The following is a 227829-nucleotide window of genomic DNA, read 5'->3' as shown; positions in this document are numbered from 1 at the left end:
GGCGCCGACGAGGCACCTGACAGGCGCTCATCAGCAGTCCTGCCAACTCTTCGTCAGATGGCGCGAATGCGGCCACGGCCACGAGCGTCGAGCGGGACCACAACCCGCCGCGAGCCCGGCCAGTGCCTCACCGCAGGTCTGGCGTGGTGGCGGCCGGCTCGTGGTGTTCGGGGCTCTCGCGTCGGGCTGCGTGTAGGCGCGCGTGGGTGATCGCCTCGGGGGTGGTGGCGAACAGGTGCCGCTCGTGGGCGAGCTGCTCGTAGACGCCGAGCCGGTGCAGCACCTTCTGGTGGGTCGGGCGCACGCCGGAGAGCATGACCGTGACGCCGCGAGACTCGAGCCGGCGGATGGTGTCGGCCAGGACTGCGGCGCCGGTCGCGTCGATCACGCTGAGCCGGGACATGCGCAGGACCACCACCCGCACGTCACTGACCTCCGAAAGCTCCAGCAGGAAGTCGTGCGCAGCAGCGAAGAAGAGCGGCCCCTCCAGGCGGTAGGCGACGATGTGCTCGTCCCGCAGCGCCTGCTCCTCATCGAGGTGGCGCTCATCCTCGAGGGGCACCTCCTCGAGCTTCGCGACCCGGGCAGCTTGGGACAGGGCGAAGCCGCCCGCCACGACGAGCCCGAGGATGACGGCCGTGACCAGGTCGAAGACGACGGTGGCAACGGCCGTGACCATCAGGACGATGGCGTCACCGCGGGTCGCCCGCAGCAGGGCCCGGACGCTGGAGACCTTCACCATCTGCACTGCCGTCGCGATCAGGACGCCCGCCAGCGCGGCCAGCGGGATCATCGAGACCCAGTGGGCCGCGACGAGCACGATGACCATCAGGAGGAGCGCGTGGGTCACGGCGGCCGCCCGCGACGCGGCGCCGGTGCGGACGTTGACGGCGGTGCGGGCGATCGCCGCCGTTGCCGGGATGCCGCCGAGGATGGGTGAGGCGACGTTGGCGAGACCCTGTCCGAAGAGCTCGCGGTTGGAGTCGTGACGCTGGTTGACCGTCATCCCGTCGGCGACGGAGGCGGACAACAGGCTCTCCAGCGCCGCCAAGGCCGCGACGGCGACGGCGGGTAGCACCAGTGCGTCCCAGTGCTCGAAGGACGGCAGGCCCGGTGCCGGGATCGTGGAGGGGATCGCGCCGATCGGCTCCGCGCCCAGGTGCAGCACACCGTTGAGCGCCGTTGCGACCACCACGGCGATGAGAGAGAAGGGCACGCCGGGACGCAGTCGGGCGCCGATGAGGATCGTCGCAGCAGCGGCGGCGGAGATCCCGATCGAGGACCACAGCGGGGCATCGAGACCTGCAGACAGCGCAGCCCCGGCCAGAGCCAGCACCTTGTCTGCGTGCACGTGCACCCCGAGCGCCGAGGGAAGTTGCTGCAGGCCGATGATGACCGCGATGCCGATGGTGAAGCCCTCGACCACGGGGACCGGGACATACCGGATGAACCGCCCGGCCCTCACGAACGCCAGGCCCACCAGGATCAAACCTGCCAGCAGGCCGACCGCCAAGACGGCCTGGGTGCCGTACTGGCCGATGATCGGGACCAGGACGACGGTCATCGCCCCTGTCGGGCCGCTCACCTGAACGTGACTGCCTCCGAAGAGCGCCGCGACGGTTCCGGCGACGATCGCGGTGATCAGGCCCGCGCCCGCGCCCATGCCGGAGCTGGCACCGAAACCCAGGGCCAGGGGGAGCGCCACGAGGCCGACGGTCACGCCGGCAAGGACATCCCGACGTGGCTGTCTGCGCATCGCTGCCCAGTCCGCCCGGCGCGGCAGCAGCTGCTGCAACCGGGTCTGGGCCTCGGACCAGCCGGACCGGAGGGCTGCTGCCGTCGACGCCCGTGCCGATCCCCCGGATGTGCTCACCACTGGGCCTGGTCCGCTTCGCGGGCCAGCGCGGCCTCGACCTCCGACTGAGCCGTCGCAATCCGTCCCATCACCTGCCGGGCGGCGAGCAGCATCTCGCGCACCTCGGGCACCGACAGGGCATACAGCACGTCGCCGTCGGCACGGCGGGAGACCACCAGGGACGCTCGGCGCAGCACCGCCAGCTGCTGTGAGAGGTTGCTCGGCTCTACGCCGATCTGTGCGAGCAGCTCGTGGACAGCATGCTCACGCTGACTGAGCAGCTCGAGAATCCGGATGCGGGCCGGGTGACCTAGGGTCCGGAACAGCTCCGCCTTCGCCTGATAGAGCGGTACTGCCACCGACCCACCTACCTGTCGAGTTTTGCACTTGAAGAACTTTGCAATCCACCACGATACCTCACTGGCGGATCGGGCTTGTAGCCGTGTGTCGGAGCCTCAGGCGCGTGCCGCACTGTCCACGACGACGTTCATGACCGCCAGCGTGGGTTCCGCCTGAAAGCGTCGGAACAACGCCGGAGCGGCAGGTTCCGGCGATGTCCTCATCGCGTCCAGGGCGGCGCGATCCCGCCACAGCGAGTGGATCGCCCAGTGCCCTGCCCCGTCTCCGAGCAGCCGGGTCTCGAGCAAGCCATCCGGGAGACCACCGGTCAGCATGCTCTCGAAGTCCGCCACCAGGTCCTTGCTCCGACTGTCGTCCACGTCGGCGGACACGATCGTCAGAATGCTCATGAGGCCAAGATCCAGTGCAACGCGTGTCTTGCACAGTCCTTCAGCTCAGAACGACCCCGCGTGTCTTGGCAGCTGCCCGGGCGTCGGCACGGCTCGACTCGGCCCGCGGCGGCTCACTCCAGGGCGCGGGCCAGCTCGACGAGGTCACGCGCCTCGACGTCCGGTGCCGTGAAGTAGCTCGGGTAGCGGGTCCCGTCCCGGTTGAGCCACCCGGTCCGCAGGCCCGCTCGAGCCGCACCGTCGATGTCCCAGGGATGGACCGCGACGAGCATCGCATCTGCCGCGGCCACCCCGCACGCCTCGAGGGCGTAGGCGTACGACGCGGGGTGCGGCTTCCACGCGCCGGCGTCCTCGACGCTCAGCAGCGTCTCGAACGCGTCCGTCAGGCCGGCGCGCTCGAACAAGCCCTGCGCGACACTCGTCGATCCGTTGCTGAGTGTCACCAGGCGCACGCCGAGCCCACGCAGCGCCCGAACACCGTCGCCGACGTCGGGGTGCACGCTCAACGAGCCGAACGTGCCCATCACGTCGTCCACCAATGGCTGGACGTCGGCGCCACCGCTGCTTGCGGCAGGGGCACCTGCTTCGCGCGCGGCCAGTCGAACCCGGAGCGTCTCGGAGGCGAGGTCGGCGAAGCGGGGGTTCACGCCGACCGAGGTCAGGGCGAACCCGTCACGCAGAAGCGAGGCGAACCACGGCTCGACCGCGCCCGAACCCAGCCCGACCCGGGCGAAGCTGTCCGCGAGCGGAGACATGTCGCTCAAGGTCTCGTTGACGTCGAAGATCAGGATCGACGGCGTCCGGGCCGCCGCCCCCGCGCCAGCTGTCGGTGCGGTCATGTCCAGATCCCGTCGTCGATGAGCGTGGCCGCGGTCGTGCTGTCGTCCATGAACGACCCGTACCCGTGCGCGACCTTCACCGCGCACACGCTCCTCGAGGGTTGCACCCGCCTACGCTGGGGACGTGGAGGAGCGAGACTCCGGCGTCACCCTTGCCGAGCTCCTCGCTGCGTTCTCCCTGGCCACCGATCTCGGGCTGGGCCAGCCCATGGAGCACCTCCTGCGCAGCTGGCAGATCGCGTCACGGCTTGGATGCCTCGCCGGGCTGCCGGATGACGAGCAGCCCACGCTCTTCCACGTCGCGATGCTGTCCTGGGTCGGCTGCGTGGCCGATGCCCCCGAGGTGACCGCCAACTTCGGAGACGACATCGTCTTCCGAGCCGACAGCTACCAGACCGACCTCGGCGGCCTCTCGGGAATGGTGTTCTTCATGGCTCGCGCGGGCCGTGGTCAGCGGCTGCCGCGACGCGTGCGAGCGGTCGCGACCCTGGCGGCCACGGGGGGCGCGCCGGTGCTGCGGGGCATTCAGGGCCACTGCCTCGTCACCTCGACCCTGGCCAACCAGCTCGGCCTGCCGCAGCAGACGTCGACGGCCGTGCGCCAGTTCTTCGCGCGGTGGGACGGACACGGCGTCCCACGGGGCCTGCACGGTGAGGAGATCTCACTGGTCGTCCGTCTCTTCCACCTCGCCGACATCGTCGAGGTGCATCACCGACATGGCGGCATCCCCGCAGCGGTGCGGGTCGCGCGAAAGCGCAGCGGGCGCCAGTTCGACCCCGGACTGGTCAAGACGTTCTGCGCTCACGCGCGCGAGGTCCTGCCCGCCGACACCGACGAGCACGACGCCTACCACCTGTTCGCCCGACAGCCCGGTCTGAGGGCCCGCCTCGACCACCAGCAGCTCGATGCCGCGCTCGAGGCCCTGGCCGACTTCACCGACCTGCGTTGCCCGACCCGCGCCGGCCACTCCCGCGGCGTCGCCGTCCTCGCGGCCGCCGCGGCCCGCCTGCTTCGGCTGCCCGCCCGCGACGTCACCACGCTGTACCGCGCAGCCCTGGTCCACGACATCGGGCTGCACGGTGTTCCGGCGACGATCCTGAACAAGTCGGGCCCCCTGACCGCCCACGAGCAGGAACGCCTGCGCGCGGCCTCGTACTTCACCGAGCGTGTGCTGGCTCGGCCCGCCGCCCTGGCCCGGCTGGGGCAGATCGCCGGCATGGCTCACGAGCGGATGGACGGTAGCGGGTTCCACCGCGGCATCGGCGGCCAGGCGATCCCGCTGCCGGCGCGCATCCTCGCGGCCGCCTGTGCCCTTCACGAGCTGCTCGAACCGCGGTCCAGCCGTGCCCCCTACCCGCTCAAGGAGGCGGCGGGCATGATCCGTGCCGACATAGCGGCGGGGCGCTTCGACCAGCCGGCCGCGGATGCCGTCCTGGCGGCGGCCGGGGCCGGCACGCGGCGACGTGTGGGCGGCCCCGCCGGTCTCACGCCACGCGAGCTCGAGGTGCTCGGCCTGATCGCCCGCGGGGCCGCGACCGCCGACATCGCCGCCCAGCTCGGGATCTCACCCAAGACGGCAGGCACCCACATCGAGCGCATCTACGCCAAGTCCGGCGCATCCAACCGTTCCACCGCCACCCTCTTCGCGCTGCGCAACGGCCTGCTCGGCGCGCTCGACGACGGGCCGGGCACGCCGGTCACCTCGTGAGCCACGTACGCCCCGAACCGCAGCGCGTAACCAGACCGGGAAAGCCGCGATCCGTAGGGAGTTCACCCGACGACGGACACCGGTGGCGTCCCTAACGTGAGCCGTGGACGCCGAGACCGCGGCGCTCGACGAACCACACGGGAGGGATGCAGCATGAGCAAGTCAGTGATCAGCCTGAGTACCGGGCTGGAGGACACCGAGAAGGTCACCGTCGCCTTCCTCGTCGCGGTCGGCGCAGCCGAGACCGGCCGCCAGACGCTGATGTTCCTCACCAAGGAAGCCGTCCGCCTGGCCGTTCCCGGCGTGGCCATCGGCACAGCGTGCGAGGGCTGCCCCCCACTGACCGACCTGATGAAGCGGTTCGAAGCAGCCGGCGGCAGCTACTACGTCTGCCCGATCTGCTTCAACGCCAAGCACCTCGAGGCCGAGGACCTCATCCCTGGAGCCCAGCTCAACGGCACCGTCCCGATGTGGAACTGGATCGGTGACGAGCCGGCCGTCACCTTCAGCTACTGACCTCGACCAGGCAGCCAACGGTGCGCAGCCCCGCCTCCCTGACCAGCGCGATCGACCCCGGGACGGGGGAGGCCCCCTGGCCCGGCCACGAGTACGTCCGTGGCTGGGGCGTACCGGACCCTGTGGCATCGCGACCCCTCGCGAGCTGGCGCTCACCTCTCCTCAACCGCGCCCGCGAGCGGTTGTCCCGAGCCCTGGGCCTGGGGCGGCTGCGGCCCTCCGGCGTGATGCCGAGCGGCCACACCGGACTGCTGATGCCGGAGCGGATGTACCTCGTCTAAAGGTCGGCAGCCGTCTCGACGGCATCGACCTCGGCATCCCGACCCGCCTGAGGCGCAACCCCGTGATCGGCGAGGTCCCGTTGCCCGCCCGCGGGGTGCTCGCCATCGGCCAGGCCATGTGGTCGGTCCGTGACGCCACGGGTACGACATCGAGCGACGGCACGCACGCCAGGCGCAGGCGTCACGCAGGTCTACCAGCACCTCGCCCTGACACCCGACGCCACCTTCCCCTGCCGAACCGGGCGGCTGCGCGCGTCCGCGCTCAGGCGTCGACCCGAGGGTCGGGCAGCACATCGCGCCACGAGTACTGCGGTGAGAAGCCGAGCAGGTCGCGGGCCTTGTCGATGGAGTAGAAGGTCTCGTTGCGCCCCATCGGCCGACGCAGCTCGACCCCGTCGTAGAAGCGCTCGCGCACCTCGTCGGTCGTCGCGGCGACGGACATGTCGGCGTTGGCGACGTTGAAGACCTCGTAGCCGAGCCCGTCGACGTCGAGGCAGCGCTGGACCATCTGGCCGAGGTCGCGCGCGTCGATGTAGGCGAAGAGGTTGCGCCGTCGCAGCGCCGGATCCTCGAGGAAGGGCGGGAACATCTCGGCGTACTCGCCCGGCTCGATGACGTTGTTGATCCGCAGCCCGTACACGTCGGCGCCGGTGCGGGCCTGGAACGACCGTGCCGTCACCTCGTTCGCGACCTTCGACATCGCGTACGAGTCCTCCGGAACCGTCGGGTGCTCCTCATCGACGGGCACGTAGAGCGGCCGCCGCTCGCCCTGGGCGAAGCAGATGCCGTAGGTCGTCTCCGACGACGCGAAGACGACCTTGCGGATGCCGAGCCGGGTGGAGGCCTCGAGCACGTTGTAGGTGCTGAGCACGTTGGTCGCATACGTCCTCGCGTCCGACGTGAGCAGGATCCGTGGGATCGCGGCGAAGTGCACGACGGCGTCGTAGGCCGGCGTGGTCGCCGGCTCCAGCTCGTCGAAACGTGCCAACCCGGCGAGGGCGGAGTACGTCTCGCCGATGTCGGTGAGGTCGACCGTGAGGTCGTCGACCGCCGGGTGCCCGAGCGGGACGAGGTCGGCGTTCGTGACCTGGTGCCCCTGCTCGGCGAGGAACGGCGCGACGTGCCTGCCGGCCTTGCCGCTGCCTCCGGTGAAGAAGATGCGCATGGCTCGATCCAACCAGCCTCGCCGCCCACCAGGGGCGCGGCCGCGGCTCGGCGAGGCCGGACGACCCGGCCGCCCGCTTTGACATGATGGCCGCATGGAGGGACCTGCCGCCGCGCACCAGGGCGGGCGCGCCCAGCCGTGACGCCCGCACGCGGTCATGCCGATGCCAGCGGGCCCGAGGCCGCCCAACCCGACGCCGACGGGCCCGATGCCGACCGACCTGACGCCGACCGGCCCGACGCGGACCACGAGACCGAGAGCCGCGCCCTGCTCGCCGAGCTGGGCACCGCCATGATCGCGACCGGCCAGCCGGTGCAGGAGATCGAGGAGGAGCTCGCCGAGGTGAGCGCCCGGCTGGGGTACCCCGACGTGCAGTCGGCGGTCGGACCCACCGGCCTCATGGTGACGCTCACTCCGGGCGGCCCCTCCACCTACCGCTCGGCGCCCGCCGGACTGCGGCTGCACCAGTCGGCGAGCGTGCGCCTCGTCCGCCACCAGCTCCTCCACGACGGCCTGACCATCGCCGGGGCGCGCGAGGAGCTGGCAGCCACGACGAAGCGTCCGGTCCAGCAACCGGCGTGGCTCGTCGCGCTCGCGTGGCCCGTGCTCGCCGTCGGCATCGCGCTCATCCTCCAGCCCGGGTGGGCCAACGTGGCCGCCGCGGCGGTCGGCGCCCTCATCGTGCTGGCGCTGGTCCAGCTCGCCGCGCGCTACGAGGTGGTCCAGGCGCTGCTGCCGACCCTCGCCGCGTTCGCCGTGTCGCTCGCCGTCTTCGGTGCCGCCGACGCCGGCCTGCTCGAGGGCCCGCTGCGCACCGTCCTGCCGCCGCTGGCCGTCCTGCTCCCCGGCGCCCTCGTCGTCAACGGCATGTCGGAGCTGGCCGCCGGGCACATGCAGGCCGGCTCCGCCCGGCTCACCTACGGCCTGGCCCAGCTCGGCCTCTTCGCCCTCGGACTCCTCATGGCCACAACCCTGCTCCGCGTGCCCACCTCGACCCTCGTCAACCTCCGCGTCGACGACATCGGGTGGGTCGGCGCCCCCGTCGGGCTGCTGCTCGTCGGCGCGAGCATCTGCCTCATGGAGGGCGTGCCGCTGCGGCTGCAGGGCTGGGTGCTGCTCGTCCTGGGCCTCGCCTTCAGTGCGCAGGTCGCCGGGCAGGAGCTCGGTTCCGTCGCCCTCGGCGGCTTCTTCGGAGCCATCGCCGCGAGCCTCGGAGCGAGCGTCGTCGAGCTGCGTCGTCCCCTGCTGCCCCGCCTCGTGCTCTTCCTCCCCGCCTTCTGGCTGCTCGTGCCGGGCAGCCTCGGCCTCGTCGGCGTCACCGAGCTTGCAGCCGGCCGTGAGTCCGCCACCGACGTCGCCCTCGGCCTGCTCGGTGTGGCCATCGCGATCTCGCTGGGCCTGCTCGTCGGGTCCTCCGTCGGCCGCGCCCTGCGAGGACGCTTCGGCGCCCCGCTCGACCCTGTCGCCAGCCGCGACACCTCGGACACCGGAGGCTGACCGGTCTCGACCGGACCGCAGGGCGCTCGAGGCCCCGCGGACCGTAGGCTCGTGGGGCCAACTGGCACCTGAACCAGCATGCCGAGGAGGCACCGTGTCTCAGACCTCATCGCGGATCCGGACGATCCTGCCGCCGTCGAGCCGCACCGCTCTGGGGGCGACCGTCGCCGGCGGTCTGCTGACCGCCCTGGCGTCGGCCCCCGAGCGGCTCAGCCGGCTCCTGCGCGACCGCTACCCGATGGTGGCCGTCACGGGCATGACGGGCGTCGGCAAGAGCCAGCTCGTCGACCGGTTGACGCGCCGCGCCGCCGACGAGGCCTCGGCCGAGGTGGGTTCGGCGGTGATGGAGCGCCGCACCCGCAAGGGCGCCCGGCTGCACGGCTTCCGCTTCCTCGTCGTGCCGGGCGACAACGCGGCCACGCGCCTCGGTGCGCTCGACGAGGTCTTCCACGACGAGCCGGTCGACGGGGTCATTCACGTCGTCGCCAACGGCTACGCCACGCCCCGGCGCGCCGGGGGCACGACGGGCGCGGCCACCGCGACGCGTGAGGAGCAGCTCGCCGCCGAGCTCGAGGACTGGACGATCACCTCGCACCGGATCGCCTCGATGGCCGTACGCCGCAACAAGCCGATCTGGCTCGTCATCGCTGTGACGAAGACCGACCTCTATCCCGACGACGTCGAGGAGGTCGTGCGGTACTACTCGCCCGGCAGCGGCTCGCCCTTCGCCGACAAGATCGACGCCCTGCGCGCGCTCGCGGGCGGCGCAAAGCTGTCCATCGACGTGCTCGCCGTCTCCAGCCAGGGCGGCGACCGCAAGGCGCCGATCTCCGAGAAGCGCGCCGCGGCCATGGTCGACGCCCTCGCCGACCGGTTGGGTCGGCTCAGCGGCCACGCCTGAGTGACGTGTCCGACGTCAGCCGGCGGGACCAGACCTCGTGTCCGTCCCACCGGCGCTCCGGACCGCGGCGAAGATCCGCTCCGGCGTGAACGGCAGGTCGGTGAGCTCGGCACCGAACCCGGCCACGGCGTCGGAGACGGCGTTGACGACCGCTCCGAAGGCGCCGATGGTTCCGGCTTCGCCGACGCCTTTCGTGCCGAGCGGAGTGGCCGGCGTCGGCGACTCGACGTGCCGCACGTCGATGGGTGGAACCGTGGTCGCGAGGGGCAGCAGGTAGTCGCTCAAGGTGGTCGTCAGGAGCTGTCCTTCGGCCGAGTAGGCGTGCGACTCGTACAGGACCTCGCCGATACCCATGGCGATGCCCCCGCGGATCTGCCCGTCCACCACGGCACGGTGGACGATGCGGCCGCAGTCCTCGACCGCGAGGTACTCGACCACCTTCGGGACCAGAGTGGTCGGGTCGATCTCCACGGCGGCCAGGTGTGCGCCGATCGGGTACACCTGCTGCGGGTCGTGGACATGACTGGCCACGGTGCCCGGTTGGCAGTCCTTCTTCGCGACGTCGCGCAAGGCGTCGACGACGCACGCCGCGACGCCGACCGCGCCACGCGAGATGAAGGTTCCACTGCCGTCGGGGCAGACCGAGGTGTCGCCCTCGATGACATCGATGATGTCCGGGTCGAGGCCGAGCTCGGCTGCGGCCAACGCTCGGTACGTCTCGGCGTGACCCTGGCCGGCGTCGGCAGCGCTCGTGTAGATCTCGATTCGCCCGTCTTCGGCAACCACGACGCGGGCCGCGTCCGTACCGGGCAGCGAGGTGACGCCGCGCCGCTGGTAGTCCGCTGACCCGCTCGCGCTCATCTCGTTGAACACGCCCAACCCCACTCCGACCAGGCGGCCCGCCCTGACGCCCTCGGCCCGCCATCGGCGTAGCCGCTCGTAGTGCGGCTCGAGCAGTGCGAAGAGCTCTTCGTAGTCACCGGAGTCGAGTCTGCGGCCGGTCGGGCTCGTCCAGGACAGGTCGCGCACGACGTTGCGCCGCCGGATCTCGAGTGGGTCGACACCCAGCCCGGCGGCGAGGAGGTCCATCATCCGCTCGGTGGCGAACACCGCCGCGTTCTGGCCTATCCCGCGGCACGGCCCGACCGGGGACTTGTTGCTCGCGATGGCCTGGATCTCGACACGCAGGGCGGGGAAGACGTACGGGGCGAACAGGCTCATCGCCGCCACCCCGGCCTCGGGCATCGCCGTCGCCGGCCAGATCGAGTACGCGCCGACGTCGGCGTGGACTCTGGCGTCGATGCCGGTCAGCCGCCCGGAGCGGTCTGCGCCGGCGCGGACGGTGACCACGGTGTCGTGCGCGTGGGTGCCGGCCAGCAGGTTCTCGGCGCGGTCCTCGATCCACCTGACCCGCACGCCCAACCGCCGGGCGAGGGCGGTCACGGCGATCTCTTCGGCGTAGAGGTTCGCCTTCATGCCGAACCCGCCGCCGACGTGCGGTACGACAACCCGGATCGACGTCTCGTCCACCCCGAGAGAGCGGGCGATGCCGCCGCGAACCAGATGCGGCAGCTGGGTCGAGGTCCACACCGTCGTCACGCCGGTCGCCGCGTCGTGATCGGCCACGACCCCGCGCGCCTCGAGCGGCACGGCCGACTGCCGCGCCGGCCGAAACGTCCGCTCGATCACGAGGTCGGACCGGGCGAGCGCCTCGTCGACGCCGCCCGAGTCCACGGTTCGCGACAGCAGCACATCGTCGCGCGCCGCCTCGTGGACCGGGGTGTCGACCAGAAGGGGCGAGTAGTCGATGGTGACGGCCTCGGCGAGGTCCTCTGCCTGGTAGCGGTCCCCGGCCCACACCATCGCGACGGGCTCGCCCACGTAACGGACCCGCTCCACGGCCATGGGGTGCCAGGCCACCGGAACCATCCCGCCCGCTTCCAGCATGATGGCGCGAAGCCCCAGCTCGGCGCCGCTCACGCCGTCGTGCGTACGCAGATCGACCGAGTGGATCCTGGCGTGCGCGACGCGGGACCGGACGAAGCAGACCTCGACGCCGCCGCGTGGCAGGTCGGCGACGAACTCCCCGCCGCCGGTGACCAACCGCACGCTCGTGTCCGTACTCAGTCGAGACACTCGTACACCGCCTCGACGATCGGCTCGTACCCGGTGCACCGACAGACGTGCCCGATCAGCAGCTCCCGCAGCTCGGTGCGCGTGTACCGGTCCCCCGAGCGGACGAGCTCCTCGGCTGCAAGGAGGACACCTGGCGTGCAGAACCCGCATTGGAAGGCGCCGTGCGGTAGGAACGCCTCCTGCAGCCGCGACAGTCGCCCGGACGCGCTCAGTCCCTCGATCGTCGTGACCTCCGCGCGGTCGGCCTGGACGGCGAGCATCAGGCACGAGCGCACCGCGGCGCCGTCCACCAGCACGACGCACGCCCCGCACACCCCTTGCTCGCACCCGACGTGCGTGCCGGTCAGCCGGGAGCTCATCGCGGAGGAAGTCCGCGAGGCTCGACCGCGCCGCGACGGCACCGGCCCACCTACGCCCATTCACCGTCACCGCGACCTTCGGCTGATCGCTCATGACTATGCCCGTGCCTGCGTGACGACGCGGCCGACCAAGGACGCCGCGACGTGTCGCCGGTACTCCGAGGCGGTGTCGATCTCCGACCTGGCGATCTCGACGACGGCCTCACCCGACCGGCCCTCTTCCGCGGCGCGCCCGGTGGCGGCCAGCAGCTGCGGCCGGTCTGCGGTGCCGAACACCGTCACCGTCGCGTCGTGGCACACGGCGCCGGCCAACGCATAGTCCCCCGGTCCGCGCCGCGTCGCTTCGGCGAAGCCGAACCTCGCGTCACGGGTCGGCAGCAACACCTCGACGAGCAGCTCGTCAGCCGCCAGCGACGTCGCGTGCGCGCCGACGAACAGGTCTGCGGCGTTGATCTCGCGCCGGCCACGCACCGAGGCCGCCACGATGACAGCACCCATCGCCAGGGCCAGTGCCGGCCACTCGGCCGCCGGGTCGGCGAACGCCAGTGACCCGCCCACCGTGCCACGGTTGCGCACCTCGAAATTGCCGATCTGCCGTACGCCGAGCCGCAACAGCGATGGCAGCGAACGGTCCCGCTCGATGTCACGGTGCCGGGTCGCCGCACCGATCCGCAGGACCCCGTCGGCACGCGAGATCCCCGTCAGCTCCTGGACCCACTGCACATCGACGAGGTGCCCGGGCCGGGCCCGCCGCAGCGCCATGAGAGGGAGCAGACTCTGGCCCCCGGCAAGCACCCTCGCATCCGACCCGTGGCGCGCCAACAACTGCACCGCGTCATGCACAGAGGCGGCCCGGTGGTACTCGAACGGTGGCGGTTTCACACATCCTCCAGCGAGGGCATGCGGCGTGGGTCCACGCTACGCGGTCCGCCATCCGCGGGTCACCCGAACGCGTCGATGACGACGCTGCTGCTCACGGCACGAGCCTCGGCCCGCTCAGCGCAGCCTTCGGAGCACAGACGCCAACACGGCTGCCAGGGCGAAGGTCCGAGCCAGTCGCGCGGGACTGAAAGGAGACAGACCCACGAACGCGGCCACCGACGTCCCGACGCCCTCGATCGGCTTGTTGGCCGCGGGCACCTCCTCGACGTACACGCCCGGCGCCAGGTACTCCCGCTGCTTGCTGCCCGTGTTCGCGTCCTGCATGTCCATGCTGACCTCCTCACCCCAAGGGTGCATCAGTGAGCGCGGCGACGCAGCCGATCGCGCGGCCGGACGTGGCCTCGCGGGCCCGTTCGACACCTCGCCGTCAGGCCGCATCCTCCTCGAGGACGCTGGCGTAACGGGCGAGGTACAGCGGCCAGCCCTGATCGTCGTCGACGCCCGCGCGCAGCTGCGGCCAGCCGGGACCGTGACGGTCGAGGTACCGGTGCTCCAGCTCGACACGGGTCCGGTCCGGACCGTCGGCGACGAACCGCACCTCCACCTCGCTCGCGTTGTCCGGGTCGGTCTCCAGCTGCCACGTCGGGCCGATGTCCCAGCTGAACACCACCCGGTCCGGCGGGTCGTAGGCCAGAACCCGCGCCCACCGGCACTCGCTGCCATCCTCGCCGTGGTCGACGATGTGTCCACCCACGCGGGGCTCGAAGGTCGTCGACACGATCGGCGACGCGAGCAGGTTGTGCTCGCGGGGCTTGATGGCATCGAACCGGCCCGTGAACGCCGCGAACGCACGCTCCGGCGTACCCGGAACCACGACGTGGTGCCGTACCACGGGGGTATCAGTGGTCTCCGTCATTCCTCCTCCTTCATCAGGTCCTCGAAGCCGGACATGGTCCGGCTCCAGAACGCGTCGAGCTGGTCGCGCAGGGCGGCCACCCCGGCCTCGTTGAGCCGGTAGATCCGCTTGGTTCCCTCGGCGCGGTCGTTGACCAGGCCGACCTGCTTGAGCACCTTGAGGTGCTGGGAGACCGCAGGTTGGGTGATGGGCAGTGCCTGGGTCAGCTCGCCCACGGTCCGTTCGCCCTCGGCCAGCTCGGTCAGGATCGAGCGTCGGTTGCGGTCAGCCAGCGTGGTCCACGCCGCGTCATCTCCATAAGTCATAACGAATGTAAGTTACGACCGATGAATGCTCCGGTCAAGCGGGTGCGTCACCGTTCCTGCCGGAGGTGCTGCACGACGACGTGCCAGGCGTGGTCCCGTTCGTCAGGAGTCCACCGACTCCCGTACAGCGTCACCTGTGCCAGCCGGTCGCCCCTGACGAGGAACGCGACGTCGACGAGGCCGGTCTCCGTACCCACGCTGGCGGTGCCCAGCCCCACCCCGTCGACCGTCCTCACGGACGCCAGAGCACACGTTGCGAAGGCGTGCCGCTCGAAGGCGACCGCGCCCCGCGGATCACCGGACGCCAGGGTGTACTCGGCGTAGGTGAACGAGCGTTTCGACGGCCCGGGGCTGCGCCCGTCCTCCGTCGACTGCGTCCGAGCCGCGGACGCGCCCTCGACGACCCTGACCCGGGCCGCGCCGAACGTCACGAGGAACTCTGCCGGGTCGGGCATGGCCCACGTCGTCGGGTCCCGGCAGCTGAACCGCTTCACGAGCGTGCCGTGGCAGTGGATGACGTCCGACTCGTCACGCCCCGGCAGGACGAGCCGCACGCCGACCTCGCCCGGGAACGCCTCAGGGAACAGCTGCGGTCCGGGCAGGGCGCTGCGGTGGCCGTCGAGGTCCTCGTTCGCGCACTCGGCCGCCTCCGGCAGGGGCGCCACCCGGTCGATCGTGGTCATGACGGGCGCGGGGCTGGCGGGCAGACGAGTGCCGATGCTTCCCGGAGGCATCGCCGTGGTGCAGGCCGCCAGGGTCACTGTGGCCACGGCCAGCCCGGCCCACCTGGCCACGCCGGCTGTGCCCGAACGCCTGTCCCTCACGGACGCACCGAGGAGTCCGCGCCGCCGCGACGTCGCGGGCCGCTTGGGCGGCCGGTCGCCGCCGTTGCCCACCGTTCCAGCCTAGACGCGGTCGCGCTGGAGCCGGCCACCGATCGAGGACGACCCCGACACCCTGCGAGCGTGAGACGCCTCCGGCCGGTGTCAGCGAGTCGGATCGGGGGCTGACACTCGCTCGTCGGTGGTGCTGAGGGTCGGCGCGCCGACGGCGAGGCCTTCCTCCGGTTCGGGCGCGGACGCGCGTGCCTCGGCGAGCGCCTCGGCCGGCACGTGCCGCTCCAGGAACCGGCGGGCCAGCCGCGTCGAGGGATGGATGCCGATCGCGGCGACGACGATGATCCCGGCGATGAGCAGCCAGCCTCCGGCACCCCAGTTCATCGCGAGGAACGTGTAGAGCGCGGGAGCCCAGACCCGGCCGAGGGTCCCGCTGAGCTCGGCGGCGCCCTGGTAGGCGCCGCGTTGGCGTGGGTCCATCAGCTCGGCCTCGAACGACCAGCTCGCCGCAGACAGGTACAGCTCGGCGCCGGTCACCGTGACGTGCCCGAGCCAGACCAGCGCGATGGTCACCCAGCCGACGGTGTCGTGCGTCGCCAACGTGATGAGGCAGGACACGACGAAGAAGCCGGCCGAGAGCCGAATGGCCTTGAGCGCCGTCGGGATGTCCCTGACCCCGCGGGAGGTCACCATCGGCAGGAAGATGCACATGACGGTGTTGGTGCCGAAGAGGAACGCCAGCAGCACCCGCGGCGCGTCCGTCTTCTCGACGAGCCACAGCGGGATGACGACGTTGAGCAGCACCTGGTTGGTCCAGAACACGCCGCCGAAGAACGTCGTGAGGAGCCACCCCGGGTTGCGCAGCGGGCCGGGTCCGGAGACCTTCACCTTTCGGTCCTCGGCGCTGCGTTCGTCATGGGCCGCCTTGGGGAGGCGGATGATCGCGGCGGCGTTGACGAGGAAGGCCACCGACGTGAACCACGGCAGGGCGTGCAGGACGTCGTTGGAGTGGAACGCGAGGGCGACGCCGCCGAGCATCGAGCCGACCGTGAAGCCGACGTTGAGCGCGGAGTACATGTACGCGCGCGACCGCACCCGCTCGTCCGGCGGGAGGACGTCGATCGTGTACGCGCCGTACGCCGCGCCGCCGAGCGCGCCGATGACCTCCATGCCGACGGCCATCACGACGTAGCCCTCGAAGCCGTTGATGAGCGGCCAGAAGGCGAACATCACCGCCTGCCCCGCTGCACTGACGGCCCACATCCTCTTGGGCCCGAAGCGGTCGACGAGCTTGCCCATCGGCAGGGCAGCGAGGAACGCCGCGACGCCCGCGATGGTGAGGCCGAGACCGACCTGAGCGGCCGAGAGCCCGACGATCTGCGTGAAGAACACCGCCGAACCGGTCATGAAGGTGCCCTCGCCGAGGGCAAAGAGCAGCGACTGGACGGACAGCCGTCCCGCCAGCGGCGACGGCGGGCGGGCGTGACGGAGGACGGCGTCGAGAACCACCCGAGGATTCTGCAGACCCGGACGGCAGGTGTCACCGCATTTACCCCCTCCCGTGCCGAAGGAGAGGCGGCAGCCGGCCCGGTGGTTCCGGCGCGGCACGCCACCGCGGCCGCTCGCCGTAGAGTTCCTGGGTCGGTTCCAGTCGAGAGGAGCGCGCCATGGACGATGCCGTCTCCGGGAGCGAAGCCACCCGGGCCGCGTTGAACCACAGCCAGCTCATCGAACTCACGACGACCGGCCGGCGAACCGGTCGACCTCGGCGCATCGAGATCTTCCTGCACCACGACGACGACCAGCTGTTCATCACGGGCCTGCCGCGGGCCGATCGCACGCGGGACTGGATCTACAACATCGACGCCGATCCGCACGTCGTGATCCACCTGAAGCAGTCAGTGGTCGCCGACGTGCCCGCGACCGCGCGAGTCGTGACCGACCCTGACGAGCGCCGTCCGTACATCGAGGCGGCCGCCAGGCGCTGGCGTCGCACGGACGTCCCGGAGATGCTTCGACACAGTCCGCTCATCGTGCTCACCGTCGACGACTCCGGCGACCGCGGGCCTGGCCGGTAGAGGCCCAGGCGCGAGAGGACGGACGAAGTCCGCACGCCGGAACCGCGACAGGCTCGCCGCCTTCGCCGCGGCGTCGTACCGTGAACCGGTGGCCAGTGTGAGCGTGCGGTACATCGTCGACGACATCGATGCCGCGATCGCGTTCTACCGCGACCGGCTCGGGTTCACCGAGGTGATGCACCCCGCGCCGACGTTCGCGATGCTCGAGAACGGCGCGCTGCGCCTGGCGCTCAGTGCCGCCGGGGGCGGTCCGGGCGGCGGTCAGGCGATGCCCGACGGGACCGTCCCGACCCCCGGTGGCTGGAACCGCTTCTCGCTGCAGGTCGACGACCTCTCCACGCTCGTCGAGCGACTGCGCGGCGAGGGCGTGAGGTTCCGCAACGAGATCGTCGAGGGCATCGGCGGGCGGCAGATCCTCGCTGAGGATCCGGCGGGCAACCTGGTCGAGCTGTTCGAGCCGACGCGGGACGAGGCGCGGCTCGGTCCGAGCTGACCAGTCATCTCAGGTGCACTCGTCCTACCCGCTCGTCGGCCAGACGGGGCCCTGCTCGGTCCAGGTGACGCCCTTGTTGTGGCAGAGGCAGAACGGGTGGCCGACGGGATCGGTGTAGACGCGCCAGCCGTGGCCGTCGGCGCCGATGAAGTCCTGCTTCAGGATCGCGCCGAGGGCCAGGACCCGGCTCTGTTCCGCCTCGATGTCGTCGACCTCGAAGTCGAGATGGAACTGCTTGGGGTGCTCGGCGTCGGGCCACGTCGGGGCGCGGTAGTCCTCCACCCGGATGAAGGCCAGGTCGATCTCGCCGAACCGGATACCGGCCCAGCTGCCGTCGCTGCCGCCGTTGACCGGCCGGCCCGTCACCTCGGAGTAGAACGCCGCCAGCTGCATCGTGTCCGGGCAGTCGATGATGAAGTCGGTGAGTCGCAGCACCCGTGCGATCTTGCCACGAGGCAACCGGATCGTGACGGCCGATGCGCCGCCTTCGCCCGGGTGTCACCGGACCTGTGCGCGCGGTCCTTCAGGGACTTCCGGTCACGCGTCGTGGGGGGCCGACGGACGCCATGGCTCGTGCTGGTGCGAGAGCCAGACCTCTTCGGGGGCGAGTGCCCGGACCAGTCGCTGGCCGTCGGTGCGCGGGTGGTCGAGCTCGTCGAAGAAGACCGCCGTGTCACCCGCGATGACGATGGAGCGGTCGCCCGTCTCGACGACGACGACCTGCGAGCCTCGCGTGTGGCCGGGCGTCGGAACGAGCCGGATCCCCGGCAGCAGCTCGAGGGTGCCGTCGACGGGCACGTACTGCACCCCGGGCGCCTCGACCCACTCGCGGATCGTGTAGTCGTCCTGGCTCCGCGCGTCCTCCAGCTCCGCGCGTTGGACGTAGACCGGCTTGCCCGGGAAGAGGTGGTTGCCGCCGCAGTGGTCGAAGTGCAGGTGCGTGTTGACGACGACGTCGATGCCGGCCAGGTCGAAGCCGGCCTGCTCGCTCAGTGGGGTCAGGCGAGGATCCATGTCGTCGACCGCCGGGTGCAGCTGCGTCATGCCGGTGTCGACCAGCACGCGCGCGTCGGGATGGTCGATGACGTGCACGTAGACCGGCATCCTTTCGCCCTCGGCGAGCAGCTCCGCGACGAGCACCGGCGTGACGGTGGCCGTCGGGCCCTCGCGTCCCGGTCGCTCGGCCTTCTCGGTTCGTGGATCGCCCATGGAGGAGAGTGTGGGGCACAGTGGCCGGCCCGCGGTGGCTCTGCGGCGCCGTTTCCTCACGCGTCACTCGTCGCCCGTACTCCGTGCGGGCCTGGACGTGTTGCAGGACCTTGTGCTGGAGTCGGTCAGGACATCGAGACGGGAGCCGATGAACCATGGCAGACCTCAGCGACCTGGCGGCCGCCGAGCGACGAGACCTGGCCGACTACCTCGACACGCTGACGGCAGCGGAATGGGACCAGCCATCCTTGTGTCCCGGCTGGTCGGTGCGCGACGTCGTCGGCCACATCGTGAGCTACGACGTGCTGAGCTGGCCACGGTTGCTGGCGCTGACGGCCCGCTCGGGCTTCTCCCTCAGGCTCGCCAACCAGCGTGGCGTCGAAGAGAGCCGACGGCTCGGCACCGAGGAGCTCGTGGCGCGGCTTCGCGCACACGTCGTTCCGCGGGGGATCACCACCGCATTCGGGTGCGCCGTCGCGCTGACCGATGCCCTGATCCACCAGCAGGACATCCGACGGGCACTGGCTCACCCTCGCGACGTCCCTCGAGAGCGACTGGTCGCAGCGCTGAGCTTCGCACCCCGCGCCCGTGCCCTACCAGCACCGGCCAACATCCGCGGGCTGCGCGTGGTCGCCACCGACCTGCCGTGGGCCCATGGGACCGGGCCGGAGGTCCACGGCCCGGCCGAGGCGCTCCTCGTTGCGCTCGCGGGGCGTCCCCAAGCCCTGCAAGACCTGCACGGACCGGGACTCGACGCTCTCGCAGGCAGGGTGAACACGTAGGGCCAACCTGTCGACGCCGCAGCCGAGGAGCACGACGATGTCCGCCGGTTCCCGCCTGACCTGACAGGCCTGCGACCCGGTCTCGGACCGGAACGCCTACGTGGTGGGCGCCCAGGCGGGCGCGATGTCCCGGTGGTAGGACCTGCCGGCGAGTCTGCTGAGCAGAAAGGTCACCGGGGCCGGAATGGCCGAGCGGAGGTAGGTGCGCTCCGCCTCGGGCATCCCGTCCTGGATCCACGCCATGAACCGGCCCGAGACGGCGAGGGATGCGGGTCGCAGCTGCTTCTCGACGACCTTCCACTCGGGCGTCCCGAGGTGCGGCAGCAGGAGCGGCTCGAGGTCGTTCTCCTCGTGATGCAGGTGTCGCTCGACGACGTCGTTCGCCTTCAGCACGGCGTCCCTGGCGGCATGGGCGTCGCCGGCGGACCCGCTCGAGGCGTAGGTGTCCATGGCAGTGCGGGCACCGGCGAGTGCGTCCGCCATGGCCTGATGCTCCGTCTCCATGACCTCGACCAGCTCCGTGGCCCCTTGCACCTTGGCCAGGAACGGAAAGACGTGGGTGTCCTCGCCCTCGTGGTGGTGCTTGAGCTGGTCGTGCAGGTGCGCGTAGGCCACCTGCAGCTGCTGGGCGCGGGCCCGGTCACCGTCGGGGGCGGTGGCGAGGGCGGACTCGAGGCGAGCGAGGTCGCGACGCACCGCCGCGTGGATGACACGATTCATCGTCATGGGACCTGTCATGGTCGAGACGATAGCCATCCGCACCCGACGCGGCTGCCGGAACCGGCGCGGCCACGGCCCAGCTCGGACCAACCACCGCACCGCACCAGCCGCAGGTCGCACGAGCCTTGCCGCGGTCTCTCCTGCCTAGGCGTCGCGGGGACCGCGTTCGTCCCTCGCGCTGTTGGGGTGGATCGTCTCTCCCCGGGCGAGCATGGCCACGAACTGCTCGATGCGTCGCCTTCGGGTCTCGGCCCGCTTCGCCGTCTCGACCCGGTAGAGGATCGCGTAGCGGTTTCGGCTGTTGAGCTTCTCGAACATCGCCCGCGCGGAGGGATCGGAGTCGAGGGCTTCCGCGAGGTCGGTCGGCACCTCGATGCTCGCCGGTCCGGCGTACGCGGCGTGCCAACGGCCGTCCGCCTTGGCGCGCTCCACCGCGGCGAGTCCGGACGCGTGCATCCGCCCTTCCGCCATGAGGCGCTCCACGATGGCGACATTGCGCTGTGACCACCCGCTGCGCCGGGTGCGGGGCGTGAAGCGCTGCCGGTAGCTGTACTGGTCGCCGCCACGGATCTGCCCGTCGATCCATCCGTGACAGAGCGCCTCGTCGAGCGCCTCGTCGTAGGTGAGGCTGGTGGGCGCGGCCGCGCCCTTCTTCGCCAGGGTCAGCCACACCCCGCGGTCATCACCGTGGTGTTCGTCGAGCCAGGCGCGCCATGCGGCGCCGTCCGCGACCGTCAGGGCAGGCAGCTCGTCACTCACGACTCCAACCTTCGCACGGGCCCAGAGGCGGCAAGCCATCCGTGACAGCAGCCTGCACGTGTCATCGCGGCGCCGTCCGCGCCGTGTGCGCTGAGTTCCCCAAAACCGGAACAGCCCTCGACGGACGGAGCACACTGGACGTGACGAAGCGGGTGCATCGTGGTCGAGCGCCGATCGGCCCAGGTTCAGGTGGCGTCGGCTGGAGGAGTCATGAAGCGAACCCGTGCGCTGTGGTCGGCAGTGGTCCTGGTGGCGGCGGCGGTGCTCGCCGGCCCACAGGCCTCGTCAGGGAGTTCGAGCGGGCCTCTGGATCCACTCTGTGAGAGGCATGCGACGCTCTGTCCCGACCCGCTTCCCGGCAGGACTACGAAGGCGGCTACGTCGGCCACGACGAGCCGGCCCTGCTCTTCTACTCGACCCGAGCCGGCTCGGGGAACTCGGCCACCTGGCAGCTGCGGCTTCCGCGTGAGGCGCCCACACTGCCGAAGCAGGACGGCACCGGCGGCACGTGGAACTTCCAGCGGAGCGTGGCGTTCTGGTACGGCATGGACCTGTGCGAGACCCAGAGCTACCCCAACCCGGGCGTTGCCTGCACCCCCGACTCGGACAGCAACATCAAGACGAGCAGCGACCACTCCGCACCCGACTGGATGGGCAACCACGTCGGGACCGGCTTCCTGGAGCTGCAGTTCTACCCGCCCGGATGGGTGCCTGAGCCGAACGTGTCCTGCGACCCGACGAAGTGGTGCGCGGCCATGGTGGTCTTCGGTCTCTCCGCAACCCGGACCCAGGTGAACAACGCCGACTGCCTGGACCGCGCCGGTGAGGAATGGGCGGACTTCGCGTTCATCACCAGGAGCGGCACGCCGCAGGCACCACCGGACCCGCTCAACGCCACCCTCGCGACCTTCACGCCCGACCCGGCGCAGGTGCTGTACATGGACGCCGGCGACACCCTGCAGATCTCGATCCACGACTCGGCGGCCGGGCTGGTGAACTCCATCACCGACGTGACGAGCGGGCAGAGCGGGTCGATGACGGCCAGCATCGCCAACGGCTTCGCACACCCGCTGTTCCAGCCCTCGGCGGTCGGCTGCACGGAGGAGCCGTACGCCTTCCACCCGATGTACGCCACCTCCAGCGAGCAGACGCTGGTGCCCTGGACCGCGCACACCTACAACGTCTCCTTCTCCGACGAGATCGGCCACTTCGAGTACTGCGACCGCGCCAACACGCTGGGCAGCTGCGTCAACCCCGGCGTCGGGGAGACGAAGAAGGACGTCGACGACACGGCCTGCTTCAACGCCACCGAGTCGCTGCTGGCGCCCGTCGGTGGCTGCATCGCCACCGACCGTGACTTCGACGGCACGTCGTACCAGCGCGACTGGTCCGGCACGCTGGCCGACCCCGCGCAGGACCGGCTGGTCCACTCGGGCTCCTTCCAGCTCACCAGCCCACAGACCGACGGGCACAACTACAGCCGGATGGCGTTCGAAGCGGACATGCCGGCCATCGAGCCGCTGTCCGTGTGTGCCCTGGACGGCGCCGGTTGCGTCAACCCGCCGCCGGGCGCCCAGTTCTACCCCATCTACTCGACCCGGTCCGGGCCGAACGGCGCCTGCGCCTGGCAGGAAGGCGGCACGTTCATCCCCGGCACCACGAACACGTTCGGCGGCACCTCGACGTCCGAGTACGGACCCGAGCTCGCCACCTACTACCCCGGCGATCCAGGGTTCCCCGAAGGCACGTTCGTCGACAACTTCCGCACCGTGCTGCCTCGCAACCCGTGCCCGAGCAGCGGCCAGCTCCCGTGAGGCACGACGTACACGACAGCCGTGTACTGCACCCGCGCGGCACGGCCCCTGCCATCAGCGGCGGCCGAGGCCGAGCGGCCTCGTGAAGACCTGCTCGCGTTCGGTCGCCTCCGTCAGGTCGTGCCGGCGTGCCACGAGCAGGGACTGCACGTCGACGAGCCCGAGGACGTCGCCGCCCTCGCCGAGGACGGCGGCGCCGCCGTGGCCGTGTTCGGCGAAGACGTAGGCGACGTGTCGCAGCGTGTCGCCCGCATCGACGACGTGGTGGCCTCCGTCGATCGCGAGCCGGCGCGCCTCTTCCAGCGCCTCGGGCGAGGTGCGCATGACGTCGGAGGCGAAGAACGTCTCGAGCGGGTCGGTGGTGTAGTCGCGCGTCAGGTGCAGTCCTCGGCGGGCGATCTTCTCCGTGAGGACCGAGCGCTGGAGGATGAGGACGGAGACCGCGTACGCCGCCGAGGATGCGATGAGCAGGGGCAGCAGCGCATCCCAGGCGTGCGTCAGCTCGAGGGTGAACACGACGCCCGTCAGTGGCGAGCGCATGACGCCACCGACGACCGCCGCCAGGCCGAGCATGGCCCAGAACCCCGGGAACACGCCGGGCAGGACGAGCCCGACCGCGGCCCCGAGCGCGCCACCGATCATGAAGACCGGGGCGAGCACGCCCCCGGACGTCCCGGACCCCAGCGACAGCGACCAGATGAGGGTCTTGACGACGAGGATGCCGACGATGAGCCCGGTGGTCGCCCGTCCGGTGAGCAGCTGGTCGATGACGTCGTAGCCGACGCCGAGTGCTCGCGGCTCGACGAGCCCGCCGACGCCGATGACCAGACCCCCGAGTGCCGGCCACCACATCCAGTGCAGGGGGAGCCGACGGAACAGGTCCTCGGCGAAGTAGACGAGCCACGTCGCGCCGAGGGCCACGAGGGCGCCGCTGAGGCCGACGAGGGCGCTGAGCGCCTCGGCCGTCCACGTGATGGAGACGCCGCCGGTGGGTACCGGGAAGATCGCGCCGGTCCCGATGAGTGGTCCCCGTACAGCCGTCGCGACGGCGACCGCGGCGACGACCGGCACGAAGCTGCGTGGCCGCCACTCGAACAGCAGCAGCTCGACCGCCAGGAGCACGGCGGCGAGGGGGGCGTTGAAGGTGGCGGCCATCCCGGCCGCGGCACCCGCGACGAGGAGCGTCTTGCGCTCGTCGGCGGTGAGCCGAAGGTGCTGCGCGAGGATCGAGCCGATGGCGCCACCGGTCATGATGATCGGTCCCTCGGCGCCGAACGGCCCACCCGACCCGATGCTGACCGCCGCCGAGATCGGTTTCAGCACAGCCACTTTCGGCTCGACCCGGCTGCCGCGGATGAGGATCGCTTCGATCGCCTCGGGCATGCCGTGCCCGCGGATCTTCTCCGACCCGTAACGGGCCATGAGGCCGATGACGAGGCCGCCGACCACTGGCGCGAGGAGCACGAGCGGCCACGGGTGGTGCGTCGCACCGGGCGCCACGAGTGAGGTGTCGAGCCGCTGGTAGAAGACGACGTTCGTCGTCAGGCCGATGAGCTTGAGCAAGGCGTACGCCGCGAAAGCGCCACCGGCCCCGACCGGCAGTGCCCACGCGGCGATGACCAGCATCCGCGGGTGGACGTTGAAGTCCCCGAGCTCGACCTTGGCCCCGGTCACAGCGGCACCGGGCCGGTCAGGTCGTGGTGGCGTCGGCGGAGACCGTCGTGCAGCGCGTTGAGGCTGTCGGTGAGCGAGCCGAGCGCCTCGGCGTCGAGGCCCCGGAGGACGCGGGTCAGCTCACGAGAACGCCACGCGAGCACCGCGTCGATGACCGTGTCGCCGTGCTCGGTCAGGGCGAGCAGCACCCGGCTGCGGCTCGCCGGGTCGCCGGTGCGGGTGACGTGTCGCGACGCGACGAGCCGGTCGGCCAGGCGCGTGATCGACGAACCGTTGACCCCGAGCACGGTGGCCAGTCGGGTGCACGACGACTCTCCCTCGTCGCGCAAGGCGAAGAGCAGCCGCATCTGCGGCAGCGACACGTCCCCGACCTCGTCGACGCTCCGGACTGCCAGCCCGAGCAGGTCGCGGGTGATCTGCTGCAGCGCGGCCACGGTGGCGGCGGTGACTTGCTGTTGCATTCGACAAGTCTTGCAGAGAGCAAGGAGCCGGTGTCAAAGCCGTCTAGACACCGGGCCGGCCGGCCGACGGGCAGGCGGGTGTCGAGGTGATCGACGGTCGGGTGGCAGCACCACGGTGCGCGACCCCGGCGACGGAGGCCGGGCCTCAGGGCCAACGGGCCGTGAAGTAGGCGACCACCAGGGCGCACAGCGAGACGCCCACCAGCCACGCCCCCACCTGCGTCTCGGTGGTGCGCCGCGCCGAGACGTCCTGGCCGGACCGCCCCGGCCCGGGAAGGGACCCCCACACGATCAGACCGATGCCCACCACGAGCAGCACGCCGACCCCGGTCCAGAAGAAGGTCATCGCCCGGCCCCCTCGTCGACCCGGGCACACCGGCGGTGGCGCCGGCCGCTCCCGACCGGCGTCATCACGCCCCGGAGGGCGCGGTCGACCGACGGGCGATCGTCAGGCCGTCGAAGGCGGTCAGGACGACGGCCTCGACGCGGTCGTCGGAGGCCACGAGGTCGTTGAAGTCGCGCAACGCGGTCGTGTTCGTATCGGTCACCTCCGGATCGGCGATCCGGCCGCTCCACAGGACGTTGTCCGCGAGCAGCAGACCTCCGGGCCGGACGCGCGGCACCAGCTCTTCCCAGTAGGCGGCGTACCCGGGCTTGTCTGCGTCGATGAAGACCAGGTCGATGTCCGCCGTCGCCGGCAGCGCTCGCAAGGTGTCGATCGCGGGTGCGATCCGCAGCTCGATCCGGTCGGCAAGACCGGCCGCGGCCCAGGCCTGCTGCCCGATCTGGGTCCAGTCTTGACTGACGTCGCAACACAGCAGTGAACCTCCCTCGGCCAGGCCCCGGGCGATGCACATGCTCGAGTAGCCGGTGAACGTCCCCACCTCGACCGCCCGACGCGCCCCGACCAGCCGGGCGAGCATCGTGAGGAGCTGGCCCTGGTCGTCGCCGATCTGCATGCCTGCCGCGTCGCCGAGCTTGGCTGTCTGCGCCTGCAGCTCACGCACCACACGGTCGGGACGCCAGGTCCCATGAGCCACGGCATAGGAGCGGATCACGTCGGTCACCGGGAAGCTGCGCATGCTCGGACGCTACGCCTCCTGCCACGCGGTGCGGCACCCTCACGGACGGTGCCGTGACCCAGGGCTACCTCATGACCCGGCCGCGCCATGCCGCTGGTCACCCAGGGCGGGCGTGGGTTCCTGGGCCGAGCGATCGAGGTCCCACAGCTCCAGCGCGCGCTCGAAGCGGTCGGCTGCGGTCGCCGCACCGTGCTGCTTGCCTGGGAGGCGCACCTCCTCGTGGATCGCCTCGCGCCACTCCCACGATTCGCACGCGGTCGTCCCCGGCACATCGGGAGAACTCCTCCAGCTCGCACTGGAAGCCGCGACGCGCCGAGGGCAGAGTGGAGCCGTGCGGATCGCGGCAGACCGGGGAGAAGAGGCTGGGGCCGCGGCATGAGCCGGCGACGGTCTGCTGCCGTGGCGGCCCTCGTCGGGGCGGTCTGTCTCTACGCCGTCGTCAGGATGCTGACGACCCCGGAACGGCCGGTCCGTACCGAGATCCTGCAGGGCGCGCTGGTGGGTGTCGGGCTGGCCGTCGTCACCGTCGAGATCTTCGCGAGGGTCAAAGCCGTCAAGGTCAACGGCTGGGTCACGATGCCCGGATGCGGTGTCCCCGGGAACGGCTTCCTGTCGCGGGCCGCGGCCACGTGGATGTTCCCGGGTCCGGTCAACGTGCCGGAGGAATCGGTGTACTGGACGACGCAGGCCGATGAGTCGGGTCGGCCGCTGAGCGGCCTCCACAGCTACGTCGTGCACTTCCCGGCGGGCGGGCTCCCACCCAACGACGCGTTCTGGTCGCTGACGATGGGCGATTCTCGGAACCGCTTCGTCCCCAACCCGATCGGCCGGTACAGCGTGGGCGACCGCTCGGGGCTGGCGCCGAACGCGGACGGGTCGGTCGACATCCACATCCAGAGCACCCTGCCGGTGGGCCGTGAGGCCAACTGGCTGCCTGCTCCCTCGGGCAGGTTCACCCTCTGGCTCCGCGTCTACCTTCCTGGCCGGGCCGTCCTCGAGGGCCGGTATGCCGTTCCGCCCGTGACCCGGGCCTCGTGAGCCCTGCCATGCAGCTCGAGCACCTCCTGCCCTTCGCCACAGCCATGGTCGCGGCGTGGTTCCTTGCCCTCTGGTTCTGGCCCCGCGTGCTGTTGTCCGTGTTCAAGCGCGCCATCCTCGTCAGCGGGTTCGGCGGCGGCCCGATCCCGGTGAACTCGCTCTACGTCCAGTCCCAGGCCTCGTTCGCCGACCCGGTCGGCACGACCACGGGTTCGACGCTGGCGACCACGGGCGTGAACCGGGACACGCTCATGGCCGCCGGCTGGCTGGACCTGCGAGAAGGGCCCCGGCTCCTGCACGTGCCGGACGCGGCTGACCGCTACTACAGCGTCCAGCTCACCGACCCGTCCACGAACACGAACTTCGCCTACGTCGGCACCCGCACGACAGGCAACCGGGCGGGCGACCACCTCATCACCGGGCCACACTGGACGGGCCCGCTCCCGAGCGGGACGACGCGAATAGCCTCACCCCACAACGCGGTTCTGATCTTCGTCCGCGTGCTCGTCCACGGGGACAGCGACCTGCCGTCCGCCCACCACCTCGCGACCCAGATCGTGCTGTCAGGACCGCCGACCCCCTCCGGAGAGTCCGAACGACCGCCGGGGTCGTGAGGGCGCCTCGACCCCTCAGGGAAGGTGTCGGTCCAGACGTCGCAGCACGGGCCCGAGGAGCGGCCAGTGCTGCAGCCCGACGCGCATGACCAGGCCCCGTGCGGCGGCGACCGACCTGCGGGCGAGAGCGCCCGGGGTTCGCATCCCCTCTTCGGCCGTGGCCCGGGCGCGGCGGGACAGCCAACGCGCGCACCCGGCGCAGACGCCCACTTCCGGGTGGGACCCGAGCCGAGTCAGGTCCTGCTCGTCGAACGGCTTCCCGCAGCACCAGCAGCTGGGGCGCTGCACCTGCTCGCGCTCCTGCGCACTAACCGCCATCTGCCCATCGTCACCCCTCACCGACCGGGAGACCAGAGGCGTCGACCCCGAGGCCGAACCGTTCACCGGACCGACATCCGGAGTTGGGTGCGGCCGGTAGCCGTCAGGCATGGACTTGGACCCGACCATCCAACGCGTGAAAGGCGTCTCATGACCACCTCCCTCAACCGCCGTGGCTTCCTCAGAGGCACGGCCGCCACCGGCCTGGGCATCGCGATCAGCGGCAGCATCGACGTTCTCGCCGGAGGAGGTAGCGCCCTGGCCGCCCCGCGGTCGTCGGTCGGGTACGGGCCGCTGGTTCCTGACCCCAAGGGCCTGCTGGCCTTGCCGGCGGGGTTCTCCTACCGGATCGTCACGCAGAGCGGGGTGACGCCGACCGTCGACGGAGTCCCGACGGCGAGCGACCCGGACGGCACGGGCGTCTTCACCCGCGGCAACGGGTCGACCCTCGTCAACAACCACGAGATCGGTGGCAGCGAGCCCTTCGGGGTCCCGCCGCTGGCCGGGCTCACCTACGACGAGGGCGCCCGCGGCGGCACGTCGAACATCGACGTGGACGCGGACGGTACCCGCATCCGCGAGTACACGAGCGTCGCCGGCACCCACAACAACTGCGCGGGGGGCGAGACGCCGTGGGGCACCTGGCTGACCTGTGAGGAGACGGAGCAGCGGATGGGCGGCCGCTACCTCAAGGACCACGGCTACGTCTTCGAGGTCGACCCGAGCAGCCAGGAGGCCAACCTCGGCAAGAGCCCGGTGCCGCTGAGGTTCCTCGGCCGGTTCTCCCACGAGGCGGTCGCCGTCGACCCGACCACCCACACCATCTACGAGACGGAGGACGCCGGCGGCCCCAACGGCCTGTACTACCGGTGGACGCCCCCGGCAGGGTTCACCGGCGGCAAGGACGCCCTGCGCGAGCTCGCGCTCTCCGACGGCGGCGACAGGGCCGGCGCGCTGGAGGCGATGAGCTGCTACCGCGGCGACACGCACATCCCCGACCTGTCCCTCGCGACGCAGGCGGGCACCCGCTACACGGTCCGGTGGGGACCGGTACCCGACCGCGACGCCCGGACGACCTCGGTGCGCAAGCAGTTCGCGGACGACGAGATCACGCGCAGCCGCAAGCTCGAAGGAGCGTGGTGGGGCGACGGCGGCGCCTACTTCGTCGCCAGCTTCGCGCGCAGCAGCGACGGCAGCGCCAATGAGCACGACGGGCAGGTGTGGTTCTACGACCCCCGGACCGAGACCGTGACGCTGAAGACGATCTTCGCCGTCAACCCCGACCCGGACGTCGACACCGACAGCTACGACGGCCCCGACAACATGACGCTCTCGCCCTACGGCGGCATCATCATGGCCGAGGACGGCGAGGGCATCCAGCACCTCGTCGGCGTGACCGACCAGGGCAAGTCCTACCCGTTGGCCCGCAACGACCTCAACGACAGTGAGTTCACCGGCCCGGCCTTCAGCGCCGACGGCAAGGTGCTCTTCGCCAACATCCAGTCGCCCGGGTACGTCTTCGCGATCACCGGTCCGTGGGCGCGTCCGAGCAACGCCGAGGCCTGACCCTCCCGGCCGTCCGCGACGCAGCAGTCCTGGCGGCGGGGCCGCCGTCCGCACCGGGGGACGGCGGCCCAGCTCCGCGCCGTGGTGGGCGGATCAGCGGCTGGTCAGCTCGCTGACCAGCCGCTCGATGCGGTGGCGGATCTCGTCACGGATGGGTCGGACGTGCTCGAGGTCCCGGCCGGCCGGGTCGTCGAGGACCCAGTCCTCGTAGCGCTTCCCGGGGTAGAACGGGCAGGCGTCGCCGCAACCCATGGTGACCACGACGTCCGCCTCCCGCACGGCTGACTCGGTGAGCAGCTTCGGTGTCTCGGCCGTGATGTCGATGCCCTCTTCGGCCATCGCCTGCACCGCGACCCGGTTGACCTGCTCGGCCGGCTGGGACCCGGCCGACAGGACGTCGATGCGGTCGCCGGCGAGGTGCTGCAGGTAGCCGGCGGCCATCTGGGACCGCCCCGCGTTGTGCACGCAGACGAACAGGACGGTGGGCCGGTCGGTCGAGCGGTTGTCGGGCGAGGGGGTGTCGGTCACGGGCGTGCCTTTCGGACGGGGGAGGCTGGGGCGTCGGACCGGCTGGGGTGGAGCAGTGCGACGAGACCGAGCCCGGCGGCGCCGCCCACCAGCTGGGCAGCGACGAAGGCCAGGACGCTGACGGGGGCGATGCCGGCGAAGGTGTCCGACAGCATCCTGGCCACGGTGACGGCCGGGTTGGCGAACGAGGTCGAGCTGGTGAACCAGTACGCGCCGGTGATGTAGCCGCCGACGGCGTAGGCGACGCGGCGGCTGTCCGCGCCAGGGAATGGGCTGCGGGACGTGCCACGCAGTGTGCCGAACACGACGACCACCAGACCCAGCGTCGCGACGACCTCGCCGAGCCAGACTCCGGAGCCGGAGCGGATGTGCTGGGACACAGTGATCGCGGGCAGGTCGAACATGAGGTTGGCGACCAGGGAACCGGTCGCCGCCCCGGCGAGCTGCGCCACGACGAGGGCGGCGGTGACGCGGGTGGACAGCGTCCCGAGCGCGCGCTCGAGCACCGTGATGACCGGGTTGAACGAGGCGGACACCGGGTGCAGGGCCAGGATCAGCGCCACGAGCACGGCGCCGGTGACGACGGCGTTCTCCAGCAGCTGCAGCCCCACGTCGTGTGGTGACAGCCGGCTGGCCGCGATGCCGGAGCCGACGACGGCCGCGACGAGGAACGCGCTCCCGACGAACTCGGCCGCGACCTTCTCACGGAGCCTCACGACGCGGTGTCGGAGATGAGCGTCGCCAACGAGGACATGGCGTTCGGGCTGGACCGGTAGTACACCCAGACACCACGCTTCTCCCGCTCGAGCAGCCCGGCCTCGTGCAGCACCTTGAGGTGGTGGCTGATCGTCGGCTGCGACAGCTCGAACGCGTCGTTGAGGTCGCAGACACAGGCCTCACCGCCCTCATGGGATGCCACCAGCGACAGCAGCCGCAGGCGGACCGGGTCCGCCAACGCCTTGAGCATCGGCGCGATCCGCTCGGCGGCGTCCTGGCTCAGCGGCTCACGGCTCAGCGGAGAGCAGCAGGCCACGGCCTCGGCCGGCGTCAGGGTCAACGTCACAGAGTTCGACACGCGTCGATATTGACAGACGTCGATGCGTTGGTGCAACCTCGTCGTACACACATCGACAATCATCGATCTCTAGAGGAGCCACCCATGCGTCGCATCCAGCTCGCCCTCAACGTCGAGGACCTGCAGGCCTCGGTCACGTTCTACTCCGCGCTGTTCGGCGCCGAACCGGCCAAGACGCGTCCCGGCTATGCCAACTTCGCCATCACCGAGCCGCCGCTGAAGCTCGTGCTCATCGAGAACCCCGGGCACGGTGGCAGCCTCAACCACCTCGGCGTCGAGGTCGACAGCGCCGCCGCCGTCGACGCGGAGCAGACCCGGCTGGCCACGCACGGCCTGGCCACGCTCGACGAGCGGGGCACGACGTGCTGCTACGCCACGCAGGACAAGTTCTGGGTCGAAGGGACCCCCGACGGCGAGCGATGGGAGGTCTACACGGTGCTGGCCGACTCCGCCTCCTTCGCCGGAGAGGACGCCGACGCCTCCACCTGCTGTGACCGCGAGCCTGTCGCCGGAGCGCTCCCGACCGCGACGACGTGCTGCTAGCGCGACCGGGCTCTGACAGCCGAGAAGTCGCTCTGCCAGCAAGATTCGCGAATCGGGCACGGCCGCAGAACGGGCGGGATACGGTGCCGACGGCGGCGAGCGCCGTCCGCCACGACTCATCCAGGGAACTGCTGACTGCACATGGCTGTTGTGTTCAACCCCCCGCCGGGATGGCCTGCACCCGTCCCCGGTTGGGTGCCGCCGGAGGGGTGGCTGCCCGACCCGTCGTGGCCGCCGGCTCCACAGGGCTGGCAGTTCTGGACGGACGCCGCCGAGGCGCCCTCAGGGTCGCCGACCTCCCCGGCGGCCGCCTCCGGGCCGGCCGCCCTGGGCGGTGACACGTTGTACGGGTCCACGCAGGCCCTGCGTCCACCGTGGCTCGAGCGGGCCGCCCCGGGCGTTTCGCCCGTGCGGTCGAGCGACGCACCACCGTCCCCCGGTACGGCCGGGATCGGGGAGGGGGCCCGCGGGGTCGCCTGGTGGGGCTGGGGTGGCCTCGCGGCCAGCGCCCTGCTCGGGCTCGCCGGCGGACCCGGTAGCGCACTTCTCCTCGCGGGACTCTTCGCGGTCGTCGTGTCCGTGGTGGCGCTGGTCCGCGGACGCGTCCGCTGGGCCCACCTGCCCGGCAGAGCCTCCGGCGTCGCCGCGCTCGTCGGCGCCATCGCAGCCGTGTCCGTCGGCTCGGCCCTGTCCCCGGCCACCGCGACGGTCTCGGCACCACCGGCTGCACACACCGGCACGGCGTCGCCGACCCGGACGCCCGGGCCGTCGCCTTCGACGCCCTCCGAACCCCCGACGACGAGCCCGGCCCCGTCGCCGAGCGCCACGGTCACCACCGAGGCGGACCCCGTGCTGGCCGCCATCCGCGCGGCACGACCGGGGACGGCATTGGCGCTCGTCGCCACGCTGGCGGTGCGGGGCCGCGGCCCGATGACGGGCTACTCGCGGGCCGAGTTCGGGGCCGCCTGGACCGACACCGACCGCAATGGCTGCGACCAGCGCAACGACACCCTGCGCCGCGACCTGCGCGCCGTCACCCTCAAGGCCGGCACGAACGGCTGTGCGGTCATGACCGGCACGCTGAGGGACCCGTACACGGCGACGACGATCTCCTACTCCCGGACGGCCCGCACCTCGGCGGTCCAGATCGACCACGTGGTCGCCCTCGCCGACGCCTGGGCAAAGGGCGCCGCCGCATGGCCCCAGTCCCGACGGACGTCGTTCGCCAACGACACCCTCAACCTCGTGGCGGTGTCCGCCACGGTCAACGCGTCCAAGGGGAGCGGTGACACGGCCACCTGGCTGCCGCCGGCCACGACCTACCGGTGCACCTACGTCGCGCGACAGGTCGCGGTCAAGGCCAGGTACCGGCTGGCGGTGACCTCCGCGGAACGCGCCGCCATGGTCCGGGTGCTGAGCACGTGCCCCGCCACGGCGCCTCCGTCGGTGGCGGTGGCCGCGCTGGGCGGGTTCCCGCTCTACGCCGCCCCCGTCCCCGCTCCGACACCGAAGCCGGCACCCGAGCCGGCACCGAAGCCGGCGCCCGAGCCGGCGAGCCCGACGATGGTCCAAGGGGTCCACCCGGGCGCCTTCTGCTCCCCGGCAGGGGCGATGGGTTACACCACCAAGGGCACGCTGATGCGGTGCACGTTCAAGGCCGGCGACATCCGGGCCCGCTGGCGATCGGCCTGAGCAGAGCCGTGCCAGACATCCACACGCTCCTCCCGAGACGGGTCGCTGCAGGGAAGGACCGGTAGATGGGGTTCGGCGTCTCCTTCAAGATCGCCCCGGGCGTCCGCGTCCGCGCCTCGAGCCGAGGCGTACGCGCCAGCGTCGGGCCGCGCGCCGCGCGGGTACACGTCGGCGCCGGCCGCACCCGCGTCTCGACCGGGGCCGGGCCGGTCACGCTGTCCACCACCCTCGGTGGTGGGCAGCGGCGCACGTCAGCCCACGCATCGTCGCCACGGTCGACCGGCGGCACACGCCGGCCCGCGCAGCCCACCGTCGCGCAGCTGCAGGCGCAGGCTCGCGCTGCGGAGCGAGCGCAGCAGGTTGCCGACGTCGCCGCCCTCGAGCGGTCCCTGACGACCCTGCACGTGGCCGCCTTCGCCGACCCGCAGCGGCAGGTCCTGCCGCTCCCAGCACCACCCGGTCGCCCTGAGGTCGATGCGGTGCGCCGCGAGCTGTACCGGACGGCGACCGCCGGTGTGCCCGTGTGGAGTCGGGCCCCGCGGAAGCAGGCCAGGACGTGGGCCGGGCAGCAAGCGCCCGTCGAGGCCTGGCGACGGCACACCGGCGAGCTGGTCAGCGTGCAGTGGGACCAGTCCCAGCTCGACCAGGACCGGGAGGCGTTGCGCGACCACGACCCGCTCACGGTGATCTCGGCCGTCGATGACGCGTTCGCCGACAACGCCAGCGACTCCACGTGCGTCGACGCCGGCACCGTCCCCGACACGGGCGCCCGTTACGTCACCGCCGTCGTCACCTACGGCGGCATCGACCTCGTGCCGGAGCACCGGGCGGACCGCACACCGGGCGGCAAGCCGACCCTGCGCAAGCGGTCCAAGACGGACCGCAACGCCCTGTACGCGACCTCCGTGGCCTCGACCGTCCTGGCGACCGCCAAGGAGGCCCTCGCCGTGGCCGTGGCCGCCACCGAGGTCCGGGTGCTCGTCGTGCGCCCGGGCGGCACCGGCGATGTCGAGCCCATCTATGCCGGTACGTTGCGCCGCGACGCCCTCGCCCACCTCGACTGGCCCAGCCTCGACCCGCTGAGGGTGGCCATGGCTGCCGAGGGCGCGGAGATGCGCCTCAAGGGCAGCACTCGGGAGGTCGTCGCGCTGGCGGTGGACCCGGGCTCACCGGCGGCAACCCTCCTCGAGGCGTGGTCCCGGCCCGTTGACGAGATGGACGTCTGAGCCGCCCTGAAGCCCGGCGCCTCAACCTCCCCCGAAGGGCCGCCGAGACGACTCCCTCCGGTGGGGCTCACGACGGACAGGCGCGCCGACCGGGGTGGATCCGCGTTCCGGGCGTCGAGTCCGGGTGCACTATGGACCTACTCCGGAGCGACTGGGGGTTCGATGTCCGGCATCACCGAGAGTCTGCAGCGGTCGGTCAACACGCGCCAGGACGAGCTGGGCCTTCTCGTCGAACGGATCCCGGCGCATTCCCGCTCGCTCCGGCGCCGTTCGGAGATCGCGCGGGTGGTCGTCATCCTCGCGGGCGCGCTCGTCGCGGCGCGCGAGAGCATCGTCGGCGGCGCGACCGACTCGCGGGTGATCGTGCTCGTCTTCAGTGCGCTCGGCATCGTCATCGCGGCGATCACCGGCATGGAGTCGTACTTCAAGTGGGAGGGACGGGCGTCCGAGCTGCGCACGCTCGGCGCCTCGGCGCGGTCGACGCTTCGATCGGTCGACTCCCAGTGGCAGCTCAAGGTCCGCACCGCCCAGACCGAGCAGGAACGAGTCAACGCCCTGACGACCATCATCACCTTGTTGGACAGCGAGCTCGAGCGAATCCGGGACTCGGCCGCCAGGCTCAACATCAGCCTCGAGACGCCGGAGGACACGCCGCCACGCGAGCTGTATCCCGCCTAGACGACGAGATGCTTCGTGCCCGCCGCACGGCAGCCGCGAGGCTGGCCCGTACGAGAGTGGGCCCGTCTTCGGTGTCCGCCGGGATGACTGCGCTCGGACGCGCACGTGGTGGTCGAACCGTGTCGCACCCCGTGCGGGTGCGGCCACAGGTCGACCGGGCTGAGAGGAGAACGGTGCTCGCCAAGTTTCCGGGACACTGCACCGCATGCCAGGGACCGGTTCGGCCCGGTGACGAGATCGTCTCCGGGGGCGGCCGCAACGCCGCGTGGGTGCACGCAGACTGCAGGGCCGAGCTCGCTCTCCCGGGTGTGACCTCGTCGCGGCGGGCGCGGTCCGGCGCGGCGTGCAGCACGACCACGGGCAGAGCCCGGACACCGAAAGCGCCGATGGCTGCTCCTGAGGGAGCGAGGTTCGTCTACACCGACGGCGCGTGCTCGGGAAACCCCGGGCCGGGCGGGTGGGCCTGGGCGATCGACCGTGACGTCTTCGCGTCGGGCTCCGAACGACCGAGCACGAACCAGCGGATGGAGATCCGCGCCGCGCTCGAAGCCGTCACCGCCCTCAGCGGACCCCTGGTCGTCGTCAGCGACTCGACCTATGTCGTGAACTGCTTCCGCGACGCGTGGTGGGACGGATGGCTCACGCGCGACTGGACCACTTCGCAGAAGAAGCCGGTCGCCAACCGTGACCTGTGGGAGCCGCTGGTGATGGCCGTCCGGGAGCGCGGCGACGTGGCCTTCCAGTGGGTCAAGGGTCACTCCGGCCACGAGATGAACGACCTCGTCGACGAGCTCGCTGTGGCGGCCAGTCGCAACCTCGACTAGCACCGCCGGTTGCGGACGTCGCGGATGCAGGTGTGGAACGGCCGCACCTAGCCCGGGAGGTCGGACTCGCTCATGCCCTCGGCGTGACCGGGGGGCCATTGCACCAGCTCGATGCGGTAGCCGTCGGGGTCGGTGACCCAGGACGTCCAGAACACCTCCGAGCCATCGGGCGAGCTGGGCGGTTCGGCGGTCACTCCCCTGGCGGCGAGGCCATCGACGGTCGCGGTCATGGACTCGACCTGGATGACGAGGTGGTGGAGACCCTGGGGATCGACCCGGCCCCTGTCGGGACTGTGGACGAGCTCGAGGGTCACGAACTCGTCACCGGGGAGCTTGAGCATCGTCAGGCTGCCGAACTGCGTCTGCGGCACGGTGCCGAGCACGGTGTAGCCCAGGGCGGTGTAGAACGCGAGCGAACGCTCCAGGTCCGCGACCTGAAGCCCGACGTGCAGTGTTCTCATGGGCCGGTCCTGTCCATCGCCGGTGGCGCCAACGGGGAGATCGCCTGTCAGGGGCTGGTCGTCGCCGTGGCCGGCGTCGTGCTGGTTGTCGGCGCGGGGACGCTGGTGCTGGTCGTCGCGGTCGTGCTCCCGGCGGCCTGCGCGCTGCTCGAGCCGGACGTGGCGGTCGGAACGGGCGCCGTGCTGGTGGGTGCAGGCTCCGAGGTGGGCGTTGTCGTGCTGAGGCTCGGTGGGGCGCTGGTGGCCGAGGGGGACGCGGGCGTGGTCAGAGGTGTCGTCGCCGGAGGCGTGCTGGACGTCGGGGACGAGGTCGCCGTGGTGGGCGTCTGGCTGGGGCTGCCCTGCGTGCCGATGAGCGTCTGGATCTGGCTCTGGAACTCGAGCAGCCGGGCCCTGACCTGGTCGAGGGGCAGGCCCTGGATGGTCGCAGCGAACGCGGTGATCTGCGTCCAGAGCGCGTCGAGGCGTTGTCGCGTCTCAGGGGAGAGCTGGGCCGGCACGGTGAGGACCAGCTGCTGGGCCAGGGCGTAGGTCAGGCACTGGACGCAGGAGTAGTTCACGGCACCGGCGACGTTCTGGGGGATGGCGATGTTGGCGCTGCCGGTGATGAGGACGACCTGGAAGGCCACTGCCACAGTGGTGCACCCGGTGCAGCTGGCGAAGGCGTAGGCCTCGTTCGCGTTGGTGACGCTGGTGCCGTCGGCCCAGACGAGGGCGAAGGCGACGTCGTACAGGGTGGACCCGTCCCTGGTGTTGACGGCGAGTGCCTGGTTGTCGCCGGGGCCCGGGGCGGCCGGCCGGTTGAACGGGAAGACCCAGGCCGGCTGTGCGGAAGCGCCCGCGGTGGTCTGGGTGGTCTGGCCGTTCTGGTTGTCCTGCCTCGGGATGAGGACGAGGGCCAGCTGGGGGTGCTCCCGCGTCGGGGGCGTGGAGGTCGAGGCCCACACCGAGGGTTGCGACTCGATGATCTGGCCGTCCTGCAGGCTCGGCGTGCCCGTGATCGCGTACCCCGCAGATGCCACGGCCTGGGTGAGGGTGCCTCGTTCGAAGGGCTGGACGGGCCGGTAGCGGTTGGCGTCGGGCCACCATGCGTACCCGAGGCCGGCGACCACGGCCGCTGCGACGACACCCGCGACGACGCGACGCCCGGGGTGGCCCGCGGTGCGGCGCCAGACCGTGGCACTCGTGGTGCGCACCAGGCGGGCGAGCAGGAGCAGGGAGCCGAGGACCGGCAGGGCGATGGCCACGACGGCCAGGACCCGGACGGTCACCCCGAGGGCGTCACCTCCCGCCCAGTCGACGGCAAGCGCGTGGGACTGCCGGCCCAGGGCGGCCCAGGCGGTGCCGAGCACCCGGGGGAGCGCCAGCACCATCATGACGAGCGTGAACGCCAGCAGCGGCACGATGCACAGCACCCAGGCGGTGACGACGACCCGTGGGCCCCGCCTGAGCGCGGCCACACGGGGGTCGGTCCGGCGTCCGGGCCACAGGCTGAGCAGGATCGGTCCGATGCGCGCGTAGAGGTCCGGGACACCGGTCAGGTCTGCCAGGACGTGGTAGCCGTCGAAACGCACCATCGGAGCCAGCTGGCGGACCATCTGGAGCAGCTGTGCCGCAAGGATGAGCAGGATCGCGTCCCACCCCGTGCCGGCCCAGACGACGAACATCGCCACGCTCACGATGGCGTTGAAGTAGAGCCCGCCGAGGTCGACCCGCAGTCGCCCGGCCCGGCCGAGGCGGTAGCTGTCGGTGACATCGGTGTAGAACGCGGGCCACACCAGGTAGAGACCGGTGCCCATCGCACCCGGCGTCGCGCCCCCGTACCGGCAGGCGGCGGCGTGTCCGAACTCGTGGAAGCCGGCGGACAGGATGGTGATCGCGAAGACGACCACGAGCAGCAGGGGCTGGTCGAAGGCTTGGTGGGTGGCCGAGGCAAGCCCCTTGGTGAACAGCACCCACGCCGAGATCACGGCGAAGGCGAGGACCACCGGCACGACGACCACCGGTGCGAACAGCACCGCGAAGGGCGTCGTCAGCCGTCGCGTCACGCGCGGGTCGGAGACGACCCACCGGAGGCGCAGGGCCAGCAACGGGTTCGACCGGTGCGCCGGCGGTTCGGAGCCGTCGGCGCCCCGAACGAGGCCGAGCGGCCGTAGCTGGGAGACGACCAGGCCCCGCACGTCGGTGGCACCGACCCGACGGCCGTACTCGGTGCTGACCGCCTCGGCGACCTGCGCGAACGTGCGCCGACCGTCGATCGTCTTGAGCACCAGGTACAGCAGCGGTGTCAGCTGGACGGTCTGGCCACCCCGGCGGCGCACGAGCGAGGGCGCGGTGCGATAGCCCGAGCCCGTCAGCTCACCGAGCAGCTCGATGCCCTCGGCCCGGTGCGGGCGCTCGTCCACGGATGCGGGGGCAGCCGAGTCGATGGCACCGGGGGAGATGGTCCTCGACGCGGGGGTGCCGGCAGCAGACGCCGTGGCGTCGTGCGCCGGCACCCCGCGCGGCGACGAGGTGAGGCTCACGAGGGACCTGGCTACTGCTTGATCGACGAGGTCTGGTCAGCCGTGGCCTGCGCGGTGCCGTCCAGGTGCTGGGTGATGGTGCCGCTCTGGTCGGCGACCGAGACGGCCTGCGAGTCCACCGAGCCGATGTTGGCCGACACGGACGCGTCGATCGGCGCAGCGACGTTGGCGTTGGCCGCCACGGCGCCGTCGAGCGGAGCGGTGAGCTTGGCGTCTGCGGCGGCGTTCACGTCGATGTTGAGCAGGTTGCCACTGAGCACCGAGGACGGCGTCGTGTCCGCCGTGGTGCCCGTGGTGCCCGTGGTGCCCGTGGTCGTGCCGGCGTCCGGCGTCGTGCTCGGGGCGGGCGCCGTCGACGTGTCGGGCGTGGTCTGCTGGATGTCGCTGTGCTGCGGTGCGTCCGCGATCGCCGACCCGGTCAGGCCCTGGTCGATGGTGACCGCCTGGTGCGCCAGGGCGGCGTCCGTGGAGCCGACCGACAGGACGTTGGCGCCGACGGCACCCGCGATCGGCGCGGCGACGTTGGCGTTGGCCGCCACGGCCAGGTCGATCGGCGCCGCCACGTCCAGCGCCAGGTTGAGGTCGGCGTTGAGGTCGAGCAGCGACATGACCTCCTTGTCAGGCAACGCCGCACCCGTCTCCGCGGCAAGCTCTTCCTTCGAGACGGGGGGCAGATCCGAATCGCTCATCAGGTGCTCCATCCCGGCGCCCTCCGGCGCCCTTGCTCTGGTTGAGGCCCGTCCTGCGAAGCAGCCGGCCCGTCCGGACGCCGCGTGCGTGTCCGGACGCTGGTGCGGGCCTCGCAGAAGGTCACTGTTGGCCTTACCCCGAAAAGCGCGTCGGTCCACGTCCGTCTTTTCGTGACGACCACGAACCGAGGTGGCGACACCCGGCACCGGAGGCGCACGATGTGACCGTGGAGACGTGGGACGCCCTGCGGGCGCGGCGGAACGTACGGCAGTTCACCGAGCAGCGCGTTCCCGACGAGGCGCTCGACCGCATCCTCGATGCTGGGCGACGCGCCCCGTCGGCGGGCAACTGGCAGCCGTGGGACTTCGTGCTCGTCACCGACAGGGCGCAGCTCGTCGAGCTGGCGAAGGTCTGGCAGGGCGCCAGGCACGTCGCCGGTGCGGCGGCCGCGATCGCGATCGTCGCGCCGGAGCCGCAGGACGACCGACAGTCGGCCCTGCTCCAGTACGACCTCGGCCAGGCCACGTATGCGATGGCCGTCGCCGCGGCCGACCTGGGCGTCGGCACGGGCCATGCTGCCGCCGTCGACCAGGACCAGGCCAGGGCCGTCCTCGGCTTTCCCGACGGGCGGTTCCTCGCCTACCTGCTGGCCGTCGGCTACCCGTCGGACAAGCCGTTGGCCGTCATCGAACGGCCGGACCGGCGTCCCTTCGACGAGGTGGTGCACCGCGGCGGCTGGTGACCGGTCCGACGCCACACGCGGGTCGTCGGGCGGGCGTTCCGGCGTTCCGCTCCCGCACGAGCCGGCGCAGGAGCATCCTGACGCCATGGCAGACACCACGCCGTCGAGGAGCACCGCCGTCCCCCTGGCCGGGTTCGCCACCGGGGCCGTCGTTGCCCTGCTCGTCGGGGTGTTCGGCAAGGTGCACGACCCGACCCTCGCCGGCACGACGACGTTCGGCTTCCGAACGGTCGTCGACATGAAGGTCGTGCTGTCCGTGGTCATCGGGGTGCTCGCCGTGCTCCAGCTCGTCGGAGCGCTCTGGATGTACGGCCGGCTCGGCGTCCGGGCGCCTTCCTGGCTCGGAACGGCACACCGGGTCTCGGGCGCGGTTGCCGTCGTGCTCATCGTCGTCGTGGCCTACCACTGTCTGTGGGCGCTGGGCCTGGAGACCGGGACCTTCGCGAGCGGAGAGCCCGTGCCGATGCGGACGCTCGTGCACGGCGTGCTCGGCTGCGTCGTCATCGGGGCGCTGGTGGTCAAGGCGGTGGCGGTTCGCTCGAAGCGCGCACCCGGGTGGTTCCTGCCCGTGGCCGGCGGCCTGCTCTTCGCGCTCCTCGTCGTCGTCGTGCTGACGTCGGCCGCCTGGTACATCGCTGCGCGGGGCTGGCCCGCCTAGAGCTTGGTCATCTTGCGGAAGGGCGTCTTGATCCGGATCGTCCGGCTGCCGAAGACGACGGTCGCCCCGCCGGCGTCGATGCTCACGACCCGACCCAACCCGTAGGAGTCGTGCGAGACCCGGTCGTCGAGACCGAACTCCTCGACCGTCGGCTCCGGGTCAGGCTGGAAGGGGCTGCTGGCGTGACGGGGACGCGGGTGTGCAGGTGAGGGTGTCATTGCCCCCAGTATGCGCGCCGGATGCCGGGGCCGGAACTCCCGGAGGCCGCCGTTCCGGGGCCCGCGGGCGGGCGGTTCCGCGGCACACTGGAGCCAACGGTGCAGGGAGGAGGGACCATGGCGCGCGACGAGCAGGTCATCGTCGTCACGGGGGCAACGGGTCGGCAGGGCGGGGCCGTCGCGCGTCGGCTCCTCTCCGAGAGGTGGCGGGTACGGGGCATCACCCGGTCACCGGACTCGGCTGCCGCGCGCGAGCTGGCCGGCCTCGGCGTGGACGTGGTCGGCGCCGACCTGTCCGACCCCGACGCCGTCCGCCGCGCCTGCACCGGCGTCCACGGCGTCTTCAGCGTGCAGAACCCCATGATCAGCGGCGCGGACGGCGAGGCCGCCCAGGGCAGGAACGTCGTCGACGCGGCCGTGGCCGGCGGGGTGTCCCACCTCGTCTACGGTTCGGCCGGCCCCGGGACGCCGGGCAGCGGCGTCGCGGCGTGGGACGTGAAGCTCGAGGTGGCCGGCTACGCCCGCAGCCAGGGACTGCCGCTGACGGTGCTGCGACCCATGGCGTTCATGGAGCTGATGACCGACCGGGACCTCTACCCGCCCGTGGCGGCGTGGCAGCTGATGCCACGGCTGGTCGGTGAGGACCGCCCGATCCCGTGGCTGTCGGCGCAGGACGTGGGTGCCATCGCGGCGCGGACGTTCGCCGACCCGGCCACGTACGTCGGCGCAGACCTTCCGCTGGCCGGGGACATCCGAACACTGGCCGAGTGCCGCGCGCTCTGGCGTCGGGTGACCGGTCGGAACCCCCGGCGAGTACCGATGCCGGTGTGGCTGTTCCAGCGGTTCGTCGGCCCTGACCTGACCCGGATGTGGCGATGGCTGGCGACGAACGAGGTGCACGTCGACCCGGCGGACACCCGGACCCTCCATCCCGAGGTGGCCACCGTGGAGGAGTTCGTCCGACGACGGAGGCAACGCCCCGACGGGTGACCGGCCGGCGGGCAGCGCCCGCCGCAGTGTCGGGGCGGTTCGGTCTCAGGAAGGCTCGAGCGGCGAGGCGGGCGCGAGGTCGCAGAGGGACGCGCGCAGCGGCGAGCTGCCGCTGACGGGGTCGCTGGGCGACTGCCGCAGGACCAGGTTGAGGTTGACGCCGCCCATCTCGAAGGGGTCGGCGTGCGGCAGGTCGAGGGCGTCGCACCCCTGTGACCAGCCGTGCTGGGCGCACACCACTCCGGGGTCGAGGCCGGCGTTGAGCCTGGCTCGGGCCGTGACCGTCCCGTTCGGCGTGGTGATGCGCACCCAGTCGCCGGCCTCGATGCCGCGGGCCGCGGCGGTGTCGGGGTGCACCTCGACCTGCGGGTCGGGAGCGGCCCGACGCAGCTCGGCGATCTGGCGGTGCTGGGACTCGCAGTAGCGCAGGGACTTCGCGTTGGTGAGGACCAGGGGGTACGTGGCCGTGAGGTCCGGTCGGGACCGAGGACTGAGCGGAGGTTCGACGAACGTGGGCAGCGCCGGTTGGCCGTGCTGCGCCAGGCTCTGCGAGTACAGCTCCACCAGACCCGTCGGCGTCCGGAAGCCGTGGGCTTCGTGCTTGCGGTATGCGGTCGGCAGGTCCAGGGTGATGCCCCGGGGCTGGGCGCGCAGGGCCTCGAGCGTGATGCCGCTGGGGGCGAGCTGGTGTCGCCAGGCGGCCTCGAGGTCGCCGCCCCAGAAGTGCTCACCCAGGCCGAGGCGGTCGGCGAGGGCGAAGACGATCTGCAGGTCCGACCGCGCCTCGCCCCGTGGCGCGACGACGGGGCGCCGCAGCTGGACGTGCGACTGGGCGCGCTGGCTGACCTCGAAACCGACCCGCAGTGCCTCGGACTCGAAGGGGCTTGCCACGGGCAGGACGATGTCGGCCAGGTCGGCGGTGGGGCCGGGGAAGAGGTCGGCGTGCACGAAGAAGTCCAGTGATGCCAGGGCCCCCCGCACCCGGCCGCTGTCCCCGTGTGCCATGACGAGGTTGGCGCCGAAGTTGACCAGGGCCCTCGCCCGGTAGGGCCGGTGCTCCAGGGCTGCGGTGTAGAAGTCCTCGCCGGTGACGAACTCGAACCGCGCGGGGCCGAGCGGCCGGTGGTCCAGCCCGATGGCCCGGGCACGCTGCTCCGTGCCGAGCAGCTCGGGCCCGTCGACGGGGTTGGTCGGCACCGGCGTGAACAGCACGTTGCCACCGGGGGCGTCGAGGCACCCGGTCAGCGCGTAGAGGACGTTGATGCCGCGGATCATCTGCGTGGTGTTGGCGTGCTGCTCGACGCCGCTCCAGCTGTAGAACGCCACGGGGCGCGAGCTCCACAACGTGCGGGCGGTGGCCACGACGGCATCGGCGGACACACCGGTCACCGCCTCGGTCGCCTCCGGCGTCATCGCCTCACAGTGCACGCGCAGGTGCTCGAGAACCGGACGGCAGGGGACCGGCCCGTCGACCGTGTCGACCTCGACGGTGCCTGCCAGGGCGAGCCGTGACACCTCGGTCCCGTACGCCCGCAAGGTCGGGTCGTAGACGACGGGTCCGGAGCCCGAGCGGTCCCAGGCCACGAACCCGGCCCCGCCGGTCGGACGGGCCAGCTCGTCGGCGACGAGCAGCCGACCGGTGTCGAGGCGGACCAGCAGCGGAGCGTTGGTCCACTGACGCACGAACTCCTCGTCGTACCAGCCCTGCTCGAGCATGACGTGGGTCAACCCGAGCGCGAGCGCCGCATCGGTGCCGGGCCGGACCTGGAGCCAGTGCTCCGCCTTGCTGGCGAGCCCCGTGCGCCGCGGGTCCACGACGACGAGCCGGGCGCCACGGTTCACCGCGTCGACGGTCGCCGTGGCGTGCACGAGGCGGGAGACCGACGGGTTGTAGCCCCAGAAGAGGATGCAGCCGGCGTCGTCGAGGTCGGGCATGAACGCCCCGGGGACCGGTGCGCCGAAGGTGTAGGTCGATGCCAGGAACCGGCCCCAGCCGCACAGTTCCATCGAGCAGACGAAGTTCGGGGTGCCGAAGGCCCGGCGCAGCCGCGTGACCCAGTCCACCGAGTCGCTGAGGGCCGACGTGGACGGCGAGGCCGACCCGAACACCACCGCCTCCGGGCCGCTCTCCGCGGCGATCGTCCCCAGCCTGTCGGCGATCGCTCCCAGCGCCTCGTCCCAGCTGATCTGCTCCCACCCCGGGTCCGTCGCTCCCTTGGGACGGGTCCGACGAAGCGGATGGAGCAGCCGGTCGGGATGCTCGAGGATGTGGGGCGCGGCCTTGCCCTTCACGCAGACCGCCCGACCGGTGGGATGAGCCGGGTCGGGCCCGATCGCGGTGAGCCGACCGTCGACGACGGTGGCCGTCGCGCCGCAGCGTGAGACGCACATCGGACAGAAGGTGGCCACCTGGTCGGCACGCTCGGCGGGCATGGCGCCTCCAACGACAATCGCCGCGATCCCCGTCTCGCAGTCTAGGCGCGAGCGAGGGGAAGGTCAGGGTTCACGGCGACGAGCTCGCGTGGCCCTCCGGGTCCTCCTCCGGCTCGAAGGTGCTGCCTTCACCCTCGGTGCGACCGATCTCGACGCCGGCGGCCTCCTGCTCCGGAGCCTCCTCGCGCTCGGTCTGCTCGACGTCGGGGTCGTTCGGGGTGGCGCTCATGGGTCGTCTCCTGGGCTGGGCAACGGTGTGTCCTCCACGATGCGCGGACCCCCGGCAACCTGCAACCCACGGTCCGACGGGCCCGGTCGTCACCGCATCCGGCCGCGCGGGACGGGCGCGTCGGGAGCGGGCGACGCGACGACCCTCACCTCCAGGTCCGTGCCGAGGACGCCGGCAAGCCGGGCGGCCCCCTGCTCGAGACGCGCCCGGGACGGCCGCCGCTCGCCGGGCCAGGTGACGACGAGCGCGTCGCCCTTGCGGCTCCACGTCCCGCTCACGACACCACCGACGACCACGGGGTTCGCCTTGCGCGTCATGGCGTCCCGCAGATGCGGCGGCGTGACCCGGACGTCCCCGGTGCCGGGACCCATCACCCACTGGTCATGGCCCGGCAGGAACCGCACCGCCTCCGAAGGCCGCGCGGCTGCCAACGAGCCGAGGTCCTCGCGCACGACGTACGCGGGCGTGCCCTCGACGTCGACGGGGACCAGCCGGTCGCCGAGACCTGCGATCCACCGGTCGAGCCGCCTGCGGCCCGCACTCAGGCCGTTGCCGAGCCAGTAGTGGACGTGGTCGAGGGTCGCCGGGCCGTACGTCTGCAGGTATGCGATGACCGCGCGTGGGCCTGCGTCGTCGAGGTCCGGCAGGCCTCCCCACCGAGGGTTGGTGTCGAGGCGCTGGAAGGTGTGCTGTCCGTCGCGGGGTGGGCCGAAGCTCATGTCGCCCTGCCAGGTCAGCGGCTTGACCAGCGTGCCGGCACCCTCCTCGAAAACCTCCTTCAGGTGCCGGTACGCGGGGCGTCGGGTCAGCGCCGCCCCGAGCTCGGCGATGGTCAGCGGGCCGTCGCTCAGCGCCTCCCGCACCGCCGCCCGGAAGGCCGGCCAGTCCGACGGCTCGAGCCGGTAGTACTCCACCCAGCTCGGCAGCTCCCACTGCCGCCCGGCCGACCGGAGCGCGAGGTAGATGCCGCCCTCCTCGGTCGAGAGGTAGTGCATCGACCCGCGGAACGCGAACGCCTTGATCACCGACCCCTCCGCCACGGCCTTCGCCAGGTCGCCCGGACGCGCCCTGGTGCTGCGGGTGCCGACGGCGACGTCGGCGAGCGCCTCGTCCATCGACAGCACCGCGCCGAGCCGGCGCACGACGTCAGCCGCCGACGCGGGTCCGACCGGGTCCAGCAGGTGCCGCTCCAGCCGCCACCCCAGCGCCTGCGCCCACGTCACCCTCGCCTCTGCCGCGGTGCCCATGTCCGCATCGTCGCACCGGTTCCGGACGGAAGACGCCCGCTGGACGCGTCACCTTCCGCGTCCCGGGTGGCGGCGCCGCGTCCGTGTCCCGGCGCGGTTCGTGGGATCCTCGCGTGCATGGGCGGGCCGACAGGATGACGACGCAGACCATCGCTCCGACCGACACCGGCTGGCCGTCCCGCATCCGCACCACCGCCTCGCGTCGTCGCGTGCTCGTGCCGGTGACCGTGGCGGTCGCGTTCCTGCTGACCCGGGGCATCGCGCAGGCGGTCACGCCGTTCATCCGCCAGGACGACTGGACGTTCCTGCTCCCCGACAACACCACGGACGTCGTCCCGCCGTCGTACTACAACATCAGCGAGGGTCGCTGGCTCAACACCGCGTGGTGGTGGCTCGTCGGCCAGCATGGCACCCCCACGACCGCAGCGCTCACCTATGCCATCGGCTACGCGGTCGTCGTCGCCGGCATGTGGCGGCTGCTGCACCTCACCGGAGTCCGCCCCGGCCTCGCCGTCGACGCGCTGCTCGGCCTCGCCCTGTTCGCGTCGAGCGTCTGGGTGCAGCTGCTCTACTGGCCGGGCGCCCTGACGCCCTCGATCATCGTCGGGGCCGGCGGGTTGTGGCTGCTGCCGTGGGCCGCCCGCTCACGCCGCCGGCTCGGCCTCTGGCTCCTGCTCAGCGGCATCGCCGCCGTCCTCACCTACCCGCCGATCGGCGTCCTGCTGCTCGTGTTCGCCGTCCTCGTCCAGCGCGACGCCCCGTGGGGCCGAGTGCTCGGCGTCGTCGGGGCGTGGATCGCGTCGTTCGGTGTTGGCGTCCTCACCACCTACACGCTCAACTGGGTGGTCAACCAGCACTTCGGCCTGCGTCTGGCCGCATGGCGCCACGAGAACCCGCTCACCTCCGTCGATGCCCTCCTCGACAACACCGGTCGCTGGATCGGGACGCTCGGGCTGCTCTGGTCCGCCCAGTGGTGGGTCGCCCTCGTCGGCCTCGCCGCCATCGCCGTCGGCTGGCGCGAGGTTGCCGTGCGCAGACGCCTCCAGCGCCTGCTCGTCGCCTTCGCCGTCGCGGTCGGCATCGACGCCGCGCAGACGATCGGCACCGGCGTCGTCACGGAGGGGCGCGGCCAGCTGTGGACGTGGCTGTTCGGGGTGCTGCCTGTCGCTCTCCTGCTCGTCACGCCTCGGCCGGCGACACATGCCGCTGCCACCCCTGCCATCACTGGCACCACGGCCGCCGCCGGCCGGCTCACCGACCACGTCGCGACCCTGTTGCTCGCCATCCTCGCCGTCTGCGGCGTGCTCGCCTGGCGCGCCGACATCGGTGAGCACCAGGCCACCCGGATGACCTTCTCGGCCGTCGCCGAACAGGCCGCCGAACAGACCGCCGAGCAGGAGCAGGAGGGCCCGGCGACGGTCGTGCTCTACCAGGACCCGGTCGTCGCCGACTCCCGCAACGGCCGGCTCACCCTCAGCACCTTCACGATGGCGCTGCGCGTCGAGCAGGGGATCATGCCCCGGCCGTGCCGCGGCGACGAGTGCACGCGGCTCGCCACGCAGCCACCCGGGTCGGTCGTCCCCCTCCCGGGGTCCGACGGTGCGCCCGCCGTCGTCGGCGTCGTCGGCGTCGTCGTGCCGACGCCACCCGCGTGGCTGTGAGCGTCCACGGCACGAGCGCGCCCAGCAGCGCCAGGACACCACGCCTCCGTCCGCTCGTCAGGTCCGCTTGCTGCGCCTCCTGCCGGGCGGCCTGAACCGGTCCTCGTGGGCGCAAGCAGGTGGTTCCGGCGGACTCTGGGTACGTGAGGTGGCAGGTCACGGGACCGACCCCCGTGGCAACCGGACTCCCGGGAGCGGCCCGACCATGACGACGCAGACCCTCGCCCCCGCCGTCAGGCGGGGGCGCGTCCTGAGCCGGCCACCGAGGCGTCGCGCCCTCGTCCCGGTGACGATCGCCGTCGCGTTCCTGCTCACGCGGGGTGTGGCCCAGGCGGTCACCCCGTTCATCCGCCAGGACGACTGGACCTTCCTGCTGCCGGACCACTCGCCCGGTGCCGTCCCGCCGTCCTACTACAACATCAGCGAGGGCCGCTGGCTCAACACCGGGTGGTGGTGGCTCGTCGGCCAGCACGGCACGCCCACGACCGCGGCGCTCACCTACGCCGTCGGGTACGCCCTCTTCGTCGCGGGCGCCTGGCGGGTGCTCCACCTCTCCGGCGTGCGGCCCCGCCCCGTGGTCGACATGCTCCTCGGCCTCACCCTGTTCGCCTCGGTCGTCTGGGTGCAGCTGCTCTACTGGCCCGGGGCACTGACACCGTCGGTCATCGTCGGCGCCGCGTCGGTCTGGCTGCTGCCCGGGGCAGCGACCTCCCGCCTCCGCCTCGGGCTCTGGCTCGTCCTGAGCGAGGTCGCGGCCGTCCTCACCTACCCGCCGATCGGAGTCGTCCTCCTCGTCCTCGCCGTCGTGCTCCTGCGCGCCGCGGCCTGGCACCGCGTCCTCGCGGTGGCCTGTGCATGGGTGGGGTCGTTCGCCCTGGGCATCGCCGTCGCGTACACGCTCAACTGGGTCGTCAACCAGCACTTCGGCCTCGAGCTCGCCGCCTGGCGAAAGCCCAACCCGCTGACCTCGCTCGACGCCTTCGGCGAGAACACGCGACGCTGGCTGGACGCCGCCGGTGCTCTCTGGTCCGCCCAGTGGTGGGTCGCGCTCGTGGGCCTCGTCGCCGGCGTCGTCGGCTGGCGCGACGCCCGCATCCGGCCGCGCCTGCAGCGCCTCCTCATCCCCTTCGCGGTCGCGTCGGGCATCGACGCCGCACAGACGCTCGCGACCGGCACCGTCACCGAGGCGCGCGGCCAGCTGTGGACGTGGCTGGTCGCGGTGCTGCCCGTCGCCCTTCTGCTCGCCGGCCGGGACCGACCCGGTCGCGACCGAACCCGAGGGGAAGGACCCCGCGGCGACCGAGCCCGAGACGACAGACCGGACCGACGCGTCCGACGTGTCCCACGTGTCCGGCCCCTCGAGCTCGTGGCGACCGTCCTGCTCGCGTTCCTCGCCGTCGCCGGCGTGCTCGCGTGGCGCGGGGACATCGGCGCGCACCAGGCGACGCGCCAGCAGTACGCCGCCATCGCCGAGCGGGCCACCCACCACGAGCCCGGGGCCGTGGCGCCGACGGTGGTCGTCTACCAGGACCCGGACGTCAAGGACTCCCGCGACGGGCGGCTCATGGCCAGCACCATGTTCATGGCGGTGCGCCAGGACCAGGGCGGCCTCCTGCCACGGTGGTGCAGTGGTCCCGAGTGCGCCGACCTCGTCGGATACGCACCCGGATCGGTCGTCCGCCTCGTCGACGACTTCGGGCAGCCCACCGACGTCGTCGGTGTCGTCGTGCCGACGCCGCCCGGCTGGCTGTGAAGCACCGACGGTCCGGGGGAAGCGACTACGGTCGCAAGGCGATTCACCCCCTTTGTCGCAGCAGGGCACCCAGCGCGCCCACAGCCGCTCGTCAGCGACGCCACAGACGACTCACGGGGTGACGGCGTCCGCGGGGAGGCTGCTGCGAAGTCCCTGCGGGTTCGCCGGAGACCCCGTCCGTGGCCACCGTCCGCGCCTATCGTCGAGAGGTCACGGGCGCGACCGCCCGCGCCCCACTGCCCCCGACGGACGTACCCGACGATGACCTCCCAGACCTTTGCCCCGGACGCGACACCCGAGGCCCCTGCGGCCGCCGCAGCCCCCGAAGTCCCTGACGTCCCGGAGGCGCCGGAGGTCCCGGAGCCCCCTGCAGCGCAGCGAGCCGACAGAGCCCTCGCGAGTCCCCCGACCGCCGTTCGTCGGGGCCGGCGCGTCCCCCGCGCCCTCCTCGTGCCCGCGGTCGTCAGCGTCGCGCTCGTCCTGACCGAGGGCCTCAGCCAGGCGGTCACCCCGTTCATCCGCAAGGACGACTGGCCCTTCCTCGTCCCCGCCGGCACGACGGGCGTCCCCTCGGCCTCGGCCCATGAGCTCACCGAGGGGCGCTGGCTCAACACCGTCTGGTGGCACCTCGTCGGCCAGTACGGCACGCCCACCACGGCGTCGCTCACCTACGTCGCCGGCTACGCGGTCCTCGTCGCCGGCCTCTGGCGCATCCTGCACCGGGCGGGCATCCGGCCCACGCCCGTCGTCGACGCGCTCCTCGGGCTGGCCGTCTTCGCCTCGGCCGTCTGGACGCAGCTGGTCTACTGGCCGGGCACGCTGACGCCGTCCGTCCTCGTCGCGGCGGCCGGTGCCTGGACGCTGCCGTGGGCGGCCCGCTCTCGCGTCGGGCTCGGCGCGTGGCTGCTCCTCGTGGAGGTCGCGGCCGTGCTGTCGTACCCACCGGTCGGGGCCGTGCTCCTCCTGCTGGCCGTCGTGCTGCTGCGCCAGGCGCCGTGGCGCGGCGTCCTCGCGCTCCTCGCCGGCTGGGTCGCGGCCTTCGCCCTCGCGGTGGGGGTCGTGTACACGCTCAACTGGTTCGCGTTCGGCCACTTCGGGCTCCAGGTCGCCGCGTGGCGCCACCCCGACCCGCTCACCTCGCTGCAGGCGCTCCACATCAACGCGTCGCGCTGGGCGGAGGCGACCGTCGCGCTCTGGGCGCCGCAGTGGTGGGCCGCCGCCGCCGGCACCGTCGCCGTCGTGCTCGGCTGGCGCGACCCGGCCGTCCGGCCACGGCTGGCGCGTCTGCTCGTCGGGCTGGCCGTCGTCGCGACGATGGACGCCGCCCAGACGCTCCTGACCGGCATCGTCACCGAGGCCCGGGGCCAGCTGTGGACGTGGCTCGTCGCGCTGCTGCCCGTGGCCCTGCTGCTCGACGGTCGGCGGGTCCTCCACGTCGGGCTGCCCCGGGGACGCTGGTTGCCCGTCGACCGCGTCGCCACCGCGGCGCTCGCCGTCCTCGCCGTGGGCGGGGTGCAGGCGTGGCGCACCGACGTCGGGGAGCACCAGGCCACCCGCGCGCAGTACGCCGCCATCGCCGACACCGCGACCCGCGTCCGGACCGACGGCACGCGCCCGACGGTCGTCGTCTACCAGGACCCGTCGCAGCACTCGACCCGCGCGGGCGCGATCATGGCCGGCACGCTGCGGATGGCGGTGCGCCAGGCCCAGGACGGCCGCCTCCCGGCGTGGTGCACGCCGGTCGAGTGCCGCGAGATCGGGGCCCGGGCGTCGCAGGGCCCCGTCGTCGACCTCGGACGCGTCGGGAGCCTTCCCGACGTCGTCGGCGTCGTCGTGCCGGTCCCGCCCGGCTGGATCTGAGCGGGACCGGGCCGACGACGTCCGTTCGACGACGTGCCGGCTACTTGACGCTGCCCGCCGTCAGGCCGCCGACGAGGTGCTTCTCGATGACCGCGAAGAGGATGACGACGGGCACCACGGCTATGACCGACGCGGCGAACAGCTGGTCCCAGTGCTGCTCGTAGCCGGTGATGTAAGCCCGCATGCCGACCGTCAGCGGCTTGCGGTCGTCGTCGATCATCAGGGTCAGCGCGACGACGTACTCGTTCCACGCGGCGATGAACGTGAAGATCGTCGCCGTGACGAGCCCGGGCAGCGTCAGCGGCAGCATGACGCGGCGCAGCACCGCCCACCGGTTCGCGCCGTCGAGCGCGGCGGCCTCCTCGACCTCGAGCGGGATCGAGGCGAAGAAGCCGTGCAGGATCCAGATCGCGAAGGCGAGGTTGAACGCGGCGTTCGTGATGATGAGCGCCCCGTACGTGTTGATCATGTTGAGCTCGAAGAACTGCCGGTAGAGGCCGACGACGAGCGAAGTGGGCGCGAACATCTGCGTCACGAGGACGAGCAGCAGGAACGCCCCACGGCCGGGGAACCGGTGCCGGGCCGTCATGAACGCCGCCGGGATCGCCACGAGGATGACGATGACCGTCGAGCCGCTCGCGACAATGAGCGAGGTCTTGAGCCAGTTGAGGAACCGGTCGTCCCCGAGCACCTGGGCGTAGGTGTCCCACTGCCACACCCGAGGCAGGAACGACGGCGGCGTGCTCTTGACGTCGGTGCTCGTGCGCAGCGAGTCCAGCACCATGACGAGGTACGGCGCGAGGAAGACGAGGGCGACGAGCGCGCCCCCGACCGCCATGCCGGCGCGCTTGCGGCGCTTGGGATCCCGCGGGGTGGGCTGCGAACCGCCTTGCGACGCCGGGGTTCCCGCGACAGGAGCCGCGGGCACGGTGGTGGCCGTCATCGGCTCGTCTCCTCTCGCCAGTTGATGATCTTCAGGTACACGGCCACGACGACGAGGATGAGCAGGACGTTGAAGATGCCCGCCGCGGCCGACATGCCCACGTCCTTCTCCTGGCTCTTGAAGGCCAGCTTGTACATGAACGTGATCGTCGTGTCGTGGAGGTAGCCCGGGTTGCGGTCGTTGAGCGTGTAGATGATGGGGAAGCTGTTGAACACGTAGATGACGTTGAGCACCGTCGCGATCATCAGCGCCGGGCGCAGCAGCGGCAGGGTGATGTTCCAGTACCGCTGCCACGGGCTGGCCCCGTCGACCGTCGCCGCCTCGAGCACGTCGTCGGGCACCGCGCCGAGTCCGGCGATGAAGACGAAAATGGTGAACGGCATCGACACGAAGACGCCGACGACGACCATCGAGAACATCGTCCAGCTGTCGTCGCCGAGGAAGTCGATCGGCTGTCCGATGAGGTGCAGCGAGAGCAGGACGTGGTTGATGATCCCGTAGTTGTAGTCGTAGAGCAGGACGAACAGCTGGCTCGTGATGATGAGCGAGGCCGCCCACGGGATGATGATCGCCCAGCGCACGAAGCGTCGGCCCGGGAACTGCTTCACGAGGAACTGCGCGAGGGCCAGGCTCAGCACGATGGTCACCGCGACGACCGACACGACCCAGATGACGGTGTTGGTCAGCACCGTGCCGAGGTCGGCGTGCTGGAGCACCTTGGCGTAGTTGTTCCACCCGGCGTCGCCCTTGCGCAGGCCGGTGATCGAGTACTCGCCCTGCGAGGCCTGGAAGAGCTTGATCGCCGGGTAGAGCACGACGCCGAGGATGAGCACGAGCGCCGGCAGCAGCCAGAGCAGCGCGACGAGGGGGTGGACCTGGCCGATGCGGCCGGCGCGGGGACGACGCCGGCGGCGGGCCGCGTCCGCACCCCCGGACGCGGCCGGCGCGGAGGGGGAGCCGGCGCCGGACCCCGCCGACAGGGCGGGGTCCGGCGTCGACGTGGTGGGGGAGGTCATGCGAGGCGCGCCCCTCAGCCGCCGTTTTCGGCGGTCTTCTGCAGGTCGTCGAGGACGGCCTTCGGGTCGCCGCTCATCGCCTTGCCGAGGTTCTGCTGGACGGCGAGCTTGACCTTGTCCCACGTCGGGTCGTCGGTCGGCGTCAGGCGGGCGTTGGGCAGGGTGTCGAGGTAGACCTTGAGCTTCTCGTCACCGGAGAACTGCTGCACGCCGCTCTTCGTGACGGGCAGGAACCCCTCGGCCTTGATGAAGGTGTTGACCTGGTCGGGCTGGTAGTACAGCTCGTAGAAGGCCTTGACGGCGTTCTGGTTGCCCGGCTTCTTGAACGCCATGAGGTAGTCCGTGACGCCGAAGGTCTTGCTCTCCGAGCCGTCGTTGGTCGGGAACGGCGCCACGCCGTAGTCGACCTTGGCGTCCTTGTCGAGGTCGGCCGCGAGCGGGCTGAAGCCGATGACCATGCCGGCCTTGCCGGACTTGAAGAGGTCGAACGCGTCGGCGCGGTTGGTGCGGGCCGGGTTGTTCTGGGTGACCTTCTCGTCGGCGAGCTTCTTGAGGAACGTCAGCGTCTGGACGTTCTTGTCCGAGTTGATCGTCCACTTGCCGTCGGTCTTCCAGTCCCCGCCGTTGTTGAACAGCCACATCGAGAACTCGCCCTGGGCCTCCTCGGGACCGAGCGGCAGCGCGTACCCGACGTTGCCGGTGGCGGCGATCTTCTTGGCGTCGGCCTCGAGCTCGTCCCACGTCTTCGGCGGCTCGTTGATGCCGGCCTGCTTGAAGAGCGTCTTGTTGTAGAAGAACGCGCGGGCGCTGCTGAGGTCGGGGAAGCCGTAGAACTTGCCGTCGTACGTGCCGTACTTGACGAACGTGTCGAGGATGTCGCTCTTGGTGGCGGCCGGCAGGACCTCGTCGGAGCTGTAGAGCAGGCCGTCCTTGGCGTAGCTGGCGTACGCGTTGAGGTTGAGGATGTCGGGGGCCTGGTTGTTCTGGATCATCGTCGAGGACTGCTGGTCGATGTTGTCCCAGCTGACGACCTGGACCTCGAGCGTGTAGCCCGTCTTCTCCTTGTACGTCTTGGCGAAGGCGTCCCAGAAGGCCTTCGTGTGGTCCTTGGAGTACTCCGCCGCGACGAGCTTGATCGTCTTGGTCTCCTGCCCACCGCCACTGCCCCCGGTGCCGCCGCCGGCCGAGCCGGCGCCGGTGCCCCCGCCGCACGCGCCGAGGGCGAGGCCTGCGATGGCCAGACCCGCGACGACCACAGTCTTCTTCGTCGAGCTCATGTCTCTCCTTGGTCCGGGCCGGGTCACGGGGTCCGATGTCGGACCACCCGGCCACCCTCTCCTCGAGGTGTCGAACAATTTAGGCGCGCAAGTGTGCAGTTGGCAAGAGCGAAACTGACTACATGCGCAATCATTCGATCACAATCGAGCATCCCAGGGAGATGCCTGCGCCTAGACCTCGTGGACGTCGACGCCCGCCTCGCGGAGTGCGTCGACCTCCGCCCGGTCAGCGCCCACGGTAGTGACGAGGTGGTCGATGCGCTCGGCAGGACAGATCGAGGCGAAGGTGCGCACCCCGAGCTTGTCGCCCGTGGCGACGCAGATGACGCGCTTGCTGCGCTCGATCATCGCGCGCACGATCGCCGCCTCCTCCTCGTGCCGGCACGTCGCGCCCTCGCGCGCGGACAGGCCGTTGACCCCGACGATGGCGACGTCGAGCCACAGCTGGCCGAGGACGAGCTGGGCGAGCGGTCCGGTCACTTCGTAGGACTCCGGACGCGCGACGCCGCCGAGCGAGACGCACTGCACGTGCGGGCGCAGCACCGCCTCGGACGCGATGTTGAGCGCGTTGGTCACGATGGTGACCTCACCGTCGGCGTCGACGAGGTCGTCGCGGGCCGTGATCGCTCGGGCGGTGGCCGTCGTCGTCGTACCACCGTTGAGGCCGACGACCTGGCCGGCCCCGACGAGCGCGGCCGCGGCCTCGGCGACGCGGGCGCGGTCGTCGTCGGCGCGGGTGCTCCGGTAGCGGTACGGCAGCTCGTAGGCGACGCTCGTCGCGACGACGCCGCCGTGGTTGCGCGCGACGAGCTGGCGCTTGGCCAGCTCGGAGAAGTCGCGGCGGATCGTCGCCTCGCTGACCCCGAGCAGCTCGGCGGCCTCGCCGACGCCCAGGCGACCGGCCGTGGCAAGACGGTCGAGCATGATCGACCAACGGCTGGCACGGTTGCGGGCGAGGTCGTTCTCTTCGGTCACGCGCTGACGATACCGCGCAGATCGTGCAATGGACATGACCATCTTTGCGCGATTACGCTTCGTTTCGAGCAGACACAATCAGATGTGGCCGCGTGCTCGGTGCGCGGCTCGCCCGACCCGACGGAGCGCCCATGCCGCAGACCACGCACCTCGCCCGCGAGATCGCCACCCAGCCCGACGACTGGGCCCGCGTCGTCTCCCGCCTCGACGCGGTGGCCCACCACCTGCCGCAGCCCGGCGAACGCGTCGCCACCATCGGCTGCGGCACGTCGTGGTTCATGGGCCAGGCCTTCGCCGCCCGCCGCGAGGAGCTGGGCCAGGGCCCGACCGACGCGTACGCGGCCTCCGAGCACCGCCTGTCCCGCGGCTACGACCGCGTCGTCATCATCAGCCGCTCCGGCACGACGACGGAGGTCGTGGAGGTGATCGAGGCGCTGCGCGCCGAGGGCACGCCGCACGTGTCGATCGTGGCGACCCCCGAGACGCCGGTGGCCGACCGCTCCGAGGCGACGATCCTGCTCGACGACGTCGACGAGCAGTCGGTCGTGCAGACGCGGTTCGCGACGACGACCCTCGCCCTGTTGCGCGCCTCGCTGGGGGAGAACCTCGGCGAGGCCATCGCCCAAGCCCGTGCCGTGCTCGCCGAGGACGCCGCCGACGCCGTGGGCGCCCTCGCGCTCACCGAGCAGGTGACCTTCCTCGGCCGTGGCTGGACCAACGGGATCGCCAACGAGGCTGCCCTCAAGCTGCGCGAGTCGGCCCAGTTCTGGTCCGAGTCCTACCCGGCCATGGAGTACCGCCACGGTCCGGTCAGCATCGCCGCCCCCGGGCGCGCCGTGTGGGCCTTCGGTGACGTGCCCGCCGGCCTGGCCGAGGAGGTCCGCGGCACGGGGGCCCACTTCGAGCACCGCGACGTCGACGCACTCGCCGACCTCGTCCGCCTGCACCGCCTGTGCCTGGCCAAGGCCGACGCCGCCGGCCTCGACCCCGACGCACCGCGGAACCTCACCCGCAGCATCGTCCTCTCCTGACCCTCGGCGGCCGGGCGTTTCGCGCGCTTCTGAACGGAGCGCGCGAAACTCGGCCGAGGCGCGGGAAGTTTCGCGCGCGCGAGCCCAGGTTCGCGCGCCGGAACCACCCGCGGCCCCTCCCGGTCCGCGTTTGGCGCGCCGCAACGACCCGCGTCCGCGCCCCCGTCACCGTTTCGCGCGCTTCTGACCGAAGCGCGCGAAACGGGCTCAGCGGAGGGCGAGGAGGTTGAGGAGTCGGGCGGCCTCGTCGGTGACGGCGGCGCGTGCGGCGCCCAGGTAGACACGGGTGTCGACGCTCCCGGTCGCCTCGAGGCGCTCGGTCATCGCGCAGGTGAACACCTGGTTGAGGTGCGTCGCGATGTTGACCTTGGTCATCCCGGCCCTGACCGCAGCGACCAGACCGTCGTCCGGCACGCCCGATGAGCCGTGGAGCACCAACGGCACGGGCACCGAGTCCCGCAGGGCTGCAACGAGATCCGTGTCGAGCCGAGCCGTCCGGTCGGTCATCGCGTGCGAGCTGCCGACGGCCACCGCGAGCGCGTCGACGCCGGTGTCGGCGACGAACCGGGCCGCGTCTGCCGGGTCGGTGCGCACCCCGGGCGCGTGGACGCCGTCCTTGCCGCCGACCTCGCCGAGCTCGGCCTCGACGCCGATGCCGGCGGCGTGGCACAGCGCGACGACGCGGGCCGTCTCGGCGCGGTTGGCGTCGTCGGGCAGCCGGGAGCCGTCGTACATCACCGACGTCAGGCCGAGCCGGACCGCCTCCTCGACGAGGCTCGTGTCTTCCGCATGGTCGAGGTGCACGACGACCGGCTGGGCGCACGCATCCGCGATCGCGAGCGTCGCGCGGGCGATCGGTCCGAGGGAGCCGTGGTAGCGCACGCAGTTCTCCGAGATCTGCATGACGACGGGGAGCCCGACCCGCTCGGCGGCCGTGGCGTACGCCTCGGCGTGCTCGAGCTGGATGACGTTGAAGGCCGCGACGGCGCGCCCCTCGGCACGGGCGTCCGCGAGGACGCTCGTGAGGTCGCTGCGGCTCATGCGCGGCTCTCCTCGATCTCGACGGACTGGGTCAGGCGGTCGACGTCGTCGGGGTCGACGAGGCCGGCGACGGGCTGGAGGACGGCGGCGGCCGACCAGGCCACGGCGCGGCACAGGACGTCGGCCCAGGCCTCTGCAGCCGCCGGCAGCCCCGACGCGTCGCGCAGGTCCACGGCGAGAGCGGCGGTCATCGCGTCGCCGGCGCCGGTCGGGTTGCCGCTCAAGGGCTCCCGCAGGCGCGCGTGCAGCGCCACGGCGCCGGTGACGAGGTCGAGGCCAGCCGCACCGTCGGTGACGACCGCCGCGCCGGCTCCCTCGTCGGCGAGCATGCGGGCCATCTCTCGCGCGTCCGCCTCGACGCCCAGCCCGAGGGCGGACGCGGCCTCGGTGCGGTTGACCTTGACGAGGGTCGGGCGCGCCGCCAGCGCGGCGGTCAGGGCGGCGCCGCCGCAGTCGACGACCGTGTGGAGGCCACGACGGCGTGCCTCGGTGACGAAGCGGGCCACGAGGTCCTCGGGCGCCCCGGCGGGAAGGCTGCCCGATACGGCGAGCACCTCGGCCTGCCCGGCGAGCGCCGCCAGTGCCTCGGCGACGTGCGTCCAGACGGACGCCGGCTGCTCGTGGCCGGCCTCGTTGAAGAGCGTGGTCCGTGCATCTCCTTCGACCACGGCGATGGACCGTCTTGTCGCAGAGGGGGACTCGATGAGTCGGTGGCTGATGCCGCGGGCCGTGAGGTCGGCCGCCCAGGCGGCCAGCTCGGCCGTTCCGACGGGTGCCACGGCGACGGCGTGCTCGCCGAGGGTGGTGAGCACCGAGGCGACGTTGACGCCCTTGCCCCCGGCGCGCTCGGTGACGTCGTGGACGCGGTGTGACTCGCCGAGGTGCACCGCGTCGACGCCGTAGGTGACGTCGGCCGCCGGGTTCGGGGTGAGGGTGAGGATCATCGGCCGACGAGGTCGAGGGCGATCGTGGCGGCACCGAGGGACCCGGCCCGGTCCCCGAGTGCTGCGGCCTCGACGGCGACGTCCGTGCGACCGCCGAGCCGAAGCGTCAGGGCGGTGCGGAGCGGACCGAGGAGGCTCTCCCCGGCGCGGACCAGTCCACCTCCGACGAGCACGAGCTCCGAGCCGACCGCCGCCACGACCGGCGCGACCATGATGGCCAGCGCGTCGACGGCCTCCTGCCAGACGCGTCGCGCCTGCGGTTCGCCGGCCTCGGCACGGCGGGCCACCTCGGCGGCGTCCCCGACCAGGCCGGTGGCCTCGGACCAGCGGCGGCCGATGGCACCGGCGCTCGAGAGAGCCTCGAGGCAGCCGTGCTGGCCGCAGCCGCAGAGCGGGCCGCCGGGCTGCACGACGATGTGCCCGATCTCGCCGGTCCACGGGCCACCCGTGACGAGCCGGCCACGGCACAGGATGGCACTGGCCAGCCCGGTGCCGAGCGGGAGGAACAGGACGTTGTCGGCCTCGCGCGCCGCCCCGAGCCGGTGCTCGGCGAGGAGCCCGGCACGCACGTCGTGTCCGATGGCGACGGGCACCTCGACGTGCGCGGCGACGGCCGCCTGCAGGTCGAGGTCGCGCCAACCGAGGTTGGCCGACCAGACGCCGAGCCCGGCCGCCTCGTCGACGAGACCGGGCACCGCCACGCCCACGGCGAGCAGCTCCACCTCGGCACCGGCGTCCGCCCGCAGCTGCACGAGGGTCTTGGCCGCCAGCTCGCCCAGCCGGTCGCCGACACTCTCGGGGGTCGGGACGACGGATTCGGTGAGGACCTCACCGTCGGGGGTCACGAGGACCGACTTGGTCCGCGTGCCGCCGACGTCGATGCCGACCGCTGCCTCTCGCTTCACGGTGCGCAGTCTATGAGCAATAGTGCGCGAAAAGGTAGTCGGTCGATCACATTCGCACACGCGGCGGCGCACGCTGCGTCACCGGGTCCCAACGATGCCACCTCGAGCCGGTGCATGCCCGCCCGGCTGCCATCGCGGTTGAGAGCGCTCGCCCGACGAGCTTCGGCGCTGCCGGGAGCAGCCAGGGCGGGTGGGGAACCCGCTTGCCCCGCAGCGCGACACGGTCGGACGCTGACACCATGACGATGCACATCCACAACGTGACCTTCGACTGCGCCGATGCGCGCGGCCTCGCGGCATTCTGGTCCGAGCTGCTCGGCTGGAACGTCTACTACGACGACGACCCCGAGGTCGTCGTCGCGCCGGCGTACCCCAACCACGGCCTCGGTCTGTTGTTCATCCCGGTGCCCGAGGGCAAGACGGCCAAGAACCGCGTCCACCTCGACCTCGCCCCCCACGAGGGCACTCGGGACGGGTGGGTCGAGCGCGCGCTCGTCCTCGGGGCCACGGTCGTCGGCGACCACCGGACGGCGGAGGGCCCCGGCTGGGTGACCATGGCCGACCCCGAGGGCCACGAGTTCTGCGTCGAGCGCAGCCCCGCCGAGATGGGGCCCAGTCGTCCCCGGGCCTTCCGCCTCACCACCTGACCACCTCACCACCTGACCACCTCACCACCTGTCCACCTCGCCACCCGAGGCCAGACGCCGGACCACCTGGGGCGGCCACATGACGTGGCCGGGTGGGGGCGGGGGCCCTCCGGTCGTGCCTTCGGCGGCGCCGTGGGGCTTTCGTCAGTGGCCCGGCTCGCGTGTCTCGTCACCGAGGAGTCGGACGACGTCGGCGCCGGCCGCGACGAGGGCGAGCGTCCGTCGGGCGATGCCGTCGAGGTGCCGCTGGAGCGCGGCATCCGGGTCGAGTCGGGCCGTGACCGGCCGACCCCCGCCGCCGGCACCGCCGGATGCCTCGTCGAGCTCCGTCGCCGGGCCCGCCTGCGGCTCCACGTCCGGTTCCAGCTCGGCTCCGGCGAGGCGACGCAGCGACGCCACGACCGCCCGGACCGCCGGGACCGGGTGCCCCGCCGACCGCAGGGCGGCGGCGACGCGCGCCTCGCGGACCGCCGCCGGTGGGTAGCGGCGGCCGCGGACCGGGCCCGATCCCACGCGTTCGGGCGCGACGAGCCCCTCCCGTTCCCAGAAGCGCAGCGTCGACGCCCGCACGCCGAGGGCCTGGGCGAGCTGGGTGATGGTCAGGGCGTCATCGGGCAGGTCGGTGTCCCCGCTCTCAGCCCGGACGAGCGTCAGGGCGCGTTGGGCCGCGAGTGCCTCCTCCCGCTGGCGCGCCAGGCCGACGTGCAGGGCGCTGATGCGGGCCACCGCCTCGTCGAGCGGGAGTGTCCGCACCTCGGCCAGCACCCGGCGCGCCACCACGGGGCCGACCGCCTCGGCGAGCCGCCGGTAGGCCTGCAGGGCCACGACGTGGTCGGTGCGGAACAGCCTGTACCCGTTGGGTGCTCGTTCCGCCGGCGGCAGGACTCCGAGCCCCTCGAGGACCCGCACCTGTTGGGCCGAGTAGCCGGACGCGTCCGCGACCGCGCGCGTCGACAACGGGGTCGACACCGGCGTCGAGGGCGGCCCCGGCATCCGAGCATCGGGACTCGGAACTCGCTCGCTCACGAACCCTCCACAAGCACTTCAAGATGACACTTCACCCATGAGTATGAACGAGATCCTCGACGTGGTCAGGTCGCTCGACGGCGTGCTCGTGCTGTCGCCCGGGCCGGGCAGCGCGTTCCCCGAGATCGCCTGGGGTGACCACTTCATCTACTACGCACCGGACGGCCGGCTCCCGGCCACCCAGCCCTTCGCGACGATCGTCACCAAGGACTACCCCGACGACGCGACGTCACGCCTCGACCCACCGGACCGGTGGCGCCTCAACGTGCACGTCGGCGCGCGGGTGTTCGAACGCCTCGTGGGCCAGAGCCCCCGGGCCTTCGGTGAGCGCCCCGCGGAGGCCCGAGCGGCCGCCGACCACGCCGCCGCGGACCTCGTCCTGCCGCACCCCGTGTACGGTTCGCTCGGCTGGGTCGCCGTCGTGACGCCCGGGACCCGGACGACCGAGCTCGTCCTCCGCCTCCTCCGCGACGCCCACGCGGACGCCCGCCGCCGCGCCCTGCGCCGCGGCCGGGACACGGGAGCCTAGCCCTCGGCGCTGTACGCGAGCGCGACGGTCTTCGGCACGACGAACCGCCAGGCGTCGATGACGATCTCGCGCATCCGGTCGACGTCGAGGGCCTCGAGGCGCACCTCGACCCAGTTGAAGCGGAGGTCGCTGCGGCGGGGCATGAGGAACACGTCGGGCTCGCTGGCGACGAGCACGTCACGCTCGTCGCGCGGGAACGCGAAGCCCATCTGCGTCTCGTCGGCGGAGAAGGCGAGCCACACGATGCGTCCGACGCGGAACTTGACGCGGTCGCGCACGAGCACCTCGTACGACCTCGGCAGCTGCTCCGCGACGGCTCTCACGTCGTCGATCGTCACCGGCACGCCATCCACCCTCCCACGGCCGTGTGGGGTCTCGACAGGCACCCGGCCCGCACGTACCGTGATCGCGTCGCGACCCCGACGGCTGTCCGGGCGGGCTGAAACGTCGACTCCCCACCGCCACGGTCCCCAGGAGCGACGCCATGACGTCCGACAGCCCACCCACACCCCATGCCGCAGCCGCCACCACCGCGGACGCGGCCCCACCGCACGCCGCCGGGTGTGACGATCCCTCGGCCCCGATGCGGGAGCGCCTCCTGGCCTTCCTCGACCGACTCGGCGCCGTCCTCGCGGCGCGCGGTGACGCGCTGGCGCTGCTCTGCCTCGGGTCGGTCGGTCGCGACCTGCAACGCATCGACGAGCACTCCGACGCCGACTTCTTCGTCGTCGTCGACGACGAGGCGGCCCGCGACCGGTACCTCGCGGGCATCGACTGGCTGGAGGCGGCGCAGCCGGTCGTGTGGTCGTTCGAGAACAGCGACGCCGGCCGCAAGGCCCTGCTCGCCGACGGGCTCTTCGCCGAGTACGCCGTCTTCCCGCTCGCCGCGATGGACACCGCGGGCTACCCGCCGGGCCGCCTGCACTGGAGCCGGGTCGACGCGCCGGCCGGCCTCGACGTGCCCAGGGTGCCGGTGCCGCAGCCGCCCTGTCTCGACCACGAGGTCGGCGAGGCGGTGAGCAACCTCTACGTGGGCCTGCACCGCGACCTGCGCGGCGAGCGCCTCACGGCCACCCGCTTCATCCAGGGCCACGCCGTCGACCGCTGGGTCACCGTCCTCGACCACCTCGGCCTCTGCACCGGTCCACGCCAGGACGCCTTCGCCGTGGACCGCGGGGTCGAGCGGCGCTTCGGCCCGGACGTCCTGCCGCTCGCGGACCTGCTGCCCGGCTACGAGCGCAACGCCGATGCGGCCGAGACGCTGCTCGACCTGCTCGAGCGGCACGTCGACCTGGACCCGTCGATCGTGACGGCGGTCCGCGGCCTCGTCGCCCAGGTGCGCGCCGACCGGGCGGGCGCCGCCCGGTCGGGCACAGCGCGGGGTCAGAGCTCGAGCGCGTAGACGAGCAGGTGCACGTCGCCGATCGGGTTCCAGTCGCGCTCCGGCACGCGGACGAACCCGAACCGTTCGTACATCCGGTGCGCGGCGTGCATCACCGGCTGGGTCGACAGCACGACCCGACGCCTCCCGAGAGCCCGCGAGCGGTCGATGCACTCGCGCACGAGGGCGGTGCCGACGCCTCGGCCGCGGCCCTCCGGGGCCACCGCCAGCATCCGGAACTCCGCCTCGTCGGGCCCGGCGATGTCGGCGTACCGGCCCTGGGACCCGACGAAGGTCACCCCTCCGAGGACGGTGCCGCCGGGGTCGACGGCGACGAGCACCTCGGCGTGCTCGGCGCGCGAGGCGACGTCCCGCAGCAGCTCGAGGTACGGGTCCTCGGCGCCGAAGTCGAGCAGGCCGTCGTCGAGGTAGGCCGCGGCGGTGAGGTCACCGAGCCGGGCGAAGTCCTCGGACCGGGCCGCACGCAGCGTGAAGGACATGTCCGGAGTATGCGTCGTGCGACGGACGCGCCGCACCCGGGTCTCGCGCGCCGGCCGCCGTCGAGCGGGTGCTCGGTGGCGTCAGGAGTGCGCGGTTCCCCGAGAGGGGCGCCGTGCACGGCGCACTCGTGGGGCAAGGGCGCACTCCTGCGGGGGACGCGCCTCGCTGGGACCGCCGGGCACGGACCGCCGCACGGGGACCGCCAGGTGGGGTCGCGTCAGGCGGCGAGTCGCCAGGCGAGGACGCCGAAGAGCACGCCGAGCGAGTTGGTGGCCCAGTGCATGCCGACGCTGGCCAGGACGCTGCCGCTGCGGCGGCGCAGCTCGCCGGCGACGACGCCGCCGAAGGCCGTGAAGAGGACCGTGCCGACGACCACCGCCGCCTTGGCCCAGGGCCCGAAGGCCGCGAACGCCTCGCCGACGGCGGCGTTGCCGGTGGCCGAGGCGGCAGCCGGCAGCACGTGCCAGAGCCCGAAGAGCATCGAGGAGCCGAGGAGCACCTGCCACATCCGCGCGTGCCGCGACAGCATGCCCCAGAGCACCGACCGGAAGGCGACCTCCTCGAGCAGCACCGTGCCGAGCGGGATCATGACGAACGCCGTGAGCAGGGCCGACGCCGGCGGCAGGTGGTAGCGCGCGTCGAGGAAGGCGGTGCGGGTCGAGGGCAGGAGCACCCCGACGAGGTACACGAGGCCGACGACGCCGATCACGCCGAGGCCCCAGCGGAGGCCGCGGGCGTGCGTGCGGCGGGCGAGGCCGAGCTGGTGCCAGGTCAGACCCTGCCAGCGGGCGAACGCGATGAGCGCGACGGCACCGACCGGGCCGAGCCACATGGTGTCCCAGCCGAGCAGGTGGTTGGCGAGGTTGACGCCGACGAGGGCGAAGACGACGCTCACCGTGGCCGCGAGGCGGACGCGTCGACCCCGGGCGATGAGGCGCAGGCGGCGGGCGCGGACCCACTCGTGCGTCTCGTGGTGGCGGTGCCGTTCGCGCGCCGGCTGGCTGCCGCCCGAACGGGGCAGCGCGACGGCGCCGGCGCTCGGTGCGTCGACGGCGTGCAGGTGCGCGGTCGGGCTGGTCATCCCGTCGAGGATGACATGCCTTCCTGTACGCCGCACGGCCGTCTCGCCAGGGAGGTGGCCCGTGTCACACGACGCCGGCGTCGCGCGCCGCCCCGTCAGCCCCGCCGCGTCTCGGAGGCCCGGAGCGGGGCGCCCGCCGGGCTGAACGACACGAACGGCAGCTGCTCGACGAGACGACGCCGCGCCGCCGGCGAGCCGTCGTAGCGCCACCCGGCGAGCGAGGAGAGGTACGGACGCAGGACCGGGCGCAGGAGGGTGTGGCGACGCTCGTACCCGGCGAGCACGTCCGCCGCCTCGTCGACGCCGAGCACCCGGACCGCCGCCGGCCGGGGACCGTGGGCGAACTCGACGCGCGCCGAACCCGCGGCGCTGACGTTGCGGAACCAGTCGGCGCGGCGGCCGTACCCGGCCATGGCGACGGCCTCCCCGGTGGACGGGTCGTACTGCAGCGCCTCGACGACCGCCGTGTACGTGCGCCCGGTGCGCCGCCCGACGTGCTCGACCCTGAGGAAGCGGTGGCCGAGGACCCACCCGAGCCCGTGGTCGTAGAGCGCGTTGGGCGCCGCGTAGACGGTCCGGAGCCAGCGCGGGAGGGGCGTGGCCACCGCGGTCTCAGCGCCGGCGCAGGATCAGCCCGCGCACGTACTCGGCCTGCCCGAGGTGCTTGGCGGCGTCGTCGAGGACCGACACGATCCGCACCCCCACGGTGACGGGAGGGTCCCAGCGAGGGTCGATGACCTCGGCGTAGCGGTCGGCGTCGAGCCCGTCGAGCAGCTGGAGGGTGCGCTCGTGGACGGCGCCCTGGTAGGCCGCGAAGAGGCCGGGGTCGGCGACGGTGAACCGCCCGACGTCGGCGCTGCTCATGCTCCAGCCGTGGGTCTCGGGTGGGTAGGGCAGGCCGAAGCGGTCCATCCAGCCGTCGCCGAGCCAGGCCGAGTCGGTGCCGGCGACGTGGGCCACCTGGTCGTCCTGCTGGCGCGCGAGGTGCCACACGAGCCAGGCGACGTGGTTGGCGTCGGCGTCGGGACGCCAGAGCAGCTCGTCGACGGAGAGCCCGTCGACGACGGCGGGGACGCCCTCCTCGATGCGGCCGAAGCCGTCGACGAGGAGGTCGTGCGCGGTCTTCGTCGTGTCGTCTGCCATCACCCCAGCATGCACCCGGGCACCGACACCGGGGCCGGGACGGCGCGCCCGTCCCCGGTGTCGCGACGCACGGGACGAACCCGGACCTTTCGCTCGGGATGTATCTGGCTCGGGGACTGCGCCTCTGACCCGTCGATGCCCGTCCCGCACGACCCCGCGGGGCGGGCACCCGACACCACATCGAGGAGCCACACCATGACCATCGACATCACCACCCCAGCCGCGGACGTCGCGCGAGCCACGAGCCTCGCCGAGCTGCGCCCGGGTGCGGTCCAGCTTCCCGTCCACCTGCCGGGCGACGCCGGCTACGACGCGGCCCGGCTGCCCTGGAACGTCGCCGTCGACCAGCGTCCGGCCGCGGTCGTCGTCCCGCGCACCGTCGCCGACGTGCAGACCGCCGTCCGTGCGGCCGCAGCCGACGGCCTCCGCGTCGCGGCCCAGAGCACCGGCCACAACGCCGGCCCGCTCGTCGCGCACGGCCTCGAGGACGTCGTCCTCGTGAAGATGCACGAGATGCGCGCCGTCACCGTCGACGCCGTGCGACGCGTCGCACGCGTCGAAGGCGGCGCCATCTGGGTCGACGCCACCGAGCCGGCCGCCGACCACGGGCTCGCCGCCCTGCACGGGAGCTCGCCCGACGTCGGCATCGCCGGGTACACGCTCGGCGGCGGGATCGGCTGGTACGCACGCAAGCTCGGCCTGGCATCGAACAGCGTGACGGCGGTCGAGCTCGTCACCGCAGACGGCGAGCACGTGCGCGCCGACGCGTCGGAGAACCGCGAGTTGTTCTGGGCGCTGCGTGGTGGCGGCGGGAACTTCGGCGTCGTCACGGCGATCGAGTTCCGCCTCCACCCGATCGAGACGGCGTACGCGGGCATGCTGGTGTGGGACGTGCGGCACGCCGACCGCGTCGTGCGCCGGTGGGCCGACTGGGCTTCCGATGCGCCCGACTGCGTCTCGACGTCGCTGCGGCTGCTCAACCTGCCGCCGCTGCCGACGATCCCCGAGCCGCTGCGGGGCCGGTCGCTCGTCGTCGTCGACGGCGCCGTCGTCGGCTGCGACGCGGATGCACGCTCGGTCCTGTCGCTGCTGCGGGGCCTCGGCCCGGAGATCGACACCTTCGACCGCGTGCCGGCTCGTGCGCTGCCCCGCCTCCACATGGACCCGGAGGGCCCGACGCCGGCTGTGTCCGGCTCGACGATGCTCGGTACCCTCACCGACGCGGCGGTCGACACGCTGCTCGAGCAGTCCGGTCCCGACTCGGGCACGTCGCTGCTGTCCACCGAGCTTCGGCAGCTCGGAGGGGCGCTGGCCCGGCCGGTCGAGGGCGGCGGCGCGCTGTCGAGCCTCGACGCGGACCATGCGCTGTTCGCCGTCGGCATCGCTGCGACACCGGAGCTCGCGGCCCGGGGCCGGACCGACGCGGACCGCCTCGTCACGGCGATGCGCCCGTTCGAGTCCGGGCGGACGTACCTCAACTTCGCCGAGGAGCCGACCGACGCCCGGTCGGCGTTCGACGAGCTGACCTGGTTGCAGCTCAAGGGGATCCGGTCGGCGTTCGACCCGGAGAACCGGTTCGTGGCGAACCACCGGGTGCCGCGCCTCTTCGAGGACGGACGCGTCACCGACTGACGCCCCCCGTGGCCGAGAAGACGCCGGCCCCGGATGCTCGAGGTCTCGGGCGTCCGGGGTCGGCCTAGTCTCGGGGCATGCCCTACGACGTCGAGCGCGTCCGCGCGCACTTCCCGGCCCTGCGCGAGGGCGCCGCCCACTTCGACGGCCCGGGTGGCTCCCAGACGCCGGACGTCGTGGCCCAGGCGGTCGCCGCCACGATGACCTCGGCGATCTCCAACCGCGGCGTCGTGACCGCGGCCGAGCGGCGGGCCGACGCGGTGGTGCTCGCCGCGCGGGCGGCGGTCGCCGACCTGCTCGGCGCCGACCCCTCCGGCATCGTCTTCGGTCGCAGCGCCACCGAGCTGACGTTCCACCTGGCGCGGACCCTGTCGGCGTCGTGGGGGCCGGGCGACGAGGTCGTCGTCTCCCGCCTCGACCACGACGCGAACGTCCGCCCATGGGTCCTGGCCGCGCAGTCCCGCGGTGCGACGGTCCGCTGGGTCGAATTCGACCCGGCCACCGGCGAGCTGGACGTGTCGGACGTCGCTGCCGTCGTCGGCGACCGGACCCGGCTCGTGGCCGTCACCGCCGCGTCGAACCTCATCGGCACGCGCCCCGACGTGCCGGCGGTCGCCGAGGTCGCGCACGAGGTCGGGGCCCTGCTCTGGGTCGACGGCGTGCACGCGACGGCGCACGTGGCCACCGACGTGCCGGCCAGCGGCGCGGACTTCTGGGTGTGCTCGCCGTACAAGTTCCTCGGGCCGCACCTCGGCGCGCTCGCAGCCCGACCCGAGCTGCTCGAGACGCTGCGCCCCGCCAAGCTCGTCCCGTCCACCGACACCGTGCCGGAGCGCTTCGAGCTCGGCACGCTGCCGTACGAGCTCCTCGCCGGCACGACGGCCGCGGTCGACTTCCTCGCGACGCTCGACGGTGCGGCCACGGTGACGGCGTCGAGCGGGCGGACGCGTCGTGAGGCGGTCGTCGCGTCGTTCGCCGCCCTCGAGGCGCACGAGGACGCCCTGCTCGCGGTGCTCGAGCAGCGGCTGCGGGCGGTGCCCGGGCTCACGATGTGGAGCAACGCGAAGCGTCGGACGCCGACCCTGCTGTTCACGCTCGAGGGTCATGACCCGCAGGATGTCCGGTTCGCCCTCGCCCAGCGCGGTGTCAACGCGCCCGCCGGCCACTTCTACGCGTGGGAGTGCAGCCACCACCTCGGCCTCGGCGCGGTCGGGGGCGTGCGCGCGGGGCTTGCGCCGTACACGAACGCCGACGACATCGAGCGCCTCGCGCGCGGCGTCGAGGAGGTCGCGTCGTCGGACGCGCGATGACACGCCGCAGCGGGACCGGGACACCCCGGGCGCTCAGCATTGCTCCACGAGGTGAGCCAGCCGGCGCATCAGGCAGGGTGGCTCGTCAGGCGGAGCAATGCTGAGCGCCGCGGGGGTCACCCGTGGCCGCCCGCCCGGCCACGCGACGCGCGGACGGAGCGAGGACGTCGGCGACCCCGGGGCGTGGGCGCGGGCGCGGGATGCCGGCCGGCCCGGCATCGGCATCGGCATCGGCGTCGGCGTCGGCTAGGTTCTCGTGTCCGTGGACCTCCTCGATGCCGTCCGGGACCGCGTCGTGCCGACGGCCGCTGACATCGCGATCGGCACGACGAGCATCCTCGTCGTGCTCGGCATCGCGCTCCTGCTCGTGGCGGTCGCACCACTGTGGCGGGTCGTCCGACTCGTGGTCACCCTGGTCCACGAGCTCGGCCACGCGGTCGTCGGTGTCCTCGTCGGCCGCCGCTTCACCGGGTTCGTCCTGCGCGGGGACATGTCCGGCCATGCCGTGACGCGGGGGCCGGCGCGCGGGCCCGGTCGCGCCGCGTCGACGTGGGCCGGCTACCCGGCACCTGCACTCGTCGGCGCACTCATGGTCTGGGCCGCCGGCCGCGGCTGGTCGGCGCCCCTCGTCACCACCGGCCTGGCCGTGCTCCTGTTCGCGCTGCTCCGCGTGCGCTCGGCGCTGACCGTCGTCGTCATGGTCGTCGTGATCGCCGGGTCGGCGGGGCTGTGGTGGTGGCGGGACGACACCCTCCAACCGCGCGTGCTCGTCGGGCTCGGCGTCGTGCTGCTCGTCGGAGCGTGGCGCCACCTGCTCGCGGTCCTCGCGGACCGCTCGACGGCCAGCGACCCGGCCGTCCTGGCCCAGCTGACCCACGTGCCGCGCGTCCTGTGGAACCTCACCTTCGTGGCCGGGTGCGCCCTCGCGACCTGGGTGGTCGTCGTCGAGCTGTGGACGGCGCTCGCCTGAGGCGTCAGTTGAGGTTCGGTGGCGGTGCCGACGGGTTGGCCACGGCCCCGAGCGTCGCCGCGAACTCCTTCTCGCGACGCACGAGCTCGAGCCCGAGACGCAGCCGCGACTCGGTGTCCACGCACTCGAGCAGGCGCTGGCGGTCGCCGACGTCGAGGCTCACGGTCTGCGGCACGGCGTAGGACAGCAGCCGGTCGTCGCCCGGCATGTCGAGGTCCTTCGCGCCGACCGTCGTCGCGAAGGAGAGCAGCTCGGCGCGCAGCCGGGCCCCGAGCTCGGCCACCGCGACGGCATCGCCCTCGACCTCCTCGAGCCACGTCACCTCGCCCGTCGCGTACGGAGTCCCGGCCGAGGGGTCCACAGCGTCGAGGCGGAACCGCTGCGTGCCCTCGGACACGACGAAGAACCGCTCGTTCTCGAGCGCCGCCGCCTGGGTCAGCAGGGCGCCGCACCCCACCGGGTGCAGGGACACCACGCCGTCGTCGCCGACCTCGTAGCCCTCGCGGATCGCGACGACGCCGAAGACCGGCGAGCGCTGCTGTTGCGCGGCGAGCAGGTCACGCAGCAGCGCGACGTAGCGCGGCTCGAAGATCTGCAGGGGTAGACGCGCTCCGGGTAGGAGCACGGTCCCGAGCGGGAACAGCGGCAGGGTCGCCATCACCCCAGCGTAGGTTCCGGGGCCCGGACGCGTCAGTCCTGCGCGACCACCGGAGTCGGCATCGCCTGCGTGGGCTCGGGCTCCTGGTCCACGACCTGACCCGTGATCGCCTGGGCCAGCCCGAGCGCCAGCCCGACGACCTCGTGGTCGCCGAGGCCGAGGCGGAAGGCGAACGCTGCCGCGTTCGGGGGGCGCAGCTCCGGGTCCTTCTGGAGGCAGTCGGCGATGAGGTCGCGCAGGTCCTGCGGCACCGAGTCGGGCAGTGGCGGCGGCGGCTCGTTGACGTGCGACAGGGCCGTCGCGATCGGGGTGCCCCGGTCGAACGGGCGCCTGCCGGCGAGCATCTCGTGGCCGACGACACCGAGCGCGTACAGGTCGCTCGACCCGGTGGCCGCATGACCGAGCGCCTGCTCGGGGCTGATGTAGTTCGGCGTGCCGAGCATCTCGCCGTGCTGGGTGTGCCCGGACGCGTCGAGAGCGCGGGCGATGCCGAAGTCCGTCAGCTTCACGACGCCGTCGGGACGCACGAGGATGTTGGCGGGCTTGACGTCGCGGTGCACGACCCGGGCCTCATGGGCGACACCGAGCGCGAGCGCCGCCTGGCCGAGGATCGAGCGCACCTCGGTGGGTTCGAGCGGGGCTCGCTCGGCGAGGATCTTCGACAGCGGCTCGCCGTCGACGAGCTCCATGACGAGGTAGGCCAGGCCGTCGTCCTCGCCGTAGTCGAAGACGGTCGCGATGTTGGTGTGCATCAGCGCCGCCGAGTGCACCGCCTCATCACGGAAGCGGAGCGCGAAGAGGCGCTCGTGGTCCGCGTCGGGCCGCATGACCTTGATCGCGACGTGCCGCTGGAGCACGTCGTCGGAGCCCGCCCAGACATCGGCCATGCCGCCGGAGGCGATGCGCCGCTCGAGTCGGTAGCGTGCGCCGAGGACGAACCCTTCGTGCAGACGGTTCATAGGAGATGGCACCCGGGCCTTTCGGACGGAAGGTGCACGTCGTTCGACATCTCAGGGGCCTTCGTCTGCACTCATCGTAAGTGAGGCGCAGACCCGTCTGAGAACTCACGTTCGTGACCGGACAGGTCGCCGGCCCCCGCGCAGCGACCGCGTGGACATACCCACCGCCTTCGGGCTTGAACCACCCGACGGGCCCCGACTCGGCGACGTGCGAAAGGGCCCCGGTTCCGGAGAACTGGGGCCCTTCGTCATCGCGTGCGCGAGGGGGGATTTGAACCCCCACGCCCATAAGGACACTGCCACCTGAAGACAGCGCGTCTGCCGTTCCGCCACTCGCGCGTGACAAGGACACAGTGTGCTGCATCGCCCACCGGATCACCAAACCGGGCGTGCCGGACGGGACGTCATAGGCCGTCGACGACGACCGCGGCCATCTCCATGCAGGCGTCGTGCGTCTTCTTGTTGATCTTCAGCGGGTCCAGGTGCAGGCCCGGCGCGAGCATCGGGTCGTAGGGGATGTCGACGACGGCCCGCACCCACTGCTCGAAGTGCTCGCGGGTGTGGACGCCGGCCCCGATGTCGTTGCCCTTGGCCGACGTGTGCGAGATGACGCAGACGGCGTTGCGGACCAGGTCCCCCCGGCCCATCGCGACGAGCGCGTCGAGGTTCTTCGCCGCGACGACCGACGTGTCGTCCTTGAGCGAGGTGGCGAAGACGAGCAGGTCCGCGCGTGCGGCGGCGGCGAGCCAGTTCGGTGCGAGACGGTTGTTGCCGGTGTCGACGATGATCATCCGGTAGAACCGCGACAGCTGCGTGTGGAGGTCCTCGAACTCCTGCTCGCCGATGATGCGCATCGCCTCGTCGTCGTCGGCCGAGGCCAGGACGTCGAAGGACAGGCCGCGCTGCTCGCGCACCCAGTGCTCGAGCTCGGACGTGCCGGCGTTGGGGTCGCCGGCGATCGTCGGTAGCGCGCCGAGGAGGTCGACGACGGTGCGGTGGTGGCTCTGCGACGGGGCGCGCATGCCGAGGGTGCCCTCGGTCTCGTTGTTGTCCCAGGCCAGGACCGAGCCCGAGCGGTACCGGCCGAGGTAGCTGGCCAGCATGAGGGTGACGAGCGTCTTGCCGCCGCCGCCCTTGGTGTTGATGACCATGATCGTCTTGCGGCCGTTGAGCGGCCGGGCGATGCGGTCGATGCGGTCGCGCTCGAGCAGCTCCTTGGCGCTGGGGCCCAGACCGAACGCCTTGCGCAGGCCCCGGTTGGCCTTGACCTTCTGCCGCTCACCCTTCGAACGGGCCGTGATGAGGTCGTCGGCGCTGGGCCGGTCCGAGCTGCCGGCCCGGTCGACGGGCGTCAGGTCGTGGGTGCGTCCGAGCTCCTCGGCCGCCGCCGCGACGTCCGGGTCGACGGTGGGGGTGGAGGCGTACGCGTCGCGTGCCGCGGTGTGGTCGGTCGTGAAGCGTCCGGTGCGCTCACCGGCGCCCGAGGCCCCCGAACCGCTCGTCGAGGACGACCCGGCGGGCACCCAGCCCGAGTACTCCTCCACTGAGGCGTCGGCGACCTCGGCGTTGTGCTGGAGCGCCTGCCAGTGGCGGGTGGACTCGTCGGCCTCGGTGGTGCCGCTGCCGGAGTCCCACGAGGACCAGCCGTTCGAGGACGTCGAGGACGTCGAGGACGCCGAGCCGCCCGCGGTGTAGCCGCCCGAGGGGGCGGAGTCGTAGGTGGTGTAGTCGCCCTCGTAGGCGGAGAAGTCACCGGCGGCGCTGCTCGACGCACCCGCGGGCGTGGCGTCCGAACCGCCCGAGCCACCCGGAGCGCCGCCCGCGTAGGGGTCGCTCCACGCGTTGCCCGTCGGTAGGTCGGCCGGGCGCGTCTGCTCGGACGCCGCCTCCTCCGACTGCCAGGAGTCGTCGGCCCACGTGGAGGACCACGGGTCGCTCGCGGGCTGCTCGTCCTGCTGGCCCGTCACGACGGGGATGGGCAGCGTGAACCCCCCGGGGACCCGGTTGTTCGAGGAGAAGCCGGGGATCCCCTGGCCCTCGGTGTTTCCGGTCTCGTCGTTGCTCATCGAGCGCTCCTTGCTGGCCTGCCGCGTGCCGGGGCCCGCCGGCGGACCCCACGCGATAGTCCCATGCTTCCGTGACACATCAAACCCACCGATCAAACCCACCGACCACGCGCGCCGCAGGGCCGGCGGGTCCCTCCCGCGTCCCTACCCACCGCCCGTCGGTTGGGGGCCAGCACGGTCGACCCGGTTACGATGAAGCGCCCGGCAGGAAGCGCTCACCACGAAGGAGGAGACGGCGTGGGACTCATCAACCGTGTCGAGCACGGTCTGGCCAAGGCAGTCCACGGCGCCTTCGCGAAGGCGTTCAAGTCCGAGGTGCAGCCCGTCGAGATCGCCTCGGCGATCCGGCGCGCCATGGACGACCGGGCCGCGATCGTCGGCCACGGCAGGGCGATGGTCCCCAACCTCTACACGATCGAGCTGAGCCCGACCGACTACGAGCGCCTCGGCGACTACGAGGACGACCTCACCGACGACCTCGTCGCGGCGGCCCAGGAGCACGCCGACTCGCAGGGCTACCAGCCCGGGGGTCCGCTCGAGGTCGACCTCGTCGAGGGCGAGGGCCTGGAGACCGGCGTCTTCCGCGTCCGGCCCGCCACCGCGAAGCGGGCCGGGGCGGTCGCGGCTCCCCGCGAGGCCGCCCCGGGCCCCCGACCGCAGACGCCGAGCGGCACCATGGTCGAGGAGCCGCCGGTGCAGCGCCCCGGTGCGCGCACCAACCCCTCGGCCCGACCGTGGCTCGACATCAACGGCGACCGGTACCCGCTGCTCGGGGCCCTGACCACGCTCGGCCGCGACGACTCGGCCGACATCGTCGTCGACGACCCGGGCGTCTCCCGCCGGCACAGCGAGGTCCGCGTCACGACCGACGGCCCCCACCTCGTCACCTCGATCCGCGACCTCAACTCCACGAACGGCACCTTCGTCAACGGCGACCGCATCGCGAGCCAACGCCTCCAGGACGGCGACCGCCTGACCCTCGGTCGCACCACCGCGATCTTCCGAGCCGGACGGCGATGACCCCGTGTCGACCCTCCCGACGACCCATGGTGACGCATGAGTGAACTCACCCTGACCCTGCTGCGGCTGGGTCTGCTCGCGCTGCTGTGGATCCTCGTCTTCAGCGTCGTCGGGGTGCTCCGTACCGACATCTACGGCACGTCGGTGAGCCGCCGGACCCAGCGCAAGGCGCTCAAGGCCCAGGAGAAGGCGCAAGAGAAGGAGCGGGCGCGGGCCAGGCCCCAGCCCGCCGCCGTCGGTGGCGCAGCGGCCGGAGCGGCCGGCGTCAGCGCGGCCGGGAGCGCCGCGGCAGCCGCCGGCGCCGGGGGCACAGGGGGAGCGGGCGGTGCGTCGCGCCGGGCCCGGGGTCGCAAGACCGTGCCGACCACCCTCGTCGTCACCGAGGGCCCGCTCGCCGGCACGTCGTTGCCGCTGCGCAGCAGCGGCATCCTCATCGGCCGCAACCCCGAGTGCGCGCTCGTCCTCGACGACGACTACGCGTCGGGCCGGCACTGCCGCATCTACCCCGACCCGGCCCGCGACGGCTGGCTCGTCGAGGACCTCGGCTCGACCAACGGCACGTTCATCGGCCGCGACAAGCTGACCGGCACGCGGCAGGTCGAGGTCGGCACGACCCTGCGCATCGGCAAGACGGTCCTCGAGCTGCGGGGCTGACCGGATGGCCATCGCCCTGCGCTACGCCGCGCGCTCCGACCTCGGTCTGGGACCCAAGTCCCGGAACGAGGACTCCGGCTACGCCGGCCCCAACCTGCTCGTCCTCGCCGACGGCATGGGCGGGCACGCCGCGGGCGACGTCGCCAGCTCGATGATCGTCGGCGAGCTGGCGCCCCTCGACGAGGAGGACGTCACCGCCGACCAGGCCGTGCCGCTGCTCGAGGAGGCGCTGCACTCGGCCAACGCCAAGCTGACGCGGGCCATGCGCGAGAACTCCGACCTCACCGGCATGGGCTCGACGACGATCGTCATGCTGCGCACCGGCAACAAGCTGGCGATGGCCCACATCGGTGACTCGCGCGCGTTCATGCTCCGCGGCGACACGTTCTCGCAGATCACGAAGGACCACTCCTTCGTGCAGCAGCTCATCGACGAGGGCCGCATCTCCCGCGAGGAGGCCGGCACCCACCCGCAGCGCTCCGTCGTCACCCGCGTCATGACCGGCCAGCCCGACGACGAGCCCGACACGTCGCTGCGCGAGGCCAAGATCGGCGACCGCTTCCTGCTGTGCTCCGACGGCCTGTCCGACTTCGTCGGCGCCGACGTCATCGAGGAGATCCTCCGCGAGGCCCGCACCCCCGACGACGCCGCCGACCGGTGCATCGAGGTGGCCCTCAAGGCCAGCACGCGCGACAACGTCACCGTCATCGTCGCCGAGGTCGTCGACGCCGACGGCGACGACCTGCCGGTCACCGTCCCGCAGGTCGTCGGCGCGGCGGCCAGGCGGCTGCCGAACCGCACGCGTGCCATCCCGACGTCCCCCGCCGAGAAGGCCGCCGCGCTCTCCCGGGCCGCCACCGGCCGGGCCGACCACGACGACGAGTCCGGCGTCGAGCTCGCCGAGGGCCCGACGCGCTCGCGCCGTGCCAAGGTCGTGCGTCGGCTCATCGGCGTCCTCGTCGTCGCGGCGATCCTGTGCGGCGGCGGGTACGCGGCGTACGCGTGGTCGCAGAAGCAGTTCTACGTCGCGGTGAGCAACGGGCACGTCGCGATCTTCCGTGGCGTCTCGGCCAGCTCGGCCCCATCGCCCTGTCCCGCGTCGAGAGCGAGTCCGAGGTGCGCGTCAGCGACCTTCCCGCCGACGTGCAGGGCTCGATCGACAACACCATCCCGGCCCGCGACCTCGGCGACGCCGAGGGCAAGGTCGACCGCCTCCGCGGCGAGGCGATGCGCTGCCAGCACCTGGCCGTCACCGGCACGCCGTGCGGCACCACCCCGCAGCCGACGCCGACGACGACACCGACACCGACACCGACGCCGAGCACCTCCACCCCGACGACGCCCACGCCGACGACGCCGCACCCGTCGACGCCGGCGCCGCGTCCGTCGACGACCGCGAAGCCTGCGGCGCTGCCGGCCTCGTCCGCGCCGCCGGCGATGTGGTCCGCGGCGGTGACGACGGGGGTGCCGGCATGACGACGACCGTCGAGCCACTGACCCCCCGCACCCGCCGCAACGCCGAGCTGGGACTGCTCGTTCTCGCCGTCGGCATCGTGCTGCTGGCGTGGGTCACCACCGACCTCAACCGCAACGGCACGGTGCCGGCCAACATCATCCCGGTGGCCGGCGGGTTCACGGTGCTGGCCCTGGCCGTGCACCTCGTCCTGCGGTGGAAGGCCGCCTACGCCGACCCGGTGCTGCTGCCCATCGTGACGGTCCTCAACGGCCTCGGCCTCGTCATGATCCACCGGCTCGACCTGGCCCGCGACAAGCTCGGCACCGACGGTGACGCCTACCGCCAGATCATCTGGACGACCTTCGCCGTCGTCCTCGCCGTCGCCGTCATCATCGTGCTGCGCGACCACCGCCTCCTGCGCCGCTACACCTACGTGTCGATGGCGGCCGGCTTCGTGCTGCTGCTGTCGCCGCTCGTGCCGGGGCTCGGGCGGTCGATCAACGGCTCGCAGATCTGGATCTCCATCGGGCCGATGAACTTCCAGCCCGGCGAGTTCGCCAAGATCGCCCTCGCCGTCTTCTTCGCCGGCTACCTCGTCCAGACCCGCGACGTGCTCTCGCTGGCGGGCCGGAAGGTCCTCGGGTTCACCTTCCCGCGCGGTCGCGACCTCGGCCCCATCCTCGTGGCCTGGGTGCTGGCGCTGCTCATCCTCGTCTTCGAGAAGGACCTCGGTTCGGCGCTGCTCTTCTTCGGGCTCTTCGTCGCGATGCTCTACGTCGCGACCGAGCGCACGTCGTGGATCGCCATCGGCCTGCTCCTGTTCGCGGCGGCGGTGGCGTTCGCGCTCTCGGCGTTCTCGCACTTCCAGAAGCGCGTCGACCTCTGGATGGACCCGTTCTCGTCGCAGAACCTCGAGCTGTCGAACCAGCTGGCCAACGGCGTGTGGGGCATGGCTGCCGGTGGCCTCACCGGCACCGGGCTCGGTGCAGGACGGCCGTGGCTGACCTCGTTCGCCGAGAGCGACTTCATCTTCCCCAGCCTCGGCGAGGAGCTCGGCCTCTTCGGCACGCTCGCCATCCTCGTCCTCTACATCCTCTTCTGCGAGCGCGGCGTTCGCACCGCCCTCGGGGTCCGCGACGGCTTCGGCAAGCTGCTCGCGATCGGGCTCGCGTTCTCCGTCGCGTTCCAGGTCTTCATCGTCATCGGCGGCGTCACCCGCGTCATCCCGCTGACCGGCCTGACGACGCCGTTCATGTCCCTCGGTGGTTCCTCGCTGCTCGCCAACTGGGTCATCACCGCGCTGCTGCTGCGCATCTCGGACCAGGCCCGCCGCCCGATGCCGGAGATGCCGGTCGGCGTCGCGGCCGACGAGCCCGCACCGGCCGAGGTCACCCAGGTGGTGAGGATGCCGTGAACACCCCGATCCGACGCCTGTCCCTGCTCATGGCGGCACTGTTCGCGGCACTGCTCGTCTCCTCGACGCTGATCCAGTTCGTCCAGGCCAAGTCGCTCGGGGCGATGGCGGCCAACAAGCGGACGCTGCTCGACAGCTACTCGCGCGAGCGCGGGTCGATCGTCGTCGGCGGCGAGGCCGTCGCGAAGTCGGTCCCCGTCGACGACCAGTACAAGTTCCTGCGCCAGTACCCCCAGGGCGACCTGTACGCGCAGATCACCGGCTTCTACTCCTACGTCGTCGGCGCGCCGTACGGTCTCGAGCACGCGTCCGACGACCTGCTCTCGGGCGACTCCGACACCCTCTTCGTCCGCCGCGTCACCGACCTCATCACGGGGCGCAAGACCGCCGGCGCGACGCTCGAGCTGACCATCGACCCCAAGGCGCAGAAGGCCGCCGACGACGCGCTCGGCAAGAGCAAGGGCGCCGTCGTCGCGCTCGACCCGAAGACCGGCGCGATCCTGGCGATGGTCAGCCACCCGCAGTACGACCCCAACCCGCTGTCGAGCCACGACCTGACCAAGGCCTCCAAGGCATGGCAGCGCCTGGCGAGCGACGCCGACAAGAGCTACGTCAACCGTGCGGTGAGCAGCCTCTACCCGCCCGGCTCGACGTTCAAGGTCGTCACCGCGGCCGCGGCCCTCGAGAACGGGGTGGCCACGGACGAGAACTCGAAGGTGCCGGGTCCCGCCGAGCTCGACCTGCCGTTGACGAGCACCAACCTGCCGAACGAGACCGGTCAGCCGTGCGGCCCGAACAACGAGACCACGCTCATCCACGCGCTCGAGATCTCGTGCAACACGGCCTTCGGCTCGCTCGGTCTCGAGCTCGGCGCCGAGAAGCTGCGCGCCCAGGCGGCCAAGTTCGGCTTCGGCGACTCCCTCCAGGTGCCGCTGCGCGTCGCGACGAGCTCGGTCCCGGCCGACATGAACGAGCCGCAGTCGGCGCAGGCGGCCATCGGCCAGTACGACGTCAAGACGACGCCGCTCCAGATGGCGATGGTCGCGGCCGGCATCGCCAACGGGGGCCGCGTCATGACTCCCTACCTCATCGACTCGGTCCGCAGCGCCAACCTCGACGTCATCTCCTCGACGCCGGAACCGACCGAGCTCTCGCAGGCGGTCTCCGAGCAGACGGCGTCGATCCTGACGAAGATGATGGTCTCGGTCGTGGACCACGGCAGCGGCGCGCGGGCACAGATCGACGGCGTCCGGGTGGCCGGCAAGACCGGGACGGCCCAGCACGAGAAGGGCAAGCCGCCGCACGCCTGGTTCATCAGCTTCGCCCCGGCCGACGACCCGAAGGTCGCCGTGGCGGTCGTCGTCGAGGACGGCGGCGTGACGGGCAGCGAGATCGGTGGCGGACGGGTCGCCGCCCCGATCGCCAAGGACGTCATGGAGGCGGTGCTCGGCCGATGACGATCCTCGCGCCCGGCGACGCGCTGGGCCACCGCTACACGCTGGACACGAGCATCGCGTCCGGCGGCATGGGTGACGTGTGGGAGGCCACGGACCGCGTCCTGCAACGGCCGGTCGCGGTCAAGGTGCTGCGCCCGGCCGACCCGGAGGACACGACGTTCGCCGACCGGTTTCGCGACGAGGCGCGCGGCAGCGCCGCCCTGCACCACCCGAACATCGCCGCGGTGTACGACTACGGCGAGGAGGACGACGTCTCCTACCTCGTCATGGAGCTCGTCCCGGGACGCACCCTCGGCGAGCTGATCCGCGACAGCGACGGTGGCCTGGCGCCCGAGCAGGTCCGCTCCATCCTCGGCCAGGCGGCCCTCGCCCTGTCGGCCGCGCACGAGGCCGGCGTCGTGCACCGTGACGTCAAGCCGGCCAACATCATCGTCACCGCCGAGGGCCAGGCGAAGCTCACCGACTTCGGCATCGCGCGCATCGGCAACGGCTCGGGGCACACGCGCGCCGGTGAGGTGCTCGGCACACCCGACTACATCAGCCCCGAGCAGGCGACGGGCGAGCCGGCGACCGCCGCGAGCGACATCTACTCCCTCGGCATCGTGGCCCACGAGATGCTGACCGGCCGCAAGCCGTTCGACATGGGCACCCCGGTCGCGACGGCCCTGGCCCAGGTCAACGACCCGCCCCCGCCGCTGCCCGACTCCGTGCCACGCGACCTGCGCGACATCGTCGTCGCGTGCCTGGCCAAGCGGCCCGAGGACCGTCCCGGCTCCGCGGGCGAGGTGGCCGCGGCCGTCGGCGTCCCGCTCGGGGCGCTGCCCGGCGTCACCCCGCCACCGGTCGCCGGCACCGACCCGACGGTGCCGCTGGCCGCGCTCGACGCCACCCGGGCCTTCACCGCCATGCACGCGCCCACGGAGGCGTCGGCAGCAGGAGCCGCGGCGGCCCTCGCCAGCCCGCCTGAGGCGGCCACCCCGCGGGGTGACCCGCCCCGGCACTCGCGTCGCCAGGACCGCGAGCGCCCCCGACGCCGGTCACGATGGGCCTGGCTCGCCGTCCCCCTCGTCGCCCTCGTCGCCTGGGGTGCCTTCGTCCTGGGTGACCGGGCCGGCCGGGCCCCCGACCAGGCACCACCGACGCCCGCCGTCACGAGCACCGAGGCGGCGAACGGCGCAGCCACCCGCACGCCGGCCACGCCGACGACCAGCCGGCCCACGAGCACGACGCCGACGAGGGCGACGACCACGAGCACGACGGACATCGCGCCGCCGGCCACGCCGTCCGGCCACGGCAAGGGCAAGGGCAAGGGGAAGGGCAAGTGAGCATGAGCGACCGGCCCCACGACAGCGCACGACGAGCGGACGACGATGACCCATCATTCGATGACGCAGCACACGACCGAGCGAGGGCGAACAACGTGACCACGACCCCCCGCGTCCTCGGGGGACGCTACGAAGTCGGCGAGCTCATCGGCCGTGGTGGGATGGCCGACGTCCACGTCGGGCACGACACCCGCCTCGGGCGCACCGTCGCCATCAAGATGCTGCGCTCGGACCTCGCCCGGGACCCGAACTTCCTCATGCGCTTCCGCCGCGAGGCCCAGTCCGCCGCGGGCCTCAACCACCCCTCGATCGTCGCGATCTTCGACTCCGGCGAGGACGACACGTACATCGAGGGCCCCAACGGCACGCGGACGCACCTGCCCTACATCGTCATGGAGTACGTCGACGGCCAGACCCTGCGCCAGAAGCTGAGCGAGCACCGCCAGCTCGACCCGGGCGAGGCCATCCGGGTCACCGAGGGTGTCCTCGACGCGCTGGCCTACAGCCACCGGATGGGCATCGTCCACCGCGACATCAAGCCCGCCAACGTCATGATCACGGACGCCGGCACGGTCAAGGTCATGGACTTCGGCATCGCGCGTGCCGTCGCCGACACCGCGGCGACGATGACCCAGACGCAGTCGGTCGTCGGCACCGCGCAGTACCTCTCGCCGGAGCAGGCCCAGGGCCAGACGGTCGACGCCCGCTCCGACCTCTACTCGACCGGCTGCATGCTCTTCGAGCTGCTGACCGGGCGCCCGCCGTTCACCGGTGACTCACCGGTCGCCATCGCCTACCAGCACGTCGGCGAGCTGCCGCAGCCGCCGAGCGTCTGGAACGACGCCGTCGGCGGCGACCTCGACGCGGTGACGCTCCACGCGCTGGAGAAGGACCGCGACGCCCGCTACCAGGACGCGAACGCCTTCCGCGCGGACCTCGAGAACGTCCGGCTGGGGCGTCCGATCAGCGCGGCAGCCCTCGGCACCGGAGCCGCGGTCGGTGCCGCGGCGACCCAGACCCTCCCGGCGTCGTACGCCACGCCGGGCACCCCGACCGCCGTGCAGGCGCCCGTGGCGCAGCGGACCCGCTACGAGAACACGGCCGGGCTGCCGGCCGTCGGGCACGACGAGGACGAGGAGCGCAGGGGGCACAAGGGCCGGGCGGCGCTCATCACGGTCCTCGCGCTCCTCCTGCTCGGGCTCATCGGCTGGCTCGCGGTGACCTGGTTCGGCAACCAGCAGCCCGACGTCAAGATGGTGGCGGTGCCCTCGATCGTCAACCTGCAGGAGTCCCAGGCCACCCAGGCCCTCGCGACGAGCAACCTCCGCGGCGAGAAGTCGTCGGCACCCAGCACGACGGTGGCTGAGGGCCGGGTCATCAGCCAGGACCCCAAGGCCGGTGGGCAGGTCGCCGAGCAGTCGGTGATCCGGTTCGTCGTGTCGACCGGGCCCGAGAGCGTGCAGGTGCCCGACGTCACCGGCATGAAGAAGGACGACGCCCAGGCCGAGCTGGAGAAGCAGGGGTTCATCGTCGCCAAGTTCGTCGAGGAGAACACGCCCGACCAGGACAAGAACAAGGTGACCAAGACCGACCCGCCGGCCAACTCGACGGTGGCGGCCGGCTCGGACATCACGATCTACTACGCGACCGGCAACGTGCAGGTGCCGGACGACCTCGTCGGCAAGGACTGGACGCAGGCGGTCATCGCACTGCAGAACGCCGGCCTCAACCCGAAGAAGGAGCCGGTCGACTCCGACAAGCCGGCCGACCAGGTCCTCGACGTCGAGAAGGGCGGCGACGTCGTCAAGGCCGGCTCGACGATCACCGTCAAGGTGGCGAAGACCCCGACGCCGCAGCCGTCGACGACGACCGTCACGGTGCCGCCGCCGACGACACCCCCGACGACGGCGGGCACGACCACCGGGGGACCGCTCCTGCCCTGAGACGCCACGTGAGAAAGGGGCCCCTCCGATCGCCGGAGGGGCCCCTTTCTCACACCGCGGGGGTGACGAGGGGACTGAGTCCCACCGAGCGGGCGACCGCGTCGCCGTCGCCGCACATGGCGAGGAAGTTGGCGAGCATCCGGTGCCCGCCCTCGGTGAGCACGCTCTCCGGGTGGAACTGGACGCCGTGCAACGGCAGGTCGCGGTGCCGCACCGCCATGACCACCCCGGAGTCCGTGTGCGCGGTGGCGACGAGCTCGTCGGGCAGCGTCGACGGGTCGATCGTCAGGGAGTGGTAGCGCGTCGCCGTGAACGGCGAGGGCAGCCCCTCGAGGACGCCGGTGCCGTCGTGGTGGACGAGGGACGTCTTGCCGTGGAGCAGCTCGGGCGCACGGTCGACCGTGGCGCCGGCGACGACGCCGAGCGCCTGGTGGCCGAGGCAGACCCCGAACATCGGCGTGCCGATGCGAGCGCACTCGCGGATGAGCTCCATCGAGACGCCGGCCGCTTCGGGCGTGCCCGGGCCGGGCGAGACGAGCACGCCGTCGTAGTCGGCGGCCTCGCGGGCCTCGACGGCGTCGTTGCGCACGACGTGGCACTCGGCGCCGAGCTGCTCGAGGTAGCCGACGATCGTGTAGACGAAGCTGTCGTAGTTGTCGACGACGAGGATGCGGGTCATGCGGGCCTCACGGGATGCTGCGGGACGGGTCGAGATGGCTCGGGTCGAGGTGGCTCGGGTCGATGGGCGCGCGCCGAGCGTGCTCAGCGGATCGGCGACGCGTACTGGAGGTCGACCGTTCCCGAGTATGCCGGGAACTCCTCGGCGGCGTGAGTCTGCACCCCGTAGCCGAGACCGACGGCGTCGACGTACTGCCGGTAGATCTGCACGGTCTGGTCGTTGTCGAGGCCGAGCTGCAGCGCCTGGACGTCACCGATCGCCTTGATCCGGTAGGGCGGCGAGTAGACGCGGCCCTGGAGGATGAGGGTGTTGCCGACGCACCGGACCGCGCTCGTGGAGATGACCCGCTGGTCCTGGATCATCATCGCCTCGGCGCCGGACCGCCAGAGCGCGTTGACGACGCCCTGGACGTCCTGCTGGTGCACGACGATGTCGTCCGGGGTGAACCCGTCGGGCAGCGAGTCGGCGCTGCGGTGCGCGTCGTCGAGCGTGACCTCGATGGCGGGACCGGTGACCTTGGTGTCGGCAGCCGCCACCGCGAGGTCGTCCCCCTTGGCGCTCAGGCTCGACAGGCGCTGGTCGAAGGGTGCGCTGGCCTTGGACAGCGCGTCGACCTCCTTCTGGAGGGTGTCGAGCTCGGCGGCCTTCTCGGCGACCCGGGCGTCGCCGGCCATGATGAGCTGCGGAAGGTCGCGATCGGCCCTCAGGTCCTGGCCCTGGGCGGCGACGAAGCTCATCGAGAACATGATCCCGGCGACCGCGGTGATGACGGGGACGAGCGGGCGCCACGTGGGTCGCGGACGCCGACGCGGCTGCGGGGCGGTCACCGGCTCGTCGGTCATGACTGGGTCCTCCACGGGCGCGGACGGTCCGCACCACGCCGACATTCTGCCTGACCGCGACGGGGCGAGCGCGCTCGGTCGAGCGCTGTCACGGGGTCACCGCAGCTGGTCGTCGCACGGACTACGCTGGGCCGCACACGACCCAAGGAGACAGCAGTGCCCGAGTCCAGAGGCCGCGACCACAAGGCGACCCCCTACACCCCGCCGCAGAAGAGCAAGGCGGCCGAGCCCAACCCGTCGTGGTGGGCCCCCGTCTTCATCACCCTGCTCGTCGTCGGACTGCTGTGGATCGTCGTGTACTACGTGACCGAGTACAAGTACCCGGTGGGGTCGCTCGGCGTGTGGAACCTCGGCGTGGGCTTCGTCCTGCTCATGGCCGGCTTCATCATGACGATGCGCTGGCGCTGACGCCTCGGCGTATCCCGCCACCGCGGCCACGCCGCGTCGGACCACTCACGGCCCGTCCCCGACTCCTCGGGGGCGGGCCGTTCGACGTGCACCCGGTGCCGAGGTCGGGCGCGGGCCATCCACGCCCCCGTCCACACCCGCCCACATCGCATGGACACCTTTTCCACAGAGTTGTCCCCAGCTGGGGACGAATGACAGGGGTGTAACTAGATCCACAGGCTTTTCCACAACGGTGGACAACTCGGCATGGGGACAACTGTGGATGCCGTGCGTGGGCGCGGTGTGGACCACGCCGTCCACAGCCTGTGGATGCTGTGTGCAAGGACGCGGCCCGCCCGCTGACCGACCGTCGAGGCCGAGGTCGGGCCGTGGCCGGGGGCAGCGCTGTGGAGAACCTCCCGGTGACGGACCGGTGCACCGGTGGACCGGTGGACCGGGCGTCGGGCCGTCAGTCGCTGAAGGAGCGCGAGTCGATCATCCGGACGACGTCCGGCAGCGACAGGTACTTGGCCAGGGCGACGACGACGACGAAAGCGAGGACGCCGCCGAGGGCGAGCCACACGAGGTGGCGCACGCGCTGGCGTCGGAACACGACGATGACGGCCGCGCAGAGGAGCCCCGTGACGAGGCCGCCGAGGTGGGCCTGCCAGGCGATGCCGGGGTAGATGAAGCCGAAGGCGGCGTTGATGGCGATCGTCGCGTACATCGCCGTGGACGAGCGACCGAGGTGCCGGTTGAGCACGAGCAGGGCACCGAAGAGACCGAAGATCGCGCCCGAGGCGCCGACGACCTGGGTGATCCAGGCCGGGTCCTGACCGGCCTGGAGCCCCTCGATCGTCGGTGACCCGGCGAGGAGCGCGACGCCGACCTGGCCGCCGACGCCGCTGATGAGGTAGAGGGCGGCGAAGCGGGCTCGACCGAGCAGCGGCTCGAGGTACTGGCCCAGGCTCCACAGCGCGAACATGTTGAGCAGGATGTGGAAGATCGTCGCCGGTGAGTGGAGGAAGGCCGCTGTGACGAACCGCCACGGCTCGGTCCATCCGAGGGCCGGCACGAAGGCGAAGTCGCGGGTCACCGACGGGTCGGCGCGCTGGAGCAGGTAGACGACCGCACAGACCGCGACGATCGCGTAGGTGACGACGGGCGTGCCGTCGGTGGCGCGCCCGCCGAAGACGGTGCGCGCGCCCGGCACGGTGCGGGAGGCCTCACGGACGCAGTCGACGCACTGGATGCCGACCGCCGCCGGGCGCTGGCACTGGGGGCACGCGGGGCGTCCGCAGCGTTGGCAGCGGACGTACGCCTCCCGGTCGGGGTGGCGTGGACACACGGACGGACCGGCAGCTGGCTGCGGCACCCCGGCTTCGGGAGGTGGGCCAGTCAGGTTGTCGGACAACGGGATTCCCCCTGCCGGTCTCGTCCGTGCGGTGGCTGGGTGGTGCTGCGCTCAGTCCTCGACCGTCACCGAGGTGATGACGACGTCCTCGAGCGGCTTGTCGTTCGGTCCGGTGGCGACGCTGCCGATCTTGTCGACGACGTCGCGCGAGGACTGGTCGGCGACCTCACCGAAGATCGTGTGCTTGCCCTGGAGCCAGGTGGTCGGGGCCGTCGTGATGAAGAACTGCGAGCCGTTGGTGCCCTTGCCCATGCGCTTGCCGGCGTTGGCCATGGCGAGGACGTAGGGCTTGGTGAAGTCCTTGTCGGGGCTGATCTCGTCGTCGAACGTGAAGCCCGGGCCGCCGAAGCCCTGACCCAGCGGGCAGCCGCCCTGGATCATGAAGTTCGGGATGATGCGGTGGAAGATGAGGCCGTCGTAGAACGGGGTGGGGTTCGTGCGACCCGCCTCGTCCTTGTACTCCTTCTCGCCCTTGGCGAGGCCGACGAAGTTCGCCACCGTCTTCGGGGCCTGGTGCTCGAAGAGGTCGACGACGATGTCGCCGTGGTTCGTGTGCAGGGTTGCCTTCATGGGCCCAATCCTCGCACGGCACGCCGTTGCGCCACCCGTGCGGCAGCGGTGGGACCGCTGTCGAAGCGGGGTACGTCCAGACCGGGACGGGGAACGCGTGGGCTGGACCCACCGTTGGCCGAGGAGAAAGGATCGGTGCGACGGGCCCGCACGTGCCGCGTCGGAACACCAGCCGCACGACGAGACGAAGGGCGGAGCAGCGATGTCGTTCCTGGACAAGCTGAAGAAGAAGGCCGAGGAGCTCGACCTCGAGACGAAGGCCCGGCACCTGCAGGAGGCCGCGGCGCAGGCCGCCAAGCAGGCGCAGCACAAGGCCGGCGAGTTCGCGACGGAGAACCGCGAGAAGATCGACGGCTACGTCGAGGCGGCGACCGCGAAGATCGACGAGAAGACGCACGGCAAGTACGCCGACCAGGTGGACAAGGTCCGCGCCGGCGTCGAGAAGGGCATCGACAAGGTGGCCCAGGCCGCGTCGCCCGACACGGCCGCCTCCGGCGCCACCGGTGCTGCGGCCGCCGACGGCGTGGCCGAGGCGGGACCGTTCCCCGCCGACCCGGCGGCACCGTCGGCACCGTCGGCGTCGGACGCCGGCGGCCCTGCGACGCCGGCCGCGCCGAGCCCCGCGGACCCCGCGGCCGCCGCCGTGCCGCCGGTGTCACCCGAGGCGACGGGTCCCGACGCTGGGACCGACGCCGGGACCGACGCCGGCACCGACGCCGGTCCGACGCGCCCGAGCGGGTCGACGAGCTGACTCGAGCGACCGACGAGCCGTCCGGGGCCGACGAGCCGGGCGGCCCGGCCTCGAACGCCCCTGCCCGGCGGTGGCCCGGGGCGCGCGTGCGGCCAGTGCCCGATGTTGGCAGGATGGGTAAGGACGAGAGGACTTTAGGAGGACGTATGTTCCGCACCAACCAGTCCCGCGCCGCCGCGGCCGACCTCGGGTCGGCCGCCGGGGACCAGCTCGAGACCATCAAGGAGAGTGCTGCCGTGGCCGCCGCCCAGGCGTCCAAGGCCGCTCGCGTGCAGGCCGAGCACGCGGCGCAGCTGGCGCGCCTGCGGCTCGACGCCGCCCGCGAGGCGGCGACCCCGGCTGTCCAGGAGGCTGCCGAGGCCGCGCGTGAGAAGCTCGCCGAGGCCGCCGTGACGGCTCGCGAGGTCGCCGGTGAGGCCCTGCACGACGCCGCCGACCGAGCGCGCCCCAAGATCGAGCACGCGCAGGACACCCTCGTGGACACCGTGCTGCCGAAGGTCGGCGCCGCCATCGCCACGGCGGCCGCGGCCCTGGCGGCCGGCGCCGAGCAGGCCCGCGAGGCCGCCCAGCCGCACCTCGAGCAGGCAGCGGCCCAGGCGCGCGAGACCGCGGCGGTCGGCAGCCACCGCGCCCAGGACGCCTATGCCGTGCTCAAGGGTGAGGCCGTCGTCAAGAAGAAGAGCGGTCGGGGCAAGTGGCTCATCGCCATCGGCCTCGCGGCGGCCGGTGTCGCCGCCGTCGCCGCCTACCGAAAGCAGAAGCAGGCCGACGACCCCTGGGCGACGCCCCTCGACGGGCACGCCGCTCACGCCGGCGGCTCGTTCAAGGAGAAGGCGGCCACGCAGGTCGAGCACGCCAAGGGCGCGGTCTCCGAGGTGGCGAGCAAGGCCAAGGAGAAGGGCGCCGAGCTCGCGGACGCGGCCAAGGACAAGGCCGGTGGCCTCGCCGCCAAGGGCCAGTCCGCGATCGCCGACGCCAAGGACCGCTCCGACGAGGCGGTCGCCGACGCCGCGGCCACCGGTGCGGAGGACCCGCTGAGCGGCACGTCGGCCGCCGAAGGCCAGGTCAGCGACGCGGACCAGGGCCCGGGTGCCGACGCCATCAGCGACGACGCGCTCGAGGGCGGCGCCATCAACGGCGCCTCGACGAAGACCTCCCCGCGCGGGTCGGCCAGCCCCGCGGAGTCCAAGGAGGAGACCGGGCAGGCCTGAGCCCCCGGCAGCACAGAGAAGGACCCGGATGCCGATGGCATCCGGGTCCTTCTCTGCTTGAGCTGGCTCGCACCGACAGGGGGACAGTGCGAGCCAGCACATGCAGAAGGGCTGGGCGCGGTTCGTGCGGGCCCAACCCTTCGCTGTCGCCCAGTCTAGACCCGGACCGGGGGTACGCGCGAGAGGCTGGCTGAAGTTTCTATTACGTCCCCGATGTCGGGTCCGTCCCATGTGTGCACGCGGTTCGCCGCCCCTGCGACGGTGCTCCTGCCGGCACCTGCCCGGTGAACTGCTGCTCCACCGAGCATGTCACCACCGCGTCCCGCGCGCCAGAGAAACCCGCTGTGGATTCGCCGTCGCAGCGGAAGTGCCGGCGGGGGTGTCCGTTCCGTCCCGACCGGTGGCGGTGCGGTGTCCGACAAGACCTGTATCGCGGGGGTGCCACGCGCGTACTGTTCTGGAAACGGCACTGCGAGGTGGCCACATGGGCGCGACGATCGTTCTGGCGTTGTCCGAGTCGGGAGCCGATGGGCTGCGCCTCGACACCCTGCACCGGCAGCTGCGGTCCGAGCTCGCCGGGCTCGACGAGATGGAGGCCCTGCCCCCGGGACCGGCGGTGCTGGACCCGGGCTCCCGAGCCATCGATGCCGCGACCGTCAGCGCGCTCGCCGTCGCGGTCTTCGGCTCGGGGGGCCTCACGGCGCTCGTCGCGTCCCTGCGCGGGTGGCTCGGCCGCGGCGCCGGCGACGCCCGCTCGGTGCGCATCGAGGTCGGCGGGGACGTGTTCGAGCTGAGCGACGCCTCGCAGGAGCAGCAGGACCGGCTGCTCGAGCTCTTCCTCCGGCACGTCGAGGGCACGGAGGCCCCGGCGTGACCGGGCGGCGCCGCGCCCTCGTCGTGGCGACCGACACCTACGACCACGCCGCCTTGGGCCAGCTGCGGTCGGCGGCGGCCGACGCGGTGGCGCTCAGCGAGGTGCTGGGCGATCCCGAGGTCGGCGGCTTCGAGGTCGACGTCGTGCAGAACGCGGCCTCGCACGAGGTCCAGGCCCACATCGAGGACCTCTTCGCCGACAGCGGGCCCGAGGACCTGGTTCTGCTTCACTTCTCCGGGCACGGTCTCAAGAGCGACTCCGGTGAGCTGTTCATCGCGGCGCGCAACACGCGCCCGGACCGGCTCGCGTCGTCCTCGGTGCCCGCCGACTTCGTGCAGCGGTGCATGCGGGGCTCGCGGGCGCACAGCATCGTGCTGTTCCTCGACTGCTGCTACGGCGGCGCGTTCGGCGAGGGCGTCACCGTGCGCGCCGCGGGACCGGTCAACGTCATGGATGCCTTCCCCGCGGGGCGTCTCGGCGGCGGCCGTGGCCGCGCGGTCATCAGCGCCTCGAGCGCCATCGAGTACGCGTTCGAGGGCACGACGCTGACCGCGGAGCACGAGGTGCCGCCGTCGGTCTTCACGTCGGCCGTCGTGCACGGCCTGCGGACCGGCGACGCGGACCGCGACGAGGACGGGCTCGTGTCGCTCGACGAGCTGTACGACTACGTCTTCGACCGCGTCCGCGAGGCGAACCCCAAGCAGACCCCGGGTCGCGACATCGAGATGTCGGGTGAGATCTACGTGGCGCGCAGTCGCCGCCGACGCGTCAAGGCGGTGCCGCTGCCCGACGCGCTCGCCACCGCGCTGCGCAACCCCGACCCCACGTACCGGCGCGGCGCCGTGCTCGACCTGCGCGACCGGCTGGGCCACCCCGACCTCGGGGTCGCCCTCGGTGCACTCGAGGCGCTGCGGGCCGTCGCCGCCGGTGACGTGCGCGCGGTCTCCGACGACGCGCTGGCCGCCATCGAGGCGGCCGGGCCCGTGGTGTCGCCGGCGTCGCTCGACTTCGGCGAGCTCGACGCCGATGCAGCCGTCGACGTCGAGCGGACGCTCCAGCTGGGCGGCCCACCTCTCGCGCGCTCGGTGGAGGTCGCGGCGGACCCGCCCCTGTCGGCCGAGGTGGACGGCGACCGCATCGTGGTGACGCTGTCGCCCACCGGTCGTGCGTTCAGCGGGGTCCTCGTCGTGACCGCGCCGACCGGGTCGACCCGCGTCACCGTCACCGCCTCGGTGGCAGGGGACCTCGCCGACGCGGGGGCGACGGTGGCCGGGACCCACGCGATCGGCGCCGTCGCGGGGGTAGGACAAGGCGTCCACACCGGTGAGGGCCGGCCGTCGCCTGCCCCGCCGGGGGCGACGTCGCCGGCTCAGGCGGAGGGCGACGCGCTGTCGGGTGCCCGGCGGCTCGTGCCGGTGCCCACCACGCCGGCGCCCACCGAGTCGGGGGCACCCACCACGCCGACGCCCACTATGCCGGCGCCCCCCGCGGGTGTCGCCGCGTCCGCAGAACCGGCGGCGCCCGTGGCAGACGCCGGCTCGGCGGAGGCCGCCCGGCTCGCGCGGGTGCGCGCCGTGCTCGGGTGGCTGTCCATCGCGTCGGGGCTGCTCGTCGTCGTCGGCGGTCTCTTCCTGCCGTGGGGCGCGGACGACTCCGCCGCCAACCCTGGGAATGACTTCGTCGTCCAGGTCGGGTGCTACTTGGTGCTGACCGTCGCGGCCGGAGTGGGGCTGCTGGCCCGACGTGCGTCACCGGCCGTCGGGCTCGCGCTGGTCCTGCCCACCACGGCCCTCGGGGGTCTGCACGTGCTCGGCGCGATAGGCCTGCTCCGGGACGGCACCACGTCGGCCCCGGGCCCGGGTTGGTGGACGAGCTTCCTCGGCGCCCTGTGCATGGCCGTGGTCGCCCTCGTGGCGCTCGGCTCGCCGCCGCTGCGATCGCATTTGGTCCGGGCTGGCGTCCGGTGGTCGGACCCCGCGGTCGTGGCCGTCCTCGTCGGCACGACGGTCGGCGTACTCGTGCTGCTCGACTACGCCGTCTCTCTCCAGGACTCCGGCGCCGCCACCTACTGGGTGGCGTGGTTCGCGGTGTGGGGCTTCGCCTCGGCGGCGCTCGTCGCCATCGGCCTACCCCTGGGGCCCCTTCCCGCCGGTCGGGCCTGGCTGACCGCCGCGGGCATCGCCCTGCTCGACCGGCCCCTGGCGTCGTGGATCTACGCGACGAACCACAGCAACGACGCCAGGTACCTGCCGCTCGGAGTCGTGGCTGCCGTGGTCGTCCTGCTCGCTGCCCCTCTCGTCGGACGCGGGGCAAGGGCTTCCCGCCCCGCGTCGTCCGCGCCATGATGTCCTCTCGTCGTCCTGTCGAAGGGAGGAACCGTGGGCATCGTGACCCCGGGGTTTCGTGGGCGCGGTCGACCGGCCGTCGACCTGCCGCCGGGCCAGCACCTCACCGATGACTTCCCGGTGCTGCAGGCGGGCCCGACGCCGCACGTCGACCTCGCCGAGTGGTCCTTCACGGTGACGACCGAGGCCGGGCAGCGGCACGAGTGGTCGTGGAGCGACCTCATGGAGATGCCGCAGGAGACGCCGACGGTCGACATCCACTGCGTCACCACGTGGTCGAAGCTCGGCACCTCGTGGCGCGGCGTGGCGTTGGACGCCTTGCTCGAGGACGTCGAGACCGCAGCCGACTTCGCCCTCGTCCGCTCCTACGGCGGCTACACGACCAACCTGCCGCTCGAGGACCTTCTCGACGGACAGGCGTGGGTGGTGCACGAGTACGAGGGAGAGCCCCTGGAGCCGTGGCACGGCGGACCCGCACGTCTGCTCGTGCCACACCTGTACTTCTGGAAGTCGGCCAAGTGGGTCACCGGCATCGACCTCCTCCTCGAGGACGAGCGGGGGTTCTGGGAGCAGCTCGGCTACCACGAGTACGGCGACCCGTGGCGCGAGCAGCGCTACGCCGGCGACTGAGGGAGCGCGTCCGCAATGGCTCGCGTGAACTGGCAGGTCGCCTACCTCGTGTCGCGCAAGGACGAGACGCCCGATGCCGTGACCCTCGTGCTCGGTGTGCCCGAGTGGCGGGGACACCTGCCCGGGCAGCACGTCGACGTCCGGCTCACCGCCCCGGACGGCTACACCGCGCAACGGTCCTACTCGCTCGCCGCCCCGGACCACGGGGCCCAGGTCGAGCTCACGGTCCAGGTGCTCGCCGAGGGGGAGGTGTCGCCGTTCCTCGGCCGCGAGCTCACGGTGGGGGACCCCGTCGACGTGCGCGGGCCGGTCGGTGGCTGGTTCGTCTGGCGCCCCGACGTCGACGGGTCCGCCGGCTCGGACCGAGCGCAGGCCGCTGGGGCCGGCTCGGGCGGGCCGGTGCTGTTGCTCGGTGGTGGCGCGGGCGTCGTGCCGCTCATGGCCATGGTGCGGGCCCGGCACGAGTCCGGCAGCCGGGTGCCGATGCACCTCGTGTACTCGGTACGGACTCCCGCAGACGTCATCTATGCCGATGAGCTCGAGCGACGCGCGCGGCTCGACGACGGGCTCATGGTGAGCATCGTCCACACGCGGTCTGCCCCCGAGGCGGATCCGCGCGGCGCCCAGCGGGTGACCCCAGAGGAGCTGGCGCGCTGGGCACCGGTCGGCACCGGTCTGCGGACGTACGTGTGCGGACCGACGGCCTTCGTCGACGCCGTGTCGGACGCGCTCGTCCAGCTGGGCCACGACGAACACACGATCAGGACCGAGCGGTTCGGTCCGGGTGGAGGGCTGACATGACCGATCCCGTGGGTCGACGCGGCGAGGACGACGTGCTGGACGGCAACGCCCTGGCCGGGCGGCTCGGTGAGGTGTTCGGCGTCGACGTGACGAGCGCCTGGGTGCTCTGCGTCGGGTGCACCCGCGAGCAGCGCGTGGCCGAGCTCGTCCTCTACGAGACCGGCATGGGCTCGACCGCCCGCTGCCGTGGGTGCGGGGCGGTCGTGCTGCGCGTCGCCGTGATCCGCGACGAGGTCGTGCTCGACCTGCGCGGTACCCGAGTGCTGCGTGTGTCCGTCCCGTCGGCGGACTGACGCGGGGCTCGCGCATCCGTCCGCCGTGTACGCGGCCTTCGCCGACGACGCGATCCGACGCCGGTGGATGCGGACGCCAGCGCGGCGGCGTCCGGCTGCGGCTCGACGCCGTGGCCCTCGCGTTCCGCTGACCTGGCACGTCACGGCGTCGTTTCCCTGTCTGCGCGGTTCGCCGGTGGCCGCGGGAAGCGGTCCATAATGGCGGAGTAGGTCAGGAACCCGCCGCACGGCGTCGATCACATCCGGAGGGGACCGATGGGAGGGCCGGGAGGCCTGTTGGGGAGGATCAGGCAGCAGGACGATGCGGACCGGCTCGCCGAGCAGGTCGGCGCGTTGCAGGACAAGGTGGACAACGTCGAGCTTGCGTTGGAGCACAGCCGAGACATCGGTGTCGCGATCGGGATCATCATGGCCACGGAGAGGCTGGCCCGCGACGACGCCTTCGGGATGCTGCGCACGGTCAGTCAGCACCAGAACCGCAAGCTTTTCCTGGTCGCCGCCGAGGTGATCGAGACCGGGACGTTGCCGACGCTCGAGAAGCCGCAGGGTGAGGGATGGCCCGCCGGTTGCTCCGGGGCAACCCCTCCGTGACCGGCGGCAAGGGGGGCAGGGCCAAGCGCGTGCGGGCCGGCGTGTACCCGGGTCCGTGCGCCTCGGTGCACGGACCGTGAGGAGGTCCATACTGGAGTCGGGTGTGGAACCCGGCAGCCGGCCGTGGTGACGCCCGGGGATCCTCCGACGAGAGGCCAGTCATGAGTCGTGAGAGCCGTCCTTCGCACGGTGGCTCGCCCACGGCGCCGGGTACGGGACGTGACCAGGGTCGCGATGGCACCCCGGCCGACCGGCGCGGAACGGGGTCGTCGGGTGCCCTCGACGTGTCGTCTCTCGGGCTGACGGGGGGGTCGGTCCGACCGCGCGGGCGCGGGAGGCTTCGTCGGAGGGTCGGTCCCCGATGCCGAGTACCCTCGAAGACCTTCGGCGGCTGGCGGTCTCGTTCGACGAGCTGGGCGTCCGGTTGAGCAGGGACGGCGATCGGGCGCCGTTCGAGGCGATCACGCAGGTCGCGATCGAGCGGGTGAGCGACGCGGTCGGCGCCAGCATCACGATCATGCGGCGGGAACGTTTCGCGACTGCGGCCGCCACCGACGATCGCATCCGACGTGCGGACGCGATCCAGTACGAGCTCGGCTCCGGGCCCTGCATCGACGCGATCGTCGAGGAGACGGCCTACCGCCCGCGCGACCTGCGGACCGACGACCGGTGGCCGGAGTACGGCAAGAGGCTGGCCCAGGAAGCTCGGTCTGCGCAGCATGCTGTCCTACCGCATGCGGCTCCAGACCGAGGGTGTCGTAGCCGGTTTGAACCTGTATGCCGAGCGGCCCGACTCGTTCACTGACCGTGACACAGTGATCGGCATGCTCCTGGCCACGCACGGCGCCCAAGCCGCCTCGGCGGCGCTGAACCGACGCCGCGCTGAGGACCTCGAGCGCGGCCTGCGCACCCACGGCCGTATCGGCATGGCGATGGGCATCCTCATGGCACGGCACAAGGTGACCGACAAGCAGGCGCTCGATCTGCTCCGCATCGCGAGCCAGAACAGCAACCGGAAGGTTGCGGACGTCGCGGAGGACGTCATCGACACCGGTGTTCTCGACGTCACCGTCGCCAGGCGTCGACCGTGACCCGGGACAGCGAGGCGCGCGGGAACGTGGAGACGGCATGAGGGACAAGGCCTCGGTGCTGACGGAGCTGGCGAAGGCGGTCGCCGTCCAGCAGAGACACGCGTCGCTTCCTGAACAACTCTGTCGTGCCGCCGTGTCCATCCTGGGAGCGCGCGGTGCCTCCCTCACCATCGCGTACACGGCGCCGCATCGAGTGACGTTGTGCTCCACCGACGACGAGGCGGCCCGACTCGAGGACCTGCAGGACGTCCTCGGGCAGGGGCCCGGCCCGACGGCATACCGCACCGGTCGCCAGATCCGCGCGATCATCGGGGACCGGGGAGAATCGGTGGACGCGCGGTGGGCCCAACTGGATGAAGCCGTCCGCGAGGCCTTCGGCGCCCTGTCGATCACCGCCATCCCGGTCCACCCGGACGGCGACGTCCTCGGTGTGCTGACCTGTCACCAGCCGGCCGACTCCATGCCTCGGCTCGAGGAGGACACTGCACAGTTTCTCGCCGATGCGATCGGCGTGGCGATCCTCAAGGATCCCGACGCGCTGGCCACCGACCTCAGCGGGCCCTGGGCCAGCCGCGCGCAGATCCACCAGGCCACCGGCATGGTCGTCTCCCAGCTGCGGATCAGCCCGGACGAGGCGTTGGCCCTGTTGCGGGCACACGCGTTCGCCCACAGCTGGCCGCTGGCCCGTGTCGCCGCCTCGGTCGTCGCCAGGGACCTCGACTTCAGCGCGCCGGACCCGGACACCGACCCCACCAGGCGAGGCGCGGCGCCACCGGACACCACCCAGACCAGCGACGGGACCGACCAGCCATGACACTCACCCCGATCGAAGCCCTGGCGCGGGCCACCTCGGCGCTCGTGTCCCGGCACGACGTGCTGGACGTGATCACCACCCTGCTGGGCGACGTCCAAGAAGCCATGGGCGCCGCCGCTGTCGGCATGCTCGTGTCCACCCCGTCGGGCGGCCTCGACGTCCTGGCAGCCACCTCCCACCACGCCCTGGACCTCGAGCTGTACCAGGCGCAGGAACGACACGGCCCGTGCGCCGAGGCCCTGACGGGCAATGCGGCGGTGCTGCAGGATGACGGCTCGGACCTCGCCGACCGCTGGCCCGACCTCGCGGCCAGGATCCACGCGGCCGGCTACCGTGCCGTCCAAGCCCACCCGCTGCGCTGGCACGGGCTGGCGGTCGGGGCCATCAACATCTTCCACCACAAGGCGAGCCTCACCAGCGATGACGCCACGCTCGGACAGGCGTTCGCAGACATCGCGACCCTCGTGCTCATCACCCCGCACGACCTCGGCATGGCCGAGGTCACCGCCCTGACCGAAGCCGCCCTGGCCGGACGCACCGTCATCGAACAGGCCAAGGGGGTCCTGGCCCACCAGAACACGGTGACCGTCGAGCAGGCCTACACGATGCTGCTCGAGCTCGCCCGAACCGAAGGAGCCAGCCTCACCGACACCGCGACGACCATCATCCGCCGGGCGCACGACGGCTGACGCGAGCCCTCGCCCGACCGTTCGAGCGAAGCGGGTCACGGCACCGCCCTCGGCTACGGAGGTGAAGGAGCCGCGTCCCCACATCGGGAGGGCCTGCGCCCTGTGGTGGAGCCAAGGGGACTCGAACCCCTAACCCCCTGCTTGCAAAGGCCATTCGGGCGGCTCCGTCGGGTCGTGCGCAAGGTGGCGACGGTCCACTGGTGTCTGTGGTTGGCAGCGTTCATCACCGGGCGTCGTCAGGCAGGTTGTCAGGCGGGTAGGGAGAGCCACCGAACCCATAGCGGAGCAGGACAGCGCGCCGGAGTGGCCGGGTCAGGGGTGGCCGGAGGCCATCGCGTAGCGACGCGTAGCGCCCTTGATGCGGTCCGGAGGCGCGCGGACAGTGGAGCGTCGGGTCGGTGGCGGAGCAGACGGCTACTCGTTCGCGTCGTCGACGGGCTCCCCGGCGTCCGTGAGGTCGACGTATTCCAGGCCGTACTTCTGACGTGCGTAGGCCGTGAGGGCCCTACTGGCGCTGCCCAGGGCCGAATTCGCTTGGTTGATGCGCGTCTCCTGGCCGGGCAGCTTCGTGGTGAACTGCATCTGAAGCGTGCGACCGACCTTACGGATGCCGCGCAAGGGCTCATCGGTGTGGGCGTCGAACACGTTGGCGGCGGCGAGAGCCAGGGCATTTGTCAGTTGAACCGTCTTCGGGTCCCCGGTCAGCCAGACCTTGCCAGAAGCTCGAGCAAGTGCCTGGTCAGCGCCCACAAGGCGGTCGAATGCGGCATCTACGTCGAGTGGAACCATGTGTCCCCGACGTCTTTGCCACTTTGCTCCCTGCGACTGGATGAGCTTCACGGTCATACGAAAGCCGTTGGCCCTGTGGGCAAGAAGGCGGACCGCCGCCAGAAGTTCGAGGATCGCTTCCTGCTCGTTCTTGCGTTCCGAGGCCGCAGCTTCAGTCGTCGCCCTGGCGTTGCGGTCGGCTGCCGCGTTCCATCGAGTGATGAGCCCGCCGAGTGAGACGCCGACTAGTCCCACACCGGCGATGATGAGTTCGGTCCATGGCATGGGCGCAGCGTATGGGTCTGTGCCGACATCGCACTTGGGCGCGGGGTGCGGTGGGGTGCGCGTAGGCGCGCCAGCGCCGGAGCGCGGGGTCCCCATCGCGGGGCCCCGCGCTCTTCCGCGCCGGAGGCGCGTTTAAGCCAGTACAGAAACTCCTCACGACCTATCAACTCATTTGAGCGCCAACCTCACCACCGATTGCGAGGCCAGTCGCGCGGTCGGGCATTGCTCGTACCGGAGCATGAGCATCTCGGGGTCTAGCTGCGCGGTGTGGCGCTATCCGCAAAGCGCAGGAAGCGTGGTCTCAACGAATGCTTTCGTGACCGGATCCTGGGCGGGTCGGCGCTTGTGCGTTCGGTCAGCCGAGCGCGCGCAGTTGCGATGCCGAACTGTTCTGGAGATAGCCCAGCTGGGTCATGAGCGCGCGAACCACGGCTTTGCCGAGTTCCAGCGGGACGGCATTGCCGAGCTGGCGTTGCACGTCGGCACGCGTCCCCTCGATCTTGAAGTCGTCCGGGAACGACATAAGGCGCAGCATCTCCTTGACGCGGAGCCGCCGGGCACGCTCCTCACCGGAGCCAGTGGGCACGTTCTCCCAGTGGAACGGGCCAACCCACGGTCCGGGCTGCGCCTGCAGAGTAGTGGAGGGCCGGTTCGGATCCAGTCGGAGCAGGAAGGTCCAGTAGCGGCTACGCCACTCGAAGTGGTTGCGCCCGCCGTACCGGTCGGTGTGCCAGAGGTAGTTCTGGCCGGGCGGGATCTCCGCCGCGAGCTGGCCGTAGTTCCCGTCCACGATCTCATCTGCGGAAGCCTGAACGAGCTTGGGAAGACCCTGGAACGCTTGCGAGGCGGTGACATGCGGGAGCTTGCTGGTGTCGAAGGTGCGCGTGTGCTCGCTCCAGCCGGAGTGGGTTGGCTCAGGAAACTCGTACCTCTCGCCGTCACGCCGTCCGACGACGAAGACGCGGCGGCGAAGCTGCGGGACGCCGTAATCAGCGGCGAGCAGAACCTTCCATTGCGGGTTGTAGCCCAGGTCACCGAGACCCTTGAGCAGTCGCTCGAACTGCTCCTTATGGGTCTTGTAGGTCAAACCCTGCACGTTCTCCAGGATGAACGCTTCAGGCCGGGAGTCGCGCACCACGCGTACGTACTCATCCAAGAGCGAAGCGTTGGGATCGCGGCTCTCCCGCTTCTGCTCCAGCCAGAATCCGGACTTGCTGAACGGTGTGCACGGAGGGCCGCCGACGACGAGGACCGGCTCTTTGGCTCGCAGGCCGGCGGCGGCGAGGATATCCCTCGTCGGCACCTCGCGGATGTCGCCGGTGAGTGTCCTCGTGTCGTCGAAGTTGGCCTTGAGGGTCTGAAGGGCCGACTCGCTGAAGTCGGTGGCGACCGACACACGCAGAAGTCCGCTTCCGGGGTCGGCAGACGCCAAGGGCTCTGCGTCTGCCCGCTCGACGGCTAGATCCAGCCCTCCTGCTCCGGAGAAGAGGCTCACCACCGGGAGCTGCTCGACCATCTGCCACCTCGAATCTTCATGCCTGCACGGGCTCGTCGCCGGAAGGTCCGGCGTGTCTGACCAGTATCGTCGGGGCGAGTCTGTCAGCATCCACCGACATGCCCAGCACCGTCGGGTGCGATGTCGGGTTGGGAAGGAGACCAGTGGTTGACGAGCTGCTCGCTGGTCGTGCCTTTGGAGAGGTCTACAGAGTGCAGGGCCGAGCGGATCTGCGGGACTTCCTTGTCCACGCGGTGGAGGCCTCCGGTGGCCGTGTGCTCTATGCCAGCGATCCTGGACGCGCCCCGGTATACCTCGGGGTTCAGGTGAACTCGGAAGAGCGCGTGGGAATGCTGGTATACCCCTTCCGGATCACCCGCAACACCATCAGGAACCGCCCTGACGATGAGGTCCGCGGCCAGCTCCGCTACGGCTCAGAGGAGAGCTGGGAGCGTGAGCACCCGCTGGGGCGCGACGTTGCCGGCGTGGACGTGACGATGATCATCGGGGTCGACATCGACGCTGGGGTGCTGCTCGGGCTGGACTCGAATCTGTGGGACCCGCTCCCAATGGGCATCTCGTTCTACGCAAAGGAAGCCGCTATCCAAGCGGCCAAGCGCACTGGTTGGCATGTCTGGGAGAAGGTGAATCGCGCCGGCACCAGGCGTTCGGCGGCGCGCTCTCCAACGAACCTGGAGACCGTGGTCGCGTTCACGCCCGACCACATTCTCGATTACGCGCGGCTCGAGCGACGCGCGACGTCTTTGCGACTGGATCCCGCGTTGCGTTACTCCGCCGCAGTTGGCCTTGTAGCGCTTAAGCCCATCGAGTTGTCGAGCCGGCACGTGCTCGAAGAGCAGTTTGCCCTAACGAGCGAGCAGATCCTGGACATCATCGGGGGCCGCAACCGCCTGTCCGTAGCTGTGCGCGGCGGCGTGGCTGAGTACCACCTGGAGCAGCAGCTGAGCGGCGCGCCTGGAATCGCCTCTGTGAAGCGGCTCGATGTGGACGCTATGCACGATTTTGACGTCGTACTGACCGACGGCACGTTCCTGCGGGTTGAGTGCAAGAACGCCAGCCCAAAGACCTCCGCCGGTGGAGCGTTCAAGGTGGAGGTTCAGAAGACACGCTCCTCCAAGGGAGACCCTGCATCTCGCTTCTATGTAGTCGACGGGTTCGATGTCGTCGCGGCATGCCTCTTCTCGCCGACCGGGCGATGGGAGTTCCGCTTCGGCCGCACCACGGACATGGCCCGGCATAGAGCGTTCCCGGACCGGCTAGCGCCTGTCCAGCTCATCACACAGGCCTGGACTACCAGCCTCCCGGCGCTCAAGCGTTGACCGATTCGCGCCGTTCCCGCACGGCCTGAGCGATCCGCTCCGCGACGGATGCTGGAGCCTCGTGCTCCCAGAATCGCAACACTAGCCATCCGCGGGCCTGCAGTAGCGAGGTCGTTTCCAGGTCGCGTGCCTGGTTGCCGCGGATCTTCGTGGTCCAGTAGGCGTGGTTCGTCGCCGGCCTGGTGAAGTGCTGCGGACAGCCGTGCCAGTAGCAACCGTCGATGAACACCGCGATGTGCGCTCGAGTAAACAGCAGATCCGCCGTACGACGCAGGTCAGGCTCGGGTCGGGCGTTGACGCGATAGCGCAGCCCAGCCGAGTGCACAATCCGGCGCACGGCAAGCTCGGCCTTGGTGTCGCGCCCGCGGTTGCCCTGCATGGTCCTGCGCGTTGCATCGTTGCAGGCCCACGGCACGTACATGGTTCAAGGCTACGGCCTACTCACGAGTCCGCCGCCTTGGTCTGGTTCGGTTCCGGCCGGGGAGGAGGTCGGCGGTGCGCTGAAAGGACTACGGACACACGCCGCTGCCACTGTTTCCTAGGCGAACTGCCGAACTCGGGTGAGACTGATCCGTCAGGCACCGGTTTTATCAGACGAATCTCGCGTCTATCGCCATGGCCGATCAGGGACGACTCCTGCAAGGAGGCATATGTCCGTCAGCGCAGCTGAGATAGACGAGTGAATATCAGATGTAGGGAGGGCCACCAGGGCTTGAGCGCCACCGAAAGCCGTGAGCGGAGCACGCCTTGAGGGTCTGTGCTTTCCAAACAAAGAACGAAGATTGGCGACGTGGGGTCAGCCGCCGGTCCTTGGCACAGGAATACTGCGTAACTTCTCGACGGCATCTTCAGCTGGGCACTGCGTCCTTCGGGGAGGGCGAGGCGGCATTGGTCGATCTCGTAGCTCTTCGGCGCTCTGGACCGATCTGGCAGGTCGCTGGCCTCAGCCTCTGCACGCTCGAAGGCTCGGTTCAATAGACCTTCCCCGAGCGGGATTGATTGTCGTCCGCTTTCACGATAGGCGGCGCTCGCGCTGTAGCGGGCGATTCGGTGCCAATCGTTTTCTCTGTGTTCGTAGACCGAGGCGCGGAGCGTGTTTGGCTCGCCTTCACACATGATGGTGATGGCGTTGAGTGCCTCTATGACGGTCCTCTCAATGCCACTGCGCGAGCGTTCCAGCTCGCCTTTAGCTTCGTCCCGCTCTTGAATGGACGCGGTCAAGCGTCCCTCGAGTCGTTCCTTATCGTCGGCCTTCCTGCCCTCAATTCGTATTGCGGTGGCAGCAGATATCACGCCAGTAACAAACAGTATCAAGGACCATGGAGCCGGCGGCGCGGTGAAGACAGCAAGGGACACACCTGATATCAGGGTGCAGATCTGTACGGACCGTCGTCTAAGTTGCTGCAGCACGTCAGAGATCAGACTGTTCGAGGTTCTGGGCGTCCTCCTCTTCGGCGAGTCTCCCTAGGTCTTCCGCAGCGAAATGACGCGTCAGGAAACTCTGCTCGCCAAGGGTTTCGGCCTTGTCGCCCGGCGAGCCAAGCACTCGCACTCGAGACTCTTGGGGCCAGCCGGCCACTATCTGACGCACATCACCTTCAGTACGCGACCAAAATTCCGCTAGATCTTGAACTGTAGTGTAACCGTCTTCCGAGAGAAGAAGGATGATGTCGTCGGACGGGCCCTTATCCTCCACCTCTGGTGTAGCCGTGCGGATGGGCCCTGGCCAGATCTTTATCACTAAGTCAGAAAGTTGGACCGAGCGTTCCCGTATGGCGTCGACAGTCCAGTCAGACCTTTCGAAAATCCCTCTGTTGACAAGTAGCCCACTTTTCTTGAGAGCATCGCGAGTGGCGCTGAAAGGCGACTTTTGGGTGTTGAGAGGTCGGTCGATCAAAGCCACGTTCCCAATCGTCGTGACCACTCGCTCGCGCTCGGACCGGGCGATGTCGGTCGTCGGGGGAGATGGCAACGGCCAGTCGGGGCTCCCGTTCAAAGGCATGACGGTGCGGAGCTCGTGCCGCACGCGCTCTGGCTCCGCGTTACCTGGCTGTCCCTGCTGAGCGTTCAGGTAGTCCTCCATGCGGTCGAAAACAAAGAGTCGCTGGTTTGGCTGACCGGAGTAGACGAACGGACGGGATTCGACGGCTTGGCGTACCGTGGAGTCATCGGGCCAAAGTCTCGTTTTCGCGGACAGTGAACGATAGAGCCAGTCCTCAACTGAATCGTCGCCAGGCATGGTTCCGGTGAGAGCAGAGAAGATTCGGTTGAGATTGTTTGTTGGCACGCCAACCAGCATTCGACGGACTAGAAATGATTCGATGAAGAGGAGGCAGCTGCTCAAATCCTCATCGCTGAGGCGTCCCTCTGCGTTGGCGATTAGAAGCTGAAGGCCCAATGGGTAGTAGGTGTCAGTGCCCCAACGGTCCAACGATTCGAGTCGCCAGCGGACAAGGTCACGTTCCTCTTCCGATGGCTCGGTCAGCTTTAAGTACTCTCTGCTGTCATCGTTCAGCTTGCGCAGGACGCCCTCAACGTCCGCCTCGGACGGTTCGCCGTCGTCCTCGAGCCGCCGCTGCATTGTGGCGAATACCGTTTTTCGCGAGACGCGTGGGTCGTGCGACACCAGAGAGGCCCAGAAGAACTTGTCCATAGAACTCTCTCCCAATCTGAGTTCCATGTCGCGCCACACTTCTTGATATAGCTCTTCACCTCGGGTCGGGAGGAGCATGAAGAAGTGGTTCCGCAGTAGGTCGATCTGCTTTAGGGAGATCCCACTTGAATTCAGCGTCTGGAATACCCGGTGGATGTTGTCGCCTCGCTCAGTGCGTATCTCAACTAGGCTAAGCCTGGACAGCATGACGTTCGTCAAACGTTCCAAGTCCAAGAGGTCGCCCGCGGAATCCACTCCGCGTGCCTCCCGACGAAAGAAGCGGTAGGCCTCGCCAATTCGGCCGCGCGGCTTTCCCGGTGTTTCGCTCACCGTTGACGCGTAGTCGTCCCGGTCTTCTTGAGTCGGAAGGACTCGGAACTTCGTTTCTGGAGTGGGCTTGAGAATCGAATTCGTCAGGTAGGCCTTAGTGAAGTCATCTTCGATCCAGCGTCGCACAGACGTATCCTCGGCGCGCTCCCACCGCAGGTCCCTTAGTACTGACAAGAGCACGCTGGTGGTAATCAGTCGTTGCTGGCCGTCCACTACCAAGATGCGAGGCGGCACGCTGTCAGGCGCCGGGCTCAAGACGAAACTGCCGATGAAGTGGTTCACAGCCGGCTGGTTGGTCTCCTGCTCGGCGGCCTCGAACTCATATTGTTCAAGAATGTTGTTCCAAAGGGCACGCCATTGTGGCCGACCCCAACTGTATCGACGCTGAAATAGCGGGATCGCGAACACCTTAGACCCCTCGAGAAGTTCTCGAAGTGTGCTATTGAATGCGCGCAATTGGTGCTCCCCAAGTCTGGATGGCCGCTTGGGGGCACCCTACGCTAGTGGATGCCATGGTTGGTGTCATGCGAGCGGGCGAGGACCTACTGCAGGCGGCGGCCGTCGTGCGCTCGGATGTGGACGCCCGCCGCGGGTCTCTCTAGGGCGTCGAGCACACGGATTGCATACGCTTCCGCCAAGAGGTTGGGAATCTGGGCGACGCTGCGCCATGCAATTTCCGTTGCTTCCTCCGAGGACGAGGCTGGTTCGCTCCGGATCGCGCAACGGAATACCAGGGCGATGATGCCTCGCTCCATGTTCTTGTAGATGCCGGTTAGGGGGCCCACGTCCACATGGGCGTCGGTTTCCTCGCGGACTTCCCGTCGAAGGCCGTCTTCGATCGGCTCGTCGAGTTCCAACACGCCGCCTGGCGGTTCCCAGTTGCCGTTGTCGCGCCGTTTGATGAGCAAGACGTTCTCGCCGCTGTCGTCGAAGATTGCGGCGGCAACGCTGACCGAGTGTCGCGGGCCCTCAGTCATCTTGTGCGGGCTCATCTGCCACAGTGTAGGTACTACAGACGTCTGGAGGAGTAGCCATGCTGAATCTCGTCGAGGTGGACAAGGCCTCCGACACACCTGCCTTCAAACAGATCGCCACGGCTCTGCGCGAAGCAATCGCCGCCGGCCGGATCGCTCCTGGCGACAGGATCCCTTCTGAAACCCAGTTGAGGGAGCACTTCGGCGTCGCGCGCATGACGGTCCGCCAAGCGTTGGGGGAGTTGAGCGCCGAAGGTCTCCTCGTGGCCGAGCACGGTCGCGGTGTCTTCGTGCGGGAACGTCCAGTTGTGCGCCGTGTGGCGTCGGACCGGTTCGCTCGCCGGCATCGAGATGCTGGGCAGGCCGCGTTCATTGCGGAAGCCGAGGGGGTCGGTGTTCCTTCCGTCGACGAGATCGAGGTCGGCAGCGAACTTGCCTCGAGCGACGTGCGAGAAGCGCTCTCTCTACCTGCTCGCGGTCGTGTGATCGCTCGTCGACGTCGCTACCTGATGGATGGCCAGCCAGTGGAGCTGGCGTCTTCGTATGTCCCTGCATCGATCGCGAAGGGAACACTGATCGAGGAGTCCGACACCGGCCCAGGTGGCATCTACGCGCGCATCGAGGAGGCGGGCCACGCGCTGGCTGAGTTCTCCGAGGAGGTGGCTGCTCGGATGCCATCGCCAGAGGAGCGACGCCGGCTGCGTCTGCCCGCCGGGACGCCGGTCCTTACGGTGAGGCGGATCGCCTTTGACAGCAACGGTTTGCCCGTCGAACTCACGGACACCGTCAAGGCGGCCCCGAGCTACGTCTTGGAGTACCGGTTTCCGGCCAACTGACGCCATCGCCTTGCCACTTGTCTAGATGAGTGCTCTACTTGTCGCGGAGCAACTGCTCTAGACGACTGGATAAGGAGCAATCATGGCAATGCAGAAGCGGTTCAAGGTCGGGTTCGGCGACGTGTTCCCCAACGGGGCCTTCCTCAAGGGCTCGGTGGAGCCGGTGCTCGACTTCAACGCGGAGAAGCGCCCGGACGGGTCGCGGCCGCAGCAGGTCGACCCGGAGACGGGTCTGCTGGTCTGGTCGGTCACGGTCCTGGACGCGGACGAGGAGGCCAGCAAGCGAGAGACCGCGGTGACGGTCAAGTTCTTCGCGAAGGTCCAGCCCGTGCCGCCGGAGAACAAGACGCCGTTCCCGTGGACGCCGGTCGAGTTCACCGGGCTGACGGCGCTGCCGTGGATCGAGGAGACCTCGATGGGTCGGGGCCGGATCTCGTGGTCGTTCCGCGCCGAGTCGATGGTGGCCCCCGGCCAGTCCGGCCAGCAGGGTCAGGCGAAGGGCGCGGCGTGATGCTCGCCGCGCGGATGGGCCGGGCTGCCCTGGTGTGGGTGGCCCGGCACCGGCGTTGGTCGATCCGATGGCTGCTGCTCGCGGCCGCGCTCGTCCTGCTCCTGCCTGACCTACGGGTCGGCGGGCTCCCCGCCTGGGCCCTCGCACTCGGACTCTGGCTGGCCCCGGCTGTCGTGGGCGCGGTGTGGGGCGTGCTGTCCCCGGGCTCGTTCGAGCGGGGGTGCGCGGGACCGCTGCGCCGTCTCGGCTGGGTGGTCTGGGCTCGCCGCCGCTGGGCCGACGTCTCCCGCGCCGTCGGGCTGTCTGTCAAGTCGGACACGACCCGGCGCCGCTGGTGGCTCGGACGGGACCGCGGCTCGGTGCTCGGCGTCTCGCAGACCGCCCGGGTCGTGTCGTGGACCGACGCGCGGCTCTGCTCCGCGACCGCGACCGGGCAGGTGCTTACCCTGACGGTGCGGGCCCGCCCGGGCGGCTCCTCGTCCGATGTCACGGCCCGCGCTGAGGCGGTAGCGGCGATGGCCGGGGCCCGCTCGGTCACCGCCCGGGCGCTGTCCCCCTCGACCGTCGAGCTCGTCCTCGTCATGCGAGAGGTGCTCGCCGGGACCCGCCCCTCGTCGCCGGTCCCGGACCCGTCCGGCGCCGTCGTGCTCGGCCGGACCGAGAACGGCACCGACGTGCGGGCGTCGGTGTTCGAGCCGTGGCACATGGCCGTCCAGGGTGCGACCCGCTCCGGCAAGTCGGCGCTCTGCTACGGCCTGCTCGGGGCCCTTGCGTCGCGCCCCGACGTGCTCGTCTGCGGGCTGGACCCGTCCGGGATCCTGCTGTCCCCGTTCACCCAAGGCCGGGGCCGTGCGTGGATCGCGACCGGCACCGCCGACCTGCCCCGGCACGCCGATGCCGTGGCCGGGGTCGTCGCCGAGATGGACCGCCGCATCCGCCTACTCGCCTCGCGCGGGCTGGACAAGATCACCGACTTCGGGCCGGACCTGCCGGTCCTGCTGGTCGTCCTCGAGGAGTACCCGGCCTGCTCGCGGCCGCCCGCACCGACGACGACGCCACCGGCCGGGCCTCGGGGAGCAAGATCGCCCCAAGCATCGAGCGCGCCGTGGGCCGGCTGACGAAGGAGGGCGCCAAGGTCGGCGTCGTGCTGCTCGTCCTGGCCCAGCGCATGTCCGCCAAGGCCGTGGACACCGACGACCGGTCCAACTACGGGCTGCGGGTGACGCTGCGGGTCGACAACGGCGACGCCGTCACGATGCTGCACGACGGCGTGGACCGGTCGATGATCGAGGAGGTCCGTCAGTTCCCGCCCGGGATGGGCCTCATTGAAGCGCCTGGACGGCCGGTGACCCGGTGGCGCGCCGACTACACCACCTACCCGGAGTACCTGTCCCGGGTCGCGCACGGCATCGCCGCCACCAACGACCCCGGCGCGTTCACCGCCTACCTCGCCGACACGACCGCTGACACGTTCGCCGCCGTTCCCGCCGACGTGGCTGCCTCGAAGGCCGACGTCGACTTCGCCGCACCAGAGCCTGAGCGGGTCGAGCCAGTGCAGCTGCACCGTCCAACCCGGGCCCCGCGTAAGCCCCGAACACCTCGGGGGCCCCGGTCGCCTCGCGGCTCCACGCCCCGTCCGTCGTCTGCCTCATCCGGTTCGACGTCGGGGTCGGCGTCTGCTGGTGGGGGTGAGGTCGCATGACCGCGCTGTCTCGGTCGGCTCGCTGGGCCGCCCTGGAGTCCGTGTGGTGCGAGGCTGCTGCCGCGTCGGCTCGTCGGCCGCTCGGTGGCGTGGCGTGGCAGTCGCTGGGCTCGTGTGGCGCCCGGACCGACCTGCCATGGGTGGCCGAGCCCGAGGACGTCGGGCCTTGGGATGCCGAGTCCATGCGCTCGGTGTGCCGGTCCTGCCCCGTCCTCGCCGACTGCGCCGCGTATGTCGCGGAAGCGGACGTGTGCGCTGGCTGGTGGGGTGGCACGAACCGGGACCCGCACTACCTCGAACCGGCTCGGCCGGGCTGGGTCCCCGTCCGCACCCGTGTGGCGTCACGGGTGGACGCGCAACAGGGTCTGCTACCGCTGCCGTTCGCGTCTGCCGGCGGTGGCGCTGCGTGAGCCCCTCAACCGACAGCGCACTGTCTCTGGGCCCGGGCTCGTTCCCCGGGTTCGGGGAGGACGCACCGCTGGACCTGCACGGCCTCACCGACACTGGGGCGGCTGCCCTGGTGCGCCGCTTCCGGGACCGGACCATGGGCGCGTTCGCCGACGCCGCCGCCTCGGTGAACTACTGCACCCGGCCCATCCAGTTGGCCGGGTCGAGCCAGACCGTCGACACCCGGACCGGCGAAGTCCTGACCTCGTACTCCTCCACTCATGCGCCGCTCGGCGTGACGCTCGTGCCATGCGGCAACCGCCGGGCCTCGGTCTGCCCGGCATGCTCTCGCACGTACGCCCGCGACACGTTCGAGCTGCTCCGTGCCGGTGCGGTCGGAGGCAAGACCGTCCCCGTCTCGGTGGCGGCGAACCCGATGCTGTTCGTGACGCTCACCGCCCCGTCGTTCGGGCACGTGCACCGCGCCGCCAAGCCCGGACAGGCCTCGGTCCGGTGCCGACCCCGCGACAAGGCGAGGGTGTGCGAGCACGGTCGCCCGATCGGGTGCATGGCCGTGCACGACGCGACCGACTCCATGATGGGGCAGCCGGTCTGCGCGGACTGCTACGACTACGAAGGGCACGTCGTGTGGCAGTGGTGGGCGCCGGAGTTGTGGCGCCGGTTCACCATCGACCTGCGCCGCCGGATCGCCCGCGCCCTCGGCGTGGCTGAGTCGCGGTGCAAGGACCACGCCAGCATCCAGTACGCCAAGGTGGGCGAGTATCAGTCCCGCGGCCTGATCCACTTCCACGGCCTCGTCCGCCTCGACGGCCCCAAGACGCCGGAGGGGTTCACCGCCGCGCCGGAGTCGCTGTCTGTGCACGTCCTGGCCTCGCTCGTGGAGGAGGCCGTCGCTGCCGTCTCGTTCACCGCTCCCAGCCCGGCCCCCGGCTCGCGTGAGCGGGTGCTGCGGTTCGGCGCACAGCTCGACGTCCGGGTGGTCCGCGACAGCCAGCGCCCCGACGACGACACCGACCCCTCCGGCCTCACCTCGGAGCACGTGGAGCGGGTCGCCGGGTACCTCGCGAAGTACGCCACCAAAGCCGCCTCCGACACGACCGGCGAAGGCCGCGACAACGCCCACTACGTGCGGCTGCGGTTCGAGTGCCGACGCTTGGCCACCCACGCGAGGAACCGGACCCGTGCCGCCCGTCAGGCTGGCGACTTCGACCTCGTCGACCCGTACGCGTTGCTCGGCAAGTGGGTCCACATGCTCGGCTTCCGGGGCCACTTCTCGTCCAAGTCACGCCGCTACTCCGTGACCCTCGGCAGGCTGCGCCGAGTACGCCGTCGCTGGCAGGCCCTCGCGGCCGAGTCCGCCCGCACCGGGGAGCCGATCGACACCGCGGACCTCGAGCGCCGGCTACTGGCCGACGAGGAGGACGAGACCACCCTCGTGGTCGGCGCCTGGTCGTACCTCGGCACCGGCTGGCAGAACGCCGGTGATGCCGCCCTGGCCAACGCCGCCGCTGGCCGCCCCCGCGAGTACGCCCAGCACCGCGCCGCACGGAAGCACCACCAAAACCACTGAGAACAAAGGGGATTAGTGATGAGGAAGCGAGCGAGTGAGACGGTGGCGATTCCCCCCGTGCTGTACCGGGTGGACGAGGCAGCCGAAGCTTTGCGGATCAGCCGGTCGGTGATCTACGAGTTGATCCGCTCTAGGCAGTTACGCACGGTCAAAGTCGGTCGCCGGCGCCTCGTGCCTGTCCATGCGCTCGACGAGTACGTTGCGTCGCTAGGGGTGGCTGCATGACCACAGGACTGGACAAGGCGCGTCGTTCTCGTGGTGAGGGTGGCCTCCGTTGGGACGCGAAGCGGCAACGGTTCATCGCCGAGAAGACCGTGGGTTACGACGGGCGCGGGCGTCGCATCGTCAAGACCGGCTCGGGGAAGAGTGAGTCGGCGGCGCTGCGGGCTCTCCGTGAGCGAGTACGGGAACACGAGGCGGGTCTGGCGCCTGCGGCTCACCGGGCAACCGTGGCTCAGGCCGTCGAGGACTGGCTCGAGTTTGAGCGTTCTAACGTCGGCGAGAAGACCAAGGAGGGCAACGAGGAGAAGTACCGCCTGCACATCAAGCCGTCCTTGGGCGGTCGGCGCTTGAAGGAGCTGCGTCCGGATGAGGTGGACCGGTGGCTCGCGGCACTCTCTGCCGACCTGTCGACATCCACGCTCAAGCAGGTGCGCTCGGTGCTGAGTCGTTCGGTGAGGCGGGCCATGAAGCGCGGGCTGGTGGAGCGCAACGTCGTCGACCTCTGCCCGGCGCCCAAGGGTCGGCCCGGTCGTCCATCGAAATCGCTCACCTTGCAGCAGGCCTCCGACGTGGTGGACAAGACGCGCCGCCATCACATGCACGCGTACATCGTGGTGTCGCTGCTCGTCGGTCTCCGCCCGGAGGAGGTTCGGGCTCTGCGCTGGTCCCGGGTGCATCTTGCCGAGGACGGCGGGGAGGTCCCACACGTGGAGGTGTGGCGGTCGGTCCGGGTCGGAGGTGACGTGAAAACCCGGAAGTCTCGGAGGACTCTGGCGATCTCTGGCTACGTCGTCGCCGTGCTCAAGGGTCACCGTCAGCACCAGGCGGCGGCGTCAGTGCAGGCCGGCGCGCGCTGGCAGGACCATGACCTCGTCTTCCCCTCGCGGGTCGGGACCGAGCAGGACGCGCACAATGTGCGGCGGATGTTCCGAGACGCCCTGGCGCAGGTGCCGGGGCTTGACCCCAAGCAGTGGACGCCGTACGAGTTGCGGCACTCGTTCGTGTCGATCCTGTCCGAGCGCGGGTTGGCGATCGAGGAGATCTCGCGCCTGATGGGCCACTCGGGAACGGCAGTCACCGAACTGGTCTACCGGCACGAGCTGCGCCCCGTGCTCGAGGCTGGCGCCAGCGTGATGGACACGGTCTTTCCGGCACTGAGCAGCGGGAGCGAAGATGACGATGACGACGCCGCGTAGTCAGGCAGTTTGTCAGGATCGACCCTGGTGTGCCGCGACATCCGGCAACACCTGCGGGCGTTTGCCCAGGTGGAACGTGGTGGAGCCAAGGGGACTCGAACCCCTAACCCCCTGCTTGCAAAGCAGGTGCGCTACCAATTGCGCCATGGCCCCTGGCTGCCGGACGCGTCCGGCGGGTGAAGCAAGGGAGGATCAGGACGACGTGGTGGCCTCGTCGTGCGAGACCGGGGCGTCCGGCGTCGTCACGGGCCCGGCCGAGGGGGCCGAGACGTCGTCGGTGGCCTGCGTCCACAGGTCCTGCTCGGCCTGCTGCTGCTTGGCCTTGCGTCGCAGGAAGACGATGCCGGCGACGGCTCCACCGACGAGGGCGAGACGCTTGAGCATTCGAGGGATCCTCTCCGTGGTGACGGTGATGGTGGGCCTAACAGGACTTGAACCTGTGACCTCTTCCTTATCAGGGAAGCGCTCTAACCGTCTGAGCTATAGGCCCGTCGTCACCTTCGTGCTTCCGGTCGAACCCGTCGGGATCCGACGTCTGGGCTGATGACCGGACGCGAGGGGAAACGTTACCGGATGCCCTGCACTGACTCCAAAACGGCCCCCGCCCGTGGGGGCGGGGGCCCGTCGTCCTGGAGTCAGTGTCGGTCCGCGGGACGCGGAGCACCGGACGGGTGAGTGCGTCAGTCGTCGGTGAGCGTCAGCTGCACGCCGCCGACGAGGGCGGAACAGATGTTGTAGAGGAAGGCCATGACAGTGGCGATGGCCGTCATGAGGATGACGTCGATGACGCCGATGACGATCGAGAGCGACACGACGCGGCCGAAGCCGACGTAGTCCTTGATCGAGAACGGGTCGGACGTGGTCGTCTGCAGCGACTGGAGGACGCCCTCGATGTCGGTGAACACGTTCATCGTCGACAGGATCATCCAGAGCACAGCCGTGAGGACGACGCCCGCGATGCCGAGCGCCACCGAGAGCAGGAAGCTCATCTTCATGACCGACCACGGGTCGACGCGGGCCACCGCCAGGCGGACGCGTCGGGGCCCCTTGGCCTTGCGGCCCGCGCCCGTGGGGCGCACCGCGGCCGTGGCCGCCGTCGCGGGCCCGGCACCGGAGCCGCCGCCGACGCGGGGCTGGGGACCGGTGCGCGTCGTGACGGCGCCGCGGGACAGCGACGTGTCGCCCGGCCGGGCGGAGCGAGCCGCCCCCGACGCGCCGGACGCGCCGGACGCCCCGCTCGAGCCCGAGGAGCCGTAGTAGTCGGCACCCGACGACACCGACGCGTCGCCGGCGCCGTACCCCGTCGCCCCGAGCGGGCCGTCAGAGCTCGTCGCGCTCATGCGTCACCTCCGTTGTCACCATCGGACGAACCACCCTCGTCACCCGAGGTTTCGTCCGACGGTACGCCATCGGGCCCGGGAACCGCAGCGGGCGCACTGGGCGCCGCCGAGACCGACACGCTGCCCGTCCCCGAACCGTCGCCGGTCGTGCCGTCACCCGTCGAGGGCTCGGCGCCCTCGACGACGGCCTGCTCCTCCTTCTCGGGGTTGCGCGCGATGGCGACGACGCGGTCGTTCTTGCCCGGCTTGACGAGAATGACGCCCTGGGTGTTGCGGCCCTTGCGGGCGATACCGGCCGTCGTCGCCCGCACGATGTTGCCGCGCTCGAAGACCACGAGCAGCTCGTCGTCACCCGTCGTCGTGAGAGCGCCGGCGAGGTCGCCGTTGCGGTCGGTGATCTTGGCGACCGCGACGCCGAGCGTGGCCCGGCCCTTGGGGTTCCACTCGGACGCGGCAGTGCGCTTGGCCATGCCGTTCTCGAAGACGACGAAGACGTCGGGCTCGGTGCCGTCCTCTATGACGGCCATCGCGAGCAGCTCGTCACCGCCGCGGAACTTCATGCCCGTGACGCCGGAGGTCGAGCGACCCATCGGACGCAGCTGGTTGTCGGTGGCGTGGAAGCGCACCGACATGCCCTTGCGGGACACGAGGAGCAGGTCGTCCTCCGCGCTGACGAGCGAGGCACCGACGAGCTCGTCGCCGTCGCGCAGGTTGATGGCGATGAGGCCACCCGAGCGCGGGGAGTCGTAGTCGGCCAGGCGGGTCTTCTTGACCAGGCCGGCCTTCGTCGCGAGCACGAGGTAGGGCGCGTCGTCGTACGAGCGCAGCGCCATGACCTGCGCGATCTGCTCACCGGGCTGGAACGCCAGGATGTTCGCGACGTGCTGGCCCTTGCTGTCGCGGCCGCCCTCTGGAAGCTCGTAGGCCTTGGCCCGGTAGACGCGTCCGAGGTTGGTGAAGAAGAGCAGCCAGTGGTGCGACGTGGTCGCGAAGAAGTGCTCGACCATGTCCTCGCCGCGCAGCGACGCGCCCCGGACCCCCTTGCCACCCGGCTTCTGCGCGCGGTACTGGTCCACGCGCGTCCGCTTGGCGTAGCCGCCGCGCGTGATGGTGACGACGACGTCCTCCTCGGGGATGAGGTCCTCCATCGACATGTCCCCATCGAAGGGGATGATCTCGGTGCGTCGCTCGTCGCCGTACTTGTCGACGATCGCCTGCAGCTCCTCCGACACGATCTGGCGCTGACGCTCCGGCGAGGCGAGGATCGCGTTGTACTCGTCGATGAGGGCCTGCAGCTCGTCGTGGTCGGACTGGAGCTTCTCGCGCTCGAGGGCGGCGAGGCGGCGCAGCTGCATGTTGAGGATGGCGTTGGCCTGGTCCTCGTCGATGGCGAGCAGCTCGATGAGGCCCGCGCGCGCGACGTCGACGGTGCGCGACCCGCGGATGAGGGCGATGACCTCGTCGAGCATGTCGAGGGCCTTGAGCAGACCACGCAGGATGTGGATCTCCTGCTCGGCCTTGCGCAGCCGGAACCGCGTGCGCCGGACGATGACCTCGATCTGGTGGTCGACCCAGTGCCGGATGAACCCGTCGAGCGGCAGCGTGCGCGGCACGTCGTCGACGAGGGCCAGCATGTTCGCGCCGAAGGTCGTCTGCAGCTGCGTGTGCTTGTACAGGTTGTTGAGCACGACCTTGGCGACGGCGTCGCGCTTGAGGACGATGACGATGCGCAGGCCGGTGCGGCCCGAGGTCTCGTCACGGATGTCCGAGATGCCGGCGATCTTGCCGTCCTTGACGAGGTCGGCGATCTTCAGCGCGAGCATGTCGGGGTTGACCTGGTACGGCAGCTCGGTGACGACGAGGCACTGGCGGTTCTGGATCTCCTCGACGTTGACGACCGCCCGCATGATGATCGAGCCGCGGCCCGTGCGGTAGGCGTCCTCGATGCCGCGGTGGCCCATGATGAGTGAGCCGGTGGGGAAGTCGGGGCCCTTGATGATGCCGAGGAGGGCCTCGAGCAGCTCCTCCCGCGCGATGTCGGGGTGGTCGAGGTAGTACTGGGCGCCGGCCGCGACCTCGCGCAGGTTGTGCGAGGGGATCTGGGTGGCCATGCCGACGGCGATGCCGGCGGAACCGTTGACGAGCAGGTTGGGGAAGCGGCTCGGCAGGACCGCGGGCTGCATCGTCTTGCCGTCGTAGTTGGGGACGAAGTCGACGGTGTCCTGCTCGATGTCCCGGACCATCTCCATGGCGATCGGGGCCATCCGGCACTCGGTGTACCGCGGGGCGGCCGCGCCGTCGTTGCCGCGCGAGCCGAAGTTGCCCTGGCCCTGCACGAGCGGGTAGCGCAGCGACCAGTCCTGCACGAGGCGGACGAGGGCGTCGTAGATCGCCGAGTCGCCGTGCGGGTGGTAGTGACCCATGACGTCGCCGACGACGCGGGCGCACTTGTTGAACCCCCGGTCGGGCCGGTAGCCGCCGTCGTACATCGCGTAGACGATGCGGCGGTGCACCGGCTTCAGGCCGTCGCGCACGTCCGGCAGCGCGCGGGACACGATGACCGACATCGCGTACTCGATGTAGCTGCGCTGCATCTCGGTGTTGAGGTCGACCGGCTCGACGCGGTCGTGCTGGCCGGGCTCACGCGCGACGACCGCGCGTGCGTCGACGTTCTCCTCCGGGGTCTCGGTGACGTCGTCCCCGTCGGAGTCGGGCCCGATCGGCGGCTCGATGGGAGGCAGGTCGTCGCTCACGTCAGATCCTTTTGTCTGTCAGGCGGATTGGGTGCGTGGGGGAGCCGACGGCAGGACGTTTCACGTGGAACGTCACGGGGCGGCCCCGCGTGGGCGGTCAGATGTCGAGGAACTTCACGTCGTGCGCGTTCTTCTGGATGAACGTGCGACGCGACTCGACGTCCTCGCCCATGAGGACGGCGAAGACCTCGTCGGCCTTGGCGGCGTCGTCGAGGGTGACCTGGAGCAGCGTCCTGGTGTTCTGGTCCATCGTCGTCTCGCCCAGCTCCTGGTAGTTCATCTCGCCGAGACCCTTGTAGCGCTGGATCGGGTTGTCCTTCGGCAGGCGCCAGCCCTTCTCCTCGCCGAGCTTCTTCAGGCCGTCACGCTCCTTGTCGGAGTAGGCGAACTGGTGGTCGGCGTTGCTCCACCGGAGGCGGAACAGCGGCGGCTGCGCGAGGTAGACGTAGCCGGCCTCGATGAGCGGGCGCATGAACCGGAACAGGAGCGTCAGCAGCAGGGTGCGGATGTGCATGCCGTCGACGTCGGCGTCGGCCATGAGGACGATCTTGTGGTAGCGCGCCTTGTCGATGTCGAAGTCCTCGCCGATGCCGGTGCCGAACGCCGAGATGAGCGCCTGCACCTCGTTGTTGGCGAGGATCTTGTCGATCCGGGCCTTCTCAACGTTGAGGATCTTGCCGCGGATCGGCAGGATCGCCTGCGTGTGCGGGTTGCGGGCCTGCGTGGCCGAGCCGCCCGCGCTGTCGCCCTCGACGATGAACACCTCGGAGATGCTCGGGTCCTTGCTCTGGCAGTCCTTCAGCTTACCCGGCAGGCCGCCGGACTCGAGCAGGCCCTTGCGACGCGTCGCCTCACGGGCCTTGCGGGCGGCCATCCGTGCGGCGGCGGCCTGCACCGACTTGCGGACGATGTCCTTGCCCTCGTTGGGGTGCGCCTCGAGCCAGTGGCCGAACTCGTCGGTCATGGCGCGCTGGACGAAGCCCTTGACCTCGGAGTTGCCGAGCTTGGTCTTGGTCTGCCCCTCGAACTGCGGCTCGCCGAGCTTGACCGAGATGACGGCCGTCAGGCCCTCGCGCACGTCGTCGCCGGTGAGGTTCTCGTCCTTGTCCTTGAGGAGGTTCTGCCGGCGCGCGAAGTCGTTGACGAGCTTGGTCAGCGCCGCGCGGAAGCCCTCCTCGTGGGTGCCGCCCTCGTGGGTGTTGATGTTGTTGGCGTAGGTGTGGACCGACTCGGAGTAGGCCGTGGTCCACTGCATCGCCAGCTCGAGCGAGAGCATCCGCTCCTCGTCCTCGACCTCGAGGGAGATGACGTCGGGGTGGACCGGCTCGCTGCGCTTGCTGCTGTTGATGTGGTTGACGTAGTCGACGAGGCCACCGTCGTACCGGTAGGTGACCTTCTTGGCGGTGACGGTCTTCTTCTCGCCGGCGGGGGCCGACGCGTGGGAGCCGTCCTCGCTGTCCGGGTCGGCCTCGACCTCGGTGAGGTCGGACTCGAGCTCGTCGAGGTCGACGTCGTCGTCGGCCGTGGCCTGCACCCGCTCGTCGGTGAGGCTGATCGTCAGGCCCTTGTTGAGGAAGGCCGTCTGCTGGAACCGGGCGCGCAGCGTCTCGAAGTCGTAGTCGACCGACTCGAAGATGTCGGAGTTGGCCCAGAAGGTGATCGTCGTGCCGGTCTCGTCGGTGGCCTCCTCCTGGCGCAGGGGCCCGTCGGGCACGCCCATCGTGAAGCTCATCCGGTGCACGTGGCCCTTCTGGCGGACCGCCGCCTTGAGGGTCTTGGACAGGGCGTTGACGACCGAGGAGCCGACACCGTGCAGGCCACCGGAGACCTTGTAGCCGCCACCGCCGAACTTTCCGCCCGCGTGCAGCTGGGTCAGGACGAGCTCGACGGCGCTGATCTTCTCGACCGGGTGGATGTCGGTGGGGATGCCGCGACCGTCGTCCTTGACCCGCACGCCACCGTCGGCCAGGAGGGTGACGTCGATGGTGGTGGCGTAGCCGGCCAGCGCCTCGTCGACGGAGTTGTCGACGATCTCGTAGACGAGGTGGTGCAGGCCGCGAGGGCCGGTGGAGCCGATGTACATGCCCGGACGCTTGCGGACCGCCTCGAGGCCCTCGAGGACCGTGATCGCGCTCGCGTCGTAGTCGACGCCGTTGGGCCGGAGGTCGGCGGGTGGCTCGGCCGCGGAGGGGGCGGAGGTGGTGCCGACTGTCGATGCCGCGGCGTCGATGGGATTCTGGGGCGTCTGGTCGGCCTCGGACACGTCTCTCCTCTTCGCACGTCGACGCGGACGCCTCGTGAACCTGGGCGACACGCGTCCGCGTCACCGGTCGGTGACATCGGGACGGCTCGCCCCGTGTCAGACGGCACGGTCGAGCCGAGTCCCTTTCATCTTACCGGTCCGCGCGGCACGACCGTGCCCCGCAGACGCCCGGGAGGGCCACTTTCCGGCCCGAACCCCCGTTGATCCGGGGGGAGGATCACGACCCGGCCCCCCAGCGCGCCTCAGGTGCCTTCTCACGACGTGGCGGATCGCGAGGTCGGCGGCCCGGACCGGGCGCCTCAGCCCTCGGAGAGGGTCCGCTCGAAGAGGGAGTGGATGGCCTCGGGCAGGTGCGGCTCGGCCACCGTGACGTTGCAGCCCACCTCGTCGCAGACGACCGAGTAGACGTAGGCGTCGGGGTAGTCGCGCTCGACCGCGGCGGCGATGCGCTGGAGGGTCGGCGCCGCGAGGAGGTGCTGCCAGTCCCGCGCGTCGCGCTCGGGCAGCTCGCCGATCGTCAGCGACCGCTCGCGGACCCGCCCGGCGAAACCTCCGCTGCGCCGGAGCACGAGCGCCGCGTCGGCCCCGGGAGCCTCGCCGTGCCCCGGGTCGCGCGGCGTCGGCCTCTCCTCGCCGGCTCCGCCCGAACCGGTGTCGGCCGACGCGGGTACCCCCTCGGCCGACGCGAGCACGCCGACCTGCTCCCAGGCGTCGCGGACGGCGACGTGCTGGAGCGAGCCGTCGCCGTGCGCGGCCGCCGCCGCGTCGACGGTCAGGGCCGCGAAGGTGGCGAAGTCGCAGTCGGCCTTGATCCCGTCGCCCGTCACGACGGAGTACCAGACGTGACCGGCGTCCTCCCAGGCGTTGCCACCGATGGCGAGCGCCGCGAGGACGAAGGCCCGGTTGGGGATGCCGGAGTTGATGTGGACGCCGCCGTTGTCGTCCTCGGCGTCGACGTAGTGGTCCATGTGGGCGGGCTGGGGGTCCTTGCCGAGTCGCGGGTCGTCGTAGGCGGTGCCGGGGTGGTGCATGTCGCGCAGGGCCCGGCCCTTGACCGAGGGGTTGAGCAGGTCGGCCCCGACGAGCCAGTCGGCCTCCTCGGCCTTCTGCCCGAGCTGGTGCTGCTTGACGAGGACGCCGAAGACGTCCGAGATCGACTCGTTGAGCGCGCCGGACTGCCCCTGGTACAGCAGGCCGGCCGTGTGCTCGGTGACGCCATGGGCCAGCTCGTGGCCGATGACGTCGAGGCTCTTGGTGAACCGCTCGAAGATGACGGCGTCGCCGTCGCCGAACACCATCTGGGTGCCGTCCCAGAAGGCGTTGTCGTAGTTGCGGCCGTAGTGCACCGTCGCGAGCAGCGGCATGCCTTTGCCGTCGAGGGAGTCGCGCTCGTAGGCCTGCCACCACAGCTGCCACGTCGCGCCGAGCCCGTCGTACGCCTCGTTGACGGCGTCGTCGGAGCTCGGCGCCGCGCCCTCACCACGGACCGTCGTGCCCGGCGTGGTCTGGGTGCCCTTCGCGTCGCTGATGGTCCGCTCCGGGCCGGCGGCAGAGGCGTCGGCCGCCTCCGGGCGGCGGCGCGGGGCACGCCGCGTGGTCGCGTGGGCCGTCGGCGTCCGGCGTGCCCGGCGCACCGACTCGTCGTGCACGAGCGCCTCGCGAGCCACCTGCGCCACGGCGGGCTCGGCACTGCGGGCCAGCTCCTCGAGGATGTACGGCGGGATGATGCTGCAGCGCTGGTGCGTCGGGTGCGTCGCGTGCTCCTGGTGCGTCGGGCTCATGGGGCCAGTCTGCGCCGCGTCACCGACAGCCGCCCGCCGAGCGCCACCCACCTCAGCCGTAGGTGTCACGGGGACCGCGGGAGTCGGGGGAGCGGCGCGACCCCCGGCTCCACGACGGCGCGCTCGGACCGACGACGCGCAGCTGGCTGACCGCCCCGACACCGACCTCCTCCTCGATCCTCGCGAGCAGGGAGGAGGCCAGCAGCCGCATCTGCGTCGCCCAGGCCGTCGAGTCGGCCCGGACCGTGAGGACGCCGTCGACGAAGGTCGCCGGTTCGACGTGGGAGGCGATGTCCGGTCCGACGATCTGCGCCCACCGACCCATGACCGACCCCACGGCGACGTCGACCCGCCAGCCGCGGTCGAGCAGGAGCCGGTCCAGCTGGTCGCCGAGCAGCGTCGGGTCGCGGCCGTCGCGGTCCGAGCCGGACAGGGTCGGTTCGCCGACCGGGCGTCGCCGCTTGCGCGGCTTCATCCCCGGGCGCAGACCCTTGTCCGCCGCAGCGGCGCGCGCCCGGGCGAGAGCGGACGCGGCGGCGTCGGCGATCCGCGTGTCGGTGTCCGTGCGGCCGGGTCCGGCGCCCTCGACCTCCTCGGAGAGGTCGTCGCGTACGGGCTCGTCACCGCCGGGTCCGTCCGGCCGGACGGCGTCGGCGCCGGCATCTCCCATGCCGCCCGCGTCACTCACCGGCCGGCTCCCTCTCGTCCTGCGTGACCGCGGTGCACGCCGCCACTGCACCGAGCTCGACGGCGAACGTGGCGCCGCGCTCGCGCAGCCGGTCCGGCACGTCCGCCCCGACCGCCGCGGTGATGAGGACCTGCTCGCAGTCGTCGACGAGGGCGGCCAGCCGCTCGCGCCGACCCGAGTCGAGCTCGGCGAAGACGTCGTCGAGCACGAGGACCGGGTCGTCACCGAGGTCGCGGCGCAGCAGGTGGTAGGCCGCGAGCCGCAGCCCCAGGGCGAACGACCACGACTCGCCGTGGCTCGCGTATCCCTTCGCCGGCAGCTCGCCGAGGGACAGGACGAGGTCGTCGCGGTGCGGCCCCACGAGCGTGACACCGCGCTCGACCTCGCTGCCCCGCAGCTGGGCCAGGGTGTCGAGCATCCCGCTGCGCAGCTCCTCCGCCTCGGGCACCTCGCCGGCCGCGATCCGCGCGCCGAGGTCCTGGTGCAGGGAGCTGCGGTAGGTGGCCCGGGCGTTCGAGGCGGCCGCGCTCACGGCGTCGTAGCACTCGGCGAGGTCGGGCACGAGGTCGCGCAGCAGCCGCAGCCGTGCGTAGACCAGCTGCGAGCCGACGGTCGCGAGGTGCTCGTCCCACACCCCGAGCGTGTGCAGCGCCGACTCGCGCGCCTCGTCGCTGCCGGGGTCACCGGGGCGCGGCCGGTACCGGCCGCCCTTGCGCAGCACCGGAGCCGCCGACTTCAGCAGCGCGTTGCGCTGGCGCAGGATCTTGTCGTAGTCCGAGCGGACGCCCTGCCACCGAGGCTGACGCTGGACGAGGAGCTCGTCGAGGAAGCGACGCCGCTCCGAGGGGTCACCCTTGACCAGGGCGAGGTCCTCCGGCGCGAAGAGCACCGTGCGCACCGTGCCCAGGACGTCCCTCGGGCGCACGGGCGACCGACCGAGTCGCGCCCGGTTGGCCCGGCCGGGAGTGATCTCCAGCTCGACGAGGGTCTCCCGGTCCTCGCGCACGACCGCGCCGCGGATCACCGCCTGCGAGGCCCCGAACCGCACGAGCGGCTGGTCGGTCGCGACGCGGTGCGAGCCCAGCGTCGCGAGGTAGCCGATCGCCTCGACGAGGTTGGTCTTGCCCTGTCCGTTGAGCCCGACCAGCGTCGTGACCCCGGGCGTCAGCGCGAGCTCGGCGCTCGGGTAGCTGCGGAAGTCCTTGAGGGTCAGGTGGCGGACGTGCACGTCAGGATGGCCGGCTCTCGGGTGCGGGGACCGTCCCCGCCCGGCAGGATCCTGCCGGCCGGGGCGCGGTGCCTCAGGCCGAGGTGTCCTCGGTGCCGGAGGTGGGGCCGCCGCCGGGCTGGCCACCACCGGTCGATCCGGTTCCCGAGGACGGACCGGCCGTCGCGGCGTCGGTGTCGGCGGCGCTCGGGTGTGCCGGGGCGCTCTCCTTCTCCTGGGCGGCCGCGGGGGCCGGCACGGTCGAACCCTCGGCGCCGGTGCGGCGACGCAGCTCCTCGCCCTCGGCGATGGTCATCACCTGGTGTCCGCCGAACTGGCCGCGCAGGGCGGCGACCGCCTGCATCGTCGGGGAGCTCTGCTGGCGCGAGGCGAACCGGGCGAACAGCGAGCTGGAGATGACCGGCATCGGCACGCCCAGCGCGATGGCCTCCTCGACGGTCCACCGGCCCTCGCCGGAGTCGTTGGTGTAGTCGGAGACGTCGTCGAGGTGCGGGTTCTCCTCGAGCGCCTTGACCATGAGGTCGAGCAGCCACGAACGCACGACGGTGCCGCGGCTCCAGGCCTTGAAGGCGCCGGGGACGTCCTTGACGATGTCCTTCTTCTCGAGCAGCTCGTAGCCCTCGGCGTAGGCGGCCATGAGGCCGTACTCGATGCCGTTGTGGACCATCTTCGTGTAGTGGCCGGCACCGACCTCACCGGCGTGGACGAACCCCTCCTCGCGCGGGCCCTCCGGGCGCAGGGCGTCGAAGATCGGCATGGCCCGCTCGACCCACTTCTCCTCACCGCCGCACATGAGGCCGTAGCCGTTCTCCAGGCCCCAGATGCCGCCGCTGACACCGCAGTCGACGTAGCCGATGTTCTTCTCGCCGAGCAGGTCCGCGTTCTCGAAGTCGTCGGTGAAGCGGGAGTTGCCCCCGTCGATGACGAGGTCGCCGGCGTCGAGGAGCTCACCGAGCTCGGCGACGGTCTTCCGCGTGGGGTCGCCCGACGGGACCATGACCCACACGACGCGCGGGGCCTCGAGGGACTCGACGAGGTCGGGCAGCGAGTCGACGTCGCGCACGTCGGGGTTGAAGTCGAAGCCGATGACCTCGTGACCCGCGCGGCGCAACCGCTCCCGCATGTTGCCGCCCATCTTGCCGAGACCGATCAGACCGAGCTGCATGTCGGGAGCCTTTCTGCACAGGGTGGGGAGAGTCACAAGCGGTTCGAGGCTACGCCTGCCGAGCGAGCCGACGCACCGGCGGTCCGCGCCGGTGCGAACGACGTACCCGACGACGTCCGGGACGGACGCTCACCGTCCGGCGCGGGCCCGGTCCGGCGGATCGGTCGGACCCGTCTGTTCCGTCGGACGCCTCGCGCCGGGCCGAGCCGGTCAGCTGGCGAAGCGGACCGGCATGAGGACGTAGCGGTAGGAGGCGTCGGGCTCGCCGTCGACCTCCTGCTGGCCGGAGAGCACCGCGGGGCGGCTCGGCTGCGTGAACGACAGCCGGCTGAACGCGGTACCGACGGCGTGCAGGCCGTCGAGGAGGAACTGCGGGTTGAACGCGATCTGGATCTCGGGCCCGGTGAGCGTCGCCTCCACGGCCTCGGACGCCTGCGCGTCGTCCCCGGTGCCGGCCTCGATGGCCACCTGGCCGTCGGTGAACTTGAGCAGGACCGGGGTGTTGCGCTCGGCGACGAGGGCGACGCGCTTGACGGCCTCCTCGATGGCGGCGGTCTCGACGACGGCCTCGGTGTCGACGCTCGTCGGGAAGATCGAGGTGACCTTGGGGTACTCGCCGTCGAGCAGGCGCGTCGTGGTCCGACGCTGGCCCGCCTCGAAGCCGATGAGCCCGTCACCGCCGGCGCCGAAGGCGAGGGACACCGAGCCGGACGCGCCCAGGGCCTTGGCCGTGTCGGACAGCTGTCGGGCCGGGACCAGGGCGACGTGGCTGGCGTCGGACTCGCTCGGTGTCCACGTCAGCTCACGCATCGCGAGGCGGTAGCGGTCGGTGGCGAGCAGCGTCACCTTGTCCCCCTCGATCTCCATGCGGACGCCGGTGAGGATGGGCAGCGTGTCGCCGCGGTCGGCGGCGATGGACACCTGGGCGACGGCCTGGGTGAAGGTGTCGCCGGCGATGGTGCCGCTCGCCTCGGGAGCCGCGGGCAGCGTCGGGTAGTCGGCGGCGGGCATCTCGCGGAGGCTGAAGCGCGAGGAGCCGCACGCGACGTTGACCTTGGTCCCGTCCGTGCTGACGTCGATGGGCTTGTTCGGCAGGTTGCGGGAGATGTCCGCGAGGAGCCGGCCGAGCACGAGGACCTGACCTTCCTCGGCGACGTCGGCCGGGACGGTGATCTTGGCGGACACCTCGTAGTCGAACGCCGAGAGCGTCAGCGAGCCCTCCTCGCTGGCGTCGATGAGCACACCGGCGAGAACCGGCACGGGCGGGCGTGCGGGCAGACCACGCGCCACCCAGGTCACGGCCTCGGCCAGGACGTCTCGCTCAACCCGAAACTTCACGGTGCTCTCACTTCGACAGGTCGGACATGGGGGCTCAGACACTAGTCCCTGTGCCGAGGCGGCACCACAAACACGCCACAAACGGTCGGCGGCCGCGGGCGGGCTGCAGCTGGAGTGTCGGAGGAGAGCTGTTCCGTTCCGCACCTGCCGGCTGTCGGAGCGCTCGGGACCCTCGTTGTCGGGGCATCTCTCGTCATCTGGGTTCTCGTCATCGTCATAGGTGCTGTGGATCTTGTGGACAAGGCGCGTCCCGGCTGGTCAGGGCCCGGATGGCGGTGTGCAGAGGATGTGGGCGGGCTGCCCCGTCGATTCGCTGCGGGTGTGGACGGCCGGTCGCCGTTCACACCGGGCTCACAAGGAGGGTGCAGTTTTTCCGCAAGATTTCCGACCTCGTCCACACCTGTCCACAGTGTCACTGTGGAAACAAGTGGAGCGGATGTCCGTTTTGGCCGGATTGATGACTAGTCACCTGTGGACAGACGTGGCGATCGGTTCCACAGAGTTGTCCACAACGGTGGACAACCACAGCTGTGGATCAGCCTGTGGGTTCCCGGCCCAGGGTCCACGGGCCGGTCGCGTTGTGCACACAGCTGTGGACAGAGGTGTGGATGGCTGTGGAGGCCGGCGATCGGCGATGGGTGTCCGTCGTGTGGCGACTAGTCACCTCTGCGCGCTACGTCCCATTGATCCCGACTCGGTGGGCATTCACGCCGCCTCGGGACCGAGGGCCCGAGGGACACGAACGCGCCGGCGCAGCCCGCGGCTGTCCGTCGCGCGAGGGGTCCGTCAGTGGGACTGCTGCCGGATGCGGTTGGTCAGCTCGGTGACCTGGTTGTAGATGGCGCGGCGTTCACCCATGAGCTCGCGGATCTTGCGGTCGGCGTGCATGACCGTGGTGTGGTCGCGGCCGCCGAAGTGCTGGCCGATCTTCGGCAGTGACAGGTCGGTCATCTCGCGGCAGAGGTACATCGCGATCTGCCGCGCGGTGACGAGCTGGCGGGAGCGCGACGAGCCGCAGAGGTCCTCGAGCGTCACCGCGTAGTACGCCGCCGTCACCGCCATGATCGTCGCGGCGGTCACCTGGTTCGGCGTCTCGTTCGGCAGCACGTCCTTGAGGACGATCTCGGCGAGCGGGAGGTCGACCGGCTGGCGGTTGAGGTTGCTGAAGGCCGTGACGCGGATCAGGGCACCCTCGAGCTCGCGGATGTTCGTGCTGAAGTTCGTCGCGATGTACTCGAGGACGTCGTCCGGCACCTTCATCCGGTCCTGGATCGCCTTCTTGCGCAGGATGGCGATCCGGGTCTCGAGGTCGGGCGGCTGGACGTCGGTGAGCAGGCCCGACTCGAACCGGGTGCGCATCCGGTCCTCGAAGCCGGACAGCTCGCGCGGCGGCAGGTCGCTCGTGATGACGATCTGCTTGTTCGCGTTGTGCAGCGTGTTGAAGGTGTGGAAGAACTCCTCCTGGGTCTGCAGCTTGCCCTGGAGGAACTGGATGTCGTCGATGAGCAGCACGTCGACGCTGCGGTACCGGGCCTGGAAGGCGCTGGCCTTGTCGTCGCGGATGCTGTTGATGAAGTCGTTGGTGAACTCCTCGGAGTTCACGTACCGCACCCGGACGCCGGGGAACATCGTGCGCGCGTAGTGCCCGATGGCGTGGAGCAGGTGGGTCTTGCCCAGCCCGGACTCGCCGTAGACGAAGAGCGGGTTGTACGCCTTGGCGGGCGCCTCGGCGACGGCGACGGCCGCCGCGTGGGCGAACCGGTTGCTCGCGCCGATGACGAAGGTGTCGAAGGTGTACTTGGGGTTCAGCCGCGTGTCGCCGACGACGGGGGGCTCCGGGCGCTGCTGGCGCAGCGGCCCGCTCTCGCCCCCGGCGCGCAGCGCGTCGGCCGGGTGGTCGGACCCCCCGTAGGCCTGCAGCCGCGGCTCGTCGAGGTCGGCGCCGTCGAGGGCCGGAGCGCTCTCGGCGAGGTCGCGCAGGGGGTTGGGGTTGGCGGCCGCCGGGTGCACCTGCGAGTAGGGGCTGCCGTGCGGGGGCTGCACCGAGGCACCGTGCCCGTTGGACCCCGTGGGCCCGCCCGGCACGGTCTGGCCGTGGTTGACGCCGTGGTTGACGCCGTGGTCGGGCAGCTGGCCCATCTGGTCGAACTGGCCCTGGTGGCCCTGGTGTCCGGGCGTGGCCGAGAACGGGTTCGACGGACGGGCGCCCTCCGAGAGCGCGGGCTGCCCGGTCGGCTCGTCGCTGATCAGACCCAGGTCGGTCTCGAGGGTCTCGTCGACCGACACCGCGAGCTGTACCGGGTGGCCGAGCTGCTCACCGAGAGCGGCGTGCACCTGCTCGCGCATCCGCGTCTCGAGGAAGTCCTTGGTGAAGTTGTTGGGCACCCGAACGAGGGCCGTCTGGTCCAGGACGCCGATGAGCCGGCAGAGCCGCACGAACGCGCGCTCGCGGTTGGACAGGCCCACCGAGTCGAGGGTGCGAAGCGTCTCCTGCCAGATCCGTGCGTAGTCGACGCCTGCATCGGCCACCTCGTCCCACCTACCCCTGAGTCGTTCCTCGTGCACCGGTCTCGCGGGCACCTGCGCGGATCTCACCCGAGTCGGCGCTCGGGTCGGACGGCTCGAGGGCCGTCCGCTGTCCGGCTGAACGATGCCCTGTTGTCCACACCTTTGTCCACAGCCTGTGCATGGGTGGGCGACGATGGTGAAGGTCGAAACGTACCTCGCGCGGTCGCCTCTGACAATCGCGCCGTCCACAGATTCGGTCAACTCACGGCGTGTCGCCTTGAACACGGTGCGGCAGGCCCCAGTATCGGTGGGTTCGGCAGCCCTCAGGCCCCGACCCGCGTCGGTTTGACCCTTCTTCCGGCGCTCCCGTATCGTTGACCGAGCGTGTCTGCGACCTCTTTCGCATGCCCATGGCGCCTCGTGGCCCACCCGGTCGTTCGGGTGGCGCCGAAGCACCACGGGCTTGCCGATTGCGGTCGCCGAGACCACGCCCAGTCCCACCCCCACGGGAGCACGGGTCGACGCTGTCGCCCGTTCCCCGCGACCAACGGAGAACCTCGTGAGCAAGCGCACCTTCCAGCCGAACAACCGTCGCCGCGCCAAGACGCACGGCTTCCGTCTGCGCATGCGCACCCGCGCTGGTCGCGCCATCCTCGCCGCACGTCGTCGCAAGGGCCGCGCCGAGCTCTCGGCCTGACCGCCCGGGGCCTCGGCGTGCTGCCGGCACGTCACCGTCTGCGCGAGAGCGCGGACTTCGCGTCGGCAGTCCGGGGGCCGGGCGCCAGCAGAGCGGGCGGGCGACTCCTCGTCGTGCATGCCAACCGGACCGATGCGCGTGCGGACCTTCCGCCGCGCGTCGGTTTTGTTGTGTCCAAGGCCGTCGGGAACGCCGTCGTCCGCAACCGGACCAAGCGCCGGCTGCGAGCCAGCGTGGCGGGGCACCTCGACGGCGTCGCGACCGGGTGGGATCTCGTCGTCCGGGCGAACCCGGCTGCGGCACAGGCGAGCTGGGAAGAGCTGGACGCGGCGCTCGGACGTCAGCTCGAGAAGGTGACCAGGCCGTGACCCTCAGCGTCAGCTCGGTGCTCGCGGCCCCGCTCGTGCTCGCGGTCCGCCTCTACCAGCGGTTCGTCTCCCCGCTCAGGCCCCCCACCTGCCGGTTCTACCCGAGCTGCTCGGCGTACGCGGTCACCGCGCTGACGCGCTTCGGCCCGATCCGGGGTAGCTGGCTCACGGTGCGGCGGCTCGGCCGGTGCCACCCGTGGAACCCGGGTGGCGTCGACGACGTTCCGCTCACGTGGGAGAGCCGCAACGCGGTCCGACCGGAGGACTTCCGGCCGACGGAGGCCGATGAATCGGCCCGGGTGGGAGCGGCGGTGCCCTCCGAGCCGGGCCACGGACCGCCGACACCGCACCGGCACCACCACGGAGAACCCACCACCTGACCACGCGGCACCACGGTGCCGACCAGTGGTGACCGGCCCGAAGGCTCGGCCGGCTCACCGGATGACAGAGGACACACGTTGAGCGAGTTCTTCAACACCCTGCTCTACCCGATCAAGCTGGGTGAGGCCTGGGTCATGTACGCCTGGCACTGGCTGTTCGATGCCGTCGGGCTGCCCACCGGCTGGGCCTGGGCCTTCTCGATCGTCGGCCTCACCGTCGTCGTCCGGCTCCTGCTCATCCCCCTCTTCGTACGGCAGATCCACTCCTCGCGCCGGATGCAGCTCATCCAGCCGGAGATGCAGAAGATCCAGAAGAAGTACAAGGGCAAGCGCGACCCGGAGAGCCAGAAGGCGCAGCAGCAGGAGATCATGGATCTCTACCGCCGCACGGGCACCAACCCGTTCAGCAGCTGCCTGCCGATCCTCATCCAGAGCCCGTTCTTCTTCGCGCTCTTCCAGCTGCTCAACAACCTGCGCGCCCAGGCCGAGGGCAAGCAGCCCGGCATCGGCCCGATCACCAACGAGGTCGCCCGCGCCATCGAGGGCTCGACGATCTTCGGCGCCAAGCTGTCCGACGCCTTCATGACCAGCGGTGAGACGAGCGTCAAGATCCTCACCGCAGTGCTCATCGTGCTCATGTCCGCGACGACGTTCACGACGCAATACCAGCTGATGCGCAAGAACATGCCGGCCGCCGCGCTCGACAACCCCTTCGCGAAGCAGCAGAAGGTCCTGCTGTACCTCATGCCGATCTTCTTCGCGATCTCCGGCATCAACTTCCCGATCGGTGTCCTGCTCTACTGGTTGACGACGAACCTCTGGACCATGGGTCAGCAGTTCTACGTCATCCGCAACATGCCCGCGCCCGGGTCCGAGGCCGAGGCCCGGCGGCGCGAGCGCCTCAAGCGCAAGGGTCGCGACATGGAGGAGCTCACCGTGCCGGGTCTCGATGGCGACGCCGTCGAGGAGGCCCCCAAGGCGGGCCAGCGACAGCAGCCCAAGAGCAAGAAGCGCGCGAAGGCCGCCCCGCCGAAGAACCGCCGCTGAGGCGTTCATCCACAGTCTTGTCCATAGCTTCCGGCCCGCTGACCTGCGACGACATGAGTCGTCCACAGATTCCGGCTCCGGTGAACGAAGGAGTTACCCCATGAGCGACACCCAGGCGACCGGCGACGTGGCACTCGACACGACCACCGACACGACCACCGACACGACGCCCGACACGACCACCGACACCACGAGCGGGGCGACGGACCCGACCGCTGACTCGACCACCGACCCGACCGACACGGGGATCGAGGCGGCGGACGAGGGGGCGACCGACGACGGTGACGCCGCCCCCGCTGCGGCGGACGAGACGGGCAAGCCAGACAGGTCCTCGCGGGTGCGTCAGCTCGAGCGCGAGGGTGAGGTTGCCGCCGACTTCCTCGAGACCCTCCTCGACATCGCCGACCTCGACGGGGACCTCGACGTCGACGTCGACGGTGACCGTGCCGCGGTGGCCATCGTCGACTCCGAGGACGGGCGCGTCCCGCGCCGCCTCGTCGGCCCGAACGGGAAGGTGCTCGAGGCCCTCCAGGAGCTGACCCGTCTGGCGGTCCAGGCCGAGACCGGCGAGCGCAGCCGCCTCATGCTGGACATCGCCGGGCACCGAGCCGAGCGACGCTCGACCCTCGTCGACCTCGCGAAGACCGCCATCGAGCAGGTCAAGGCGACAGGGGAGAAGTCTTCCCTCGAGCCGATGTCGGCCTTCGAGCGCAAGGTCGTCCACGACGAGGTCGCGGCCGCGGGGCTCGTCTCGGAGTCCGAGGGCACGGAGCCGCACCGTCACGTCGTCATCCTCCCGGCGTGAACGCGGCCCGTTTCACGTGAAACGCGGCGGGACGCGTCGAGCGTCCGCCGGCGACGGAGGGCGAGGAGCACGGCGTGGGTGACGAGGAGCTCGGGACGAGCGGACCACCGGCCACCCCGGGCATCGCCGCAGCGGTGTTCGGAGCGCGACTCGAGCTCGCCGAGGAGTTCGTGGCCGTGCTTGCCGACACCGGCATCAGCCACGGGCTCATCGGGCCGCGGGAGGCTCCGCGCCTGTGGGACCGGCACGTCCTCAACTGCGCAGTGGTGCACACTGCCATCCCCGTGCGTGACGCCGGCGGTCAAGAGGTCATCGACGTCGGGTCCGGCGCCGGCCTGCCCGGGCTCGCCCTCGCCATCGCCCGTCCCGACCTGCACCTGCACCTCGTCGAGCCGCTGGCCCGACGGACGGGCTGGCTCTCCGGCACCATCGCCCACCTCGGCCTCGACAACGTCACCGTGCACACGGCCCGCGCCGAGGCGCTGTGGGACGTGGTCCGCGCGCCGTGGGTCACGGCGCGGGCCGTGTCGGGCATCCTCCAGCTCGCGGAGTGGACGCTCCCGCTGCTGGCGCCGCACGGGAGCGTCCTCGCCCTGAAAGGCCTGCGGGCGAGGGGGAGCTCGACGAGAGCCGGACGGCTCTGGTGCGTCTCGGTGTCGTCGACGCGGCCGTCGAGGAGTACGGCGCGGGGGTCCTTGACGAACCGACGATCGTGCTGCGCGCGACGATCGGGGAGGCGGTGGATCGGCGCAAGTTCCGCTCGCGAGCACCGAGCAGCGCCGGTTCCGCGCGTCGGCGGGGCGATCGGCCACGTGGTTCGCGGCGCACCGGCCCGGCGTCGAGCAGACGTCGGCCGCATCAGACATGATCGTGTCGAGACCTTTCCGGCGGTGGACGGGCAGACGTCCCCGTTCTCATCACCACCGCCTCCGCACGCGATCCCCGGAGGTGCACTCCCCGTGACGATGTCGACGAACCTGGGGTGGCCCAGCGAACCCGAACCGTCGCCGGAGCACCGTCACCTGGGTTGGCTCGCGCGCAGGCTCGCTGTTTCACGTGAAACAGACCACGCACCGGCGGTCGGCGCAGGGTCGAGGAGCGACGACGTGGGGGAAGCTCCTACGGCGGTGGTCGTCGACGCGACGCTCGCCACCCCGGTGCGCGACGAGGAGGGAACGCCGGCCGCCGAAGGCTCTTCGGCTCCGACGACCGGGCGGTCGGACGTCGACCGGGCCGAGCCGGGAGCCGCGGAGGCCCTCGAGGAGCAGCCCACCGACGCATCGGTCCCCGGGCGAGCAGTCGTCGGCTCCGGTGCCGGTGCCGCGGCCCAGCAGACCACAGCCGTGGAGGTTCTGGCGTCCGAGCCGGCCCCGACGGAACCACAGGACGAGGTGCCAGCAGCACCTGAGGCCGAGCACCCCGAGGCCCTCGGGCCGCCCAGCCAGACCGATGACGAGGAAGACCGACCTGTGGACAATGCGGTGGATGACCCGCCCGAGAACACGCTCTCCACGCAGGAACCCGGCCTGTCCGCGGCTGGGGACAACGCTGTGGACGAGAGCGCCCGGCACCGTGCCTACGCCGAGGGGCTCGCCGAGCGGGAGGCCCTCGTGGCTGCCCTGCCGGCCGCCGACGCGGACACGCCGCTGGCCCGCGAGCTCGCCGACAACGCACGGCGTCGCATCCAGCTGACGGGTCGGCCGTTCCCGAAGCCAGCCGCACCTCGCGTCCTCACCGTCGCCAACCAGAAGGGCGGCGTCGGCAAGACGACGACCACGGTGAACATCGCCGCGGCCCTCGCCCAGTCCGGTCTCACGGTTCTCGTCATCGACCTGGACCCGCAGGGCAACGCGAGCACCGCCCTCGGCATCGACCACCACGCCGAGGTGCCCTCGATCTACGACGTGCTCGTCGACGGCAAGCCGCTGCTCGATGTCGTGCAGCCGTGCACCACCGTCGAGGGGCTCTACTGCGCACCGGCGACGATCGACCTCGCCGGTGCCGAGATCGAGCTCGTCTCCCTCGTCGCCCGCGAGTCGCGGCTGCACAAGGCGATCGGGGCCGCCGGGGAGCAGGGCCACGGCTACGACTACATCCTCATCGACTGCCCCCCGAGCCTCGGTCTGCTCACCGTCAACGCCATGGTGGCCGCGAGCGAGGTCTTCATCCCGATCCAGTGCGAGTACTACGCCCTCGAGGGCCTGTCGCAGCTGCTCAAGAACATCGAGCTGGTCCGGGCTCACCTCAACCCGCCGCTGCACGTCTCGACGATCCTGCTGACGATGTACGACGGGCGCACCCGCCTCTCGGCCCAGGTCGCCGAAGAGGTCCGTGAGCACTTCCCGGAGCAGGTCCTGCGCACCACGGTGCCCCGGTCGGTCCGCGTCTCGGAGGCGCCGAGCTTCGGCGAGACGGTCCTGACGTACGACCCCACGAGCAGCGGCGCCCTGGCCTACCTGGAGGCGGCGGGGGAGATCGCCGACCGCGGCGCCGACGGCCGAAGCTGACCCGCCTGCGACCTCTCCAAGGCCGTGCTCCTTCCGTTTCACGTGAAACACGGGTGCTTCCGGGTGCCGCAGGCCTCATGCGTCGCCACAGGTCTCACTCCTGTTTCACGTGAAACAGGAAGCGTCCCAAGCGACTGCCTCGTGCCATCGGCACCGTCCGGGCTCCCGCGGGCGGGTGCGTTTCACGTGAAACGCCCAATTCGGCGCGACGTGCCGCCTGCACGTGTCCCCACAGCGATGCACCTAGACTGACCGCGGGCGCGACGGCCGCGCCCGACATGGTCTGAGGATGTGGAATGGCGGAGAAGCGTCGGGCACTGGGTCGGGGTCTGGGAGCACTCATCCCGAGCGCACCGAGCGGGGGGACGGGCCGGCCCGTCGACGTCTTCTTCCCCGAGCAGAAGCGTGACGAGAACGGCGGCGGAGCGGTCGCCGTCGCCGTTGCAGAGACCGACGAGACCACGGAAGCCGCCGAGACCACGGGGACCGGCAGCCCCGCCCAGCGGCCTGGCGCGACCGGTGACGCGGCGCCGCCCAGCCAGCAGGTGACGGAACCGACCCCCTCCGAGGCCGACACCACGGGTTCGCAGCTCGCGGTCGTTCCCGGCGCGGAGTTCGCAGAGCTCGACATCGACTCGATCCGGCCCAACCCCCGCCAGCCGCGGACGGTCTTCGACGAGGACCACATGGGCGAGCTCGTCCACTCGATCCGCGAGATCGGGGTGCTGCAGCCTGTCGTCGTGCGTCGCATCCCCGAGGAGCAGCTCGCCGAGGCCGACGGCAAGCGTTTCGAGCTCATCATGGGCGAGCGTCGCTGGCGCGCGTCGCAGCAGGCCGAGCAGGCGACGATCCCGGCCATCATCAAGGACACGAGCGACGACGACCTGCTGCGCGACGCCCTCCTCGAGAACCTGCACCGCAGCCAGCTCAACCCGCTCGAGGAAGCGGCCGCCTACCAGCAGCTGCTCGACGACTTCGGCTGCTCCCACGAGGAGCTGGCGACCCGCATCGGCCGGTCACGGCCACAGATCTCCAACACGCTGCGGCTGCTGAGGCTGCCCCCGCTCGTCCAGCGCCGCGTCGCAGCCGGTGTCCTCAGTGCCGGCCACGCCCGGGCGCTGCTCGGGCTTCCCGACGGCGCCTCGATGGAACGCATGGCTCAGCGCATCGTCGCCGAAGGCCTCTCGGTGCGCACGGTGGAGGAGCTCGTCGCGCTCGGTGAGGGCGGACAGGCGCCGAAGCCGCGCCGGCCGCGCGCCGGCTCGCGGCATCCGCAGCTCGACGAGTACACCTCCGGCCTGGCCGACCACCTCGAGACGCGCGTGGCCATCGCGCTCGGCCAACGCAAGGGCAAGATCACCGTCGAGTTCGCCTCGATCGAGGACCTGCGTCGCATCATGGGACTCATGGGCATCGAGGGAAACCACCGCTGAGAGCTCGCCGTCACCCGCGCCGGGGATGACGGCAACCGGCTGCGGTACTCAGAGCCAGGTGGCCGGCCTCGGGACGACCACGCCGATGGCATCCCCGACCTGGACCACGGGTCCGGACCCCACGCGGGCCGCCAGCTCGGAGCACTGGCTCCCGGCGCACCAGTGCGTGACGACGCCGGCGTACTCGTACAGCATCATCTGCACCGTACCGACCGTGATACCCCCCGCGGCGGTTCGACGCTGCGCAGGGTTCTGGTACAGGACCACGTCGCGCAGGCCGGTGCGTTGCTGTGCGGCCACCACGGCATCGACGATCGCGGCGTACTCACGCCGCGTCTGCTGGTGGGCCGAGACGTCCGATCGCCACTGGACCAGTCCGGCGACCGACAACGCGACGAGGAGGACGAGGCCGACCCGCCGGGGCCACCTCACGCTGGACAGGAGCAGGCCGGCCGGCACGACGGCGAGCAACCAGCCCCAGAGCAAACCCCGGGGATTGGTGGTGACCCCGGTGACGAGGGTCTGGGCTCCGCCGAGGGCGATGACGAGGACGAGACCGGTGAGGACGCGCAGCCACGCCCCCCGCGTCCGGGGGTCGAGGAGGGCGACGATCCCGGCGACCGCCCCGAGGACGAGCGAGGGCGGGCCGAGCGCCTTGGCCAGTCCTTTCAGGTCGACGAGGTAGCGGTGCGCGTTGACGACGAGGGCGTGCAGGCTGTGCGCAGCGTTCGGGTGGCGCCAGGCCGATATGCGAACTCCGAAGTGGCGGAAGGCGATCCAGTTCAAGGTGTAGATCGTCAGGATGCCGATCCCGTAGACGACGACGAAGAGTGCGCAGGCGGCAAGGGTCGTTCGCCAGGAGCGTCGGCGCAGGTGGACGAGCGCGGCGACGAGGACGACGGGCGCCAGGGGCGGGTACGTCAGGACCGAGAGCACCGTCGCCACGAACCCCCAGACCACGAGGCGGCCGCGACCCACCGATGCGCGCGGAAGGGTCCACACCGCGAGGGCCGCGACGACGGCCGAGGGGGTCAGCGTCGCCGGCCAGTAGACGAGTCGCTCCCACAGGGGGGAGGCGAACACGGCCAGAGCCAGGAGGGCTGCGGCCACCCGGCCACGCACGTCGAACAGGCGCACGAAGCCGACGACGAAGGCGCCGTAGGCCACGGCGTAGAGCACCGACGCGACGACGGGCATCTCGTGCTGGCCGACGACGAGCCACCAGACGTAGTTGAGCCAGCGGCCCTCGGTGAGGTTCTTCTGCCAGACGCCGGAGCCGCCCGGGATGTGTTCCGGCAGCAGGTACGGCCAGTCGTCACGGCGGATGAACGGCGTCACGACCTGCGCCACGTACCCGCTGACGAGGACCCCGGCGACGACGGCCAGCACCGCGGCCCACGCCGGCGCCCGGTCGGAGGCTGGGGTCCCGAGCCCGGAGGCGGGATCGTCCGTCGGGTCGTCGCGCATCCGCCGCACCTGCACGGAGTCAACGGAGTCAGTCGCCATGGTCCCCTCGTTCCCGGAAGCCGCCGGCGACTGCTGTTCCCCCGGTGGCAACGATACGGTAGCCGCGGACGCTCGGCGAGCCGTCCCCGCGTCGCCGACCGCGCCGCGGTCGACGACGCGCCCGGTCGTCCGAGACACCCGTCCCCCTACCCGACCGAGGAGAGCCGTGCCCGAGGGCCATACGATCCACGCCCTCGCAGCCCGCCTGGAGCGCGCGTTCGCCGACCGCGTCGTCGCCGCCTCGAGTCCGCAGGGGCGGTTCGCGGCCGATGCCGCCCGGCTCGACGGCCAGCAGCTGCACGGGGCGCGGGCCCACGGCAAGCACCTCTTCGTCGACCTCGGACCGGAGACGCTTCACGTCCACCTCGGCCTCATCGGCACGTTCCCAGTGCGACCGGCCGGGCCCGACGGAGTGCCGGCGCCGCTGCCGACGATACGGCTTCGCCTGGAGACCGACGCCCACTACGCCGACCTGCGGGGGCCCATGACGTGCACCGTCGTCGACGCGCGCCGGGAACGTGAGATCGTCGGCACGCTCGGCCCGGACCCGCTGCGTCGCCGGCAGCAGCCCCAGCGGGCACTTCAGCGAATCCGCAAGAGCCGCAAGGGGATCGGCGAACTCCTGATGGACCAGTCGGTCGTCGCCGGGGTCGGCAACGTGTACCGGTGCGAGGTGCTGCACCGGCAGGCGATCGACCCGATGACGCCCGGTCGAGAGCTGTCGAGCGGGGCTTGGGAGGCCCTCTGGGAGGACCTCGTCCTCCTCATGCCGCTGGGGGTGACGTTCTCGCAGATCCTGACGATGCAGGACCAGGTCGACGCCGCTCGCCGGCTCCGACGCAGCGGTCGGGCGCGAGCCATCACGGAGTCGCTGACCGGCGAGCGTCTCGGTGACCACTTCGAACGTCGCTTCCTCGTCTACCAGCGCACCGGGTTGCCGTGCCCCAGGTGCGGGGCACCCGTGCGGGACCGCACCGTCGCCGGGCGGACGCTGTACTGGTGTCCCGAGTGCCAGGTGCGCCGCTGACGCCTCCCCTCGACGGCCTCGACGGCCCAGTGCCTCGGTGTCCTCGACCGGGCCCTGCCACGAGCTCACCACCCGGTGAAGGAGCTCGGGCCAGGACCGGGATCTCGACGAAGTCGTGGCAGCCCAGGACCGGCAGCAGCGCGCGCGGCGGCTGCGGCATCCGTCGCAGGCCCTCCTCCTCGTCGATGAAGACCGGCGGGCCGAGCGTCAGCAGCTCGTCGCGCAGGTGCATCCGTCCGCCACCGGCGGCGCGGAGGTTGGCCAGCCAGTCGACGCGCGGCCCGTACGTCAGGGCGACGGTGACATGGTCCGCGCCGTCGAACGCCATCATCGGGACCCGGAAGACGCGCCCGGACCGCCGACCCACGTGCTCGAGCTCGACGAACCAGCCGTGCCCCGCGAGGTGGACCATCGCCTTGTTGAGGACGTCCCGGTTCAGCGTCGTGACGGCTCGGGGGATCGGCATCGGCCCGCTCCTCAGCCTGTGACGCCGTCGGTGACGAGATCCAGCCGCAACCGCACGACGTCGCCGAGCTCGACGCGCTCGGCGCGGCGCACGTGGGCCTTGACCGGGACGACGAAGCCACCGTCCTTGGGGAACAACGACGTCCGGAACTCCGTGCGTCCGAGGCGCCCCCGCACCGGTAGGCAGCCCCAGCCGTAGCTCGCGAACGACCACGCGGCGACCTCCGCCAGCTCGGGCTCGGGCACGACGACGAAGTGGAAGGGCGAGGGTCCGCGCCAGTAGACGACCTCACCGGTGAAGTCGACGTGAAAGAGCCCCTGGGCGCTTGAGGACACCCACCCAGCATCGCTCCCACCGAGCCCGATCACAACGACGGGCACCGCATACATTGGCGCCATGGTCTTCACGGGGAGCCGACCGGCACCGACGCACGTCCTCGCCCACCTGTCCGACATGCACCTCATCGCCGGTGGGGGGCTGCTGCAGGGCCACATCGACACCGTCGCCCAGCTGCGCAAGGCGCTCGAGAAGGTCGAGGCGTCGGGGGAGCGCATCGATGCCCTCGTCCTGTCCGGCGACCTCACCGACAGCGCCCAACCGGAGGCCTACGCGACGCTGCGCGAGCTCGTCGAGCCGGTGGCCGAGCGTCTCGGCGCCACGGTCGTCGTCACGGGCGGCAACCACGACGAACGGCGCCCGCTGGCGCAGGGCTGGTACGGCCTCGACACCGACGAGCCGCAGGACCGCGTCACCGTCGTCCGCGGCCTGCGGATCATCGACGTCGACTCGGCCCTGCCCGGCTTCCACCACGGTGGGTTCTCGGAGGCCCAGTACGCCTGGCTCGCAAGGGAGATCGCCACCCCGGCCGAGCACGGGACGATCCTCGTCATGCACCATCCGCCGATCACCTACCGGTCCCCGGTCATGCAGCTGCTGGACTTCGACGACCCCGACCGGCTCCGCGCGGCGCTCGAGGGCACCGACGTGCGGGCCATCCTCAGCGGCCACCTCCACGTCACGAGCTTCGGGACGCTCGGGCACATCCCGGTGCTCGTCGCCGGCGGGGTCTCGTACGTCGACGACGTCGGCGCCCCGCGCGAGCTGCTCATGGGCGTCGACGGCCCGCAGTCCTGGAACCTCGTCGAGGTGCACGCCGACCACGTCGTCGCGACGGTGGCCCCGGTGGAGCAGCACCCGACGTGGGCCAGCCTCAGCGACGCCGTGGTCGACTACATGGCAACGGTGCCCGAGGAGGAGCGTCGCACCGTCTTCTCGACGAAGCGCTGACCTCTCCACGAAGCGCGCGGAAATTTCCCGATCCACGTGTCGAGACGCCGTCGCCCCGTTCGACATGGGGATGACCGACCCAGCCGGTAGCGCGTCAGCGCGACCACCAGACCGAGGAGCCCAGCATGAGCCCGACCCCCACCTCCGTGACCGCCCTTCAGCACGCGACGTCGGCAGACGGCACGACGATCGCCTACGAGACCTACGGCAGCGGTCCCGTCGTCGCCGTCGTCGGCGGCGCCTTCTGCGACCGCGGTTCCTTCCGCGACGTGGCGCAGGCGCTCGGCGCGCTCGGCCTCACCGGCGTGACGTACGACCGGCGCGGACGCGGCGACAGCGGCGACACGCAGCCCTACGCCGTGCAGCGTGAGGTCGAGGACCTCACGGCGGTCATCGGGGCGGCGGGCGCGCCCGGGACCCCCGCCTACGCGTTCGGCGTGTCCTCCGGGGGTGCCCTCGTCATCGAGGCGGCCGCGGGCGGCGCCCCGCTCGCCAGGGCGGCGGCTCTCGAGGTGCCCTACCGCACCGAAGGCTGGCCGTCGCCGCCCCCGGACTACATCGGACGTCTCGAGCGCCTCGAGGCCGCCGGCGACCGGGAGGGCATCCTGCGGTTCTTCAACACCGAGGCCGTGGGCATGCCCGACGAGATGGTCGACGGCCTCAAGGGCACGTCGATGTGGGAGCCGATGTTGTCGATGACCTACACCGTGAAGTACGACGGCCTGTGCCTCGGTGGCGACGAGCAGGACATCCCCGCCGAGACCTTCGCGAAGGTGATCATCCCGTTCCTTTCGGTCTGCAGCAGTGGGACGCAGATGCCGTGGCTGCACGACGCGGCCCAGGTCGTCGCCCGCGCGTTGCCCGACGGCCGGGCGGTGGAGCTGCCCGGAGACTTCCACCACGTGCCCGCCGCGACGCTGGCTCCGGCGCTCGCCGACTTCTTCAGGGCCTGATCCGGCCTCAGAGCAGGGCCAGCGCCGGGTTGTGCTCGGGTGGCACCACCTCGCGCACCGGTCCCGGCGGGGTCCCGTCGCCGAACGGGGACCCGCCGAGGGCCTCGCGGCCGTGCGGCGTGGCCCAGTTCTCGAGTGCCGGGCCGAGCGGGACGACTCCGGTCGGGTTCACGTCGCGGTGCACGACGTAGTAGTGCCGCTTGATGTGCGCGAAGTCGATGGTGTCGCCGAAACCGGGGGTCTGGAAGAGGTCACGGGCGTAGGCCCACAGGACCGGCATCTCGGTCAGCTTCGAACGGTTGCACTTGAAGTGCCCGTGGTAGACCGGGTCGAACCGCACGAGGGTCGTGAAGAGGCGCACGTCCGCCTCGGTCACGTGGTCCCCGACGAGGTAGCGACGCGTCGCCAGGCGTTCCTCGAGCAGGTCGAGGTGCTGCCACAGCCGTCGGTAGGCCTTGTCGTAGGCCTCCTGGGTGCCGGCGAAGCCGCACCGGTAGACGCCGTTGTTGACGTACCGGTAGATCGGCTCGCTCACGGCCTCGATCTCGTCGGCGAGCTCGGCCGGGTAGAGGTCGGGCGCACCGTCGCGGTGCAGGTCGCGCCACTCGGTCTCGAGGTCGACGGTGATCTGCTTGAAGTCGTTGGTCACGACCTGCCCGGTGGGCACGTCGACGACCGCCGGAACCGTGATCCCGCGCGGGTAGTCCGGGTCGCGCTTGAAGTAGGCGTCCTGGATGCGGGGGATCCGCAGCACCGGGTCGAGCCCGCCGGGGTCGAGGTCGAAGGTCCAGCTGCGGCTGTCGTGGGTCGGGCCGCAGATGCCCATCGACAGGGCGTCCTCGAGCCCGAGGAGCCGGCGCACGATGATCGCCCGGTTGGCCCACGGGCAGGCGCGGGCGACGACGAGGCGGTAGCGACCGGCCTCGACCGGCCAGCCGTCGCGCCCGTCACGCGTGATCCGCGTCGTGATGTAGTTCGTGTCCCGCTTGAAGCTCTTCTCGACGTAGGTGCCCGGCTCGCTCATGCCGTCCACCCTAGGCGGAGGCCCGCGTCCGAGGGCCCTCCGCGCGTCCGGTGTCCCCGTCGTGCCGGTGGCGGGACAGAATGGGCCCATGCCCGGAACGAGGACGCGTGAGCTACGGCCGCTCACGCCCGACCGCGTCGCGGACCTCGTCGGGTCCTGTGCGCCGTGCACGTTCTGGCAGACCGTCCCGAACAACGGCCACGGTGACCCGGCCGACCCGCTCGCCCTGCTCGCGGCGTGGGTGGAGTCGGTGACGACCGACTGGGGGCCACCCGGACGCGTCGCGTACGTCGACGGCCGCCCGGTCGGGCACGTCGTCGTCGCGCCGGCCCGGCTCGTGCCGAGGCTGGCCGCCTTCCCGACGTCGCCGTCGGACCCGTCGACGCTCATGCTCGTCACGGCCGTCACCGCCGACGCGTCGGGCGGCGCGGACCTCGCCGGACGCGTCGGCAAGGGGCTGCGCAAGGCGCTCGTCCAGGCCGCCGCCAAGGAGGCCCTGCGGCACCGGGCGCGCTCGCTCGACGTCATCGCCGCACGTCCGCTCGCCGTGGACCGGCACGACTGCGTCCTCGAGGCGCGGGTGCTCGAGGACGCCGGCTTCCGCGTCGAGCGTGACCACCCGTCCTACCCCCGGCTGCGGATCGACCTGCGGACCCTCGTGACGATCCGCGACGAGGCCGCGGAGGCGGTGCGCCGCGCCCTCGCCGCGGTGCCCGCCGTACGCCCGGTTCCCGAGACGCACCCCAACGGGTCGAGCCACGCGCGGACCGCCGACGACGCGTGGGCGTCAGGTACCGGTGCGCGGGGGTGAGTCGGAGGCTCCGACGTGCTGACGACGCATGGCCTCCAGGTGGCGACGCAGGTCGTCGAGGCGCAGCACGCCCGTGCGCGCCGTGTCGGCCTCGCCGAGGTACATCCGCTGGAGCGCGACGACGACCGCCTCGGCCACGGCGTCGAGTGTGCGCGTGTCCGCCAGGGCCGCGGCGTCGCCGTCGTTGTTGAGGTAGCCGAAGTCGAGCCGCACCGCGGGCATCCGGGTGCGACGCAGCAGCGGCCACGTGCGCGCGTGCGTGCGGCAGTCGGTCAGGCCGGTGCGCGCCACGACCTCGCGCAGCAGCAGGTCGGCGAAGTGCTCGCCCGTGGTGGACCAGCCCGCGCCGTCGGCGTGGCCGTAGAAGAACGTCGCGACGCCGTGCGCCGAGCCGGTGGCGCTGTGGTCGGTGTGCAGCGACAGCACGAGGTCGGCCTCGCACGAGTTGGCGAACGCCGCACGCTCCTCGTCGGAGCCACCGTCGGTCGCCGCAGTGCGGGTGAACACGACGCTGACGCCGTGGGCCGACAGCCGTCCCTCGATGCGCCGGGCGAGGTCGAGGGCCACCTCGGCCTCGACGAGGCCGCGGTGGCCGGTCGCCCCGGCGTCGCCCGCGCCGTGGCCGGGGTCGAGGACGATGGTGCGCCCGCTCAGCGAGAAGCCGCTGCGACGGATGTGCTCGCGCTCGCGCAGGGCGTTGGCCGAGCCGCCGACGACGGAGCGGCGCAGCCCGGCGAAGGCGCGCATCGTCTCCGGACCGACGACCCCGTCGGGCACGAGGCCCACGGCAGCCTGGAAGCGCCGCACCGCGGCGTCGGTCTCGGGGCCGTGCAGGCCGTCGATCTTGCCGGGGGTGAAGCCGAGCTCGGCCAGACGCGCCTGCAGCGTCACGACGTCGTCCCCCTCGAGGAAGAACTCCGGCAGGTAGCGCAGGACGCGGTCACCGAGGCCCCAGCGTGCGCCGTCGAGGGCCGCGAACGTGGAGGGCCCGACGACGCCGTCGACGAGGAGGCCGCGCCGCTGCTGGAACGACTTGACGGCCTGCTCGACGCGCTCGTCGAAGATCGGGTCGCCGAACCGGTCGGTGTGGCCGGCTCCGCCCGACAGGTCACCGGTCACGACGAGCCGCTCACAGACCGCGGCGACGGCGGGACCGGAGTCACCTCGTCGGAGCACGACCGACGGGAGAGGGGTCATGACGGCTCCTTCCGGTGGAGGGGCCCAGGCGCGGACCGGATGCTCGAGGGACGGTGGGCACGGTGGGCACGTGGCTCGACCCATCGGGCAGCCTAGTACGCGAAGGGGGTGGCGCCGTGTCGGCGACCACCCCCTTGACGTACCCGCGCATCAGGCGATGAACTCCTCGAGCTTCCCGCAGCAGCTTCGGCTTCGGGTGCGCGCCGACGATCGTCTTGACGACCTCGCCCTTGACGTACACGTTGAGGGTCGGGATCGACACGACGCCGTAGCGGGCCGCGGTGTCGACGTTGGCGTCGGTGTCGAGCTTGACGATCTCGATCTTGTCGCCGTACTGCTCGTTGATCTCCTCGAGGATCGGGGCGACCTTGCGGCACGGGCCGCACCACGTGGCCCAGAAGTCCACGAGCACGGGCTTCTCGCTCATGAGGACGTCGTCGGCGAAGGTGGCGTCGGTGGTGTTCTTCAGTGCCATGGAGATTCCTTCTCGTGTGCGGCTGGCGAGTGGGCGGTGCGGACGGGGGCCGTGCACGGTTCGTGCACGCGGTCGGACCGGTGGTCCTCGGTGTCAGGCTCCGGCGCCGACGGTGGCACGCGGGTCGGGGATCGGACCCGCGTCGGTGTCGTCGATCGCGGCGGCCTCGGCGGCGGCCTCGGCGGGTGAGTCGGTGTCCTCGAGCGCGGCGAGGTAGTGCTCGGCGTCGAGGGCGGCGGCACAGCCCGACCCGGCCGCCGTGATGGCCTGGCGGTAGGTGTGGTCGACGAGGTCGCCCGAGGCGAAGACGCCGGGCACGTTGGTCCGCGTCGACCGGCCCTGGACGAGCACGTAGCCGGCGTCGTCGGTCTCGAGGACGCCCTTGACCAGCTCGTTGCGCGGGTCGTGGCCGATGGCGACGAACAGACCGGTGACCGCCAGCTCGCGCGTCTCGCCGGTGACCGTGTCGCGCAGCGTGACGCCGGACAGCTTGTCCTCGCCGTGGATCTCGGCGACCTCGGAGTTCCAGGCGAAGCGGATCTTGTCGTTGGCGAACGCGCGGTCGGCCATGATCTTGCTCGCGCGCAGCTCGTCGCGGCGGTGGATGATCGTGACGGTGCGCGCGAACTTCGTCAGGAAGGTCGCCTCCTCGATGGCGGAGTCGCCGCCACCGACCACGGCGATGTCCTGGTCACGGAAGAAGAAGCCGTCACACGTGGCGCACCACGAGACGCCGTGGCCGGACAGCTCCTTCTCGCGCGGGAGGCCGAGCTCGCGGTAGGCCGACCCCATCGAGAGGATGACGGCCTTCGCGCGGTGCACCCTGCCCTCGCCGTCGGTGACGGTCTTGATGTCGCCGGTGAGGTCGACGGCGGTGACGTCGTCGGTGACCAGCTCGGCGCCGAAGCGTTCGGCCTGCGCCCGCATGTTGTCCATGAGGTCGGGGCCCATGATGCCGTCGCGGAACCCGGGGAAGTTCTCGACGTCGGTCGTGTTCATCAGGGCACCACCGGCCGTCACGGCGCCCTCGAACACGAGGGGCGCCAGGTTCGCCCGCGCCGCGTACACCGCGGCCGTGTAGCCGGCGGGGCCGGAGCCGATGATGATGACGTTGCGGACGTCGGACATGGGGACTGCTCCTCGGTGACGCTGGGGGTGCTCGGATGCTCGCGCGCCGCCCCGTTCCCGGGGCGCTGCGGGCCACATGGGCCTCAACCGATCCTAGGCGGTCGTTGTTCCCGCGCCTCCCAGCCCGCGCCGGGACGGCTCAGGGCAGGGGTGTCTCGGGGTGCAGCACGCCGGGGGCCCCCGCCGAGCAGGAGCGCTCGACGACCCAGACGCGGCTCACGCCGTCGCGCGTCACGACGACCACTGCCGCCGGTCGTCCCTCGTAGGTGGCGAGGTCGGCCGACACGGCGCTCGGGGGCGGCGTGGTGGCGCCGAGTCCCTCGAGGCACGACGCGAGGCCGACCTCGGTGCCGATGGGTCCGATGGCCGGTGCCTCCGCGGCACCGGGACGCAGCGGCTGCCCCGGGTGGTCGACGAGGTCACGGGCGCGGGCGGCGAGCGTCGCGGCCGTGTAGTCGGTACCGCCGAGCTGGATGTGCACGCCGCCGGGTCGGGGGTCCCCGGGGTCGCGCGACGCGGTCGTCGTCGACGAGGCGAACCCGCCGCCGATGACCGCCGTGCTGTTCGGGCGCTTCGTCAGGTGCAGGGCCGATGCTCCGGCCGTGACGACGAGGGCTGCGGCAGCGACGGCGGCGGCCAGGTAGAGCGGCCGGGGCCGACGCGACGGCGGCCGCAGGTCGAGGACGGTGGCGTGGTCGTCGTGCGGGCCGGCCGGGGCCCGCGGGTCGGCGAGCGGCCCGCGGTCCACCCGTAGGCGGGCCTCCTCGGCGAGGGCCGTCGCGATGCGGTCGGCGACGACGCGGGGCATCGGCCCGGGGTCCGGGTCGGGCGCTGCGAGCAGCGCCCGGACGTGCTCGGCCAGCTCGTCGGGGTCGGTGTGCTCGGGGTCGGTGTGCTCGGGGTCGAGGGGCGGCTCAGGGGACTGCCTGGACTCGTCCACGGGATGGTCCTTCGTCAGGTGCGTGCAGGGGTCGGAGCGGAGGGTGACGCCGGGGGTGACGCGGTCACGGGTCCGCAGGGACGCGGCACGGGTGGCCGCACGCCGGAGCTTCGACGTGCCGACGTCGCGGCCCGGTTCCCTGCGGATCCGACCAGATGCGGGGTCGTGCCCTCCCGGTCACGCGTCGGCGGTGGGACGCTGTCCGGGCGTCAGCCCGAGGTGCTGGGCCAGGGCGGCGCGCCCCGTGCGCACCGCGACTTGATGGTGCCCTCGGCGACGCCGAGGATCTCGGCGGCCTCGGCCACGGGAACCGCATGCATGTCGACGAGGACCAATGCGGCGCGCTGGCCCTCGGGCAGCCGCTCGAGGGCCTCCCGGATGTCGAGGCGGACCACGGTGGAGGCGTGGTCGTCGTGGCGGTCGGCGAGCTCGTACTCGGGCAGCTCGGTCGTCGGCCTGCGCCGCCGGAGCCGGTCGAGGCTCGCGTTGACGACGATGCGGTGCAGCCACGTGGTGACCGCTGCCTCGCCGCGGTAGGAGGCGGCCCGGCGGAACGCGGCGATGAATCCGTCCTGCACGCAGTCGGCCGCGAGGTCGGGGTCGCGCACCGTGCGCAGCGCGACGGCCCACATCCGGTCGCGGTGCCGGCGGAACAGCTCCGCGAAGGCGTCGTCGTCGCCCTCGACGTGCAGCCGGAGCAGGTCCCGGTCGCTCCGCTCGGCGATCGGGGCGCCAGGGCCCCCGACCACGTCAGCGCACCGTCACTTCGTCGATCTGCGCGCGGTAGTGCTTGGGCGCCTCGGCGGGCGCCGCCTTGGTGATGAAGACGATGATCTTCGTCGCCTCCTGGAGGGTGCCGGAGGCCGTGATCGTCACGGTTCCCTGGGCGTCGGACTTCGAGCCGACCTCCTGCGCGCCCGAGCGGGAGTCGCCGTTCGTCGCGTAGACGGTGACGTCCTGCTCGGCCGGGAGTACGAGGGTGACCTCCTTGACCGCGGTCGGGCGGCTCAACGTCAGGATGAGGCCGAGGCCGTCCTTCTTGCCGTTGTAGTCGTCGCTGCCGTACCACCGCGACCGCCAGCCCGTGCCAGGGTCGCCGTCGAACGCCTTGTCGGCGTTCTGGTCGGCCTCGTTGCCGTCCTCCTCGTCGTAGCCCTTGCCGCTCGTGATCGAGACGGGTGCCGCGGGCGGCGCGACGGTCGAGCTCGGTGCGGCCGGGGTGCTCGAGCCGGCCTGGCTCTGCGAGGGCGGACGCGTCTTCGTCACGGTGACGGTCCTGCCGGCTCCGGTCGGGCCGTCGTGCTGGCCGATCTTCGCCACGTTCTGGATGCCGATGACGAGGCCGAGGAGCACGAGGACGCCGACGACGGCGAGGGCGATGCGCGACTGGGCCCCGCTCGGTCGCTCCGGCGCGTCGCGTCCGAACACCGGCACCGGCGGCTCGAGCCGCCCGGTCGGAGCCTCCTCGAGGGCGTCGGACAGGTGGATGTCCTCGCCGTCGAAGTCGTCGTGGCCGTTGCGCCGCTCGGCGGCTCGGGCCGCGGCCTTGTCGGCGGCCGCGCGGGCGAACGAGCCGACCTTGTCACCGATCGAGCCGGCCACACCGGCGGCGGCCGCACCCGCGGCGGCGAGGCCGGCCTGCGCGCGGGCGCTCGTGGACTCCTCACGCCCCGCCGACGCGGCGGCGCTCGACGCCTCGCCGCCTTCGTCGCTCTCGTCGCCCCCGGCTCCTTCGCCGCTCGTGCGGCCGGCGTCGGCACGGTCGAGGACGTGGGTGTGGGCGCGAGACGGGTCCGACGCGGCCAGGGCGTGCGGCAGCTCCTCCGTGCGTTCACCGACGGCGGAGGCCGCCGCGCCGAAGACCGCCCCGGCGCCCGCACCGACCGAGAGGGCCCCCGCGCCGAGGTCGTTGACGGCCGGCAGCACCCTGGTGGGCTCGAAGTCCCCACGCGTCGAGGACAGCCGGATGCCGGAGGCACCGTCGGAGGCCGGCGCCGTGGCGGGCCACGGCGCGATCTGGAGGGCGAGGTCGCCGGGCGAGACGGGCCCACGGTGGCCCCCGCCGAGGGTCATGCGACAGATGAGGTCGAGGTCGTTGGGCACGCCGACGGCGATCTCGGACGGGGCGGCGACACCACCGACGACGGTCGGCGCGGCCTCGAGACCGACGGGACCGCCGGCCGGGATGAGCCCGCCGTCGACGTCGACCATCGGCCAGCGTCCGGTCAGCCCCGCGTAGGCGATCTTGACGAGCCCGACCGCGTCGGCACGCGACGCACGCTCGTCGGACAGGCGGTCCGCGCCGGTGAGCGCGGCCTCGGTGGCCAGGCCGCGGACCTTGACGTCGCCGTCGGGCATCCGCAGGACCGAGCTCGGGGACAGGGCCAGGTGGTGCAGCCCCCGGTGGCTCGCCCTGTCGAGGGCCGTGGCGGCCTCGCCCGTGAGGCGGCGCACCTCGTCGGCGGACAGACCGCCCATCTGGAGCAGGTGGGACAGGGGGAGCGCGCCGGTCAACGGCTCCTCGACGATGAAGCCGACGCCCTGGTCGGTGCCGACGTCGAGGACGCGGACGAGCCGCGGGTCCTCGATGCCGGCGGCGCGGCGAGCGGCGTCGAGCGCGGGGGCGGCGACGGGCGAGGCGCCGGGGAAGACGACGACGACGACCTCCCGCTCGAGCGTGTGGTCGCTGGCGCGCCACCGTTCGTGGTGCGTGCCCTCGGAGGTACGCAGCGTCACGGCATAGCGGCCGCCGAGGACCGTCCCGGGTCCCACTCCCTGCACGTGCGCCACCCTCCCTCGTCGTCGTCCGGTCGGTCTCGTGTCGTCGCGTTCTGGTGCCGGCTCGTCCTCACGTCGGCGGCCGGCTCGGCGACCACGTCGGTGCGTACCCTGCCCACATCCTAGGCGGAGTCAGTCGTGATGCCCGTCTTCGAGCGCCTCGTGCGCCGCCGTGACGGCCTCGATGTCGGGGATCTCGTCGACGCGGGACGTGCCCTTGAGGACGGTGCGCACGATGCCGGCGAGCAGGACCAGGCCCACGAGGATGCCACCGACCCAGTAGATCGCGCCGTCGATGGGGTTGGCGCTCACCGCGATCTGGGCCGGGGAGCCGATGACGGTGCCGTTCGCGGTCGTGAGCCAGGCCCGGATCTCCGCCTTGCCGGCGGCGACGGCGGCGACCTCGACGGACACGTTGGTGCGCGACGACGGACCGATGGTCACCGGACCGGGGTCGCTGACGACCTGCAGGCGTGGGTTCGTCGGCGCGAGGCGCAGCCGCAGCCCGGCCACCTCGTAGTCGAGCCCGTTCTCGATCGTGATCCGCAGGACGCCGTTCTCGGCGAGGAGGTTGACGGTGCCGCGGGGCTGGACGACCTTGATGGCGCGCGTGGCCGCCCTGACGTCGGCGGTCACGGACGCCGACAGGACCACCCAGCCACGCGGCTGGTACCGCCAGCGGGCGCTCGCGAGCTCGTCGAGGACCTCGCGGTACACCCGCTCGAACTCGGCACCGTCGGCGAGCACCTCGGCTACCGACAGGAGCGTGTCGCGCTGGTCGGCCAGGTAGCCCAGACGCCGGGCGTTGAGCACCGGTCGCGGCGCGGCCGAGGCGACGGCGAGCGCCGGCTTCTCCTGCACGGTCGCCCGGTCGTCGGCGGCGTCGGTGAGCAGCGACCCCGCGTCGACGCCCTCGAGCCACGGGGCGTCCGACACGGCCGACAGGAACGCGGACAGGGCGTCGGGGTCGGGGTCGTAGGACCGGGGGGCGGTGACGAGGACCGACCGGGCCATGCCCGGGCGCTCGCCGAGGAGCACGAGCGACTCGGCGAGGAAGCGCTGCGTCGACAGGACCGCGCTGGGGTCGGTGCGGCGCGGCAGCAGGGCCGACAGCCGGGGGTCGTAGGCCAGCAGCCGAGTGCCGCCGGTGGCCAGGCGTCGGGCGCTCGGCGTGTACGGGGAGCCGCCGGTGACGGCACTGCGGTCGACGACGATGCCGGCGGCCTTCTTCACCGCCGTGCCGGCCAGCAGGGTCCGGATGCCCGCCTCTCGCCCGGCGGGCAGGAGGCCGTCGACCGGCCAGACGACGTCGCCCCGGACCGGCTGGCCGACGCGGGCCGCGACGTCCGCGCTGCGGCTGACGAGGTCGCGCACGACGGAGTTGTCCGGGTCGATGCCGACGGCGGCGGCGACGTCGGCATCGGCGTAGGGCAGCGACCAGAGGCTGCGCCCCCGCAGGTCGGCGGCCAGGGCGTCGCCGAGCCGCGCGATGTCGCGGGTGGCGGCCGTGTCGGCCGGTGAGTCGGTAGATGAGCCGGCCGGTGAGTCGGTGGGGGCGGCTGTCGGGCCGGTGGTCGACGATGACGGCGCGCCCGCCGACGGGGTGCCGGTCGGCGTGAGCGTCGGGGTGCCGGTCGGGGTGCCGGTCGGGGTGCCGGCGGGGCCGCTCGCCCCGGTCGGCGACGCGTCCGGGCCGAAGACGGAGGGGTCGACGGCGAGGGTCACGTCGGAGCCGGTCGTGCCCGCGACGATGCGGTCGACGCGCGAGCCCGCCCCGATCGCGCGTTCCCACGCCGCGAGGCGCGTGGCGTCGTCGCGGGTGAACAGGTCGGTGTCGGGGTCCAGGGTGAGCGGCAGCACCGTCGCGAGCCGCAGCGGCACGTACTCCTTGCGGTTGTTCCAGGCGAGGAAGGTGCGCGTGGCGCCGGTCGGCTCGCTCGCGCCGCGCTGGACCACCTCGACGGCGATCGGGAGGGCGGCGAAGGCCGCGCGGTCGTAGAGCCTGTCGGCAGGCACGGTGACGCTGAAGGTGCGGGTGCGTCCGGACGCGACGTCGGGCAACGTGCTCGTCGCGACGGTCCGGCCCTGTGCGGGCGTGCGGCCGCTGGCCCAGTCGTCGAGCGCGGTGCGCTGGTTGACGGTGACGTCGCCGCGCACGACCCGCACCGTCGGACCGGTGAGCGGGCCGGTCAGCGGGGCCGTGACCGAGCCGGTCACGGTGACGTCGGTCCCTGCACGAGCGACGCTCGGGCTCATCGAGTCGAGCACGACGACGGCACGGTCGCGCGACGGCGTGACGGCCGGCGAGACGCCGGCGGTCGCGGCGGTCGCGGCGGTCGGCGTCACGGCACGAGGCGCGGCCGCCGCGCGGGCGAGACCGCCGGCGCTCAGTTCCCCGACCGGGACGCCCACCGTGGTGCCGAGCGTCGCGACGACGCCGACCGCCGCCGCGAGCGACCGCACGAGACGGGCCGCGCGGCGTCCGCTCGTGCCCGGACGCCGCGACCCGCGGCGGGTCACGCGGTCCCCGCCAGCCGGTTCCACGCCGCCTGGGCGATGCGGCGCTCGTTGGGGAACGTCAGCCTGCGGTGGACCTCGTCGAGCCGCATCCACGCGACGTCGATGGCCTCGTGGTCCGGGTCGTTCTCGATGGACAGCTCGCCACCGAGGGCCTCGAGGAGGTAGTGGTGCACGAACTTGTGGACGCGCTTGGTCGACGTCGCGAACCAGTAGTCGATGGTGCCGAGCTCGACGAGCACGCGCCCGATGATGCCGGTCTCCTCGGCCACCTCGCGCATCGCGGTCTCGACGAGGGTCTCGCCGGGCTCGACGTGGCCCTTCGGCAGGCACCACTCCACGCGTCCGGCGCGGTTGCGGCGCGCGATGATGGCGATGATCGCCTGGCCGTCCCGGACGTCGACGACGATGCCTCCGGCAGAACGCTCCTCGACCGCGGGCAGCCGCCGGCCAGGGACCTGGCTCGGGATCGGCTGCGCGCTCACATCGTCACCATAACGGGGTCCGGCCCGGCGTTCCTCGTCGTCGGGACCGACGCGGCGAGGCGCCCGGACGGCTCCGGGGCACGGGCCGCGCTCACCTAGGCTGGTCCGGTGCCCGATCGACGTGACCCCGCCCCCTCGCCGCCCGTCGCCGACGCCGGGACGGCCCTGCTCCGGGGCGCCGTCGCACGCCTGGCCCCGGTCCTGCCGATGCTCACCGGGCTCGGCGAGCGGTTCGCGGCAGCGGGTCACGAGCTGGCGCTCGTCGGTGGTCCGGTCCGGGACGCCTTCCTCGGACGCGTCTCTCCCGACCTCGACCTGACGACCGACGCGCGGCCCGACGACATCCTCGGCGTCGTCCGCGGGTGGGCCGACGCCCACTGGGACATCGGTCGGGACTTCGGCACCATCGGGGTGCGCAAGGGCGCGCACGTCATCGAGATCACGACCTACCGCGCCGACACCTACGACCGCACGAGCCGCAAGCCGGAGGTGATGTTCGGCGACTCCCTCGACGGTGACCTCGTGCGCCGCGACTTCACCGTCAACGCCATGGCCGTCCGGTTGCCGGACCTCGCCTTCGTCGACGTCCACGGTGGCCTGTCCGACCTCGTCGCGCGTCGCCTCATGACGCCGGCGGCGCCCGAGGAGTCCTTCGCCGACGACCCCCTGCGGATGATGCGTGCGGCACGGTTCGCCGCGCAGCTCGGCTTCGAGGTCGCGCCGGAGGTCCGGGCGGCGATGACCGAGCGGGCCCAGACGCTGGAGATCATCTCGGCCGAGCGCGTCCGCGACGAGTTCAGCAAGCTCGTCCTCGCGCCCGACCCGCGGCTCGGGCTGGCGCTGCTCGTCGACACGGGGCTCGCGGCCGTGTTCCTGCCGGAGCTGCCGGCGCTGCGCCTCGAGGTCGACGAGCACCACCGCCACAAGGACGTCTACGAGCACACGTTGACGGTCCTCGAGCAGGCCATCGCCCTCGAGGGGCCGGCCGACGGCCCGCCGGAGTCGGTTCCCGGTCCGGACCTCGTGCTGCGCCTCGCCGCGCTGTTCCACGACATCGGCAAGCCGCCGACGCGTCGGTTCGAGAGGGGCGGCGGCGTCTCCTTCCACCACCACGAGGTCGTCGGCGCCAAGATGACGGCCAGGCGCATGAAGGCGATGCGCTTCGACAAGGACACGACCAAGCAGGTCTCGCGCCTCGTCGAGCTGCACCTGCGCTTCCACGGCTACGGCGACGGACAGTGGACCGACTCGGCCGTGCGTCGGTACGTCACCGACGCGGGCCCCCTGCTCCAGCGGCTCCACCGGCTGACCCGCTCGGACTGCACGACGCGCAACGTCCGCAAGGCGCAGCGGCTCTCGCGCGCCTACGACGACCTCGAGGCGCGCATCGAGCGGCTCGCCGCCGAGGAGGAGCTGTCCCGGGTGCGACCCGAGCTCAACGGCAACGAGATCGCCGAGGCGCTCGCCATCCGACCGGGCCCGGTTCTCGGCGAGGCCTATGACTACCTCCTGTCGGTCCGCCTCGACGACGGCCCGATCGGCAAGGACGCCGCCCGCGAGAAGCTCCTCGCCTGGTGGGCTGCCCGCGAGGGCTGACGGGAGCGGTGACGGAGGTTCACCGCGGTCGAGGCGTCGTCCGAGCATGGGTGGCCGCGCCACGAGGGCGAAGCTCCGTCATCGCTCCCGAACGGGTACCTGTCGGGGAGTTCTCCCCATCGCCGGGTCGACTGGTCCGGCCTAGGCTGGGCCGTCCGGATCCGGTCGCGCGGGCCGTCCGGTCCGGCCCCCGACGTCGGTTCCTCGTGGCGACCGCCGTCGGCGTCGACGACGAGCGACCTGACACCGGTTCCGGTGAATGATTGACTGACCGCGCCGTCCCCGTCCCCTGCGGGAACGACCGAAAGGAACCGTGCATGAGCACCCTCGCGTACCCGAGCGCCGACTTCCCGGGCCTGCCGGCCGTGGCCCTCGAGGTTCCCGAGGAGTGGGAACCGGTGCACGCACCGGGCACGACGATGGCCGCGCGCCTGCCACGTCAGGGCGCCTTCGCGCCCAACGTCGTCGTCAGCATCGAACAGTGCGGGCCCGGGTTCCGGGTCGAGGCGTCGCTCGAGCAGGTTGCCACGATGGCGCGCTCGCGCGGGGGCGCGGTGTCCGAGCCCTACGCGGCCGACCTCGGAGGTGCCGCCTTCGTCGGGTGCGACGCGACATGGCCCGACGCCGACGTCGACAGCGTGCTGCAGGCCAACCTCTTCCACGTCGTCCCTCACGAGGCCGACGCGCCCCAGCCCGCGTTCCTCGTCCAGCTCACCGGCGCCGTCGGAGGGCCGGACGCCGAGAGCGACTACGAGCTGGTCCGTGACGTCATCACGACGGTTCGCGTCACGCCCTGGTCGCGCGCCGACCCGCCCGCCGCACCAGGCGAGCGGACGGTCGGGGAGTGACGGCGGTGCGGCCGACCGTGACCGTCGGCGTCCGCTCCGACGTCGGACGCGTCCGCAAGCACAACGAGGACAGCGCGCGCGCCGAGGGCACCGTCTTCGTCGTGGCCGACGGCATGGGCGGCCACGCGGCCGGCGAGGTCGCGAGCCGCATCGCGGCCGAGACCGTGGTCGAGCTCGCGTCGCGGCCGGGCCTGCAGGTCCGCGACGTCGTCGCCCAGGTCGCCGAGGCCAACCGCCGCATCCTCGAGTCCGCGGCGCGACACCCGGAGCAGACCGGCATGGGCACCACCGTGGCGGGCCTCGCCGTGGTGTCGGTCGGCGGCCAGCGGCACTGGGCCGTCTTCAACATCGGCGACTCCCGCGTCTACCGCCTCCTCGACGGTTCGCTGCGCCAGGTGACCGTCGACCACTCGGAGGTCTGGGAGCTCGTGCAGCGCGGCATCCTGACGCCTGAGGAGGCGCACCGCCACCCGGCCCGCAACATCGTCACCCGTTCGCTCGGGCGCGACCCCATGGGGGCCGTCGACACGTGGGTCTTCCCGCCCTACCCGGGCGAGGTGTTCGTCATCTGCTCCGACGGCCTGTCGAACGAGCTGTCCCTCGAGCAGATCGAGGCCATCCTCCTCGAGAACCCTGACGTCGACGCGGCCGCCGAGGCCCTCGTGGACGCCGCTGTCCGAGCCGGTGGGCGCGACAACGTGACTGCTATCGTCGTCGCGTTGCAGGGGCAGGAGTCGGACGCCGACGTCGACGAGGACACCACCCCGCGCGAGAACGTGAACGGCTCATCAGGGGAGAGCAGGTCGTAGACGTGAGTGGCCCGACCGTCGTCGTGGACTGGGCCCCCGACGGGTGGACGCACATCGGGGGCCCCGGCATGCACCTGCTCGTCGGCCTCCCCGAGGAGGACGAGCAGACGCTCCGTGCGAGCGACGCCGCCGACGGCGGGGACCTCGACGACGTCCTCGAGGTGCTGACCGCGGGCGGCATGCGCCGGGCCAAGCACTTCGTCGGAGTGCACACCGGTGACACGACGCGCATCGTGGCCTTCGGGCCGGTGGCAGCCGTCGTCACGCTCGCCGACGGCTCGGAGCACGACGTCCGCGCGACGAGCACCCGGGTCTGGGCCGACCTCGACCTCGCCGAGGCGCCCGACCGCGTGGTGCTCCGGGTGCTCGACGAGTCCGAGCGTGAGCAGCCCGTGCCGCCCCAGACCCTGACCTCGGCCGGCCCGGTGGTCGTGCCGGCTGGTGCCACCACTGCCACCGCAGCCACCGCAGCCACCGTGTCCGACGGTCCGGCCCGGTCAGACGCGTCGACGGCGGGCGACCTCGACGTGCCGGTGACGGCCACCTCGAACGGCTCGCCCGGTTCGACCGGCGCGACCGGCGCGACCGGCGCGGGTGCCCACGCCGCCCCTCCTCCTGCCGTGCCGACCTTCGGGGCGCCGACCGCGGACACCGCGCCGGGCCGCACGACCTCCTCGTGGGACCGCAGCTGGGCCCGGCGCGACGAGTCGGCAGCCGAGCCCGAGGTGGCCGCCACCCGGGCACCACACGCGCCGCAGGCACCGAGTTCACTTGTCGCACAGGATGCGTCGGGATCGGCCATCGGGCAGGTGCAGGACGAGCGGCCGGGCTCACTTGTTGCACAGGGTGATTCGCAGCGGGAAGCAGCGGCGCTGCGGTCCTGGGACTCGGTTCGTCCCGCGGTGCCGGTGCGGGGCCGGAGCGCGCCGGGCGGCGACACGACCGCCGCCGCGGGATCCCCTCCGGCGGTGCCGTCCGACCTGCCCGACGCGGATCCGGCTGCGGCGGCGCCGGCACCGTCGACGCCTTCAGCCGTGCCACCCCCGCTCCCGTCGACGCCAGCGCCGGTGTTCGACGTGTCGGTCTCTCCGGCCGCCGTGGCCACCCCGGCGGTGTCGCCGCAGGCCGCACCGGTTGCCGATGATCTCCCCGACGCCGGCGCGCACCGCGACCTCGAGTCGACGTGGGCCTCCCGACCCGAGGCACCTGAGTCGCCCACGGCGCCCAAGCCCGAGGCCGCCAACGCGACGCCTCGTCCCACGCCTCCGGCGCCGGCCGTGCCGGCCGCTTCCGCCGCGCTGGAGGTCGACGACGACGCGCTGCCTGAGGCACCGAGCTACGACTACCTCTTCGGCCACACCACGGCCGTCGACGAGCACCGGCGGGTCCTCGCCGAGCTGACGAAGGTCGACCAGGGCGACGAGCACCATGACGACCACCATGACCCGCATGACGACCACGACGGTGGCCGTTCGGGCGAGCAGCTCGGCAGGACAGGGACGCCCGACCCCACGGCCGCCGCGCCCGCGGTGGCCGACGCAGCCCCCGCCCCGGTGACCAACCCGGTCCCGGGGTCGCCGGCCGCCCCGGCCCAGCCGGTGCCCGGGACCTCTGGTGGGCTCATCTCTGCGGTGCCGTGGGCGACCTCCTCGCCGGCCGCGAGCGCGCCGTCGGCACCGACGGAGGCGCCGGTCGACACCCCGACGTTCTCGGGCCGCCACACGCCGCCGCCCGCGCCCAGCCTGCTGCCCAAGGTGCACACCCCGCCGCCGGGCGTCCGTGCGCCACAGGCAAGCCCGCTCATCTCGACCGGGCCGCCCCCGGCCGCGCCCGCCCCGGCCCCGACTACGCCGACCGCCCCGACACCGCCCGCAGCCGCTGCACCAGTGGCACCCGTGACGCACGAGCACCCGGCGCCGGCCGTCCCGCCGACCCAGCCGATCCCGACCGCCGACCCGGGCCACGCCGTGCCGCACGACACCCCGAAGTACGAGCAGCACCACACCCCGCGCCTCGCCGCCGCCACCGAGGAGCTCGACGACGCGGACGAGGCCGAGCAGACCGTCGACCGCAGCGCGCTCCTCGAGGCCCGGCACGCAGCCCAGCTGGCCAACCCGACCGGCCCCAGCGTCCTGGCCGTGCTCTGCGCGTCGGGCCACCCGACGCCGCCGCACGGCGACGCGTGCCGCGTCTGTGGGGCGTCCATCCCGCCGCAGGAGCCGTTCACGATGCCGCGGCCGCCGCTCGGCGTCCTGCGCCTGTCCACCGGAGACGTCGTGACCCTCGACCGCAGCGTCCTGCTCGGCCGTTCGCCCAAGCTCGGCGAGGGCGTCGCCGCCACCGACCGGCCGCACGTCGTCAAGGTGCCGAGCCCCGAGCGCGACGTCTCGCGCAACCACGTCGAGGTCGTCCTCGAGGGCTGGCACGTCCTCGTCCGTGACCTCGGCACGACGAACGGCACGACGCTCGCGCTGCCCGGTGAGGCGCCGGTCCGCTTGCGCGCCAACGACCAGCAGGTCCTCGAGCCCGGCTCGGTCGTGTCGATGGCCGACGAGGTCTCCTTCACCTTCGAGGCCGCGCTCTGATGGCAGCGCGCAAGGGAGCGCCCCCGAAGATCCCGGGGCTCGTCTTCGTCCAGCCCCTCGGCTCCGGCGGCTACGCCGACGTCTTCCTCTACGAGCAGCAGAGCCCGCGCATGCCCGTCGCGGTCAAGGTGCTCAAGTCCGAGGGCCTCACCGACGCGCTGCGCCGCCAGTTCGTCGAGGAGGCCGACACGATGGCGGCCCTCGGCGACCACCCCTACATCGTCCAGGTGTTCCGTTCGGGCACCTCCGACGACGGCCGTCCGTACCTCGTCATGAAGTACTACCCGCCGCCCAACCTGGCGATGCGGGCGCGGGCCGAGCGGTTCTCCGTCGAGGAGGTCCTGCGCACCGGCATCCAGATCGCCAGTGCCGTCGAGACCGCCCACCGGGCCGCCATCACGCACCGCGACATCAAGCCGGCCAACGTCCTCGTCAGCGCGTACGGCGCCCCCGGCCTGACCGACTTCGGCATCGCCGGCCGTGGTGCCCGCGACGGCGAGGCCGCCGAGGCCGAGACCAGCGACGACGTCGGGGTCTCCGTGCCGTGGGCGCCGCCCGAGGTCCTCTACGGCCAGAGCAACGGCGACGTCCCCTCCGACGTCTACTCGCTCGCCGCGACGCTCTGGCAGCTCCTCGTCGGCCGGTCACCGTTCGAGGTGCCCGGCGGCGACAACTCGGCGTACGCCCTCATGCCGCGCATCCGCACCACGCCCGTGCCACCGACGGGCCGCCCGGACGTGCCGGCCGGGCTCGAGCGGCTCCTCGCGCAGGCGATGGCCAAGAACCCGTCGCACCGGCCGGCGTCGGCGCTCGAGCTGGCGCGGGCGCTGCAGGCCGTCGAGCAGCAGCAGCGGCTGGCCCGCACCCCCATCGTCGTCCTCGACGAGCAGGGGCACACGACCCTCGTCAGCCAGACCCAGGGGTCCCCCACGGGTCGCGGTGCCGAGGACGAGGACCGCACGCGCATCAAGGCGCCGCAGACGGTGGTCGCCCAGCCGGCCGGACCCACCGCTCCCGCGACTCCCGCGACGCCCGTCGCCCCCGGCGGCCCGCGGCCCGTGGGGGCGCCGGCCGAGGACGAGACACGTCGACGCGATCCCGGCCACGGGCGTCCTTCTCCCGCAGCCGTCCCCGGCGGGGCACCAGCGCACGGCCCGTACGCGCCGGTCCGCGCTGCATCGGCCACCGACGTCGTCGCCTCACCCGCGACGTCCCCTCTGGGCGACGGGGCGGACGAGGCCACCGTCCGCCGGGCCGCGAGCTCGGCCGACCCGCAGCCGCCCCCCGCGCGGCCGGGGTGGTCCGCGCCGCCGGCCCGGCTCGGCGTCGTCCGGGTGCTGGCCGCCGGCGTCGTCGTCCTCGTGGGCCTGGTCGTGTTCCTCGTCGTGCGCGGCGGGTCCGCCCCACCCGGGGAGGTCGGGCCGACGCCGAACCAGACGGTCTCGATGCCCGGCGACGACAGCGCCGTCGGCAACCCGGTCTTCGACCGGCCGGTCCTGTCGGCGCAGTCCGGTCCCGGGAAGGTCACCTTCCGGTGGACGTATCCCGAGCCGGACGGCAAGGACACCTTCCGGATCCAGTACGCGGCCTCGCGCGACGACGCCGTCAGCGCCGACAGGTCCAAGGTCGTCACCGCGACGAAGCCGACGTACACGTTCAGCGTCCCGAAGGGGACCAAGGTGTGTGCCGGCGTCGTCGTCATCCGTGCCGGCCAGGGTTCGCCGCCCGGCGGCCCGCAGTGCGAGACCGCGCAGTGAGGCCGCACTGAGGTCGCGGTGAGGGCGCGCTGAGGCACGACGCACCCGGCGGAGGGCCGTTCCCGGGCCGGCCATGAGTACCGGCGCGGATCGACACGAGGGCCTCGACGCGGAAACCTTCACCCAGACAGCACCAAACCACCACACACGTCCGTAACGCGGCACAGTTGGACCTCGTTAGCCGCGAGCGCACGACTCCGTCGTGTGCGAGTCGACCGGGTTAGGGGACCTGATCGTGATCCACAGCAAGGTGACCGTCGTGTTCTGCGGCGAGGAGTACGCCGTGTCACCGGAGACCGGGCTGACCATCGGTCGCACCGGCGACGTCGAGGTCGACGACAACCCGTACCTGCACCGCACCTTCCTCGTCGTGTCGCACGAGGCCGGGTTCTGGTGGCTGAGCAACACCGGGTCGACGCTCACCGCGACCGTCGCCGACGAGCAGGGACTCTTCCAGGCCTTCCTCAACCCCGGTGCCCGCATCCCGCTCGCGATGAAGAAGCTCGTCGTGTGGTTCACCGCCGGCCCGACCACCTACGACTTCGAGATCCACGTCGCGAGCCCGGCCTTCAAGACGGTGACGGCCGAGCCGCCGAGCGCCGCCGACGAGGACGGCGAGGAGGTCGGTGCCGCCACGGTGGGCCGCGTGTCGCTGACGCCGGACCAGAAGCTGCTCGTCGTCGCGCTGTGCGAGCCGTTCCTGCGACGCCGTGAGGCCGGCACCAGCCAGATCCCGTCGTCGGCCGCCGCCGCCGAGCGGCTCGGCTGGACCATCACCCGGTTCAACCGCAAGCTCGACAACGTCTGCCAGAAGCTCGCCGACGCCGGCACCCGGGGCCTGCACGGCGGCATCGGCAAGCTCGCGACCAACCGCAAGGCCCGACTCGTCGAGCACGCGCTCTCGACCAAGATCGTCGTCGAGGAGGACCTCGCCCTCCTCGAGCACCTCGCCGCGGCCGACGCCGCGGCCGGCACGCCTTCCACACCGCACGCACGACAGCAGGCCGCCGCCCCCCGGGCCGTGGCCGAACAGGGGAACGCATGAGCACCGCCGCCACCCAGCGACGGATCGGCATCGTCTCGACCGTCGTCGTCGCCCTCGTCGCGAGCCTGCTCGTCTGGCTCGCGACCAAGAGCGACGGCGAGATCGTCCGCAAGGCCGATCTCAACGACGGCGGCGTCTGGGTCACCAACTCCGAGCAGTCGCGCTTCGGGCGCATCAACAAGGCGGCCGGCCAGCTCGACGCCGGCGTGTACGCCGACGTGGGGTCGAGCTCGGGCCTCGACCTGTTCCAGGACGGCGCCGCGGTCATCGGCTACACGAGGGCCAGCAACCAGGTGGTGCCGATCAACCCGGCCGAGGGCACCCTCCAGGCCGAGCAGGCCGTCCTGGTGCCCAAGCCGAGCACCGCCACCGGCAACCGCGTCTTCACCGCCCCGCCCATCGACCTGCGCGGTGGCAGCGTCGCGATGATCGACCCCGGCACGGGCGAGCTGCGCGCCCAGCGGGTCGACGACCGGGCCGGCATCACCGGCCTCGACGGGCTGCAGACCCAGGCCAAGCCGCTGGCCAAGGTCGGCGGCAACGCCGCCGTCGCGGTCGGCGTCGACGGCACCGTCTACGCCCTGTCGGCCGAGAAGGGCTCCATCACCGTCCTGCGGCCGAAGGGTGCGGCGTTCGACAAGCCGGTGACGACCCGGCTGGGCTTCTCCTCGAAGTCCGCCCAGGTCACCGCGGTCGGGTCGCACTGGGTGGTGTGGGACTCCGGCACGAACAAGCTCTACTCCGACGCGCTCGACGAGCCCCAGCAGCTGTCGGTCGGCAGCGCCGAGCCGGGCAACCCCGCGTACGCCGCGCTCCAGCAGCCGGGCCCGGACGCGTCGACCGTCCTCGTGCAGGACGAGGCCGGCATGACCCAGGTCGACCTCACCGGCGACGGCGGGCAGGCGGGCGGTGTCGCCCTCGCGCAGGGCCGGACCGGTCAGCACCTCTACCTGTCCCAGCCGGTCCGGCTCGCCTCGTGCGTCCACGCCGCGTGGGCCGGCCCGTCGAACGTGTACTACGGCCGCAATTGCGGCTCGCCTGCCGACGCCGGCACCGTCGATCTCGGAGCCATGAAGAAGGGCGTGCGCACGGACGGCGTCAAGCTGCGCGTCAACCGGGGCCTTGTCGTCCTCAACGACCTCGACTCCGGCGACGTCTGGGACATCGACCGCGACCGCGTCAAGATCGACAACTGGAACTCGGTCATCCCGCCGCCGCAGACCGACGACAAGAACAAGAAGAAGGACGAGAACCTCCTCGACGACCAGCAGACGCGGACGCCCCCGAAGGCCCAGCCCGACGTCATGCAGGTGCGGCCCGGCCGGACGTCCACGCTCCACGTCCTCGACAACGACTCCGACAGCCAGGGGTCGATCCTGGCCATCTCGCCGGGCGACGTCACCCAGCCCGACGCCCCGGGCATCCAGGCGACGCCGTCGGCGGACGGGCAGACCGTCCAGGTGACGGTGCCGGACGAGCCGCGCGTCGAGGGCTTCACCTTCTCCTACACGGTCAACAACGGCACGACGGCCAAGAACGGCCGGGCCACCGCGAAGGTCACCGTCCGCATCGTCACCGACGACGTCGACACCGCGCCCAGGCTGCGTTCGGGGCAGGCCCGGCTCGCCCGGTCGTCCTACCCGGTGGTCGCGAACGGCTCGGTGCGCATCGGCGTGGTGGCCGACTGGCGCGACGCCGAGAACGACCCCATCCAGGTCTCGCCCGTCGACGTCTCGACCACCGGCGTCGACGGCTCCGGCGCGCTGACGGTCAAGGCGCAGGGCCAGAAGGGCGACCAGGTCGTCAAGTACGTCGTCGACGACGGCCGCGGCGGTACCGCCGAGTCCTCCGTCGACCTCGACGTGCTGAGCGAGGACGACGAGAAGCCGGTCCGCCCCCGCACGCAGCCCGACGTCGTGCGCGCCGTCGTCGGCAAGCCGGTCCAGCTCCAGCCGCTCGGCAACGACATCGCCGGCGCCGACCCGACCGACCCGGAGGCGCGGATGCGCCTGGCCCAGGCGGTCCGCGGGCCGGGCCAGCTGACGCTCGACTCCAACCTCGACACCGGCGTCGTCACGGTCACCGGACAGACGCCGGGCACGTCGGTCGTCACCTACACCGCGCAGGTCGGCGCCGGCGTGGCCACGGGCCGCATCCGGGTCGACATCCTGCCCGACAAGGACACCGACGCGCCGCCGGTCGCGACGCCCGACGCCGCGGTCGTGCGCGGCCAGACGCCGGTCATCGCCGACGTCCTGTCCAACGACTACAGCCCGCGCAGCGACGTCCTCGTCGTGCAGCGCGTCGAGTCGGCGCAGGCGTGGCTGCGCCCGTCGATCGTGCAGGGCCGCTGGGTGCGCGTCGTCGCGACGGCGCCGGTCACCGGCACCGAGACCCGCCAGGGGACCGTGCGGTACACGATCTCTGACGGCACGAAGACCGCCGTCGGTGAACTGTCCGTCGTGCAGAAGCCCGAGCCCAAGGACAAGGTGCTGCCGACCGTCGTCGACGACGTCGCGACCGTCCGCGTCGGCGACGCCGTGACGATCCCGGCGCTCGACAACGACTCGATGAGCGAAGGCATCCCGCTCAAGCTCGCCCCGGAGGTGCGGGTGCTCTCCGGCGGTGGCCAGGCGTTCGCGTCGGGAACCGTCGTCCGGTACGTCCCCGAGGTCACGCCGATGACCGGCCCGAGGACCGCGATCCTCGAGTACACGACCTACCCCGAGGGCCAGCGTTCGCGCGGCGGCACCGGCCGGATCACCGTCACGGTCACCCCGCCCCCGGACCCCGTGAAGAACCCGAACCAGCCGCCGCAGGCGCGCAGCTTCACCGCGAGCGTCACCGCCGGCGACACCCTGTCGATCACCGTGCCGACGAGCGGCGTGGACCCGGACGGCGACCTGACGTTCGTCAGCGGCATCGTCGGCGACGACACCGGTCCCGTCGACCTCGAGTACGGGCGCGTCGTCGGCTACGGCGCGGCGACGATCCGCTACGAGGCCTACCCCCGCAGTGCCGGTACGGAGGTCATCCGCTACCAGCTGCGCGACCGCTTCGGCGCGACGAGCGACGGCTTCGTGCGCGTCGGGGTCGTCCAGCCCGGCGACCCGCAGCCGCCGGTCGCCGTCGAGGACGACGTCGTCGCCGCGCCGGGCCGCACCGTGCGCGCCGACGTGCTGGCCAACGACCTCATCGCCGCCGGCGACTCCGTGTCGTTCGTCGACCTGTCGACGCTCAACGACGCCGGCACGCTCAAGGACTTCTCGCGCCAGAAGGACGACACGTTCAAGGTCGTGGCGCCGGAGGTCGGGCCCGCCAAGGTGCTGACGTACGGCATTACCGACGGTCTCTTCGACCCGTCGAAGTCGACCCTGACGGTCCGCGGGCAGAAGGACTTCAACAACCCGCCCACCGCCGTCGACGACACCGGCACGGCCAAGCCGGGCGAGACCTCGATCGTCGTCGACGCGCTCGCCAACGACCGCGACCTCGACGGCGAGCAGTCGCAGCTGAAGATCGTGAAGTTCTACGGCGACGGCGTGACCCGGGAGGGTCGCAAGCTGCGCATCCAGCTGCGTCCGCAGGCTCGCGTCGTCCCCTACGTCATCGAGGACGCCGACGGCGCCCAGGCGATGGCCCTCATCTACGTCCCCGCCGGCAACAACGGCCTGCCCTACGTCGTCGCGGGCAAGACCGTGAAGATGGGCGCCGACTCAACGGTCCGGGTGCCCCTCGGCGACTACGTCCTCGACCCGCGCGGCGGCAAGGTCTCGGTCACCTCACCCGACACCGTGTCGACCTCGCCCGCCGAGAAGCTCCAGTTCGCCGTCACGTCGGCCACCGAGCTGACCCTGACCTCGACGAACGGCTACGTCGGTCCGGCAGCGCTCATGCTCGAGGTGACGAACGCGACCGGCCCGAACGACAAGGCCGCCCAGCGGACCTACGTCACGGTGCCGGTCCAGATCGGCCCGGACGTGCCGGTCCTGCGCTGCCCCGACCACGAGGTGCTCCTCGCGGCCGACGGCCCGGCGCGCAGCTTCGACATCCCGCGCCTGTGCCACGCCTGGCTGCCCGACGGCATGGACGCCAGCGCGGCGGCCTACGAGGCGACGTGGGATCCCGCCGCCGACCGCGTCGACCTGTCGCAGTCCGGCCAGGGCGGTCGCCAGGTCGTCCTCAAGGCGCAGGCGGCCGCGCAGGCCGGCACGACCGGGGCCGTCGCGGTCAAGGCCAAGGGTGGCGCCGAGACCTTCAAGATCCGGGTCCGCGTCACGAGCGCGCCCCCGATCGCGACGATGCGCCCGGTGCTCGTCGAGGGTCTCATCGCCGGAACGAGCCGCATGGTCAACCTCGCCCAGTACCTCGACAGCCCGCTCACGGCACCGCAGTGCTCGGTGCAGGAGACCTCGGTCGTGTCGGGCACCGGCGTCACGGCATCGGCGGGCGGGTGCCAGCTGACGGTGTCGGCGTCCGACAAGGCCCGGGGCGACACGAAGATCGCGGTGCGCGTCCTCGACGCGCCGGGTCGTCCGGCCGCGCTCGGGCAGGTGACCGTCACGGTGCGCAGCAAGCCCGACCCGACGGACGCGCCGGTGGCCGTCGCCGACCGCATCCTCGGCAGCACGGCCCGCGTCGACTGGCGCCCGCCGGCCTACGACGGCGGCCTGCCGATCTCGCAGTACGAGGTCATCGCCAACGGCGGCGAGGTGCGGCAGGTCTGCGCCAGCTCGCCGTGCACCATCACCGGGCTGACCAACGGCAAGGACTACTCGTTCACCGTCCGCTCCCAGAACGCGGTCGGCTGGTCGGACGAGAGCCCGCGGAGCAACACCGTCCGGCCCGACACCAAGCCCAAGGCGACGGTCATCAGCACCGTCGTCCCGGGCGACCGCAAGCTCACCGTCAGCTGGACGCCGCCGCCGAACGAGGGCAGCGAGGTCACCGACTACCGCGTCCAGTACGTCGACATCGGCACGAACGCCGGGTCGGGCGGCACCGTGTCGGTCAAGGCGCCGGCCCTGACCAAGGTGCTCAGCGGACTGGTCAACAACGACGCGTACAACATCCGCGTCCAGGCCCGCAACGGAGCGGGTTGGGGTCCGTTCGGCCCGACCGTCAAGGCGCAGTCGTTCGGCAAGCCGGCCAACGTGCCGGCCCCGACGCTGAGCCCCCGGGCCCCGGTGCCCGGCGAGCCGAACGCCCAGGTGACGGTCTCGTGGCCGGCCACCGACCCGAACGGCCCGCCGATCACGCAGTACGACGTGTACCGGCGCACCGAGGGCGGCGCGTGGAACCTCATCGCGACGCGCTCGGGCGGCGAGTCCCGCACGGCCAGCGACACGATCCCCTACCAGGGGCAGAGGGTCGAGTACACCGTGACCGCGACGAACGGCGGCCCGGCGACGTCCGACAAGGCCAACTTCTCCGGCTACACCGCCGACGGTATCCCCGAGACGCCGAACCTGCAGTCGGTCGTCACGCCGCGCAAGGACTACTCGGGCGACGCGTCCTTCACCCTCGGTGACTCGCGCTCGCGCGGCTACGACAAGGTCAACTGGCAGACGTCGTCGGGCCGCAGCGGTTCGTGGGCGTGTTCCAGCGGCTGCTCTGGCGGCACGGCAGGCAGCCTCGGGACCAGCCAGCAGTCGATGCAGGTCCAGGCCTGCAACGTGGCCGGGATGTGCTCGCCCTGGTCGAACAGCGTGACGTTCCACCCGTACGGTCCGACCAACGGCGTGCCGGGCCTGCGGGAGTCGCACGACAACAACAGCATCACGTTCACGTGGGGCACCGCGCCGAGCGAGGGCCGCCCGGTCACCGGCTACGAGATCGACGGCGACCGCAACACGACCGTCGGCGCGGGGACGCACTCGACGACCTTCAGCGGCCTGGGCTACTCGACGTCGCGCACCATCCGGGTGCGGGCCATCGCCCAGGACTCCGGTCCCGGCCCGTGGACCGCGTTCGTCACCGGCACGACGAACGCCAAGCCGAACCCGCAGGTGGTCAGCGTCTACAAGGGCACGGCGTGCGGCACGACCGGCTGCTTCGACCCGTTCCAGGGCAAGGAGTGTGGCACGAACTGCAACCACATCGGCTACGAGCTGAAGAACTTCGAGGGCGCGATCAGCTGTGCGATCAGCGGGTGGTCCCAGCCCGACGACGGCACAGCCGGCACGCACGAACCGACGAACGGCCGCAACAACTCCGGCAAGTTCCTCGGCTATCCGAACCAGTCGGTCACGGTGACCTGCACCGGGTCCAACGGCCGGGACTCGGCGACCAAGAACCCGTGGGGCTGAGGCCGCGCATCCCGCGGCGGCCCCACGGCCCGACGACCACCCTTCGCACGACACCACTTTCACGAGAAGGACACCCATGAGCGTCACACAGGACCAGGTCACCTGGTTCGCCCACACCTTCGACCAGCTCGTCGGCAACATCGAGCGGGCCGTGCTCGGCAAGCAGCACGTGACGCGCCTGGCGCTGACGTGCCTGCTGTCCGAGGGCCACCTGCTCCTCGAGGACTACCCGGGCACGGGCAAGACCCAGCTGGCGCGGGCATTGTCGGCCACCGTCCAGGGCAGCCACAGCCGCATCCAGTTCACGCCCGACCTGCTGCCCTCCGACGTCACGGGCGTGACGATCTACGAGCCGAGCAAGCAGGCGTTCGAGTTCCACCCGGGCCCGATCTTCGCGACGATCGTCCTGGCCGACGAGATCAACCGCGCCTCGCCGAAGACCCAGTCCGCGCTCCTCGAGGTCATGGAGGAGGGGCGCGTCACCATCGACGGCACGCCGCACTCGGTCGGCGAGCCGTTCATGGTCATCGCGACCCAGAACCCCATCGAGCAGGCCGGCACCTACCGCCTGCCCGAGGCGCAGCTCGACCGCTTCCTCATGAAGGCGAGCGTCGGCTACCCCGACCACGAGGCGACGATCGCCGTGCTCGCCGACGCCAAGACGCGCGACCGTGCCAAGCAGCTGCAGCCGCTCATCGCGAGCAACGTCATCGTCGACATGGCGCGGCTCGCCGACGAGATCCACGTCGACCCGGCGATCCTCGGCTACGTCAGCCGCATCGCCGAGGAGTCGCGTCGCCACCCGAGCCTCAAGCTCGGCCTGTCGGTGCGCGGCTGCCTCGCCTACGTGCGGTGCGCCAAGACGTGGGCGGCGAGCCAGGGTCGCACCTACGTCGTCCCGGACGACGTCAAGGTGCTCGCCGAGCCGGTCCTCTCGCACCGACTCCTGCTCAACGCGGAGGCGCAGTTCGCCGGCACGACCGTCGAGAGCGTCGTCGACCAGATCCTCGGCGACATCGCGCCGCCGGCCGAGCGCGCCTCCGCCTGAACGCGGTTCGCACCACGGCAGGCACGGTCCGGGACAAGGGGTAGGAATGGCCGAACAGGTCAAGGGGCGCAGGGCTCCGGCGCGCGGCACGACGAGCCGCGGCATCCGTCACGTCACGCAGCCGCTCGCGCAGACGCTCGGGCACGCCACCGGACGCGTCGCGCGGCGCACCGAGGGCGTGTGGCGGCCGGTCGCCGGCGTGCTGCACTGGGTGTCGCCGCTCGGGTGGACGATCCTCGTGCTCGGGCTCGCCTGCTGGTTCGTCGGGGCCCGGTGGGGCTGGACCGAGCTGCTCATGGTGGCCGCCGCCGCGCTCGTGCTCTTCGCCGTCTGCTTCGTCCTGGCCCTCGGGCGCACGAAGGTGCGCATCCTCGCGGAGGTCGATCCCCGACGCGTCGTCGTCGGCGAGCCGGCCACCGGCCGCATCCTCGTGACGAACGAGGCGCGCACGCCGATGCTGCCGATCCTCGTCGAGCTGCCGGTCGGCCTGTCGGCCGCGCGCTTCGTCCTGCCGGCCCTGACGCCGGGCCACGCGCACGAGGAGCTCTTCGTCGTGCCGACCTCCCGCCGTGGGGTCATCCAGGTCGGTCCGGCCACGACGGTCCAGGGCGACCCGCTCGGGCTCATGCGTCGGACCCTGAGGTGGACCGAGCGCACCGAGCTGTTCGTGCACCCGCGGACCGTCGCCCTCGAGTCGCTCGGCGCCGGCCTGCTGCGCGACCTCGAGGGCAGCACGACCGAGGACGTCTCGATGAGCGACCTCGCCTTCCACGCGCTGCGCGAGTACCAGCCCGGCGACGACCGCCGCTACATCCACTGGCGCAGCTCGGCCAAGGCCGGCAGGCTGCTCGTGCGCCAGTTCCTCGACACCCGGCGCTCGCACGTGACGATCGTCGTCGACCCGGACCCCGAGCAGTACCGGTCCGGACACGGCCGCACCGGTCGGACCGACCGCGACGTCGAGCGGGACGTCATGGCTGCCAACGCGCCGACGGCGATCCAGGCCGACGTCGAGACGGCGATCTCGGTCGGCGCCTCGATCATGGTGCGGGTCATGCTCGACGAGCAGGACTGCACCATGGTGTGCGGTGACGAGAAGGTCTCCAGGTCGGTCCCGCAGGTCGGTCTCGACGCCCTGTCGCGGGTGGAGCCCGGCCCCATCGACCTGTTCTCCGTGTCGCTCGACGCCACCGACCTCGCCCCCGACACGTCGACGGTCTTCGTCGTCACCGGCCCGCACCGCCCGTTCATCGAGCTGCAGCGCGCGGCCGGGCAGTTCCCGCCGGAGGTGACCCGCGTCGTCGTCGTCGTCGACCCGGAGGCCGACCACGGCATCCGCCGCGGCGGCGGGCTGACGATCCTGACGCTGAGCGCGCTCGAGGACCTCCGCTCCCTCCTGTTCACCGGAGTCGCCCGATGAGCCAGACCCGAATCCCCGCCCCGCCGCCGAGCGCCCTCGTGCGCCCACCGAGCGTCGGCGAGAAGGTGGGCGCACAGCTGGCCCGGCTGCGTCCGACGGTGCCGCACCTCGTCGACGCCGGTTTCACCGTGGTCCTCGTCGGCATCGCACTCGTCGGCTTCCGCACGACCTTCTTCGGCCTCGGCTGGCTCTGGGTCGGGCTCGCGGGCCTGGTCCTCGGCCTGCTCGTCGCCCACGTGACCGCAGCCTTCCGCGCCGTCGGCGTCGTGACCCTGCTGAGCACCGCCGCCGTCTACCTCCTCCTTGCCGGGCCGATCGCCGTGCGCGAGGACCTCCTCGCGGGGTTCATCCCCTCGGGCGCGACGTTCGGGACCCTCGTGCACATGGCCGTGCCCGGCTGGAAGGAGCTGCTGACGGCGCTGCCGCCGGTCGACTCCGAGGGCCCGTACCTGGCGCTGCCGTTCCTCTTCGGCCTCGCCGGCGCCGCCCTGACCCACGGTGTCGCCCGCCGCTGGCCCGGCGCGGTCCTCGCGCTCGTCGCGCCCGTGGCTCTCCTCGTCGCCTCCATCGTCCTCGGCACCCTGACGCCGGCCGCGGTGCTCGTGCAGGGCGCCGTGTTCGCGCTCGTCGCCATCGGCTGGACGGCGCTGCGCAGCAACCGCAACCGCCCGGCCCTGCAGAACGGTGCCGGGCGCACGACTCGTGCCGTCACCACCGCGGGCCTGCTCGCGGTGGCGACGGTCGGCGGGTTCTTCGTCGGGCCGATGCTGCCCGGCGCCGACCACCCCCGCACCGTCTTCCGCTCCTCCCTCGTGCCGCCGTTCGACGTCAGCCAGTACGCGTCGCCGCTCGCCGGCTTCCGCCAGTACACCGAGCCCAACGCCTCCCACCAGTTCGACACGACGCTGCTCACCGTCCGGGGCCTGCCGGCCGGCGTCCCGCTGCGCTTTGCCGCGCTCGACTCCTACGACGGGTTCGTCTGGGGCGCGGGCAACCTCGCCAACCTCGGCGACGGCCCCGAGGCCGACGGCACGAGCTTCCGCAAGGTCGGCACGCACATCGCCGCCGAGGGCCCGGGCCAGGAGGTCACGGCCACGGTGGCCGTGCCGGCGGGCGGCTACAGCGACGTCTGGCTGCCGACGTTCGGCACGGTGACCGGTCTCGACTTCGGCGGCGCCCGCCGCGACCGGCTCGCCGACGACCTGCGCTTCAACGTCGACACCAACACCGGCGTCCTGCCCGAGAAGCTGGCCCCCGGCGACGAGTACACGGTCACCGCCCACGTCCAGGCGCCGCCGGCCCAGCTGCCGAAGAGCGCGGACGTCGCCGACGGGTCGACGGTCGACGCGTCGTCGCTGTCGTTCCTCGACGACAAGGTGACGCCGTGGACCGACCGGGTCGACGGTCAGTGGCAGAAGGTCGCGGCGGTCGCCAAGGCCCTCCAGGACGGCGCCTACACCGACGGCGGGGCCCCGGGCGACTACCAGAACGTCTTCCTGCCGGGCCACAGCCTGCTGCGGATGAGCCAGTTCATGCGGTCGACGCAGCTGGCCGGCAACGACGAGCAGTACGCGGCCGCGTACGCCCTCATCGCGAACCGGCTCGGCGTGCCGGCGCGCGTCGTCCTGGGCGCCGTCCCCGAACCGGGCGGCGTCGTCAAGGGCAAGGACGTCCGCGCCTGGGTCGAGGTCAAGCTCACCGACGACACGTGGCTGCCGATCCTGGCCACCCAGTTCGTGCCCGACCGCAACAAGAAGCCGCAGCAGCTGATCCGCAAGTCCGAGGAGAAGAAGACCGGCGCGCAGGTGCCGCCGCCCGCGGCCAACAACCCGCCGAGCGTCCTGCAGGGCCCGGACCAGGCGCAGAACGCGACCCAGCTGCGCAACCCGCCGAAGGACGACAACCCCCTCGACCCCGACAACTGGCCGGACTGGCTGCGCTGGCTCGTCTTCTACGTCGTGCTGCCCCTCCTCGTCCTCCTCGCCGTGTACGGCGCGATCCGGGGCGCCAAGTGGCTGCGCCGCCGGCGTCGGCGCACGACGGGCGCCCCGGCCACCAGGGTCACCGGTGGCTGGCGCGAGATCATCGACACGGCCCGCGACCTACGGATGCCCCTGCCCGCCAAGGGAACCCGCATCGAGCAAGCCCGGGCACTCGAGCTGCACGTCGACGGACCGCCACCCCCGAGGCCGAGCGTCGTCGTCGACGGGGCGCTCATGGGCGTCCCCCCTCGGGCGGGTGGGCCGGTGCCGCCGAGCCCCGATCCCGAGCCCCTGGCCGTCGGCGGTGGCGGCGGGTCCACCCCGAGCGGCCTGCAGCTCGTCCCGGTCGCCGCGGCCGCCGACGGCCACGTCTTCGACGTCGACGAGCCGACCGACGAGGAGGTCGAGGCCTTCTGGGCCGACGTCGACACCGCCCGCAGGCGGCTGCGTTCGGGTCGGTCGTTCTGGCAGCGGCTGCGCGCCGACGTGTCGCTGCGCACCTTCCGTCACCACCTGCCCACCGGCTCGGGCCTGGCGCCTGCGGTCCGCCGCACGTCGCGCTCGGGCCCGGGGTCGGCGTCGGCCTCGGTGTCCTCATCGGCGTCACAGCGCCGGGGACGGGCGGGGCGGGCCGGCGTCGGCACGGCCCCGCCGGGCACCCGGGCCGGCCGACGTGGCGGCCTCGGAGCCGCCCGACGCTCCGGGCACACCGGTGACCCCGGCGGGCGTGGGCGGGCCGGGCACCCCGGGCGCCCGGGACGGGCCGGCCTCGGAGACCGAGCCACCCGCCGGAGGAGCACCAACGAGAGCACGAAGGGTGACGCGTGAAGCTGAAGTTCGTCCTCCGGTCCGGTGACCGGGAGACCGATCTCGTCGCGACGACCGACTCGGCCACGACCGTCGGCGACCTCGCCGGCTACCTCGCGGCCGCCGACCCGAACCGGAGCAGCGTCCTCGGGGTCGACGAGCCGATGACCCTCGCCCTCGTCGACCAGGAGATGCGCGGCCTCGACCCGCGCGCGACGGTCGCCGAGAGCGGCCTGCAGTCCGGCATGCGCGTCACCGTGACGCGGGCCGGTGAGGGCTTCGTCGACCGTGGCCGCCCGGCCGCGGTCGCCGTCATCCGCTCGGGCCCCGACGCCGGTCGCGAGTTCCCGCTCTCGCGCGGCACCGCCTACGTCGGGCGCGGGCGCGGCTGCGAGGTGCACCTGACCGACGAGTCGGTCTCGCGGCAGCACGCCAAGCTCGTCGTCCAGGAGGTCGTCGAGGTCGTCGACCTCGGCTCGGCCAACGGGATCACGGCCGGCGGCCAGCAGGTCACCCGCGCGCACCTCAAGAGCGGCGACGTCATCCGCCTCGGCGACACCGAGCTCGAGGTGCACCTGACCGGCGACGGCGCCGTGGCGCGCCCGGGCAGCGGCGTGCTGTCCGGTGACGCCGGCACGGTCCAGTTCTCGCGCTCGCCGCGCGTCGCCCCGCTCTTCGAGGGCCAAGAGTTCCAGGTCCCCGACCTGCCCGAGCGCGGCAAGAGCAACCCGATGCCCCTCGTGGCGATGCTGGTTCCGCTGCTCATGGGCATCTTCGTGTTCGCGCTGACGAAGAGCCCGTACTCCATCGTCTTCATGCTGATGATGCCGCTCATGATGGCCGGCACGTACTACGAGGGCCGGCGACAGCAGCGCAAGGACTTCGAGCAGGCGATGCGTGACTTCACCGAGGACCTCGGCCTGCTGTCCGAACGCATCAGGGCCTCCCTCGAGCGCGAGGGCCACGTCCGCCGTGGCGAGCAGCCGAGCGGCACCGACTGCCTCGTCGCGGTCCGCGACCGCAGCGCCCTGCTGTGGACGCGACGCCGCGACACCCCGGGCTTCGGTGAGCTGCGCCTCGGCCTCGGCACGCGTCCGTCGCGTTCCCCCATCACGATGCCTGCCGTCGGCCGGTCCAAGGCCGAGGCGTGGCTCGCGGTCTCCGAGCAGCTGTCCGGGCTCGAGGTCGTCCACGACGTCCCCGTCGTCGCGACCCCGCTCGGCACCGGCGCCGTCGGAGTGGCCGGTCCGCGGCAGAGCGCCCTGGGCGCGGCTCGCTCGCTCCTCGTCCAGGCGGTGGCCCTGCACTCGCCGGCCGAGCTGGCCGTCTGCTCGTTCGCCTCGGGCAGCTCGGCCCGCGACTGGGACTTCCTCAAGTGGCTGCCGCACACCAGCTCGCCGCACAGCCCGGTCGAGGTCGCCCACCTCGCCGGCAGCGCGCCGGCCTGCTCGGCGCTCGCCGACGCGCTCGAGGACCTCATCGCCGCGAAGGGCACGCCGAAGGAGCAGGAGGCCGCGAGCGCCGGCCGGCCGTCGGTGCTCGTCCTCGTCGAGAGCGACGCCCCCATCGAGCGCAGCCGCCTCGTCGCGATCGCCGAGCGCGGGCACCAGCACGGCGTCATCGTCGTGTGGGTGGCCGAGACCCAGCAGCTGCTGCCGGCGGCCTGCCACACCTTCCTCGTCGTCGAGGGCGACGAACGCTCCCTCGCCGGCTACGTCCACGAGGGCGAGGAGGTCCAGCCCGTCGCCGTCGACCGCATCGGCTACGACGAGGCGATGGCCTGCGCCCGCGCCCTGTCGCCCGTCGTCGACGCCGGGGTGCCGGTCGACGACGCGAGCGACCTGCCCCGCTCGGTGTCGCTGCTCACCCTCGCCGGCACCGAGCTGGCCCGGGCCGAGGAGTCGGTGATCGAGAAGTGGGGCGAGTCGCGCTCGATCCTCACCGGCCCCTACGCACCGGCGGTCCTGCCCCGCAAGCCCGGCAACCTTCGCGCCGTCGTCGGGCAGTCGAGCCAGGGCACGTTCTCGGTCGACATCCGCTCCGACGGCCCGCACGCCCTCGTCGGCGGCACGACGGGTGCCGGCAAGTCCGAGCTGCTGCAGGCCTGGATCCTCGGCATGGCCTCGGCGCACTCCCCGCAGCGGGTGACGTTCCTGCTCGTCGACTACAAGGGCGGGTCGGCCTTCCGCGACTGCGTCAAGCTGCCGCACACGGTGGGCCTCGTCACCGACCTCTCGCCCCACCTGGTCCGGCGGGCCCTCGCCTCGCTGGCCGCCGAGCTGCACTACCGCGAGCACCTGCTGGCCCGCTTCAAGGCCAAGGACCTCGTCGAGCTCGAGCGTCGCGGCGAGGTCGAGGCGCCGCCCTCGCTCATCATCGTCGTCGACGAGTTCGCCGCCCTCGTCCAGGAGGTGCCCGAGTTCGTCGACGGCGTCGTCAACGTCGCCCAGCGCGGCCGGTCGCTCGGCCTGCACCTCATCCTGGCCACGCAGCGCCCCGCCGGCGTCATCAAGGACAACCTGCGCGCCAACACCAACCTGCGCATGGCGCTGCGGATGGCCGACGAGAACGACTCCGAGGACGTCCTCGGCAGCAAGGAGGCGGCCTTCTTCGACCCGGCGCTGCCCGGCCGCGCCGTGAGCAAGACCGGTCCGGGGCGCCTCGTGCCCTTCCAGACCGGGTACGCGGGAGGCTGGACCTCCGACGTCCCGCCGCCGCCGGAGATGAAGGTCGAGACGCTGACCTTCGGCGCGGGAACCGAGTGGGAGCCGCCGCGTCGCGAGGACGGCGACGACAACGCCGACCTGGGGCCCACCGACATCCAGCGCCTCGTCGCGACCCTCGGCCGCGCCGCCCGACGCGCCGAGCTGCCCCGGCCGCGCAAGCCGTGGCTGCCCGACCTGCGTCCGGTCTACGACCTCGCGACGCTGCCGACCCAGCGCCGCGACGACGAGCTCGTCTTCGGCGTCGCCGACGACCCGGACAACCAGGCCCAGCCCGAGGTGGCGTTCCGTCCCGACAAGGAGGGGAACATCGCCGTCTACGGCACGTCCGGCTCGGGCAAGTCGGTGTTCCTGCGGACCATCGCCATCGCCGCCGGCTACACGGTCCGCGGCGGACCCTGCCACGTGTACGGACTCGACTTCGGCAACCGCGGTCTGGCGATGCTGGAGACCCTGCCGCACGTCGGCTCCATCGTCCCGGGCGGCGACCACGAGCGCGTGACCCGGCTACTGCGGATGCTGCGGGCCACCATCGACGAGCGCGCCGGCCGGTACTCCGCCGTGAGCGCCGCGACGATCACCGACTACCGGCGCCTCTCCGGCCGCACCGACGAGCCTCGCATCGTCGTCCTCATCGACGGCATGACGGCCTTCCGGCAGGCCTACGAGGTCGGTGGCCGGTTCCAGTGGCTCGACCTGCTCGCCGGCCTCGCCGCCGACGGCCGACCGGTCGGCGTGCACTTCATCATCGCCTCGGACCAGCGCACCGGGCTGCCGACCAACCTCGCCGCGGCCGTGCAGGGCCGGGTCATCCTGCGCATGAGCAGCACCGAGGACTACTCGGTCTTCGGCGTCCCGGGCGACGTCCTGACGATGGCCTCGCCCCCGGGCCGTGGTCTCGTGAACGGCGCCGAGGTGCAGGTCGCGGTGCTCGGCGGCTCATCGGACGTCACGGTCCAGGCCGCGGCGGTCGAGGCGTTCGCCGACGCGACGCACAAGGCCGGCGTCTCGCAGGCGCCGCCCATCGAGTCGCTCGCCGACGCCATCCCGCTCGGTGACCTGCCGCCCGAGCGCGGGGGCCGGCCCGTCGTGGGCGTCGCGTCCTCCTCGCTCGAGCCGCACGGCTTCGACCCCAAGGGCACGTTCGTCATCACCGGCCCCTCGGGCTCGGGCCGCACGACGGCGATGGCGGCCACGGCCGCGGGCCTGTACCGGTTCAGCTCGCAGTCGGCGCTCTACCTCATGACACCGCGGCGCGGCTCCGAGCTGCTCGACCTCGGCATCTGGGCCGAGACCGCGGTCGGCGGCGAGGCGACGTCCACCCTGGCGTCCAGGCTGGCCGCGGACGTGGAGGAGGGGCGCATCCTGCGTCCGGTCGCGGTGTTCGTCGAGCGGGTCGACGACCTCGCGCCGTCCGGGGCCGAGAACGCGCTGACGACGCTCGTCAAGGCGTGCGTCGACAACGACCAGCTCGTCGTGGCCGAGGGCGAGGCGGCGTTCTTCTCGAGCAACTTCGGGCTCCAGGCGCTGCTCAAGACGTCCCGGTCCGGCATCGCCCTGCACCCCGACGGCAACGAGGGCCTGTCGGTCTTCAAGGCGAACCTGCCCGCGCTCAACCGGGCCGAGCTGCCCGAGGGCCGCGGCTTCATCGTCGAGAAGGGCAGGTTCGAGCTGCTTCAGGTGGCGCTGCCGTGACGGAGAGATGGACGTCGATCCCCTTGTCGCGCAGACGAACCCGCCGGTCCGCGACCACGCTCGGGGTGGCGGCGTCCGCTCGGGCAGCGTCGTGGGGAGTGCTCCCCATCGACCGGGCGGGGGTGCTGCCCTAGGTTCATGCATGTCGACGAACGGTGCGACGCGGGAGGAAGGCCCCGCACCACCGCGAACGTCACGAGAGGTACGCGGCCGGCCGACAGGGGTGGGCCCGACAGCAACGGACTTCCCGAAGGACTCGGGGGAACACAGGCAAAGGAGAAGGTCATGGCTTGGCTCGGAATGAACGACGATGAGGTCAACGCCCAGGGCAACGTGCTGCAGCAGCAGGCCGAGGCCATCCAGAAGCTCATCACGAAGGTCGACCAGGAGGTCGAGTCCCTCAAGCAGAACTGGCAGGGCGACGACTCCAAGCAGTTCGAGCAGGAGTGGACCGGCACGCACCGTCCCGAACTGCAGAAGGCCCAGAAGCTGCTCACGGAGATGAAGACGACGATCGACCGCGAGGTCCAGCAGCAGCGCGAGACGTCCTCGCAGTACTGATCGCCCACCACTCGTCCACACAACGCAGACTTCTGAAGGGGAACTGACATGGCTGTTTACAAGAAGGGCATGAACGCCGACGCGGTGTCCGCGTCCGGTGACAAGCTCGTCGGCTACAAGGGCGAGCTCGACGGCATCGTCGAGGCCGTCAACAGCGCCGTCTCGCAGATCAAGGGCAACTGGGGCGGCTCGGACGCCGACCGCTTCCAGAGCGACTGGCACGGGCAGCGCCAGGTCGTCTCGGCCGCCGGCGACAAGCTCGACGCCATGGGCAAGAAGTGCAAGACCAACGCCGAGGCGCAGAAGAGCACGTCGGCCAAGTGAGCCGAGCCGGTGCCTTCTCGGCGCCGGTCCCGAGCCGCCGAAGGGTGGCCGTTCCCCAGGGGAGGAACGGCCACCCTTCGGCATGTCCTCGGCGGCGCGCCAGCTCGGGGAGGTCGCCGTGGGGAGCGCAGGAGGTGGAGAACCGCCCACGAGACGTCACGAATTGGCGTTCGAGCGCCGGTTGCCCGTAGATTCTTCGTACAGAAAGCGCAAACACCGAAGTTTCTCCGGACAGGAGGTCCCCGTGAGCCTGTTTCCCTCCGTGGCCGTCGTCGCCGACCGGCCCGGCCTCGCCGAGGCCCTGACCCACCGGGGCTGCGTCCCCGCAGCACCGGACGCCGCCGACGCCCTCGTCGTCGACGCGGCCCGGGCCGGTGAGGCGTCCGTGCGCGAGGCCCTGGCCTCGGGTCGTGGGGTGGTCGTCCTCGGTGCGCTGTCGGTCCCATCGGGGGCACGGTCGGAGGCACGGTCGGGGGCGCCGTCCGTCGGCGTCGGTGCCGGCGACACCGTGCCGGCAGGTCCGGTGAGCTCCGCGACCCGGATCGAACGGGACACCGAGGTCGGCGAGGACCTGCTGGCCCGCGTCGACCTCGGGGCGCTGACCGCCACCGGGGCGCTCGAGGTCCTCGCCCCGGCCCGCCCGCTCCTCGTCGCCGGCGGGGTCCCCGTGGCCGCCGTCGCTGCCCCCTCGGACCTCGAGGCCCCGGCGACCGGCACCGGTCGCATCGTCGTCCTCGCCGTCGACGCCGCCGGTGAGGTCGGGGAGCGCAGCCTCGCCGACCTCGTCCACAACGCCGTCTCGCACGTCGCGCCCCGCCCCGAGCGTCGCACCGCGGTCGCGAGGCACGCGCTCGTCGAGACCGACGCGTGGGCCGGGCTCAAGGCCGCGGTCACCGACCTGCGTGCGCTGCAGGCCTCCGACGGCTCGGTGCCCGACAGCGCCGACCACGCCGCTGCCGCCGCGCACGTCGGCCGCATCGTCGCCGGGGTCCAGGGCCTGGCTCCGCACCTGCCGCACGACGCCGACTACCTCGAGGCGCTCGTCAAGGACTTCGGCCGCTGGGCCGACGGCGGCTTCGAGGTGCCGGACTTCTACGACTCGCTCGTCGCCTTCGCGCCGGCGCAGGACCGCCGGGACGGCCTGCCGCACCTCGTCGTCTTCCCGATGTACACCCAGAACGGCAACCCGCACCGGCAGGTCGAGGCCGTCCTGCTCGAGGTCATCTGGCCCGACTTCGTCGCGCAGCTCGAGGGCGGCGAGTACTCCAACCCGCTCTTCCTGCCGATCCGGTTCCTCGACTTCACGGCCGGCTACGACACGAACTCGGCCGTGCTGTTCCCCGAGACGGTCGCCATGCGCGAGGTCCCGACGTTCACGTGGGGCGGCATCTTCGCCGACCGCGAGGCGGCCCGCTTCCGCCGCGTCGTCACCGAGGCGGCGTCGGTGACCCGCCTGTCGCTGCCGCCGGACGCTGCCCGCCTCCTCGCCGACCAGCAGCTGGCCGAGCACACGTTCGTCATGTGGGACCTCATCCACGACCGCACCCACATGCACGGCGACCTGCCCTTCGACCCGTTCATGGTCAAGCAGCGGATGCCGTACTTCCTCTACTCGCTCGAGGAGCTGCGCTGCGACCTCACGGCCTTCCGCGAGGCCGTCGCGCTCGAGGCCCAGGGCCACCCGTACGCGCGGCTCGTGCAGTACGCGGTGCTCTTCGACCGGATCTTCCGCTTCGCCGTCACCGGCGACCGCACCCGCAACTACGACGGCCTCGGCGGTCAGCTGCTCTTCGCGTGGCTGCACCAGAAGGGCGTCCTGCACTGGACCGACAACCGCCTCACCGTGGAGTGGGAGAACGTCGCCGGGCCGGTGCTCGAGCTCGGCCGGGCGGTCGAGGAGCTCTACTGGACGTCCATCGACCGGCCCAAGGTCGCCCACTGGCTCGCCGCCTACGACCTCGTCGCGTCGGTGCTGACGCCGCACCCGATGTCCACGTGGGCCCGTCACCGCGGGGGTGACCTCGGGGCGCTGCCGCTCGACGGCCCGCCCAAGGGGCTGACCGACGCCGTGCTGCCCGACGAGTTCCCGCTGTCGATGTTCTACGAAGCCCTCGCGAAGAAGATGAAGGGTGTCATCGAGTCGACCTCCGGCATCACCGGGGCGAGCGCGTGACGACGGACGGCCGGCCCGAGGGCCAGCGCGTCGTCGTCGTCACCGGAGCCACCGGGGGGACCGGCCGCGCGACGTGCGTCGCGCTGGCCGAGCGGGGCGAGCGCGTCGTCGCGGTCGGTCGCGACGACGCCTCGCTCGCCGCCCTGGCCAACGACGTCGGCTCGGAGCTCCTCGTGACGCGGGTCTGCGACCTGCTCGACGGCGAGGCGGTGGGCGCGCTCGCCGCGGAGCTCGTCGAGACGTTCGGTGGCGTCGACGCCCTCTTCCACCTCGTCGGGGGGTGGCGCGGCGGCACGCGGTTCACCGAGTCGACCGACGACGACTGGCGCTGGCTGTCGGGCAACCTCGTCGACACGGTCCGGCACACGACGCTCGCGCTGCACGACCCCCTCGTGGCCTCGGGACGTGGCCGCGTCGCCATCGTCAGCGCGGCGGCCGCCTCGACGCCGACCGCCGGCAACGCCGCGTACGCCGCGGCCAAGTCGGCCGCCGAGACGTGGCTCGCCGCGCTCGCCGACTCGTTCGCGTCCTCGGGCGACGGCGACCGGACCCCGGGTTCGGCCGCGACGGTCGGTGTGGTGAAGTGGATCGGCGAGGGCCGCACCGCGACCCGGCCCGACGAGGTCGCCACCTGGCTCGCCGGCCTCCTCGACGGTGACGCCGCGTCCCTCAACGGTGCGCGCGTCGAGCTGTGGCCGGGCGAGGGAAGCGACTGAGCCGGAACGCAGCGGGCCCACCGGGCCAGACGGAGCGGAGAGTCCCTCCGGGACCGCCGGCCGCGCCAGCCACCAGAGCCCACCGACAGGACAAGGGGAGCGCGTGACCACCCTGCACGACCCCGCGACGCGCGGCTTCGCGTCGGACAACTACGCCGGACTGCACCCCGAGGTGCTCGCCGCGCTCGCCGCCGCCAACGGCGGCCACGAGGTCGCCTACGGCGAGGACGCGTACACCGCGCGCCTCCAGGAGGTCGTCGCCGGCCACGTGGGCACGGCGGCCACGACGTGGCCGGTCTTCAACGGCACCGGCGCCAACGTCGTCGCGCTCCAGGCGCTGCTGCCGCGCTGGGGCGCCGTGGTGTGCGCGGAGACCGCACACGTCAACACCGACGAGAACGGCGCGCCGGAACGGATGGGCGGGATCAAGCTGCTCACCGTGCCGACCCCCGACGGCAAGCTGACGCCCGAGCTCGTTGACCGGCAGGCCTGGGGCTTCGGCGACGAGCACCGCGCGCAGCCACTCGTCGTGTCGATCACGCAGACCACCGAGCTCGGCACGTGCTACACCCCGGAGGAGGTCCGCGCGATCACCGAGCACGCCCACTCCCTCGGCATGCGGGTCCACCTCGACGGTGCCCGCATCTCCAACGCCGCCGCCACCCTCGGCACGCCGATCTCGGAGTTCACCGGGGCGGCCGGCGTCGACGTCGTCAGCCTCGGTGGCACGAAGAACGGCGCCCTGGCGGCCGAGGCCGTCGTCGTCGTGGACCCCGAGCTCGCTGCCGACCCGACGCTCGGGCTCGTGCACGTGCGCAAGCTGTCGATGCAGCTCGCCTCCAAGATGCGGTTCGTCTCCGCCCAGCTGCTCGCTCTCTACGACGGCGACCTGTGGCTGCGGTCGGCCGCTCACGCCAACGCGATGGCGGCGCGCCTGGCCGCCGGGGTGGAGCCGCTCGCCGGCGTGACCATCCAGCGTCCCGTGCAGGCCAACGCCGTCTTCGCCGTGCTCGACCGGGACGTCGCGAACGCGCTGCGCGAGAGGTTCCGGTTCTACGACTGGGACGCGGCCACCGGTGAGGTGCGCTGGATGTGCTCGTGGGACACGACCGAGGCCGACGTCGACGCCTTCGTCACCGAGCTGACCCGCCTGCTGCGCGGCTGAGCACGACGGGCGGCCACCCTCGAGGGTGGCCGCCCGTCGGCGTGGCTCACGTGCTCATGTCGGCTCGCGCCGGCTGGAGCCGGCTGGAGCCGGCTGGAACGCGGTCAGGCCGTGACGCTCGTGTAGCGCAGGTAGGGCTTGACCTCCTCGACCGCGTCGTCACCGAAGCGCTCGCGGGCGTCGGCGGTCGACAGGGTCGGGGCGACGATGACGCGCTGGCCCTCGCGCCAGTCGGCCGGCGTCGAGAACGGGCCGCGGTCGGTCAGCTGGAGTGCGTCGACTGCCCGGACGATTTCGTCGAAGTTGCGCCCGACGCTCTTGGGGTAGGTGAGGCTGAGCCGCACCTTGTTCGAGGGGTCGATGACGAACACCGAGCGGACGCTCGAGGTGTCGCCCTCGCCCGGGTGGATCATGCCGTACAGCTCGGAGACGGTGCGGTCCTCGTCGCCGATGATCGGGTAGGCCACGGCCGCGCCGCCGACCTCCTCGATGTCGCCCTTCCACTCGTCGTGCTTGTCGGTCGGGTCGACCGAGACGGCGAGCACCTTGACGTTGCGCTTGGACCACTCGTCCTCGAGCGCGGCGACCCGGCCGAGCTCGGTCGTGCAGACCGGCGTGAAGTCGGCCGGGTGGCTGAACAGGACGGCCCACGTGCCGTCCTTCCAGTCGTGGAAGCTGATCTGGCCCTCGGTGGTGTCGGCGGTGAAGTCGGGGGCGACGTCGCCCAGTCGCGGTGATGCCATGGCTCGTCCTCTCGCGGTCGGGCGCACTCCACGCCCCGGTCTGCGAGCCATTGTGGCCACGAAACCATGCTTTGCGTTATGGGTGTCCAAATGTTGTGACGCCGGGGATGGTCGGGTGGCCCCGGCTCGGGCGGACCGCGGTGCTCGGGACGGCTCAGCGGCGCTCGAGGTCGACGACGACCGGCAGGTGGTCCGACGGCACGGGCTCCCGGCCGCCGACGTCGACGACGCGGGCATCCGTGGAGACGAGGTCGGGGGTCGTCAGCACCCAGTCGACGCGCGGGCCGCCGGGCACGACGGGGCCGAGCGCGGGGAAGGTGCCGGGGGTCGCGGCCGTGACGTGCGGTGCGACGGCGTCGACGAGACCCGCGTCGAGGAGGGCGGCGTGCGGCTCGGAGGCTCCCGCCTCGGCGTTGAAGTCGCCGAGGAGGACGCTCGGGTCGTGGCCCAGGCTGCCGGCGAGGAGGCGCGCCCCCTCCAGCCGGGCGAGCTCGCTGACGTCGTCGAGGTGGGCGTTGACGAAGGTGTACGTCGTGTGGTCGCCGGCGTCCCGGAGCCGGACCGTCGTCGCCGTGCGAGGGTAGGCGGCCCCCCACGCCGTCGAGCCGGGCACCTCGGTGCGGTCCGAGAGCCACCAGGTGCGCCACGAGAGCAGGTCGAAGCGCGCGGTGTCGTAGATGACGGCCGTGAACTCGTCGTTGCGGGCCCCGAGCCGGCCCTCGCCCAGCCATCCGTACCGGCTCGGCAGGTGGGCGGCGAGGTCGTCGAGCATGCGCGCCGACGCCTCCTGGGTGCCGAGCACGTGCGGCCCGAGCTCCTCGATGACCGACACGACGCCCTCGAGGCGGTCCGGCCAGTGCGGCGGCTCGAGCGCCGTCTCGGTGCGCAGGTTCCACGTCATGACACGCATCGTCCGATCCTGCCCCACGCCGAGCGCCTGCGACAGGTTCACGGTCCGCCGGCCCCGGCGCCGGGCGCGTGGCAGTGCCCTGGTCGGTGGGAACGTCTCCTGCACGCCATCCGGCTGTGGGATGCTGACCGGCCGTGAGCCCTTCGTCGCCGAACCCCGAGGACGACCGGTCCTCGGCCTACCAGCTGCCGCCGCCGCCCGGCTCCGGCCCCCAGCTCCCGCAGGTCCCGCCCGCGCCCGCCGGGACGCCCTTCACGGCGCCCGGACCCCCCGCCATGGCCTCCCACGGCGGCCCGCCGTCCACCGACGCCGGCCCGACCGTCGGCCCGTACGGCGCCTACCCGGAAGCCTTCGCCCCGCCCCCGGGTCCCGACGGGCGCGAGCACCGCCCCGGCACGAACGGCCTGGCCATCGCCGCCCTGTGCTGCGGCATCGCCGGGCTGCTGCCCGTGGCGGCCGTCGTCGGCATCGTGCTCGGCGTCGTGGCGCTGAACAAGCTGCGACGCCTCGTCCAGAACGGTCGCGGCATGGCCGTCGCGGGGATCGTCCTGGGCGCGGTGTGGCTGCTCGGCTGGGGCGCCCTCCTCGCGATCGGCATCGCCTCCGACTCGAGCGGGTCGGGTGGCACGAGCCCGTCGCCCCGCCAGTCCGGCCACCAGGTCAGCGTCGCCGACCTCAAGGCCGGGGACTGCTTCGACGACGACTCGACCGGCGAGGACGAGGAGGTCGGGGACGTCACCGTCGTGCCGTGCACGACGGCGCACACGAGCCAGGTCATCACCGTCTTCGACCTGCCCGCGGGCTCCTACCCGGGCAAGGACAAGGTCGTCGCGGCCGCCGAGAAGGGCTGTCGCGACAAGGGCGACCCCCTCGTGCGCGAGGACCGCATGGACGAGGTCGAGCCGAGCTTCATCTACCCCTCCGACGCGTGGACGTGGTCGGAGAGCCGGACGATCCAGTGCCTCGCCGACGCGCGGACCGGAACCGTCACCGGCAGCGTCCTCAAGTAGCACCACACGAGCCGAGGCCCCCTTCCGTGCGGAAGGGGCCTCGGCGTCAGGCGTGGTCCCGCGTCGCGGGGCGTCGCGGGCAGTTGCGGGTCAGCGGGGCTCCTCGCCGCGGATGAAGGCCTCGAGCTTGGCCCGCCCGACCGTGTCCTCGCGCTGCTCCGGCGGCGACTTCATGAGGTAGGACGACGCCGACAGCAGGGCGCCGCCGATGCCGCGGTCCTTGGCGATCTTCGCCGCGCGGATGGCGTCGATGATGATGCCGGCCGAGTTGGGGGAGTCCCACACCTCGAGCTTGTACTCGAGGTTCAGCGGCACGTCACCGAAGGCGCGACCCTCGAGGCGGACGTAGGCCCACTTGCGGTCGTCGAGCCAGGCGACGTAGTCCGACGGGCCGATGTGGACGTTGCGGTCGTCCTTCTTGCCGGCGAGCGGGCCGCTGAGGTTGGACGTGACGGCCTGCGTCTTGGAGACCTTCTTGGACTCGAGACGCTCGCGCTCGAGCATGTTCTTGAAGTCCATGTTGCCGCCGACGTTGAGCTGGTACGTGCGGTCCAGCACGACGCCGCGGTCCTCGAAGAGCTTGGCCATGACGCGGTGCGTGATCGTCGCACCGACCTGGCTCTTGATGTCGTCACCGATGATCGGCACGCCCGCGGCCTCGAACTTCGCGGCCCACTCCGGGTCGGAGGCGATGAAGACCGGCAGGGCGTTGACGAAGGCGACGCCCGCGTCGATGGCGCACTGCGCGTAGAACTTGTCGGCGGCCTCGGAGCCCACCGGCAGGTAGGAGACGAGGACGTCGGCCTTCGCGTCCTTGAGGGCCTGCACGACGTCGACCGGCTCGGCAGCCGACTCGTCGATCGTCTGCCGGTAGTACTTGCCGAGCCCGTCGAGCGTGTGGCCGCGCTGGACCGTCACACCCGTCGTGGGCACGTCGGTGATCTTGATCGTGTTGTTCTCCGAGGCGTTGATGGCCTCGGAGAGGTCCTTGCCGACCTTCTTGTCGTCGACGTCGAACGCGGCGACGAACTGCACGTCGCCGACGTGGTACTCACCGAACGTCACGTGCATGAGGCCGGGGACGGTGCCGGTGGCGTCAGCGTCCTTGTAGTACTCGACGCCCTGCACGAGCGAGCTCGCGCAGTTGCCGACGCCGACGATGGCGACGCGTACGGATCCCATGGATCACTCCTTGTGGTTGGTGGTGCTCGGGTGGTTCGTGCTCGGGGTGGTGGTGCTCGGGTGGGTGCTGCTCGTGGGGGTGGTGCTCGGGTGGGTGCTGCTCGTGGGGGTCGTGCCGGTGGGCTCGTCGTAGGCCGCCGGGCCGGGGTCGAGGGCCGCGCGCCGCTCGGCGACGATGAGCTCCTCGAGCCAGCGGACCTCGCGCTCGGCCCGCTCCTCGCCGTGCTGCTGGAGGGCCAGCGTGTAGCCGTCCATCCGCTCGCGGTTGCGGGTGGAGGCGTCGCGGATGTTCGCCAGCCGCTCCTCGAGGCGGGAGCGCCGACCCTCGAGGATGCGCAGCCGCACCTGCGCCTCGGTCCGGGAGAAGAAGGCGAACCGCACGTCGAAGTCGTCGTCGTCCCACGCGTCCGGGCCGCTCGCGGCGACGAGGTCCTGGAAGTGCTCCTTGCCCTCCGCCGTGAGCTCGTACGTGATGCGCGGGCGGCGGCCGGTCCCGGCGGCCGGTTCCTCGGTCTCGTGGATCCAGCCGGACTCGACGAGGTGGCGCAGCGCGGGGTAGAGCGAGCCGTACGAGAGCGCCCGGAAGATGCCGAGGGCCGTGGTCAGCCGCTTGCGCAGCTCGTACCCGTGCAGCGGACCGTCGTGCAGGAGCCCGAGCACCGCGAACTCGAGCAGCGTCGCGCGGCGGCTCGCGGGGCGGGAGGACTTCGGCACGATCGCCACTGTACATGCAGATATATCGGCGCGATACATCATGCCGACGCATCACGGTGACAGGGTCGCGCGCTTCGTCCCCCATACCCGGGTCGACACGTGGAGCGCCTGTGCATGCCCTGTGAGGTCCGTCGTCCCGTTTGGCCGTCCGGCGCTGCGTCGGGTCATACTGATGAGCGGCCCGGGGCGGAAGCTCGGGCCACATCGCTGAAACGGAGTGGATGAGTGAGTCCGAGCAGGCACGAGGTCCGTGCCGCCCAGCTGGCGGCCACCAAGGGCGGCACGCGCGGCGCCGGCAGCGGTCGGGGCGACGGTCGGGGCAGCGGCGCCGGCGCGGGACGCAGCGGCTGGCGCACGTGGGTCGTCGGCACCCTCAAGTGGGGGTCGATCGCGGGCGCCGTGCTCTTCGTCCTCGGTGTCATCGGCGTCTTCATCGCCTACAACAAGATCGACATCCCGGCCGCGAACGAGATCGCCAACCGCCAGGTCTCCATCGTCTACTACGCCGACGGCAAGACCGAGCTGGACCGCATCTCCTCCCAGGACGGCAACCGGGAGTCGGTCGACCTGAGCCGCGTGCCGAAGTTCGTCCAGGACGCGCACCTCGCCGCCGAGGACCGCACCTTCTACGCCAACAACGGGATCTCCGTCGGCGGCATCCTGCGTGCCGTCAAGACGAGCGTCACCGGCGAGGCCCAGGTGGGTGGCTCGACGATCACCCAGCAGTACGTCAAGAACTACTTCCTCACGCAGGACCGCACGATCTCCCGCAAGGCCCGCGAGATCCTCCTCGCCATCAAGATCGACGGCCAGCGCAGCAAGTCCCAGATCCTGCAGGACTACCTCAACACCATCTACTACGGGCGCGGTGCCTACGGCATCCAGAGCGGGGCCAAGGCCTACTTCGGCAAGGACGTCAGCAAGCTGACCATCCCGGAGGGCGCCGTCCTCGCCTCCGTCATCAACGCCCCGTCGCTCTACGACCCTGCGAACGGCCCCGGCGCCAAGGCCAACCTCGAGAAGCGCGTCGACTACGTCCTCGACGGCATGGTCTCGGAGGGCTGGCTCAGCCGGGCCGAGCGCGCCAAGTACACCGAGCTGCCGAAGATCCTGCCGTACAAGCCGAACCAGTTCTCGTCGGGACCCAACGGCTTCATCACCGCGCAGGTCAAGCGTGAGCTGATCGCCAACGGGCTGACCGAGCAGGACATCGACCAGGGCGGCCTGCGCATCACGACGACGATCGACAAGAAGGCCCAGAACGCGGCGATCACCGCGATGCAGGACAACCTGCCCAAGAAGGTCCAGGGCGGACTCGTCGCGATCAAGCCGGGCGACGGCGCCGTCATCGCCATGTACGGCGGCGCCGACTACCGGAAGAACCAGTTCAACTCGGCGACGCAGGCGATCATGCAGGGCGCCTCGAACTTCAAGCCCTTCGCCGTCCTCGCCGCGGTCCGCGACGGCATCTCGACGAAGACGAAGTTCGACGGCGACCAGCCGCAGGAGATCGACGGCACGAAGATCACGAACTTCGGCGAGCGCTCCTACGGCATGGTCGACATGCGCCGGATGATCGGCCGCTCGATCAACACCGCCTTCGTCAACCTCAACAACACCATCACCCCGAAGCTGACGCGTCAGGCGGCGATCGACGCCGGCATCCCGGAGCGGACGCCCGGCCTCGACGACACCCTGACGAACGTCCTCGGCACCGCCTCCCCGCACGTCATCGACATGGCGACCGCCTACTCGACGATCGCCGCGCAGGGTGTCCGGTCCAAGCCGTACTTCGTCAAGAGGGTCACCTCGACGACGAGCGACTTCAGCTACACCGCCAAGCCGCAGACGCGTCGGGCCTTCGACAAGGACGTCACGGCCGACGTCACCGACGCCATGACCTACACCGTCAAGGACGGCGGCACCGCGACCAAGCTCCAGCGGCTCGACCGCCCCGTCGCCGGCAAGACCGGTACGTCGTCGTACGCCAAGTCGATCTGGTTCTCGGGCTTCGTGCCGCAGCTGGCCGTGTCGATCGGCATGTACAAGCCGGACGCGAACGGCAACCCGCAGACCCTGACCGACGCCGAGGACACCAACCTCACCGGTGGCACCATCCCGGCCGACGTCTTCTACGACTTCATGAAGATCGTCATGGACGGGGTCCCGGTCCAGGACTTCCCGCCGCGGGCCGGTGTCGGCGACGACAAGGTCCCGACGCCGACGACGACCTTCACGCCGCCGCCGGACACGGCGACGCAGGAGACGACGACGACGCAGGCCCCGACGACGACGACCCGGACGCCGACGCCGACGAAGACCAAGGGCACCGGCAAGCCGACGCCGACCGACTCCCCGACGAACACCGTGACCGTCCCGCTGCCGTTCCCGTCCACCACCACCACCAAGGGCGGCGGTGGCGGTGGCGGCGCCGGTGGGTGAGTCCCGGTGACGCGGTCGCACGCCTGGCGGGACGGCCCCGGCCGGCGCGGTGACCTCGTCCGGCGCGGTGACCTCCTGCGCCGTGACGACCTCGCCCGCCGCGGTGACCCGGTCGTCACCGCGGCGTCGGAGGTCATCGGTGGTCCGCGCGGCCGCTACGCGGCGGCCCGCGAGCTGCCGTGGGTGCTGACGGCTGCCGTGCTCTCCGCGCTCACGGCCGTGACGGCCGGCCTCGGCATCCTGCTCCGGGCGCCCTGCCTGCGCACCGGGTTCACCGGTGACACGCAGTTCTGGAGCGCGTGCTACGCCGACCTGCCGAACGCCTACCGGGACGGCAACGTCAAGGCGGGGCTGGCGGCCTTCCTGCAGGGCGGGTCCGCCGCACCGACCACCGGGCAGCCGCCCCTGACCGGCCTGGCCCTGACCGCCCTCGCGAGCCTCGTGCCCGACGAGGGATCGCTGCGCAGCCGGGCCGCCTGGTACTTCGCGCTGTGGTCCGTGCTGCTGACCCTGCTGCTGCTGCTCGTCGTCTGGCTCGTCGCGTCGTCGGCGTGGTCCTCGTTCTCGGCCGCCCACGTGGCCGTGTCCCCGGTTGCCGCCCTCGTCGGGTTCGTGTCGGCCGACCTGCTCGGCGTCGCGCTCGCGAGCGCCGGCCTGTGGGCGTGGTCGCGCCGGCGTCCGACCCTGGCCGGCGTCCTCCTCGGTGCAGCCGTCGCCGCACGCAGCTACCCCGTGCTCCTCGTCGTCGCCATCGGCCTGCTGTGCCTGCGGTCGGGGCGGATGCGCGCCTTCGGCCGACTCGCGCTGTACGCGTTCCTCACCTTCGGCGGCATCCTGTCCGCCGTCTCCTTCCTCAACCCGGCGGCGGCCGCCTCGGCCTACCTCGGGTGGTCCTCGGCGCCGGCCGGCTACGGCTCGCCGTGGCTGTTGCCACAGCTGGCCGGGCATGCCATGGCCGCCGGCGTCGTGACCGCCCTGGCGGCGTTCGGCTGGCTCGTCGCCGTCCTCGCCGGGGCGGTCCTCGCCCTGTCGTCGTCCCGCCGGCCGACGGTCGCCGAGGTCTCGCTCGTCATGGTCGGCATCGTCCTCGTCACCGGCAAGTCGTTCACGGTGCAGAGCTCGCTGTGGCTCCTGCCCCTCGTAGCGTGGTGCGCCTACCAGTGGCGCGACCACCTGCTCTGGGCCCTGGCGGAGGCGCTCAACTTCGTCGCCGTGTGGCTGACCATCGCGGCCACGACCGTGCCGGACCGCGGCATGCCCCCGGCCTGGTACTCCCTCTTCTCGATGCTGCGGGTCGTCGCGGTGCTGTGGCTCGTGGCCGTGGCCTGGCTGCGGGCCCGTGACCGGTGGGGACGCCGTGGCACGGCCGAGGACCCGGCGCCCGAGCACGACGACCTCGCCGGCCCGCTGGTCGGCGCCGAGGACCGGCTCATCGTCCGCTTCGCCTGACGTCCGATTTCCGCGGACCCCGGCCCGCCGGGTAGTCTTGCCGGGTTCGCCGTGCGCCCCGGTGGCCTGTGGAGAAGCCCGACACCTGTCGGCCCCATCTGCTTGGCTGTGACCCGAGGCTCGCGGCGGGACGTTTGCAACCCTCCTGTCACGGGAACGACCCGTGACCGCCGAGACCAGAGGAGGTGGGTTAGAAGCATGCGTCAGTACGAACTCATGGTCATCCTCGACCCCGAGACCGAGGAGCGCACCGTCGGCACGACGATGGACCGCTTCCTGACCGTCGTGAAGAACGGTGGTGGCAGCGTCGACAACGTCGACATCTGGGGCCGTCGTCGCCTCGCCTACGACATCAAGAAGAAGTCCGAGGGCATCTACGCCGTCGTCAACTTCACCGCCGAGCCGGCCGTCGCCCAGGAGCTCGATCGTCAGCTGAACCTCAGCGAGTCGATCATGCGCACCAAGCTGCTCCGCCCCGGCGCCTGACCACGCACCGATCACGCACGCGCTGATCACCCGCTGATCACACCCGCGCGATCACCCTCGGGCTCACCACCGAGTCCCAGCCCCCGAGCGTTCGCTCCGATCACCCAGCGAAGGACTGATCCATGGCAGGCGACACCGTCATCACCATCATCGGCAACCTGACCGCCGACCCCGAGCTGCGGTTCACGCCGTCGGGTGCAGCGGTCGCGAACTTCACGGTGGCCTCGACGCCCCGGATGTTCGACCGCCAGAGCAACGAGTGGAAGGACGGCGAGACGCTGTTCATGCGCTGCTCCATCTGGCGCGACGCGGCGGAGAACGTCGCCGAGTCGCTCCAGCGCGGCATGCGTGTCATCGCCTCGGGTCGCCTCAAGTCCCGGTCGTACGAGACGAAGGAAGGCGAGAAGCGCACCGTCGTCGAGATGGACGTGGACGAGATCGGTCCCTCGCTCCGTTCGGCCACCGCGAAGGTCAACAAGACCCAGCGTGGCGGCGGAGGCGGTTTCGGGGCCGGCCAGCAGGGCGGCGGCTGGAGCGGTGGCCAGGGTGGCGGTCAGGCCGAGGACCCGTGGGCGACCGGTGGTGGCCAGGGTGGACAGGGTGGCGGCCAGCAGGGCGGCGGCTGGGGTGCTCCCGGCGGTGCCCAGGGTGGCCAGGGTGGTCAGCCGAGCGGCGGTAACCAAGGTGGTGGCTGGGGCCAGGCCCCCAGCTACGACGAGCCGCCGTTCTGATCGGACGCTGATCGGTCGCTGATCCGAAGCGGATCCCGTCGCCGGCCCGACCGGCATCCGCCGCCTCGCGCGGCACCACACCAGAGATCGAAGACCCATCCCGGGGCGCAGACCCCGGGCTCTCATCACGAAGGAGAGCACCACGATGGCAAAGCCCGTTGTGCGCAAGCCCAAGAAGAAGGCCAACCCGCTCAAGGCGGCGAAGGTCGAGAACATCGACTACAAGGACACCGCGCTGCTGCGCAAGTTCATCTCCGACCGCGGCAAGATCCGCGCGCGTCGCGTGACCGGGGTGTCCGTCCAGGAGCAGCGTCTCATCGCCACGGCCGTCAAGAACGCCCGTGAGATGGCCCTGCTGCCCTACTCGAGCTCGGCTCGCTGAGTCCGTTCCGCTCGAGAACCAGGAGAACAGATATGAAGCTCATCCTCACGCACGAGGTCACCGGCCTCGGTGCTGCCGGTGACGTCGTCGAGGTCAAGGACGGTTACGGCCGCAACTTCCTGCTCCCGCGCGGTCTGGCGACCCCGTGGACCAAGGGCGGGCAGAAGCAGGTCGACGCCCTGACGAAGGGCCGCGAGGTCCGCTCGATCAAGGATCTCGACACCGCCAAGGGCATCAAGGGCCAGCTCGAGGCCACGGCCGTCACGGTCGAGGCCCGCGCCGGCCAGTCCGGCCGCCTCTTCGGCGCCGTCAGCAACGGTGACATCGCCGACGCGGTCAAGGCCGCCGGTGGTCCCGAGCTCGACAAGCGCAAGATCGAGGTCAAGCAGGCCATCAAGACGACCGGCTCCTACGAGGCCACCGTCCGCCTGCACCCGGAGGTCTCCGCGACGCTGAAGTTCGACGTCGTCTCCGCCTGACCCAGGCACTGCACGGCCGAAGGGGCCGGGAACCGCACGACGCGGTTCCCGGCCCCTTCGCCGTGTCCCCCGTGTCCGGGTCGCTGGGATCCGACGCCTCGTCAGGCGTCGCGGGTCGGCAGGCGGCACGGGTCGGCGGGCGGCAGGGGCCATCACACCGGTCGAGGGCGTCAGGTCGAGTCGCGCACGACGAGCTCGGTGCCGAGGACCCGGATGCGCTCGACCTCCTCGCCGGCCAGCAGCCGCAGCAGCGTGTCGGCCATGACGACGCCCATCTCCTGGGCCGGCTGCGCCACGGTCGTCAGCCGCACCTTGCCGCGCGTGGCGTACTTGCTGTTGTCGAACCCGACGACGGCGACGTCCTGGGGCACCCGCAGCCGGCGTTCCTCGAGGGCGAGCAGCACACCGCTCGCCATGAGGTCGCTCGCGACGAACACGGCGTCGACGTCGGGGAACCGGTCGACGAGGGCGAGGCCGGCCCGGATGCCGCCGGCCTCGGTGAAGTCGCCGTGGACGAGCCGCTCGTCCGACAGCCCCGCCTCCCGCATCGCGTCGCGCCAGCCCTGCTCGCGGTCGACGGCGGCCGGCATGTCGGTCGGTCCGGTGATCGTCGCGATGCGCCGGTACCCGCGCTCGACGAGGTGCCGGGTGGCCTGGACGCCGCCGAGCCGGTTGTCGACGTCGATGTAGTAGTCGGCCGGGTTGGCCACCTGTCCGAGCGGCCGGCCACCGAACACGACCGGCAGCGAGCGGCCGAGGGAGGCCAGGAAGTGGTCGCCGGAGTGGTGCGACACGACGATGGCCCCGTCGACGTTCCCGCCGAGCAGGTACCGACGCGTCTTGTCCGACGGGCTGCTCGGATGCGTCAGCTGCAGGTTGAGCACGTACTCGCTCGCGTCGAGGCGGTCGCTGATGCCCTGCACGACGTCGGCGAAGTAGGGGTCGCCGAAGAACCGGTGGGCATCTTCGGGCACGACGAGCGCGATCGACATCGTGGCCCGTGCCACGAGCGAGCGGGCCGCCCGGTTCGGGACGTAGTTCAGCTCGGCGATGGCCTTCTCGACGACGGCGAGCACGTCCGGGCTGACCCTCGGGGACCCGTTGATGACGCGCGACACCGTCGCCCGCGACACGCCGGCAACGCGCGCGACCGCCTCGAGCGTCGGGCGCTCGGATGCGGCGCCCACGCCCGTGGTCGGTCGCGTGGCCGTGCCGTCACTCATGCCTCGGTGTCTCCTGCCGGCCGGCGGGGCCGGTCCTGCTCGTCGGTGTCGGTCCTCGTCCCAGTCTCGGCTCCGGCGGCGTCGACCGCCTCGGCGTCCGCAGGGTGGCCGGTCGGCAGGACCCGGCTCGCGATGACCCGGGCGAGGTCGAGGGCGCTCGCCTTCGGCGTCCGCACCTGGGTGTCGTAGTCGACCCGGACGATACCGAAGCGCTTGGCGTAGCCCCACGCCCACTCGAAGTTGTCGAGCAGCGACCAGTAGAAGTAGCCACGGACCGGCACGCCCGCCTCGACGGCGTCGAGGACGGCGCCGAGGTGGGCCCGCACGTAGGCGACGCGGTCGGCGTCGTCGACGAAGCCGTCGGAGTCGGGGACGTCGTCGAAGGCCGCGCCGTTCTCGGTGACGTGGAGCGGGACCCCCGCCGGGCCGGTGTACTCGTCGTGCAGGCGGTGCAGCAGGCGCGTCAGGCCGTCGGGCTGGATCTCCCAGTCCATCGCGGTGACCGGCAGGCCGCGGGGGTGCCGGAACGCCGAGTCCGCCGCGGGGAAGGGCGAGCGGGTGTGGCGGCCGCCGTTGACGTTGGCATCGAGGGCCACCGGAGGCTCCCAGTGCGCCACGGCCTCGCCGTTGTAGTAGTTGACGCCGAGCACGTCGATCGGCGTCGAGATGACGGCGAGGTCACCGTCGCGCACGTGCTCCTCGAGGCCCAGGCCGCGCACGTCCTCGAGCAGGTCGGCGGGGTAGGCGCCACGGAACACCGGGTCGAGGAAGACGCGGTTCATCTGGGCGTCGACGCGTCGGGCCGCGTCGACGTCGCGGGGGTCGGTGGGGTCGAGCGGGTCGGCGACGGTGAAGTTGAGGGTCAGACCGAGCTCGAGCGACGCGTCCCGGGCTCGGAGCTCCTCCACGACGCGGCCGTGCCCCAGAAGGAGGTGGTGGGCGGCGGCGAGGCCGTCGCGCACCGAGGTGCGGCCGGGCGCGTGCATCCCGGCGGTGTAGCCGAGGAAGGCCGAGCACCAGGGCTCGTTGAGGGTCGTCCACGTGCGGACGCGGTCGCCGAGACGGTCGTGGACGGCGGCGGCGTACTCGACGAAGGGGTCGGTCGTCTCGCGGGAGGCCCACCCGCCGCGGTCCTCGAGGGCCTGGGGCAGGTCCCAGTGGTAGAGCGTCAGCCACGGCGCGATGCCGGCCGCGAGCAGCTCGTCGACGACCCGCTCGTAGAAGTCGAGACCGGCCGGGTTGACCGTGCGGCCGTCGGGCACGACGCGCGACCACGACGTCGAGAACCGGTAGGACTGCAGTCCGAGCCGGCGCATCAGCGCGATGTCCTCGGGGAACCGGTGGTAGAAGTCGCAGGCGACGTCACCCGTGTCGCCGTCGACGACGGCGCCGGGGGTGTGCGAGAACGTGTCCCAGATCGAGTCGAGCCGACCGTCCTCGTGCCGCGCGCCCTCGATCTGGTAGGCGGCCGTCGCGACGCCGACGACGAAGTTCTCCGGCACCGGGCGACCTTGCGCGACAGCATGGTTCGCGCTGGCAAGGGAGCGGTTGCCAGTGGAGTGGATGGTCTGGCTGGTCTGGGTGGACGTGGTGGGGGCGGTCATCCCTTGACTGCTCCTTGCATGATGCCGGACACGAGCTGCTTGCCGGCGAAGACGAACAGGACGATGAGGGGCAGCGCCATGAGCACCACGCCGTTGAGCACGAGCGAGTAGTCGACGAAGTAGGCGGCCTGCAGCTGTTGCAGGGCGACCGGCAGGGTGGGGTTGCCGGGGTCGAGGATGATGAAGGGCCAGAAGAAGTTGGTCCACGTCGCGATGAAGGTGAACAGGCCGAGCATCGCGGCGCCGGGCCGTGCCGCGGGCAGCGCCACCGACCAGAAGGTCCGCAGCGTCGAGGCACCGTCGACGCGCGCCGCCTCGATGAGCTCGTCCGGCAGCGCCTCCTGCAGGTACTGCGTCATCCAGAAGACGCCGAAGGCACTCACGGCGCTCGGCAGGATGACCGCCCAGAGGCTGCCGATCCAGCCGAGCCGGCTCATGACGATGAACAGCGGCACGATGCCCAGCTGCGTCGGCACGGCCATCGTCGCGACGACGAAGACGAGCAGTCCGGTGCGCCCCCGGAAGCGCAGCTTGGCGAAGGCGAAGCCGGCCAGGGCCGAGAAGAGCACGACGAGCAGCGCCACCGTCGAGCTGACGAGGATGCTGTTGCCGAGCGCCTTCCAGAAGGGGATCGAGCCGGCGACCGTCGCCGCGTTCTGCAGGAAGTGCCCGCCCGGTACGAACGAGTACGGGTCGCGCACGATCGCGGCGGCGTCCTTGCTGCCGATGACGAAGGACCACCAGAGGGGGAACGCCGACGCGACGAGGACGACGGCGAGGAAGGCGTAGGCCGCGGGGCCGGCCTGGGTGCGGCGCACGAGCGCCGTGCTGCGGCGCAGGGTCGGGGTGCTCATCGTGATCCCTTCGAGGCGATCCGGCGGGTGACGAGGAAGTTGAGGACCGCGAAGAGGACGACGACGAGGAAGAGCATCCAGGCCACGGCGGCCGCGCGGCCGAAGTTCTTCTGCGTCCAGCCCAGCTGGTAGAGGTAGAGCGTCAGCGTCTGCCACTGGCGGTTGGCGCCGCCGAGCCCGTACTGGTCGTACATCCGTGATTCGTCGAAGATCTGCAGGCCGCCGATCGTCGAGGTGATGACGACGAAGATGATCGTCGCGCGCAGCTGCGGGACGGTGATCGACCAGAAGGTGCGGATGCGTCCGGCGCCGTCGATGAGGGCGGCCTCGTAGTAGTCGCGCGGGATCGCCTGCATCGCGGCGAGGAAGATCAGCGCGTTGTAGCCGGTCCAGCGGAAGTTGACCATGGTCGCGATGGCCAGGTGGCTCGGCAGGACGTCCTTGTGCCACTGCACCGGGTCGAGGCCGACGAGGCCGAGCAGGTGGTTGACGAGGCCGAACCGGTCACCGAAGAGGTCGCTGAAGACGAGGGCGACCGCGACGGGTGCCACGACGTACGGCAGCAGGACGCCCATGCGCCAGAAGGTGCGGGCCCGCAGCCCGCTGTCGAGGGCCGCGGCGATGAGCAGCGCCGCGACGACCTGGGGGACGCTGGAGAGCAGGAAGATGCTCAGCGTGTTCTTCAGCGCGTTCCAGAAGTAGGGCTGGGCCAGGACGTCGGTGTAGTTCTTCAGGCCGACGAAGTCGCCCTGCCCGCCGATGAGGCTCCACCGGTGCAGCGAGACGTACGCCGTGTAGAGCAGGGGGAACAGCCCCACGACGGCGAAGAGGACGAAGAACGGGCTGACGTACGCGTAGGGGGACGCCTTCTCGTCGACGCGGGTCAGGCGGCGGCGCCAGCCGGCGCGCGGTGCGAGGGGGAACGCGCCACGACGCCCACCGGCTGACCGGGTGACGCCTCCATGAGGCGCCCGGCATCACCGGGCGCGCCGGGCGCATCGGAGGCGCCGGGCGTGCCCGGTGTGCCGGGTGTGCTGGGCTGACGCTGGGCGGGGGACTGGACGGTCATGGGCGGTCCGCTTCGTCGGGCGGGCGGCCCGGTGCCGGGTGTGGTCACCGGGCCGCCCACGTGTCGGAGGGTCTGGCCGGCGTCAGCCGAGCGCCTTGACGTCGGCGACCCACGTGTCCCACGACGCCTGGGGTGCCGTGCCCTGCTCGACGCGGGTCAGGGCCTGCTGCATGGCGTCGTTGATGGCGAAGTAGTGCGCGCCCTTGTAGGGCGAGACCGTGACGGCCTTGGCGCGGTCGGCGAAGATCTGCCCGGTGGGGGCGTCGTTGAACGAGGCGACCTTGAAGGACAGGAGGTCCTGGCTGTCGAGCGCGGCCTTCTGGCTCGGGAACGCGCCGACCTTCTTGAAGGCCTTGACCTGCTGCTCGGGCGCGGTCAGCCAGGCGGCGAGCTCCTGGGCCTCCTTGGGGTGCTGGCTCTGCTTGGGCACCACGAGGTAGCTGCCACCCCAGTTGCCGCCGCCACCGGGGAAGGTGTTGGCGACGTCCCAGCCCTTGACGCCCTTGGCGTTGCCCTCGATGATGCCGACCATCCAGCCGGGGCAGAGCATCGTGGCGAACCCGTCCTTCTGGAACGAGGCGGTCCAGTCGTCGCCCCACTGCTGAAGCTTGGCCGAGAGGCCGTCGGTGATGCCGGCCTGGACGACCTGGTCGTAGAGCTTCCTGACCTCGGGGTTGTCCGTGGCGGTGATGCTGTCGTCGGCCGGGTTCTCGTAGGCGGCCTGGACCTGGTTGACCATGCCCTGGTAGGTGGCGCCGATGCTGTCGAAGAACGGCACCTTGGACTTCGCTGCGAACTGCTTTCCGGCGGCGAAGTAGCTGTCCCACGTCGTGCCGAACAGCTTGGCGACCGCTGCCCGGTCGCTCGGGAGGCCGGCCTTCTTGAACAGGTCGCTGCGGTAGCAGATGGCCTCGGGACCGGAGTCGGTGCCGTAGCCGATGAGGTGGCCGTCGGCGTCGGTGGCCGCCTTGGCCTTCCAGTCGAGCCAGCGGCCCTGCACGTCGGGGCTGTTGAGGTCGGTGAACTTGTCGGAGTACTGGAGCATCTCGGGGAGCCAGTCGACCTCGACCGCCTCGACGTCGGCCATGCCGCTCCCGGCCGAGAGGCGGGTGAAGAAGGTGTCGCGCGCCTCGTTGGAGGTGGCGGCCTTCTTGTGGGTGACCTTGATGTTCGGGTGGGTCTTCTCGAACTCGGGGATGAGGTCCTCGTAGCCGAACTGGTTGAAGGTCGCGAGGGTCAGGGTGACCGGGCCACCGGCCCCGCCCGCCTGGGTCGCGGGTCCGTTGTCGGCGCTGCCCGAGCTGCACGCGGTGAGCGCCAGCAGTCCGACGGTGAGGGTGGCGAGCGCGACGTTCCGGGGACGCGTCAGGCGGATGCCGGTGCGGGTGGTGCGGGCTGTCATCGGAGAGCTCCTTCGGTCTCTGCCCAGTGTGGGTGTGGGAGCGCTCTCCCTGCGGGAGGAACGGCCGTGAGAGCGCTCTCACGGGAGAGGATGGAGCCGGTTCCCGCCGACCGTCAAGACTCGTGACCATTCCGTGACCGCGGACCGGGCCGGAACGGGGCGAATCGCCTCGCCCTCGTCGAGGGGGTGCCGGTCCGGCTTGCCGCGTCTAGCGTTGTCCCATGGGACCGGCGCAGGAGCCCCGGGGCGAGGACGCCCGCCGCGCGAGTCACGACCTCGTGGCCATCGGCCGCGTCGGCGTGGACCTCTATCCACTGCAGCACGGGGTGACCCTCGACGAGGTCCGCACGTTCGAGAAGTTCCTCGGTGGCAGCGCCGCCAACGTGGCCGTCGCCGCGACCCGCCACGGCCGCCGCAGCGCGCTCGTCAGCGCCACCGCCGACGACGCGTTCGGCCGGTACGTGCACCGCGAGCTGCTCCAGCTCGGGGTCGACGACGCCTACGTCCAGACGGTCGTCGGCGGACCCCCGACGCCGGTCACCTTCTGCGAGGTGTTCCCTCCGGACCACTTCCCCATCTGGTTCTACCGGTACCCGATCGCGCCGGACCTGCTCGTCACCCCGGAATCCCTGCCGCTGCAGGCGATTCGCGATGCCGAGGTCTACTGGTCGACCGTGACGGGGCTGAGCCAGGAGCCGAGCCGCGAGGCGCACTTCACCGCGTGGCGCGAGCGCGGCCGCCGCCCCCTCACCATCCTCGACCTCGACCACCGCCCGACGCTCTGGCCACGTCCGCAGGACGCACCCCACCTCGTGCGCCAGGCGCTCGCCCACGTCACCGTCGCCGTGGGCAACGTCGGGGAGTGCGAGGTGGCCACCGGTGAGCGCGACCCCGAGCGTGCCGCCCGGGCGCTCATCGAGGCCGGCCTCGAGCTCGCGGTCGTGAAGCTCGGTCCGCGCGGCGTCCTCGCCATGACGCCCGGCGCCACGGTGCGCGTCGCGCCCTTCCCGGTGCAGGTCGTCAACGGCCTCGGTGCCGGGGACGCCTTCGGCGGCGCTCTCGTGCACGGGCTCCTCGCCGGCTGGGACCTCGAGCGGGTCCTGCACTTCGCGAGCGTCGCCGGCGCCATCGTGGCCGGCCGGCTCGAGTGCTCGACCGCGATGCCGACGACCGCCGAGGTGAGCGCGTTGCTGTCCGACGTCGCCGTCGTGGAGTGAGCCGGCGGGTTCGGCGCGGCGCAGCCGACCCAGGGGCCGGCCGTCCCGCCCTCGAGCGTCCCGGGGCAGAGAAAAACCCGCCCCCGCTGGTCACGTCGCCGAACTCGACCAGCGGGGGCGGGTGCCCTTGACACGGTGACCCGACAGGGGGAGGAGGTCACCGAGTCGCACAGGAGCAACTCACGAGAACGACTATGACCGGCCGACCTTAAAGAAGGCTGGGAAGCCCGTAGCAGTTGTCTTGGACCTGGGACCTGGGACCTGGGGCCTGGACCTTGGACCTGGACCCGGACCTGGACCCTGACCGGGACGTGGCCCGGGCGGGCAGGCCCGCCGTGGGTATGCCGCTGGGGTCGCGTCGTCGCCGACGCCACGTCCGTCCGACCGGCAGGAGCCCTGTGCAGACCTTCGTGCCCCACCCCGACTTCGCGGCCACGGCGCGCGCGCTCGACCAGCGTCGGCTCGGCAAGCAGCGTGTCGAGGTCATCCAGATCGTCCGGGCGCTCACCGTGCCGGGGTACGCGTGGGCGTCGCACCCGGCGGTCCTCATGTGGAAGGGCTACGAGGAGGCGCTCGGCCGCTACGGCCTGGCGATGTGCGAGGAGTGGGTGGCGCGCGGCTTCGACGACTCGTGCGCGGCGACCATCGTCGCGGACCTGAGGGCTGCCGGCGTCACGCGGCTGCGCGGCTACGAGGAACTGCGCGCGGGCGGTGGGCTGCCGCCCTGGCTGTTCGACGACGAGGTGGCCCGCAGCCACCGTTCCGCGCTCGTGCGCAAGGACCCCGAGCACTACGGCCCGCTCTTCCCGGACGTGCCACCGGACCTGCCCTACGTGTGGCCGGTGCGCTCGGAGGCGGTGCTCGAGCGGGAACGTCGTCGGGTGGCCGCCGCTCGGCGTCGGGCCGAGGCGGCCGAGCGTCGGGCCGAGCAGCAGCGGGAGGCGAGCCGACGGCGTCGCAGCGCAGCGGCGAAGAAGGCGTGGCTGACGCGTCGGGACAACCGTCACGGGAACACCTGACCGGCGCCGGCCCTCGGGGGTGGGCGAAGGGACCGGCACCCGAGGCGCGTACGAGGCTCGACGCGGCGCTCCAAGGCGCTACCTCGCGCTACCTGGCGCCATGTGGCGCTACGTCGCGCCGACGACCATCCAGTCGTCCTGGCGGCCCCGCCACCACAGGCCGGCGCCGCGGACCACCATGAACAGCGTGAACGCGAGCCACAGGACGACGACGTCGTGCACCGCCGAGCCGGTCGGCCCCACCGCCCGCACCGCGAGGACCACCGGCAGGTAGGCGAGGAGCGTCACGACCATGCCCCCGGCCAGCCAGCGGCCGTCGCCGGCGCCGATGAGCACGCCGTCGAGGACGAAGACGTAGCCGGCCACCGCCTGGCCGAGTCCGACGACGACGAGGGCCGCGCCGAGCGCGTCGCGCACCGCGGGGTCGCCGGTGAACAGAGCCGGCAGGACCCCGTGCAGCGCCGTCACGACGAGACCGACCGCGAGGCCGCCCCACACCCCCCAGCGGACCATCGTGCCCATGGCGGCGCGGACGCCTTCGCGGTCACCCGCGCCGAGGGCGCGGCCGGTGATGGCCTGGGCCGCGATGGCCAGCGCGTCGAGGGCGAAGGCGAGGAACGACCACACCGTCATCGCCACCTGGTGCGCTGCGAGGGTGACGTCGCCGAGCGACGCGGCCACCCACGTCGTGAGGAGCAGCGTGGCGCGGAGGGCGAGCGTACGCACGAGCAGCGGGACGCCGGTGCGCGCAGCGGCCAGGACGCGTCCCGGATGGGGCCGCAGGTTGGCGTGGCGTGCACGCGCCTTGACGAGCAGGGCGGTGACGAGCCCCGCTGCCATGCCGGTCTGGGCGATGACGGTGCCCCAGGCGGATCCGGCGATGCCCCAGTGCAACCCGTAGACGAAGGTGAGGTTGAGTGCGAGGTTCGCGCCGAACCCGACGACCGACGCGACGAGCGGGGTCGTCGTGTCCTGGAGCCCGCGGAGCACGCCGGTGACGGCGAGCACCACGAGCATCGCGGGCAGGCCGAGCGCGGAGATGCGCAGGTACGTCGTCGCCTGCTCGAGGACCTCCGGGGACGCGCCGAACGCGGCACAGATCGGGCGGGCCGCGAGGGCGGTGAGCACCGCCGTGCCCGCGCCGAGGCCGAGGGCGAGCCACAGGCCGTCGATGCCGGCGCCGATGGCCGCGCGGTCGTCGCCGGCGCCGAGGTGGCGGGCGACGACGCTCGTCGTGCCGTAGGCCAGGAAGACGAAGATGCCGGCAGCGGTCACGAGAGCCGCGCTCGCCACCCCGAGTCCGGCCAGCTGCGCCGTGCCGAGGTGGCCGACGATCGCCGAGTCGGCCAGGAGGAAGAGCGGCTCGGCGATGAGGGCCAGGAACGCCGGGACGGCGAGCCGGAGGATGTCGCGACGGTGCGTCGTCGGTGCGGGGGCGCTCATGCCTGCGCCACCCGGGCGGCGGACGGGGCGTCGACCGTGGGCGGGCCGAGGTGCTTGAGGGCCTCGCGGCGGGACAGTCCGGACAGGCCGGGATGCGCGGACACGAACGCGCGCACCCACGCGGGGTCGTGGCGCGCGTGGTCGCGCAGCGCCCAGCCGATCGCCTTGCGGATGAAGAAGTCCCGGTCCGCGATGTTCGCCTCGATGGTGGCGGTGAGCAGGTCCTGGTCGAGGCGCGGCCCCGCACCGACCTGGCAGATGATCGAGGCTCGCCGCACCCACATCGAGTCGCTGCCGGACCAGTCGCGCATCCGCAACCCCTCGACCTGCGGAGCGCCGGCGAGCGTGTCGCGCACGAGGTGGGTCGCGATGTCGTCGACGACGTCCCACCAGGCGCCGGCGCGGATCAGCCTCTCCCACAACGGCATCGCGTCGCTGTCGACCCAGTGCCGGTACGCCGGGTGACGCGCGAGGGCGAGGGCGGCGTACCACTGCTCACGGAGGGTGGCGGTGCGCCAGAGCTGCTCGATGGTGGCTTGCCACTGTTCGCGCGACTCCATCCGGAGGCGGGGGTCGCGCAGGAGGGGAGTCAGTGCGGCCTTGAGCCGGGGCGAGGTGAGCCCGGCGGACGGCAGCGCCGACTTCATGTAGCGCTGCTGGCCCGCGGCGCGCTCCGCGTCGGCGCCGGCGAGCAGAACGGTCCGCACCTCCGAGGCCAGGGCGGGGTGCGGTCCGGTCCTCATTGCTCCACGGTAGCGGCCGGGTCCGACGCCGCCGGCCCGTGATCGAAGCGTGAGCGCTTGACCGCGCGGCCGAGGTAGCCGAAGACCCACGGGCGCATGAGGCGGGGCAGGGGCGCATACGCCCGCTCGACCTCGACGAGGGCCAGTCCGGACCCCTCGACGAGCCGGTCGATCGGACGCGTCAGGTGGCACCCGTCGAACACGCGCCTCTGCAGGGGCTCGAGACGGCGCTGCCACCGACGCACGCCCTCGTCCGGGGCGACGCCGTGCTCGAGGAAGTGCAGGGTGCCGCCCTCCTTCAGCACGCGCCGCACCTCGTCGAGGGCCGCCGTCACGTCCGGGATCGTGCACAGGGTGAAGGTCGACAGGACCGCGTCGACGCTGGCGTCCGGGAGGCTGAGGCGTTGCCCGTCGAGGTCGCCGCGGACGATGGGGACCGAGCTGCGCGAGCGTCGCCCGGCTCCCAGCCGCCACCCCACGTCCGAGGGCTCGACCGCGACGATGCGCGTCACGGCGTCCGGGTAGAGGCCGACGTTGAGGCCACTGCCGAACCCGAGCTCGACGACGTCACCGCGCAGACCTTCGCAGGCGCGGGAGCGCAGTGCCCGGATGGACTCGTCCTCGCCACCGGCCGCGACGAGGCGCGGCGTCACCTGCTCGGCCCAGAAGCCCACGGCGCCCGCCCGCCGGCGTCGGCCGTCAGGCCGGGGTGCCGAAGCGGACGGCGTTGCGGGCGCGGGCCCGTTCGCGCTCGACGTCGCGGTCCTTGGGCGGGGCGCTCGTCGTCAGGTGGTCGAGCAGGTGCTGGGTGGCGTGGGCGATCGCCTCGACGGCCTCGTCGAAGGCGTGCTGGTTGGTCTGGCTGGGCCGGGTGCTGCCGCTCACCTTGCGCACGTACTGGAGGGCGGCGGCGCGGACCTCGTCGCTCGTGGCGGGCGGCTCGAAGTTGTGGAGCTGTCGGATGTTGCGGCACATGCTCCGAGGGTATGTCGCCCCGCCGTCGGGCAGCGCGTTCGCGGGCCGCGACGGCCGTCCGGGCGGGCGGATCTGTCGTGTGGGGCCTTGCGGACATGGAAGTTCGTAAAGTTTACTAACCTCCATGACGACCGCCCCGCCCCGCGCCGGACGCGTGTCCCCGCGCACCGCCGTGCTCCCCGCTCACGGCCGCCGGCACAACCTGTCGCTCGTGCTCCAGCTGCTCTACTCGGTCGGCGCGATGAGCCGTGCCGACCTCGCCCGCCGTCTGGGCATGAGCAAGGTGACCGTCTCGGACCTCGTCGCCGAGCTCGTCGACAGCGGCCACGCCGTCGAGCTCGGCCCCTCCGACGAGGTGCGCCCCGGCAAGCCGGCCCTGCTCGTCGACGTCAACCGCACCGGCCTGCAGGCCATCGGGGTCGACCTCGCGGCCCACGAGGTGCTCCGCGGCGCCGTCATGGACCTCGACGGCACCATCCTCGTGCGCGCCGAGCGCCCCATCGGCGAGGACTCCGGCCAGGCCGTCCTCGACTCCGTGCTCGACCTCGTCCACGAGCTCGTCGGGGCCGCGACGGCGCCGATCCTCGGGATCGGCATCGGCACCCCCGGCATCGTGGGCCCCGAGGGCGCCATCGACACCGCGCCCAACCTCGGCTGGACCGACGTGCCCCTGCGCGACGTCGTCGCCGGTGCCACCGACCTGCCCGTCTTCGTCGTCAACGACGCCGACGCCGCCGTGCACGCGCACTACACGCTCGGCGACGGCGGCGACGACCTCGTGCTCGTCAAGATCGGTCGCGGCGTCGGTGGTGGTGTCATCGTCGGCGGCCACCGCGTCCGCGGGGCCCACTTCGCCGCCGGCGAGATCGGGCACGTCACCGTCGGCACCGACGGCGGCGCACCCTGTCGGTGCGGCAAGGTCGGCTGCCTCGAGACGTGGGTGTCCGCCCCGCACCTGGAGAAGGCGCTCGCGACCTCGGGCGACGAGGCGCCCCTGCGGGAGGCCGGCGAGCGGCTCGGCATCGCCCTCGCTCCCGTCGTCGCCGCGCTCGACCTGTCCGAGGTCGTGCTGTCCGGACCCGAGCACCTCGTCGGAGGCGCGCTGCGGGACGCCGTGGAGGAGACGCTCCGTGCCCGCCTGCTCGCCCGGCCCGAGGCCGACCTGAGCGTCCGCCTCGCCGACCGGTCCGACGACATCGTCCTGCGCGGTGCCGCCGTCCTCGTCCTCTGGGAGCAGCTCGGCGTCGCCTGACGCTGAGCCAACCGCCGCTTCCCGGCCCGCCCGGGGCCTCACGCTCGGACCCTCACGCCCGGACCCTCACGCCGGATCCTCTCGCCCGCATCCCTCTCGGCCCCAGCCACCACCGCACGTTCCCGGAAGGCACCACGAATGACGACCCAGCAGCGCCTCATGACGGTGACAGCCGTCGCCGCCTCCCGGCCGGACAGGACCGGCCGCTCCGGCGAGCAGGTGGGCTGATGGAGGTCATCGTCCTGCCGACGCCTGCCGACGTCGCCCGGCGCGCCGCCCAGGCCGTCCTGGTCGGGCTCACCGACGCCGGGCGGCCCGAACCCGTGCTCGGGCTCGCGACCGGGTCCTCGCCGCTGGGGCTCTACGCCGAGCTCTCGCGGGCGGTCGAGGACGGCCGCCTCGACCTGCGACGGGCCCACGGCTTCGCCCTGGACGAGTACGTCGGTCTGCCCGAGGGCCATCCGGAGTCCTACCGCCAGGTGCTCCTGCGTGAGGTCTGCGAACCGCTCGGGCTGCCCCCGGAGCGGCTCCACGTCCCGGACGGGTCCGGCACCACCGAACGCGAGCTCGCTTCGGGGGCAAGGGAGTACGAGCGAGAGATCCTGGCCGTGGGTGGCGTCGACGTGCAGATCCTCGGCATCGGCGCCAACGGTCACCTCGGGTTCAACGAGCCCGGCTCGTCTCTCGCCTCGCGGACCCGCGTCAAGCGGCTGTCGGACCGCACGCGCCGGGACAACGCCCGCTTCTTCGGCGACGACGTCGACGCCGTCCCGACCCACTGCGTCACGCAGGGCCTCGGTACCGTCCTCGACGCGCGTCGGCTCGTCCTCGTCGCCTCCGGCGCCGGCAAGGCGGCCGCCGTGGCCGCGGCCGTCGAGGGGCCGCTGTCGGCGTCGTGTCCCGCGTCGGTGATCCAGTGGCACGCCGACGCCGTCGTCGTCCTCGACGAGGCGGCCGCGGCGGGGCTGCGCAACCGCGACTACTACAACGCCTCGGCCGCGGGTCTGGCCGAACCGACCACGCGACGATCCACGAGGTGGTAAAGGGAGTCCCCGCAGTTGTTCACGGGTGGCGGCTCCAGCTTCTGTGGACAACCCCACAGGGTCGTGGAATCTCTCCTCCACACCCCGTGGACGCTCGTCGTCGCAGGTCAGAGTGGGTGTGCGGAGATCGGGCGGACGCCTCCCCACAGTTGTGCACACACCTTGTCCACACCTGTTGACGGCGTGTCGCGGATCGTCGTCCACCGGTTGTCCACAGGCAGGAGACGATGCCCCCCGCCCCCAGGTTGTCCGTGCCGCCGCAGCCGCCCTACGGTGTGTCGGTGCTCTTGGGAGGGCGGCACGACTCGACGGACTCGGGTCCTGTCGGCGCCTGTCGGTGGATGGGTGTCTACTGAAGTTGCACCGATGTAGTTCCGTGAGTCAGGGGAAGGTGGGTCCGTGTCGCTCGACGAGCTGAGCACCAGCGCGTTCGCGTCGTCGACACGTGAGGCGGGCCCGCCCGACGACCGGCTCCCGCCGCAGGACGTCGGCGCCGAGCAGTCCGTCCTCGGCGGCATGCTCCTGTCCAAGGACGCCATCGCCGACTGTGTCGAGCAGCTCAAGGGCACCGACTTCTACCGGCCCGCGCACGAGCTCATCTACGACGCGATCCTCGACCTCTACGGGCGCGGTGAGCCCGCCGACGCCATCACCGTCTCGGACGAGCTGACCAAGCGCGGCGACCTCACCCGCGTCGGCGGCCAGGCCTACCTGCACCAGCTCATCGCGTCGGTGCCCACCGCCGCCAACGCCGGCTACTACGCCCAGATCGTCGCCGAACGCGCCGTCCTCCGTCGCCTCGTCGAGGCCGGCACCCGCATCGTCCAGCTGGGGTACGCCCAGGGCGGCGGTGACGTCGAGGACATCGTCAACGCGGCCCAGGCCGAGGTCTACGCCGTCGCCGACAAGCGCGGCGGCGAGGACTACCACGCCATCGGCGACATCATCGAGGCAACGGTCGACGAGATCGAGGTGGCCTCCGGCCGTTCCGGCGAGATGACCGGTGTCCCAACGGGGTTCACCGATCTCGATGCCCTGACCAACGGTCTGCACCCCGGCCAGATGATCGTCATCGCCGCTCGACCGGCCATGGGCAAGAGCACGATCGGGCTCGACATCGTCCGGTCGGCGGCGATCAAGCACAAGATGGCCGCCGTCGTCTTCAGCCTCGAGATGAGCCGCACCGAGATCACGATGCGCATGCTCTCGGCCGAGGCCGGCATCCAGCTCCAGCACATGCGCAAGGGCACGATGCGTGAGGAGGACTGGACGCGGCTGGCCTCGACCATGGGCCGGGTCTCCGACGCGCCCCTGTTCATCGACGACTCGCCCAACATGTCGCTCATGGAGATCCGCGCCAAGTGCCGACGGCTCAAGCAGCGGCACAACCTCAAGCTCGTCGTCATCGACTACCTGCAGCTCATGTCGAGCGGCAAGCGCGTCGAGTCCCGTCAGCAAGAGGTCTCGGAGTTCTCACGTGCTCTCAAGCTGCTCGCCAAGGAGCTCGAGGTGCCCGTCATCGCCATCTCGCAGCTGAACCGTGGCCCCGAGCAGCGCACCGACAAGAAGCCCGCGATGAGCGACCTGCGCGAGTCGGGCTCGATCGAGCAGGACGCCGACATGGTCATCCTCCTGCACCGTGAGGCCGCCTACGAGCGCGACAGCCCCCGCGAGGGCGAGGCCGACCTCATCGTGGCCAAGCACCGAAACGGTCCGACGGACACCATCGTCGTCGCCTTCCAGGGCCACTTCAGCCGGTTCCAGAACATGGCGACGAACTTCTAGGCCCGTCCGGTGCCCGGGGATGCCGCCGGCTCAGGGGTGGGCGGCGGCCCGGATGCGTCGACGCACCTCGTGCAGCGCGGCGGCTGCTGACGGGGCCGTGCGCGGGGGGTCGGTCAGCCAGTCCATGAGCGAGTGGTCGTCGGCGGTGACGCCGGCGAGGTCGTCGGCGGCCGCCGCGGCCACGAGAGCCCCGGCGCGCGGCACCGGCAGGGCCTCGCCGAGCGCCGACACGGCCCACGCGTCGGCCTGCACGAGCAGGCCGTCGTCGACGTGACGGCGACGGCCCGCTGCCAGGGCGTCCCGAGCCGCGGGCAGGGCGCCGACCGCGTCGTCGCCGACGGCGGCCCGCACCTCGAGGACCAGCTCGTGCAGGTGGGTCTCCAGCAACCACGAGGGCATGCCGCGTCCGGCGAGCACGCCCGAGAGCCACCGCACCTGACGCGTCGCCCGGTCCTCGCCGAGGGGCGCCAGCGAGATGAGCCACGCCGAGTCGCTGCTCGCGAAACGCGACCCCCTCTCGCCGTACCGCACGCGGTAGTAGGGCATCTGCTCGAAGGAACGCTGTGCGGCGCGGACGGCGGCACGCAGCAGCGTCGCGTCGGTCGTCATCCGGTACGTACCGGCGTCGGGGTTGATGACGCCGGCGTCGACGGACTGGCCGGAGGCGCGCCGGGCCAGTCCGGCGATCACGTGGCGCTCGGCCTCCGCGACGAGGGTCGCGACCGCGGCGGCGTCCGAGCCCGGGACGGTCCGGCCCTCGAGGGCAGCCCGCAGCGTCTGCGCGTCGGTCGAGCCGGTAGCGACGACGAGCCGCTCGACGCCGACGACCGCGGCCACGAGCGCGGGGTCCTCCAGCGCGCCGGTGGCGGTGCGTCCGGTCTGGGCGACCAGGAGCTGTCGTGCCTCGCGAGCGCGCCCGGGGTCGGTCATGCCGGGCATTCTCGCGCGCCGGGCGCTCGCCTCACGAGTCACCTTCGCGAGTCGCCTCACGAGTCACCTGACGGGCGGGCGCACGCGGTGAGGAGGCGTGACACCTGGGCCTTCTCCGCGGCAGTAACCCAGAGGTGGTACCGGGTCTTCACCGCCACCTGGCGCGCCACGTACGTGCAGCGGAAGGCGCGGTTCGGTGGGAGCCACGAGGCTGCGTCCGAGTCCCGCTTGGCACTGTTGGTGGGGCCGTCGACGGCCAGGAGGTTGAGGGGGTCGTTGGCCAGGGCGGTGCGCTGAGCCGCGGACAGCCGCCGGGCGCCCTTGACCCACGCGTCGCCCAGCGCCACGACGTGGTCGATCTGGACCTGCGACGACGTCGACGCGCCCCGGTGGAACAGGATGACGCGTCCGGTGTAGGGGTCGGCGAGACGCCCCGACAGCACGACGCAGTCGTGCGTTCCCGGCTTCACGCGCGCGGAGGCGAGGTCGCGGCGCAGCACGTCGTTGCGCGTGTCGCAGCCGTTGTGTCCACCCGCCACGTCGACGTCGTCGTTCCACGCGGGCCCGAACTGATCGCGGGCATACCCGGTCTTCGGCGCGCGGCCCTTGACGGGCAGCCGGTCGAGCAGGGCCAGGGCGGCGCGGGCCTGCGCCGGTGTCGTGGCCGGAGTGCTCGTGACCTGGGTGCTCGCGGGCGCGGGCGTCGTCGGGAGTGTCCCGTGAGCGTCGACGCGGGTCGACGCGTGTGGCCGCCCACCGGGCGACCACGGGCTCGAGTTCGGGAGCCCGCAACCCCCGAGGAGCACGGAGGCGGTGGCGGCTGAGACGAGCAGGCGGGAGCGGCGGGGCACGATGGGACACCCTGCCACACAGGCGATTACAGGTCGCGGCGCCGCGCCGTCCTGCTGGCCCTCCGGCGTCGCGTGGGCGGGGACGTCGCTGCTCAGCGTTGCTCCGCCTGGCGAGCCGGTCCCGGGACGAGGCGGGGTGCGGGGCGCCGTCGGCGTTGCTCCGCCCGGTGAACCGGCGGTGGGCTGAGGTCGGATTGGCGTGCGCAGTCGGCGTTGCTCCGCCTGGTGAACCGGCGGTGGGCTGAGGTCGGGTTGGCGTGCGCAGTCGGCGTTGCTCCGCCTGGCGAACCAGTCCTCGGGCGGGCCGGGGTGCGCGGGCAGTCGGCGTTGCTCCGCCTGGTGAACCGGTCGGGGACGGGGTGGGGCCGTCGGGCCGGTCCATGGGCTGCGCCTGGGCGGCGGGGCCCGGACCCGCGGGCCCTGCCGGGGCGGCGTCGTTTGGCTCGCCACGCGGAGCAATGCTGAGCGGGCGAGGTGAGGTCCCGTGGCTCGTCGGCGCGCCGCATGCGCCCTGCCACCCCTCCCGTGGCCGGACGTCGTTCGTCGGGAACCGGTCCGATGGGGACGCCAGGAGGGCTACCCGGCCTGCTGGCCTCCGGTGACCGGGTGCCCGGCCTCGAGCAGCCGGCGACCGAGCACGCACACTGCCTCCCGGAGCTCCGGCCCCTCCGCGACGTGGAAGGACGCCGGAAGCCGGGTCAGCTGCTCGGCGTACCAGACGGGGTTGCTCGTCGAGCCGACGAGCCGGGTGTGATCCTCACCCTCCGGCTCGAGCCGGCCGAGCCCGCGGGGCAGGGCCGCGCGCACCGTGGCCAGCGGGGCGTCGACGACGACGTCGGTCAGGTACTCCCACCCGACCGACAGGTGCTCCTCGAGCATCGCGACCGGTTCGAGATCGACCGGCGGGGTGAACTGGTCGGAGAGCACCACGACCCGAAGGACCCGGTCGACGCGGAACGTGCGCACCTCGCCACCGGGGCGGCGTCGACACAGCACGTACCAACGCCCGTGGCGCACGACGACGGCCCAGGGCTCGACCTCCATGTCCCACTCGGACCCGGCCTCGGACCGGTACGACAGGCGGACGACGAGCCGGTCGGCGCAGGCCCCGACGAGGGTGCTCGTCGTGCCCGGGTCCGGGCGCACCGCTGCGTGGTCCGGTGCGGGTGCCGTCGTGCGCCGTACCGCCTCGGCCTGCCGGGCCACCGGCTCGGGCAGCGCCCGCACGATCTTGCCGAGCGCGCTGCCGACAGGGTCCGTCGGGTCGCCGGCCTCGTGGTGGCCGTCGAGGACGGCCATGACGAGGCCGAGCGCCTCGGGTGCGCTGAACACGAGCGGCGGCAGGCGCAGCCCGCGCCCGACCCGGTAGCCGCCGTACGGTCCGCGTTCGGACTCGATGGGGATGCCGGCCTCACGCAGGATGCCGACGTAGCGCCGGGTCGCCCGCTCGGACACGTCGAGCTTCTCCGCGAGCCGGTCCGCAGAGATGCCGGGACTGCCCTGGATGAGCTCCAGGGTGAGCAGCGCCCGCGAGGTGGGGCTCGTCTCGTCGCGCACGTCGACCTCCGGTCCCGGACGCATCACGTCCGGAAATCAGCCTAGCGGCGGCGTCCGCCGGGCCGGTGGTGTCCCGGAGCCGGAGGGCCGGCCGCGTTAGCCTGCACTGATGACCCGGACCGTCCGTGGACTCGACCGACCCGGCGACGACGACCTGCTCCAGGCCCTCCTCGAGACCGACCCCGGCTACGCCGAGCGCGTCACCGGCTACCCGCCCGGACCGAGCGACGGCTACTCGACCCTGACGATCGTTCCGCCCGACTTCGACCCCGCCGACAAACACGTCCTCGGCCTGTTCGACGGGGAACGGCTCGTCGCGGCCGCCGACGTGCTGCACGGCTACCCGGCACCCGGCACGGCGTTCGTCGGACTCCTGCTCGTCGACGCCAGCACCCGGGGCCGTGGCCTCGGCCGCGCCATGCACGACGAGGTCGTGCGCCTCGCCCGCGAGTGGGGCGACGTCGGCACGCTGCGGCTGGCCGTCGTCGACACGAACGCGGACGTCGCCGCCCCGTTCTGGCACAGCCTCGGGTACCGCCCGACCGGGGAGACGCGCCCCTGGGTCTACGACAAGCTCGAGTCGACGTCCCGGCTCTGGGAGCGCCCGCTCGACGGTTGACCGCGAGACCGGTCGATGCCGCGTCCGCACCGTCCCCGGGGAGCGGACCGCGGCGTAGGGTCGAGGCACCGCCACCCCGTTCCTCGAAGGAGTCCGCATGCCCCGTGACCTCGCCCCCGACGTCCTCGAGCGGTTCGCCAAGGCCTTCGAGGCCGACGCCACCGCGCGGCTCCTGCAGAACGCGGTCACGAAGACGCAGGTCGACGACGTCGCACTCGACCGCCGGGTCGTGACGAGCATCGACCACTCGGTCTCGCACCTGCTCGACGACTGGACCGCCACGTCGCAGGAGAAGAGCGGCCGCTGCTGGCTCTTCGCCGGTACGAACCTCCTGCGCGCCGGCGCGGCCAAGAAGCTCGGCGTCAAGGACTTCGAGTTCTCGCAGAACCACCTGCTCTTCTTCGACAAGCTGGAGAAGGCCAACCACTGGCTCGAGTCGATCCTGGCCACCGCCGACCGCGACGTCGACGACCGCACCGTGGCCCACCTGCTCGCGACGCCGAGCGAGGACGGTGGGCAGTGGAACATGTTCGTCGCGCTCGTCCTCAAGCACGGGCTCGTGCCGAAGACCGCGATGCCGGAGACCGCCTCCTCCGGCACCACGCGCGCGATGAACCGTGACCTCGCCACGGTGCTGCGCCAGGCCGCTCGCGACCTGCGGGCCCGGGCCGCCGCCGGTGCCACGCCGGACGAGCTGGCCGAGGCCAAGGAGGACGTGCTCGCCACGGTGCACCGGCTGCTGTCCATCCACCTCGGCACTCCGCCCGAGTCGTTCCTGTGGCAGTGGAAGGACTCCGACAAGGGCTTCCACCGCGCGGGCACGATGACGCCCCTCGAGTTCGCGGAGGCGTACGTCACCGTGCCGCTCGCGGACTACGTCTGCATCGTCAACGACCCGCGTCCGGCCAACCCGTACGGCCGCACGTACACGGTCGAGCACCTGGGAAACGTCGTCGGCGCCCCACCGGTCACCTACCTCAACGTCGAGACAGACCTCATGAAGTCGCTCGCGTCCCGCGCCATCGTCGGCGGGGAACCCGTCTGGTTCGGCTGCGACACCGGTCAGATGTCCAACGCCGACCTCGGTCTCTGGGACGCCGGCCTCTACGACCGCGCCGCCGTCTACGGCACGACACCCGACCTCGACAAGGCCGACCGCCTGCTGCACCACGAGTCGCTCATGACGCACGCGATGCTCTTCACCGGCGTCGACCTCGTCGAGGACGTGCCGCGTCGGTGGCGCGTCGAGAACAGCTGGGGCACCGAGAAGGGCGACAAGGGGTTCATGACGATGAACGACAACTGGTTCGGCGAGCACGTCTTCGAGATCGCCGTGCGTCGCGACGCGCTCCCGGAGGAGCTGCGTGCGGCGCTCGACGCCGAGCCGGTCGTCCTGCCGGCGTGGGACCCCATGGGCGCTCTCGCGACGTCCCACCGGTAACAACAGTCACGTACACATCACCAGCCCCAGCGAATCTCCTTGTTGCTGAGGCGATTTCGTCGGACCCCCGCGCCCGTTCGTCAGGTTTGTCCGATCTTGCAGGACTCTTGCAGAAATTCTGAGGGCAAGGCCGGTTGCGACTTGCAGTTCGTCCGGAAAAGTATGGGTCATCGGGGAGGGAACGAACCGGGGAGCCGACCAGGGGTGGGATCGGCGCCAAGGGGGGACATCGTTCCGGCTCCGTTGGGGGAGGGGGATGTGAACGGGGTGGGTTCCGCAGGGGGATGCGGACCCACCCCGTACTCATGTCCGGAGCCGGACACGAAGCGGGCGTCGGCCCGAGGCCCCGGCGTCAGCCCAGCCGGGCGTCGAGGAAGGCCGTCGTGCGCCGGATCGATAGCGGCCACTGCGTCGTGAAGGTGTGTCGCTGGCCCGGGTAGACGTCGTACGTCACGTCCTTGCCCGCCGCCCGGAGCGCCCGGACGGTCTCGGCCGACCAGGTGATCGGGCAGTCCTCGTCCGCCGTCCCGTGGTGGATGAGCACCGGGTCGGTGATCCGCGCGAAGTACGTCCGTGGGCTCGTCGTGGCCCACCGTGCCGGCTGCGCCTCGGGGGTGCCGAGCCGGGCGATGACCTTGCGGGCCACGCCCGCCCGGCCGGGGTCTCGGCGTACCCACCGGTCGAAGTTGTCGACGGTGTCCGAGCTCACCGGTGAGTAGGCCACGGCCGCTCGGAAGAGCCCCGGCCGCACGACGAGCGCCGAGTAGACGACTCCGCCACCCATCGACCGACCGACGAGGGCGATGCGGTGCGGGTCGACGACCTGCGCCTTCTTCAGGGCCAGCGCTGCGTTGATGGCGTCGGCGGTGTAGCCCGCGCGCAGGTTCGCGTCGTTGTCGGGGTCTGTGTCGGACTGGGCGTGGTTGCGGTAGTCGATGTGCAGCGTCACGTATCCGTGCCGGGCCAGGTAGTCGCGCTCGCGCAGCATCGTCTCGCCGTTGGTGTACTCGGCCGGGTCGACGTAGCCGTGCGCGAGGACGACCGCCGGGAACGGACCCTTCCCGCGCGGGATGTTGATGCGGCCGGAGATCGTCAACCCGTTGCTCTCGTAGGTCGCGTAGAACTGTCGGTACGCCTCGGTGCTGCCGCGCTCGCGGCCGAGCCGGAGGTTGCCGCCCTCGTACCGGGCCGCGATGTGGGCCGGGAGGGAGGCCGGGTCGGCCGTGGCCGGGCGCGCTCCCGGGCCGGGTGTCGGCGGAGCCGGACGCGTCGCCGGTGGCGCGGACCCGGCGCTCGACGTCGGGCCCGAGGTCGGGCTCGACGTCGTGCCCTGTGTCGTGCCCTGTGTCGTGCCCGACGTCGCACCGCGCGTCGACGGCGTCGTGGTGGTGTCCGGTGAGGCGCCGGTGCACGCGGATGCGGCGAGGACGGCGGCCAGGGTGGCCGAGGCGCCGACGTGCCGGACCCTGTCGAACCGGCTCGGCCCACCGGACCAGGGTGTGGTGACGCGTCGAGGTCCTCCCATCCCCCGAGTCTGGCCCGCCCGAGCCCGATGCGCACCCGCCCCGTCGGTGCTGCCGACGGGCCTCAGGCCAGCCGGGCGGCCGCTTCGAGCACGGTCCACGCCTGCAGCTGTGGGGACAGCTCGAGACCTTGGGGAGGGGGAAGGGTGGTCGAGGCCGGTCGGAGCGGGTCGAGCGAGAACACCGTCGCAGGGCCACGTCGCCCGACCCGTCGGCCGGCGTCGCGCCCGGCCCAGAAGGCGTCCGCCGTGTCGTGGACGAGCCGAGAGGCGGTCGACCGGGCCGACGCGTCGAGCTGGTCGGTGTCCGCCGCGAGCGCGAGGTAGCGGGCGAGGATGCCGGTGAACAGGCCGCCGTCCCCCGCCCCATGGGTCCGCAGGACGCGGGCGACATCCGGCACGTCCGGCGCGTCCGGCGCGTCCTGCACGTCCTGGACGTCCGGGCGGGCGGAGGTGTCGGGCGCGTCGAGGGCCCGGGATGCCGTGAGCCCGGCGTCTATCGCCGCGACGAGCGCGGCTGCGCGGGCGAGGCTCTCGGGGTCGCCGACCGTGACGAGCGCGCCGAGGACGGTGCCCTGGTTGTAGCTCCACACGTCGGGCACGAGCACCTCTGCGCCCTCGCGCAGCCGGATGCCGTCGGCGAAGAGCCCGGAGTCGGGGGACCAGAGCCGCTCGTAGGCCCAGTCGAGGATGCGGCGCGCGGAGTCGAGGTCGCCGAGCCGGGCCAGGTGGAGGGCCGCGGGCCCGCTCGCGGGGACGTTCTTGAGGTCGCGGTCGGTGCTCCAGAAAAGGCCGCCACCGACGTCGTCGGTCAGCGCCGAGCGCAGCTCGGCCGTCAGCGCGCGCCGCACCGACCGGAGCCGGCGGTGACCGCGTCGTCGTTCGACGAACCGGTGCAGCCGGCCCAGGCGTCCGGCTGCCAGGGCGAGCCAGGCCATGTCGTCGTAGAACTCGTTGGTCCAGCGGCCGCCGTTGCGAAGCCGGACCGTGGCGAGGGCCCGGTCGCCACGGGCCGCCGCGGCGGCCGCGCCGGCGAGGTCGCCCGCACGCAGTCGGCGCAGTCCCGCGTCGACGACGGCGTCGAGGTGGTGAGCCTGCCACCAGTAGTGCCAGGGGCCGCGCAGGCCGCCGAGCGAGCCGTCGCCCCGCCCGGCGGGAGCGCGCACGCGGGCCAGCGTCGTTGCCGGCAGCCCGGCGAGCGGCCTGCTGAAGAGCAGCTGCACCGACCGCTGTGCCTCGTCCGCGCGAGCCCCCGCGACCACGGCGTCGGTCTCCCTCGCGGGCCGCGCGCCCGCGGAGGACAGGCGGCCGGACATGCCGGGTGCGGACGCGTCCGGAGGGGACGCGCCGGCTGGGGAGGTCTCGGATGCGGAGGCGTCGGCCACGCAGCGACGGTACCGGCAGGGTGCGAGCGGACCATGGGACGTACCCGTGTGCAAGGCTCACCACGGCGGCGACGTGCTCGCGCGCCGGGTGGAACACCTCCGAGGAAGGGCGAGGTCCAGTGACCGATCGGGTGACCCACGGGTCGGACCCCTCCGTCCCTGAACCACCGGTCGTCCGCGAGCTCGACGTCGAGGCGCCCGACGGCTCGGTGCTGCACGCCTACGACACGGGCGCGCCGGAAGGGGTGGCGGACCCGCCCGTCGTCGTGTGGTTCCACGGCACCCCGAACATCGGACCACCGCCCGTGCCCCTGTTCCCGGCCGGGCGACGCCACGGCGTCCGGTGGGTCGGCTACGACCGGCCCGGCTACGGCGGGTCGACGCCGCGACCGGACCGCTCCGTCGGATCTGCCGCCGACGACGTGCGACGCGTCCTCGACCACCTCGGCGTCGGCACGTTCTCGGCGATGGGCCACTCCGGCGGTGGGTCGCACGTCCTCGCCGCGGCGGCTCTGCTCCCCACCCGGGTCCGGTCCGCCGTCGCCATCTCGCCCGTGGCGCCGTACGGGCCTGCGACGGCCGCCGGGATCGACTGGTTCGCCGGGATGGCACCGGGTGGCGAGGCGTCGCTGCGGGCCGCGGTGGCCGGCAGGGCGGCGAAGGAGCGTCACGAGGCGGCCGGGGCCGGGGGTCCCCAGCCGTCGGCCGCGGACCTCGGCTTCCTCCCCGCCGACGAGGCGATGTTCGCCGGGCCGTGGGGCTGGTTCGGGTCGGTCGTCGGTCCGGCGGTCGCGGCCGGACCCGCGCCGGTCGTGGACGACGACCTCGCCTACGTGCGCGACTGGGGTTTCGACCCTGCCGAGGTCACGGCACCCACGCTCGTCGTGCACGGCGAGGCCGACCGCATGGTGCCGGCCTCGCACGGGCGATGGCTCGCCGGTCGGGTGCCGGGCGCCGAGCTGTGGGTGGAGCCCGGCGCCGGGCACATCTCGGTGCTGGCGCGCGCCGAGGACGCCCTCGGCTGGCTCGTGGAGCACGCCCGCGCCGGCTGAGTCACCGGAACAGCCGTGAGCCCGGGACGTCGGGGTTGAACGCCCAGAGGGTGTAGTCGTCGAGCCACCGGATGATCGCCCTGATGCGGTTCATCGCTCCTCCTTCGCGGTGGGTGCCGCGCCGACCCGTCCCGGCGGCCCCATCGCGGCCACCCGAGGGAGCCGACCCCCTCATCATCACCCCGGGACGTCACGCCGTCGTGAGCTCGACGTGACATCCCGGTGACGGCGCCTCGGGCCGGGAGCGCGTGACCTCAGGCCCCCGGGCGTCGTTGGGAAACTCGAGACCGTCACCGGACGAAGGAGTCCCACGTGCACCGCTCCGCCCGCCGCCTGTCCCGGCCCGCACGGGTCGCCGCAGTGGCGCTCGCGCTCGCCGCCACGGGCCTGACGACCGCGCCCGGCGTGACGGACGCCTCCGCCACGCCGTCGCGACAGGTCGTCCAGCTCGGGGACTCCTACTCGGCCGGCAACGGGACCGGAACCTATGAGGAACGCACGTGCTACCGCTCGCCCGACAACTACGGGGCCCAGGTCGCTGCGGCGATCGGCGCGAGCTACACGAACGTCGCCTGCAGCGGCGGGGTCGTCGCCGACATCCTCGAGCCACGCGACCTCGGCGACCCCTCGACGAAGACCGCCACCTACCCGATCGACCCGGCGACCTACCCCGACCAGCAGGCCGAGTGGCTGCGCCGGGCCCGGGTGGCGCGCCTGTGCGGCGTCCCCGCCCAGCCCGACTTCGACTACCGCTACACGTTCCTCGCGGGTGTCGGGGTCGGCAGCCTCTACACCGGCACCGTGCAGTGCCAGCTCTACGCACGGCCGCAGATCGACGCCGTCACGCCGGACACCGACGAGGTCTTCCTCACCATCGGCGGCAACGACATCGGCTTCTCGGCGATCGTCGCCGACTGCCTCGTGGCCCGCGAGCCGACGCGGTGCAAGGCCGACCTCGACGCCGCCCGCGCCAAGGCCCCGACCATGGTGGAGCGCACCACGGAGGCACTCCGCGCGGTCGAGGCCCGATCGGGGGGTCACGCCGAGGTGTACCTGCTCAGCTACCCCTTCCTCATCGACCGCGAGAGCTACGGCATTCCCGAGGTGGCACCCACCTACGACGCCGGGGCCGCCCTCAACGACCTCCAGCGCCTCGGCGACGCCCTCCAGGCGCAGGCGGTCGCCGAGCTCGACGCCGAGCAGGGCGCCGACCGCTACCACTTCGTCGACACCGTCAAGCAGGCGTGGGGCGGCCGCGTCCACGGGCTCGACCCCCGGGTCCTCGGCGACCAGTCCTCGGCGTGGCTGGTGCCCGTCGGGTCACCGGGTCGCGACGTCGCCGAGTTCGTCCACCCGACGCAGCCGGGCTGGGACGCCACCGCGTCGGCGCTCGCGGCCGCTGTGACCCGCTCGCCGACGCGGGCGTCGAGGCCCGTACCGCGACCCGACTCAGTGCGTCAGCTGGCGGTCGTCTCGCGGACGAGGACCGATGCGGCCTTGGAGTACGCGTCCTCCGCCGCACCCTCGATCTCCTCGGGGTAGGCGTTGTAGAAGATCATCGTCAGCTCGACGTCCTCGACGGCGACGGACACCTGAGTCGCCTCGAAGCCGTCGAGGTCACCGCCCTCGGCGGTGATGCGGAAGGCGACCGCGTCGGTCCCGACATCCGGCGCGCTGACCTTGCGGACCGTCATCTTCGACGTGCCGGCCGGGACCTTGAACGTGATCGAGGGGCAGCCGGCGACGGCGCGTTCGATGCTGGCGTGGAGATCCTTCACCCGGTGCGGCGACCCCATGGCGTCGAGCATCTCGTCGATGACGAGGCCGTCGGCGCCGCTGGAGAACGTCCTCGTGGCGCCGGCCATGGAGCCCGGGACCTTCTCGGCGTTCATGAGCGTGACGAGCCGGGTGCAGCCGGCCTTCTTCGACGTGATGACGGCTGGGCCGCCCTCGGCCTCCTCCTTCTCCTCCGAGAAACCGGCGGGCAGGTCGTCGAGGGCGAGCAGCGCCTTGCGGAGCGACGCCGCGGCTCGGGTCTGCTCGACGGCCTTGGGAGGGGCGACGGGGGCCGCGCTCGTCGACGGGGCCGACGTCGGCGGCGTGCTGCCGGTCGGCGACGGCGACGTAGAGCGACCGGCGACGGTCGTCTGGGCGAACCCGGCGGCCGTCGGGGCTCCCGTCGAACCGCTGGTGCAGGCACTGGCGAGGGCCAGCGAGGTCAAGCAGAGGAGGGCGCGGGCGGCCCGCGCGTACGGCGACATGTGCCGGAGGCTAACGGTGCCGGTTGCTCCCTGTTCGCGCTTTTCGGGCGGCCATGTCCGATCGGTGACCTGTGGCCGGCGACGTCAGGTTCGCGTGGCGCGAAGGCGGCGACGCGTCACAGCTCGCGGGTCATGAAGGTGCTGTGCGGGTCGAGGCGGTAGCCCGCGAAGGGGCCGCACTCGACGAAGCCGTGCGCCGCGTACAGGGCCCGGGCCGGGGCGAAGAAACCGGCGGAGCCGGTCTCGAGGCTGAGACGCGTCAGCCCCGACCGTCTGGCCTCGTCGAGCACCTCGGCGAGCAGGGCCCGGGCGACGCCGCGGCGCTGGGCCCGGGGGGCGGTGCGCATCGACTTGACCTCGCCGTGCGACGCGTCGAGCACCTTGAGCGCACCGCAGCCGAGCACGCCGTGATCGGTGTCGCGGGCCACCCAGAACGTCACGCCCGGGGCCCGCAGGCCGTCCAGGTCGAGCGCGTGCGAGCTCTCGGGCGGCGAGATGCGGCGCAGCTCGGCGACGTGACCGTCGAGGAGCGCCACGACGGCGGGGTCGGTCAGGTCGTCACGCTCGATGCGGAACCCGGTCATGGCCCCATTCTGGCGGCCGTCCCGCCCGCTCAGCACCAGATGGCGGCGGGGAGGCCGTCGGCGAAGACCTCGGGCGGGTCGGGCACCGAGGTGGCCAGACCCGCGGCGTACCGCGCGGCCGTCCAGGCGACGGCGCACGCGTCGATGACGTCGTCGGCGGCATAGCCCGAGCCGCCGAGCACCGACGGACGGGCGATGCCGGCGGCGGCGAGGGCGGCGAGGCGCAGGTCGCGTCCCTCGTCCGTCTTCTTGCCCGGCACGATGGGTCGGCCCGCCATCGTCGCGAAGGACACCTCCGGGTGCACCTCGAGGACGCGGACCGTCGGTCGGGTGCGCAGCCACGCGTCGACCTCGAGGATCTTCTCGCGCAGCCCGAACGCCTGGGCGCCGACGCCCTGGCCGACCAGGCGCCGGTTGACGGCATCGGCCTCCTCGCGCGTCGACGCGGCGTAGGCGGCTCGGGTCAGCGTCGAAAAGACCGAGGCGGCCTTGCCGCGAATCGCCTTGCGGGCCAACGCGTCCGCTTGGCGAAGGCTGGAGTCGGGCAGCCCGATCGGGATGTCGATGCCGACGACGGCCAGGCCGAGCGACTCACGCACGAGCTCGACGAGCCCCGAGATGGTCGGCGCCACGACGACCCGCGGCCGTGGGGCGTCCGGCTCGAGCACCGCTCCCACCCACCCGGCCCGGCACGCGTCGACCCCGAGCACCGGTGCGGTCACCTCGACGGGTAGCGGCACCGGCGGCCCGGCCGTCGCCGCCGGCACCACCTGTTCCGCCCGACCGAGCGGCGGAGCCTTCGCGCTCGATCCGCGTGAGGTCTCGACCGGGTACCGCTCGGCGTTGCGCCGCGCCTTCGAGGCGAGGGCGGCGTCGAGGTCGAGGTCGAGCACGTCGGCGAGGCGCAGCACGTAGGTCAGGACGTCGGCGACCTCGTCGGCGACGTCACCCGCGCGGTCGCCGGCCATGACGGCTCGTGACTCCTCGGGGGTCATCCACTGGAAGACCTCGACGAGCTCGGCCACCTCGACGGACAACGCCATGGCGAGGTTCTTCGGGTCGTGGAAGCGGCCCCAGTCGCGCTCGTCGGCGAAGGCCCGGATGCGCTCGCGCCACGCGTCGGTGTCCATGGGCCCAGCCAACCACCCGCCGCTGGTCGGCCGGCGTCCCGCCGTGCCCCGTCGGTGCCCGGTCCGGGAGCATCCCGAGGTTTAGATGGCCGGGATGGTCAACCGCCTGGTGATCGCGAGCCCGCGAGGAGTGACGCGCGAGCGCCACGGGACGCATGCGCCCGCCGGTCGGCGTCAATGCCGGAGCACCACGCCGTCCACGTAGACGCGCTTGGACCCCACCGTCGTCAACGTGAGCGCGCCGGACCGCAACGCGCCGGCAGGCAACCAGATCACCTGCTTGACGCGCGTCGTCGTCGACGTCGCCGTGGAACGGCGACCCAGGTAGACGCCGGCGAGGCGCACGTCCAGCGTGCCGCACGTCGAGCAGGTGGTGACGACGAGTCCGACCTGGCGCGCGGTCCCCTTGGTAGACAGGACCCGGGCCGAGGTGGCAGCCGTCGTGTAGGTGCCGAGGAAGTAGGAGGCGTTCGTGCCTCGCGTCCATCCGGTGCCGGTGAGCGAGCGGTCGTCCAGCGCGACTGTCGTACACGTCTCGGACGACCACGCGCCGAGGTTGCCGACGGCGTCCCGAGCGCGCACGCCGAAGCAGTACGTGTAGCCCTTCGCGAGCGCCAGCGGGAGCGAGGTGCCGCGCAGGCCTTGCCACGACGCGGGTTGGCTCACCGCGCTGAACGACCCCGTCGGCGAAGCGTAGCGATAACGCACGTCGTAGCTCGCGACGGTGCTGCCGCCGGTGTCCGTGGCCGAGAAGCGCAGTGCGGTCGTGGTCGCGAGCAGCGCGACGGGGAGCGCCGTCGCCTTCGTGACGGGAGCGCTCGCGTCGACCGAGACGGTGCGCGCGGCGACCGTGGTGCGGCCGCCGGGTTCGACGGACCGCACCCGGACGGTGTGCGTGCCGGCGGTCAGCGTCGGAGTCTTCCACGTCGTCGTGCACGATGCGTACGCGCCCGAGTCGACGGCGCACGACAGGTCCGTGCCGGTCGGAAAGGACGTGAGACTGACGGGAACGGTCACGACGCGCCCAGTGACGGCCGGCACGGCCCCGATCGAGACCCGTCTCCCGACCCACGCCAGCACCTCCGGCTGACCGCTCGACACGAGGGACAGCTGCACCGGGGCGCCGGGCGTGCCGTCCTCGCCGACCGGGACCCGATACGTGCCGCTGGTGTAGTACGACGCGCTGAGCATGATCGAGCGCGAGTCCGGGGCCCACTGAGGCGTCCCGGCGCCGGCGAGGTCGACGGTGCGGACAGCTCCGCCGGCGAGCGGGACGATCGCCACCAGTTGGCTGCTCCCGGTCCGGTAGGTGAGCCATCGGCCGTCCGGTGACACCGTCGGCCAGTCACCGCTGGGGGATCCGGTCATCGGGCCGAGGCGTCGACCCGTGCTGGCGTCCACACGAGTCAGCGTGCCCGACAGATCATCGGCGGCAACCAGGGTCCGCGCGTCGGGCAGCCAGGTCGGTGCGCGGAGGTCGGGGACTGACGCCAGGACCGTCCCGGTCCCGGCGTCGAGGACGACACTGGTGTAGGGGCAGCAGTTGTCCGCGGGCGTCGTCCCGACGGCGATCCGCGTCCCGTCCGGTGACCAGGCGACCCGGACCACCCGCGATGCGGTGGACCACACCTTGGTCGGCGCGGTGCTGTTGTCGACCGGGTGTCGCCACAGCTCGGATCCGCCCACGGTCCAGCGGACGCTGACCATCGACCGTCCGTCCGGAGACGCGGTCGCTCCGGCCACGGCATCGGGAAGCCCGGGGACGGGCCACGCGACGGTCTGGCGGCCACCGTCGACCGCGATGCCGGCGAGCCTCGGTGCGGGCCCACCCCAGGCCACGTTGTCCTTGACCGCCAGAACGTCGACAGCGCGCGACGGCGTCACTGGCACGGATGCGGGTCCCTCACCGACCGAGTTCTCCATGGCCACGGAGTAGGTGGCCTCAGGCGGTGCGGAGGTGTCCACCGCATTCTGCGCCTGGACCGAGGTGACGGTCTCCGTGCCGTTCGACTGACGCCGGACGAGCCACCGGGTGGCGTCGAGCCCTCCGGGATCCGTGGGCAGGTCCCACGTCAGGTCGATGCCTCCGAAGGGCAACCGCAGGGCGGTGACCGCCGTGGGAGCCGTGGGCAGGCCGATGGCGTGGAGCTTGACCAGGGCCCGGTGCGAGCCCGCCGGAGTGGAGTCGGTGAAGGCCAGCGTGACGTCGCGGTCACCGCCGACCTTCGGCACGGCGCTCAGGGTGACGCTGCAGACCCCGGCCGGGGCGAGGGCGCCGCCGCAGGAGTCCGAGACGACCGACCAGTCACCCGCGCCAGAGCCGGCCAGGGTGCGGGCGCCGAGCGACACGGGTAGGTCTCCGACGTTGCTCACGTCGACCTGCGTGGTCAGCGAGGGCTCGCCGACGCGGGTGGTCGGCAGGTCGGTCCTGACGGGTGTGACGGCGAGCAGGCTCGCCTTCGCCGTCGAGTGGTAGCGGATCTGCCCGACGACCGTGCCACCGGAGCAGCCCGTCATCCGGTACGTCGCCGCCAGCGACTCGAGCACGGCGTCGGGGCTGTAGCTCAGCTCGGCCACGTCGAGGTCGGTCGGGCCGACGCACCCCACCCCCGAGATGGAGAAGTACGTGCTGAGGGGACCGAAGGGATCGTTGAGCCGGTACGTCCCGGGCCCGCGGAGCAGGGCGGGCAGACTGACGCTCATCGTGTCGGAGGTCAGTGTCCCGCCGCTGGAGCTGAGGGGAGAACGACTGATCGCCGGTGGCTGCGGAGCCGCACTCAGGTCGTCCGGGATGACGTCCCTGGTCAGCTCGTCGACGTCTCCCACGACGGCGTCGGTGGGCGGCCGGGTGCCGGTCACGGGAGAGGACGGGGCGGACTGCCCCGCGAAGTTCGCGGACACGACCGCGTAGGTCGCGGACACACCCGACGCCAGCGTGGTGTCGACCCACGTGTGCTGGGCCACGGGCAGGGTCCCCGACGCGTCCACCCACGCGCCGTCGACCTGCTTGAGCACCCGGTAGGACGCGACGTCACCGCTGGCTGCGGCCCAAGAGATCCCCTCGCCACCGCGGACGGGGAAGGGAAGGACCTGGGCGGGCGGTGACGGGGGCAGCACGGCCGTGGCGGTGATACCCGTGACGATCTGACGGCCGGGGTAGGTCACATCGCCGACCTTGACCAGGGAGAAGGACGTGCCAGCGGTGGCACGAGTGAAGCCGACGTCGACGGTGCAGCCCTCACCGGGCTCGAGAGTGCGACCGCCGCAGCCGTCGGAGACGATCGAGAAGTCGGTGACTCCCACGATGTTGGTGCCGACGGTGGCCGCCGCAAGGGTGCCGGTGGGCCCGGTGCCTGCGTTGACGAAGCGGACCGGGGTGACGGCTGGCGGTGAGACCGCGACCAGACCCATGGCGACCGGCGGGGTCCGCACGACGGCGTACGGGGTGGTGACGCCGATCCGGATGAGGCCCGACGAGTACCCGAGCGCACTGCACGACGTCCCGTACCTGGCGTAGAGCTCGGTGACCGTGTCGCCGGAGTACACGACGTGGTCGACCGCGAGGTGCCCACTGGTCAGGCCGCCGCAGATCCCGCTGATCGTGTTGTTCGTCGTCTTGCCGAGCAAGTAGTAGCCACCGGACTGCGGCAGGGTCCCGTCGCCGAGGGTCAGGGTCACGGTGGGGTTCGTCGCGTTCGTGGTCGAGAGCACGATCTGGTTCGTCGCGGACACCGTTGCCGACACGACGTCCTCCGGGCCGGAGGTGCGCGTGAAGCTGGTCTTCGAGGAGTCGAGGGCGACGACATCGCGATCGAGGATGCCGATGCTGTCGGCGGCGCTCGCGGCCGACGGTGCAACGAGCGTCGCGGCGACGACTGCGACGAGGGCGATGGCAGCGCGGCAGCGCAGCATGCGTGATTTCTCCTCCCCCATCCCCCCTGCGGGGAGGGCGGCTCACTGTAACCGCCGCCCAGCCCCCTCGGGGCCGGTTGCGCGAACATCCCGTCGACACCTCGCCGGAGCGGACGTAGCGTGACGTGGTGAGCGACTTCGCCAGCGAGACCACCGGCTCCCGACCCACGACGCTCGGCGCCCTGCGCGCGTCCGGGCACGTCCATCGCAGCGTGAAGGCCGAGATCCGCGAGAACCTCCTCGCCCGCCTCCGAGCGGGCGAGGACGCGTTCCCGGGCATGGTCGGGCTCGAGGACACCGTGCTGCCCGAGCTCGAGAGCGCCCTGCTCGCCGGTCACGACCTCGTCCTGCTCGGCGAGCGCGGCCAGGGCAAGACGCGGCTCATGCGCACCCTCGCCGGGCTGCTCGACGAGTGGAGCCCGGTCGTCGAGGGGTGCGAGATCGGCGACGACCCGCACCAGCCGTCGTGCGTGCGCTGCCGACGCCTCGCCGGCGAGCTCGGCGACGACCTGCCCGTCGGGTGGCGACACCGCAGCGAGCGCTACACCGAGAAGCTCGCGACCCCTGACACCAGCGTCGGTGACCTCGTCGGCGACGTCGACCCGGTCAAGGTCGCCCAGGGCCGCACGCTCGGCGACCCCGAGACCGTCCACTACGGCCTCGTCCCGCGCAGCAACCGTGGCATCTTCGGCCTCAACGAGCTGCCCGACCTCGCCGAGCGCATCCAGGTCGCGCTGTTCAACGTGCTCGAGGAGCGCGACATCCAGATCCGCGGGTACTCGCTGCGACTGCCCCTCGACGTCCTGCTCGTCGCCACGGCCAACCCGGAGGACTACACGAACCGCGGCCGGATCATCACTCCGCTGAAGGACCGCTTCGGCGCCGAGATCCGCACCCACTACCCGCTCGAGGTGGCGGACGAGGTGGAGCTCGTCGCACAGGAGGCGCACCTGGTCGCCGACGTGCCCGAGCACCTGCTGGAGGTCATCGCCCGGTTCACCCGAGGGCTGCGCGAGTCGGCGTCGGTCGACCAGCGGTCGGGGGTGTCCGCGCGGTTCGCGATCGCGGCCGCCGAGGGGGTGGCGGGTTCGGCCCTGCGTCGGTCGGCCCGCGTCGGCGAGGCCTACGCCGTGGCGCGCATCTGCGACGTGCCGACCGTCGTGCCCACCCTGCTCGGCAAGGTCGAGTTCGAGATGGGTGAGGAGGGGCGCGAGCGCGACGTCCTCGCGCACCTGCTGCGGCTCGCGACGGCCGAGACGTACCGGGCGCGCCTCGCCGGCCTCGACCTCACCGGGTTCACCAACCTCTTCGCCGACGGCGCCGTCGTCGAGACCGGCGACCTCATCCCCGGTACCGAGCTGCTGGCCCAGGTCGGCACGGTGCCGGGCCTGAGCAAGGTCCTCGACCGGCTCGGCCACGGCGACGACGCGTCACCCGGGCAGGTCGCTGCCGCAGTGGAGTTCGTGCTCGAGGGCCTGCACCTGACGCGTCGCATCGACAAGGACACCGTCGCGGGCCGCACCGTCTACGGGGCCTGAGCCGACGGCCCCGGGCTCAGCGGGCCGCGCCGGAGGGCACTGCGGTCACGACGAGGTTCTCGTCGTAGCTGCGCGTCGCCCGGTCGAAGTGGCCCGCGCACGTCATGAGCACGAGTCGGTGCTCGCCCCGTTGGTCGAAGACCGCGCTCGACGCGTCGATGGCGGCCTTGGGGTCGGCCCGCACCGACGTGACGCGGTAGCCGGCCCGGTGCCCCTCGCCCTCGAGCACGACGGGGTCGCCGGGACGGAGGCGGGCCAGCCGCTCGAAGAACCCGAGGCCCTGGCCCGGCGCGTCGAGGTGGCCGGCGACGACGACGGTGCCGAAGGGGTCACCGGCCCACGCGCTGCCGTCCCACCAGCCGACGCGCCGGATGTCGGTCGGGACGGCCAGCACGCCGTCGACGGTGGTGGCCGGGTCGACCGGTGCGTCCTCCCCACCGGGCAGGACGACGCGCTCGGGCCGGAACCGCACGCGTTCGCTCGCCGCGGTGCGGGCCACGCGAGCAGACGGCGGTGGGCTTGCCGTCGCTGCGGTTGCCGTGGCCGCGGTTTCCGTGCCCGCCGCCTGCGGTGCCGTGCCTGCCGACCTCCCCGCCGACGTGCCCGCCGCCGTGACCGGCGAACCGCAGCCCGCCACGCCCAGGCTCAGGAGCACGGCCATGCTCATGACCACGACCGGTACCACCACGCGTCGCCCCGGACAGCGCGTGCGGAGCCCTCCGGGCGTCACCGGTGCAGCGAGAGCGGCCCGAACGACAGCGCGGAGCCGGCGTCCGTCTGTCCCCCGGCGCCGGTGTCGACCCGCCCCGGGGCGCCCGAGCCGGTGCTCCCGACGGGAAGCACCTGCACGACGACGCGCATCGTCTTGCTCGACGGGTCCCCGACGGCGAAGACGCGGTTGAGCGACCCGGCCTTGACGGCGAGGTCGAGCGGCCCGAGGACGACCGGCGAGGTGGCTCCGGCCGGGACGATGTCGACCCGGTACGTCCCTGCGGGCACGACGAGGTCGAGTGACTCGCCGTTGGCGATGTTGGCGAACAGCACCTTGCCGTTCACGCGGATGTCGGCCGGGGGCACGGCAGCGGTGTGCGCCACGGCGACCGCCGCCTTGCCGGCCGGCACGGGCTTGGTCGCGTTGTCGTAGAGCGTCACCGTCGGGGCCCCTGCCGGGTTGACGGGCAGGTGCAGCACGACGTCCGTGCTCGACCCCCGTCGGAGGTCGACCATCCGGGCGAGGATGCGGGTCCCCTTGTCCGAGAACGAGATCGTGTGCTTGCCGGGGCTGACGTCGATGGCCTTCGACAGCGTGGCCCCGGCCATGCCGGTGGCCTCGGTCCGGCCGTCGACGGCGACGTCGACCGTGCGTCCGGGCAACCCCTGGACCACGTAGATCCGCGCCTGCGGCTCCGCAGCCTGCGACGCCCCGGCCCACGCGCCGAGTACTGCCGTCGTCATGAGTGCCGCGGCCCCCACGACCGCGCGTCGACGAACGTCCATGCGCTCCACCTCCCCAGGTGAGAGTCCCGGAGCCGTCGGAAAGTTTCCCCCGTCCGACAGGTCCCGTGACATCGACTATAGGTCAGACTCATGGGACCGGAGGTCTCTCGGGGGGAGGGATCTGGCCGGGGAAGGGATGCGGCCCATGGGGGACGCACGCACCAAGCGGGGCTCCGTCGTCCTGCGGCGGTACGGGGCCGGCGTCGCCCTGCCCCTGGTCCTGCTGGCCGGGGCCGGGTGGGTCTGGGCCCATGCGCCGGAGGTGGGCTCCACTGCGCGGTCCGGCAGTCCGGAGCCTGCCGCGCCGCGGGCGACCGGCGAGGGCGGCACGAGGCCGTCACCGACGCCCTCGAGGCCCTCGAAGCCGACACCCGCGCCGAAGAGGACGCTGCCGCACGCGACGCCGACGTCCCGGGCGCCGAGCGGGCCCGGCATCAACAAGCCCGGCGTGCACCTGCGGGTCACACCGACACCGGACGGGGCGCTCGAGGTCTCCGAACGGGTCGTGCTCGCCACCGAGCTGACGCGGCTGACCCTCCGGCCGCCCGACGTCGGGGCGGCGGGCCGCGACTTCCGCACCCTCCGTCCGGTGGCCCTGCAGGTGCAGCTGACCGTCGACGGCCAGCCGGTCGCGGTCGACTCCGGCACGGTGTCGACGCGGCAGGTCGTCGTGGTCGGGCGACCCTCGCTGGTCCTCGAGCTGCGGTACGTCCTCAGCGGCAGCACGGTGCGCAGCGTCCCGTCCGTTGCCGGCCGCTCCCTCGCAGCCGTCGCACCGCTCGTGTCCTCGGCCGACGCGCCGGTCGTCGTGTCGACCCAGGGCGACTCCGTGCTCAATCTCACCTGCCCGGAGCTGACCGGCGACGCGCGCGTGTGTTCCGACGGCGTCCGCGGCGCCATGACGGTGCGCGCGCCGCTGCCCGTCGACCGTGCGCTCGTCGTCCTCCAGCTCGACCTGCCGAGGCCGTGATGGTCACCGCGCTTCGGGAGGTGCTGCTGTTCCTCGACGAGGCCGCGGCGCTCGTCGGGTTCGTCCTCGTCGCAGGGCCGCTCGCCTTCTGGGCCACTGTGGCCCGCGACGGCCGGTACCTGCGCAGGCAGCTGCTCCTCGTCGACGTCGGCGTCTACGTGCTGGGCGCCGCCGCCGTCCTGCTCCCGGTCGTCCTCGTGACCACCGGGACGCCGTTCGGCGACGTCCCGCGTGACACGTGGGCGTCCGTGCTGGTCCGGCTCGCCGCCCTCGCCGCGCTCGTCGCCTGGTTCCCCGACCTGGCGGCGGGGCCGATCGTCGGTCCGCGACGCGGCTGGGCGTGCCTCGCGGTCGTCGTCCTGTCGGCGACGTTCCTCGCCGCGCCGGCCGACGCGCCCGGCCCGCGTCCCTGGCTGGTCGTCGTCGCGCTCCTCGCCCATGTCGTCGCGGCGGCGGTCTGGCTCGGCGGTGTCGTCGTCCTCGCAGCGTCCGGCCTGCCGATGCGCGACCTCGACGCGCTGTCGGCGGAGGTCGGCGCGTTCTCGCGGACGACGCTGGCGTGCGTCGTGACCGTGGTCGTGTCGAGCGTCGTCCTCGTGGTCGGCAGCAGCCGGGCCGACGTGGTGGGCCTGCCCTCCACCGGCTACGGCCTGGTGCTCGTCGTCAAGACGGTGATGTTCGCGGTCATGGTCATCGTCGCCGACCACGCGCGACGACGCGTAGACGCCGTGCTGCTCCACCGCCTGCGTACCGGGTCCGACTCCCTGCCGGGGATCCAGGCGTGGTCGCTGCTCATGGGCAGCC

The 227829-nt window shown here is 72.0% G+C and carries 210 protein-coding genes, 3 tRNA genes and 2 pseudogenes (2 of these 215 running past the window's edge); 107 read left to right on the top strand and 108 right to left on the bottom strand.

The genetic code is table 11. The features are described from left to right. A protein-coding gene (locus AC1VM9_RS08685) for a M48 family metalloprotease (protein ID WP_483122329.1) crosses the window boundary here: on the top strand, positions 1-20 show its 3' end. 1099 nt of this gene lie to the left of the window's left edge; the window shows 20 of its 1119 coding nt (coding positions 1100-1119); its start codon lies beyond the left edge, outside the window; its stop codon occupies positions 18-20. A 107-nt stretch (positions 21-127) separates the two neighbouring features. Here AC1VM9_RS08685 and AC1VM9_RS08680 read toward each other — a convergent pair whose 3' ends face one another. From AC1VM9_RS08680 to AC1VM9_RS08665, 4 genes are all read right to left on the bottom strand, one after another. Next, positions 128-1756 carry a SulP family inorganic anion transporter gene (locus tag AC1VM9_RS08680; RefSeq protein ID WP_481344644.1) on the bottom strand — a complete coding sequence of 543 codons (1629 nt, stop codon included), beginning with the start codon at positions 1754-1756 and terminating at the stop codon, positions 128-130. A 113-nt stretch (positions 1757-1869) separates the two neighbouring features. Continuing rightward, the gene (locus AC1VM9_RS08675) at positions 1870-2214 is read right to left on the bottom strand and encodes an ArsR/SmtB family transcription factor (protein ID WP_481343408.1); all 345 of its coding nucleotides are present in this window, start codon (positions 2212-2214) and stop codon (positions 1870-1872) included. Positions 2215-2310: 96 nt separating this feature from the next. Continuing rightward, entirely contained in the window at positions 2311-2604 is a 294-nt protein-coding gene (locus AC1VM9_RS08670) for an antibiotic biosynthesis monooxygenase family protein (protein ID WP_483122328.1), read from the bottom strand. Positions 2605-2717: 113 nt separating this feature from the next. Continuing rightward, positions 2718-3443 (bottom strand): haloacid dehalogenase type II, encoded by a 726-nt coding sequence (locus AC1VM9_RS08665; protein WP_481340895.1) that lies wholly within the window; start codon positions 3441-3443, stop codon positions 2718-2720. A gap of 124 nt (positions 3444-3567) precedes the next feature. On the opposite strand from AC1VM9_RS08665, the gene AC1VM9_RS08660 reads away from it, so the two are divergent. From AC1VM9_RS08660 to AC1VM9_RS08650, 3 genes are all read left to right on the top strand, one after another. Further along, on the top strand, positions 3568-5151 hold the full coding sequence (locus AC1VM9_RS08660) for an HD domain-containing phosphohydrolase (RefSeq protein ID WP_481344618.1): 1584 nt from the start codon (positions 3568-3570) through the stop codon (positions 5149-5151). 153 nt (positions 5152-5304) lie between these two features. Then, positions 5305-5667, top strand: a complete 363-nt coding sequence (locus AC1VM9_RS08655) for a DsrE family protein (RefSeq protein WP_481344619.1) — start codon at positions 5305-5307, stop codon at positions 5665-5667. A 20-nt stretch (positions 5668-5687) separates the two neighbouring features. Then, the gene (locus tag AC1VM9_RS08650) at positions 5688-5948 is read left to right on the top strand and encodes a hypothetical protein (RefSeq protein ID WP_483122327.1); all 261 of its coding nucleotides are present in this window, start codon (positions 5688-5690) and stop codon (positions 5946-5948) included. A 262-nt stretch (positions 5949-6210) separates the two neighbouring features. Here AC1VM9_RS08650 and AC1VM9_RS08645 read toward each other — a convergent pair whose 3' ends face one another. Next, positions 6211-7113 carry an NAD-dependent epimerase/dehydratase family protein gene (locus AC1VM9_RS08645; protein WP_481344621.1) on the bottom strand — a complete coding sequence of 301 codons (903 nt, stop codon included), beginning with the start codon at positions 7111-7113 and terminating at the stop codon, positions 6211-6213. A 138-nt stretch (positions 7114-7251) separates the two neighbouring features. Between AC1VM9_RS08645 and AC1VM9_RS08640 the strand changes: the two genes are divergently transcribed. Both AC1VM9_RS08640 and AC1VM9_RS08635 read left to right on the top strand, forming a co-directional pair. Continuing rightward, on the top strand, positions 7252-8610 hold the full coding sequence (locus AC1VM9_RS08640) for a threonine/serine exporter family protein (RefSeq protein ID WP_483122326.1): 1359 nt from the start codon (positions 7252-7254) through the stop codon (positions 8608-8610). 94 nt (positions 8611-8704) lie between these two features. Continuing rightward, on the top strand, positions 8705-9511 hold the full coding sequence (locus AC1VM9_RS08635; protein WP_483122324.1) for a P-loop NTPase family protein: 807 nt from the start codon (positions 8705-8707) through the stop codon (positions 9509-9511). A gap of 15 nt (positions 9512-9526) precedes the next feature. Here the strand turns inward: AC1VM9_RS08635 and AC1VM9_RS08630 are convergent, their stop codons facing one another. From AC1VM9_RS08630 to AC1VM9_RS08595, 8 genes are all read right to left on the bottom strand, one after another. Next, positions 9527-11620, bottom strand: coding sequence for a xanthine dehydrogenase family protein molybdopterin-binding subunit (locus AC1VM9_RS08630; protein WP_483122323.1), 2094 nt, complete (start codon positions 11618-11620; stop codon positions 9527-9529). Between the two features lie 14 nt (positions 11621-11634). After that, on the bottom strand, positions 11635-12006 hold the full coding sequence (locus AC1VM9_RS08625) for a (2Fe-2S)-binding protein (protein ID WP_483122322.1): 372 nt from the start codon (positions 12004-12006) through the stop codon (positions 11635-11637). Positions 12007-12102: 96 nt separating this feature from the next. Beyond that, positions 12103-12888, bottom strand: coding sequence for an FAD binding domain-containing protein (locus tag AC1VM9_RS08620; RefSeq protein ID WP_483122321.1), 786 nt, complete (start codon positions 12886-12888; stop codon positions 12103-12105). 114 nt (positions 12889-13002) lie between these two features. After that, a complete protein-coding gene (locus tag AC1VM9_RS08615) occupies positions 13003-13218 on the bottom strand; it encodes a hypothetical protein (protein ID WP_481340905.1) in 216 nt (71 codons plus the stop codon). A gap of 97 nt (positions 13219-13315) precedes the next feature. Beyond that, on the bottom strand, positions 13316-13804 hold the full coding sequence (locus AC1VM9_RS08610; RefSeq protein WP_481340906.1) for an SRPBCC family protein: 489 nt from the start codon (positions 13802-13804) through the stop codon (positions 13316-13318). Further along, positions 13801-14109: an ArsR/SmtB family transcription factor gene (locus tag AC1VM9_RS08605; protein WP_483122319.1), complete on the bottom strand. Its 309-nt coding sequence runs from the start codon at positions 14107-14109 to the stop codon at positions 13801-13803. The genes AC1VM9_RS08610 and AC1VM9_RS08605 overlap by 4 nt, the downstream gene beginning before the upstream one ends. Before the next feature lie 47 nt (positions 14110-14156). Continuing rightward, complete coding sequence (locus AC1VM9_RS08600) at positions 14157-14792, bottom strand: hypothetical protein (protein WP_483122318.1); 636 nt, start codon at positions 14790-14792, stop codon at positions 14157-14159. 303 nt (positions 14793-15095) lie between these two features. After that, positions 15096-16454, bottom strand: coding sequence for an MFS transporter (locus tag AC1VM9_RS08595; RefSeq protein ID WP_483122317.1), 1359 nt, complete (start codon positions 16452-16454; stop codon positions 15096-15098). Positions 16455-16612: 158 nt separating this feature from the next. Between AC1VM9_RS08595 and AC1VM9_RS08590 the strand changes: the two genes are divergently transcribed. Both AC1VM9_RS08590 and AC1VM9_RS08585 read left to right on the top strand, forming a co-directional pair. Further along, complete coding sequence (locus AC1VM9_RS08590) at positions 16613-17023, top strand: nitroreductase family deazaflavin-dependent oxidoreductase (protein ID WP_483122316.1); 411 nt, start codon at positions 16613-16615, stop codon at positions 17021-17023. Between the two features lie 88 nt (positions 17024-17111). Then, positions 17112-17516: a VOC family protein gene (locus AC1VM9_RS08585; RefSeq protein ID WP_483122314.1), complete on the top strand. Its 405-nt coding sequence runs from the start codon at positions 17112-17114 to the stop codon at positions 17514-17516. Between the two features lie 24 nt (positions 17517-17540). Here AC1VM9_RS08585 and AC1VM9_RS08580 read toward each other — a convergent pair whose 3' ends face one another. Together AC1VM9_RS08580 and AC1VM9_RS08575 are read right to left on the bottom strand one after the other, a co-directional pair. Beyond that, positions 17541-17951, bottom strand: a complete 411-nt coding sequence (locus AC1VM9_RS08580) for a VOC family protein (RefSeq protein WP_483122313.1) — start codon at positions 17949-17951, stop codon at positions 17541-17543. Between the two features lie 102 nt (positions 17952-18053). Next, a complete protein-coding gene (locus tag AC1VM9_RS08575) occupies positions 18054-18725 on the bottom strand; it encodes an N-acyl homoserine lactonase family protein (protein ID WP_481344628.1) in 672 nt (223 codons plus the stop codon). A gap of 155 nt (positions 18726-18880) precedes the next feature. Here AC1VM9_RS08575 and AC1VM9_RS08570 point away from each other — a divergent pair, with 155 nt between their 5' ends. Then, a complete protein-coding gene (locus tag AC1VM9_RS08570) occupies positions 18881-19507 on the top strand; it encodes a maleylpyruvate isomerase family mycothiol-dependent enzyme (RefSeq protein WP_481344629.1) in 627 nt (208 codons plus the stop codon). A 96-nt stretch (positions 19508-19603) separates the two neighbouring features. On the opposite strand, the gene AC1VM9_RS08565 is transcribed toward AC1VM9_RS08570, so the two are convergent. Both AC1VM9_RS08565 and AC1VM9_RS08560 read right to left on the bottom strand, forming a co-directional pair. Beyond that, positions 19604-20245, bottom strand: coding sequence for a hemerythrin domain-containing protein (locus tag AC1VM9_RS08565; RefSeq protein ID WP_481344630.1), 642 nt, complete (start codon positions 20243-20245; stop codon positions 19604-19606). A gap of 126 nt (positions 20246-20371) precedes the next feature. Continuing rightward, positions 20372-20986: a YdeI/OmpD-associated family protein gene (locus tag AC1VM9_RS08560; RefSeq protein WP_481344631.1), complete on the bottom strand. Its 615-nt coding sequence runs from the start codon at positions 20984-20986 to the stop codon at positions 20372-20374. A 527-nt stretch (positions 20987-21513) separates the two neighbouring features. On the opposite strand from AC1VM9_RS08560, the gene AC1VM9_RS08555 reads away from it, so the two are divergent. Further along, positions 21514-22800, top strand: coding sequence for a hypothetical protein (locus AC1VM9_RS08555; RefSeq protein ID WP_483122312.1), 1287 nt, complete (start codon positions 21514-21516; stop codon positions 22798-22800). Positions 22801-22854: 54 nt separating this feature from the next. Here the strand turns inward: AC1VM9_RS08555 and AC1VM9_RS08550 are convergent, their stop codons facing one another. The 5 genes from AC1VM9_RS08550 to AC1VM9_RS08530 form a co-directional block, all read right to left on the bottom strand. Beyond that, positions 22855-24474, bottom strand: a complete 1620-nt coding sequence (locus tag AC1VM9_RS08550) for a chloride channel protein (RefSeq protein ID WP_481344633.1) — start codon at positions 24472-24474, stop codon at positions 22855-22857. Beyond that, on the bottom strand, positions 24471-24935 hold the full coding sequence (locus AC1VM9_RS08545; protein ID WP_481344634.1) for a MarR family winged helix-turn-helix transcriptional regulator: 465 nt from the start codon (positions 24933-24935) through the stop codon (positions 24471-24473). Before AC1VM9_RS08545 ends, AC1VM9_RS08550 begins: the two co-directional genes overlap by 4 nt. Positions 24936-25080: 145 nt before the next feature. Then, on the bottom strand, positions 25081-25281 hold the full coding sequence (locus AC1VM9_RS08540; protein ID WP_481340920.1) for a hypothetical protein: 201 nt from the start codon (positions 25279-25281) through the stop codon (positions 25081-25083). A 64-nt stretch (positions 25282-25345) separates the two neighbouring features. Then, positions 25346-26017 (bottom strand): O-methyltransferase, encoded by a 672-nt coding sequence (locus AC1VM9_RS08535; protein WP_481344635.1) that lies wholly within the window; start codon positions 26015-26017, stop codon positions 25346-25348. 69 nt (positions 26018-26086) lie between these two features. Next, positions 26087-26287 (bottom strand): hypothetical protein, encoded by a 201-nt coding sequence (locus tag AC1VM9_RS08530; RefSeq protein ID WP_481344636.1) that lies wholly within the window; start codon positions 26285-26287, stop codon positions 26087-26089. A 105-nt stretch (positions 26288-26392) separates the two neighbouring features. Here AC1VM9_RS08530 and AC1VM9_RS08525 point away from each other — a divergent pair, with 105 nt between their 5' ends. Then, a complete protein-coding gene (locus tag AC1VM9_RS08525) occupies positions 26393-27055 on the top strand; it encodes a DUF1214 domain-containing protein (RefSeq protein WP_481344637.1) in 663 nt (220 codons plus the stop codon). Continuing rightward, on the top strand, positions 27052-27669 hold the full coding sequence (locus AC1VM9_RS08520) for a DUF1254 domain-containing protein (protein ID WP_481344638.1): 618 nt from the start codon (positions 27052-27054) through the stop codon (positions 27667-27669). Before AC1VM9_RS08525 ends, AC1VM9_RS08520 begins: the two co-directional genes overlap by 4 nt. 15 nt (positions 27670-27684) lie before the next feature. Here the strand turns inward: AC1VM9_RS08520 and AC1VM9_RS08515 are convergent, their stop codons facing one another. Beyond that, the gene (locus AC1VM9_RS08515) at positions 27685-27987 is read right to left on the bottom strand and encodes a hypothetical protein (RefSeq protein ID WP_481344639.1); all 303 of its coding nucleotides are present in this window, start codon (positions 27985-27987) and stop codon (positions 27685-27687) included. 150 nt (positions 27988-28137) lie between these two features. On the opposite strand from AC1VM9_RS08515, the gene AC1VM9_RS08510 reads away from it, so the two are divergent. Then, a complete protein-coding gene (locus tag AC1VM9_RS08510) occupies positions 28138-29553 on the top strand; it encodes an alkaline phosphatase PhoX (RefSeq protein ID WP_481344640.1) in 1416 nt (471 codons plus the stop codon). A 93-nt stretch (positions 29554-29646) separates the two neighbouring features. On the opposite strand, the gene AC1VM9_RS08505 is transcribed toward AC1VM9_RS08510, so the two are convergent. From AC1VM9_RS08505 to AC1VM9_RS08495, 3 genes are read right to left on the bottom strand one after another with little or no spacing between them, the layout of a single operon-like run. Then, the gene (locus tag AC1VM9_RS08505) at positions 29647-30081 is read right to left on the bottom strand and encodes an arsenate reductase ArsC (RefSeq protein WP_483122311.1); all 435 of its coding nucleotides are present in this window, start codon (positions 30079-30081) and stop codon (positions 29647-29649) included. Beyond that, on the bottom strand, positions 30078-30797 hold the full coding sequence (locus tag AC1VM9_RS08500; protein ID WP_481347360.1) for an aquaporin: 720 nt from the start codon (positions 30795-30797) through the stop codon (positions 30078-30080). Before AC1VM9_RS08500 ends, AC1VM9_RS08505 begins: the two co-directional genes overlap by 4 nt. Further along, positions 30794-31144: a metalloregulator ArsR/SmtB family transcription factor gene (locus AC1VM9_RS08495; protein ID WP_481340938.1), complete on the bottom strand. Its 351-nt coding sequence runs from the start codon at positions 31142-31144 to the stop codon at positions 30794-30796. Before AC1VM9_RS08495 ends, AC1VM9_RS08500 begins: the two co-directional genes overlap by 4 nt. A 96-nt stretch (positions 31145-31240) precedes the next feature. On the opposite strand from AC1VM9_RS08495, the gene AC1VM9_RS08490 reads away from it, so the two are divergent. The 5 genes from AC1VM9_RS08490 to AC1VM9_RS08470 all read left to right on the top strand — a co-directional run bounded on the left by AC1VM9_RS08490 (position 31241) and on the right by AC1VM9_RS08470 (position 36119). After that, positions 31241-31699, top strand: a complete 459-nt coding sequence (locus tag AC1VM9_RS08490; RefSeq protein WP_481347359.1) for an ArsI/CadI family heavy metal resistance metalloenzyme — start codon at positions 31241-31243, stop codon at positions 31697-31699. 408 nt (positions 31700-32107) lie between these two features. Next, positions 32108-33391, top strand: a complete 1284-nt coding sequence (locus tag AC1VM9_RS08485) for an HNH endonuclease family protein (protein WP_483122309.1) — start codon at positions 32108-32110, stop codon at positions 33389-33391. Between the two features lie 65 nt (positions 33392-33456). Next, on the top strand, positions 33457-34617 hold the full coding sequence (locus AC1VM9_RS08480) for a DUF4236 domain-containing protein (protein WP_481347357.1): 1161 nt from the start codon (positions 33457-33459) through the stop codon (positions 34615-34617). A gap of 162 nt (positions 34618-34779) precedes the next feature. After that, positions 34780-35295 (top strand): hypothetical protein, encoded by a 516-nt coding sequence (locus AC1VM9_RS08475; protein ID WP_481340930.1) that lies wholly within the window; start codon positions 34780-34782, stop codon positions 35293-35295. A 386-nt stretch (positions 35296-35681) separates the two neighbouring features. After that, positions 35682-36119 carry a ribonuclease H family protein gene (locus AC1VM9_RS08470; protein WP_481340931.1) on the top strand — a complete coding sequence of 146 codons (438 nt, stop codon included), beginning with the start codon at positions 35682-35684 and terminating at the stop codon, positions 36117-36119. Positions 36120-36166: 47 nt separating this feature from the next. Here AC1VM9_RS08470 and AC1VM9_RS08465 read toward each other — a convergent pair whose 3' ends face one another. The 3 genes from AC1VM9_RS08465 to AC1VM9_RS08455 are packed head-to-tail and all read right to left on the bottom strand — an operon-like array spanning position 36167 to position 39794. Next, positions 36167-36580, bottom strand: a complete 414-nt coding sequence (locus AC1VM9_RS08465; protein ID WP_481347444.1) for a VOC family protein — start codon at positions 36578-36580, stop codon at positions 36167-36169. Between the two features lie 47 nt (positions 36581-36627). Further along, entirely contained in the window at positions 36628-39105 is a 2478-nt protein-coding gene (locus AC1VM9_RS08460) for a zinc metalloprotease (protein ID WP_481347443.1), read from the bottom strand. Positions 39106-39116: 11 nt separating this feature from the next. Further along, positions 39117-39794: a peptidoglycan-binding protein gene (locus AC1VM9_RS08455; RefSeq protein ID WP_481347442.1), complete on the bottom strand. Its 678-nt coding sequence runs from the start codon at positions 39792-39794 to the stop codon at positions 39117-39119. 227 nt (positions 39795-40021) lie between these two features. Here AC1VM9_RS08455 and AC1VM9_RS08450 point away from each other — a divergent pair, with 227 nt between their 5' ends. Together AC1VM9_RS08450 and AC1VM9_RS08445 are read left to right on the top strand one after the other, a co-directional pair. Beyond that, positions 40022-40537: a nitroreductase family protein gene (locus AC1VM9_RS08450; RefSeq protein WP_483122307.1), complete on the top strand. Its 516-nt coding sequence runs from the start codon at positions 40022-40024 to the stop codon at positions 40535-40537. Between the two features lie 85 nt (positions 40538-40622). Continuing rightward, the gene (locus AC1VM9_RS08445) at positions 40623-41195 is read left to right on the top strand and encodes a DUF6529 family protein (RefSeq protein ID WP_481340936.1); all 573 of its coding nucleotides are present in this window, start codon (positions 40623-40625) and stop codon (positions 41193-41195) included. Here AC1VM9_RS08445 and AC1VM9_RS08440 read toward each other — a convergent pair. After that, positions 41192-41413 carry a hypothetical protein gene (locus AC1VM9_RS08440; protein ID WP_481347404.1) on the bottom strand — a complete coding sequence of 74 codons (222 nt, stop codon included), beginning with the start codon at positions 41411-41413 and terminating at the stop codon, positions 41192-41194. The genes AC1VM9_RS08445 and AC1VM9_RS08440 overlap by 4 nt on opposite strands. A 117-nt stretch (positions 41414-41530) precedes the next feature. Between AC1VM9_RS08440 and AC1VM9_RS08435 the strand changes: the two genes are divergently transcribed. Then, complete coding sequence (locus AC1VM9_RS08435; RefSeq protein WP_483122305.1) at positions 41531-42403, top strand: NmrA/HSCARG family protein; 873 nt, start codon at positions 41531-41533, stop codon at positions 42401-42403. Positions 42404-42448: 45 nt separating this feature from the next. Here AC1VM9_RS08435 and AC1VM9_RS08430 read toward each other — a convergent pair whose 3' ends face one another. The 3 genes from AC1VM9_RS08430 to AC1VM9_RS08420 all read right to left on the bottom strand — a co-directional run bounded on the left by AC1VM9_RS08430 (position 42449) and on the right by AC1VM9_RS08420 (position 46312). Beyond that, positions 42449-44836, bottom strand: coding sequence for a molybdopterin-containing oxidoreductase family protein (locus AC1VM9_RS08430; protein ID WP_481347402.1), 2388 nt, complete (start codon positions 44834-44836; stop codon positions 42449-42451). A 70-nt stretch (positions 44837-44906) separates the two neighbouring features. Continuing rightward, positions 44907-45065, bottom strand: coding sequence for a hypothetical protein (locus AC1VM9_RS08425; protein ID WP_481342925.1), 159 nt, complete (start codon positions 45063-45065; stop codon positions 44907-44909). An 89-nt stretch (positions 45066-45154) separates the two neighbouring features. Then, positions 45155-46312 carry a DNA glycosylase AlkZ-like family protein gene (locus AC1VM9_RS08420; protein WP_481346880.1) on the bottom strand — a complete coding sequence of 386 codons (1158 nt, stop codon included), beginning with the start codon at positions 46310-46312 and terminating at the stop codon, positions 45155-45157. A 134-nt stretch (positions 46313-46446) separates the two neighbouring features. Here AC1VM9_RS08420 and AC1VM9_RS08415 point away from each other — a divergent pair, with 134 nt between their 5' ends. The 3 genes from AC1VM9_RS08415 to AC1VM9_RS08405 all read left to right on the top strand — a co-directional run bounded on the left by AC1VM9_RS08415 (position 46447) and on the right by AC1VM9_RS08405 (position 51586). Continuing rightward, positions 46447-47973 carry a hypothetical protein gene (locus AC1VM9_RS08415; RefSeq protein ID WP_481346879.1) on the top strand — a complete coding sequence of 509 codons (1527 nt, stop codon included), beginning with the start codon at positions 46447-46449 and terminating at the stop codon, positions 47971-47973. A gap of 205 nt (positions 47974-48178) precedes the next feature. Beyond that, entirely contained in the window at positions 48179-49726 is a 1548-nt protein-coding gene (locus AC1VM9_RS08410) for a hypothetical protein (protein WP_481346878.1), read from the top strand. A gap of 261 nt (positions 49727-49987) precedes the next feature. Beyond that, entirely contained in the window at positions 49988-51586 is a 1599-nt protein-coding gene (locus tag AC1VM9_RS08405; protein WP_483122302.1) for a hypothetical protein, read from the top strand. A gap of 40 nt (positions 51587-51626) precedes the next feature. Here the strand turns inward: AC1VM9_RS08405 and AC1VM9_RS08400 are convergent, their stop codons facing one another. From AC1VM9_RS08400 to AC1VM9_RS08385, 4 genes are all read right to left on the bottom strand, one after another. Beyond that, a complete protein-coding gene (locus AC1VM9_RS08400; RefSeq protein ID WP_481346876.1) occupies positions 51627-52529 on the bottom strand; it encodes a carbohydrate ABC transporter permease in 903 nt (300 codons plus the stop codon). Then, on the bottom strand, positions 52526-53545 hold the full coding sequence (locus AC1VM9_RS08395; RefSeq protein ID WP_481346874.1) for a carbohydrate ABC transporter permease: 1020 nt from the start codon (positions 53543-53545) through the stop codon (positions 52526-52528). The genes AC1VM9_RS08400 and AC1VM9_RS08395 overlap by 4 nt, the downstream gene beginning before the upstream one ends. A 14-nt stretch (positions 53546-53559) precedes the next feature. Next, on the bottom strand, positions 53560-54822 hold the full coding sequence (locus tag AC1VM9_RS08390) for an extracellular solute-binding protein (protein WP_481346873.1): 1263 nt from the start codon (positions 54820-54822) through the stop codon (positions 53560-53562). A 171-nt stretch (positions 54823-54993) separates the two neighbouring features. Next, entirely contained in the window at positions 54994-55797 is an 804-nt protein-coding gene (locus AC1VM9_RS08385; protein ID WP_481342917.1) for a DeoR/GlpR family DNA-binding transcription regulator, read from the bottom strand. 131 nt (positions 55798-55928) lie between these two features. Between AC1VM9_RS08385 and AC1VM9_RS08380 the strand changes: the two genes are divergently transcribed. Then, complete coding sequence (locus tag AC1VM9_RS08380; RefSeq protein WP_481342916.1) at positions 55929-56828, top strand: SIS domain-containing protein; 900 nt, start codon at positions 55929-55931, stop codon at positions 56826-56828. Between the two features lie 207 nt (positions 56829-57035). Here the strand turns inward: AC1VM9_RS08380 and AC1VM9_RS08375 are convergent, their stop codons facing one another. From AC1VM9_RS08375 to AC1VM9_RS08365, 3 genes are read right to left on the bottom strand one after another with little or no spacing between them, the layout of a single operon-like run. Beyond that, positions 57036-57869 (bottom strand): class II fructose-bisphosphate aldolase, encoded by an 834-nt coding sequence (locus AC1VM9_RS08375; protein ID WP_481347370.1) that lies wholly within the window; start codon positions 57867-57869, stop codon positions 57036-57038. Next, positions 57866-58813, bottom strand: coding sequence for a 1-phosphofructokinase family hexose kinase (locus AC1VM9_RS08370; RefSeq protein WP_481347371.1), 948 nt, complete (start codon positions 58811-58813; stop codon positions 57866-57868). The genes AC1VM9_RS08375 and AC1VM9_RS08370 overlap by 4 nt, the downstream gene beginning before the upstream one ends. Then, positions 58810-59718, bottom strand: coding sequence for an ROK family protein (locus AC1VM9_RS08365; RefSeq protein WP_481347372.1), 909 nt, complete (start codon positions 59716-59718; stop codon positions 58810-58812). The genes AC1VM9_RS08370 and AC1VM9_RS08365 overlap by 4 nt, the downstream gene beginning before the upstream one ends. Positions 59719-59957: 239 nt before the next feature. Between AC1VM9_RS08365 and AC1VM9_RS08360 the strand changes: the two genes are divergently transcribed. Next, complete coding sequence (locus tag AC1VM9_RS08360; protein WP_481347373.1) at positions 59958-60365, top strand: VOC family protein; 408 nt, start codon at positions 59958-59960, stop codon at positions 60363-60365. Between the two features lie 144 nt (positions 60366-60509). On the opposite strand, the gene AC1VM9_RS08355 is transcribed toward AC1VM9_RS08360, so the two are convergent. Then, entirely contained in the window at positions 60510-61391 is an 882-nt protein-coding gene (locus AC1VM9_RS08355) for a MerR family transcriptional regulator (RefSeq protein ID WP_481347374.1), read from the bottom strand. A gap of 37 nt (positions 61392-61428) precedes the next feature. Here AC1VM9_RS08355 and AC1VM9_RS08350 point away from each other — a divergent pair, with 37 nt between their 5' ends. Continuing rightward, on the top strand, positions 61429-61920 hold the full coding sequence (locus tag AC1VM9_RS08350) for a DUF6194 family protein (protein ID WP_483122299.1): 492 nt from the start codon (positions 61429-61431) through the stop codon (positions 61918-61920). On the opposite strand, the gene AC1VM9_RS08345 is transcribed toward AC1VM9_RS08350, so the two are convergent. Beyond that, positions 61917-62264, bottom strand: coding sequence for an MmcQ/YjbR family DNA-binding protein (locus AC1VM9_RS08345; protein ID WP_483122297.1), 348 nt, complete (start codon positions 62262-62264; stop codon positions 61917-61919). The genes AC1VM9_RS08350 and AC1VM9_RS08345 overlap by 4 nt on opposite strands. Positions 62265-62404: 140 nt before the next feature. Here AC1VM9_RS08345 and AC1VM9_RS08340 point away from each other — a divergent pair, with 140 nt between their 5' ends. Further along, positions 62405-63322, top strand: coding sequence for a hypothetical protein (locus tag AC1VM9_RS08340; protein ID WP_483122296.1), 918 nt, complete (start codon positions 62405-62407; stop codon positions 63320-63322). Here AC1VM9_RS08340 and AC1VM9_RS08335 read toward each other — a convergent pair. From AC1VM9_RS08335 to AC1VM9_RS08320, 4 genes are all read right to left on the bottom strand, one after another. After that, positions 63304-63837 (bottom strand): GNAT family N-acetyltransferase, encoded by a 534-nt coding sequence (locus tag AC1VM9_RS08335; protein ID WP_481347023.1) that lies wholly within the window; start codon positions 63835-63837, stop codon positions 63304-63306. The genes AC1VM9_RS08340 and AC1VM9_RS08335 overlap by 19 nt on opposite strands. A gap of 182 nt (positions 63838-64019) precedes the next feature. Beyond that, positions 64020-64883: a CPBP family intramembrane glutamic endopeptidase gene (locus tag AC1VM9_RS08330; RefSeq protein ID WP_481343095.1), complete on the bottom strand. Its 864-nt coding sequence runs from the start codon at positions 64881-64883 to the stop codon at positions 64020-64022. Between the two features lie 95 nt (positions 64884-64978). Beyond that, entirely contained in the window at positions 64979-65488 is a 510-nt protein-coding gene (locus AC1VM9_RS08325) for a nitroreductase family deazaflavin-dependent oxidoreductase (protein ID WP_483122295.1), read from the bottom strand. A gap of 7 nt (positions 65489-65495) precedes the next feature. Continuing rightward, positions 65496-66026, bottom strand: a complete 531-nt coding sequence (locus tag AC1VM9_RS08320) for a mycothiol transferase (protein ID WP_481347022.1) — start codon at positions 66024-66026, stop codon at positions 65496-65498. 195 nt (positions 66027-66221) lie between these two features. Here AC1VM9_RS08320 and AC1VM9_RS08315 point away from each other — a divergent pair, with 195 nt between their 5' ends. The 4 genes from AC1VM9_RS08315 (at position 66222) to AC1VM9_RS08300 (ending at position 69938) form a co-directional block, all read left to right on the top strand. After that, entirely contained in the window at positions 66222-67658 is a 1437-nt protein-coding gene (locus tag AC1VM9_RS08315; protein WP_481347021.1) for an FAD-binding oxidoreductase, read from the top strand. Between the two features lie 77 nt (positions 67659-67735). Continuing rightward, entirely contained in the window at positions 67736-68968 is a 1233-nt protein-coding gene (locus tag AC1VM9_RS08310) for a cysteine desulfurase-like protein (RefSeq protein WP_481347020.1), read from the top strand. A gap of 97 nt (positions 68969-69065) precedes the next feature. After that, positions 69066-69218 (top strand): hypothetical protein, encoded by a 153-nt coding sequence (locus tag AC1VM9_RS08305; RefSeq protein WP_481347019.1) that lies wholly within the window; start codon positions 69066-69068, stop codon positions 69216-69218. 6 nt (positions 69219-69224) lie between these two features. Then, a complete protein-coding gene (locus tag AC1VM9_RS08300) occupies positions 69225-69938 on the top strand; it encodes a M50 family metallopeptidase (protein WP_483122292.1) in 714 nt (237 codons plus the stop codon). Between the two features lie 4 nt (positions 69939-69942). Here the strand turns inward: AC1VM9_RS08300 and AC1VM9_RS08295 are convergent, their stop codons facing one another. From AC1VM9_RS08295 to AC1VM9_RS08280, 4 genes are all read right to left on the bottom strand, one after another. Further along, complete coding sequence (locus AC1VM9_RS08295; RefSeq protein WP_481347017.1) at positions 69943-70596, bottom strand: LON peptidase substrate-binding domain-containing protein; 654 nt, start codon at positions 70594-70596, stop codon at positions 69943-69945. A gap of 32 nt (positions 70597-70628) precedes the next feature. Further along, entirely contained in the window at positions 70629-71555 is a 927-nt protein-coding gene (locus AC1VM9_RS08290; RefSeq protein WP_481347016.1) for a serine/threonine-protein kinase, read from the bottom strand. A 256-nt stretch (positions 71556-71811) separates the two neighbouring features. Then, positions 71812-71894 (bottom strand) — tRNA-Leu (locus AC1VM9_RS08285). A gap of 65 nt (positions 71895-71959) precedes the next feature. Beyond that, positions 71960-73621 carry a MinD/ParA family ATP-binding protein gene (locus AC1VM9_RS08280; RefSeq protein WP_483122290.1) on the bottom strand — a complete coding sequence of 554 codons (1662 nt, stop codon included), beginning with the start codon at positions 73619-73621 and terminating at the stop codon, positions 71960-71962. Positions 73622-73858: 237 nt separating this feature from the next. Between AC1VM9_RS08280 and AC1VM9_RS08275 the strand changes: the two genes are divergently transcribed. From AC1VM9_RS08275 to pknB, 7 genes are all read left to right on the top strand, one after another. Continuing rightward, positions 73859-74641, top strand: coding sequence for an FhaA domain-containing protein (locus AC1VM9_RS08275; RefSeq protein ID WP_481343014.1), 783 nt, complete (start codon positions 73859-73861; stop codon positions 74639-74641). 36 nt (positions 74642-74677) lie between these two features. Beyond that, on the top strand, positions 74678-75295 hold the full coding sequence (locus tag AC1VM9_RS08270) for an FHA domain-containing protein FhaB/FipA (protein ID WP_483122287.1): 618 nt from the start codon (positions 74678-74680) through the stop codon (positions 75293-75295). Positions 75296-75299: 4 nt separating this feature from the next. Beyond that, positions 75300-76751 carry a PP2C family protein-serine/threonine phosphatase gene (locus AC1VM9_RS08265; RefSeq protein ID WP_483122285.1) on the top strand — a complete coding sequence of 484 codons (1452 nt, stop codon included), beginning with the start codon at positions 75300-75302 and terminating at the stop codon, positions 76749-76751. A gap of 16 nt (positions 76752-76767) precedes the next feature. Continuing rightward, a complete protein-coding gene (locus AC1VM9_RS08260) occupies positions 76768-78165 on the top strand; it encodes an FtsW/RodA/SpoVE family cell cycle protein (protein WP_481343017.1) in 1398 nt (465 codons plus the stop codon). Beyond that, positions 78162-79622: a peptidoglycan D,D-transpeptidase FtsI family protein gene (locus AC1VM9_RS08255; RefSeq protein ID WP_483122284.1), complete on the top strand. Its 1461-nt coding sequence runs from the start codon at positions 78162-78164 to the stop codon at positions 79620-79622. The genes AC1VM9_RS08260 and AC1VM9_RS08255 overlap by 4 nt, the downstream gene beginning before the upstream one ends. Then, a complete protein-coding gene (locus AC1VM9_RS08250) occupies positions 79619-80947 on the top strand; it encodes a serine/threonine-protein kinase (RefSeq protein WP_483122283.1) in 1329 nt (442 codons plus the stop codon). Before AC1VM9_RS08255 ends, AC1VM9_RS08250 begins: the two co-directional genes overlap by 4 nt. Before the next feature lie 95 nt (positions 80948-81042). Next, positions 81043-82890 carry a Stk1 family PASTA domain-containing Ser/Thr kinase gene (pknB, locus tag AC1VM9_RS08245; RefSeq protein WP_483122282.1) on the top strand — a complete coding sequence of 616 codons (1848 nt, stop codon included), beginning with the start codon at positions 81043-81045 and terminating at the stop codon, positions 82888-82890. A 49-nt stretch (positions 82891-82939) separates the two neighbouring features. Here the strand turns inward: pknB and AC1VM9_RS08240 are convergent, their stop codons facing one another. Further along, complete coding sequence (locus tag AC1VM9_RS08240; RefSeq protein WP_483122280.1) at positions 82940-83569, bottom strand: aminodeoxychorismate/anthranilate synthase component II; 630 nt, start codon at positions 83567-83569, stop codon at positions 82940-82942. A gap of 83 nt (positions 83570-83652) precedes the next feature. Beyond that, entirely contained in the window at positions 83653-84411 is a 759-nt protein-coding gene (locus tag AC1VM9_RS08235) for a DUF881 domain-containing protein (protein WP_481343007.1), read from the bottom strand. A 156-nt stretch (positions 84412-84567) separates the two neighbouring features. Between AC1VM9_RS08235 and AC1VM9_RS08230 the strand changes: the two genes are divergently transcribed. After that, complete coding sequence (locus AC1VM9_RS08230) at positions 84568-84819, top strand: cell division protein CrgA (protein WP_481343006.1); 252 nt, start codon at positions 84568-84570, stop codon at positions 84817-84819. A 448-nt stretch (positions 84820-85267) separates the two neighbouring features. Here AC1VM9_RS08230 and AC1VM9_RS08225 read toward each other — a convergent pair whose 3' ends face one another. Together AC1VM9_RS08225 and AC1VM9_RS08220 are read right to left on the bottom strand one after the other, a co-directional pair. Then, entirely contained in the window at positions 85268-86146 is an 879-nt protein-coding gene (locus AC1VM9_RS08225; protein WP_481345345.1) for a rhomboid family intramembrane serine protease, read from the bottom strand. 117 nt (positions 86147-86263) lie between these two features. Further along, positions 86264-86782 (bottom strand): peptidylprolyl isomerase, encoded by a 519-nt coding sequence (locus AC1VM9_RS08220; RefSeq protein WP_481342292.1) that lies wholly within the window; start codon positions 86780-86782, stop codon positions 86264-86266. A 202-nt stretch (positions 86783-86984) separates the two neighbouring features. On the opposite strand from AC1VM9_RS08220, the gene AC1VM9_RS08215 reads away from it, so the two are divergent. From AC1VM9_RS08215 to AC1VM9_RS08160, 12 genes are all read left to right on the top strand, one after another. Continuing rightward, positions 86985-87533, top strand: coding sequence for an antitoxin (locus AC1VM9_RS08215; RefSeq protein ID WP_481345344.1), 549 nt, complete (start codon positions 86985-86987; stop codon positions 87531-87533). A gap of 146 nt (positions 87534-87679) precedes the next feature. Next, on the top strand, positions 87680-88744 hold the full coding sequence (locus AC1VM9_RS08210; protein ID WP_481342290.1) for a hypothetical protein: 1065 nt from the start codon (positions 87680-87682) through the stop codon (positions 88742-88744). Positions 88745-89228: 484 nt separating this feature from the next. Then, on the top strand, positions 89229-89618 hold the full coding sequence (locus AC1VM9_RS08205; RefSeq protein WP_481345343.1) for a hypothetical protein: 390 nt from the start codon (positions 89229-89231) through the stop codon (positions 89616-89618). Further along, a complete protein-coding gene (locus tag AC1VM9_RS08200; protein ID WP_481345342.1) occupies positions 89615-91963 on the top strand; it encodes a caspase, EACC1-associated type in 2349 nt (782 codons plus the stop codon). Before AC1VM9_RS08205 ends, AC1VM9_RS08200 begins: the two co-directional genes overlap by 4 nt. A 33-nt stretch (positions 91964-91996) precedes the next feature. Then, a complete protein-coding gene (locus AC1VM9_RS08195; protein WP_481342287.1) occupies positions 91997-92593 on the top strand; it encodes a sulfite oxidase-like oxidoreductase in 597 nt (198 codons plus the stop codon). A 15-nt stretch (positions 92594-92608) separates the two neighbouring features. Continuing rightward, positions 92609-93394: an FAD-binding oxidoreductase gene (locus tag AC1VM9_RS08190; RefSeq protein ID WP_483122278.1), complete on the top strand. Its 786-nt coding sequence runs from the start codon at positions 92609-92611 to the stop codon at positions 93392-93394. Next, complete coding sequence (locus AC1VM9_RS08185) at positions 93391-93687, top strand: DUF6510 family protein (protein WP_481342285.1); 297 nt, start codon at positions 93391-93393, stop codon at positions 93685-93687. Before AC1VM9_RS08190 ends, AC1VM9_RS08185 begins: the two co-directional genes overlap by 4 nt. A gap of 276 nt (positions 93688-93963) precedes the next feature. After that, positions 93964-94278 (top strand): ANTAR domain-containing protein, encoded by a 315-nt coding sequence (locus AC1VM9_RS08180; protein ID WP_483122277.1) that lies wholly within the window; start codon positions 93964-93966, stop codon positions 94276-94278. Positions 94279-94639: 361 nt separating this feature from the next. Next, on the top strand, positions 94640-95083 hold the full coding sequence (locus AC1VM9_RS08175) for a hypothetical protein (RefSeq protein WP_483122275.1): 444 nt from the start codon (positions 94640-94642) through the stop codon (positions 95081-95083). A 19-nt stretch (positions 95084-95102) separates the two neighbouring features. After that, complete coding sequence (locus AC1VM9_RS08170) at positions 95103-95369, top strand: ANTAR domain-containing protein (protein ID WP_483122273.1); 267 nt, start codon at positions 95103-95105, stop codon at positions 95367-95369. A 37-nt stretch (positions 95370-95406) separates the two neighbouring features. Continuing rightward, the gene (locus AC1VM9_RS08165) at positions 95407-96183 is read left to right on the top strand and encodes a GAF and ANTAR domain-containing protein (protein ID WP_483122272.1); all 777 of its coding nucleotides are present in this window, start codon (positions 95407-95409) and stop codon (positions 96181-96183) included. Then, a complete protein-coding gene (locus AC1VM9_RS08160) occupies positions 96180-96872 on the top strand; it encodes a GAF and ANTAR domain-containing protein (protein WP_481342281.1) in 693 nt (230 codons plus the stop codon). Before AC1VM9_RS08165 ends, AC1VM9_RS08160 begins: the two co-directional genes overlap by 4 nt. Positions 96873-97286: 414 nt before the next feature. Here AC1VM9_RS08160 and AC1VM9_RS08155 read toward each other — a convergent pair whose 3' ends face one another. Beyond that, entirely contained in the window at positions 97287-97925 is a 639-nt protein-coding gene (locus AC1VM9_RS08155) for a hypothetical protein (protein ID WP_483122270.1), read from the bottom strand. Positions 97926-98280: 355 nt separating this feature from the next. Further along, complete coding sequence (locus tag AC1VM9_RS08150; RefSeq protein ID WP_483122269.1) at positions 98281-99441, bottom strand: DNA cytosine methyltransferase; 1161 nt, start codon at positions 99439-99441, stop codon at positions 98281-98283. Positions 99442-99539: 98 nt separating this feature from the next. Here AC1VM9_RS08150 and AC1VM9_RS08145 point away from each other — a divergent pair, with 98 nt between their 5' ends. After that, positions 99540-100760, top strand: a complete 1221-nt coding sequence (locus AC1VM9_RS08145) for a hypothetical protein (RefSeq protein WP_483122267.1) — start codon at positions 99540-99542, stop codon at positions 100758-100760. Here the strand turns inward: AC1VM9_RS08145 and AC1VM9_RS08140 are convergent. The 4 genes from AC1VM9_RS08140 to AC1VM9_RS08125 all read right to left on the bottom strand — a co-directional run bounded on the left by AC1VM9_RS08140 (position 100750) and on the right by AC1VM9_RS08125 (position 104735). Next, positions 100750-101181 carry a very short patch repair endonuclease gene (locus tag AC1VM9_RS08140; protein WP_483122266.1) on the bottom strand — a complete coding sequence of 144 codons (432 nt, stop codon included), beginning with the start codon at positions 101179-101181 and terminating at the stop codon, positions 100750-100752. The genes AC1VM9_RS08145 and AC1VM9_RS08140 overlap by 11 nt on opposite strands. Before the next feature lie 236 nt (positions 101182-101417). Beyond that, positions 101418-102053: a hypothetical protein gene (locus tag AC1VM9_RS08135; RefSeq protein ID WP_483122265.1), complete on the bottom strand. Its 636-nt coding sequence runs from the start codon at positions 102051-102053 to the stop codon at positions 101418-101420. Positions 102054-102171: 118 nt separating this feature from the next. After that, positions 102172-104199 (bottom strand): DUF262 domain-containing protein, encoded by a 2028-nt coding sequence (locus AC1VM9_RS08130; RefSeq protein ID WP_483122263.1) that lies wholly within the window; start codon positions 104197-104199, stop codon positions 102172-102174. 86 nt (positions 104200-104285) lie between these two features. After that, positions 104286-104735, bottom strand: coding sequence for an NUDIX hydrolase (locus AC1VM9_RS08125; protein WP_483122262.1), 450 nt, complete (start codon positions 104733-104735; stop codon positions 104286-104288). 41 nt (positions 104736-104776) lie between these two features. Between AC1VM9_RS08125 and AC1VM9_RS08120 the strand changes: the two genes are divergently transcribed. The 8 genes from AC1VM9_RS08120 (at position 104777) to AC1VM9_RS08085 (ending at position 111162) form a co-directional block, all read left to right on the top strand. Next, a complete protein-coding gene (locus AC1VM9_RS08120) occupies positions 104777-105553 on the top strand; it encodes a GntR family transcriptional regulator (RefSeq protein WP_483122260.1) in 777 nt (258 codons plus the stop codon). A gap of 82 nt (positions 105554-105635) precedes the next feature. Further along, on the top strand, positions 105636-106064 hold the full coding sequence (locus tag AC1VM9_RS08115) for a plasmid replication, integration and excision activator (protein ID WP_483122258.1): 429 nt from the start codon (positions 105636-105638) through the stop codon (positions 106062-106064). After that, positions 106064-107182 (top strand): FtsK/SpoIIIE domain-containing protein, encoded by a 1119-nt coding sequence (locus tag AC1VM9_RS08110; RefSeq protein WP_483123980.1) that lies wholly within the window; start codon positions 106064-106066, stop codon positions 107180-107182. The genes AC1VM9_RS08115 and AC1VM9_RS08110 overlap by 1 nt, the downstream gene beginning before the upstream one ends. Then, on the top strand, positions 107170-107766 hold the full coding sequence (locus AC1VM9_RS08105) for a hypothetical protein (RefSeq protein WP_483122257.1): 597 nt from the start codon (positions 107170-107172) through the stop codon (positions 107764-107766). Before AC1VM9_RS08110 ends, AC1VM9_RS08105 begins: the two co-directional genes overlap by 13 nt. Next, positions 107763-108176, top strand: coding sequence for a WhiB family transcriptional regulator (locus AC1VM9_RS08100; RefSeq protein ID WP_483122255.1), 414 nt, complete (start codon positions 107763-107765; stop codon positions 108174-108176). The genes AC1VM9_RS08105 and AC1VM9_RS08100 overlap by 4 nt, the downstream gene beginning before the upstream one ends. After that, positions 108173-109744 carry a replication initiator gene (locus AC1VM9_RS08095; RefSeq protein WP_483122254.1) on the top strand — a complete coding sequence of 524 codons (1572 nt, stop codon included), beginning with the start codon at positions 108173-108175 and terminating at the stop codon, positions 109742-109744. Before AC1VM9_RS08100 ends, AC1VM9_RS08095 begins: the two co-directional genes overlap by 4 nt. Before the next feature lie 18 nt (positions 109745-109762). Then, the gene (locus AC1VM9_RS08090; RefSeq protein WP_483122252.1) at positions 109763-109969 is read left to right on the top strand and encodes a helix-turn-helix domain-containing protein; all 207 of its coding nucleotides are present in this window, start codon (positions 109763-109765) and stop codon (positions 109967-109969) included. Then, positions 109966-111162: a site-specific integrase gene (locus AC1VM9_RS08085; protein ID WP_483122250.1), complete on the top strand. Its 1197-nt coding sequence runs from the start codon at positions 109966-109968 to the stop codon at positions 111160-111162. Before AC1VM9_RS08090 ends, AC1VM9_RS08085 begins: the two co-directional genes overlap by 4 nt. 77 nt (positions 111163-111239) lie before the next feature. Here the strand turns inward: AC1VM9_RS08085 and AC1VM9_RS08080 are convergent. The 12 genes from AC1VM9_RS08080 to dnaA all read right to left on the bottom strand — a co-directional run bounded on the left by AC1VM9_RS08080 (position 111240) and on the right by dnaA (position 126247). Beyond that, positions 111240-111315 (bottom strand) — tRNA-Ala (locus AC1VM9_RS08080). A 39-nt stretch (positions 111316-111354) separates the two neighbouring features. Further along, complete coding sequence (locus tag AC1VM9_RS08075) at positions 111355-111546, bottom strand: DLW-39 family protein (protein ID WP_481343083.1); 192 nt, start codon at positions 111544-111546, stop codon at positions 111355-111357. A gap of 29 nt (positions 111547-111575) precedes the next feature. Continuing rightward, a tRNA-Ile gene (locus AC1VM9_RS08070) sits at positions 111576-111652 on the bottom strand. Positions 111653-111842: 190 nt separating this feature from the next. Next, positions 111843-112502: a DUF3566 domain-containing protein gene (locus tag AC1VM9_RS08065; RefSeq protein WP_483122248.1), complete on the bottom strand. Its 660-nt coding sequence runs from the start codon at positions 112500-112502 to the stop codon at positions 111843-111845. Then, complete coding sequence (gene gyrA, locus AC1VM9_RS08060) at positions 112499-115255, bottom strand: DNA gyrase subunit A (RefSeq protein ID WP_483122246.1); 2757 nt, start codon at positions 115253-115255, stop codon at positions 112499-112501. Before gyrA ends, AC1VM9_RS08065 begins: the two co-directional genes overlap by 4 nt. Positions 115256-115352: 97 nt before the next feature. Continuing rightward, complete coding sequence (gyrB, locus tag AC1VM9_RS08055; protein ID WP_481343080.1) at positions 115353-117518, bottom strand: DNA topoisomerase (ATP-hydrolyzing) subunit B; 2166 nt, start codon at positions 117516-117518, stop codon at positions 115353-115355. 299 nt (positions 117519-117817) lie between these two features. Beyond that, positions 117818-119299 carry a protealysin inhibitor emfourin gene (locus AC1VM9_RS08050; RefSeq protein WP_483122243.1) on the bottom strand — a complete coding sequence of 494 codons (1482 nt, stop codon included), beginning with the start codon at positions 119297-119299 and terminating at the stop codon, positions 117818-117820. 52 nt (positions 119300-119351) lie between these two features. Next, positions 119352-119987, bottom strand: a complete 636-nt coding sequence (locus AC1VM9_RS08045) for a DciA family protein (RefSeq protein ID WP_483122241.1) — start codon at positions 119985-119987, stop codon at positions 119352-119354. Beyond that, on the bottom strand, positions 119980-121215 hold the full coding sequence (recF, locus tag AC1VM9_RS08040; protein WP_483122239.1) for a DNA replication/repair protein RecF: 1236 nt from the start codon (positions 121213-121215) through the stop codon (positions 119980-119982). Before recF ends, AC1VM9_RS08045 begins: the two co-directional genes overlap by 8 nt. A 73-nt stretch (positions 121216-121288) precedes the next feature. Next, complete coding sequence (gnd, locus tag AC1VM9_RS08035) at positions 121289-122380, bottom strand: phosphogluconate dehydrogenase (NAD(+)-dependent, decarboxylating) (protein ID WP_481343076.1); 1092 nt, start codon at positions 122378-122380, stop codon at positions 121289-121291. Between the two features lie 210 nt (positions 122381-122590). Continuing rightward, positions 122591-123718: a DNA polymerase III subunit beta gene (dnaN, locus tag AC1VM9_RS08030; protein WP_483122236.1), complete on the bottom strand. Its 1128-nt coding sequence runs from the start codon at positions 123716-123718 to the stop codon at positions 122591-122593. Between the two features lie 786 nt (positions 123719-124504). Next, entirely contained in the window at positions 124505-126247 is a 1743-nt protein-coding gene (gene dnaA / locus AC1VM9_RS08025) for a chromosomal replication initiator protein DnaA (RefSeq protein WP_483122234.1), read from the bottom strand. A gap of 538 nt (positions 126248-126785) precedes the next feature. Here dnaA and rpmH point away from each other — a divergent pair. The 7 genes from rpmH to AC1VM9_RS07990 all read left to right on the top strand — a co-directional run bounded on the left by rpmH (position 126786) and on the right by AC1VM9_RS07990 (position 133463). Further along, complete coding sequence (gene rpmH, locus AC1VM9_RS08020) at positions 126786-126923, top strand: 50S ribosomal protein L34 (protein WP_010849920.1); 138 nt, start codon at positions 126786-126788, stop codon at positions 126921-126923. A gap of 17 nt (positions 126924-126940) precedes the next feature. Further along, positions 126941-127291, top strand: coding sequence for a ribonuclease P protein component (gene rnpA, locus AC1VM9_RS08015; RefSeq protein ID WP_481343883.1), 351 nt, complete (start codon positions 126941-126943; stop codon positions 127289-127291). Further along, positions 127288-127671 (top strand): membrane protein insertion efficiency factor YidD, encoded by a 384-nt coding sequence (gene yidD / locus AC1VM9_RS08010; RefSeq protein ID WP_483122232.1) that lies wholly within the window; start codon positions 127288-127290, stop codon positions 127669-127671. Before rnpA ends, yidD begins: the two co-directional genes overlap by 4 nt. 78 nt (positions 127672-127749) lie before the next feature. Then, positions 127750-128718: a membrane protein insertase YidC gene (yidC, locus tag AC1VM9_RS08005; protein WP_481346287.1), complete on the top strand. Its 969-nt coding sequence runs from the start codon at positions 127750-127752 to the stop codon at positions 128716-128718. 100 nt (positions 128719-128818) lie between these two features. Continuing rightward, positions 128819-129523 carry a Jag family protein gene (locus tag AC1VM9_RS08000; RefSeq protein WP_483122230.1) on the top strand — a complete coding sequence of 235 codons (705 nt, stop codon included), beginning with the start codon at positions 128819-128821 and terminating at the stop codon, positions 129521-129523. 74 nt (positions 129524-129597) lie between these two features. Further along, positions 129598-132030 (top strand): 16S rRNA (guanine(527)-N(7))-methyltransferase RsmG, encoded by a 2433-nt coding sequence (rsmG, locus tag AC1VM9_RS07995; RefSeq protein WP_483122229.1) that lies wholly within the window; start codon positions 129598-129600, stop codon positions 132028-132030. 296 nt (positions 132031-132326) lie between these two features. Beyond that, positions 132327-133463: a ParB/RepB/Spo0J family partition protein gene (locus tag AC1VM9_RS07990; RefSeq protein WP_483122227.1), complete on the top strand. Its 1137-nt coding sequence runs from the start codon at positions 132327-132329 to the stop codon at positions 133461-133463. A gap of 48 nt (positions 133464-133511) precedes the next feature. On the opposite strand, the gene AC1VM9_RS07985 is transcribed toward AC1VM9_RS07990, so the two are convergent. Then, positions 133512-134969 carry a hypothetical protein gene (locus AC1VM9_RS07985; RefSeq protein WP_483122226.1) on the bottom strand — a complete coding sequence of 486 codons (1458 nt, stop codon included), beginning with the start codon at positions 134967-134969 and terminating at the stop codon, positions 133512-133514. 166 nt (positions 134970-135135) lie between these two features. Between AC1VM9_RS07985 and AC1VM9_RS07980 the strand changes: the two genes are divergently transcribed. Further along, positions 135136-135996: an Fpg/Nei family DNA glycosylase gene (locus AC1VM9_RS07980; protein ID WP_483122224.1), complete on the top strand. Its 861-nt coding sequence runs from the start codon at positions 135136-135138 to the stop codon at positions 135994-135996. Between the two features lie 477 nt (positions 135997-136473). Here AC1VM9_RS07980 and AC1VM9_RS07975 read toward each other — a convergent pair whose 3' ends face one another. Continuing rightward, the gene (locus AC1VM9_RS07975) at positions 136474-136797 is read right to left on the bottom strand and encodes a DUF1905 domain-containing protein (protein ID WP_481341809.1); all 324 of its coding nucleotides are present in this window, start codon (positions 136795-136797) and stop codon (positions 136474-136476) included. Positions 136798-136858: 61 nt separating this feature from the next. Here AC1VM9_RS07975 and AC1VM9_RS07970 point away from each other — a divergent pair, with 61 nt between their 5' ends. Together AC1VM9_RS07970 and AC1VM9_RS07965 are read left to right on the top strand one after the other, a co-directional pair. Next, positions 136859-137749: a metallophosphoesterase family protein gene (locus AC1VM9_RS07970; RefSeq protein WP_483122222.1), complete on the top strand. Its 891-nt coding sequence runs from the start codon at positions 136859-136861 to the stop codon at positions 137747-137749. Between the two features lie 125 nt (positions 137750-137874). After that, on the top strand, positions 137875-138702 hold the full coding sequence (locus tag AC1VM9_RS07965; RefSeq protein WP_483122220.1) for an alpha/beta hydrolase: 828 nt from the start codon (positions 137875-137877) through the stop codon (positions 138700-138702). Positions 138703-138709: 7 nt separating this feature from the next. Here the strand turns inward: AC1VM9_RS07965 and AC1VM9_RS07960 are convergent, their stop codons facing one another. Next, complete coding sequence (locus AC1VM9_RS07960) at positions 138710-139726, bottom strand: glutathione S-transferase family protein (RefSeq protein WP_481341806.1); 1017 nt, start codon at positions 139724-139726, stop codon at positions 138710-138712. Between the two features lie 88 nt (positions 139727-139814). Between AC1VM9_RS07960 and AC1VM9_RS07955 the strand changes: the two genes are divergently transcribed. Further along, complete coding sequence (locus AC1VM9_RS07955; protein WP_481346298.1) at positions 139815-140537, top strand: GNAT family N-acetyltransferase; 723 nt, start codon at positions 139815-139817, stop codon at positions 140535-140537. Here AC1VM9_RS07955 and AC1VM9_RS07950 read toward each other — a convergent pair. From AC1VM9_RS07950 to AC1VM9_RS07915, 8 genes and pseudogenes are all read right to left on the bottom strand, one after another. After that, entirely contained in the window at positions 140514-141734 is a 1221-nt protein-coding gene (locus tag AC1VM9_RS07950; protein ID WP_481341803.1) for an N-acetylmuramoyl-L-alanine amidase, read from the bottom strand. The genes AC1VM9_RS07955 and AC1VM9_RS07950 overlap by 24 nt on opposite strands. A 150-nt stretch (positions 141735-141884) precedes the next feature. Then, a pseudogene (trxA, locus tag AC1VM9_RS07945) lies at positions 141885-142209 on the bottom strand (thioredoxin). A 93-nt stretch (positions 142210-142302) separates the two neighbouring features. Further along, positions 142303-143337, bottom strand: coding sequence for a thioredoxin-disulfide reductase (trxB, locus tag AC1VM9_RS07940; RefSeq protein WP_481341802.1), 1035 nt, complete (start codon positions 143335-143337; stop codon positions 142303-142305). A 139-nt stretch (positions 143338-143476) separates the two neighbouring features. Further along, a complete protein-coding gene (locus AC1VM9_RS07935; protein ID WP_483122216.1) occupies positions 143477-144277 on the bottom strand; it encodes a hypothetical protein in 801 nt (266 codons plus the stop codon). Positions 144278-144486: 209 nt separating this feature from the next. After that, on the bottom strand, positions 144487-145026 hold the full coding sequence (sigM, locus tag AC1VM9_RS07930) for an RNA polymerase sigma factor SigM (RefSeq protein ID WP_483122215.1): 540 nt from the start codon (positions 145024-145026) through the stop codon (positions 144487-144489). A gap of 1 nt (position 145027) precedes the next feature. Next, positions 145028-147058, bottom strand: coding sequence for a protein kinase family protein (locus AC1VM9_RS07925; RefSeq protein WP_483122213.1), 2031 nt, complete (start codon positions 147056-147058; stop codon positions 145028-145030). A gap of 129 nt (positions 147059-147187) precedes the next feature. Continuing rightward, positions 147188-149575: a DUF6049 family protein gene (locus AC1VM9_RS07920; protein WP_483122211.1), complete on the bottom strand. Its 2388-nt coding sequence runs from the start codon at positions 149573-149575 to the stop codon at positions 147188-147190. After that, complete coding sequence (locus AC1VM9_RS07915) at positions 149572-150057, bottom strand: NUDIX hydrolase (protein WP_076263003.1); 486 nt, start codon at positions 150055-150057, stop codon at positions 149572-149574. Before AC1VM9_RS07915 ends, AC1VM9_RS07920 begins: the two co-directional genes overlap by 4 nt. 108 nt (positions 150058-150165) lie before the next feature. Between AC1VM9_RS07915 and AC1VM9_RS07910 the strand changes: the two genes are divergently transcribed. From AC1VM9_RS07910 to AC1VM9_RS07835, 16 genes are all read left to right on the top strand, one after another. Further along, positions 150166-151653, top strand: a complete 1488-nt coding sequence (locus AC1VM9_RS07910; protein WP_481345401.1) for a CCA tRNA nucleotidyltransferase — start codon at positions 150166-150168, stop codon at positions 151651-151653. Between the two features lie 317 nt (positions 151654-151970). Continuing rightward, positions 151971-152501 (top strand): hypothetical protein, encoded by a 531-nt coding sequence (locus AC1VM9_RS07905; RefSeq protein WP_481341795.1) that lies wholly within the window; start codon positions 151971-151973, stop codon positions 152499-152501. Next, positions 152498-153310, top strand: coding sequence for a PP2C family protein-serine/threonine phosphatase (locus tag AC1VM9_RS07900; protein ID WP_481341794.1), 813 nt, complete (start codon positions 152498-152500; stop codon positions 153308-153310). Before AC1VM9_RS07905 ends, AC1VM9_RS07900 begins: the two co-directional genes overlap by 4 nt. Before the next feature lie 2 nt (positions 153311-153312). Further along, complete coding sequence (locus tag AC1VM9_RS07895; RefSeq protein ID WP_483122210.1) at positions 153313-155895, top strand: FHA domain-containing protein; 2583 nt, start codon at positions 153313-153315, stop codon at positions 155893-155895. Further along, positions 155895-157652 (top strand): serine/threonine-protein kinase, encoded by a 1758-nt coding sequence (locus AC1VM9_RS07890; RefSeq protein ID WP_483122209.1) that lies wholly within the window; start codon positions 155895-155897, stop codon positions 157650-157652. Before AC1VM9_RS07895 ends, AC1VM9_RS07890 begins: the two co-directional genes overlap by 1 nt. Positions 157653-157887: 235 nt before the next feature. After that, positions 157888-158697, top strand: a complete 810-nt coding sequence (locus tag AC1VM9_RS07885) for a hypothetical protein (protein WP_481345405.1) — start codon at positions 157888-157890, stop codon at positions 158695-158697. Next, positions 158694-165005, top strand: a complete 6312-nt coding sequence (locus AC1VM9_RS07880; RefSeq protein WP_481345406.1) for an Ig-like domain-containing protein — start codon at positions 158694-158696, stop codon at positions 165003-165005. Before AC1VM9_RS07885 ends, AC1VM9_RS07880 begins: the two co-directional genes overlap by 4 nt. 76 nt (positions 165006-165081) lie before the next feature. Beyond that, positions 165082-166053 carry an AAA family ATPase gene (locus AC1VM9_RS07875; RefSeq protein ID WP_481342011.1) on the top strand — a complete coding sequence of 324 codons (972 nt, stop codon included), beginning with the start codon at positions 165082-165084 and terminating at the stop codon, positions 166051-166053. A 46-nt stretch (positions 166054-166099) separates the two neighbouring features. Next, positions 166100-167473 (top strand): DUF58 domain-containing protein, encoded by a 1374-nt coding sequence (locus tag AC1VM9_RS07870; protein ID WP_483122208.1) that lies wholly within the window; start codon positions 166100-166102, stop codon positions 167471-167473. Beyond that, a complete protein-coding gene (locus tag AC1VM9_RS07865) occupies positions 167470-170283 on the top strand; it encodes a transglutaminaseTgpA domain-containing protein (RefSeq protein ID WP_483122206.1) in 2814 nt (937 codons plus the stop codon). The genes AC1VM9_RS07870 and AC1VM9_RS07865 overlap by 4 nt, the downstream gene beginning before the upstream one ends. Further along, the gene (locus AC1VM9_RS07860; RefSeq protein WP_481345409.1) at positions 170280-174680 is read left to right on the top strand and encodes an FtsK/SpoIIIE domain-containing protein; all 4401 of its coding nucleotides are present in this window, start codon (positions 170280-170282) and stop codon (positions 174678-174680) included. Before AC1VM9_RS07865 ends, AC1VM9_RS07860 begins: the two co-directional genes overlap by 4 nt. Before the next feature lie 285 nt (positions 174681-174965). Further along, entirely contained in the window at positions 174966-175241 is a 276-nt protein-coding gene (locus tag AC1VM9_RS07855) for a WXG100 family type VII secretion target (protein ID WP_481342007.1), read from the top strand. Positions 175242-175289: 48 nt separating this feature from the next. Beyond that, a complete protein-coding gene (locus AC1VM9_RS07850; RefSeq protein WP_481342006.1) occupies positions 175290-175565 on the top strand; it encodes a WXG100 family type VII secretion target in 276 nt (91 codons plus the stop codon). 724 nt (positions 175566-176289) lie between these two features. Further along, the gene (locus AC1VM9_RS07845) at positions 176290-177738 is read left to right on the top strand and encodes a DUF6421 family protein (RefSeq protein WP_483123978.1); all 1449 of its coding nucleotides are present in this window, start codon (positions 176290-176292) and stop codon (positions 177736-177738) included. Then, positions 177735-178454 carry an SDR family oxidoreductase gene (locus AC1VM9_RS07840; protein ID WP_483122204.1) on the top strand — a complete coding sequence of 240 codons (720 nt, stop codon included), beginning with the start codon at positions 177735-177737 and terminating at the stop codon, positions 178452-178454. Before AC1VM9_RS07845 ends, AC1VM9_RS07840 begins: the two co-directional genes overlap by 4 nt. Positions 178455-178557: 103 nt before the next feature. Beyond that, on the top strand, positions 178558-179619 hold the full coding sequence (locus AC1VM9_RS07835; protein ID WP_481342004.1) for a threonine aldolase family protein: 1062 nt from the start codon (positions 178558-178560) through the stop codon (positions 179617-179619). A gap of 104 nt (positions 179620-179723) precedes the next feature. Here AC1VM9_RS07835 and AC1VM9_RS07830 read toward each other — a convergent pair whose 3' ends face one another. Together AC1VM9_RS07830 and AC1VM9_RS07825 are read right to left on the bottom strand one after the other, a co-directional pair. Then, a complete protein-coding gene (locus tag AC1VM9_RS07830; protein ID WP_481341695.1) occupies positions 179724-180362 on the bottom strand; it encodes a peroxiredoxin in 639 nt (212 codons plus the stop codon). Positions 180363-180516: 154 nt separating this feature from the next. Continuing rightward, entirely contained in the window at positions 180517-181272 is a 756-nt protein-coding gene (locus tag AC1VM9_RS07825) for an endonuclease/exonuclease/phosphatase family protein (protein WP_483122202.1), read from the bottom strand. Between the two features lie 134 nt (positions 181273-181406). On the opposite strand from AC1VM9_RS07825, the gene AC1VM9_RS07820 reads away from it, so the two are divergent. Further along, complete coding sequence (locus AC1VM9_RS07820) at positions 181407-182282, top strand: DUF4190 domain-containing protein (protein WP_483122201.1); 876 nt, start codon at positions 181407-181409, stop codon at positions 182280-182282. Positions 182283-182372: 90 nt separating this feature from the next. Here AC1VM9_RS07820 and AC1VM9_RS07815 read toward each other — a convergent pair whose 3' ends face one another. Both AC1VM9_RS07815 and AC1VM9_RS07810 read right to left on the bottom strand, forming a co-directional pair. Next, the gene (locus tag AC1VM9_RS07815) at positions 182373-183464 is read right to left on the bottom strand and encodes an inositol-3-phosphate synthase (RefSeq protein ID WP_481345599.1); all 1092 of its coding nucleotides are present in this window, start codon (positions 183462-183464) and stop codon (positions 182373-182375) included. 3 nt (positions 183465-183467) lie between these two features. After that, entirely contained in the window at positions 183468-184178 is a 711-nt protein-coding gene (locus AC1VM9_RS07810) for a PadR family transcriptional regulator (RefSeq protein WP_483122199.1), read from the bottom strand. Between the two features lie 225 nt (positions 184179-184403). Between AC1VM9_RS07810 and AC1VM9_RS07805 the strand changes: the two genes are divergently transcribed. The 6 genes from AC1VM9_RS07805 to rplI all read left to right on the top strand — a co-directional run bounded on the left by AC1VM9_RS07805 (position 184404) and on the right by rplI (position 190147). Beyond that, positions 184404-186620 (top strand): transglycosylase domain-containing protein, encoded by a 2217-nt coding sequence (locus AC1VM9_RS07805; protein WP_483122197.1) that lies wholly within the window; start codon positions 184404-184406, stop codon positions 186618-186620. Positions 186621-186626: 6 nt separating this feature from the next. After that, positions 186627-188069 (top strand): glycosyltransferase 87 family protein, encoded by a 1443-nt coding sequence (locus tag AC1VM9_RS07800; RefSeq protein ID WP_481345601.1) that lies wholly within the window; start codon positions 186627-186629, stop codon positions 188067-188069. Positions 188070-188267: 198 nt separating this feature from the next. After that, a complete protein-coding gene (gene rpsF / locus AC1VM9_RS07795; protein ID WP_481345602.1) occupies positions 188268-188555 on the top strand; it encodes a 30S ribosomal protein S6 in 288 nt (95 codons plus the stop codon). Between the two features lie 122 nt (positions 188556-188677). Continuing rightward, positions 188678-189286, top strand: a complete 609-nt coding sequence (locus AC1VM9_RS07790) for a single-stranded DNA-binding protein (protein WP_481345603.1) — start codon at positions 188678-188680, stop codon at positions 189284-189286. Positions 189287-189431: 145 nt separating this feature from the next. After that, positions 189432-189668: a 30S ribosomal protein S18 gene (gene rpsR / locus AC1VM9_RS07785; RefSeq protein ID WP_013494395.1), complete on the top strand. Its 237-nt coding sequence runs from the start codon at positions 189432-189434 to the stop codon at positions 189666-189668. A gap of 32 nt (positions 189669-189700) precedes the next feature. Beyond that, entirely contained in the window at positions 189701-190147 is a 447-nt protein-coding gene (rplI, locus tag AC1VM9_RS07780) for a 50S ribosomal protein L9 (protein ID WP_481341704.1), read from the top strand. A 170-nt stretch (positions 190148-190317) separates the two neighbouring features. Here rplI and AC1VM9_RS07775 read toward each other — a convergent pair whose 3' ends face one another. The 6 genes and pseudogenes from AC1VM9_RS07775 to AC1VM9_RS07750 all read right to left on the bottom strand — a co-directional run bounded on the left by AC1VM9_RS07775 (position 190318) and on the right by AC1VM9_RS07750 (position 196299). Then, positions 190318-191370: a LacI family DNA-binding transcriptional regulator gene (locus AC1VM9_RS07775; RefSeq protein WP_481341705.1), complete on the bottom strand. Its 1053-nt coding sequence runs from the start codon at positions 191368-191370 to the stop codon at positions 190318-190320. Next, a complete protein-coding gene (locus AC1VM9_RS07770; protein ID WP_483122192.1) occupies positions 191367-192974 on the bottom strand; it encodes a GH1 family beta-glucosidase in 1608 nt (535 codons plus the stop codon). The genes AC1VM9_RS07775 and AC1VM9_RS07770 overlap by 4 nt, the downstream gene beginning before the upstream one ends. Continuing rightward, a complete protein-coding gene (locus tag AC1VM9_RS07765) occupies positions 192971-193828 on the bottom strand; it encodes a carbohydrate ABC transporter permease (protein WP_481341707.1) in 858 nt (285 codons plus the stop codon). Before AC1VM9_RS07765 ends, AC1VM9_RS07770 begins: the two co-directional genes overlap by 4 nt. After that, positions 193825-194715: pseudogene (locus AC1VM9_RS07760) on the bottom strand (carbohydrate ABC transporter permease); the annotation flags it as partial. The gene AC1VM9_RS07765 and the pseudogene AC1VM9_RS07760, both read right to left, overlap by 4 nt. Further along, positions 194712-194897: a hypothetical protein gene (locus tag AC1VM9_RS07755; protein ID WP_483122191.1), complete on the bottom strand. Its 186-nt coding sequence runs from the start codon at positions 194895-194897 to the stop codon at positions 194712-194714. The gene AC1VM9_RS07755 and the pseudogene AC1VM9_RS07760, both read right to left, overlap by 4 nt. A gap of 82 nt (positions 194898-194979) precedes the next feature. Beyond that, positions 194980-196299, bottom strand: a complete 1320-nt coding sequence (locus AC1VM9_RS07750; protein ID WP_481341708.1) for an ABC transporter substrate-binding protein — start codon at positions 196297-196299, stop codon at positions 194980-194982. A gap of 221 nt (positions 196300-196520) precedes the next feature. Here AC1VM9_RS07750 and iolC point away from each other — a divergent pair, with 221 nt between their 5' ends. Together iolC and AC1VM9_RS07740 are read left to right on the top strand one after the other, a co-directional pair. Next, positions 196521-197516 carry a 5-dehydro-2-deoxygluconokinase gene (gene iolC / locus AC1VM9_RS07745; protein ID WP_481341709.1) on the top strand — a complete coding sequence of 332 codons (996 nt, stop codon included), beginning with the start codon at positions 196521-196523 and terminating at the stop codon, positions 197514-197516. A gap of 398 nt (positions 197517-197914) precedes the next feature. Next, entirely contained in the window at positions 197915-198535 is a 621-nt protein-coding gene (locus AC1VM9_RS07740; RefSeq protein WP_483122188.1) for an MSMEG_6728 family protein, read from the top strand. Between the two features lie 108 nt (positions 198536-198643). Here the strand turns inward: AC1VM9_RS07740 and AC1VM9_RS07735 are convergent, their stop codons facing one another. From AC1VM9_RS07735 to AC1VM9_RS07720, 4 genes are read right to left on the bottom strand one after another with little or no spacing between them, the layout of a single operon-like run. Next, on the bottom strand, positions 198644-199978 hold the full coding sequence (locus AC1VM9_RS07735; RefSeq protein ID WP_483122186.1) for an MATE family efflux transporter: 1335 nt from the start codon (positions 199976-199978) through the stop codon (positions 198644-198646). Continuing rightward, the gene (locus AC1VM9_RS07730; protein ID WP_483122184.1) at positions 199975-200721 is read right to left on the bottom strand and encodes a DNA alkylation repair protein; all 747 of its coding nucleotides are present in this window, start codon (positions 200719-200721) and stop codon (positions 199975-199977) included. Before AC1VM9_RS07730 ends, AC1VM9_RS07735 begins: the two co-directional genes overlap by 4 nt. After that, complete coding sequence (locus tag AC1VM9_RS07725) at positions 200718-201395, bottom strand: class I SAM-dependent methyltransferase (protein ID WP_483122183.1); 678 nt, start codon at positions 201393-201395, stop codon at positions 200718-200720. The genes AC1VM9_RS07730 and AC1VM9_RS07725 overlap by 4 nt, the downstream gene beginning before the upstream one ends. A gap of 25 nt (positions 201396-201420) precedes the next feature. Then, entirely contained in the window at positions 201421-201696 is a 276-nt protein-coding gene (locus AC1VM9_RS07720) for a DUF2277 domain-containing protein (protein ID WP_483122181.1), read from the bottom strand. A 124-nt stretch (positions 201697-201820) separates the two neighbouring features. On the opposite strand from AC1VM9_RS07720, the gene AC1VM9_RS07715 reads away from it, so the two are divergent. The 3 genes from AC1VM9_RS07715 to dnaB all read left to right on the top strand — a co-directional run bounded on the left by AC1VM9_RS07715 (position 201821) and on the right by dnaB (position 205776). Next, complete coding sequence (locus tag AC1VM9_RS07715; protein ID WP_483122179.1) at positions 201821-202948, top strand: ROK family transcriptional regulator; 1128 nt, start codon at positions 201821-201823, stop codon at positions 202946-202948. Positions 202949-203175: 227 nt separating this feature from the next. After that, a complete protein-coding gene (locus AC1VM9_RS07710) occupies positions 203176-203991 on the top strand; it encodes a glucosamine-6-phosphate deaminase (protein WP_483122177.1) in 816 nt (271 codons plus the stop codon). Positions 203992-204390: 399 nt separating this feature from the next. Further along, complete coding sequence (gene dnaB / locus AC1VM9_RS07705) at positions 204391-205776, top strand: replicative DNA helicase (RefSeq protein WP_481341717.1); 1386 nt, start codon at positions 204391-204393, stop codon at positions 205774-205776. 30 nt (positions 205777-205806) lie between these two features. On the opposite strand, the gene AC1VM9_RS07700 is transcribed toward dnaB, so the two are convergent. The 3 genes from AC1VM9_RS07700 to AC1VM9_RS07690 form a co-directional block, all read right to left on the bottom strand. After that, complete coding sequence (locus AC1VM9_RS07700) at positions 205807-206706, bottom strand: hypothetical protein (RefSeq protein WP_483122175.1); 900 nt, start codon at positions 206704-206706, stop codon at positions 205807-205809. Positions 206707-206762: 56 nt separating this feature from the next. Further along, the gene (locus tag AC1VM9_RS07695) at positions 206763-207557 is read right to left on the bottom strand and encodes an HNH endonuclease family protein (protein WP_483122173.1); all 795 of its coding nucleotides are present in this window, start codon (positions 207555-207557) and stop codon (positions 206763-206765) included. A 576-nt stretch (positions 207558-208133) separates the two neighbouring features. Then, entirely contained in the window at positions 208134-209138 is a 1005-nt protein-coding gene (locus AC1VM9_RS07690; protein WP_483122171.1) for a helix-turn-helix transcriptional regulator, read from the bottom strand. An 85-nt stretch (positions 209139-209223) separates the two neighbouring features. Between AC1VM9_RS07690 and AC1VM9_RS07685 the strand changes: the two genes are divergently transcribed. Together AC1VM9_RS07685 and AC1VM9_RS07680 are read left to right on the top strand one after the other, a co-directional pair. Beyond that, positions 209224-209733: a GNAT family N-acetyltransferase gene (locus tag AC1VM9_RS07685; protein WP_481345614.1), complete on the top strand. Its 510-nt coding sequence runs from the start codon at positions 209224-209226 to the stop codon at positions 209731-209733. A gap of 97 nt (positions 209734-209830) precedes the next feature. After that, positions 209831-211174, top strand: coding sequence for a C1 family peptidase (locus AC1VM9_RS07680; protein WP_483122169.1), 1344 nt, complete (start codon positions 209831-209833; stop codon positions 211172-211174). 352 nt (positions 211175-211526) lie between these two features. Here AC1VM9_RS07680 and AC1VM9_RS07675 read toward each other — a convergent pair whose 3' ends face one another. Both AC1VM9_RS07675 and AC1VM9_RS07670 read right to left on the bottom strand, forming a co-directional pair. Continuing rightward, positions 211527-212699, bottom strand: coding sequence for an alpha/beta hydrolase family protein (locus tag AC1VM9_RS07675; protein WP_483122167.1), 1173 nt, complete (start codon positions 212697-212699; stop codon positions 211527-211529). Between the two features lie 62 nt (positions 212700-212761). Beyond that, positions 212762-214081, bottom strand: a complete 1320-nt coding sequence (locus AC1VM9_RS07670; protein ID WP_483122166.1) for a glycoside hydrolase family 76 protein — start codon at positions 214079-214081, stop codon at positions 212762-212764. A 119-nt stretch (positions 214082-214200) separates the two neighbouring features. Between AC1VM9_RS07670 and AC1VM9_RS07665 the strand changes: the two genes are divergently transcribed. Further along, positions 214201-215133 (top strand): alpha/beta fold hydrolase, encoded by a 933-nt coding sequence (locus tag AC1VM9_RS07665; protein ID WP_483122164.1) that lies wholly within the window; start codon positions 214201-214203, stop codon positions 215131-215133. A 312-nt stretch (positions 215134-215445) separates the two neighbouring features. Next, complete coding sequence (locus AC1VM9_RS07660) at positions 215446-216675, top strand: SGNH/GDSL hydrolase family protein (RefSeq protein WP_483122162.1); 1230 nt, start codon at positions 215446-215448, stop codon at positions 216673-216675. Here AC1VM9_RS07660 and AC1VM9_RS07655 read toward each other — a convergent pair. From AC1VM9_RS07655 to AC1VM9_RS07640, 4 genes are all read right to left on the bottom strand, one after another. Then, positions 216591-217394, bottom strand: a complete 804-nt coding sequence (locus AC1VM9_RS07655; RefSeq protein WP_483122161.1) for a hypothetical protein — start codon at positions 217392-217394, stop codon at positions 216591-216593. The two genes, AC1VM9_RS07660 and AC1VM9_RS07655, sit on opposite strands and share 85 nt — an antisense overlap. A 116-nt stretch (positions 217395-217510) precedes the next feature. Further along, positions 217511-217978 (bottom strand): GNAT family N-acetyltransferase, encoded by a 468-nt coding sequence (locus AC1VM9_RS07650; RefSeq protein ID WP_481346438.1) that lies wholly within the window; start codon positions 217976-217978, stop codon positions 217511-217513. Between the two features lie 29 nt (positions 217979-218007). Next, positions 218008-219108 (bottom strand): DUF429 domain-containing protein, encoded by a 1101-nt coding sequence (locus AC1VM9_RS07645; protein ID WP_483122158.1) that lies wholly within the window; start codon positions 219106-219108, stop codon positions 218008-218010. A 174-nt stretch (positions 219109-219282) separates the two neighbouring features. Then, positions 219283-223020, bottom strand: a complete 3738-nt coding sequence (locus AC1VM9_RS07640) for a hypothetical protein (RefSeq protein ID WP_483122156.1) — start codon at positions 223018-223020, stop codon at positions 219283-219285. 128 nt (positions 223021-223148) lie between these two features. On the opposite strand from AC1VM9_RS07640, the gene AC1VM9_RS07635 reads away from it, so the two are divergent. Next, complete coding sequence (locus AC1VM9_RS07635) at positions 223149-224558, top strand: sigma 54-interacting transcriptional regulator (RefSeq protein WP_483122154.1); 1410 nt, start codon at positions 223149-223151, stop codon at positions 224556-224558. A gap of 16 nt (positions 224559-224574) precedes the next feature. On the opposite strand, the gene AC1VM9_RS07630 is transcribed toward AC1VM9_RS07635, so the two are convergent. Both AC1VM9_RS07630 and AC1VM9_RS07625 read right to left on the bottom strand, forming a co-directional pair. Next, the gene (locus tag AC1VM9_RS07630) at positions 224575-225057 is read right to left on the bottom strand and encodes a class F sortase (protein WP_483122152.1); all 483 of its coding nucleotides are present in this window, start codon (positions 225055-225057) and stop codon (positions 224575-224577) included. A gap of 227 nt (positions 225058-225284) precedes the next feature. Further along, on the bottom strand, positions 225285-226055 hold the full coding sequence (locus tag AC1VM9_RS07625) for a DUF4397 domain-containing protein (RefSeq protein WP_481346441.1): 771 nt from the start codon (positions 226053-226055) through the stop codon (positions 225285-225287). 145 nt (positions 226056-226200) lie between these two features. Between AC1VM9_RS07625 and AC1VM9_RS07620 the strand changes: the two genes are divergently transcribed. Then, on the top strand, positions 226201-227025 hold the full coding sequence (locus AC1VM9_RS07620) for a hypothetical protein (protein WP_483122150.1): 825 nt from the start codon (positions 226201-226203) through the stop codon (positions 227023-227025). Beyond that, on the top strand, positions 227025-227829 hold the 5' portion of the coding sequence (locus tag AC1VM9_RS07615) for a hypothetical protein (protein ID WP_481343584.1). 68 nt of this gene lie beyond the right edge of the window; the window shows 805 of its 873 coding nt (coding positions 1-805); its start codon is at positions 227025-227027; the stop codon falls past the right edge of the window. The genes AC1VM9_RS07620 and AC1VM9_RS07615 overlap by 1 nt, the downstream gene beginning before the upstream one ends.

It is taken from the genome of Monashia sp. HAY1-11D, assembly GCF_056868035.1.
Note: the sequence above shows the minus strand (reverse complement) of the source record. Positions and strands in the feature narration are given on the sequence as shown.

Excerpts from the sequence above, each read along its gene's own strand:
- AC1VM9_RS08680 (WP_481344644.1), bottom strand. The coding sequence starts at position 1,756 with ATGCGCAGACAGCCACGTCGGGATGTCCTTGCCGGCGTGACCGTCGGC.
- AC1VM9_RS08670 (WP_483122328.1), bottom strand. The coding sequence starts at position 2,604 with ATGAGCATTCTGACGATCGTGTCCGCCGACGTGGACGACAGTCGGAGC.
- AC1VM9_RS08665 (WP_481340895.1), bottom strand. The coding sequence starts at position 3,443 with ATGACCGCACCGACAGCTGGCGCGGGGGCGGCGGCCCGGACGCCGTCG.
- AC1VM9_RS08655 (WP_481344619.1), top strand. The coding sequence starts at position 5,305 with ATGAGCAAGTCAGTGATCAGCCTGAGTACCGGGCTGGAGGACACCGAG.
- AC1VM9_RS08645 (WP_481344621.1), bottom strand. The coding sequence starts at position 7,113 with ATGCGCATCTTCTTCACCGGAGGCAGCGGCAAGGCCGGCAGGCACGTC.
- AC1VM9_RS08625 (WP_483122322.1), bottom strand. The coding sequence starts at position 12,006 with ATGAGCTCCCGGCTGACCGGCACGCACGTCGGGTGCGAGCAAGGGGTG.
- AC1VM9_RS08615 (WP_481340905.1), bottom strand. The coding sequence starts at position 13,218 with ATGGACATGCAGGACGCGAACACGGGCAGCAAGCAGCGGGAGTACCTG.
- AC1VM9_RS08610 (WP_481340906.1), bottom strand. The coding sequence starts at position 13,804 with ATGACGGAGACCACTGATACCCCCGTGGTACGGCACCACGTCGTGGTT.
- AC1VM9_RS08605 (WP_483122319.1), bottom strand. The coding sequence starts at position 14,109 with ATGACTTATGGAGATGACGCGGCGTGGACCACGCTGGCTGACCGCAAC.
- AC1VM9_RS08600 (WP_483122318.1), bottom strand. The coding sequence starts at position 14,792 with ATGACCACGATCGACCGGGTGGCGCCCCTGCCGGAGGCGGCCGAGTGC.
- AC1VM9_RS08590 (WP_483122316.1), top strand. The coding sequence starts at position 16,613 with ATGGACGATGCCGTCTCCGGGAGCGAAGCCACCCGGGCCGCGTTGAAC.
- AC1VM9_RS08575 (WP_481344628.1), bottom strand. The coding sequence starts at position 18,725 with ATGGGCGATCCACGAACCGAGAAGGCCGAGCGACCGGGACGCGAGGGC.
- AC1VM9_RS08570 (WP_481344629.1), top strand. The coding sequence starts at position 18,881 with ATGGCAGACCTCAGCGACCTGGCGGCCGCCGAGCGACGAGACCTGGCC.
- AC1VM9_RS08565 (WP_481344630.1), bottom strand. The coding sequence starts at position 20,245 with ATGACAGGTCCCATGACGATGAATCGTGTCATCCACGCGGCGGTGCGT.
- AC1VM9_RS08545 (WP_481344634.1), bottom strand. The coding sequence starts at position 24,935 with ATGCAACAGCAAGTCACCGCCGCCACCGTGGCCGCGCTGCAGCAGATC.
- AC1VM9_RS08540 (WP_481340920.1), bottom strand. The coding sequence starts at position 25,281 with ATGACCTTCTTCTGGACCGGGGTCGGCGTGCTGCTCGTGGTGGGCATC.
- AC1VM9_RS08535 (WP_481344635.1), bottom strand. The coding sequence starts at position 26,017 with ATGCGCAGCTTCCCGGTGACCGACGTGATCCGCTCCTATGCCGTGGCT.
- AC1VM9_RS08525 (WP_481344637.1), top strand. The coding sequence starts at position 26,393 with ATGAGCCGGCGACGGTCTGCTGCCGTGGCGGCCCTCGTCGGGGCGGTC.
- AC1VM9_RS08515 (WP_481344639.1), bottom strand. The coding sequence starts at position 27,987 with ATGGCGGTTAGTGCGCAGGAGCGCGAGCAGGTGCAGCGCCCCAGCTGC.
- AC1VM9_RS08510 (WP_481344640.1), top strand. The coding sequence starts at position 28,138 with ATGACCACCTCCCTCAACCGCCGTGGCTTCCTCAGAGGCACGGCCGCC.
- AC1VM9_RS08490 (WP_481347359.1), top strand. The coding sequence starts at position 31,241 with ATGCGTCGCATCCAGCTCGCCCTCAACGTCGAGGACCTGCAGGCCTCG.
- AC1VM9_RS08480 (WP_481347357.1), top strand. The coding sequence starts at position 33,457 with ATGGGGTTCGGCGTCTCCTTCAAGATCGCCCCGGGCGTCCGCGTCCGC.
- AC1VM9_RS08475 (WP_481340930.1), top strand. The coding sequence starts at position 34,780 with ATGTCCGGCATCACCGAGAGTCTGCAGCGGTCGGTCAACACGCGCCAG.
- AC1VM9_RS08470 (WP_481340931.1), top strand. The coding sequence starts at position 35,682 with ATGGCTGCTCCTGAGGGAGCGAGGTTCGTCTACACCGACGGCGCGTGC.
- AC1VM9_RS08465 (WP_481347444.1), bottom strand. The coding sequence starts at position 36,580 with ATGAGAACACTGCACGTCGGGCTTCAGGTCGCGGACCTGGAGCGTTCG.
- AC1VM9_RS08455 (WP_481347442.1), bottom strand. The coding sequence starts at position 39,794 with ATGAGCGATTCGGATCTGCCCCCCGTCTCGAAGGAAGAGCTTGCCGCG.
- AC1VM9_RS08445 (WP_481340936.1), top strand. The coding sequence starts at position 40,623 with ATGGCAGACACCACGCCGTCGAGGAGCACCGCCGTCCCCCTGGCCGGG.
- AC1VM9_RS08440 (WP_481347404.1), bottom strand. The coding sequence starts at position 41,413 with ATGACACCCTCACCTGCACACCCGCGTCCCCGTCACGCCAGCAGCCCC.
- AC1VM9_RS08435 (WP_483122305.1), top strand. The coding sequence starts at position 41,531 with ATGGCGCGCGACGAGCAGGTCATCGTCGTCACGGGGGCAACGGGTCGG.
- AC1VM9_RS08430 (WP_481347402.1), bottom strand. The coding sequence starts at position 44,836 with ATGCCCGCCGAGCGTGCCGACCAGGTGGCCACCTTCTGTCCGATGTGC.
- AC1VM9_RS08425 (WP_481342925.1), bottom strand. The coding sequence starts at position 45,065 with ATGAGCGCCACCCCGAACGACCCCGACGTCGAGCAGACCGAGCGCGAG.
- AC1VM9_RS08420 (WP_481346880.1), bottom strand. The coding sequence starts at position 46,312 with ATGGGCACCGCGGCAGAGGCGAGGGTGACGTGGGCGCAGGCGCTGGGG.
- AC1VM9_RS08415 (WP_481346879.1), top strand. The coding sequence starts at position 46,447 with ATGACGACGCAGACCATCGCTCCGACCGACACCGGCTGGCCGTCCCGC.
- AC1VM9_RS08410 (WP_481346878.1), top strand. The coding sequence starts at position 48,179 with ATGACGACGCAGACCCTCGCCCCCGCCGTCAGGCGGGGGCGCGTCCTG.
- AC1VM9_RS08405 (WP_483122302.1), top strand. The coding sequence starts at position 49,988 with ATGACCTCCCAGACCTTTGCCCCGGACGCGACACCCGAGGCCCCTGCG.
- AC1VM9_RS08400 (WP_481346876.1), bottom strand. The coding sequence starts at position 52,529 with ATGACGGCCACCACCGTGCCCGCGGCTCCTGTCGCGGGAACCCCGGCG.
- AC1VM9_RS08395 (WP_481346874.1), bottom strand. The coding sequence starts at position 53,545 with ATGACCTCCCCCACCACGTCGACGCCGGACCCCGCCCTGTCGGCGGGG.
- AC1VM9_RS08390 (WP_481346873.1), bottom strand. The coding sequence starts at position 54,822 with ATGAGCTCGACGAAGAAGACTGTGGTCGTCGCGGGTCTGGCCATCGCA.
- AC1VM9_RS08380 (WP_481342916.1), top strand. The coding sequence starts at position 55,929 with ATGCCGCAGACCACGCACCTCGCCCGCGAGATCGCCACCCAGCCCGAC.
- AC1VM9_RS08375 (WP_481347370.1), bottom strand. The coding sequence starts at position 57,869 with ATGAGCCGCAGCGACCTCACGAGCGTCCTCGCGGACGCCCGTGCCGAG.
- AC1VM9_RS08370 (WP_481347371.1), bottom strand. The coding sequence starts at position 58,813 with ATGATCCTCACCCTCACCCCGAACCCGGCGGCCGACGTCACCTACGGC.
- AC1VM9_RS08360 (WP_481347373.1), top strand. The coding sequence starts at position 59,958 with ATGACGATGCACATCCACAACGTGACCTTCGACTGCGCCGATGCGCGC.
- AC1VM9_RS08350 (WP_483122299.1), top strand. The coding sequence starts at position 61,429 with ATGAGTATGAACGAGATCCTCGACGTGGTCAGGTCGCTCGACGGCGTG.
- AC1VM9_RS08340 (WP_483122296.1), top strand. The coding sequence starts at position 62,405 with ATGACGTCCGACAGCCCACCCACACCCCATGCCGCAGCCGCCACCACC.
- AC1VM9_RS08330 (WP_481343095.1), bottom strand. The coding sequence starts at position 64,883 with ATGACCAGCCCGACCGCGCACCTGCACGCCGTCGACGCACCGAGCGCC.
- AC1VM9_RS08320 (WP_481347022.1), bottom strand. The coding sequence starts at position 66,026 with ATGGCAGACGACACGACGAAGACCGCGCACGACCTCCTCGTCGACGGC.
- AC1VM9_RS08315 (WP_481347021.1), top strand. The coding sequence starts at position 66,222 with ATGACCATCGACATCACCACCCCAGCCGCGGACGTCGCGCGAGCCACG.
- AC1VM9_RS08310 (WP_481347020.1), top strand. The coding sequence starts at position 67,736 with ATGCCCTACGACGTCGAGCGCGTCCGCGCGCACTTCCCGGCCCTGCGC.
- AC1VM9_RS08305 (WP_481347019.1), top strand. The coding sequence starts at position 69,066 with ATGCTGAGCGCCGCGGGGGTCACCCGTGGCCGCCCGCCCGGCCACGCG.
- AC1VM9_RS08295 (WP_481347017.1), bottom strand. The coding sequence starts at position 70,596 with ATGGCGACCCTGCCGCTGTTCCCGCTCGGGACCGTGCTCCTACCCGGA.
- AC1VM9_RS08290 (WP_481347016.1), bottom strand. The coding sequence starts at position 71,555 with ATGAACCGTCTGCACGAAGGGTTCGTCCTCGGCGCACGCTACCGACTC.
- AC1VM9_RS08280 (WP_483122290.1), bottom strand. The coding sequence starts at position 73,621 with ATGAGCAACGACGAGACCGGAAACACCGAGGGCCAGGGGATCCCCGGC.
- AC1VM9_RS08270 (WP_483122287.1), top strand. The coding sequence starts at position 74,678 with ATGAGTGAACTCACCCTGACCCTGCTGCGGCTGGGTCTGCTCGCGCTG.
- AC1VM9_RS08265 (WP_483122285.1), top strand. The coding sequence starts at position 75,300 with ATGGCCATCGCCCTGCGCTACGCCGCGCGCTCCGACCTCGGTCTGGGA.
- AC1VM9_RS08260 (WP_481343017.1), top strand. The coding sequence starts at position 76,768 with ATGACGACGACCGTCGAGCCACTGACCCCCCGCACCCGCCGCAACGCC.
- AC1VM9_RS08250 (WP_483122283.1), top strand. The coding sequence starts at position 79,619 with ATGACGATCCTCGCGCCCGGCGACGCGCTGGGCCACCGCTACACGCTG.
- AC1VM9_RS08240 (WP_483122280.1), bottom strand. The coding sequence starts at position 83,569 with ATGACCCGCATCCTCGTCGTCGACAACTACGACAGCTTCGTCTACACG.
- AC1VM9_RS08235 (WP_481343007.1), bottom strand. The coding sequence starts at position 84,411 with ATGACCGACGAGCCGGTGACCGCCCCGCAGCCGCGTCGGCGTCCGCGA.
- AC1VM9_RS08220 (WP_481342292.1), bottom strand. The coding sequence starts at position 86,782 with ATGAAGGCAACCCTGCACACGAACCACGGCGACATCGTCGTCGACCTC.
- AC1VM9_RS08215 (WP_481345344.1), top strand. The coding sequence starts at position 86,985 with ATGTCGTTCCTGGACAAGCTGAAGAAGAAGGCCGAGGAGCTCGACCTC.
- AC1VM9_RS08210 (WP_481342290.1), top strand. The coding sequence starts at position 87,680 with ATGTTCCGCACCAACCAGTCCCGCGCCGCCGCGGCCGACCTCGGGTCG.
- AC1VM9_RS08205 (WP_481345343.1), top strand. The coding sequence starts at position 89,229 with ATGGGCGCGACGATCGTTCTGGCGTTGTCCGAGTCGGGAGCCGATGGG.
- AC1VM9_RS08190 (WP_483122278.1), top strand. The coding sequence starts at position 92,609 with ATGGCTCGCGTGAACTGGCAGGTCGCCTACCTCGTGTCGCGCAAGGAC.
- AC1VM9_RS08185 (WP_481342285.1), top strand. The coding sequence starts at position 93,391 with ATGACCGATCCCGTGGGTCGACGCGGCGAGGACGACGTGCTGGACGGC.
- AC1VM9_RS08175 (WP_483122275.1), top strand. The coding sequence starts at position 94,640 with ATGCCGAGTACCCTCGAAGACCTTCGGCGGCTGGCGGTCTCGTTCGAC.
- AC1VM9_RS08170 (WP_483122273.1), top strand. The coding sequence starts at position 95,103 with ATGCTCCTGGCCACGCACGGCGCCCAAGCCGCCTCGGCGGCGCTGAAC.
- AC1VM9_RS08165 (WP_483122272.1), top strand. The coding sequence starts at position 95,407 with ATGAGGGACAAGGCCTCGGTGCTGACGGAGCTGGCGAAGGCGGTCGCC.
- AC1VM9_RS08160 (WP_481342281.1), top strand. The coding sequence starts at position 96,180 with ATGACACTCACCCCGATCGAAGCCCTGGCGCGGGCCACCTCGGCGCTC.
- AC1VM9_RS08155 (WP_483122270.1), bottom strand. The coding sequence starts at position 97,925 with ATGCCATGGACCGAACTCATCATCGCCGGTGTGGGACTAGTCGGCGTC.
- AC1VM9_RS08150 (WP_483122269.1), bottom strand. The coding sequence starts at position 99,441 with ATGGTCGAGCAGCTCCCGGTGGTGAGCCTCTTCTCCGGAGCAGGAGGG.
- AC1VM9_RS08145 (WP_483122267.1), top strand. The coding sequence starts at position 99,540 with ATGCCCAGCACCGTCGGGTGCGATGTCGGGTTGGGAAGGAGACCAGTG.
- AC1VM9_RS08140 (WP_483122266.1), bottom strand. The coding sequence starts at position 101,181 with ATGTACGTGCCGTGGGCCTGCAACGATGCAACGCGCAGGACCATGCAG.
- AC1VM9_RS08125 (WP_483122262.1), bottom strand. The coding sequence starts at position 104,735 with ATGAGCCCGCACAAGATGACTGAGGGCCCGCGACACTCGGTCAGCGTT.
- AC1VM9_RS08120 (WP_483122260.1), top strand. The coding sequence starts at position 104,777 with ATGCTGAATCTCGTCGAGGTGGACAAGGCCTCCGACACACCTGCCTTC.
- AC1VM9_RS08115 (WP_483122258.1), top strand. The coding sequence starts at position 105,636 with ATGGCAATGCAGAAGCGGTTCAAGGTCGGGTTCGGCGACGTGTTCCCC.
- AC1VM9_RS08110 (WP_483123980.1), top strand. The coding sequence starts at position 106,064 with ATGCTCGCCGCGCGGATGGGCCGGGCTGCCCTGGTGTGGGTGGCCCGG.
- AC1VM9_RS08100 (WP_483122255.1), top strand. The coding sequence starts at position 107,763 with ATGACCGCGCTGTCTCGGTCGGCTCGCTGGGCCGCCCTGGAGTCCGTG.
- AC1VM9_RS08090 (WP_483122252.1), top strand. The coding sequence starts at position 109,763 with ATGAGGAAGCGAGCGAGTGAGACGGTGGCGATTCCCCCCGTGCTGTAC.
- AC1VM9_RS08085 (WP_483122250.1), top strand. The coding sequence starts at position 109,966 with ATGACCACAGGACTGGACAAGGCGCGTCGTTCTCGTGGTGAGGGTGGC.
- AC1VM9_RS08075 (WP_481343083.1), bottom strand. The coding sequence starts at position 111,546 with ATGCTCAAGCGTCTCGCCCTCGTCGGTGGAGCCGTCGCCGGCATCGTC.
- AC1VM9_RS08065 (WP_483122248.1), bottom strand. The coding sequence starts at position 112,502 with ATGAGCGCGACGAGCTCTGACGGCCCGCTCGGGGCGACGGGGTACGGC.
- AC1VM9_RS08050 (WP_483122243.1), bottom strand. The coding sequence starts at position 119,299 with ATGAGCCCGACGCACCAGGAGCACGCGACGCACCCGACGCACCAGCGC.
- gnd (WP_481343076.1), bottom strand. The coding sequence starts at position 122,380 with ATGCAGCTCGGTCTGATCGGTCTCGGCAAGATGGGCGGCAACATGCGG.
- AC1VM9_RS08000 (WP_483122230.1), top strand. The coding sequence starts at position 128,819 with ATGAGCGACACCCAGGCGACCGGCGACGTGGCACTCGACACGACCACC.
- AC1VM9_RS07990 (WP_483122227.1), top strand. The coding sequence starts at position 132,327 with ATGGCGGAGAAGCGTCGGGCACTGGGTCGGGGTCTGGGAGCACTCATC.
- AC1VM9_RS07985 (WP_483122226.1), bottom strand. The coding sequence starts at position 134,969 with ATGGCGACTGACTCCGTTGACTCCGTGCAGGTGCGGCGGATGCGCGAC.
- AC1VM9_RS07970 (WP_483122222.1), top strand. The coding sequence starts at position 136,859 with ATGGTCTTCACGGGGAGCCGACCGGCACCGACGCACGTCCTCGCCCAC.
- AC1VM9_RS07965 (WP_483122220.1), top strand. The coding sequence starts at position 137,875 with ATGAGCCCGACCCCCACCTCCGTGACCGCCCTTCAGCACGCGACGTCG.
- AC1VM9_RS07960 (WP_481341806.1), bottom strand. The coding sequence starts at position 139,726 with ATGAGCGAGCCGGGCACCTACGTCGAGAAGAGCTTCAAGCGGGACACG.
- AC1VM9_RS07955 (WP_481346298.1), top strand. The coding sequence starts at position 139,815 with ATGCCCGGAACGAGGACGCGTGAGCTACGGCCGCTCACGCCCGACCGC.
- AC1VM9_RS07950 (WP_481341803.1), bottom strand. The coding sequence starts at position 141,734 with ATGACCCCTCTCCCGTCGGTCGTGCTCCGACGAGGTGACTCCGGTCCC.
- trxB (WP_481341802.1), bottom strand. The coding sequence starts at position 143,337 with ATGTCCGACGTCCGCAACGTCATCATCATCGGCTCCGGCCCCGCCGGC.
- AC1VM9_RS07905 (WP_481341795.1), top strand. The coding sequence starts at position 151,971 with ATGAGCACCCTCGCGTACCCGAGCGCCGACTTCCCGGGCCTGCCGGCC.
- AC1VM9_RS07890 (WP_483122209.1), top strand. The coding sequence starts at position 155,895 with ATGGCAGCGCGCAAGGGAGCGCCCCCGAAGATCCCGGGGCTCGTCTTC.
- AC1VM9_RS07880 (WP_481345406.1), top strand. The coding sequence starts at position 158,694 with ATGAGCACCGCCGCCACCCAGCGACGGATCGGCATCGTCTCGACCGTC.
- AC1VM9_RS07875 (WP_481342011.1), top strand. The coding sequence starts at position 165,082 with ATGAGCGTCACACAGGACCAGGTCACCTGGTTCGCCCACACCTTCGAC.
- AC1VM9_RS07870 (WP_483122208.1), top strand. The coding sequence starts at position 166,100 with ATGGCCGAACAGGTCAAGGGGCGCAGGGCTCCGGCGCGCGGCACGACG.
- AC1VM9_RS07865 (WP_483122206.1), top strand. The coding sequence starts at position 167,470 with ATGAGCCAGACCCGAATCCCCGCCCCGCCGCCGAGCGCCCTCGTGCGC.
- AC1VM9_RS07855 (WP_481342007.1), top strand. The coding sequence starts at position 174,966 with ATGGCTTGGCTCGGAATGAACGACGATGAGGTCAACGCCCAGGGCAAC.
- AC1VM9_RS07850 (WP_481342006.1), top strand. The coding sequence starts at position 175,290 with ATGGCTGTTTACAAGAAGGGCATGAACGCCGACGCGGTGTCCGCGTCC.
- AC1VM9_RS07830 (WP_481341695.1), bottom strand. The coding sequence starts at position 180,362 with ATGGCATCACCGCGACTGGGCGACGTCGCCCCCGACTTCACCGCCGAC.
- AC1VM9_RS07825 (WP_483122202.1), bottom strand. The coding sequence starts at position 181,272 with ATGCGTGTCATGACGTGGAACCTGCGCACCGAGACGGCGCTCGAGCCG.
- AC1VM9_RS07815 (WP_481345599.1), bottom strand. The coding sequence starts at position 183,464 with ATGGGATCCGTACGCGTCGCCATCGTCGGCGTCGGCAACTGCGCGAGC.
- rpsF (WP_481345602.1), top strand. The coding sequence starts at position 188,268 with ATGCGTCAGTACGAACTCATGGTCATCCTCGACCCCGAGACCGAGGAG.
- AC1VM9_RS07790 (WP_481345603.1), top strand. The coding sequence starts at position 188,678 with ATGGCAGGCGACACCGTCATCACCATCATCGGCAACCTGACCGCCGAC.
- rpsR (WP_013494395.1), top strand. The coding sequence starts at position 189,432 with ATGGCAAAGCCCGTTGTGCGCAAGCCCAAGAAGAAGGCCAACCCGCTC.
- rplI (WP_481341704.1), top strand. The coding sequence starts at position 189,701 with ATGAAGCTCATCCTCACGCACGAGGTCACCGGCCTCGGTGCTGCCGGT.
- AC1VM9_RS07775 (WP_481341705.1), bottom strand. The coding sequence starts at position 191,370 with ATGAGTGACGGCACGGCCACGCGACCGACCACGGGCGTGGGCGCCGCA.
- AC1VM9_RS07770 (WP_483122192.1), bottom strand. The coding sequence starts at position 192,974 with ATGACCGCCCCCACCACGTCCACCCAGACCAGCCAGACCATCCACTCC.
- AC1VM9_RS07765 (WP_481341707.1), bottom strand. The coding sequence starts at position 193,828 with ATGAGCACCCCGACCCTGCGCCGCAGCACGGCGCTCGTGCGCCGCACC.
- AC1VM9_RS07755 (WP_483122191.1), bottom strand. The coding sequence starts at position 194,897 with ATGACCGTCCAGTCCCCCGCCCAGCGTCAGCCCAGCACACCCGGCACA.
- AC1VM9_RS07750 (WP_481341708.1), bottom strand. The coding sequence starts at position 196,299 with ATGACAGCCCGCACCACCCGCACCGGCATCCGCCTGACGCGTCCCCGG.
- iolC (WP_481341709.1), top strand. The coding sequence starts at position 196,521 with ATGGGACCGGCGCAGGAGCCCCGGGGCGAGGACGCCCGCCGCGCGAGT.
- AC1VM9_RS07735 (WP_483122186.1), bottom strand. The coding sequence starts at position 199,978 with ATGAGCGCCCCCGCACCGACGACGCACCGTCGCGACATCCTCCGGCTC.
- AC1VM9_RS07730 (WP_483122184.1), bottom strand. The coding sequence starts at position 200,721 with ATGAGGACCGGACCGCACCCCGCCCTGGCCTCGGAGGTGCGGACCGTT.
- AC1VM9_RS07720 (WP_483122181.1), bottom strand. The coding sequence starts at position 201,696 with ATGTGCCGCAACATCCGACAGCTCCACAACTTCGAGCCGCCCGCCACG.
- AC1VM9_RS07715 (WP_483122179.1), top strand. The coding sequence starts at position 201,821 with ATGACGACCGCCCCGCCCCGCGCCGGACGCGTGTCCCCGCGCACCGCC.
- AC1VM9_RS07710 (WP_483122177.1), top strand. The coding sequence starts at position 203,176 with ATGGAGGTCATCGTCCTGCCGACGCCTGCCGACGTCGCCCGGCGCGCC.
- AC1VM9_RS07700 (WP_483122175.1), bottom strand. The coding sequence starts at position 206,706 with ATGACCGACCCCGGGCGCGCTCGCGAGGCACGACAGCTCCTGGTCGCC.
- AC1VM9_RS07690 (WP_483122171.1), bottom strand. The coding sequence starts at position 209,138 with ATGCGTCCGGGACCGGAGGTCGACGTGCGCGACGAGACGAGCCCCACC.
- AC1VM9_RS07685 (WP_481345614.1), top strand. The coding sequence starts at position 209,224 with ATGACCCGGACCGTCCGTGGACTCGACCGACCCGGCGACGACGACCTG.
- AC1VM9_RS07680 (WP_483122169.1), top strand. The coding sequence starts at position 209,831 with ATGCCCCGTGACCTCGCCCCCGACGTCCTCGAGCGGTTCGCCAAGGCC.
- AC1VM9_RS07675 (WP_483122167.1), bottom strand. The coding sequence starts at position 212,699 with ATGGGAGGACCTCGACGCGTCACCACACCCTGGTCCGGTGGGCCGAGC.
- AC1VM9_RS07655 (WP_483122161.1), bottom strand. The coding sequence starts at position 217,394 with ATGTCGCCGTACGCGCGGGCCGCCCGCGCCCTCCTCTGCTTGACCTCG.
- AC1VM9_RS07650 (WP_481346438.1), bottom strand. The coding sequence starts at position 217,978 with ATGACCGGGTTCCGCATCGAGCGTGACGACCTGACCGACCCCGCCGTC.
- AC1VM9_RS07645 (WP_483122158.1), bottom strand. The coding sequence starts at position 219,108 with ATGGACACCGACGCGTGGCGCGAGCGCATCCGGGCCTTCGCCGACGAG.
- AC1VM9_RS07640 (WP_483122156.1), bottom strand. The coding sequence starts at position 223,020 with ATGCTGCGCTGCCGCGCTGCCATCGCCCTCGTCGCAGTCGTCGCCGCG.
- AC1VM9_RS07625 (WP_481346441.1), bottom strand. The coding sequence starts at position 226,055 with ATGGACGTTCGTCGACGCGCGGTCGTGGGGGCCGCGGCACTCATGACG.
- AC1VM9_RS07620 (WP_483122150.1), top strand. The coding sequence starts at position 226,201 with ATGGGGGACGCACGCACCAAGCGGGGCTCCGTCGTCCTGCGGCGGTAC.